This window comes from Stenotrophomonas sp. SMYL11 (assembly GCF_036320005.1).
GTDB classification, from domain to species: Bacteria; Pseudomonadota; Gammaproteobacteria; order Xanthomonadales; family Xanthomonadaceae; genus Stenotrophomonas; species Stenotrophomonas maltophilia_A.
Map to the genome: position 1 here is coordinate 16,281 of NZ_JAWIRS010000005.1, position 168,985 is coordinate 185,265.

The window sequence follows — 168,985 nt, forward strand, 5'->3', positions numbered from 1 at the left end:
TACGTAGAGTCGAGCTTGCTCGACTGCGGAAAAACGTGCACCAACGGCAGTCGAGCAAGCTCGACTCTACTCAATGTCCGCCGTAGATCCACGCCACGCGTGGATACCGCTCTTCTGTAGCGTCGAGCCATGATCGACTTGCGCGAGAAGCGCGTTGGTTCCCTGTAAAGAGCAGTCGAGCATGGCTCGACGCTACATGGCCTTCTTCGCGCGCAACCTCGCCAACGCCAGATACATCGCCGGGGTCGTGTACAGCGTCAACCATTGGCTGACCAGCAACCCGCCCACAATGGCGATTCCCAGCGGCTGCCGCAGCTCCCAGCCTTCGCCGTTGGCCAGCATCAGCGGCAGCGTGCCCAGCAGCGCTGCCAGCGAGGTCATCAGGATCGGCCGCAGGCGCAACCGTGCGGCTTCCATCACTGAATCCTGCGCGCTCAGCCCGCGCCGCTCGCCGGCCAGTGCGAAATCCACCAGCAGGATGGTGTTCTTCATCACCACGCCCACCAGCAGGAACAGGCCGAGCAGGGCGATCAGGTTCAGTTCGTTGCCGAACAGCCACAACGCCAGCAGCGCGCCGACACCGGCCGAAGGCAGGGTGGACAGGATCACCAGCGGCTGCAGGAAGCTCTCGTAGAGGATGCCCAGCACCAGGTAGACCGCCAGTGTGGCGCCCAGCACCAGCCATAGCTGGCGCGCGCGCAGCTGATCCAGGCCGCCGGCTTCGCCGGACAGTTTTCCCTGGACCGAACGTGGCAGCATCAGTTTCGACATCGCACCATCGATCGCCTGCGTGGCCTGTTCCAGGCCCACCCCCGGTGCCAGTGCGAACTCGATCCAGATCGAGGCGAACTGCTCGCTGTGGTACACCCGGTCCGGTGCCATGCCATAGCGCCAGCTGGCGATGCTCGACAGCGGAATGCGCTGGCCGTTGCCATCGATCACCTGCAGTCGTGACAGCGTGCCCGGGTCCTGGGTGTGCTTCGGGTCCAGCTCCATCACCACGCGGTACTGGTTGAGGCTGTCGTACAGCGTGGCGACCTGGCGCTGGCTGAAGGAGTTGTTGAGCATGTTGGCCACCGTGCGCAGGTCGACGCCGTGGCGCGCGGCTGCTTCGCGGTCGATATCCAGCACCACCTGGCGCATGCCCGCTTCACCCTGTGCTTCCACGTCCACCAGTTCGGGCAGGCCACGCAGCGCGGCCGCCACCTTCGGCGCCCATTCGCGCAGTGGTGCTGTATCGGCCGACAGCAGCTGGAACTCGTACTTGCCGCTGCTGCCGGCGCCCTCCAGGCGGATGTCCTGGTCCACCCACAGATAGAGATTGCCGCCGGGTAGCTTGGGCAGCCGCGCGCGCAGGCGGTCGATCACCTGCTGGCTGGACACCTTGCGCTCTGCCAGCGGCTTCATCTTGATCATGATGAAGGCGTTGTTGACCCCGTTGCTGCCACCGATGTAGCCGATGATGTCCTCGATGGCCGGATCGGACAGCAACAGCTTCCTGTACGCATCGATCTTCGGTTGCATGGCCTGGAAGGACAGGCCGTCATCGCCGCGCGCGAAGCCGCGCAGCTGCGCGGTGTCCTGCTTGGGCACGATGCCCTTGGGCACCTGCTGGAACAGCCACGTGTTGAGCGCGATGACTGCAACGAACGCCAGCAATGGCCAGCGCAGCCGGTGCAGGCTGGCCTGAAGCGTGCGCAGGTAGGCGCTGCGCCCACGTTCGAACAGCGCATTGCTGCCCCGCTGCCAGCGCGAGGGTTGCTGCGCGGCATCCACGAACAATCGTGCACACAGCATCGGCACCAGGCTCAGCGCGACCAGCACGGAGACCGTCATGGCCGCCACCAGGGTCAACGAGAATTCGCGGAACAGGCGTTCGACGAAGTCGTCCAGGAACAGGATGGAGACGAACACCACGGCCAGTGCAACGTTCATCGACAGCAGCGTGGCACCGACTTCCGATGCACCCCGTACTGCCGCCTGCCAGCGGTCGGCGCCCAGTTCGCGATGGCGGGCGATGTTCTCCAGCACCACGATGGCATCGTCCACCACCAGCACGGCGGCGACGATCAGCGCCATCAATGAAAGCGTATTGAGCGAGAAGCCCATCAGCGCGATCAGCGCCAGCGTGCCGAACAGCACCACCGGAATCGCCACGCAGGGCACCAGCGCTGCACGCCAGTGGCCGAGGAAGCCGAGCACCACCAGCACCACCAGCACGATCGCCAGCACCAGCGTGAGCTCTGCTTCGTGCAGGGTGGCGCGGATCACCGGCGAGCGGTCCATCACCAGCCGCATGTCCACGCCGGAGGGCAACAGCGCATGCAGTTGCGGTAGCTGCGCCTGGATGGCATCAACGGTGGCGATGATGTTGGCGCCGGGTTGGCGGCTGACGATCAGCAGCACGGCGGGGCGTTCGTTGTGGAAGCCGCTGGCGTAACGGTCTTCCACGCCATCGGCAACGGCGGCGACATCGCCCAGCCGCAGCGTGCGGTCGTCGCTGACCTTCAATGCCAGTTCGCGGTACTGCGCGGCCTGGCGCAGCTGCAGCGGCGCTTCCAGCTGCCACTGCTGACGGTCATCGCCCACGGCACCCAGCGGGCGCATGGCGTTGGCGCGGCCGATGGCCTGGGCCACGTCCTCCAGCGCCAGGCCTGCATGGTTCAGTGCATTCGGGTCCAGCGATACACGCACGGCGGGCAAGGCGCTGCCGCCCACCTGCACTTCGCCCACGCCCGGTACCTGCGACAGCTTCTGCGCCAGCACGGTGGAGGCCAGGTCATACAGCTGGCCTGGCGAACGCGTGTCCGAGGTCAGTGCCAGCGCCAGGATCGGTGCCTGTGAGGGATTGACCTTGCGGTACTGCGGCATGCCGGGCATGCCACTGGGCAACTGCCCGCGTGCAAGATTGATGGCGGCCTGCACTTCACGCGCTGCCTCATCGATGTCGCGGCCGAGTACGAACTTCAGTTCGATCTGGGTCTGGCCCTGGGTGCTGGCCGAGTCGATGCGTGAGATGCCGGGCAGGCTGCCCAGTGCGCGCTCCAGCGGCGTGGCGACGGTGGCTGCCATCGACTCGGGCGAGGCGCCGGGCAGGCTGGCACTGACTTCAATGGCGGGGTAATCGACCTGTGGCAGCGGCGCCACCGGCAACAGGCGCAATGCCAGCAGGCCGGCCAGCACCAGCGCCACCGCCAGCAGGATCGTCGCTACCGGGCGCTGCACGCAGGCCTGCGCCAGGCGCGCGATGGGGGTCACGCGCGCGCCTTGTCAACGGCCACCGGGGACGTCGCACGGCCACGCTGCAGGCGATCAAAGGCCAGGTAGATCACCGGCGTGGTGAACAGGGTCAGTACCTGGCTGACCAGCAGCCCCCCCACCATCACCCAGCCCAGTGGCTGCCGCAGCTCGGCGCCGGAACCACTGGCCAGCATCAGCGGCACTGCGCCGAACAGCGCGGCCAGCGTGGTCATCAGGATCGGCCGGAAACGCAGCAGCGCGGCCTGATGGATCGCCTCGCGCGGTGACACGCCGCGTGTGCGCTGCGCGTCCAGCGCGAAGTCGATCATCATGATCGCGTTCTTCTTCACCAGGCCGATCAGCAGCACGATGCCGATCACCGCGATCAGGTCCAGGCTGCGTCCGCTTACCCACAGTGCCGCCAACGCACCGACGGTGGCCGAGGGCAGGGTGGAGAGGATGGTGATGGGGTGGATGAAGCTCTCGTAGAGCACGCCCAGCACGATGTACATCACCACCACCGCGGCCAGGATCAGCCACAGTGTGGACGACAGCGAGCTGCTGAAGGCCGCTGCGGCACCCTGCAGGCGAAGTTCGATGCTCTGCGGCAGGTTCACCTGTGCGCGCGCGGCGTGCACAGCCTCCACCGCTTCGCCCAGTGATGCGCCCGGGGCAAGGTTGAACGACAGCGTGGCCGCCGGGAACTGGCCGACATGGTTGCGCAGCAGGGCGGTCGGGCCCAGATCCACGCGTGCCACCGCACCCAGCGGCACGGTCTGCCCACTGCTGCTGCGCACACGCAGGCCCGTGATCGCCTCCGGCCCGGGCTGTCGTGAAGGATCGGCCTCCAGCACCACCCGGTACTGGCTGGCCTGGGTGAAGATGGTCGAAATCTGGCGCTGCCCATAGGCGTCGTACAGCGCATCGGCTACTGCTTCCACGCTTACGCCCAGGCGCGCCGCCGCATCGCGGTCGATCGCCACGCGCGCCTGCCGGCCCTGCATCTGCAGATCGCTGGCGACATCGCGCAGTGCAGGTTGCTGGCGTAGCGCCTGCAGCAGCTTCGGGGTCCAGCGTTCCAGTGTTTCAAGATCCGGCGTGGTCAGGGTGAACTGGTACTGGGTGCGGCTGATGCGGTCTTCGATGCCCAGCTCCTGTACCGGCTGCAGGTACAGGGTGATGCCGGGGATCTTCGACACGCGCTGTTGCAGGCGCGCCATCACCACGGCGGCGCCATCGCGGTCGCCGTGCGGTTTCAGCTCGATCAGCAGGCGGCCGGTATTGAGCGTGGCATTGTTGCCGTCCACGCCGATGTAGGACGAGACGCTGGCCACCGCCTCGTCGGCTTCGATGGCCGCCGCCAGCGCCTGCTGGCGCTCGCGCATGGCCTGGAATGAGATCGCCTGCGGCGCTTCGCTGATGCCCTGCACCAGGCCGGCATCCTGCACCGGGAAGAAACCCTTGGGCACGGCGAAGTACAGCGCCACGGTCAGTGCGAGGGTGGCAACGGTGGCCAGCAACATCAGCGGCTGGCGCTGCAGCACCCAGCGCAGCTGGCGGTCGTAGAGGCCGATGACGCGGTCGAAGACATCGGGCGCATGTGCAGTCTTCGCGTGCGGCTTCAGGAACCGCGCGCACAGCATCGGCGTCAGCGTCAGCGAGACCACCAGCGAAATGCCGATGGCTACAGCCAGTGTCACTGCGAACTCATGGAACAGTGCACCCACCAGGTCGGCCATGAACAGCAGCGGGATCAGCACCGCGATCAGCGAAACAGTCAGCGACACCAGGGTGAAGCCGATCTCGGCTGCGCCTTTCAGCGCTGCATCGCGGGGCCTTTCACCTTCCTCCAGATGGCGGGCGATGTTCTCCAGCATCACGATGGCGTCGTCCACCACGAAGCCGGTGGCGATGGTCAGCGCCATCAGCGTGAGGTTGTTGAGCGAATAGCCGGCCAGCAGCATGACCGCGAAGGTGCCGATGAGCGATAGAGGCACTGCGACGCTGGGAATGAGCGTGGCCGGCAGATTGCGCAAGAACACCCAGGTGACCAGCACCACCAGGCCAATGGCCAGTACCAGCTCCTTCTGCACACCGCGCACCGACGCGCGGATCGATTCGGTACGGTCGCTCAGTACATTCATCTGCACGCCGGCGGGCAGCGTGGCCTGCAGCTGCGGCAGCAGCGTACGCACCTGCTCGACCACGGCGATCACGTTGGCGCCGGGCTGGCGCTGGATGTTCACCAGTACTGCCGGCGTGGTACCGCTCCACGCAGCCAACTGGCGGTTCTCGGCGCCATCGGTAATGGTGGCTACATCGCCCAGCCGCAGCGGCGCGCCGTCGCGCCAGGCCAGTACCAGGGCGCGGTACTCATCCACGCTGCGCATCTGATCGTTGGCATCGAGCATCACCGCGCGGATCGGGCCGTCGAAACTGCCCTTGGGCAGGTTGACGTTGGCGGCGGCGATGGCGGTGCGGATGTGGTCCATGCCCAGGTTGTTGGCGGCCAGCGCCGCTGGATTGACCTGGATGCGCACCGCCGGGCGCTGGCCACCGGCCAGGCTGACCAGGCCGACGCCGGGCAACTGCGCCAGGCGCTGGGCGATGCGCGTATCCACCAGATCGTGCACCTGCGGCAGCGACAGGCCTTGCGAGGTCACCGCCAAGGTCAGGATGGGGGTGTCGGCCGGGTTGACCTTGCGGTACACCGGCGGCACCGGCAGGTCCCCGGGCAGGAAGCTGCCCGCCGCGTTGATGGCGGCCTGCACGTCCTGCTCGGCCACACCCAGCGACACCTCCAGCCCGAACTGCAGGGTAATGACCGAGGCGCCACCGGAACTGGTCGACGACAGTTGTTTCAGGCCGGGAATCTGGCCGAGCTGGCGCTCCAGCGGTGCGGTGATGGTGCGTGTGGTCAGTTCGGGGCTGGCCCCCGGATACAGCGTGGTGATCTGGATGATCGGGTAATCGACCTGCGGCAGCGCCGCCACCGGCAGCAGGCGATAGGCCAGCACGCCGGACAGCAGCAGCGCCACCATCAGGAGAGTCGTTGCGACCGGGCGCAGGATGAACGGGCGCGAGAGGTTCATGCGCCGGCCTTGGTCGCGACCTCCTCGGTGATGATCTCCACCGCCGTGCCGTCTTCCAGCCCGTCGATGCCTTCGATCACCACCTTGTCCCCTGCGGCCAGCCCGGAGCGCACGGCCACGCGTCCATCATCGGCCGGACCGAGCACCACGGTGCGGCGCTGTGCCTTGCTGTCCTTGTCGACGATATGCACGTAGTTGCCTTGGCTGCCGAACTGCACGGCGGCATCGGGAATAAGCAGCGCGGGCTGCTCGCCCAGCTGCAGGCGGACGTTGACGAACTGGTTGGGGAACAGCGCCAGATCGTGGTTGGCGAAGTGCGCACGCAGTTTCAGCGTGCCGGTGGTGGTATCGATGCGGTTGTCGACGCTGGACAGCGAGCCGCGGGCCAGCTGCCGGCGTTCTTCGCGGTCCCAGGTTTCCACCGCCAGTGCCGGTTGCGCCTGCACGGCATCGAGCAGCGCAGGCAGCTCGGGTTCGGGCACGGTGAACAGCACGCTGATCGGTGCGGTCTGTGCCAGCGTCACCAGGCCTTCGGCATCGCTGGCACGCACCAGGTTGCCCACATCCAGCCGGCGCAGCCCGACGCGGCCACTGACCGGGGCGGTGATGCGGGTGTACTGCAGCTGCAGGCGCGCTTCATCAACAGACGCCTGATCGCTGAGGCGGCGGCCCTGCAGCTGGCGCACCTTGCTCTGCTGGTCGCTCAGTTCCTGCCCGGACACGTAGTTCTGCTTCTGCAGTTCGCGGTAGCGCTGCAGCTGGCGCTCGGCGTTCTCCAGCTCGGCCAGGTTCTGCTGCTGGGTACCCCGGGCCTGTGCCAGCTTCACTTCATACGGGCGCGGGTCGATCTGCGCCAGCAGATCGCCGGCCTTCACCTGCTGGCCTTCCTGGAAATGCAGCCGCAGCAGTTCGCCATCCACGCGGCTGCGTACCACCACGCTGTGCAGCGGGGTGACCGTACCGACCGCCTTCAGGCGCAGCACCAGCGGCTCGGCGCTGGCGCGTGCCACGCGTACCGGCACCGTCTTGCCCGGGACATCGTCGCTGCTGCCGGCGCCGTTCCGGGGCCACAGCCACCACGCCAGAACGGCGACGAGGGCGATGGCCAGCACCGCCCACAACAGGCGGGCACGACGGAAGCGGGAATTTTTGGCGACAGACATGGGGCATCCTGCGCCCTGCGCGCGCAGGGACATGCGGGCCCGTCGGCGCGTTCACGGCACCACGGGCAGCGGGGAGGGAGTGTCTGGCGGGGCCGCGGGCGCGGCGTGGCTGGATGCCATCGCGGCAGCGACGGGGTGACAATGGTAGCCAATCACCCCGGCCAATGCCGCATGACCATGGTCATGCAACGTATTCGGTAGTGCCGGCTGCTGGCCGGCAACCTGCCGGAATCTGCGGGCGTGTGCCGTGTTGCCGGCCCGCGGCCGGCACTACCGTCAAACAATCAATGTACTTCGTCGTGATAGACGAACTTCGGCATTTCCCAGCGGTAGTGGATCGCCAGCAGGCGCAGCGCGAAGCCGCCGCCCAGGCAGCACAGTATCGCGGTGGCGTCGGCCACGCCCCAGTGCAGCAGCAGCAGATACGCCGCGCCAGTCAGCAGCGCGATGATCGCGTACAGCTCCTTCTGGAAGATCAGCGGCACCTCGTTGCAGAGAATGTCGCGCAGCACGCCACCGAAGGCGCCGGTCAGCATGCCGGCGATCAGCACGATCGGCATCGCATGGCCGGCCTCGCGCGCGATCGAGCAGCCGATCAGGGTGAAGGCGATCAGGCCCAGGCCATCGAGCACCAGGAAGGTGCGTCGGAAGTGGTGCATCCAGCGTGCCACCCAGGTGGCGATCAGCGCGGCGCACACGGTGAAGCCCAGGTACTCGGGATGCTTCACCCAGCCCAGCGGGTAGTGCCCGAGCAGGATGTCGCGCAGCGAACCGCCGCCGAGGGCGGTGACGCAGGCGATCATGACCACGCCGAACAGGTCCATGCGGCGACGGCCGGCGGACAGCGCGCCGGTCATGGCTTCGGCGGAAATGGCGATCAGGTAGATGATGGACAGCAGCATGGGACAGGCTCCGGGCGCGGTGGGGCCGGCCATGCGCGACTACCGCCACTGCCTGCGCAATGACGGGATGACGATGACCGGTGCCGCTCCCGCTGTCCTTTTGCCTGAGAGTTCAGCGGCATGGGCCGCGTGCCCCTTCGGCGGATCGTCCCGGGCATGCCCGGTGACCTCTCTCCAGCTCGGCGAGTCGAATGCATGGTTGGTGGGATTCCAGCCCACCGGCCTGAGCGATCATGGGAGCCTGCGCCTTCGGCGGGCGCCAGCGCGGCGCCTCTCTCCTGCATTCGGGCGCCAGTATATCCGCTGCAGTGCAGCACGGCATAATCCGGGCATGGCCCCGTCCCTCCGACCCTGGTTCCTGTACCTGCTCGAATGCCGCGATGGCAGCTATTACGCCGGCATCAGCACCGATGTGGACGCGCGTTTCGCCGCCCACCAGGCCGGCAAGGGCGCGCGCTACACCCGGGCGCGGCCGCCGCTGCGGGTGCTGGCCGTGCGCGAGTACCCGGACCGGGCCGCCGCCTCCCGTGCCGAGTGGCAGCTCAAGCAACAGCCGCGCGAACGCAAGCTGGCCTGGCTGCAGGCCCCGGTCCTGTAGATCCACGCCATGCGTGGATGGGGCACTTGGCCCATGCCATGATCACCCCGCGCCCAGAGCTGGAGACCCGGATGTCCACGATCGCCCTGCTGTTCGCTCTCTCCGCAACAATGAGCCCCACTGCCGATCCGGCTACCATCGCGGCCATTGAAGCCACCTGCCACGATTACGTCGACGGCCAGCTGGAAGCCGACCCGCAGCGCGTCGCGCGCTCCCTGCACCCGGACCTGGCCAAGCGCGCGGTCCTTGGCGATACACCCGACGAACGCCTGGGCCTGCGCCGCATGTCGAAGGAAGAGCTGGTCTCGTTGACGAAGCAGGGCGCGCTGAAGACCCCGAAGGATCAATGGGATCGCCGCTGCACGGTGCTGGACGTGACCGGCAACGCCGCCTCGGTGCGATTGGAAACGCCGTGGTTCGTCGACTACTTCCACATGGGCCGCTTCGACCAGCGCTGGGTCATCGTCAACGCGCTGTGGTACCCGAAGCCGAAGGCAGACGTTCGCTAGCTGTTGATAGTTAAGTTCACGACAGATTTATACTCTTCGGCAACCCTGTCGTAAGTGTGTAACTGATTCCACGATCGTCGAACTCCTTCTGAATCCAAAGAGTTGTCTTCATTGTCAATGTAACGCACATGATGAATAGCTTTTTTGGATTGCCGGAGTTCCAACTGTGAGTCTGCTTCGCCAAGCGACCTTGCGGATCGATGCCGGAGCTCTCAATGACGAAACTAGAGCAGCTGTTGACAGGATGTTCTGGTGCTGCGTTATCGATCAGGGCTGAAAGCGACTCAACGTCATTGGCCGCCATGTTGTACTTGAGTCGATGGGAGTATCTGTTTCTTGCAGTATTTAACTTGTCCAGGGTTTTGAAGATTCCGATCTCAAGGCCGAGATTCCTGGCAATTGCTAGCTTCGTTTTGAATGGAACGAAGTCTATGCCTGCAAATAAGTCATCTGTGTAGGTGCGCTTTGAACACCAGATGTTGATGAACTCCTCCATGATCAAATGGAATTTCAAAGCCACCGCCGCTTCATCGTGAGAATTAAGCATCGAAAGCAGAGTGGCTTGATCAAATATTTCCGCGAAATCACCCCCGACTTCGACGTACTTGTCTGATGATGTGGTTTCCATATCTATCCTCTTCAGTGATTCATCACTTGCTCAGTGCCTCGTGCTTCGATTGGATCGACTCTGAGACGACATGTCAGAAGAACATGTCATTCCATCTACGGGCCGGTGATGGCCGCCACAAGTGCAGACCCTACCGCCTCGGCCGCCGGTCTTCCTGGTCATCACCAAAAATGATGCGCGCGCTGCGCTGGTAGCTCCAGTACGCCACCGCCCAGTTCAGCAGCACCACCACGCGGTTGCGGAAACCGATCAGGAAGAACACGTGCGCGGCCAGCCAGAACCACCAGGCCAGTACGCCTGAAAGCTGCAGCCGGCCCAGGTGCACGATCGCGGCCATGCGGCCGATGGTGGCCAGGTTGCCGAAGTCGGCGTACTTGAACGGACCCGGCGCGGGCTTGCCATGCAGGCGTGCGCGGATCACCTCGGCCACGTACTTGCCCATCTGCTTGGCGGCAGGCGCCACGCCGGGCACCGGTTTGCCATTGGCCTGGTTCAGTGCGGCCAGGTCACCGGCCACGAACAGTTCGGGGTGCCCGGGCAGGGTGAGGTCGGGTTGCACCTGCACGCGGCCGGCGCGGTCCAGCGGCACGTCCAGCGTGCGCGCCAGTGGTGAGGCGGCCACGCCGGCGGCCCAGACCACGGTGCGGGCCGGCACGAACTGCTCACCGAGCTTGAAGCCCTGGCTGTCGATGTCGCTCACCGGGGTACCGGTCAGTACTTCCACGCCGAGTTTTTCCAGCTGCCGACGCGCCTTCAGCGAAAGCACTTCCGGGAACGAGGACAGCACGCGCGGGCCAGCCTCGACCAGCCGCACCTTGGCGCTGGCCGGGTCGATGTGGCGGAACTCATTGCGCAGCGTATGCCGCGCGATCTCGGCCAGGGTGCCGGCCAGTTCGACGCCGGTAGGTCCACCGCCGACCACGGCAAAGCTCAACCACGCCGCTTTCTTCGCCGGGTCCGGTTCGGCCTCGGCGCGCTCGAACGCCAGCAGCAGCTTGCGGCGCAGTGCGATGGCATCGTCCAGCGTCTTCAGCCCGGGCGCATCATCGGCCCACTGGTCGTTGCCGAAGTAGGCGTGGGTGGCGCCGGTAGCCAGCAGCAGGCTGTCGTAGTCCAGCGTGCTGCCATCGGCCATGCGGATCTGCCGGGCCTGCTTGTCGATGGTCACCACTTCGCCCAGGCGGACTTCCACATTGCGCTGGTGGCCGAGGATGTGGCGCAGCGGTGCGGCGATATCCGGCGCGGACAGGCCGGCGGTGGCCACCTGGTACAGCAGCGGCTGGAACAGATGATGGTTGCGGCGGTCGACCAGGGTGATGCGTATGCGCTCGCGGGCCAGGGCACGGGTGGCCCAGAGACCGGCAAAACCGCCGCCGACAACGACCAGGTGGGGAACGCGCTCACGACTCATCGACTCACTCCAGTGGGGGCATTGGGGGAAGCGCCTGGCATCTTCGCACGGCGACTGCCTGTCACGTCAGCGCCCGCGTGGATCGGCGATACTCGGGTTCAGGCAACCGCCCTTGAGGAGCCCATGAGCGAACCGGAAAAGCGCATCGCCCTGTTGATCGACGCCGACAACGCGCCGGCCTCGAAGATCGACGAGGTCCTGGCCGAAGTCGCCCGCTACGGCGTGGCGAACGTTCGCCGTGCTTACGGCAACTGGAAGAGCCCGCGGTTGAAGGGCTGGGAAGCGGTGCTGCACGAGTACGCGATCCGCCCGATCCAGCAGTTCGCCTACAGCAAGGGCAAGAATGCCTCGGACATGGCGATGGTGATCGATGCCATGGACCTGCTGTACGCGCGCAATCTCGATGGCTTCGCCATCGTGTCCAGCGATGCCGATTTCACCCCGATGGTGATGCGCCTGCTGACCGATGGCGTGAAGGTGTATGGCTTCGGCGAGAAGAAAACCCCGGAGCCGTTCGTCAACGCGTGCTCGAAGTTCACCTATCTGGAAGCGCTGGGCCAGACCCATGCCAGCGTGCCGGATACCGAACAGGCTTCCAGCGAACAGGCATCGAACGAGCCTGTTGCCAACGACGATGCCCGGCCACGCAAGAGCGGTGCGGAAATGCGCAGCGACACCCGGCTGGTGAAGATGCTGCGCCGTGCGGTGTCCTCGGCCGAGGGCGAGGATGGCTGGTCGCATCTGGGGCCCGTGGGCAGCCAGATCGGCAACCAGGCGTCGTTCGATCCGCGCAACTACGGTTACGGGAAGCTCAGTGACCTGCTGGCAGCGATCGGCCTGTTCGAGCTGAAGAAGGACGGCAAATCGTCCTACGTGCGCGCACTGCCGAAAAAGAACCGGTAATGCCGGCCGCGGAGCGGAAAGGAACCGGTAGTGCCGGCCGCTGGCCGGCAGCGCGCAGATGCCCGATTCCACATCCGCCAACCACACACCCACTCCGATCAGGCGTATCGTTGCCGCATTGCCAGCAAGGAAAAAAACCGCATGTTGAAGATCTGGGGCCGCCGCAATTCCAGTAACGTCCGCAAGGTGCTGTGGTGCGCCGAGGAAATCGGCCTGCCGTATGAATCCATCGAAGTCGGTGGCAGCCATGGCGGCACGCAGACGCCGGAGTACCAGGCGATGAATCCCAACAGCCTGGTGCCGGTGATCGAAGACCACGGCCTGCCGCTGTGGGAGTCGAATGCCATCGTGCGCTACCTGAGCGCGCGCTACGCGCTGGGCACGCTGTACGCCGAAGACCCGATGGAACGCGCCCAGGCCGAGAAGTGGATGGACTGGAGCACCTCGCGGATGGCGCCGCTGTACACCGACCTGATCTGGGGCATCATGCGCACCGCCCCGGCTGACCGCGACGAAGCGCGCATCAATGCCGCCATCGTGCGTGCCGGTGACTACCTGGCGATGGCCGATGCCACGCTGGCCAGACAGCCGTGGCTGTCGGGCGAGAAATTCGCGATGGGTGACATCCCGCTGGGCTCGCTGATCTATGCCTGGTTCGAACTGCCGATCCAGCGCCCGGAACTGCCGCACCTGGCCGACTGGTACGCCCGCCTGCGCGAACGCCCGGCCTACCAGCGCGGCGTGATGTCGCCGCTGACGTAAGCGGCAGGGCCGTTGGTAGAGTCGAGCTTGCTCGACTGCTTCTGCATGAGGCAGTCGAGCAAGCTCCGGGGGGCGGGGGGGGGGTCGGGGGGGGGCCCCGGCCCGCCCCCCCCCCCCCCCCCCCCCCCCCCCCCCGACTCTACGCAGCATCGGGCAGCACCCTCAATACAGATCCGTCGGATCCACATCCAGCGACCAGCGCGCCTTGCGCGCTTCTGGTAGCGCATACAGCTGCGGCACCAACTGCGAAAGCACCCCATGCAACGGCGGCCGCTGCACGGCGGACAGCAGCAGCTGGGTGCGCTGGTAGCCGGCACGCCGCGGCATCGGCGCCGGCATGGGCCCATAGGCCTCGACCACGTTCTGTTCGCCCAGCAACTGCCGCGCCGCCAGCAGGAACGCGTTGGCATGCTCGACCTGCTGTGCCTCGGCGCGCATCAGTGCCAGATGCGCGAAGGGCGGGAATCCGGCGGCCTGGCGCTGGTTCAATTCGGCCTGCGCGAACGGGTGGTAGCCACCGCTGACCAGGGTTTCCAGCAGCGGGTGCCCGGGATGATGGGTCTGCAGCCAGACCTCGCCAGGATCACGCGCGCGTCCCGCACGGCCGGCCACCTGGATCAACTGCTGCGCCAGTTTCTCGCTGGCGCGGAAGTCGGCGGAGAACAAACCTTCGTCGATGCCCACCACTACCACCAGTGTCAGCTTCGGCAGGTCGTGGCCCTTGGCCAGGATCTGCGTGCCGACCAGGATGCCGGGCTGGTCACCCAGTTTCGCCAGCTGCTGTTCCAGCGCGTCGCGTCGCGAGGTGGTGCCGCGGTCGATGCGCACCACCGGAAAATCGGCGAAGGCGGCGGTGAGGTGCTCTTCCAGGCGTTCGGTGCCGATGCCCTGCGGCTGCAGCGCGAGGCTGCCGCAGGCGGGGCAGGCCAGGGGCGCCGGCTGCCGCGCACCGCAGTGGTGGCACTGCAGGCGACGGCCGCCGCCATGCACGGTCATCGGCGCATCGCAGCGCTGGCATGGCGCGGTCCAGCCGCAGTCGTGGCACAGCAGCACCGGCGCGTAGCCACGGCGGTTCTTGAACACCAGCACCTGCTGGCCACGCTGCAGGTGTTCGCCGATACCGGCCAGTACGTCGGCTGACAGACCGTCATGCAATGGCCGCTTGCGCACATCGAGGATGCGCACGCGCGGCGGCCGTGCATCGCCGGCACGCTGCTTCAGGCGCAGGTGGGCGTAGCGCCCGGCGTAGGCGTTGTGCAGGGTTTCCAGCGAGGGCGTGGCACTGCCCAGCAGTACCGGGATGCCCAAGGCCTTGGCCCGCACCAGGGCGAAATCGCGCGCGTGGTAGCGGATGCCGTCCTGCTGCTTGTAGCTCCCGTCATGTTCCTCGTCGACGATCAGCAGACCGGCCTGCGGCAGCGGCGTGAACACTGCCGAGCGAGTGCCGACAATGACGCGTGCTTCACCACGTGAGGCGGCCGCCCAGACGCGAGCGCGCTCGTTGTCGTTCAAGCCCGAATGCAGCGCATGCACGGCGATGCCGAGGCGGCCGCGGAAGCGTGCCAGGGTCTGCGGAGTCAGGCCGATTTCCGGCACCAGCACCAGCGCCTGCCTGCCCTGTGCCAGGCAATGGATGATCGCCTGCAGGTAGACCTCGGTCTTGCCGCTGCCGGTCACGCCATCCAGCAGGAAGGGCTGGAAGCCGTCGGCGGCGTTGATCGCAGTCACGGCTTCGGCCTGGTCCGGGTTGAGCGTGGGCCCGGGCAGCGGCTGCGCATGCTGCGGTGCCACCGTCATCGCCACGCGCTCGGCCAGTGCACGCTTGGCCAGACTGCGTGCGGCGGTGCGCCAGTCCTCCATGCGTTCGCCCAGTACGTCTTCATCCACCACGGCCTCGGCCAGCAGTTCGGCCAACTGCCGCGGGCGGCTGCCGGCGCGCAGCTTCCCGCGCTGGGCATGGCCTTCGGGTGTCAGCTGCCAGCCCCAGTGATGGGTGTCGGGCAGGGCCTCGCCATGGCGCAGCGGGCCGGGCAGGGCGGTGCTGAGTACTTCGCCCAACGGCGCGTGGGTGTAGCGCGCCAGCCACTGCAGGCTCTGCCACAGCTCACCCTGCAGCAGCGGCTGCGGGTCGCACCAGGCCAACGCCTGGCGCAGGCCCTGGCCGTCGTCGGTCTGGCCGTGCCCCACCACCACACCGACCAGCTCACGGTTGCCGAACGGCACCTTCAGGCGGCAGCCGACCGCAACCGTGGGGGCCACGCCCTCCGGCGACAGGTAGTCGAACAGGCGGGGCAGGGGGACGGGCAGGGCGACCTGCAGGGTCGGAATCGGTGAAAGCATCGGGCCAGTGTACCGGGCCATGCGCGCGCGAATGGCGGGGTGGGCGGCGGCGGGGCGGCGCCCGTTGAATCATAAATGTCACCTAAATATCGGTGTCCATTGGAGATTCAGTCTTATCCACATGTTCTGTGGATAACGCTGTGCGTTACCGGTCGGCGGGCGCGCAGGAGGCCGATGGCGACGGCCTCACGCTCGGGTTGGTCAAAAAATCGCCATACTTTAAAGTCCATCAAAATCAATGATTTAAGTGTGAAACAATGCTGAAACAGAGTGAATTCAGTTGGATGCCACAGTTTCCTGCGCAGGCAGCGTGGTGCTGTGCACAACCTGCAGCACGAAGTGCCTGTGGGCGCAAGTCCTACGGGCGCCGATGGCCTGCCGCTATCATGCGCCCAGACCTTTGGAGTGATCGATGACGGCTGTGCCCGCCCCTGTTTCCTCGACCGCGGCCGGCGCGCTGTCGGCGTTCCTGCGAGGTGTTGAACGCCGCGCCCTGGTGGTGGCTGAACTGCAGTGCGGCGATGCTGCCCGGGCCGAGCAGACCCTGGTGGCGGTGATGCGCGCGTTTGCGGCGGTCGCCAGCGACCTGCCGATGGCGCAGTGGCCAACCCGCTTCTGGACCCTGCTGGCCCAGCGCCAGGCGCTGCGTGAGCCGGCGGGCGGCCAGTGGGAGCCGCCGCTTGCAGCCTTGGGCCAGATGGGACCGTTGCCGCGCCTGGCGCTGTTGCTGCGGGTGGGCGGCAGCCTGGATGAAGGTATCGCCACGCGCGTGCTCGACCAGGACGAAGCCGGCTACCAGCACCTGCTGGCCGATGCCTGCCCGCGTGACGCGCACGGCCAGCCCGATGCATCGGCCTGGCGCCAGCTGGCCGAGCAGGTGCAGCTGCGCATCCGCGATCTGCCCGTCAAACGCCTGCAGCAGCTGCAACAGCCGGCCGCACCGACGACCAGCAGTGAAGCCCCGACCTCCAGCTGGCGCACCCCGCAGCGCGACGAGCGGGCTGCAGCCACTGGCAAGCGCCGCCGCGCCAATGCCAAGCCGCGCTGGCGCGGTCCGTTGATCCTGCTGATAACCGTGGTGGTACTGTTGGCCGCCGCGCTGGGCTGGCGCCATTGGCAGGGACATTCGTTCGGCAGCGACACACCGCTGCCGGAAGGCGTGGTTGGTGAGGCGGGCCCCGTCACGGTGGAAGCACTGCCGCCGAGCAAGGTCAATGCCACGCCGGACGCGACCCCTGCGCAGGCTACGGACGACGCCACGATGCTGGCCGACCGCGACTATCCGCTGGTGGCCGATGCCGATCTGTATGCGTGGACGGCGGCCGGTGGCCCACTGCCGGTGGACGAATCGCAATCCAAGCCGAGCCGGCCCGAGCCGGCAAGCGCCACGCTGGAAACCGCTGCTGCCGATGAATAAGACCCTGTTCGCCAGCCTGCTGCTGGCCCTGCCGTTGTCGCTGTCCGCCGCGCCGCAGACCTTGAACGTGCCGCTGCCGCCGCCAGTGCCGGGCAGTTCACCGGCGGCCCCGGCCACCACAGGTACGACGCCCGCTGCGTTCGCCCAGCTCGATGCCCAGCAGCAGCGCCAGCGCCGCGCCGACTACGCCGCCTGGCGCGCCCTGCCGGAGGGCGAACGCGAGCGGATCCGCCAGGCCGCTGCGCGCTTCAATGCGCTGCCGGCCGACCAGCAGCAACGCCTGCGCCAGCAGTTCCAGGCGCAGGACCAGGCATTCCGCGAAGGCTGGCGGCTGGGCCCGCAACTGGGCCTGGAATTCCCCAAGCTGCACGGCCTGTTCGGCTTCGTGCCGCCGGAGCAGCGCGAGGCCGCGCTGGCCGTGCTGCGCCAGCTCAGCCCGGCGCAGCTGGCCCAACTGACCTTGGTGGCTCAGCGAACACCACCGCAGGAACGCGACACGGTACGCAGCGCGTTCCTCGCGGTGCCGGCCGCCGAGCGCGACACCTGGCTCAAGCGCCAGGCGGGTCAGTAAACCCGAAGGCGTAGCGTCTAGCGGTAGAGTCGACTGTTAGTCGACTTGCGCGCGCAGCGCGGGGTTTTCGCGGCCCTGTATGAAGAGCAGTCGACTGACAGTCGACTCTACAAGGCGTGCGTCTTTCCCGGTAACGTGATCGCAACGCGTGATGCCGGGGCCTGCCGGAACCCAGCATTCACGCCATGTCATGGGAATGCGCGCGCTGCACGCGTAAGATGGCGGCCCGCAACCCGGTGCCTGTGCCCTTCGCGCGCAACCGTAGTTCGCGTCAAGCACCTTATGTCTACTGCAACCTCCACGCCGCGCTTCAGCAAGGAAGTCGGCGCTACCGGTCTGCTCGCCCTGCCGCTTGTGCTCGGGCATGTGTCCACCGGTCTGATCTCCTTCGTCGACAACGTGATTGCCGGCCACCACGCCACGGCGACCCTGGCCGCGGTGACCATCGGCACGGCGCTGTTGTGGCTGCCGATGCTGATCCCGATCGGCACCCTGATCTCGCTCACCGCCTCGGTGTCGCAGCTGCATGGCGCCGGCCGCGAGCGCGAGATCGGCCCGCTGTTCCGCCAGGCACTGTGGCTGGCGCTGGGCCTGGGCCTGATCATGTTCACCTTCCTCACCGTGGTGCCGCCGCTGCTGCCGGCCTTCGGCATCGCACCGGACATCGTGCCTGGGGCGACCGCGTTCCTGCATGCGGTGCGTTGGGGCGGCCCGGCGCTGACCCTGTACTTCTGCATGCGCTATCTGAGCGAGGGCATGCACTGGACGCTGCCGACCATGCTGCTCGGCTTCGGTGGGCTGCTGGTGCTGGCACCAATGGGCTACGTGCTGGCCAACGGCAAGCTCGGCTTCCCGGAAATGGGCGCCGAGGGCCTGGGCATCGCTTCGGCGGTGATGATGTGGCTGCAGGCGATCGCCTTCGCCACCTACCTGTGGTTCACCAAGCGCTTCGCCCACCTGCAGCTGTTCTCGCACTTCGAAGGACCGCGCTGGAAGGCGATCTGGGACCTGCTGCGCACCGGACTGCCGATCGGCATCACCGTGCTGATGGAAGGCGGCCTGTTCATCGTCACCGCGCTGCTGATCGGCCGCCTCGGTGCCAATGAAGCGGCCGCGCACCAGATCGCGATCAACGTCGCCCAGCTGTGCTTCATGATCCCGATGGGCGTGGCCGAGGCCACCACCGTGCGCGTCGGCCATGCGGTCGGCCGTGGCGATGGCTTCGGCGTGCGGCGCGCGGCCTGGGCCGGCTACGCGATCATCATGGGTACGCAGACGTTGTCGGCAGCGGTGCTGCTGTTCGGCCATGACGCCATCGTCGGTGTCTACACCAACGACCTGGCGGTGGCCGGCCTGGCCTCCACCCTGCTGCTGTACGCGGCCACCTTCCAGTTCCCGGATGGCATCCAGGTGCTGTCGGCCGGCGCACTGCGCGGCCTGAAGGACACCCGCGTGCCGATGTTCATCGCCATGTTCGCGTACTGGGGCCTGGGCATGCCGCTCGGCGCTGGGCTCGGCCTGGGCATGGGCATGGGCCCGCAGGGCATGTGGATCGGCCTGATCGTCGGCCTGACCGCCGCCGCCATCCTGATGGGCTGGCGCCTGCGTCGCAGCAGCCTGCGCATCGGCCAGTCGGCACTGTCCTGATCCGCCCCGCCCGCCGCGATGACCCGTGGCGGGCGATCCCCTGACTTGTGTCCGATGCCGCATCACACGGCACCGGCTATGCTGGCACCACGGCAAGAAGCCATCCGGAGCGTTCCATGAATCAACCCGTGCCCCCGCTGCCCCCGGCGCGTCGCAACCCCGTCGCCAGTTTCTTCATCGGGCTGTGGGACGTCATGAACTTCACCCGCCGGTTGATCCTCAACCTGGTGTTCTTCGGCCTGCTGTTCCTGCTGCTGGTGATGTTCGTCATCGCCGCCGGCATGGGCGCCGGTGCCAGCAAATCGCTGCAGGACCGCACCACCCTGGTGATCGCGCCGGAAGGCCGCCTGGTCGAGCAGTTCAGCGCTGACCCGGTCAGCCGCGCGCTGGCCAAGGCGGTGGGCGACAACGGTGCCGAAGAGATCCAGCTGCGCGACCTGCTGCGGGTGATCGAGTCGGCCAAGGAAGACAAGAAGATCGAGCGCGTGGTGCTGGAGCTGGACAAGCTGCAGCCGTCGGGCTTCGCTTCGCTGCGTGAAGTGGCCGCGGCACTGCAGGACCTGCGTGCCTCCGGCAAGCAGCTGGTGGCCTACAGCGAGAGCATGGGCCAGTTTCAGTACCTGCTGGCCGCGCAGGCCGACGAGGTCTACCTGGATCCGATGGGGTCGGTGGTGCTCGAGGGCCTGGGCCGCTACCGCCAGTACTTCCGCACTGGCCTGCAGGACAAGCTGGGCGTGGACGTGCACCTGTTCAAGGTGGGCGAGTACAAGTCCGCCGCCGAACCGTACGTGCTCGACGCCGCTTCGCCGGCCTCCAAGGAAGCCGACCTGTTCTGGATGAACGACGTGTGGCAGCGCTACCTGGGCGACATCGCCAAGGCGCGCCGCCTGGATCCGGCACAGCTGGCTGCCGGCATCGACACGCTGCCGGAAGGCATCGCCGCTGCCGGTGGTGACCTGGCCAAGTTCGCCCTGCAGCAGAAGCTGGTGACGTCGCTGAAGACCCGCGAGGAATTCGAGGATCTGATGATCGAGCGCGGCGTGGCCGACGAGGATGCCGACGGTGGTTTCCGCAACATCGACTTCGGCTCCTACCTGGGCCAGCTCGATGCGCGCCGCAACCCGGTCGACAGCCGTCCGCAGGTGGCGGTGGTGGTGGCTGCCGGCGAAATCAGCGGTGGCGACCTGCCGGCCGGCCGCATCGGTGGCGAATCGACCTCAGCGCTGCTGCGTGCCGCGCGTGACGACGAGAACGTGAAGGCCGTCGTGCTGCGCGTGGATTCGCCGGGTGGTGAAGTGTTCGCCTCCGAGCAGATCCGCCGCGAAGTGGTGGCGCTGCAGGCCGCCGGCAAGCCGGTGGTGGTGTCGATGGGCGACCTGGCCGCCTCCGGTGGCTACTGGATCAGCATGAATGCCGATCGCATCTATGCCGATCCGTCGACCATCACCGGTTCGATCGGCATCTTCGGCATGGTGCCGAACTTCAGCCGCGCGCTGGACAAGATCGGCGTGCACACCGACGGTGTCGGCACCACCCGTTTCGCCGGTGCGTTCGATGTCACCCGCCCGATGGATCCGGCCGTGGGCCAGGTCATCCAGTCGGTGATCAACAAGGGTTACGCCGACTTCACCGGTCGCGTCGCCGACGCTCGCAAGAAGCCGGTCGAGGCCGTTGACGAAGTGGCCCGTGGACGCGTGTGGAGCGGTGCGCAGGCCAAGGAACGCGGCCTGGTCGATGCCTTCGGTGGCCTGAAGGATGCGGTGGCCGATGCCGCCAGCCGCGCCAAGCTGGGCAAGGCCGATGCCTACCGCGTGCGTTACATCGAGAAGGCGGCAACGCCGTTCGCGCAGTTCGTCAGCGGTTTCGCCGGCAGCCGTGCAGGTGCCTGGATGCTGTCCGACTCGGGCATGGCGCGGATGGTGCTGGCGCGCACGATGCCGGAAGTGGATACGCAGCTGCGCTTTGTCGAGAACGCGGCCCGCGAGAAGGGCAACGGCACGCCGGTGAAGGCGCTGGCGTACTGCTTCTGCGGGTTCTGATCGGAAGCCATCCACGCACGGAGTGGATCTACTGGAAACGCCCGGCCTTGGCCGGGCGTTTTCGTCTGCGGGGTTACTGCGTCGCGTCGGCCTCGGCCTTGCGCTCACGCGCGGCGGCATCGTCCACGGTCTTCTGCACGCCCTTGGCGCGGTCCAGCGGTTCGTTGATTGCGCGCGACATCGCCCGGGGCACCGGTGGCTTTTCCGGGTTCGGCGCCGGTGGGCGCTGGCAGCCTGCCAGCAGCACGATGGCCAGCAGGGATGTGGACAGGATCAGGATGCGCATGGCGGCACTCCGTGATGGGCGTGCGGGCAGTGTCGCATCCTCGGCAGGGGGCGGCCGTGAGCGCGTATCCTTGCCGCATCGAAACACAGCGGGCGCGGCCCGGGAGTACACATGACCCAGCAACGGTGGCGCCTGGACGGCCAGACCGCCCTGATCACCGGCGCCAGCGCCGGCATCGGCCTTGCCATCGCGCATGAACTGGCTGGCTTCGGCGCCGATCTGATGATCGTCGGCCGTGATATCGACATGCTGGAGACCGCGCGCGACGAACTGCTGGACGTGTATCCGCAGATGCAGGTGCATGCGCTGGCCGCCGATGTCTCAGACGACGAGGACCGCCGCCAGATCCTGGACTGGGTGGAGGACCATAGTGATGGCCTGCACATCCTGGTCAACAACGCCGGCGGCAACGTCACCAAGGCGGCCACGGAGTATTCCGAGGACGAATGGCGGAAGATCTTCGAGACCAACCTGTTCTCGGCCTTCGAGCTGTCGCGCTATGCACATCCGTTGCTGGCACGCCACGCGTCGTCATCCATCGTCAACGTCGGCAGCGTGTCCGGCCTGACCCATGTGCGCAGCGGCGTGGTCTACGGCATGACCAAGGCGGCGATGCACCAGATGACCCGCAACCTGGCCGTCGAGTGGGCCGAGGATGGCATCCGGGTCAACGCGGTGGCGCCGTGGTACATCCGCACGCGGCGCACATCCGGCCCGTTGTCGGACCCGGATTACTACGAGGAAGTGATCAACCGCACGCCGATGCGCCGTATCGGCGAGCCGGAGGAAGTGGCTGCGGCCGTGGGCTTCCTGTGCCTGCCGGCGGCCAGCTATGTCACCGGCGAGTGCATCGCGGTGGACGGCGGTTTCCTGCGCTACGGGTTCTGATCTTTCAGCAGGTAGTGGCGGGGGGGGGGCGGGGGCGGCGCCCCGCCGGGGGGGCAGGGGGGTGGCGGGGGCCGCGGCCGCCGCCCCGGGGCGCCCCCCCCCCCCCCCCCCCACCGACGTCCGCCCGGGGGGCCCCCCCCCCCCCCCCCCCCACTACCGGTGGGTCTCACCCTGGTACCGGGCAGTTGCTGGCCTCCAGCACACCCTGCAGCCGCTCGCGTTCACCGCGCGCGGTATCGCGGTTCTCCGGTGCGGCGAAGCGCTCACGGCCGCGGGCATCGCGGAAGCGCTGCTGCCAACCACCGCAGCGCTGCGCTTCGGGAAGCGCTTCGCAGTGGTCGCGCACCACTTCACAGCTGGCGGCATTCACCGGCGTCACTCCGCCAAGGCCCTGTACCGTCATCAGCTCGCAGCGGCCCGGCGCGGCCTCGTACTCGTACAGGTAGCCGCCGCCCTGGCTGTCGGTGCACTGGAAGATCGGAGGAAGCGGCGGCTTCGGTGGACCGTCACCTGCGGCGGCGCGCGCCTCGGCATCGCGGCGCAGCGTCGCGCTGTCGAGGATCTGGTCGTCTCCTTCGTGTTCGACCATGCCTGCCTCCATGATCGTGCGTCCCTCGTCCGCGCGTCGTGGTTTCGCTGGAGCCCCAGGGGCAACGGCCGGTCCGGCCGGCACCGGCGCGGGTGTTTCGACGGGGGCGGGTGCAGGTTCGGCGGCCACCGGTGCAGCGGCGGCCGGCTGTGTGTTGGCCGGGTCGGGGATGCGCAGCACCTGCTGCTTGCTGCCGGTGGGGCACGGCGTGCGCTGCAGGGTAGGGACGTCACTGCTGCTGGAGGTACAGCGGTAGATCATGCCCTCTTCGGCCAATGTGCTTCCAGGCAGCAGCGCCAGGAGCAGCCAGATCACTCGGTTCATGCGCACAGCGTACAGGCTGCGACGGCGTGCTGCGCTCAGCGTTCGCAATCGCGCGACAGGCGCGCATCGATGCCGCGCTGTTCGTTGCTGATGGCGGTGCGTTCGCTCTGCAGCGCGCTGTTGTAGCGCCGGTCCAGCTCCCAGCGCCGGTCGCGCAGGCGCGCGCAGACTTCCTGCGGCGGCAACGCATGGCAGCTGTCGCGGACCAGCACGCTGCCGGCCGGAACCTGCACGCCCATGCCGATCGAAGGGGGGCGATAACCTGCGCCTTCGCCGATCGGCGTGCCGATGGCCGGGCGTGGTCCCGGGTAGGCCGGACCACGATGACCGTGTGGCAGCCAGACGCTGGTCCACAACGGCACCCAGCGCGGATTGCCCTCGTTGTTGTCGCTGGTATAGCGCTGGCCGTCGTCGCTCACGCACTCGTACATGGGCTGCGGCGGCTGGATGTAGACGTGGCGGACTTCACGCTCGCGGATGACCGGGGTTTCGCTGGGCGGCGGAGGCGTGGCATCACTGCGCACCACCCGTGGAGCGGGATCGCGCGGGCGCTGCAGGTCGCGCACCTGCTGGCGGCCGCTGTTGCACGGCCTGTCCTGCAGGGCGACGGCACCGTTGCTGGCAACGCAGCGGTAGACGCGCACGTCCTCGGCCGCGGGTGCAGTCCACGGCAGCAGCAGGCAAAGGCTCAAGGTGGCGCGCAGCAGGGTCATGGTGGCAGGGTGCGCGATTGTCCGCAGCAGCGCAATCGCCGGCTCAGGAGCGCAGCACGTTGCCGCTGAGCGCGTCGCGGATCGGGGTGGGCTGGGCCAGGCCGCCGGTCTGCCCATCGAGGATGCCGTCGAGCAGACGCAGCAGGCGCGGGTCCAGTTCTTCGCGGCTGCGTGCCGGTGGTTCGCCGGCCAGGTTGGCGCTGGTGGAGACCAGCGGGCCGCCCCAGGCACGGCAGAGTTCGGCCACCAGCGGGTGCGCGCTGATGCGCACCGCGATACCGCTGTGTTCGCCGGTGACCCAGGGCTGCGCGCGCGGGCCGGCAGGCAGGATCCAGGTGTTGGCACCGGGCCAGCTGGCCAGCACCGCGCGCTGGCGGGCGTCGGGCAGCGCCTGCAGCCGCACCCAGCCTTCCAACTGCGCCAGCTCGGCCGCGACCAGGATCATGCCTTTCTCGATCGGGCGCTGCTTCAGCCGCAGCACCATGTGCACCGCAGCTTCGTGCGAGGGATCACAGCCCAGGCCCCAGACCGCTTCGGTCGGGTAGGCGATCACGCCGCCCGCGCGGAGCGTGGCGACAGCAGAGTCCAGGGTGAGTTCTTTCATGGCGGCGACCGGCCCGGCGTGGGCCTTCATTATCCCCCTGCCGCGTGCAGAAGGGGTGGTGGGTGCGGACGGTGGGTGCGGACCGTTGGTCCGCACACCTTGACCCTCATCCACGCAGGGCGTGGATCTACTTCTTTGCAGCGGCCTTCTTCGCCGGGGCTTTCTTCGCGGCAGCCTTCTTCACCGCTTTCTTTGCCGGGGCCTTCTTGGCAGGCGCTTTCTTTGCAGCAGCCTTCTTCGGCGCCGCTTCCTTCTTCACCGCCGCCTTCTTTGCCGGGGCCTTCTTCGCGGCAGCCTTCTTGGCGCCGAAGCCCTTGCGCACCGGCTTGCCGGTTTCTTCCATCAGCTGTTGCACTTCGGCCAGGGTCAGCGATGCCGGTTCGCGATCCTTGGGGATCTTGCCGTTCATCTTGCCGTCGCTGATATACGGGCCGAAACGGCCGTTCAGCACCTGGATGTCGCTGCCCTCGAACTCCTTGATGATCCGGTTGCGCGCGATCTCTTCCTTCTCTTCGATCAGGAACACGGCGCGGGCCAGATCGATGGTGTACGGGTCGTCTTCCTTCTTCAGCGAGGCATAGGTGCTGCCGCGCTTGGCGAACGGGCCGAAGCGGCCGATGCCGACGCTGACCGGCTCGCCCTTGTCCTCACCGAGCGCGCGCGGCATCAGGAACAGTTCCAGCGCGTCTTCCAGGGAGATGGTGTGCATCGACTGGCCGGGGCGCAGCGAGGCGAACTTTGGCTTCTCCTCGGCGTCCTCGGCGGTGCTGCCGATGGCCGCATACGGCCCGAAGCGGCCCAGGCGCACGCTGACCGGCTTGCCGGTCTTCGGGTCGGTGCCGAGCTCGCGCGCGCCACTGGCCTCGGCACGGTCGACCGATTCCTTCTTGTCTTCCACCAGCTCCTTGAACGGCTCCCAGAAGCGGGCCATCAGCGGGATCCACTCTTCTTCGCCACGCGAGACGGCGTCGAGCTCGTCTTCGAGCTTGGCGGTGAAGTCGTAGTCCACGTACCGGGTGAAGTGGCTGGACAGGAACTTGGACACCGCGCGGCCGACGTCGGACGGGCGGAAGCTGCGGCCTTCCATTTCCACGTACTTGCGGAACAGCAGGGTCTGGATGATCGAGGCGTAGGTCGAGGGACGGCCGATGCCGTACTCTTCCAGCGCCTTCACCAGCGCCGCTTCGGTGTAGCGCGGTGGCGGCTGGGTGAAATGCTGTTCGGCCTGGATGCGTTCCAGCGGCACGCGGTCGCCGGGCTTCATCGCCGGCAGCTTGCGGCCTTCGTCCTCGTCCTCGGCGCTCTTGTTGTCCTTGCCTTCTTCGTACACGGCCAGGAAGCCGGGCACCACCACGGTGGTGCCGCTGGCACGGAACACGTGTTCGCTGCCGGCGGACAGATCGACGCTGACGGTGTTGAGGGTGGCCGGAATCATCTGGCAGGCCACCGCACGCTTCCAGATCAGCTCGTACAGTTTGCGCTCGTCATCGGCCAGGTAGCGCGCCACCTGCGCAGGCGTGCGCAGCGCCGAGGTCGGGCGCACCGCTTCGTGCGCTTCCTGGGCGTTCTTGGACTTGGTCTGGTAGGTGTTGGGCTGGTCCGGCAGCGAGGCGATGCCGTAGTCACGGGCGATCACGTCGCGGATCTCGGCCAGCGCGTCCTGCGACAGGTTCACCGAGTCGGTACGCATGTACGAGATCAGGCCGACGGTGCCTTCGTCACCGATCGCCACGCCTTCGTACAGCTTCTGCGCCACCTGCATGGTCTTGCGGGTGGTGAAGCCGAGCTTGCGCGAGGCTTCCTGCTGCAGGGTGGAGGTGGTGAACGGCGGCGCCGGGCGGCGCTTGCGCTCCTTGCTGGCCACATCGGTGACATGCAGCGAGCCCTGCGCGGCCTGCTGGATGCGCAGGCGGGCCGCCTCGGCGGTGTCGCCGTCGGTGATGGTGAACTGTTCGAACTTCTGCCCGTCCAGCTTGATCAGCTTGGCGTTGAAGTGCTGCGACGGGTGCGCACACTCGGCGGCGATCGACCAGTATTCGCGGGCGATGAAGGCTTCGATCTCTTCCTCGCGCTCGACGATCATGCGCAGCGCCGGGCTCTGCACGCGGCCGGCGGACAGGCCGCGCTGGACCTTGCGCCACAGCACCGGCGACAGGTTGAAACCGACCAGGTAATCCAGCGCGCGGCGCGCCTGCTGGGCGTCGACCAGGTCGCTGGCGATCGCGCGCGGCTGGCTGATCGCTTCCTTGATGGCGCGCGGGGTGATCTCGGTGAACACCACGCGCTGCATCGGCTTGTCCTTGACCAGCCCGCGTTCCTTCAGGATCTCGGCGATGTGCCAGCTGATCGCTTCACCCTCGCGATCCGGGTCGGTCGCCAGCAGGATGTCGTCGGCGCCCTTGGCGGCCTTGGCGATCGCATCGACATGCTTTTCGTTCTTGTCGATCACGTCGTAGTGCATGGCGAACCCGTTGTCCGGGTCGACTGCGCCTTCCTTCGGGATCAGGTCGCGCACGTGCCCATACGAGGCCAGGACCGTGTAGTCCTTGCCGAGGTATTTGTTGATCGTCTTGGCCTTGGCCGGCGATTCGACGATGAGCAGGTGCTTGGGCATGTCAGGAAAGGTCTGTGGGCGGACCGGGGGAGAGGGGCCGCTAGGGTGGAGCAAACGGCCGCATTAGTGAAGCGGCCACGGGCAAATCCATAAACTGAACGCCCGGTAATGTGCCGGGCGTTCAGGTTTCACCTTATTAGAGGAATCACGCCCGGCCAGCCCATGTCAAGCAGCCAGGCGTGAGGATGGCCGTTCATGAGGCCATCTTGGCGATGAAGCCAACCGCGAACACCATGAGCGCCAGGCCCACCAGCGACAGCAGGCCGGTCAGTACGAGCACCAGCACGGTCACCGTGCCCAGCTCCCGGCGCTGCAGCTGCGGCTGGTCGGTGTAGGCCCAGCGGTCAACCACCAGGGTGTCGCAGATCATGTCGTGCAGGCCCTGCTTGCGCTCGGTGAAGGCGGCCATCAGGAAACCGATGCCGAGGGTGAAGGTGCTGAGCACCGCGCCCCAGTAGCGACCAAATGCGCGGGCCTTGGTCAGGCGCTCGCCATTGCTGCGCACGACCTTGATGCCGACTGCCATCTTGCCCAGCGTGGCACCGCCCTGCGAGGCATGGAACCAGGTGTAGTACGCCATGCCGATGGCCAGGTTGATCAGGGCACTGGCCAGCTGGGCCACGATTTCGATGGCCGATTCGCCGCTGCCCACCGCACCCATGCTGGCACCAAGCACCACACCGAGGATGGCGCCGATGATGCCGCCGGGGATGGCCAGCACGAAGTAGTCGATCATGTAGGCCGCCACGCGCTTCCAGAAGCCCGCGTAGACCACTTCGCCGCCCATCACCGGCTGGGCATGGCCGCCGCCGCCGAGCGCCGCAGGGGCGCTGTAGGGCGAACTGCTGAGGGCGCCGGTGCCCGGCAGTGGCGCCGTACCGTTGTCGATGGCGGCATAGTCGCCACGCAGGTCGAAACCGCCACTGACGGTGGCCGTGCTGGCGTCGGCCAGTGTCTGCAGTCCCAGTTCGTCGACCACCTGGCGCAGCGCAGCCCACTGCGCCATGCCTTCGCGCCAGACCAGGGTGTCCAGGTTCAGCTGGCCGCGCTGGAAGCGCTGGCGGATCTCCTGGACCGGCAGCGGGCCCTGGCGTTGCTGTCCTTCGGCGTAGTACCACTCAGTCATTGCATGTTCCCTGTTGAATCATCCTTGGAGGTGCTGGCGTGCGCGTGGCTCAGCCGCGGCACGTCGGCGGCAGGTACTTGTCGTTGCTTTCGCCACTGCATTCCCATCGGCCGCTGTCGCGATCGTATTCCAGCCACAGCAGGTCGCCATCGAGGCTCTTGCCGGGCAGCGCCAGGGTGGCTTCGATGCCGCAGTGGCCATTGTTGAAGCGACCGATGTTCACCGCCGACAACCCTGCATGGGCGAAGTCACCCGGGGCCGGGAAGCCGGCGTCGTTGGCACCGGGGCAACGGCCTTCGTCATCGGCGAAATGCTGCACCTGGTCTTTCAACGGCTGCAGCGCGGTCACTGCGCCGGCGACCTTGGCGCGCACGGTGTAGTCGTTGTAGGCGGGCAGCGCGATGGCGGCCAGGATGGCCAGGATCGGGACCAGCACCAGCAGCAGGCCGCCGCCGATGATGGCGGTCAGGGCGCAGCCGGACAGCTTCTTCTTCGGGGCCGGCAGGGCGGTGGCCGATGCACTGGTGGTGTAGGGCGTGGACGGCGGCAGTACCGGCGGCTGCGGCGGAGGCGGTGCCACCGGTTCCGGATCGGGCTCGGGTTCCACGGGCGGTGCGGCAGTGTCCAGCGCCGGCACGATCAGGCCGAGTTCGTCGACCACGGTGCGCAACGGCTGCCATTGCGGCAGGCCGTCGCGCCAGACCAGGGTGTCAAGGGAGATCTGGTTGTTGCGGAACAACTCGACCAACTGTTCCGCCGGCAGCGGACCCTGCTGCCGGTTGCCTTCTGCATGGAACCACTCGCTCACGGGGACGCTCCTGAATGCGCTATGCCCCCAAGTGTACGGTCAGTGCAGGGGTTCTGGCTCGTCCATGAACATCTGCGTCTCCATCCAGGCGTATGCCGCCTCGGAGCCGGGCTGGTTGAACAGCACCATCAGCACGACCCACTTCAGGTCGTCCAGGTCCAGTTCGTCCTGGTCCAGGGCCATGGCCCGGTCCAGCACCAGCTCACGCTGGTCGGCGTCGAGGATGCCGTGCTGTTCCAGGTACAGCAGGAAACCACGGCATTCCACGTCCAGCTTGTCCAGCTCGGGACCGTGGTAGACGCGCACGGGGCCATCGACCCGTGCCTGGGCCACGCTCGGCCGCTGCGCGGCCAGGGCATCGAGCCAGTCGAATGCCTTGTTGATCTCGGTTGGGCTGAAACCGGCCTGGATCAGGCCGTTCTGGAGCGAATCGCGGTCACGGATCAGGTCCGCATCTTCGCTGAAATAGTGTTCAAACAGGTACAGCAGTACGTCCAGGATGCTCTCTTTCATTGCCCCTCGGCCTGCGTCGCGCGACGCTGTGGAGGTGAAGAAACTAGGGAGTTCGACAGTAGCGGCCGTGTACGCACACCACGATTCCCGCCAGTTCCATGGCCAGCAGCATGGAGGACACCTGGGGCGCCGTCAATCCACAGCGCGTGATCAGTGAATCCATACCGCTTGGGTTGTGGTCCAGGGCCCGCCACAAGCACTGGTAGTCAGGGTCGTCGGCCCAGCGCGCCGGCAGGAGTACCGGCGGTGCCTGTTCAGTGGGGGTGGCGAGCCGTGATTGCAAGCCCGGCAGTTGCTGGCGAAGGGCGGGGGCCAGCAGTTCAAGGACCTCCTCCGGGCGCTCGACCAGTGCGGCACCCTCGCGGATCAACCGGTGGCAGCCCGCAGCGCGTGGGTTGAGTATCGAACCGGGCAGGGCACAGACCTCGCGGCCGGCCTCGGCGGCCAGGCGTGCGGTGATCAGGGCACCCGAGCGCTGGGCGGCCTCGACCACCACCGTCGCCAGTGCCAGCCCGGCCACCAGCCGGTTGCGCGCGGGAAAGTGGCCGGGGCGTGCCGGCGTTCCCGGCAGGTATTCGCTGAGCACTGCGCCTTCGGTGGCGATCCGGGCCTGCAGCCGGGCGTGGCTGTCCGGGTAGGCCCGGTCCGGGCCGGTACCGATCACCGCCACGGTGCAGCCCCCGGCGTCCAGCGTGGCCTGGTGGGCGGCGGCATCGATGCCTGCCGCCAGACCGCTGGTCACCGCCAGCCCGGCTTCGACGAAGCAGCCGGCAAACCGGGCGGCCAGGGCGCGTCCGCCCGGCGTCGGCGAGCGGCTGCCGACCAACGCCACCGACGGGCGCCAGGCCAGGCTGGGGTCGCCGGCGATGAACAGCGCCAGGGGTGGGTTCGGGACATCCAGCAGGGGCGGGGGGAATGCCGGATCGGTGAAGGCCAGCAGGTGCTGGTTGTCGTCTTCCAGCCAGCGCCGTGCCACGGCCCAGGCTCGGGTGTCCGGGCGTTCCAGCGCGGCACACTGCTCGGGCGTGCAGCCGTGCGCGCGCCAATTCGCGGCGCCCTGCGCGATCGCAATCTCCGCGCTGCCTGCGGCCTGCAGCAGGGCCCGCCGTGGCGCCAGCGCGCCGCCTGCCATCAACAGGCGCAGCAGCGCCTCGTCAGCTTGGTTGGTCATCCCCCCACTATCGAGCGCATACAACAAAGGCGCCCTAGGGCGCCTTCGCATGTGGCTGTCAGGTTTTGCCGGAGGTGCCTGCCGGCCAGCGGCCGGTACTACCTGCAGTGGCCGGCAACCCGGCACTGGTTACTTCGCGTCCGGGTGCAGTGCGTTGAACCCCACGCGTACCGGCTTCACGCCCTGCATCACCAGCGCGTAGCTGACGTTGTCGAAGGTACGGAACACCATGGCGTGCGCGGCGTATTCGTCCGGCAGCGAGACCCGGCCGGCGCCGGTGCTGAGCGAATCGTCCATGCGCGATGAGGTGGGGTACTTCATGCGGTGCGCCACGTGGCGGCCCGGGCGCCACAGCGAGAACACGGTGCCGTTGTCCACGCCCTGGGCGCGACCTGCGGAAATCGCGATCACATCGCGCGGGCCAGCGGCGGTGAACATGTCGGTGACGGCCAGCACGCGCACATCGACGCCCTCGACACCGGCGGCCGGGACATGGGGGACGAACTGCAGGTCGTACGGCTTGGCCTCGACCGGGACCAGACGGTCGCCGGCACGCACCTCGCGGCCGCCTTCGTTCTTGTCCAGCACCAGGGTGGACGCTTCGACCTTGCCGCCGGCGACATGGGTGATGGTGCCGGTGGCGACCTGGGCCAGCTCATAGCCGAGTACGCCGCGACGGTGGTTGGGGGCGTTGTAGGCCCGCCACAGGTTGCCGCTGCCGGGGGTGACGTCGCCGTTGGCGGTCAGGTCCTCGGTCGGCTTGGGCTGGGCGTAGCGTACGGTCGGGCGGACCACGGCCCAGCGCTGGCCCAGCTGGGCGTCGGCCAGGCGCACGTAGACCGCACTGCCGCTGGTGACGCGCAGGCGTTCTTCCTCCAGGCCGGCCACGTAGGGCAGCTGCTCGATGCTGTCGACCACGCTCAGCTGCTTCAGGAACGGCTCGACCTGGGCCAGCGGAATGGCATCGATCGGGGCTTCCTGGCGCGGGCCGGGCTTGGCAGCGACGGTCACCCGGTCCAGATAGGCCAGGCTGAGCACGTCACCGGGATAGATCAGGTGCGGATTGGCGATCTGCGGATTGGCCTGCCAGATCTCCGGCCACAGCCAAGGCTTCTGCAGGAAACGTGCGGCGATATCCCACAACGTATCCCTTTTTCGGACCACATAGGTGTCCGGGTGCCCGCCATTCACTTCCACGGCGGTAGCATAGGCAGCCACGGTCAGCATCGCCGCGGCGACGACCGTACGAAAACGAAGCAACATAGGTGTGAAGCCCTGATTCCCCAACAGGTCCGCGCACTATAGTCCAGAAACCGGGGCGCAAGGCAAGCGTTGGAGCTAGAATCTGCGACGTATGCCGGCGTGCCGGCCCCCTATCCGGAAACAGCCATGGCCCTTCTCCCCATTCTCGAGTTCCCCGATCCGCGCCTGCGTACCAAGGCTGCGTTGATCGAAGCCGCCGAAGTCACCACGCCGGCCTTCCAGGAACTGATCGACAACATGTTCCTGACCATGTACGACGCCCCGGGCATCGGCCTGGCCGCCACCCAGGTGGACGTGCACAAGCGTTTCATGGTCATCGATGTCAGCGAAGAAAAGAATGAACCGCATGTGTTCATCAACCCGGAAATCGTCGCCAAGGACGGGGGCCGGGTGTACCAGGAAGGCTGCCTGTCGGTTCCGGGCATCTTCGCCGACGTGACCCGCGCCGATACCATCACCGTGAAGTACCTGGACCGCAACGGCCAGGAACAGCAGCTGGAAGCCGGCGAAGTGCTGGCCACCTGCATCCAGCACGAGATGGATCACCTGGACGGCAAGCTGTTCATCGACTATCTGTCGCCGCTCAAGCGCGAGATGGTGCGCAAGAAGCTGGCCAAGCAGCGCAAGCACGTGGCGTGATCGCCAATCCGGGCCGCCCTCCGGGTGGCCCGCGCCTGCGCGGCACGCGCGGGCTGTACGGCGCCGGCCGACGGCGCCGTTTTCTTTCCTGCACGAATCCATCCTGCAAGTGGGGTAGCCATGAGGATTGTCTTTGCCGGTACGCCGGAATTCGCGGTGTCGTCGCTGCGCGCGGCTGCGCGCCACCATGAGGTCGTGGCCGTCTACACCCAACCTGATCGTCCGGCCGGCCGTGGCCGTGGCCTGGCGCCGTCGCCGGTCAAGCTTGAAGCCGTGGCCCGTGGCATTCCGGTCTATCAGCCCGGATCGCTGAAGGATGAAGCCGCCCAGCAGCAGTTGCGCGAGCTGCAGCCGGACCTGATGGTGGTGGTGGCGTACGGCCTGATCCTGCCGAAGGCGGTGCTGGCCATTCCGACCCACGGCTGCTGGAACGTGCATGCCTCGCTGCTGCCGCGCTGGCGCGGCGCCGCGCCGATCCAGCGCGCGATCCAGGCCGGCGATGCAAAGACCGGCGTCTGCCTGATGCAGATGGAGGCCGGCCTGGATACCGGCCCGGTGCTGCTGCACCAGGAGCTGCCGATCGCGGCCACCGATACCGGTGGCCAGCTGCATGACAAGCTGGCGGAACTGGGCGCGCAGGTGCTGTCCGACGGCCTGGGCCTGCTGCGGGCCGGCATCAAGCCGATCGCGCGGCCGCAGCCGGAGCAGGGCGTGACCTATGCGCACAAGCTGGACAAGGCCGAGGCCCGTCTGGACTGGGCGCTGGATGCAGGGGCGCTGGCACGCACCGTGCGCGCCTTCAATCCGTGGCCGATCGCCGAGGCGACGCTGGCTGGCGAGCGGGTGCGCATCCATGGCGCGGTGGCGCTGGATGAGGCCCACGGCCAGGCGCCGGGCACGGTGCTGGCGGCCAGCCGCGATGGCATCGACATCGCCTGTGGCCAGGGCGCACTGCGCCTGCGTGTGCTGCAGCGGGAAGGTGGCAAGGCGATTACTGCGGCCGACTACCTCAACGCCCGCCGCGATCTGCGCGTGGGGGCATAAGCGGTGTCGAAGCAGAACGATTTCTCCGTCGCCAAGGCGGCGCCGGGCGCGGCCACGCGCATGCTGGCTGCACGCGTGCTGGCACAGGTGTTCACCCGTGGCCGTTCGCTGAAGGCCGAACTGGCCTGGGCGCTGCCGAAGCTGGCCGACAGCCGCGACCGCGCGCTGCTGGAAGCCCTGTGTTTCGCCGTCCTGCGCCGCCGCAGCACCTATGACGCGGCGCTGCAGTCGTGGATGCAGAAGCCGCTGTCGGCGCGTGATGCCGATCTGCGCACGCTGCTGATGGTCGGGTTCGCCCAGCTGGACGTGCTGGAGCTGCCGGCGCACGCGGCGCTGTCGGCTACCGTCGATGCCGCGCGTGCACTGGGTCGTGAGCGCCAGGCGGGCCTGGTCAATGCGATCCTGCGCCGCGCGCAGCGCGAAGGTTTCCCGGAGCAGCCTGCGCGCGATGCCTTCCCGGAATGGCTGGCCGATGCGGTGGAACGCGATTGGCCGGCACAGGCCGACGCGATCTTCAGCGCCAGCCTGCAACCGGCGCCACTGTGGCTGCGCGCCAACCGCCAGCAGGGCGGTCGTGACAAGGCACTGGCTGCGCTGGCCGAAGCCGGCATTGCCGCAGAAGCCAGTCCGCTCAGTGCCGACGCGTTGCGCCTGGCCTCTCCGGTTGCCGTGAATCAGCTGCCCGGTTTCGCCGAGGGCGCGATCTCTGTGCAGGACCTGTCGGCGCAGTGTGCTGCCGATGCGCTGGCCCCGGTGGCCGGTGCCCGCGTGCTGGACGCTTGTGCGGCACCCGGCGGCAAGTCGGCGCATCTGCTCGAGCGCGACCCCAGCCTGCGCCTGCTGGCGCTGGATATCGACGCGCGCCGTCTGGCCCGTGCACGCGATACCTACACCCGTACCGGCGTGGGCGAGCATGCGCAGACCCTGGCGGCAGATGCCAGTGATCCGGGCGCCTGGTGGGATGGCGTGCCGTTCGACGCGATCCTGCTTGATGCGCCGTGCTCGGCGACCGGCGTGATCCGCCGCCAGCCGGATGTGATGTTCCACCGTCGCGCCGAAGACATCGATGCGCTGGTCGGCGTGCAGGCGCGCCTGCTGGAAGCCTGCTGGTCGATGCTGCGCCCGGGCGGCGTGCTGTTGTATGCCACCTGTTCGATCCTGCGCGCCGAGAACATCGATCAGGTGCGCGCGTTCCTGAAGTGGCATCCGGATGCCGTGGCGCAGCCGCTGGGCGATGCATTCGGCGTGGATTGCGAAGGGGTGGCGCGCCAGCGGCTGCCGGGTGAAAACGATGCTGACGGTTTCTTCTACGCGCGTCTGTTAAAAGCAGCCTGACCCCCGCTGCCGTTTCGAGTCCCATGCTGAAAGCCCACGCGTCGCGCCAGACGTGGTTGTTGGTGGTGATGGCCTTGCTGGTGCTGGGGGCCGGCCTGGGCCTCCGTGATCCGTGGCCCTCGGATGAGCCACGTTTCGCGCTGGTGGCCAAGCAGATGGTCGACAGTGGCTACTGGTTGTTCCCGCATCGCGGCCCCGAGCTGTATTCGGACAAGCCGCCGATGCTGATGTGGTTGCAGGCGGCGATGTACAGCCTGGTCGGCCACTGGCGGGTGGCGTTCCTGCTGCCCTCGCTGCTGGCCGCGCTGGGCACGCTGTGGTGCGTGGTCGATCTCGGCCGCCGCCTGTGGACGCGGCAGGTGGGGCTGTACGCGGGCTGGGCACTGCTGTTCGCGCTGCACTTCACCTTCCAGGCGAAGAAGGCGCAGATCGATCCGCTGGTGGTGCTGTTCATCACCCTGGCCAACTACGGCCTGCTGCGCCATCTGCTGCTGGGTCCGGCCTGGCGCTGGTGGTGGCTGGGCTGGTTCTTTGCCGGCATCGGTGTGATCACCAAGGGCGTAGGCGTGCTGGCGCTGATGATGATCGCGCCGGCGGCAGTCGCATCCGTGCTGCACTGGCCGCGGGTACGCCTGCACGTGCGCGACCTGCGTTTCTGGCTGGCACCGTTGGCCTTCCTGCTGGCGGTGTCGTTGTGGCTGGCGCCGATGCTGCTGGCAGGCTTCGCCACCGGTTCGGAGCCGTACCGCGCCTACATGGACGACATCCTGTTCCGGCAGACCGCGCGGCGCTATACGCAGTCCTGGGACCATCACCAGCCGTGGTGGTACTTCCTGGCGATCATGCCATCGATGTGGATTCCTGCGTTCCTGCTGCTGCCCTGGGCGCTTCCGGCCTGGTTCCGGCGGCTGCGCCGGCGCGATGCGCGCTACCTGCTGCCGTTGGCCTGGTGGCTGCTGGTCGTGCTGTTCTTCTCCCTTCCGCACGGCAAGCGCGACGTCTACATCCTGCCGGCATTGCCGATGTTCTGCCTGGCGCTGGCGCCGTTGCTGCCCGGGCTGCTGAGGCGACGCGATGTGCAGCGCGTGCTGGGCGCATTCACCGCGTTGCTGGCACTGGCGCTGGGGCTGGTCGGTGCGCTGGCGCTGCTGGGTGATCCGGGTTTCGAAGTGCGCCTTACCCATGGCCGCGGGTTGCTTCCCGGTGCCACCGATGCGCTGGCCTGGGCGGCGCTGGCGATGGCGGTCTGGTCGGCCTTGAGCCTGTGGGTGTGCGGGCGCCAGCGTCGGCACGTTGCCCTGGTCTCTACCCTGGCAGGAGTCTGGGTGCTGTACAGCCTGGTCGGTTATCCGGTGTTGAACGACTCCAGCTCGGCCCGTGGCCTGATGCGTGAAGTGAGTGCACGCATCGGCCCGCAGGCCGAGCTGGGACTGGTGGCATGGAAAGAGCAGAACCTGCTGATGGCCGATCGCCCGGCGGCCACCTTTGGATTCCAAGCACGTTGGCATCAACAGCTGCAGGCGGCCGTGCGCTGGCAGCGGCTGGTTCCGCAGCAACGCTGGCTGCTGGTGAACGAGGATGCGATGCAGGCCTGCATCGATCGTGCGCGGGCCGAGATGGCGGGCATTTCCAATCGTCGCCGCTGGTGGCTGGTGCCTGCCGATGCGGTCGCCGGCGACTGCCGGCCGTCAGTGGCGGAACTCGAGCACGAGCGCCGCCTGCAGGGGCCCGGCATCACCGATTGAGCGTTCGGGGAGCGTGGCTCAGGTGCTGGCCAGGGCGGCGTGATAGCTGGCCAGCGTGGCGTCGGCGAATGTCTGCAGGCCGAACTCCCGCTGTGCATGGCGGCGTGCTGCGCGGCCCTGTTCCGGCAGTGCATCGCGCTGTGCGTACAGCGCCTGTACCTGGGCGGCGATGGCGTCGATGTCGCGTGTGGCAACCACCCAGCCATCGACGCCTTGTTCGATGTTCTCCGGCAGGCCTGCGTAGTCGCTGACCAGCATCGGCTTGGCGCTGGCCATCATCTCGCGGCAGGCGAAGGAGATCGTCTCGACGTCATGGGACAGTACGAAGCCAGCATCGCCGGCCGCGATCAGGACGCGGGTATCGGACAGCAGGCCGGTGAAGTGCACCTGTGCGGCCACCTCGCCCAGCGCCTGCACCTGTTCGCGCTGCTGCGCGCTGGGCAGGTGGCCGGCCACGGCCATGTGCACATGCGGACGCACCGCATCGGGCAGCCGTGCGATGGCCCGGGCCAGGTCGATCCAGCCCTTGTAATCGTCGGTGCCGGCATTGCTGACCAGCACCAGCGCCTGTGGATCCTGCGTCCACTGCTGGCGCAGCGCGCTGCCCGTGCCGGCCGGCTGCGGTGAGTAGCGCTCCAGGTCAACGCCATTGCGGACCACGTCGATCGGGCAGCGACGGTACGGGCCTTGTTCCAGCAGGCGCTTGGTGTCGGCCGAGACCGCGATCAGCCGATCAGTGGCCCAGCGTGCGCGCAGCGCATTGCCAAAGGTATTGGTGGGTTTGCTGTTGTGCTTGGTCAGTACGATCGGCGGGCGGCGCATGCCCAGCAGCCCCTGCATCACGAAGCGGTGGTCGCGTGCACCGTTGACATGGATCAGGTCGATGCCTTCATCGTGGACCAGCCTGCGCAGCGCGCGCTGTTCGGCCAGCTGCCGGGGCAGCGTTGGCAGGCCGCTGCCGAACGCAATCGGCAGTGTGCGGGCAATGCCTTCATCGGCCATGGTCCGCAGCAGGCGGCTGTCGGCCGGTGCGGCGACGTGGAGCGTGTGCTGGCCGTGCAGCGCACGCGCCAGCGAGACGATGTACGTGGTGTGGCCGCCACCGTCGCCGTAGTGGAAGTTGGTGTACAGGATTTTCATGGGGGGTCTTCAGGCAACGCCCACGCAGTGTGACACAGCGTGGTCAAGGCCGGTCCGCGGAAGGCGCCGGGTCGGCCACTGCCTGTCCATTGCCCAGCATCCACAGCATGATGGTCTTCTGCCGCACGTAGTTGGCGCGGACGTAGGCGTAGACCAGGCCGTGCCAGCCGTCGCGGAAGCCGCCACGGAACAGGAAGCCGCGCCAGAACCGCCAGGCCGGCGCCAGCACCAGCTTGCCCAGCGTGGCCCGCTTGCCGCGTGCGAACTCGTGCTCGGCCATCATCCGCGCGTACTTCTCGGTCTTGGCCAGCTGCTGCTGCAATGACCGGTACGGATAGTGGATCAGGTCGCCGCGCAGGGGGCCCACACTGCCGTCGACACTGGCCGCCTCGTGGATCTCGCGCTTGCCGCGCCAGCCGCCCCGGCGGCGGTCGAACAGGCGCATCACCCGGTCCGGGTAGGCATTGCCATGGCGCAGGAACTTGCCGAAATACTCCGACAGGCGGGCGAAGCGGTAGCCGGCGTGGCCGGCGAAGCCACCGTCGCGGGCCTGCTCGATGGCCGTGCGCAGCTCGGGGCTGATGCGCTCGTCGGCGTCCAGGCACAGCACCCAGTCGTGGCTGGCCTGCTCGACGCAGAACGCCTTCTGGCTGCGGAAGCCCTCGAACCGGCGCTGCAGCACGCGGGCACCGGCGGCCTCGGCGATGGCTACGGTGGCATCGGTGGACTGCGAGTCCACCACCACGATCTCATCGCAGAAGGCCAGCGAGGCCAGGCAGTCGCCGATGCGCCCGGCCTCGTTGAACGCGATAATGCACGCCGAGATGCGAGGCCGTTCGATGGGAGCGGTCGTGGAGGACATGATGGCCGGGTACCTGTTGTTTGCGACGGAGCGCTATGCGCTGCCTATTCTCGCCCCGTTGGCGCAGGCCTTGCACGCGTCCGGGCAGGAGGTGGCGGCCTGGTTCAGGGACGGCGCGGCCGGCAGCAGCCTGCCGGGGGTGCCCAACGTGGGCCTGAAGCAGGCCCTGGCAATGCGTCCGCGGGCGGTGTTCAGCGCGGCCAACTGGGTGCCGACCTTCCTCGCCGGGGCCAAGGTGCAGCTGTTCCATGGCTTCAACGTGGAGAAACGGGACAGTGCGCGCGGCCACTTCCGGGTGCGCGGCATGTTCGACCTGTACTGCACGCAGGGGCCGGCCACCACCGCACCGTTCCGTGAGATCGCCAGCCTGCAGGGTCACTTCGCCGTGGCCGAGACCGGCTGGCCGAAGCTGGACCCGCTGTTCCGCGATGACGGAGGCGAGAGTTCCGCGCTGCGCGCACCGGCCGGCGACCGCCCGGTGATCCTGTTCGGTTCCACCTTCACCGAGCGGCTCAGCGCGGCCCCGCACCTGCATGCGCAGATCGCCGCTGATATCGCCGCCGGTGACCACTACTGGCTGCTGACCCTGCACCCGAAGTGCCCACCGGAACTGTTCGAACGCTACCGCGCGCTGGCCGGTGCCAATGCCCGCTTCATCGAGCCGGAGCAGGTGATGGCCGCGCAGCGCGCCGCCGATGTGCTGGTGTCGGATACCTCGTCGATCGTTTCGGAGTTCATCGTCCAGCACAAGCCGGTGGTGACCTTCCGCAACCGCGTGCCCAAGCCGCACATGATCGACTTCGATGATCCTGCGCAGCTGCAGGCGATGCTGCAGCGCGCGCTGCACCCGGATGCAGCGTTGCAGGCGGAGATCGTGCGCTACGCCGACGCCATCCACCCCTACCGCGACGGCCTGTCCAGCGAGCGCGTGATCACGGCCACCGAGGATTTCCTGTCCGGTGAAATGGGGGCGCTGCGGCGCAAGCCGTTCGGCAGCTGGTTGCGCGACCTGCAGATCCGCAAGGACCTGGGGTATTGGGGCCCGTCGCAGCGTTGACGGGGGCGACAGGTCTACCGGGTGGCGCCCACCGGGTAGCGCCGACTGGGTAGAGTCGACTGTTAGTCGACTGCACTTCCATCGGCCGCGGAAAACCCCGCGCTGCGCGCGACAGTCGACTAACAGTCGACTCTACCTTGGGGCGGCCACGCGCCTGGCGTCACCAGCGCAGCTTGCGCCGCGCCAGCGCCGCGGCCAGTTGATCCATCACCTGTTGGGCCTGTGCCTGCGGCAGATGATGCAGCGTCAGCGCCACATCACCATGCGCGCCGGCGGTATCCAGCTGCAGGCTGCTGGTGCCCAGCAGTTTGTCCAGCGGCGAGCGTTGCAGGCGCAGGCCCTGCACCTTGTCCAGCTCGGCCCAGCGCCACCAGCGCTTCCACCAGCCGCCGCGCACCGCGACATAGTGTTCGTCCAGGTACCAGCCCATGCGTGCCATCTGCCGGTGCGCGACCAGCAGCGCCACTGGCAGCCACGCCAGCACCAGCAGGCCCCATGGGCCCCAGCGCCAGTACGCGGCCGCAGCCAGCAGCGGCACCAGCACCAGTGCGCCCAGGCACAGCCGCCACCAGCCGCGCTGCGGAATGGACTGCCATTGCAGCGGAGGCCACTGCAGCTGCGGGAGCAGGTGCTGCACCAGCTGCTCACAACGTGTACTGGACGCCAGCGGCGCGAGCTCGCGCAGGGCGCGGTCCTCATCGCGCGCAGGGCCACCGGCGGCACTGTCGATGCGCAGCTGGCGCAGCCCGAACCAGCGCTGCAAAGTACCTTCGCGCAGCGTCCAGGCCTGGATGCGCCGGCGCGCCACGCTGCTGCGGGTGCGGCTGAGCAGGCCGGCCGACACGGTCAGGCGTCGGTCCTGCTCGCTGAGGGTGAAACCGTGGTAGCGCAGCAGCGTCAGCACCACCGACAGCACGCGCAGCGCCAGCCAGCCCAGCAGCAGCGCGGCAGCCAGCAGCAGAAACGCGCCGGTCACGCCGGGGTGCAGATGGCTGGCGTAGCCGAAGGCTTCGCGTCCACCGCGCTGGAGAGCATCGTCCATCACCGGCCGTGGCACGGTCTGGAACAGCACGCCGAACGCGGCGATCGCCAGCGCCCAGCCGCGGTTGGAGAGCAGGCCCATGCGTACCACGTCCCAGCTCGACAGGCGCAGCAGTACCTGCTCGTTCTCAGTGGCGGTGCTGGCAACCTGGTCGGGCTCGGCGATGCCGGCGGCCTGCGGCGCCTGCCCGCGTTGGCGGACCAGCCGTTCCAGCGCCAGCGCCTGGTCCAACTTCAGCACCCGCATCTCCGCTTCCGGGCGCACGCCGCCGGCCGATTCCAGGCGCAGCTCGGCCACACCAAACAGGCGGTGCAGCGGGTTCTGTCGCACTTCCACGTTGTGGATGCGGGCGAACGGGATCTCGCGGCGGTTGCGTGCCAGCAGGCCACTACGCACGGTGATCGCATCGCTGCCGATGCGGTAGCGGTAGCTGAGGTACTGCAGCACCGACACCAGCACCAGCGCTGCGATCGCCGACAGTGGGATCAGCTGCGCCCACATCGGGTCGCGGTCGCCGCGCTGGCCGAACACCAGCAGCGCGACCAGCGGCAGGAAGTAATGGCGCAGCTGCATCAACAGCACGAACAGCCACGACCACGGATGCAGGCGGTGGTCCTCGCCACCAGTGGGCAGCGCTGCAGGCAGAGGCGGTGGCAGGCTCACAGGGCGTCGGCGTCCTGGTCGAGCTGGTGGGACAGGGTATCGCGCAGGCGCTCGGCATCCGCCTCGTCCAGGCCGCTCACGGTGACCGCGCTCATGCGGGTGCCGGCGGTGTGCACGATCAGCGTGGCCAGCCCAGCGCGGCGTTCCAGTGGTCCGCGGCGCAGGTCCAGGTGCTGCACGCGCGACAGGGGAATGCGGGTTTCCAGCTGCCACATCAGGTCACGGCGCAGGCCCAGGCCCTGTGCGTCCAGCCGCCAACGGGTGCGGGTCAAGCGTCGGCGGCCGAGCCAGGCGCCGAAGACGATGCCGATCAGCAGCCCGAGGGCGGCCGTCCACAGGCCGCCGGGTAGATCGAAGAACCACCATGCAGCAGCCAGCGGCAGGCCCGGCACAAACAGGCCGCCGAAGGCACCTTCCAGTGCGGCCAGCCGCGCGGCGCGGCGCGGCAGCGACTGCCAGGCATCGGTGGTCGGAGCAGTAAGGGGAACGTCGGTCACGCGGGCTCCGTCAGGTGGCAGGGCGGGCGGTGGCGGCCGTGGCCGCACCGCGCAGACGGTAGCAGGTCGGCTGCGTTACTGGGCAGCCTGGATCAGCGCGTCCACATCCAGCATGTGGCCGGCACGATCGGCCTTGGTACGCAGGTAGTGTTCGTTCTCGGCGGTGATCTCGCCGGTGACCGGAATGCAGTCCAGCACTTCGATCCCGGCATTGCGCAGGCGCTGCGCCTTGGTCGGGTTGTTGCTGAGCAGGGCCACGCGCGAAATGCCCAGGCCGCGCAGCATCGCCACCGCGCTGCCGTAGCGCCGTTCGTCGGCGCCGAAGCCCAGCTGTGCATCGGCATCGATGGTGTCCAGGCCGTCATGCTGGTAGCCGTAGGCACGCATCTTGGCGGCGATGCCGGTGCCGCGTCCTTCCTGGTCCAGGTACAGCAGCACGCCGCCGCCCAGTTCCTTCAGCTTGCGCAGGCCGCGCCGCAGCTGGTCGCCGCAGTCGCACTTGAGCGAGCCGAACAGGTCACCGGTCAGGCACGAGGAGTGCACGCGCACCGGCACCACGGCCGACAGGTCCGGCTCACCGACGATGATCGCCACCTGGTCGCGCTGGGCCACGCCACCGCGGAACACCGCGAAGGTGGTCATGCCGACATCGCGCAGCGGTACCGGCGAACGCGCCACCAGTTCGTAATCGTGGGCCGCATGGGCCGCGCCTTCGGCCAGATCGCACAGGGCCACCTCGGCGGCACCATCGAAGGTGCGGTCATCGGCATCCAGGCGCACCGCCACCATCGCCGGCAGCAACAGGCCGAGGCGGGCCAGTTCCACCGCGCCTGCATCGAAGGCGTCACCGGCGCTCCAGCCGTCCGGCATCGGGCCCGGTTCACGCAGGTAGCCCAACGAGGGCAGGGCATCGAAGGCAACACCGGCCAGCGGCAGGCGCGCACCTTGCGGGGCCTCCACGCCAAGCACGCGGGCGCGGGTGGCGGTCAGGAACAGGTAATGCCGCTCGCGGGCGGCATTGGCGAAGGCAGCGAAGCTGCTGGCCGTGGCGCTGTCCAGCGCGATCACCGCCAGGCGCTGGCCCTGGCCATCGTGGAGCAGCACCGGGCGACCGGCGCGCAGTTCGGCCACCGCGCGCTCGCAGCGGATCGCGGCCGGATCGCCGAACAGGGAGGAAGCAGCAGACATGGCAGGACCGGGGGAGTCGGACATCGCAGTCTCTATGGGGGCGCCGGCGTCGTATTCAACGTGGTGCGGCCGCCGGTCGCAGGGGCCGGATGGGCCTGGGTGCGGCGGCCTTCAGTGCGGATGCTCTTCGGTCGCGTAAGGGTCTTCCTCGCCGCTGCCCGGTGGCCGCAGCGTATAGCGCTTGTAGGTCCACTGGTACTGCGCCGGATCGCGGCGCGCAATGCGCTCGATGCCGGCATTGAGCGCGGTGGCGGCCACCTGCGGGTCCGGGTCGGCCACGGCGGGGTCGGTTGGTTCGATGTGCAGGGCGAATTCCATGTCCGGGCCGATACGCTCGCACCAGCCATACAGCACGGTGGCGCCGGTGCGCTCGGCCAGCCGGTTGACCAGGGTCATGGTCAGCGCCTGCACGCCGAAGAACGGCACGAACACACCATCGCCGGCCTTGGGCTGCTGGTCGGGCAGGATGCCGGTGGCACCGCCGTCCTTGAGCACCTTGAACAGCTGGCGCACGGCCGGGCCTTCAGCGCGCACCTGCTGTACGTTCTGGCCGCCCCGCACCAGCTGCAGGAAGGCATCGCTGGCCTCGTCCTCCGGTGGCTTGTAGACGATGGCGATCTGCCCGCGCGAGGCCAGCCACTGGTTCAGCAGCTCCCAGTTGCCGAAGTGCGGCGCCGCCACGATCACGCCCTTGCCGCTGGCCAGGGCGGCGTCGTACAGGGCCTCGCCGTGGCGCTGCTTCAGGTGCAGGCGCAGGTTGTCCGCCGGCGCCTGGCTCCACAGGCGCAGGGTCTCGATGGCCTGCAGGGCGGTGGAGCGCAGCAGCTCCCGATGCAGGCGGTCGCGCGTGGCGCGGTCCAGGTCCGGGTAGGCCAGCTCCAGGTTGCGTCGGGTGACGCGGCTCTCGCGGGCGTTGAGATTGATCCACGCCCACGCCAGGGCGCGCGCGAATCCCCGCAGCAGCGGCCAGGGCAGGCGGGCGAACAGGGTGGTGGCGCGGTAGACCAGCCGGGCTTTGCGTTGCGGATTCATCGGCGCCAGTTTAGCCAAGGGCGCTGCTATCGTGGCCGGCCCATTCATTGGAAGCCCGCAGATGCTCGTCCTGATCCAACGTGTCAGCCAGGCCGCCGTCCATGTCGATGATGAGGCGGTGGGGCAGATCGGCCCGGGCCTGCTGGCGCTGGTGGGCATGGAGCCGGGCGATACCGAGGCCCAGCTGCGCCGCATGGCCGAGCGACTGCTGGGCTACCGGGTGTTCGCCGACGAGGCCGGGAAGATGAACCGCTCGCTGCGCGACACCGGCGGCGGCCTGCTGCTGGTCAGCCAGTTCACCCTCGCGGCCGATACCCGTTCGGGCATGCGGCCCAGCTTCACCAGCGCCGCATCGCCGGACGAGGCTGAACGCGGGTTCAATCGATTTGTCGGGATCTGTCGTGAAAATCACGCGCCAGGGGTGGAAACGGGCCGATTTGGTGCCCATATGGTCGTCAGCCTGGTCAATGACGGTCCCGTGACCTTCCTTCTCAGGCCCTAGGCCGCCGGGACCACCGCCCGGCAGGCCGGGCCCCGGGCTGGTATAATGCTACGTTCCCTATTTCTCCCTAGCCGGTGGCGCGAGCACTACATGGCCAACGAACGTCCTGCCCAATCCGAAATCAAGCAACTGATCAGCAAGGGCCTGGAACAGGGCTACCTGACCTACGCCGAAGTCAATGACCATCTGCCGGACGACATGGTCGACCCGGAACAGATCGAAGACATCATCGGCATGATCAACGGCATGGGCATCGATGTCCATGAAGTTGCGCCGGATGTGGAAACCCTGCTTCTCAACGACGGCAACACCGGCAACCGCGAAGTCGATGACACCGCGGCCGAAGAAGCCGCCGCCGCGCTGAGCGCGCTAGACACCGAAGGTGGCCGTACCACCGACCCGGTGCGCATGTACATGCGCGAAATGGGCACCGTCGAGCTGCTGACCCGCGAAGGCGAAATCGCCATCGCTAAGCGCATCGAGGAAGGCCTTTCGCAGGTCCAGGCTGCTCTGGGCCAGTTCCCGGTTTCGGTCGAGTCGCTGCTGACCGATTACGAAGCCCACAAGGAAGGCAAGAAGCGCCTGGCCGAAGTGATCGTCGGCTTCAACGACCTGGCCGACGAAGAGCCGGCACCGCCGCCGGCCGCTGCCGATGACAGCAGTGATGCGGACGCCGAGGGCGACGAGGACGAGGACGATGATGTCGAGGGTGGCGAGGAAGAAGCCGCACCGACCGGTCCGGACCCGGAGGAAGTCGCTGCGCGCATGCAGGCGCTGAGCGATGCCTTCAACGCCTTCAAGAAGGCCGCCACCAAGGGCGACAAGAAGAACCTTCCGCGCCTGCGCGAAGAGATGTCGGCGGTGTTCGTCACCCTGAAGCTGCCGCTGCCGCTGACCGACGTGCTGACCAAGCAGCTGCGCGACACCATGGCGTCGATCAAGGCCCATGAGCGCCGCGTGCTGAATCTGGCGACCGTCACCGCCCGCATGCCGCGCAAGGACTTCATCCGTTCCTGGGAAGGCAACCAGACCAACCTGGAGTGGGTGGAAGACGCACTGAAGCGCAAGCAGAAGTGGTCTTCGGCCCTGCGCGAAGTGAAGGACCAGATCATCGCCGAACAGCAGGCGACGATCGACATCGAGAAGCTGACCCAGCTGGACCTGGAAGAGCTGAAGGAAATCAGCCGTGCCATGGCCTACGGTGAAGCCAAGGCGCGCAAGGCCAAGAAGGAAATGGTCGAGGCCAACCTGCGCCTGGTGATCTCGATCGCCAAGAAGTACACCAACCGCGGCCTGCAGTTCCTCGACCTGATCCAGGAAGGCAACATCGGCCTGATGAAGGCCGTGGACAAGTTCGAGTACCGCCGCGGTTACAAGTTCTCGACCTACGCCACCTGGTGGATCCGCCAGGCGATCACCCGCTCGATCGCCGACCAGGCGCGCACCATCCGTATTCCGGTGCACATGATCGAGACGATCAACAAGTTGAACCGCATTTCCCGCCAGATGCTCCAGCAGTACGGCCGCGAGGCTACGCCGGAGGAGCTGGCCAAGGAAATGGACATGCCGGAAGACAAGATCCGCAAGGTGATGAAGATCGCCAAGGAGCCGATCTCGATGGAAACCCCGATCGGCGACGACGAGGATTCCCATCTGGGCGACTTCATCGAGGACACCAACGTGGAGTCCCCGATCGAGAACACCACCAACATCAATCTGTCTGAAACCGTGCGCGACGTGCTGGCCGGCCTCACCCCGAGGGAAGCCAAGGTGCTGCGCATGCGCTTCGGCATCGACATGAACACCGACCACACCCTTGAGGAAGTCGGCAAGCAGTTCGACGTGACCCGCGAGCGCATCCGCCAGATCGAAGCGAAGGCCCTGCGCAAGCTGCGTCACCCGAGCCGCTCGGAGCAGCTGCGCAGCTTCCTGGATATCGATTGATATCTGGCGGCTGTTGAAGCGTTGAGAGAAACCCCGCTTCGGCGGGGTTTTTCTTTGCCCACCACATTCCTGTAAAGCCGAGGCTGTGCTCGGCTGAGACTTATAATTACGTAACAAACAATGTAACAAATACCCGCGTCGAAACTAGCTCTTCGTGAAGATGTCCATTATTTTCAAGCGCATAGGTGTACGACGAGCTTGCGGTCCCGATTTTTTGATGCTAATTACGTAACAAATTTCGTATTACGTAATGCATATGCCACGTGCTCAACGCCCACAGGTACTGGATCTGATCGCCCAGCTGGCCCCCGGCCAGCCGCTACCTGCCGCGGCGCTGGCCGCGCGTCTGGGGGTGGACCGGATGGCGCTCAGCCGGCTTGTGGCCGCCAGTGGCCCGCAGGTGGTGCGCATGGGCAGCACCCGGGCAACCGCCTATGCGCTGCGGCGGCCCACCCGGGCCGGCAGCGAATGGCCGCTGTACCGGCTGCGCGAAGATGCGACGCTGGAGGAGCTGGGGCGGGTAATTGCGCTGGTAGGAGGCGGCTTCCACGTCGATGCCGGGCCTGACTGCCCGAACCTGCGACGCGCGCCCGAAGGTGACGTCGCCGCCTTCTTTCCTGACTTGCCGTGGTACCTGGATGACCTGCGACCGCAGGGATTTCTTGGTCGCAGCTTCGCCCATGGCCGTGCGCAGGCGCTCGGCCTGCCAAAGGACCTCAAGGGCTGGCAACCGGACGATGTCTTGATGGCCCTGGTAACCGCCGGCGGGACTGAAGCGGGCGATCTGCTGCTCGGTACCGCCGCCGTGGAGGCGGCGATGGAGACGTTGCAGGTGCCGATCGATCGGGTTGCGGCCGACGATCGTCTTGCACAGTATCGCGAGCGTGCGCGTGCTGCGCTGGACGGAGAGGACGTGGGCTCCTCGCCGGGGGGCGAGCAACCCAAGTTCACCGCCACCGTAGAGGCCTACGGCAGGCGCCGCTCGGTCCTGGTCAAGTTCGCGCAGCCCGATGAAGGCGCCGCCGCCCAGCGCTGGAGCGATCTGCTGGTCTGCGAACATCTGGCGCTTGAGGCCCTGCGCGAGTCCGGACAAGCCGCGGCGTCCAGCGAACTGCTGCAGTCGCCCACGCACACCTTCCTGGAAATCGAGCGCTTCGACCGCACGCCCGATCTGCTGGGGCGGCGAGGCCTGGTCTCGCTGCTGTCGCTATCGTCTGCGTTCACCGGCGAGGTCACCCCGGCGTGGCCGGTTGCAGGCGCCGAACTGCGTGATCAAGGCTGGCTGACGGCCGACACCGTGCAGGCGATGGGCCGACGCCACGCGTTCGGGCGGCTGATCGGCAACAGCGACATGCACCACGGCAACATCGCCTTTTACTTCATTGATCGCGGCCCGCTGCCGTTGGCGCCGGTCTACGACATGCTGCCGATGTCGCTGGCGCCGTCAAAGCTGGGCGTGTTGCGCGCGGACGAGCCGCTGTCGCCGGTCGCGCCGCTGGGCAGTGGTGATCTGCAGCATCTGCGCTGGGCGGCACCGGTGGCTGAAGCATTCTGGCAGTGCGTGGCTGTTGACGGGCGGATCCAGTCGCCGGCAATGCGGTCATTGGCGGGGGCGAACGCCGAGCGGGTGCGGGAGATGGGCGCGCGGTTTGGGTGAGCCAGCTGTTGCGCAAGCCTGGGCGCTTGACGTTGCACAGCAATGGCTGAGGGTTTTTCAGTGTGTCCTGGCGCCGGCGGGTAGCCGGCTGAGCGCAGGCTCCACTACACTGTGACGCTGCGCCGGGCCTATAGCTCAACGGTTAGAGCAGGGGACTCATAATCCATCCCAACCCCGTTTCGTGGTGTCGCTGGATCTCTCCGTTCCCCTCAGAAATCAGCCTTTTTCAGGCGTATCCGGTGCATCGCTGTTTCAGCCGATAGCACCGGATACGCCGGATTTTCCGACACAGTTACACCGGAATTACACCGGTCGTGGGGTCGCCTTTGGGGTTATGCGATTTCAAATCGCAGATGGCCGATCCCTTAAAGCACGCTCAATGGCGTGATTTCTGCAAACCTCAATTTTGAGGTTTGTTGGCAAGTGGCTGATTTCAAAGAAAAGCTCAAAATTGCGCTCTGTCCTGCACTCCCCACTTTTGGGGAGTGTGTGCAAAAGTGCGTGGACCCCACCTTTAAATCACCCTCTTTCCGGTGATTTACCGATTGAGCGATGCCCGCAGTGCGCTGCTGCCGGATGCCCGTACGCCCTGCGTCGTGACGGCCTCGAGCCGGTCCAACCGATCCACCACCTGCGCGAGCAGGGCATTGCTCTGCTGCACCGCCGCCGTGGTCGCGGCCTGCGCCTTGTTGTCCACCACCAGGTCGAACACAGCGCGCGCGAAGTTGTCCGGCAGCGCCTCGATGGTGTCGGCCAGCTCGCCCATGCCGACGCCGCCCTTGTCGAGGTCGCCCACCTTCATGCCGTCGATCAGGCCCGTCACCTTCCCGTAGAGGCTGTTGTAGTCCTGGCCGCTGGCGTAGAGGTTCCGACCGAAGCCCAGCGCCGCCTGTGCGGCCGCCTGCGCCGCGCTGCTGTCGCCACCCGACACAGCCCGCTCCAGCTCCTGCATGGTCTTCTGCAGTTTCTCCTGATCGGTCAGAGGCGACAGGTCGCTGACAGATAGCCCGTAGCTAATGGCTTTCCTGTCCTTGTCGATCTGCGCTTGCAGCTTGCCCATGTTGGTGGCGCGCAGTGCCTCGATCTTGGCCAGGTCCTCAGCGCGCGCGCCGGACAGGCCCAGCGCCTTTGCGTAGTCGTTGGCCGACTTCACCTGTTGGCGGTAGGTGCGCTCGATGCTCAGTGCCTGCTGCTGGTAGGCGGTCAGGTCGCCCGTGAGCAGCTGCGTGGACACGTCGGCCATCAGGGTCGAGTAGTTGCCCAGCAGGCCCGACACCTTGCTGATCTGCGTGGCCAGGTCCGTACCGGCAACGCCGGCCAGGTCCTGGAAGTAGTCCACCGCCTTGTTCACCTTGTCGATCTCCAGCCCGTTGAGTGCCCGGCCCAGCTCGTCGGCGTTGCCCACGGCCAGTGCGATCGATGCGCTGAGCGCGTTGAACACGTCCGATGCCTCGAAGTAGCCATCCAGCTGACCACCGAACCCTGCAGCCTTCACCGCCTCAGTGAACAGCCGGTCGGTCATGTCGCCCAGGTAGGCGGCCAGCTGCTCCTTCGCCTCGGCCGAGTCTGCGGATAGGGTCAGCTTGCCCAGCGACACCTTTACCCCCGCCAGCTGCTGCGAAAGGTCCACGCCCAGCTGCTTGGCCAGGTCCGTGCTGGCGCCCCGCACCTGCCGCGCCGCCATGTCGAACGTGCGATCGATGCCCGGATCCAGTGCGCCGAACTGCGTCCACTTCTTGTCGCTGCGGAACAGGCCGCCCTTGGCCTTGATATCGGCGTAGCTCTGACCGTCGAAGCCGCCGAAACCGTAACTGCCGGTGATGCCCTGACCGGTGACCTTGGGCGCCTGGCGCCCGAACAGCTTGGCGTGGATGCTGGAGCCGGACAGGATCGAAGCAACCTTGTCGTTGAAGCCGATCCCCCGGAAGGCTTTATCGGCCAGGCCGACAGCGCCGGCCGTCGCGATCTTGCCCGCCCAGCTCTCACCGTTGGAGATGTTCCAGCCTTGGTCGAACAGTTGGGCGTTCTTCATCATGCCCGCCACGATCCAGCCGATGATCGGCACCGCCGCCGCGGCGGAGCTTGCCGCGCCGGCCCCGGCACTGGCGCCGGCACTGCCGCCGCCGATCAGGCCCGAGAAGTTGGAGCCGGTCATCCCGGCCATGCTGGTCACGTCACCGAAGCCCGTGAGCGTCCCTGACGCAGCGCCCGCCGAGCGGCCGAAACCGAACAGGCCTTGGCCCTTCGACAGCAGGCCGGCCACCGTGCCCGCGTTCTGGCCGCCCGCCGCCGAGCCGTTGCCGCCCAGCACGCCCAGGACGCTGTTGAGGCTCATTCCGTTGCCGCTGCCGAACCCGTTGATGCTGTCTAGGATGCGGGTTTGAATCGGGATCACCAGCTTTTGCTCCAGCAGCTGGCGCGCAATATCGCGCAGCCCCTGCTTGGCCACGTCCTTCATGTCATCCCACATGCCCGACCAATCGCGCAGGCCGCCCGCGACGAAGTTGGCCATAGCGTCGGCGGTGTCGCTGACCAGGTAAGTACCCACGTCGGCCCACTGCTGCAGGCTGGCGGCGTACTTATCCGCGTCGATGCTGGCCTGAGCCGCAGCGCGCGCCTGCGCCATGAGCGAGGCGCTGAGGTCGGCGGTGATGCCCGCGCCGGCCGCGTTCGCCTCGTTGATGGCCTCCTGCATGTCCCGCTGGTTCTGCATCTCCCGGCGTGCGCGCTCCCGTGCAGGCCCGATGAGGCGCAGCATGTCGAGTTCGCCGCTCATGGTGTCCAGCAGCGCCTGCGGCGCCCGCTTGCGCTTGTCCAGCTCGGCGGTGGTGGCCGCCAGCTGCGCCGCTGATTCCTTCTCCAGCATGTTGAAGGCAGCGCGCGTGATGTTGCCGGCGGCCAGCTCCTTGTTCAGTTCGGTCAGGCGCTGCTTGTGCTTCTGCTCGGCCTCGGCCAGCGGGCCGGCCATCGTGGCAGCAGCCATGTCCGCCTCTGCGGTGTAACGGCGCAGCAGCTCGGCCTGACGGTCGTACGCCGCGTTCCCGGTCTTCGCTGCGCTGCCCTTGCTCGTTGGCTTGCGTTGCTCGTAGGCGTCCGGCGTGGCTGGCAACAACGCCCATTCGGGCATGCGCTCCGATCCCTCCAGCACAGTGACGCCGGGCCGCCTGGTGGTCTTGGGCTGCATCGCCTTCCAGCCGTTGTCGGCATAGGCCGTGCCTTGTGCGTACTCGTTCTTGAAGCCCTCCCAGCCGCCACCGCCGAACGCGTATTGACCGGTCGCCAGCTTGAACGCGGCATGGCCTTGCTTCTCGACACCCACCAGGCCGCCCCGGATGCGGTCGAAGAAGTCCACGACGGCGCCGCCGTCCCGCACCGCGTCGGTGACGCCCCGGATGGCACCGGAGAGAGCGTCGGCCGCTTCCTTCGCGAAGTTGCCGTTGACTGCCACCGCGTCAAGCTGGTCGGTGAAGTCCTGCAGGGCAGGCATGATGCCCGATACCACCTGCACCTTCATGCCTTGCAGGGACAGCTCCGCCCGGTTGGTCACATCACGCATGCCCAGCATTGCCTGCGTCAGCTGCACGTCGATGATGCTGCCTGCGGCCTCCGCCGCGTTGCCCATGCGGTTGAACTCGGCGCTGTTGTTGCGCAGCAGCGGGATCAGCATCGCCGAATCGCTGGCAATGGCCTCCATGTAGCTGGTCAGCTCCGACTGCGAGAGGTTCGCCTTTTCCAGACTCTTGAAGTACAGGCCCAGGGCGTCGGGGCCGGACAGCCTGCGGAAGCTCTCGACGGTGAGGCCGCTGCCCTTGGCGATGTTGTCGAAGAAGTCTTTCATCTCGCCGCCGCCCGTTTGGGCGTAGTCGCCGATCTTCTCCTGCACGTCCTTGAAGATATCGGCCAGCTTTTCCTGGCTGATACCCACTGTGCGGGCGCCTGCGGCCATGCGCTGGAAGTCCTGCGAAGTGGTTCCGGAGAGCTTGCCCAGGCGGTCGTACTCCACGGCCAGCTGCCCAACCTGCTTGGTCCAGGTGAACACGGCCGTGCCAGCAGCAGCGGCAGCAGTGCCCAGCGCCGCGCCCGCAACGGTCGCGATGCGCGTCATGGAGGCTTGGATCTGCGTGGCCTTTTGACCAGCAACATGCTCGGCCCGGGTCATGCCCTTTTCAAAAGAGCCCGACTTCATCAGCAGGTCGACGGTGAGGGTATAGAGGGACATTCGGGCAATCTCCTACTGCCGCAAGGGTTTATTTGCTGATTTCCATTTGCTGAATTGTTTTTTCAGCAGGTTTTTTTTCCACGCGTGCGGGGGGGCGCGGTCTAGATCCGAAGGGGTTTGAACCTTTCGCCTCCCCCTGGACCGACGAAGGCCCTTGCGGGCCTTGTCGGGGGCGCTCAGCGGGCTAAGAGTTCCGCCGCGCCCTGCCGGTGTTGTTGCGGACACCGCCGGCTGGTCCTGGCCTGTGAACCTGCAGGCCCACCCTCACTCAGTCCGCAGCCGGTCGCACGCCAGTGATGACGGTGAACTGCTGCGGGTAGTTGATGACCACATCGGCACGGACGTGGCACAGGAAGCCGATCTCGCCCGTCTTGGCGTACGCCTCGCGCAGCAGCTGGATCGACAGCGCTTCGCGCATCAGGAAGTACAGGCCGCTGAAGTTGCCAACGAAGATTTCGCTGGCGTCGGTGGCCGTGCCAGCTTCTACGTCGGTCGGGAGCTGGCTGGTCGGCACGAAGGACATGCCGTCGATCAGGCGCGGGCGCTGGAGCGGCTGGCCGGTGGTGTCGGTCAGTCCCTCGAAGTCCATCAGCGTGCGGGTGGCCATGATTGCGGCAGTCGGCGCCGGGGCGTTCACGTCGATGATCGAGCCATAGGCATTCAGCAGCGGACGGTAGCTGCCCAGGGCCGCGCCATTGGCGCCCAGCGACACGGTGTTGATGCCCGCCGTATTGCGCAGGCCGCGCGGCTCCGGCGCGGTGCCCGAGCCCAGCAGGCCAACCCGGTCCAGTTCCTTGGCGAACGCCTGCGCGATCACCTGGCGCAGCGCGCGATCCACGTCCGAGCCATCGGCCAGCAGCTCGCGCGACACGCGCACGATGCAGGCCAGGCTGCGCGGGGTGGACTGCACCGAGCGCAGGGTGGGCTGGCTCTCGCCGATGTTGCCCAGCTCATTGCGCCAGTTGGCAGTGGGCAGAGTGTCGATCGCCGCGGTGGACACCGACTTGGCGCCGTAGCCCATCGGCACGATGCCCGCACCCGCCTGCAGCAGCGAGGACGCCGGGACCAGCGCGGACAGAATGCCCGGCATCACCACGTCCGGGACAGCGTAGCCGCCTGCGCTGTCGGTGCCGACTGCGAGCGAAGCCATCACGGCCTCGGTGCTGCTCATACCGGCCACGCCGCGCATGAAGTCGGTCAACGTGGTTTCGACAGCGCGCGGCTTGTCAGCGTCGTCGCGGCGGCTGGCGTAGTACGCCCGGAATTCTGCCGGAGTGCGCAGCACCTTGATGCCGCCGCCGTCCAGGTCAGCCTCCGGAGAATCGTTGTCGCTGCGGCCGTTCATTTGCCACGCGGCCAGCGCAGTGGTGTTCTCGTCCACCTGCTGGCGCACAGCGTCCACGTCTGCGGTGTGCTTGGCCTTGAACTGGGCGAAGGCATCGGTGAGCTTGAGGACAATGCCGGCCACGTCGGTCGGCTCGGCCTCTGCACGTACGGCCTGGATGCCGCGTGCGATCTTGGTTGGCTTGGTCATGCTGGGCTCCTGTGTAGGAGTCCAGTGTCTTTTTCAGGCTCAGTCGCAACCATCAGTTATCGTGGGGTTGCGTGGAGTTGTGTGGCCGAATCTATTGCCTGTGCGCCTCAAGCCAGCGCGCGGCATCGATCAGCCTATAGGTGATCTTGTGCTTGCCGCCGCCGAGCGCGTAGCTCTCCGGTGCTGTGCCTTCCCTGCGCTTGTTCGCCAGCGTGCCAGGCGCAATGCCAATCAGCTTGGCCAAATCAGCCTCGCCAACGCGCCCATCAGCGCTGATCCACATTCCGTGATTCTCTGCCTGCTGGCGTAGCAGCGTTGCGGTCGAATCTGCGCGCCCATCCATTGTGGCGATGAGTGCGTCCAGGCCTTGTGCCCGTAGGCTATGCGGCTTCAATGGTTCCTCCTTTGGGGTCGTCCGGCCAACTGTGGATGCGCGAAGAAAGGGGGGCGCGCGTGTCGCAGCGAGAGGGGCGGAAACTTTTCCCTCCCCCGGCCGTGGTGGTGAACGTCGTGCACTGGTGAACGTGGTGCATCGGGTGCAGCGGGCGCATGGGGTGCGCCCCATTCCCCTTCGCTCGGTGGTGCAGTGAGGCGGAGAGCGGGTGAATCAACAGCGCAGGAGCAACAGCGCCAAGCGTCCGCTGCGCTCCCGCTTGGTAGATATCTATAAGGGGGGCCCCTGAGGGGTGTAAAAAGCGGGCGATTTGCCTGTATTTGCACCCCTCAGGGGTGTTTATCGACTGGCTCATGCTGCTTTTGCACCCCTCAGGGGTGTTACGTGGTCCCCTGAGGGGTGTTGAGATTGCGATTCTGTTTGCACCCTTGAGGGGTGTTGAAGATGCGTTTTGCGCCAGTCGTTGCGTGGAGGGCCCGCAGCGATCTCCAGGTTCTTGCCGGGGCAGCGATCAATACCTACCCAGGTGAGCGCGTACAGATGGCATTGCTTCTTGATGCCGTGTCGCGTCTGCACGATGAACCCCGCCTCCTCCAGCTGGGCCAGCAGCTCCTTGCTCTTACTCGCAGCACACACGCCAGCGCCTTCTACCATCGCCTTTGTGGCGCTGAGGTCGCCGTTGTTGCGCCCGTTGTACTGCGCGGCCAAGAACAGGAGCATCTTCATTGCCGCCCCGCTGAGAGCGAAGAAGGCCGGATGCCGCATCATCGAGTGGGGCAGCCGAACGAACGTGTCGCTCGACTGCCGGCCAGTGATCTTGCGGCGATTCCTCTCAGCTGCCATGAGGCGTGACCACGTTGGTGACCGCGCGCAACCAGTCCGCCCCAGCGCGCGCCGCCCGCGTCATGATCCATTCGCGCACGCGGGCATCAGATGGGTTGCCTCTATGCTGCAGGGCGCAGTCACCGCACAGCACGTAGGGGAGGGATGCCCACCCGAACTCCCGCTCCACGCGATGGAACGTGCCGAACACCGGCAGCAGCGGCTTGCCGCAGCAGTCGCATGCGATGGGTTCAACCGCAGGACGGCGGCTCATGGCGCGCGCTCCTGTCGGCGGGGTGGGGCGCGATCGATGGCAGCTGCCAGGCGTTCGGCGAGTGCCTGTAGGCGAGCCTCAGACAGTGCGGACAGCGGCGGAGTCCGCACGATGCGGTGTGCAGGGAAGGGGATGATGACGGCGTTCATCCGACCCTCCGCAGCGTGTTGGCGTAGGTGACAAGGCCCAAGACCCGCAGCGCAGCGCGCGGGATCGTGTGCCCCTCGTAGATGCCCGACAGCGCGTAGACGTACAGGCCGGCAGGGCGCACCTGCACGTAGCGGATCAGTGCCTCGCCGTTGATCTCCACGGCATACAGGGCATCGCCCCGGAATTCCGTTACCTCCAGGTCGATCACCAGCACGTCGCCCGGCACGTAGCGCGGGGCGTTCTGGCTGTCGGTCAGCGCGACGGTGTCCCAGCGCGCGGTGTCGGAAAAGTCTGAATGCGCGCCGGGTGTTTGCCCGATTGCGGGCAGGGGTGGTTGGTGTACGATGTGGCTCATGGTCAAGTCGTTCCTCGCAAGGGTCCGATGGCTTTCACGGCTCACTCCGGCTGCAACCGGGTGGGCCGTTTCTCTTTCAGCGGGGCAGCGCACGGCTGTCCGCCGTCTCCACAACTGCGGCCTCCAGGTAGGCGTCCAGGTCGGCAGGCCGGTAGAAGCAACGCTTGCCCACGCGCAGGTAGCGCGGGCCCCTTCCTTCGCAGCGCATCTTGTCGAGCGTGCTTTTGCTCAATCCCAGCCAGTCGGCGGCCTCAGTGGCACTGAGCCTTGGTGCTGGCGCGCTGGTTGCTGCGTCTTTCGCGATCATTGGTTGCCTCATGTTGGATTGGTCCATAGAGGGACCATATTTGTCCCTCTCGCGCAGTGGACCACCGTTGTCCGTTGTAGTCAAGGACAATTTTGGTCCATCATTGGCCCATGACAGCCGAATATCACCAATTCAAGTTGCGCCTTCCCGTCGACCTCATGCAGAGGATTGAGGCGGAGGCTGAGCGCGCGGGTCGCTCGTTGTCGGCAGAGATCGTTTTCCGGTTGAACGAGGCGTACGCATCGGGCGCTGAAGAAAGCGGGGGCGCGGTGACGGACATTGCCGCCAAGCTTGTGGCCTATCAGCAGCAAGTCGACCGCAATGCGCGACAAGTGCAGGAGGGCATGGAGAGGGTGCAAAAAAGCATGGAAGACCTCGAGACGCTCAGGGCCCTGCTGGAGTTGCGCCTGGCGGAAACAAATGAAGAGTTGGATGCCAGTAAGAAGGCGAAGTAGTGACTGCCTTCACCAAGCTCACCAGGTCGGCACAGCGCGCGCTGAAGCCCGGCCAGTCGATCAGCGAACATGGGATCACCTACACCCGCACCGCGAACGGCGATGGGCGCTGGTCGGTCAACGTGATGGTGGCAAGGCGCCGGCATCACCAGGTGGTGGGCTTGGAGTCGGAGGGGTACACCCGTACGCAAGCGGAGGACGTGGTGGCCGCGCTCAAGGCCGCCAAGCGCAGCGCGTCCCACGGGGTGCAGGGGAGCAAGGGCAACGCCTCGCAGACGGTCGCGCAGGCGGCTGACGATTACCTGGACTATCTGCGCCGGCATGACGGCAAGGACATCGACACCAAGGAGCGGCGGTTCCGCGATCACATCAAGCCCCACCTCGGGCGCCGGCCGGTGGCCAGGCTGACCGATGATGACTGGCTCGCCTACGTGGCCACCCGGAAGGGCGAGGGCGCCAGCCCGGGCACGATCAACCGTGAGCGCTCTGCGCTGCTGCACATGCTCAACACGATGCGGCGCCGGAAGATCCTGAACGCTGCGCCGCTGCTGGCCCGCCAGCGCGAGCCGCAGGGCAAGCTGGTGTACCTGACCCCGGAAGAGTCGCAACGGCTGCTGCTGGCCGCTCAGGAGGACGTGTCGCCATTGGCGCATCGGTTTGTGATGGTGACGCTCTACACCGGCCTGCGGCACAGCGCAGCGCTCAACCTGCGGGCTGGCGACGTGGACGTGCAGCGTAGGATTCTGTGGATCGGCAAGGACAAGGCTGGCCGGCGCGAGCAGCCCATGCCGCAGGTGCTGGCGCAGTACCTTGGCAAGGTCATCAAGGGAATGGAGGCTGAGGCCTACCTATTCCCGTCGCAGCGCGCGGGCAGCGGCCGGGCCTATCAGATGAACGCCGTGTTCGGTCGGTGCGTGCAGCGCGCGGGCATCGCCAAGCATGTGACCCCGCACACGATGCGGCACACCGCGGCGACGAACGCTGCACATGCTGGGCTCGATGCGGCCACCATCCAAGCAATGGGCGGCTGGAAGACAAGAGCTATGGCCGAAAGGTACACTCACGCGGCTTCGATGCAGGACGCTATGGCGGCCCTACAGAAACAGCTTTCCGGCGACGCGATTACACCGAAATTACAACGGCGACCGCGCAAAACCGCCTGAAACCCTTGCAGGGCCTATAGCTCAACGGTTAGAGCAGGGGACTCATAATCCCTTGGTTCCAGGTTCGAATCCTGGTGGGCCCACCATAAAAAACAGGCACTTAGGCTTCCGCCCAAGTGCCTTTTTTGTGCCGGCGGGAAAATAGCCGGGAAAATTCAGCATCGCATCAGTGTTCCACGGTAGCTACGCGAACGCCCGAAGCACCAAATCGCCATATCCCCAAATGATGGCGCCCACCACTGTCACCGCCGCGACGGCTGTCGACACCAACCGATAGTGTCCGATGAAGAAGTGGAACAGCTGCCATGATTCCGCGAACGTGCCACCCCTGATTCGCTCGTAAAAGGCGCTTATGCGGAACTGTGCAAGCACCGCGAACACCGAGGTAACAGCACCGCTGCGCTGGAACCACCCCGGCAGTGACTCCGATGCTGGCCGCAGCGGAATGATTAGCGCAGCCAGGGGGGCAATGATCGCTGCAACGCACAGAACGACGATGAAGCAAAGCTCGATTTTCCGAGCAATCTTTGCTTTCGCAATAGTGTCAGCAAAACTGTTCAAGAAGGCCTCAACGGTTGTGATGTGGTCGGTTGACCAGCCGAGTTTACGATTCACCGCTTGCGCGGTGGCTTCACGACTGGCACGTCGTGATCGTAGCGGCCCGTAGTGGTGGGCGATTTGTGCCCGGCCGCGTCCTGCTTGTCGCCACGGTTCCCCTCGGTGTCGGTAATGCCTCGGTGCTTGAGGCCGTGCATCGAGAACCGCTCTTCTTCCGCGATTACCCCCTCGCTCATCGCCATGCGAATGAAGCGTTGCCACGCGCTTGACATAGATGATCGCGCGATGGGGTTGCCCGTCTGCTCAACCAGAAGGAATCGCTGCTCCGGCCTGATAGGCACAGGGAAGTTGCGGCCTTTGCGGTTCCAGATCGCACTACGTCGCGCTACCAGGGCCTCCCATGCCTCGATCATCTCTTCGTTCCATTCCGTGACCGACGCGCGCGATCCTTTCCTACGTTCGCCGTGCACGCCTTGGTCGAGTCGGTGGGCGTCGGTGAGGGTGCAGACTTCGATGCCGCGCAGGCGCGCACTGAAGGCCAACACCATCGCGGGGGCGATGTAGGCAGGGCAGCTTCCTTTCGTATGTGGGCGCCGAGCACCACGCTCACGGGCGAAGGCGAGCACCTTCGCGAAGGCGTCTGGGGTAGGCATCTTGTGCTCGCGTGCTTCCTTCGCCTGTCTGACGCCTTGTGCTGGGTTGCTCTTGCAGTAGCCGTGCCGGACTCCCCACGCCAAGGTGCGGCGCAGGTAGCGGAACTGGTGGTTGGCTTTGCTGGGGAACGCCGGCAGTGCGGGCTGGGTCTTAGTGGCCGGTCGTCCCCTGGCGAATACCTCCACCAGCCGCTGCACAACCGGTGTGGTGATCCTGTCCACCTGCATGCGCCCAAACGGGGTTCCGCATTTGCGCACGTAGTTGGCCAGGCTATCGGCGTATCGCTTGTAGTCGTCCTGGGTGTCCAGTGAGAGTTCCTTGAACTCGCTGGATTCGTGGAATCGATCGAACAGATAGCGAACTGTCCCGCGTTGCTGGCCGGTGGCCAGTGATTCCACGATGGCATGTAGCTCCGACAATCGCGCAGTCGCGTGGGCGACCGTGCGCTTGACGCGACGGCCGCCCTCCGCGTGATCCTCAAGCACGTACCACCTGTTGTCGTGCCAGTAGATCCCTTGCGGCAGCGCGTCCTGCTCGATGTGCCCCGGAATGTCGGGGTTGAACTTCCTCTTTCTGCCGCGTGCCATCAGATGTTGTCCTCTTCCCTTACGTCTTCGTGCTGCGGATCGATCAACCCCAGCGCCGCGTTCACCGCGTCGAGGGTCGTCCAGATCCCGCCTTGGCGGTCGTACTTGTAACGGATGCCTTCCCTGTCTGCCCAGCGGCGGACTGTGACGGCCCTTGGGGGAGGGCCGTCGGGAGTGCAGATCCGCTGCAGGTCTGTGAAGTGCAGGATCTGCGCCATGCTCAAGCTCTCCCTGCGGCGAACAATTTCATCTGTAACACGTTGCTCGGCAAGGGTTCCTCCACCGCCGCGGCTGTCGGCTGCAGCCCGTGTTGCTTGTGCCAGTGCGCCCAAGCTAGGTCGAACGACGGGTGCTTCGCGGTGGTGCTGCAACGGCATTCGATGAAATGGCCACCGCCTGCACTCTCGCGGCGCAGGTCATGGATGTACCGCACAGGGTGGCGATCCGGGCAAGTGAAAAGTACGCGAGGCGGCGTCTTCTGAACCTGTGTCATGCAGCCTCCAGGCCCTTGCGTGCAAAAAGTGCCGTCGCGGAGTAGCCGGGCGTCGTGCGGTACGCGTACAGCGCGGCCGGTTGCATCCTTCGGCTGAAGTAGCCGACGCCGTTGGCGTCTTCCATCCACCATCCGAACGGGTCAGCCTGCAGGGCGCAGGCGGCTTCCAACTGAGCAAGCTTGTCAGCGGGCGTCAGGCCTGACACGTATCTGGCGACTACCTCAATGTCTCCGCGCTCAGTATCGAATACCTCGCCGATGTAGTTCTCTGCGCCGGACTCGATGAGCCTGCGTGCAAAGGCAGGGCCGGGTGCGGCCGCAGTCAGCGCTGCAGCAATGGCTGCGATGTACGCGCCCTGGCCGTATGGGCTGATGCCTGCGAGGATGCTGCCGGCGGCGTGAGGCAGGCCGGCGCTCTCGAACTCAGCGGCGAGGAACCGGCGGGCAGTGTCGATATCAACCACGGGAATCCTCCCAGCCGGTGAGCGTGAATGAGGCGCCACAGTCGCGGCACTCGTAGTCGCGGGAGGGGCCGTTGTGGTCCGAGTAGTTGCCGTCTTCACGGGTGTAGGTACGCACCGAGGCGGGAACGTTCGTGAAGTCGAGGACGCCCGTCTGGCCGCAGTCGGGGCAGTGCCTGCCGGGGTCACGGATCATCCGTTCAAGCATGGGCCACCCCCCGGCGCACGGCCATGGGGGCACGGCGGCGCAGCGGCTGCGGGATCTGGCCCACGGCCAAGCCGCTATGACGGCGCCGAGGCGGGCGTGTCTGCCACATCTTGAGCATGGTGGCGCCGGCGACCGGCAGAAGCACGCACATGGCCAGCAGGGCGACGAAATCAGCCATTGGCCACCTCCTGTGCGGCCAGGTTGACCGCTTCGGCGCTCGCACGACGCCCTGGCAGCATGTTTGCAACCTCATGCGGGAGGGGGATGGCGTTGGCTAGCCTTGCCAGCTCCGGCGAAATCCAGTCCGTTATGTCGCTGAACCTGGCTCCCTTGGTGTGGACCCAGCCGGTTTCGCTTCCACGCCGACGCTCGAAGACACACTGCGCGGTCTTCGGTGTCCCCATACACAATTCAACGGTGGCGATCACCTTGTTGTGGGTTACGTGAATGGTGATCGTTGCGCTGCTGTCGGGGGTGTGTGGAACATTTCCACAGTTCTGCACACCCGTGGTAGCCTCCGCTCCGGGTCCGGTGCTGGAATCCAGCGACTTTGCGAGGGTGGTCATGGCTTGGCCTGTCATCTGTTGCATGGTTCTCTCCTGAACTTCGTTGGTGGATGGCCTTGGGGTTGGAGGTGGTGCTCCTCCCGCCGGCCCGCTTCTACTTCTACTTCCCAAAAACCCAGCAGCGAATCGCTGCACCTTTGCCAAAGCTGTCCATCTTGATCGCGCTATTCACGGTCAAATTGGCGTCGATCAGCTTGTGGCGGCGTGAGTCACGCAGATAGTTGCGCAGCACCTTGAGGTCAGGCACCGGTTGGTTGTGCTGCGCGGCCCGTGCCAAGAAATCATTGAGGTTGATGGCGATGCGCTGAGGATCGCGGGAGTGATTGACCACCGGACGTTCGCCCGCGCCAATGCTCTCCAGATACTCGTAGGTCTCCCAAAACTCATTGACCAGCGGGTGATCGGCACTGATGGCCGATTGGCGTTCCATAGCCATCCCGGTCAGCGCCTTGCGCGTCTCGATCACCATTTCCTCGGGCACGTCGATGACCAGGCGCAGTCCATCAAGCAATGCCAGCATCTGCGAGTGGTTCTTTATGAGGCGCTCCATGCGCAGGTCTTTGTTCTCCCGCAGCCGGGCTTCGTAGAAGCGCACGCGCTCGTTGAACTTATCCATCACTGCGGCCTCGGCGCGAACCGACTTGAGCAGGAAGTGGCTTACATCCTCGACCTGCAGGGCGTTGAGGTTGTCGGCCGCTTGCCGGCTCTCGGTGGTCGCGTTGGGCTTCTTGAAGTGCAGCTTCACGATGCGCGTCAGGATCGCCTCGCTGGCGTCCACCGGGGCGTTCTGGCTGATTACCAGGGTGCCCATGAACGGCGGCTCGTAGGTTTCGTTGCCGGCATTGCGCACGCCGCGCGTGGCCAAGCTGCCACCGTTGTAACAGGGCTTGAACTCGTCCCAATCGAATGACTTGGAATGTGATTTGTCGCCGTTGTCGCTACGGTCGGCTTCCAGCAGCACGACAGGCATGCCCGAAATCTGGCCCATCGCACGGGCGCGGCCGGCCTTGGTGGACTTGATCGGGTCAAAGCCTTCGTAGTCGCTACGCGCCAGCAGCTTCCAGAGGAACGTGAGCAGCGTGGTTTTGCCCGCGCCAGCCTCGCCGGTTGCTTCGAGAAACGGGAATGACTTGTGGGCATAGCGGATCTGGTTGGCGAACAGTGAGCCAAACCAGAACGTGAGGGCAACCATGCCGTTGGTGCCGAAGCACGTCCAGAGCCAGTTGAGCCATTCGGTTCGGTAGGCTTCGTGGTCGCGCTGGATGTCCAGCCGGATCGACCGCTGTGTGGTCTTTACGCGCAGCTTCGGGAATTCGAAGTAATCCTCGGAATTGGCAACGGTGAGCGCGCCATCGCGCACGGCCAGGTCGCCAAAGATGTACGCCTTGTGGTCGGGGCTGTAGCCGACAAAATCGACCGTGGCCACGTCCTTGATGCCGAACGTCTGCGCGTCCATCACCTTGTCCAAGTGCCTTCCCGTTCCAAAGAACAGCGCACCCTGAGCGAGGCTGAGCAAGCGCTTCTTGAACTCGGTTGCGCTGGCGATCTGCGCGCCGGTGAAGGTGCCCTTTACCGGCGGAGCGTCATGCGGAAAATCAACACGGAAGAAGTACCAGCTTTCCTCGGTCGCATCGTTCTTCTGGAAGTAGAGCGCTTCGGGATAGCAGTTGGCGATCTCTACAACGGATGCGCTGGCCCGCTGCAGCTTTGCCAGTTCTTCGGCTTCGAGCTCGTCTTCGTCGGTAAGGTCGCGGTCGACCATGCGGTCTTTGCAAAGCTTCTCAAAGCGAAGCGGGTCAAACTGAAACCAGAACAGGCGCGAGCCATGTTCGACATGGAATTCCACGTTCTTGCTGCGCTCGTACACGATGAGACCCTTTTCCATCGCGGTGCGTGCCAGCAGCAATGCACCGTTGTGCCGGGCCAGTTCCAAGTCGGCCTGCCACACGCTATCGCCATCTTCGGCGGCCTGTGCCCGCAGGTGCAGATCGTTCCAGTCGGTCTTTCGGTCCCCGGCTTGCTCGATCTGCGCGGCCTTGCAGCGGTAGCCCAGCTTCTCGGCGCGGCGGATGTGCTTAGCCGTGAATCCACGTGCGCCGGGCTCGTTGTCCAGCGCCCACACCAGCACGGGTAGATCATTGGGACGCGCGGCGCTCAGTTCCTTTAGGGACAGTTCCGGATAGGCGTTGCTCGACATAGCGGCAACGGCGCAGATTCCCCGCTGTAGTAGCGCGACGGCGTCAAAGATGCCCTCCACGATCCAGACCTCACGGGCGGTTCGCAGCTGGTCGAGCGCGCCAGCGCTCCACCACACGCCGGCATAGCTCTCACCCGGCGCGAAGCGCGCCTTCATCTTTCCGAAGCGGTGCGGCCTGTCGATCAGTCGTTCCCACCAGCCGCCCTTTACAAGCGGGAATCGCACAGTGGCCGTGCCCTGGCGCTTGTTGGAGTCGTAGTAGCTCTCCTGCACGTACAGCCCCTGCAGTGGCTTGACGTTGAAGCCACGACCTGTGGCCAGGTACGCGTCGGCCGCAGCATGTGGCGCCTGCGGTGTCTGCGGGTTGTGCTTGGAATAGTCGTCAAACAGATCGTCGTAGAGGTCGCGCACGCGCACCTCATGGCCGCACTTGGCCTGTCGGCCACAGCGCAGCACCCAAGGCTTGAGGTAGCTGGTGTAAAGCTCCTTCTTGCCGCAGTGGGGGCACTTGCCCCCGCGCATGTACTCGGTGCCGCTGCGGTGTTTGAGGCCATAGTCGCGCTGGACGCGCGAGAGTACCTGTTGGCGGATCTCTTCTTGCATGGAGGTTCAGCCTTCGTTCGCCGCGCTGGCGGCGGTGCGGTGGTGTTGCATGGTTCTCTCCTGACCTCCCCGGCGGCGGTGGTGCGCTGCCGGGGAGGGGTAGTGCATTACTCGTCGGCCGGGCGTGACCTAGTCAGAATTCCGCGCAGGTCATCGGTGATGTACTCGGCGACGGCCGAGGTGTGGTCGGCCGTGATGCCCAGCACCTTTGCTGCCTCCGCAGGCAGGACCGCGATCAACTCCACTGCGTAGGAAATGCGCCAGAGGCGCGTCACGTCGGCGGCGCTGATGAGGTGCCCGTGTGGGTCAGCATCGGGTGGCGGCGGGTTGCGGTGCGGCGGCAGATGGCCGTTCTGGCTGCCCATCAGTTCACCCCGCCCGGATAGGCGTCGCCGCTGCGCAGCCACTGGAAGAAGCGGTCGGCCTCGCCCTTGGCGAGCAGGTAGACCACGGTTCCTGTCTGGATGCCCTCGGTGGCGGCGCGCAGCACATCCCCCGACTTGTGCGCGGACACGGTTGCGGCCGCGTCCGATTCGACGTGTATCAACGCCAGATACAGCACGCCGCGTTGGTCGAAGGAAGCGCGCAGGCCAAAGCCCGGCACCTGTGTCTCCAGCACGATCACCGGACGCAGGGCAGTTTCGGGGATTACTACGTTGGAAACGCCGGCCATCAATGCACCGCCTTGTCGTCGGTGCTGGGAGCGCCGCCGCTGGCATCGCAGGTAGCGGTGTAGGCGGCGATCACGTCGCCCAGGGTGATTGCGAGCGGGCACACGCCGACGGCGAGCAGGCGCGTGATGAACGCCTGATACGCATCATTGGGCCATTCGAGGGTGTCGGCGATCAGGCCGAAGGCGAGCGAGATTTGACGCGCGGAAGGATTGCCGGGCGTGGAAGGGGCGCCATGAGGCATGGAGACGTCTCCTGTATCCGAGGTATGGCCTCGGCGAGACGTTTCTACGCGTCGCACCGAGGGTGTCGGGAGGGTAGAAACCGGGATACAGACCGGCGGGCAGCTTTCCCCTTGCGGGTGTTGTATGACTGCCGCCCTCCCGACGCAGAAAGCGTCGGTGCGCTCGTTTTGCGGGCGCAAAAAAACCGCAAAGCTGACGGGCGCGGTTACCGCTGTATCCTCGGAGTTTCTACGCTCCTTGCGGCAGACAATGCTCTCCCAGCCCGGCGAAGTCAAGGGGAAATGACGGAAAGTGTGGGAACCGAATACAGCAGCGAACAGGTTCATGCAGACACCTGTTCGGCGGCACTGTTCGGCAGCTGTTGGTAGTCGCCACCGGCGGCGATGTGGGCTTCGACCAGGGCGCGCAGTTCAGCGGCTTTGTGGGCCTTCTCGGTGTAGGGAACGTACTCAACCCCGCTGGGGCTGGTGACAAAGTTCGGCTGAGTGGCGGTAGACCATCCGTCACGCTGGGTTTTGTGTCGCATCATGCACAGCACTCCCTAGCCGGCGGCCGCAGCCGCCAGGTCAGTTCGTTGTGGAAGGGGAAAGGTGAATCAGACGGCGGGCAAGTCGCCGCCGTCCGGTGAGCGTGTTGAGGGAGCGTCGATCCAATCCAGTTGCACGTTCCCTCGGTCTTCTTTCCAGCGCTGCAGCAGCAGGGCGCGCTCGTAGCCGGGCGTCTGCGGCAGTTCGCAGGCTGGTGCGTTGGGCATGCCGCTGGGGCTGGAGATGCTGGTCAGCTCAGAATGCCCAACGTAGGTCGCGCCACACACCGGGTTTTGGCACACGTAGGCGTCGGTGCGCAGATGACGGTGCTGTAGGGCACTGGTGCGCTTCGTCAACGGCGTGCCGCATACGTCACAGGTGAATATGGCGCGCTGACCCACCACGGCGCTCATGCCTTGCCCCGAGCCTTGGTAGCCTTCTTGGCGACGGTGGTCTTCGGCACAGCTTTACCGCTCTTGCCACGCGTTGCGGGCGACTGACGGGAAGTGGCGGGAACTGTGCAAGAATTGGGATCGCGCTTGATGCCAAGCGCGACAGCCGCGTCGTGCGACTTGCCGAAATTGCCTTTACCAACGCCGCGCAGCGCATCGTTGACCGAGTGACGGTCGAGGTTGTTCTGCCGGGCGAAAGCAACGACGGTGATGCCCATGTCGCGCAGGTGCTGGCGAGCTTCTTCAGGCGTGCGCAGTTTCGGCAGAGTTGTGCGTCGTGTGGCGGTCATCCCGTTTCCCCGTGTTAAGCGAGCAGTGAAATATCTTTCACTATGTTCAGTGAAAGATGTTTCACCTGTCAAGGAGGTTTGAGCGTGAGTGTGGGTCTGAGGCTGAAAGAAGAAAGGAAGCGACTGGGCCTTACCCAGGAGGCCATGGGTGTGGCATGCGGTGTCACCAAGCGCACACAGATCTTCTACGAAGTGGACAGCGTTGGAGCGAGTGCGGCCTACCTGACCGCCGCCTACGAACTCGGCGCGGATATCGTGTATGTGCTGACCGGCAACCGCGAGCGACTGGCCGAACCCGATGCGGATCTGCTCGATGCGTGGCGCACGGCGTCGCCTTCGGCACGCGCGGCCGTCATGGCGGCATTACGCGGGGTTACACCGGCGGTGACAGCGGCAGCGCCCCGCACTTCATTCGAGAACACCAGCATCGGCCAGCAGATCAGCGGCGATGTGGATCTGCGTGGGCAAAAGATCGTTGTCAAGGCCCCTAAAGCATCAAAGAAACCCAGCCGATAACGCTTACGCCGCGCTCTATTCAGGCCGCTAACTCACATCGCAAGAGGCGCCGGTGTGGCGCGCTATACGGTGTGATGGATTATGAGTTGCGGTGATGGTGTGGAGCGTGGTGCGGCGACGTGCGTTTGCAAGGGTCAGACCGTGTTTGAAGGGGCCGTGATTGGCCAGGTGTTCACCGGACAGGTGCGTATCAGTGCGCCGCGACCGTTGCATCAACGCCGCCCTCGAAACCATGGGAAGCAGCGAAAATCGCTCTGGCGTAGGCCAGCTTTCAGCAAGGGGAATGCAATGGAAAGAGGCACAGAATTCACACGCACTCGATTCTCGGTGGACACCGTGCGCGCGGCGATACAGGCCGTCCGCGAAGTCATAGGCGAAACCAAAGCCGAAGTGGTCCATGAATCGCTCAAGGTAGATCTGCCAGACGGTCAATGGCGGTTCGACGATGAGAACGAATTCTATGCGGCGATACCACAAGGAACAGGCTATGGCTTCATCGTTGACGCGCGATCAGTACGTATCCAGGTGACTCAGTTCCCCAGGTCAGCGGTTGTGGACGTACGAGCGCCCACGCGTGCCCACGTACAGCGCATTTTCAGCCCTTTCGACAATAAGCAGGGAGCTGAGGCGGTCCCTGCAGACAGCCCTGTAGTTTTCGTTGGCCATGGAAGGAATCCAGCGTGGAAAGATCTGCGGGACCATCTTCGTGATCAGCACGACTATCGTGTCGAATGCTACGAATCCGGCGCCCGCGCGGGTCATTCAATACGCGACATCCTTGAATCTATGGCGGCGAGGTCATCGTTCGCAGTCTTAGTTATGACTGGCGAGGATATGCAAGAGTCTGGCGCGCTCCGCGCAAGGCAGAACGTCATCCACGAAGCGGGCCTATTCCAAGGCCGACTTGGATTCTCGCGCGCCATAATCTTGCTGGAAGAGGGCGTCGAGCAGTTCTCCAACGTGCAGGGTGTGCAATACATTCCCTTTGCCAAGGACCGCATAAGGGAGGCGTATGGCGACGTCCTGGCCACATTGCGCCGCGAGTTCGGCGGAGGCTAGGACCCTCGTTCCAGCTCCAGCGCGGTTACGAAACCGCCACTGCCGTCGATGGTGTGCGTGGCCTTGGCCACCAGCCAGTCGGTGCCATCAATCTCAGGTTTGAAGCCGCTGACAGTAACCGTCTGCTCCGGGTAGATGTCGGCTCGACCAATGGCCAGCCGATAACTCAGCTGTGCGGTGCCTCGGTCCAGCCGTTTGAACTCGGCGTCTGCGTGCTGCCGCGCCTCATCTGCAGTGGCATACGTGGCCTGCAGCTTCTTTTCGTTCTCGGACGTGCCCACCAGCACGCCCGTGCGGCGTGCTGCCTTGCGGTCACCCCAATAGGCTCGAACGCCGGTGAACTTCTCGCGGTCGGCGACGCTGTAGCGGTGCTGGTCACCCGATGCCCGCGTGATCCGCACGCCAGGCAGAGGCTGGCCGCTGGCTGTGGTGCCAGCGCCGATAGGCGCGAAGATCAGCGTGCCGGCCTTTACCGTGGCCACGGCGTCGAAGCGTTTGCCCAGCCGCGTGAGCAGGTTGATATCGCTCTCGTTGGCTTGATCGAGGTGGGCAATGGCAACGCCCGCCAGATCCGCGGCCACGGACGTGCGCAGCGAATGCTCGCCCGCAATGGCGCTGAGAATGTCGCCCAGGGTGGTGTCGTGCCAGCTGCGTTCGCGCCGGCGGCGAGTCGCGCCGGTCAGATCAGCCGAGCGCGCCCGAATCGTGATGATGTCGGGCGAGCCGCTGTGTTCTACTTCATCGACCTTGAAGGTGCCCTTGTCGAACAGGCCGCTGCCTTCGTAGCCGATGGCCACCTGCAGGGTGACGCCCCGGCGAGGCAGGGCCAGCCTGCCGTCATGGTCGTGCACGCGCAGATCGACCTGGTCGGCTTCGTCGCCACGGCTTTCGGTCAGGGACAGATCCAGCAGGCGCGGGGCCAGCCGTTCGGTCAGATCCACGCCGTCTAGGACGACCCGCCACGCGGGAATCGGGTACGGGCTGGCCCTCATGCGATGGCCTCGCTTGCGCCGTCGTCGTCACGTTCCAGCTGCATCTGGAAGTCGATCAGGCGCGGCGTGCCGTCGCTGAACAGCTCGCGTCGCGTTTCGCTGAGGCTGGTCAGCAGGTAGGCACCGTAGACACGGCCCGTGCCCTCCACCAGCGCCTGCGGTTTGCCTTGGTCGGCCAGCTCGCGCAGCTTGTCCAGCACCTGCAGGTCGGTGGCCAGCTCGCCGGCGATGGTGCCCTGCAGGCTGATGGTGTCATCGCCCGGCCCGACGTACTGCCGGGCTGCGCGGGCGCCGACGCGGTCGCTGCTGGCGTGGCGCCAGGTCATCTGGCGCTGCAGTTCGCCGTAGGCGGCGGTGGAGAGGGAGAACACGAACGTGCCCCAGGTCATCATCATGGTGGTGGTCCTCAGTCGCTGAGCCGGGCACCGCGTCGGGTGGCCTTGTCGCGCTCGATCTGTTCAATGGCCTGCCGCACCAGATCCGCAATCTCGCGGGAGTCGGCGCCGGACGGCGGTTGGATGTTGATGGTGTAGGCGGAAGCGCCTGTGCTGCCCGCTGCGGCCTGCGGAGCCGCCGGGGCCATCACCGGAGCGGCTGCGGCCATGACGGGCAACGCAGCGGCGCCCAGCGCGAATCCGGCCGATGCTTGGCGCAGTTTGTCGCGGCTGGCGGTAGCGCGTGCGGTGTCAGCGGTGTTGCCCAGGCGCGCAATGCGCTGCTCGCGCAGCTGGTCCAGTCGGGTCGGCCCGGCTGCGCTGTTGGCCGCAGGCCCCTGCATGCGCTGGGTCATGCCGGCGCTGATCTGCGTCACGCGCTCGCCGCCAACCGCTGCTGCACGCAGGCGGTCACGGCTGGCGGTGGCACGTTCGGTATCGGCGTCCGAGCCGTTGCGGGCGATGCGTCGCTGGCGAAGTTCATCAAGGCGGCTGGCTGATTCGGCGGTGCCGCCCACGCCCGCCTGCTGCATGCGCTCGCCCATGCCGGCACCGGCCTGCGTGATGCGGTCGCCAACGTTGGTCACCTGCTGCAGCGGCTCGCTCTGGCTTCGGTCGATGCCGCCGGCCAGGCCCTGCATGGTGAAGTCACCAAACTGCGCGAACACACGCGACGGGCTGTGGATGCCCAGCAGACCCTTGAAGCGATCCATCACGCCCGAGGCGATGTTGGCCACCGCATCCATCGCGGCGCTGCCGCTGGACGTGATGCCGTTGACCAAGCCCTGCACCATGTCGATGCCTGCCTGCATCATCCTCGCTGGCCAGCCGAGCAGGATCTGATTGGCGCCGTCCCACATGGCCGTCAGGCCCGACCGGATCTTGTCCCCGTTGAGGGTGAACAGGCCGACGATCAGCTGCCACGCGCCCTGCAGGTACGTCCACGCACCGCCGACGGCGTTCTGGATGATCGGCAGCATGAAGGTGAACGCCTTCACCAGCCAGCCGACAGCGACGACGGCCATGCGCAGGTTGACGGTCAGCACCTGGCCCAGCACCTGGCCGAAGCCACGGCCGGCAGTGGTGGCGCCCTGCAGCTGCTCGCTTGTGGCCTTGAAGGGGGTGAACAGCTTTTGCACCCATGCCAAGGCTTTGCCCATGGCATCGGACACCTGCGTCCACACCGGCCCCAGCGGTTCCAGCGCGGTCATCAGCTCGGCCATGATCGGATTGACCACATCGAGCACGCCCTGCCACACACCGATCATGAACGCTTTGATCGGCTCCCAGTATTTCCAGACCAGCGCAGCAACCACCGCCACGGCGGCGCCAATGGCGAGCACCGGCAGGCTGATGCCGCCCAGCATCGGCAGCAGCATGCGGCCGACATTGAGCAGCATCGGGAACGCACGGCCACCGAGCGACAGCACCTGGCCAACCAGCCGGCCGATGCCACCGCCGCCACTGAGCAGCATCACGCCCTTGTGGATCTGCGTCAGCGCCATGGCACCGACGCCGCCGGCCACCAGCAAACCGCCGAGCGCAGTGGCCAGGGCGGTACCGCCGATGGCCAGCTTGGCGATGGTGGCCACCAGCTGCGGGTTCTTGGTCACCCACTCGGCCATGCGGTCGGCGACCTTGGCCACGCGCGCGGCCAGTTCCTTGACCGTCGGCAGCAGGGTCTTGCCCAGGCGCTGTGAAAGAACGGTGGCGCTGTTCTTGAGCAGGATCAAACCGTTCTCTGCCGTGCCCACACGCGCGGCATATTCGGCGTTCATCGAACCGCCGTACTTCTGCGCGTCGGTGACCTTGCCGAAGTTCTCCTTCAACAGATCGAGGTTGGTCAGCAGCGGTGCGATCGCACCGATCGACTCGCGGCCGAACAGCTGCGTCATCGTCGCCGCCTGCTCGGCCTTGGGCAGCTGCTTCAGTTTCTCCAGCACCTGCAGGATCGCGCCGCCGGCGTCGTCCTGCATCGCCTTGGCCATATCGCCGGCCTTCAGCCCCAGCTTCTCGAACGATGCGATCTGACGCGAAGTCGCGGCCTCGCCCGAGGACAGCGTGAGCAGCATGTTCTTGATGCCGGTGGCCGACACCTCCGACTCGATGCCCATGCCGGCGACGGTGGCGCCCAGCGCGGCCAGCGGGCCGCTGCCGAGGCCGGCGACCTCGCCCAGCGCGCCGATGCGGTTCACCACCTCGCTGATCTTCTGGACGCTGGCCGGCCCGGTGTTGCCCAGGTAGTTGATCTTGTCGGCCAGCACGACAACGTCGTCCTGACCCATGCGGAACGCTGTACGCCATGTGGCCATCGTCTGGCCGGCGTCTTCCGCCGTCGTATCGAAGGCCACGCCCATCTTGGCCGCGTCCTCGGCGAAGCGGGTCAGCTCGTTGCTGGCGATGCCGGCCTGGCCGGCGGCGGCGACGATCTTGGCGATGTCGGTCGGCACCATGGGCAGGCGGCGCGACAGTTCCTCAATGTCGCGACCCATCTTCTCGAAGCCGTCCGGCGTGTCGAAGTCGACCACCTTTTTCACGTCGGCCATGGCCGACTCGAAGCTCATGGCCTGCGCGATGGGCAGCGTCTGCGCACGCAGGGCACCGAACGCGGCCAACGCTACGCCGGTGCCGTGGGCGGCGGCGTTCATGCCGGCGCTGTGGATCTTGCGGCTACGGGCCTGCGCCGCATCGAGTGCAGCCAAGCGAGTGCGCTGCGCCTCCATCTGCTGGGAGGCGGCGGCAATATCGGTGCGCAGCTTGCGTTCATGCGCGCCGAGTTGCCGCGTGCTGATGCCGGCGCGGTCCAGACTGCCGCGCAGGCGCTGCAGCTCGACCGACTGCTGTTGGTGCTGGCCCTTGAGCTGTGCAGCCGCAGCCTTGGCTTGCGCGAACTCGCGGCTCAGCTTGCGGGTAGGGGTGCCAGCCTCTTTGATCTGGCGGGCCAGAGCGGCAACGCGCAGCTGCGCGGCCAGGTGGCTCTGTTCGGTGGCGCGCACCGCCTGCTGTTGCTGGCGGTAGGCCGCAACGTCACGCTGGGCGGCATTGAGGCGGCGCAGGTTGGTCTGTTGTTCCTGCAGGGCGGTGGACAGGCCCTTGCTGCCGGCCATGACCTTCTTGAACGGGGCGCTGGCGCGGTCGAGCGCTTCCAACACCACCTGCAGGCGAAGGTTACCGCCGCTCATGCGACGACAACCGATGCGCGTGTTACGGCGTCGTGGTGTCCGTGGGATCGGCTACCAGCGCGGCCAGGAAGCGGCATCCAGCGCTGAACGCCCACAGCAGCAGCCCGCCGACCGAAGCCAGCAGGAACAGTGCAAAGAGCATGGCGATAAGGGTGTCCATGGGCGGACTGTATCACTGCTGGGCTCCACTTCGGTCATAGGCGCGCTGGCGCCAATGGATCAGTTCAGACAGGGAGAGGGCCGACAGCTCGGTGAGGGTGAAGGAGAAAATCACCGCGATATCGGCCATCAGATCCTCTACGCAGGCAGGGATTCCTTCTCCGCTTTCGGCACGAAAAAATCACCGATGACGCGGGCGATCTCGATCAGGTCGGCCGGTTCCAGCTTGCCGGCGTCGGCGGTGGTCAGGATCGGCTGGCTGATGCGCGGCAGGACAGTGGTCAGCGCCGTCACGTCCATCTGCGCCAGGTCGAACAGCTTGATGCCACGCAGGTCACCAGCGGTCGGCTTGCGCAGGCGGACGGAGCGGATCACCTGCTCGCCGCGCTGGATGGGGGTTTCGAGGACGATCACGTTGGTGCCGGTGGTTTCGTCGGTGGTGGTGCTGGTGTTGGATTCGGTATTCATGTGCATCTCTCACAGGGTTGGCCCAGCCGTGAGAGCGGCCGGGCAAGGGGGAAAGGGATCAGGCGCCGATAGCGCGGCGGATGGCGGACTGCTGGTCAACACCGTTGACCACGAAGATCATGCCGACCATGTCGATTTCGATTTCGGTGCGGCCGTTGATGGTCAGCTTGTAGTAGCTGGCCGAGGTCTTGACGCTGAACTCGGTGTCGTCGCCCACCTTGCCGGTGCCCGAGTCGATCTCCGAATGGCGGCCGCGGATGACGATTTCCACCGAATCCACCTCGCCGGTGTCTTCACGCTGGTAGGCACCGGCAAAGCGCAGCTGCACCGCATTGTGCGAGACGGCGCCGTACTGGCGCAGCACGTCGAGCATCAGCCCGCCACACTTCCACTCGGCCTCGATCTTCTCCTGACCCAGGTCGATGTCGATGGGGCCGACCATGCCGCCGGCACGGTATTCCTCCATCTTGCGGGCCAGGGTGGGCAGCTTGAACTCGGTGACCTGGCCGATGTAGCTCAGGCCGTCGTTGAACAGGTTGAGGTTTTTCAGCTTGCTGGGCAGAGCCATGGCATTGGTTCCTTATGCGGCCTTAGCCGCTGATGCGGGCCGGGAAATCGGCGAAGTAGCGGTCGGTGATGCGCTGGTTCAGCTGCAGGTTTTCCAGCGGCGGTACCGGGGTGTAGTCGTAGTCGATCACCAGCTGGCCATCGGCCAGCGACTGCGACGCGTTGGCGGCTTCGTCGTACCAGGCGTTGGCGCCGATCAGGTAGCCGGCATAGACCAGCTCGCGGAACTTGGCGTTGATGCTCTCCAGCAAATCGCGGATCAGCGACGGGTGTAGCGGTTTGTCGATATAGACCTGACGGGACTCGGCGATGGTGTCGGACAGGATCTGTGCGGTGCGGGTGGCCGTCTCGAACTGGAACAACGGGTCATCGCTGCAGGTGCGCGAACCCCAGAACTTGTAGCCGTTGGAGTTGATGAGGGTGGTCACATCGCCCGCGTTGAGCAGACCGGCGTCGGTGTTGGGGTCCTGCAGATCCCAATGCACGTCGCGGCTGATGCCGGTCACGCCTGCCACCGGCACGTTGGAGATGGACTTGTGCCAGCCCTGCAGCTGGTCGGTCATGGCGCGCACGCCCAGCGCACGGGCGACGGCGTAGGCCATGCCGGTAGATGCGGTGGCGGTGTTGAAGGCCATGAAGTCGGGATAGATCAGCATCACTTCACGGTCGGCGAACTGCTCGCGGTAGGCGATGGCTTCGGACACGTTGGCGCTCGCAGCGCAGCTGGCGTAGACCATGGCGCGCAGCTTCTTGGCGACGATGGCCAGCGCAGCGGTGACCGGCTGGGTATCCAGCCCCGGCGCGCCCAGGATGCGCGGACGCACGCCCACCTGGGCCTGTGCCACCAGCAGCGCGTGCAGGCCGGTGAAGCGGCCACCTTCGGCGGCACCGATGACCTTGGCCGTGGTGTCGGTGTCATTGCCGGCGCCGGCCACGCGCACGACAACCACAATCGGGTTGCCCTGGTCAGCGATGCCCTGCAGCGTGCCGCGCAGGGTGCCGGTCTTGCCTGCCTTGCCGACAGCGCTCAGCACGTCGGTAATCAGGACCGGGCGGTCCAGCGGAAATGCGTCCTTGTCAGCATCCTCGCCGGTGCAGACAACGCCGATCACGGCGGTGGAGACGGTGCGGATCGGGCGCGTGCCGCCGTTGATTTCAATGACGCGCACGCCGTGGTGGTAGCCGTTGGTGGCCATGGGCTTCTCCTGCGGTTAAGGGGTGGGAAAGCGGAGTGGTACGGAAAGGCGGGTGTTGCGCGATGCGCCGCTCGGCGTGGCCAGCTGGGCCTGCAGGTCGAGGACGAACGAGCCGGCCACGTCGCCGTGGACCAGGTCGATACGGGTCAGACTGATGCGCGGCTCCCAACGCATCAGCGCGGTGGCGGTGGCGCCGAACAGCCGCAGGCGGGCTTCGTCGTTGAACGGTTGGTCGATCAGCTCCGGCAGGAGCGAGCCGTACTCGCGACGCTGCACACGCGAGCCAATGGGGGTGGTCAGAATGTCGGCGATGGACTGGCGCAGGTGTGCCAGGTCATCGCTGAACGCGCCGCTGCGGGCGTCCATGCCGATCATGCCGGCGCCCCGGTGGTGCCACCGCCCGGCTGCACGCCGGGGTGCTTGTGCTTGGTCAGGCTGATGCCGGCGGCGACCACGTCGTCAGACACCTCCACCTTGCCGGTGATCGTCACCTTGCCTTCGATGCTGGTGGCGCCCTTGATCGTCACCGGGCCGGTGATCGTGGTTCCGCCGTCGGCGGTGATGGCGACGGTTCCGCCAGCGGGCAGAACGGCCGACAGGGCGTGCGCGACGTGGTCGTAGCTGACCATGGCGCCATCCTTGAACTGGATCAGGGTCAGGTTGGGGCTGGTCGACGGCGCCGGGTACTGCTCGCAGTACAAGCCGCGCAGCACGATGGCGTTGGCCAAGTCACCGTCGCAGCACAGCAGCGCCACCTGTTCGCCGCTGCTCGGCGGTGCCCAGGTCCGCAGCTCGCCGGCGGCAGCGCTGAACCACGGCAGGAAGTCGGTGTGCGCTTCGCCCGTCTGCACGCGGCACAGGTGCCGGGCGTGATCGACCTCGGTCACCACACCGTCGCGCAGCAGGTTGTTGATCTGTTGGGGCAGGGCGCTATCCATGCCCCCATGTTCCCGGCGGTCCCTCGCGCGCGCACGGAGCGCGGGCGGTAGATGGGACCGCTACAACGGCGGGCGAGCGGATCGCGCCGCCGTGTGATGGGGCGGTATCAGCTTGGCTGTGCTGCGGTGGGATCACCGCCTGCAGTCTCCACCCAAGCACCCGCGCCGTCGTCATAGGTGATCGGCCCGCTGCGCTCCATGGGCGGGGCGTGATCGGTCACGGTGGCGGGCAGCGGCTGGCCACGCAGCAGCGGCGCGGCGAAGCTGCCATCGCCCTTGTTCCAGATCGGCCGCCCGCTGTAATCGGGCTGCAGCGTCCACTCGCCTCGAACGGCGTCCCAAGCGTTGCACTGCGGCGTGGTGCCATCCAGACGGAATGGCTCGGCCAGGGTGACGCCGCTCGGCAAGGGCTCGCCGAGCGCGAGCCGATTGGGGACGGCCATCGCAGTGCGCGTGTCCCATAGCATGCGGTTGCGGAAGTCGGCCACCAGCTCCCAGCGGCTCCCGTCATCAGCCAGGCGCAGCGCCTGGCACTGGCCGGCGGCCTGTGTGGGGGCCACGTCCACCGTGCCATCGGGCAGGTGCCAGATGCCGTCGGGCGACGGCTGCAGGCGCACAGGACCCATATAGGCGCGGTTGGCGGGATCGAAGGCGTGGGCAAAGCGGGCTTCGTTGGACATGCTCCGTTCCTCAGTAGGTGATGCAGTAGATCATTCGCAGACCGGCCGGCAGGTTGCGGTCGCCGCCGGTGTTGTTCACCGTGACCGCGTGGGAATGCGCGCCACTGTCTGCAGCCGATGCGCTGTGGCCGTGATCGCCTACCTGCGCGACGGAAATGGTGTGGGTGTGGTTGCCGGCGTTGTTCATGCCGATGTTGTGGGCATGGGCACCAGCACCATCCGTGCTGAACGCATGGGTATGCGAGCCGGCCGCGTTGGAGTATGGCCAGCTGTTGTCGTAGTCCACGCCGCTCGCGCGTGAACCTGCTTGATCCTGATTCCCGTAGGTGCCCCACGGATAGGTCATCTTGTCGCCGAATGGCACGACGTGGTTGTGCTCGCCTGCCGCCGAGGTGCCGCCGGTGTGCCCGTGGTGGCCCTGCGAATCGGTCCATGCGCCGTGGGTATGCTCGCCGGCGGCGGCAGCGCTGGCACTGTGCGAGTGGGCACCACCGCCCGCCACCGAGATGGTGTGGGTGTGGGTTCCGGCGCTGGCGGACGATGCGCCATGCGCGTGCCGGATCACCTCACCGCTGGTGGTGCTACCAACAGTCTCCGGCTTCTGCGTGTGGGTGACCACGGTGCCTTCCAGCATCGCCGGAACGTTGAAGGTGGTCTTGCCATCGCCTGCGCCGTACAGCGTGCCGATGGCGGCGAACAGCTCGGCATAGGTGGTGCGCGACACGGCGGCGCCGTCGCACAGCAGGGTGCCGCTGGGGGCGGTCTTGCCCGCGAACATGATGACCTGGCCGGGGATCCGATTGGCCTTGGTGCTGGGCGCGAAGTTGCCGGTATGCCACACACGCTCTCCGCCCACGGTCAGCGAGCCGAACACGTTCATCGTGTAGTCGGCCTTCCCGTTGCGGGTGAAGTTGATGACGTTGTCCCCGGCGCCATCGGGGCCTTGGAAATACGTCGGCGTCTTGGCCATGAACCGGAAGACGCTGGAGCTTTCAAAGAGCAGCGTGCCGTTGACGGTGCCACCAGCGCGGTCCAGCTTGGTCCCAGGATCGAAGTTGGCGTTCGTCCACAGCTCGACCCAAGGCTTCCACCGAGTCTCAGCGGTGCTGCCGGCAGAGTCGTGGCGCGCTCGCATCCAAAAGCGGTTGGCGCTGGTAAAACTGCACGCCAGGGCCAACCCTCGCGCATTGTCGTAGCTGGGCAATGAAATGGCGTGCGTGTATGCCGACGGCATCGAATCATCCACAGCCGCGCTGCGAAGGTGGGAGCGGTAGGTGTCGTATGCAGCCAGCCAACCACTGCCATCCTGTGTTCGCGGCGCAAACGCAACGCGGGCAGCCACGTCAGCCGCCGATCCGGCGCCGATCTCGGCCAGTGTCCACCCGAAATTCTCGCCACCGTTTAGATCCTTGGTGGTGTTTCCGATGGTCACCTTACGGTAGGCGCCCCACGATGTGCTCACGATGTTGGCAGAGCCATCGAAGGCTGTGCCGTTGATGGTGCGAGGTGTCACCAGCTTGCTCGCCGTGACGGCATTGCCGTTGAGCATGCCCCGGAATTCTGGTGCCTCAACGAGCCCAGAGGTGGGGTTGAACGAGATTACGCGCGAGTTGGTGGTGTTCGTGAGACGGAACTGCTTGCCACCGGTTGTGTCGAATAGTTCCAACACCGTGTCGCCATCCTTGGCCAACTGCCGGAAATGCCAGGGCCGGTGGGAGAACAGTTCGAGCAGAACGGTGCCATCGGCACTGCCATTGCCGAGACCCACTCGGGCGGCCGCCATCTCCGCCCTGCCGTTCTTGTAGAGCGCCAGCTGGCCACTGGCATTGGAGGAACCATTGGGCCGCAGGTACACGTAGCCCCCGGACTCCCCTGTGTCCCCCGCGCCCGCTGCCAGCACCACGCTGCCGGTGTCCGTTCCACGCAAGCCGCCACCGCCCTTCCCGAGGTCGATGGTCTGATCGCTAGGCAGGGACAAGCCAAGGGCGAAGGTCTGCCGACGGCCCCAGCTGTTCTCTGTGACTTCGACCAGGCGTCGCAGATCCGAGACAGAGGCGACCGGTTCGACCGTCGCATAGACGATTCCGCTTGGTTCGACCGTCGAGAAGTCTTTGACTCCGTGATAGGTCGCGTTCAGGACGTTTACCGGGCGCACGCGGTGGCCGTGGTTATACGCCCCTTGCAGCATCCACAGTTCAACGCCGGTGGAGACGCCCGCGCTGTTCTGAGTCAGGACCATCCCGTAACGCGCACTGTCGTTGAGGGAGTCAAAGCCCCCCAGTCGTGCCGGATAGACCATCGCGTCTACATGTGCCGGCGTTAGTGCAGTCATCCAAGTGTCGTAGCCACGCGTCGACGCCGATACGAAATCAGTAACAAAGCGGCGCCCGCCGATACCGCCGCAGGTGATCTCAAGCATCAGGATGCTCGCGCCGCTCCCGGCCCACAGGAGTGTGCCCAGCTTGATCCAACGCTTCTGCGCACTGTTGGTAGCTATCAGGTACGAGGTCTGGACCTCGCCGACCTGCGGGAAGTCGGATGCGTGCTTGCCGTCGAGCGTGTCGGCGTCCAGCCCCTTGCCGTGCCCCATGTCCTTCAAGGCGGCGCCCTTTAGTTCGAGGCTGGTACGGATATCCGCGGCCGTTGCCTGGGCAAGCAGCGTCTTGACGAACGGCGTCGGAGCATTGGCGCCGAAACGGCTATCCAGCGTCGCCTTCAATCCGCGAGCGGTGACTGCGCGCACGGCATCGGCGCCCAGGATGGTTTCGGGGCTGTCCGCCAGCTCGACCACACCGGCAACAGTTTCGGTGGCCGGCGGATTCAGAAACTCAGTGCTGCCGAACTTGATCTGCGCAGTGTCGATATCGGCAAGCACCACGTCTGCCGAGAGCAGCAGCGTGGAGATGGTGGCCTTCTCCATGATCGCGTCGGCCTGGCCGTACACCGCAAACAGGGTGCCGTCGGACAGGTACAGCCCGAAGCCACGCAGGGTGTACTTCTCCGCGCCGCTGTCCTCCAGCGTGACGTGGATGGTATCGGCCGCCACCGACTTGCCGCCGAAGGTGGTCATGCGCTTGAACTCGCCCGGCAGCTGCGTCATGGCCGCAGTGGGGGTGAAGCCAGTGGCAGTGAGGCCAATGTGGGATATCAGCACCGTGTTGGTGCCGGTGTTGCTTGCGTTGACCAGCTTTGCGCGGCCAGCGGTGGTGATCTTCATGCGCATGGGGGTCAATCTCCGGTCATCGTCAGGCGGCGGTAGACCGCCGCTCGGGCACCTGCGACGTCTCCGACTTGGCTGTCGGCCTGAATGCCTTGGGTGAAAGTGAAGTGCGATCGCACGGGCTTGGTGCGGTTCACTGCGTCAACGATCTGGTGCACGAACTCGGCTGATGAGTCCTGACCGCCGTCGCCGCTGATGGTTAGGAACAGGTCGAAGGTGTGCGGCTGGCCCTGTGGTGTGGACTGCCACCACTCGCGGATCTGGACCTGACCGCCAAAGCTGGCGACCAGGTCGGCGATGCTTTTGGCAGTGCCTTTGTGTCGCTGGATCTGGAACGAACTGGCGATGCGGGCACGCTTGATGCGCTCGGGCCAATCGCTGTCCCAGGTATCGACCGACACGCTCCACGCGAGGAACGGCAGGAACTCGGCCGGGCAGTTCCACGGATTCCAGAGCGTGTCGTGCACCATCGGTACGGCCGACAGCTGAGCGTCGGCGCGCTCTACCGCGCGCTCTAACGGCGTGGAGTTGGGTGGCAGCAGGGAAGCGGTGTCAGGCATCGGTGCCGCCGTGCTCGATCACCACGCGGGTGCAGAACGGCGCAGACTGCGCATCCACCGGCATATCGGCCGTGGGCGCCATCAGCTGCACACGGTGGACGCCATCGACGTGCAGGGCCGAGTAGAGCGCCGACAGCGGCACGTCGCGGCCCAGGCGCTGGGTCTGCTGCAGGAACAGATCCACGCGGCGGCGGGCCTCGGCCAGCACCAGGGCGCTGTCAGGGCCATTGAAGGTGACCAGCCGTGCGCGGATCTCGAACGGCTTGACGGTGGCTGGGGCCACGGTCACGTAGTCGGTCAGCGGGCGCACGTTGTCGTTGAGCAGTGCGGCCTCGACGATCTTCAACAGATCGGCCGACGGTGTGCCGTTGCCCTGCCGCGACAGGACCGTGACCGCCACCTTGCCCGGCGACGGGCTGGCCACGCTGGCGTCGAGCACGTCCGGGTGTGCCGATAGCGTGTGGAAGATGTAGGCGCCTTCGGGGCCGGCCACCGACAGGCTTTCCGGCGCCAGCTGGATGCGGCGGCGGAACGCGGCATCGTTCTCGTAGACGGCGGCTGTGTTGGTCTTTGGATCTGCCGGTTTCAACAGCTTGCGCTGCACGCCGAACGGCACCGCGAGGTTGTCCAGATCGGCGCCCATGGAGTAGGGCAGCAGCAGGCCGCGTGCGCGCTGGTTGAACTGCTCACGCAGTACCAGCTCGCGGTACGCGCTGGCCTGCAGCAGCTTCATCACCGGATCGGATTCGACCAGGGCGGTGTAGTCGGGGCACAGGCGGCGGAACTCGGCCAGGCGCTCGGCCAAGATGGCCTCGAACGTGCGCTGTTCGAAGATGTCCGGCGCCGGCAGCTTATCGACTTCGATGGCGGTAAATGAGGACACGGATGCACCGGCTGATGGGTCCGGTCCAGATTCCCATCGCGCGCGCGCGAGGCTGCGGAATGCAGCGTGTAGCGCGGCCGCTTACGCTACAGCGTGTGCAGGTGATCGAGGATCAGCTCGCGTATCAGCTGTTCGTCGGCGTTGGTGAAGCCGAGCAGCACGCGTCGCGCGTAGGTGACGCGGGGGCCACCCTTGCTCACGGTATCGGTGCGGCCTTCTTGGTGAATGCGGGCGATGCGCGAGACGCGCCCGGCGAAGCCCACCGCCGCCTCGCTCGCACTGGCACGCACCCGCAGGTGCTTGGCCTGCCGGATCTTTCCGAACATGACGCGCCGCTTGATGCGGCCGGCTTTGGCCCGTCGCGGCGGTGGGTTGCGTCGAGCTGCAAAGGGGGTGCCATCAGGATTCTGCTGGCTGGCGATGCGCATCTGCTGCGAGCGGCGCACGGCGGTGCCAACCTTGCGCGCCAAGCGGCTGCGCTCAGAGGCGCTCAGGCTCTGCAGCAGCGGTGCCACCCAAGCCTCCAGCCGCTGCAGATCCTCGCTCATTCAACGATGGCCGGCAGCGTTGCCACGACTTCGCCATCAGCGAACAGCGGGCCACCAGCCAGGGAGTGGCGGTGTTCCCATTCGGTGGGCGGTTCGGACAGGTATTCCAGCTGGAATGCGCCGGCATTGTCTTGCACCACGCGCACGCGCTCGGTCAACGGCAGCTTGATGGCCAGATCCACCAGCGAGTCGCTCAGCACGTCGACCACGAAGGTCAGCTTCTCGCGGTTTTCGGGGTTGGCCAGTAGCTCAGGTTGATGCCGGGTAAGCCACTGCAGCAGCGGCACCATGACGGCCTCGGGCGCCCCGGCGAAGTCACGCAGGATCAGTTCGAGGGTGTAGCGGTACTGGAAGGACAGGCCCGCCGTGAAGCTGGCCACCAGCCCGCCGTCGTCCACGAACACCAGCAGGCGTTCCGGATCGGCGGCGAGCGTCGGCATTGCCGCGATCAGGTGCTGGCGGAGCAGTTGGGGCTTCTTCATCGCCGCGCGCACTCGGCCAGGGCGGTGTGCAGCTGGGTGACCAGCTGCTGCAGCGCCGTCACCTGCTCGGCGGCGGCGTGGTACTGGCCGTAGTTGGCTGCGGTGGTTTCGGCGACGGCAGAGAGCGTAACGCCGGCAGCGGGCGCATCAGGATCGCCGGCAGTTCCGGTGGGGGCGATGCCTGCCGCAGCGGCGTCGTGGATGTGCACGAAGCCAGCAGGCACAGCGCAAGCGGCATCAGCAGTCGGAGTGACATAGACGGGAACCTCTTTGGTAATGGTGGCGCCGCGTTCGCGCACGATCTGTACGCGATCCACATACTTGGTCACGACGCGGGTGGTGCCCTGTGCCAGTTCCAGCTTGCCGGCCAGATCCTTCTTCTCGGCCTTGGCGCTGGCCAGGGCAACGTTGGCGCGGTCCAGTGCTGCAGTGGCGCGGCTCACGCGCGCCTGCTGGCAGCTGAAAAGGCCGGCGGTGCCGGCGATCAGGACCACGATGGCAAGGGCGCGGTATAGCATCAGCGTGCGCCCAGCACGGCTAGGGCGCGGTTGGTGCGTGCCGTGCGGTCGGCCATCCCGTTCGGGGTGGCGCGGCTGCGGGCGTTGCCCAGGTTCACCACGCGGCTGACGCTCAGCACGTCGCGCTGGTCGGCGTAGGCGTTGAGCCGGTTGTCGTGCCAGAACGCCGCCGCCGCCATGGCGCCGATTTCCGGTTCGATCAGCAGGGCAGGCACCTCTTCCAGCGGCTGGCCGATCAGGTGGCCGATGTTCTCGTAGTTGCCCCTGCCCGTGTGCATCATTGGGCCACGGCCGCGATACAGGTAGCCGTCGCCATTGGCCTCGTTGCCATTGCCGTTGCGGTTGGCATAGACGCGGTTGCCCAGCTTCGCCGGCTGGTGGACGAATGCAGCCGCCTCGGGGCCTTCGACGTACTTGCCGAACACTTCGAGCAGGCGCTCGCGGCTGTAACTGAGCGATTCCTCGACGCGCGACAGGCTCAGGCTTTCATGGCCGACCTGCGCGAGGAAGTAGGCGGCGCGCACGGGGGTGTTGATCCCGAAGCGCTTCATCGCCGCATTGAACGGCGCCACCCAGCGCTGAGCACGGGCGAGCGGGCATTGCATGATCTGCGCCAGTTGTGAGGCGGTCAGCACGTCAGTTGCTCCCGAACAGGTGCGCGACGTTGCCGCGCGAACGATAGGTGGCCACCAGCAGGACCAGCAGTAGTAGCAGCTGCCAGACGGTGACGTGGACGCGGGCGCCCTGCAGCATGATCTGTAGGGCCAGGCCGCCGGTGGCGGCGATCAGCAGCCATGCGCACCAGGCCATGGCGGGGCGGTGGTTGGCGCCGGGGGCCGGGCGGTAGGTCAGCAGGCGGATGCAGATGGCCAGGCTGCACAGCAGCGTGGCAGTGGTCAGGAACTCAGCCATCGGAGCCTCCACGCGGCAGTCGGGTCACGTCAGCCGAGCGGCTGCGCTCGATCAGGCTCAGGGTGAGGGTGACGATGACCGCCGCACAGATGAACGCGGCAAGGCCCGTGGACACCACGCCGAAGCGCTGCATCACCTCGGTGCCGCCCAGGTAGCCGGCCACCACGCTGATGGCCAGATACACCAGGCGCTTCCAGATCGGCAGATTCTTGGCCGACACGACGAACAGGGTGGCGCCGGCGAACGCGCCCAGGAACGCATCGGTTTGGATCCCCGGCAGGATCGACGCAAGGCCGACGCCCGTTGCCAGTGCGGCCATGCTGCCGGTAGAGGTTGGTTCGGTCATCTTCAATCCCATAGCTGAACAAGGGGGCGCATCGCGGCGCCAGTGGACGGTGCGGGTACGTCGGGGAGCAACACGACAGTGCCGATGGGCAGGACCGGCCCATGCAGGCTGATGCCGTAGTTCAGTGCGTGCGCCTTCTCGACCATGCCGGCGGTGGTGCCCAGATGGCGGTGGCAGAGCGCGTCGAGCGTGTCGCCCTGCATCGAGAGGACGCGCATCAGATCAGTTCCACCGTGACGCGCGGCAGGCCCTGCAGGTCGCAGATGGCGTTGCGCAGATCGCGGCGGATCTCGTCAATGGTCGGGGTCAATTCCTCCGCACGCTGGTTGCCCTGTGCGGTGGCGTCATAGGAGCGGTAGCGTTCGTGCAGTTCGACGGCGGTAGCGCATCCGACAGCACGCAGGTACAGATGCACCAGCCGGGTGCTGCCGTCGATCACCGGTGCCGGCACTTCGGCCAAGGTGGCGTAGCCGGCGGCTTCCTTGCATGCCTGCCACGCTTCCAGTTCCCGCGTTACGTCCATGACGGCCGACACCACGGTGCTGCGCATCCGGGGCGCCGGTATGTCGCCGGGGACGCGGATCGCCTCGCGCAGTGCAACCACGTCGATCTCCGGCCAGAACGCGCCGGCGGTGACGTTGGGTTGCTTGGCGGCGGGTGATGCGTTGGCAACAAAGCTGCTCATGGTGGCCTCGTAGGTCGCCGGTGGTCGGGGCGTCACACCAAGGGAGAGAGGTCTTGGTGATCGGCCCCGAGCCGGCGGGGTTGCGGGGTACGCTCGGTGTGAGGTCAGTCGTTGGACTGACTGGCCTCGAACTTCTTCATCAGGCGCTCGGCGCGCTTGAGGTCTTCCTTGCCCCCGCAGGCGTCATGCAGCTGGATGGCCTTGCGCAGATCGTCGATGACCTGGCCGACAGCCTCCGCATCCAGCGGCGCGTCGTCGGTATCCGTTGCGAGCCGGCCACGGCCACGCGCCACCAGGAGGCGGGCTTGCACTTCGTCGGGCATGTCCTGGCCATCGGTCAGCGCCACCGCACGGTCAAGCACAGCCAGATCGAACGGTGCGCTGGTCTTGAGCGCGTTCAGGGCGGACTGTCCGATTTCTTCGGCAACCACGCAGCCTGCAGTTCGCTTGTGCGTGTCCGGCATATCCAGCCCGTGTGCAAGCACGTATTGCGCAATGTCCAGCCCGGCATCGAATTGACCGGCATCGAAGTGCCAGAGCATCAGCGTGGAGACGATGTCGTCCTTGCCACCCGCGTTGGCGGACAGCACGCCCTCCAGATACGGAGCATAGGAGGGCAGCAGTGCCACCTTGAGCTGCGCCTTGCCTTGGGTGGACTGGATCTGTTTCAGGCGGGCGCGGTCGGCCGTCAGACGCACCTGCATCTGCTGGTAGATGGTGGTCCCTTCCATCAGGTTGCTGCCGGCGGTGCGCGCCGCTTCCTTGGCGGCGAGCGCACGCTTCACGTGGCGACTGGCGGGTGAGTCGGCCATGGCTTAGGAACCGAACTCGATGTTCTCGGCGACGGCGCCCAGGCCGTAGTCCTCCACCACGTAGTCATCGTTGGACGACTCGAAGTTGGCGACCCGGTTCTTGTTCGGCTGCTCGATGATGTGGCGACGGCGTCCGCCGATCTGCCAGTACAGCGACAGATTGCTGAGCGAGGTCACCATCAGCGACTTGGCAGGGAAGAACGGCACGATGACCGGCTGCAGACCGCCGATGCGCTTGGTGCCCAAGATCAGTTCGGCCGCCAGCTTCTCGGTGGGCTTGTTGTCCTCGTTGAGGATCGGGAAGTACTTGTCGTGGACCAGCTGACGGCCACAGATCACCACCAGGCTCGGATCTTCCTGATGCCACGGGTCGATCAGGTTGGAGACCAGGTCGAACACCAGCGCGTCGATGTTGCCGTAGTCGGCGCCCGTACCGCCCACCTTGATCTTGCCCGTACCTTCCTTGCCTTCGCGCATCAGGCGCTCGGGGGCGTGTTCGCGGTACTTCTGCAGCCAGCCCTTGTTCACGTCCTCCAGCATCGGGTTGGCCTTGCGGTCGGTGTTCTTGGCGATGCTGGTGCCGTGCCAGCCGATCATGATGCGGTCCAGCGCCTGGCGATGGATGATCGCGTCGCGGATCAGGGTCTGGAACTCGGGACGGTGTGCCCAGGCGTCGAGCCGGGAATAGGTCAGCGCGGTGTCGAAGTCCGTTTTCTGGCACTCGTACACGTTGGAGTCCAGCGCGCTCGGATCGGTGGGGTTGCGCTCGCCGTTGCCGCTGGTGTCAGTGCGGCCGGCGATGGTTCCGCTGATGCCCACACCGACCTTTTCGCCCTTGAGTTCGTTGACTGGGACCATGTTGATCGCCTGCAGGAACGAGCTGTCTTCCTGCATGCGCGCTTCGAGGCGCTGCTGTACTTCCGGCTCCACGGAGAAGGTGTTGGCGACGCCGCTGACGTTGTTCAGCTTTGCGATCTGCTGGGTAAAGCCGTCGAACTTGTGACGGGTTTCGGTACGCATGGGATAGCTCCGGAATCGTGAAAGAGGTGGGCGCGATCAGAAGTCGGTGAAGTTGGCGGTGTCCACGTCCTTGCCACCGGGCACAGGCGGGCGTTGGGTGAATGCCTGCGGGGTTTCGTCCAGCTTCTTGCGCAGGCCGTTAACCTGAGTGGACAGCGCCTGCACCTGCTCGCGCAGTTCGCGGTTGTCCTGGCTGAGCTTGGCCATCGCGGCGTCCTGCTCGCCCACCGCGCTGAAAAGCTTGGTGGCGAACTCAGCCACGTCGAACTCGGAATCTTCCTTGGCCGGCGCCGGTGCGGGCTTCTTGCCCAAGCCCAAGCTCGAAAGGAACGCGGCGACCGGGCCGGGGCGTGCCTCCGGCTCATCCTCGACCGTGAACTTGATGATGGTCTCGGCGGCCTCGGTGAACAGGTTCTCCGGAGCCTGCTTGCGATCCTTGAGCGGGCTGCTGTCGGGATTCTGTGCCGAGAATGCGAGCATGCTGGTGCCGAGGCTGGCCGGTGAGTCGGTGACTGCAAGGCCGAACAGGTACGCCTTGCCGCTGTCGGCGAACTCCGGCGAAATCTCAATGCTGGTGAAAACCTTCTGCTTGCGCACGTTCACCATATCGACCAGGTCATCGGTCGGTTCGACCTGCGCGAACAGGGCCAGCTTCTTCTTGCCGGCGATGTCCACTTCCTCGGCTTTGACCGCCAGCACGTCGCCATAGGCGCGGAACGGGCTGTCCGGCAGCGTGCTGCGGAAGTGTTCCAGCCAGATGCGCGCGCCGTACACCTGCGGATCGTAGGTTTCGGCAATGTCTGCGATCTGCTGTCGTTCGATCACGCGGCCATCGGTGGTCGCGCCTTCGACGGCCACACGGAAGAACTCGGAACGCTTCTTGGTTTTGCTGGCCATCTCGCCCTCTGCTGGTGTCGGTGCGCATCGGTTCTCGATGCGATGACCCATGGTCGAATGAGGGCGAGTTGGCGGCAACGCTAACGATGTGTAAGCCGCTGTTCTACGGAGGGTTTTCGTGTCGCGCGCGCGTGACGCCGGGCAACCTGTTCACGTGAGCAGCCTAGCCGAAAAACTCCACGTCGATCCACGACGCCAAGCCAAATTCCTCTACTGGATGAGCTGGCGCGTGTGCGATATCGCCAACCTGATTGGCGAGAAAGAGAAGACCGTTCACAGCTGGAAGGCGCGCGACGAATGGGACCGCGCTGACACTGTCGAGCGCATCGGCGGGGCGCTGGAAGCGCGGTTGGCCATCCTCATCCATAAAGAGGAAAAGACCGGTGGCGACTTCAAAGAGATTGATCTGCTCCACCGCCAGCTGGAACGGCAGGCCCGGATTCAGCGCTATCAGGGCGGCGGCAATGAGTCCGACCTGAATCCGGCGGTGGCCAACCGCAACGCCGCACCGAAGAAGAAGGCCCGCAAGAACGAGTTCAGCGACGAAGAGATCGAGCGCCTGCAGACGGCGTTTGTGGATGGGTGTTTCGACTACCAGCGCGATTGGTATCGGGCGGGCAACGAGCGCACGCGCATCATCCTGAAGTCGCGCCAGATCGGTGCCACGTACTACTTCGCACGTGAGGCGCTGATCGATGCACTGACCACGGGCCGTAACCAGATCTTCCTGAGCGCATCCAAGAGCCAGGCGCATATCTTCCTCGGCTACATGCGCGGGTTTGTGCGCGAGGTGCTGGACCGTGACCTGACCGGCGATCCGATCACGTTGGCCAACGGAGCCGAACTGTTCTTCCTTGGTACGAACGCCCGCACCGCGCAGGGCTACCACGGTAATTTCTACTTCGATGAGTTCTTCTGGACCTACGGATTCAACCAGCTGAACAAAGTCGCCAGCGGCATGGCGATGCACAAGAAGTGGCGAAAGACCTACTTCAGCACACCGTCCACCATGGCGCACGAAGCGTTCGATTTCTGGACCGGTGATCGCTTCAACAAGGGTCGGCCGGTGTCCCAGCAGATCCAGCTGGACGTGAGCCATGCGCGCCTGATGGGCGGTCGCCGCTGTGAGGACGCCATCTGGCGCCAGATCGTGACCGTGCTGGACGCAGCGGGCCGTGGCTGCGATCTGTTCGATATTGAGGAACTGCGCCGCGACTACAGCGCCGAGGAATTCGCCAATCTGCTGATGTGCGAGTTCGTGGACGACAGCGCCAGCGTCTTCCCACTCACGATGCTGCAGCCCTGCCAGGTCGATCACTGGGTGGATTGGGCCGACGACTTCAAGCCGTTCGCCATTCGCCCTTATGGTGATCGCGCGGTGTGGATCGGCTATGACCCGGCCGAGACGGGCGACAGCGCCGGCATCGTTGTGCTGGCCCCGCCGCAGGTGCCGGGTGGCAAGTTCCGGGTGTTGGAACGTCATCAGTTCAAGGGAATGGACTTCGCCGCCCAGGCCGCATTTATCCACCAGATCACCCTTCGGTATTGGGTGACCTATATCGGTATCGACGCTACCGGCATGGGTACTGGCGTGGCACAGCTGGTGCGCCAGTTCTTCCCCGGTGTGACCGTCTTCAACTACTCGCCCGAAGTGAAAACCCGGCTGGTGCTGAAGGCGTTCGACGTCATCAAGAACGAGCGCTTGGAATACGACGCCGGCTGGACGGACCTCACGCAGTCGCTGCTGGCCATCCAGAAAACCATTACCCCCAGCGGGCGCCAGGTGACGTACACCGCTGGCCGCTCGCGCATCACCGGCCACGCCGATCTGGCGTGGGCACTCATGCACGCCCTGCAGAACGAGCCGCTGGAAGGCGGGTCTGCGGCACGCGGCATCATGGAGATTTACTGATGACAAACAACGACCAGGGCGCTGCTGTGGCGCCGCCGGCGAACGTCGAGGCGTTCACATTCGGCGAGGCCACGCCTGTGTTGGAATCGCGCGGCATCCTCGACTACCTCGAATGCTGGAAGAACGGCCGTTACTTCGAGCCACCGGTGGATCTCAATGGCCTGTCTCGCACGACAAGGGCGAATCCGTACCTGCACAGCGGCCTGACGTTCAAACGCAACATGCTGGTGCGCACGTTTCGTCCGCACCGCTTGCTGAGTCGGGAGGCGTTCTCGCAGTTGGCGCTGGATTACACCACCTTCGGCATGGCCTACGTCGAGCGACGCCGGGCCCTGTCGGGTGGCGCGCACAGCCTGGCGGTGCCTCTGGCGCAGTACGTGCGCAGAGGCGTGAAGGATGGCGAGTTCTTCCAGGTACGCGCTGGCCGCGTGGAACATGAATTCCCCGGCGGCGAGGTGTTCCAGCTGCGCGAGGCCGACGCGGATCAGGAAATTTACGGGGTGCCGGAATGGATGCCGGCTGTGCAATCGGCGCTGCTGAATGAGTCGGCGACGCTGTTCCGGCGCAAGTACTATAACAACGGCTCCCACGCCGGCTACATCCTCTACATGACCGACCCGCAACCCGAAGGCATGGACGTGGATGCACTGCGCGAGGCCCTCCGCCAGTCGCGCGGGCCGGGCAATTTCAGGAACCTGTTCGTGCATTCGCCCAACGGCAAGAAGGACGGCCTGCAGGTGATCCCGGTCAGTGAAGTGGCGGCACGGGATGAATTCGCCGGCATCAAGAGTGTCACCCGCGATGACATGCTGGCGGCGCTGCGCGTACCGCCGCAGCTGCTGGGCATCGTGCCGCAGAACAGTGGCGGTTTCGGGTCGATCCGCGACGCGGCGGATGTGTGGGCGGCGATGGAACTGGCACCACTGCAGACGCGCATGACCGCGATCAACGAATGGCTGGGCCAAGAGGTCATTCGCTTCAACCCCTTCGAGCTGGGAGCGACAGAGCGATGACCGGCCGCCAGAACCTGCGCTGCGGCGCCTGTGCCCGATTGCTGGCCAAGGCCGCAGGCGACTATGACCTACAGATGAAATGCCCCCGTTGTGGGGATATGAACCACATGAAGGCCCAGAGCCTCTCCACGGATCGCCGCGAGCGACACCACGAAGAAGGCTCTACCCATGAAAAACGAACTGATCCACGGCGATGCCCTGACCGTCCTGCCGACCCTGCCGGCCAACAGCTTCGACGCCCTCATCACTGACCCGCCGTATGCCAGTGGTGGCACGCATGCAGCGTCCCGCCAGCAGTCGCCCCAGGTGAAGTACATGCAGAGCAATGGCCCGCAGCTGCATGCCGACTTTGTCGGCGACGAACGCGATCAGCGCTCGCACCTCGCATGGATGCGCCTGTGGCTGGCCGAATGCAGCCGAGTGCTGAAGGAGGGCGCTCCGGTGTTGCTGTTCACCGACTGGCGGCAGCTTCCCCTGACCACCGACGCCCTGCAGTGTGCTGGCTTCACCTGGCGCGGTGTGGCGGTCTGGGACAAGACCGAGGGCGTGCGGCCGCAGCTCGGCCGCTTCCGCAACCAAGCCGAGTACGTCGTGTGGGGTAGCAAGGGCCATATGCCCCTCGGCCGGCGTGCGCCGGTGTTGCCTGGCGTTGTGCGGGAGAAGGTCCGCAAGCTGGACAAGCACCACATGACCGGCAAGCCGACCGACCTCATGCGCCAGCTGGTGCGGATCTGCGAAGAAGGCGGGCGCATCCTGGACCCCTTTGCCGGATCGGGCACCACGCTGGTAGCCGCGGATGCTGAGGGCTACAGCTGGACCGGCATCGAGATGACCGGGCACTACTTCGACGTGGCACGATCACGCCTTCCTCGCCAGTAACGAACTCCGCCCGAGAGGCCGCCTACGGGCGGCCTTTTCTTTGGCTAAGCCCGCAGTCCGTTCGCGTGCTGGCTTCTTGCCCCACGACATCGGCGATGCGCTCGATGTCGGGCCGCTTCTGCACCACCCGCCGACCACACTTCTACCGGGGGCGTGGCTGACGCCAACCAGTGCGCCCCTTCCGCTTGAGTTGCTGTCGAAGGTGCAGCCTGCGTTGCTCCGTTTCCTGCAGCGCGGCAATGACCGGTCTCATTCGCGCCTTCAAATTCTGCAGCGCGGCATTCACCGGCTCCATTCGCTCGCTCAAATGTCGCGCAGGAGCGGACCACTTAGCAAAGGCTTCGGTGACAGCTGCACCTATTCGCTGCGCTTGATCTGCGCCCATCGATTTTCTCTCGGACATTTCAAATCTGATCCCGGCTTGTCGACCAATGACGGCTGCCAACCCAAGCACCATACACGACTCGGCGGTGGCGTATGGTCCGGTCCCCGGTGCGCGCACTCGTCTCCCCGCCACGCCTGCGCACTTCATAGGGTGCTTTTTCTGCACCCCCTGCGGAACGGCCCAGCCCCGGCCCTGTATGGCGTTCTCCGGGGTTCCCAGGCACCGGCTGGCCCTGCGGTTCCCTGCGCGAAAGGGGTGTCTCAGCGCGCCAGGGAAGGCCAGTCAGGCGCGGGACCGGCGTTCAGGAAGCTGGGGGGTGTCGGGAAAAGAGTAATCTCAGCAATCGGCCCGGAATTGGCCGTCTAAGTTGTTGATATGAAAGGATTGTTATGGTTACAAGAAATGGCAATTCGAAGCAATCTCACAGCCCTAGAAATGTAATGCCATTGATTTTTAAGGGAAAAATTCTTTGTGAAAATTGCCCTCTGGAAAGGCAATCGGGTTGCTCAAAGGTTGCGCTATTATTGCCTTTGATATGTTTGTATAAGTTATTGAAATATAAGTAATTTATGTAGTTTCTGAAAGGGTGATTGCCTAGATTGCCTTTTTCCCGAGGGCAAAAAAATATTTGCTCTTTAAGGGTGGTGAGCAGCCCTCTTGCCTCACTGCCGCCCGCTCTATCGCTCTGCATGCACGCTTCCCTGTCGCAGCCTTTGCGATGGCCAGCCGTATCCTGCCGGTATGCCACTGCCCGCCGACTTCTACTGGACGACACGTTCAGCCAGCTTCCCCAACGATCCTCTGACCGTGATCGCCTGCGAGGGGGTGTGGGTGGTGTCGTTGTCGCAGCGGGTGGACGACGCAATCTGGGTGGCCACGTTGGATCGGCATCGAGACGGGCCTGGCGCGCCGGGCGGGTCATGCCGCCGCTGCAGCAGCTACGAGCAGGGCCGCGCCGGCGCCGAGCTATGGGTGGCCAGGCATGAAGCCCGTCTGCGCGAGGACGTGGCCAAGATCACGGCGTACCGTTCGGCGGTTCGCGCGAACAGGTTGGCCAAGCTGCACATCCCGCCGCCCTTTGGCTGGATGGGATAGCCGGGCGCCGGCAGCTGCAGCAGGCTGTCGATCGACGGGGAAGGGCGTTGCGAAGGCAGAGAAATTGCCGGGAAAAACGGATGCGTGGCGGCGCAACAATGCGCGTTCCACGGGGAGGTGCCGGGAAAAATACGGCATGTATGCCGTTGATTCCAAAGCATGAGTGTGGAGCCTCATAATCCCTTGGTTCCAGGTTCGAATCCTGGTGGGCCCACCAATTCAGCGTGCATGATCGGCTGCTGGTCTCCTCTTCCCCCGCGCGCACTGCCTTCAAGGCAACATCTGATCCACACGCAAGGATCGAACATGCCCGATACCCGCGCCCCGGTGGAAGACTTCACCACTGAAATCGAACACAGCCGGCATCTGTTCGCCTGGTGCCTGGTGCGCTACTGCCAGATTCCCGAAGCGCTGGCAATCGAACAGGCACGCGAACGTTATCCCGACCAGGCCGCCGGCCGTGAGTACGAACACGCACTGGCCTTCCATGAAGAGCCTTGGCACTGGGCGATGCTGCACGTGAAGGGCGAAGGGTACTGGCAGCAGCACCCGGAATTGGCGCAGCCGTCGCTGGAGTACGACACCCAGTCGGACGCGCTGTGCCTGGCGCGCGGCGAGCCGACTCCCTTGCTGGATGAGGATGAGTATCTCGGTGCGCTTGCGCACGCGCGCCATATGCATGCGTGGACGTTGATCCATCAGGCAGGTATTGACGAAGAGCAGGCACAGCGGCAGGCGCTTGAGCACTACGCGTACTTTCCGCCGCAACATCGTTGGCGCATGCGCGTCCACGATGCGCGCGCTGCATGGATCTACGTGATGAGCATGCTGCACATCAATGACTACTGGAGCCGGCCCGAACTGCAGAGGCCACCGGAGGCGTACTGGCACGCGTCACGTGCATTCGCCCTGGCACAGGGGCTCCAGCTGCCGGAAATTCCGCCTCCCTCATGAGAGGGCGCTGCAAGGGTGGCATGATGCGGCTTCCGCCGATCCGTACGACAAGGAGCCCGCATGAAGCGCAGTGTCCGTATGTTCGTCGCCCTGACTACCCTTGCGGCACTGCCTGCCGCTGCCGAGCCGTCCGACTCACCCAGGCGCCCGTCGATTGACACCCTGCAACGCCTGATCGTCGACAAGGCACCGCAGACGCGCGTAGCAACACCGGACCACGAGCGCATCACCGCACGGCGCATCGATATCGTCGATGACACGGGGGTGATCCGCATGACGCTGTCCGGAAAGACGCCGGCACCGATCATCGATGGCCTGCAGTACAAGCGCGCCTTCAACGTGGCCGGCATGGTGCTGTACGACGACAAGGGCAGCGAGCGCGGTGGCTTCGGCACCGCCGATGTCGACGGCGGCATGGCGGTGCTTGCGCTGGACCATCCGGCGATGGATGCGATCGGCTGGCGGGTATCACCCGATGGTGCGGTGAGCTTTTCGATCAACCAGGCGCCCAAGCTGATCCGCGAGCCTGCGCTGGGCAACAAGCTGATTCCCGGCGTGCAGGCACCGACCCGAATCGGCCTGGTGGTCGGTGCTGATGGCACGCCCGCCATCGCCTTGAACGACAAGGCAGACCGCACCCGACTGCGGCTGACTGTCACTGCGGAAGGCTACGGCGCGATCGAGTTCCTTGATGCGCAGGGCAAGGTGATCCACACATTGGCGCCGGAGGCTGAACTTCGCCGCTAACGCGTGCAGGTCATGGATCGGCGCTTACCCGCGCCGCCCCCTGCCATCAATGCTGTAGCGTCCGGCGCCGGTGCAGGCCAGCAGCAGGAAGCCACCGGCCAGTCCCAGATTCTTCAGGAACATGATCTGCTGGGTCTGGTCGGCGAAGTTGTGGTGGAAGATGAAGGCAGTGACCAGGCTGAAACCCACCAGCACGATCGACACCAGCCGGGTCTGGAAGCCGAGCAGGATGCACAGTCCGCTGCCGACCTCGAAGGCGATGGTCGGCCAGAGCAGGATGCCGGGCACGCCCATCGCTTCCATGTAGCCCTGGGTGCCGCTGAGATCACCGAGCTTGCCCAGGCCGGAGATGAGGAACAGCGCCATCAGCAGGATGCGTGCAAGCAGGTAAGCGAGCGAATGGGATGGGTGGCTCACGTCGGTGTCCTCGGAGATGGCCGGCGAAGGCGATCGGAGCCCACCGGCAGTGAAGCCCGTGTCTACGCCAAGGGCAAGGCGCCTTGACAGCCGGCCGTCCGCAGGAGACCTTTCTCCCATGACGATTGATATTGAATCGCTCAGCCTTCGGGAGCTGGGCGCCTTGGTGGTTGCCGCTGAGCAGCGGAAACTGCTGATTTCCAGCCGCCGTCCGGCCAGTGCGGTACGGCGGATGTTGAAGGCCGCAGCAGCAGAAGCGGGGTATACCCTCGAAGAACTGTTCGGTGGAGAGGCGAACGAAGAGGCCGCTCCCCGCCGGAAACCGGCACGGCGCAGAACCGGGAAAGTGGCTGCCAAGTACCGTGACCCGGAGTACAAGCGCCTGACCTGGTCCGGCCGCGGGCGCATGCCGCGCTGGCTGGCGTCCAAGGTGCAGAAGGGCCACAAGGTGACCGACTTCCTGATTCCCGGCCTGGCCCGGCCGACGGCGCGCAAGAGCAGCCCGATCGGAAAGCGCACGGTCTTCAAGAAGGATTGAACCTGCCACGCTGCTACCCTGCCGGGGTCTTTGAACGAAGGAACACGGGATGGCACACGATGGCAGCCTGACGATCTCACCCAGAGTCCTCCACATCGCGGCAGGCGCGGCGGTGCTGGTCAGTCTGCTGGCCTGGGCGGTGGAATGGAGCGGGATGGCCTATGTCTGCCCGTACTGCCGCGTGCAGCGCACGGTCATCGGCGTGCTGGGCGTGCTGATGCTGTTCGCGCGACCGGGCGGTCTCATCGTGCCCTGGTTGTCGTACACCGCAGGCGGCTTCGCGTTCGTGGTCGCGGCGATGCAGCACTTCAACGGCTGGAAGCGCATTTCCGCCGGAGAGTTCAGCTTCAACGCGCAGTGGTACATCGACCCGTGGCTGCTGTCAGGTTGCGCGATGCTGATCCTGGCGGCGCAGCTGATGCTGGTGCAGGCCGCATGTCGGCGCAGTCTGCACTGAGGGCTGCCCACGGGCGTAGCGTCAGGCGTTCTGGAACACCTGCAGCTGCGCAGCAAACGCACGCTGGTAGGCGGGGCGCTGCGTTGCACGGCCCACATAGGCCACCACCTGCGGGTACTCATCGAGGAGGCCGCTGCTCTTCAGGCGCAGCAGCACCGAGACCATCATCAGGTCGCCCACGCTGAAGTCGCCGTCCAGCCACAGGGCTTTGCCCAGCCACGCCGACAGCTGCGTCAGCCGCATGCGCACACGCTCGTCGAGCATCGGCAGGCGCTGTGCATACCAGGGCTGTTCGCGCTCCAGCACCCAGGCCATCGAGCGCTCGACGATGGGCGGCTCCACCGTATTCAATGCAGCGAACACCCACATGATCGCGCGCATGCGTGCATCTGGATCAGCAGGAAGCAGGCCGGCATGCTGCTCGGCCAGGTGCAGGACGATCGCGCCGGATTCGAACAGGACCAGGCCGCCGTCTTGCCAGGTGGGGATCTGCCCGAAGGGGTTGCGGGCCAGGTGCGCGGGCTGCTTCAGCTCCGCGAAGCTGAGCAGCTGCACGTCGTAGGGCACGCCCAGCTCCTCCAGCGCCCAGCGCACGCGCATGTCACGGGCCAGGCCCTGGCCACGGTCCGGGGAAGTGGCAAAGGCGGTGAGGATCGGGCACATCGTGGCACTCCTGCAGGCCGAAGGGCCTGCCTTTCCTGCTCCGACGAACGACGGGGCGGGAAATCGACACCCTTCCCGGGACGGCGGGCGATACACTGCCCGCCACCCACCACTCCTCCTGTGCCTCCTCATGTGGCAGCGCCGCACTTCCCTGGCCGAACTGCAGCAGCAACGCGATGTACTGCAGGCTGAGATGGATGCGGATGCCCAGCGATGGGTCTCACAGCTTCCGCCGGATGATCTCGTGGCAGCACTGATGCCGCAGGCGCGCCGGCTTCAGGAGCTCAATCAGCTGATCCTGCGGGCTACGCCGCCGCGTGAGCTGATGAAGCGCCTGAAGGCGCTTGAGCGACAGCTGCTCGAACCCGGTACACAGAGCGCAGGGGTGCGGAGGGGACTGGAAGATGAACTGCGCGATCTGCAGCTGTACATGAGCAATCCCCGCCGTCGTCCACTGACGGCAAAGGTGCTGCTGATCCTGTTTTTCAGCGTTCTGGCCGCCTTGTTCCTGCCGAGGCTGCTTGTGGACCTGCTGATCGCTCTCTAGGCCGCCCTCACCCCGCCCGATGCAGCTTCCGGTACTGATCCGGCGTGCACTGCGCGTGCCGCTTGAACATCTCGGCGAAGGCGCTGACGCCGGAATAGCCCAGCTCCTCCGCGATCCGGCTGATCGGCCGGCGGGTGCACAGCGCCTCGGTGGCGCGCACGAACTTCACCCGTCCACGCCAGTCGCCGAGCGACATGCCCAGCTCGCTGCGTGCCAGGCGTTCGAGCTTGCGCACGCTCATGTGGTGGCGCTGCGCGATTTCGGCAACCGATTCGGCCATCGACAGGTGTTTCTCCATGTACGCCATCACCTGCTTCAGCGCATCGCTGCTGGCGATCGGCAGAAAGCTGGGCAGTACGGCTGCATTGACGATCTGGTCGATGACCACGGCGGCCATGCGCCGCTGGGCCGGGGTCTGCGGATCGGTCACGCCCTGCCGTGCCAGTTCGTGCAGCAGTTCGCGCAGCAGCGGGCTGACTTCCAGAGCACGGCAGCGATCAGGCAACCGGCGTGACAAGGCCGGCGACAGATAGGCCGAGCGGTAGGCCAGCTGCGAGCGGTTGCGCGAATAGTGGGCCATTCCTGGTGGAATCCAGATCGCGTAGTGCGGCGGGGACACCATCCACTCGCTGTCGATCTTCATCTCCATCACACCCTGCGCGACGAAGTTGAACTGGCCCCACGGATGGCTGTGCGTGCCCCAGTCCGTGGGCTCCATCGCACCCTGCCGGAAGTAGATCGGACCGGGCAGCTGGCGAAAGGTGGGGATCGGCTCCATCGGTTGCCGCAAGCCGGGGGTGGAGTGGCGCATTTTCGGGATGTCCTCGATATACGCCAAGCGTACGCTGGACTTTCCCCTACGTACACCTATACGCGTGAACTATCTCTTCCCGATCCTCGCCTGCCTGCTGTGGGGCGCGAACACCATCGTTACCAAGCTTGCTTCGGGCTCGGTCGGTCCCATCGACATCGGCTTTTTCCGCTGGCTGGTCGCGGCGGTGGTCCTGCTGCCGTTCGCGCTGCCACGTCTGCGCGAAAACCTGCCGACCGTGCGCGCCAATCTCGGGCGCTTCCTGGTACTGGGCTGCCTGGGTGGGGTGATGTACCAGTGCCTGGCCTACTATGCGGCGCACTTCACCTCGGCCACCAACATGGGGGTGATCCAGGCGCTGATTCCGTTGATCGCGCTGGCGCTGTCGCGCGTGTTCATGGGCCATCCGGTGCGTGGCACTTCCATTCTTGGCGCAGTGATCTCCACCGTCGGCGTGGTGGCGGTGGTATCGCAGGGCGACCTGGCACGGCTGGCGGCGCAGGGCCTGAACCGCGGAGACGCGATCATGCTGATCGGCGCATTGGCCTTCGCCGCCTACAACGTGCTGATGCAGCGCTGGAAAATTCCGCTGTCGGTGCTGGAGTCGCTGTTCCTGCAGGCCACGGCGGCCACGCTGATCCTGCTGCCACTGCAGCTGCTGGTCGGTAGCGGGGTGAGCAATCTGACCGCCGTCGGTTGCATCGGCTTCGCGGCGATCTGTGCCTCGATCCTGGCGCCGCTGACCTGGATGACCGGACTGTCACGCCTGGGCGCTGCGCGCGTTTCTGGCTTCTTCAACCTGGTGCCGATCGTGACCGCCGCGCTGGCTGTACTGCTGCTGGGCGAATCGCTCAGTGGCTGGGTACTGGGCGGTGGCCTGCTGGCGGTGTCCGGGGTGGTGTTCGCCGAGTACAGCGCCAGGCGCGCCGTTGCGCTTCTCAATAACGGCAGGGTGGGACGATGAGTGGATGACCTTGATCGGTCCAGCCTCGTGGACGCCTTGTTACCTCCCTGCCGTGCAGGCATGCACGGGCCATGCACGAAGTCTCCACGCGCCCGAATGCGGCCATGCATCAGCCTGCCTGCATCGACAACAGACCGCAGGAGACGCTTCAATGAATACGCCCGGAAAACCGAAGCCCAGCTGGCGGCAGAAGAACGTACTGATGGGGGCGCTCGTCGCAGTCCTGGTGATCGTGCTGATCATCCTCTTCGTTCCCTGGTGAGTCTGCCCAGGATCGCTCGATGTGATCCACGTGCCACTGTGGCGTGAAGCAGTCAGTGCGGGTTGGGTGAAGTGACGTGCGTATCAATCGTTGCTCACCTGCGAACCACACGAGCGTGTCCAAAGTGGATGCACAGGCAGCGCAGTCGAGGCTGCTTTTCTCCCCCGAAACAACGATACAGGAGCAACGCCATAAGCACCCAGTCCACCATCGAACACCGCCTCAACGACCTGATCGAGATCGCCCGGGACGGAAAGTCGTTCTACGAGGAAGCTGCGACCAAGGTGAAGGATGCCGAACTGTCGGCCCTGTTCACTCGCATTGCCGGTGTCAAGGGCCGCATCGTAGCTGCATTGAGTGGCTCGGTTGCTGCCAGCGGCGGCAAGCCGGCCGAGCACGGCACCGTGGTCGGTTCGATGCAGCAGTTCTATGGCAAGGTCCGCGCTGCATTCGGCGACACCAACTATGGTTATGTGGCCGAGCTGGAAGAGTCTGAAGACCGGCTGCTTGGCGCGTTCAAGGATGTGCTGAAGGACAACGAACTTCCGCCGGCCGTGCGCCAGGAAGTCACCCAGCTGCTGCCTGAAGTGCAGGAGTGCCACAACGTGATGCGTGCGCGCAAGCACGCCATGAAGGCGGCCTGACGATCATCGGCGGCCTTCTCCCCGGGGCCGCCACGGTCGGGGCAGTATGCTGCCCCGGCCATCTTCTGCGCTCGTTGTGGACACACCTAAAAGAGGGGCGGCCGCGAGGCCGCCCCAATCCGTCAAGCGCATGCTGCTTTGGAATCAGAAACGTACTGACCAGCGTGCATTCGCACCATGGTCACGACTCTCGCTGCCGAACTGGCCGCTGTAGCCCAGTTCCAGCTGCTGTCGCGGGGTCAGCCAGGCCGACAGGCCCAGTTCGGCCACCACCGCGTTGTCGGCAATCGGTGCGCCGTTGACCGCGAATGTGGTGCTGCCGTTGGCGAAGGCAAGGTTGGCGACCTGGCTGTGATCTCCCGAGGCACGGCGATAGCCGACGCCACCGCGCAGGTGCAGCCAGCTTTCCTGCTGGAACGAAGCCTTCAACCCCTTGTCGAAGCGCACGCCGGCGGTGGCGATCATGGTTCCGGTGTCGTCTACCTTGCCCTGCAGCGCCGCTGCTCCACCGCGCTCGTTGATGCGCTTGAGGTCCACTTCCACGCGCGCCACCTGCAGGTACGGTTCCAGCCCCGCTTCCGGGCCACCGAAGCGGTAACCGGCTTCGATGAAGGCCTGGCGGGTACGGGCGTCGTAGCGCGCGCTCAGGCTGTCGTTGAAACCTGCGAAGGTGACGTCACGTGTACTCTTCACCTCGTGCTTGCTCCACGCCACGCCACCGCGCAGGCCGAAGCCGCCCCAGCTGTGGCTGGCATAGGCGCCGAAGTGCGTGTTATCGATCTTCGACTTGGCGCGGCGGTCCTGCTGCTTGATGTCGGTACGGCCGGTGCCGGCCAGCACGCCAACCTGCCAGCCGGACAACTCGCGGTCGATGCCGACCAGCAGTCCGTTGCTGTTGGCTTCGGTACGGGCGGTGTTGAAGTCACCATCCAGCTTGCTGTTGCCACCGATGGCCTGCACCCATGCACCCGTCGCATCACCCGCGTCGGTGCCAGGTGCCGCAGCGCCGGCACGGCGTGACAGTGCGGCATCGCGCACGTAGCGGCTGCCCTCGACCAGGGCGATGGCCGTGGCCGGATGCAGCTCGCCGCTGAGACCGTCGAGCACGCCGCCGACCTGCTGCGGGAACAGCTGGGTCAGCGGCTTGGGCAGGCCCTGGGCGATCGGCAGCAGGTCGGCCGCCGCCGCCACTGCACGCTGGTTGGGGGTGTTGGCAGCCGTGGTCAGCGAGGCGCCACGGGCGACATCGATACGCGTGCCATTGGCGCCGTAGGCCAGGCTGAACTGCAGGAAGGGCGAGAACGCGCTGAAGTCGGTCTTGGCGAACTGGCCGCTGATGCCGCCGTCGGCACGCAGGAAGTTGAACTGTTCGCCGAGGTAGTACACGCCCGGTTCCGGCAGCGCGACCAGGGTGCCGCCGAGAGTGGCAATGCCCGTCACATGCAGCTGGTCACTGCGGCCACCCGGTGCCAGCTCCGCCGCATAGACGCCGGTAGCGCCCTGCACGTAGTTGCCGTTGATGGTCAGCGTGCCGATCGAGTTGCCCGGCGCGATGATGCCGTCCACGCGGGTGTTGCCGAGCGTGCCGACGCCCTTCAGCAGGCCATTGGCGCCGACCGTGGTGGTGCCACCGGTCTGCGTGCCATTGAAGGACACCACGCCGCCGTTGACCACCAGGTTGCTGTTGTTCAGCACGCCGCTGGCACTGACCGTGCTGACGCCACCGGTGGTGGTCAAGGCGGTGGAGACCAGGTTGCCGTTGAGCAGGAACCGGCCGCCCTGGACCTCGACCGCCGAGGTGAGCGTGTTCGCACCGTTCAACTCGAGCGTGCCGTCCTGCACTACCGCGCCGTTGAAGCTGTTGTTGCCGCTCAGACGCAGCCAGCCGATACCGGATTTGGTCAGCTTGCCGGGGCCGCCGATGTCGTTGGTCCAGTTGTCCCAAGCATCGCCTTCCCAGACCTTCAGCCCGCCGGCCTTTTGGTTCATCACCACGTTGGTATCCACGCGCAGCGAACCGTAGCCTTCGATGGCCTTGCGCAGGTCGACCATGCCCCAGCCGTAGATTGCGTCGATACCCGGCGCGCCGAGATCGCGTGCGGTGGTCAGCAGCACGTCGCGGACCTGGGCGTTGTCCAGATACGGGAAGCGCTCCATCAGCAGGCCGAGAGCGCCCGTGATGTGCGGCGCGGCCATCGACGTGCCGGTCTTGGTGCCGTAGACGTAGTTGGTGTTCTCGCTGTCGATGATCAGCCGTACGTAGGCGGAGGTGTTCTCGATGCGGCCCTGGATATCGCCGGAGACGACGGTGCTGAGGATGTCGGTGCCGGGGGCCGAGATGCACCAGTTGGCGGCAACGCCGCAGATGCTGGAGCTGCCATCGATCACGTAGTCGGTTTCACCTGCGGCGGCATTGGGCCGGCGGACATTGGCGACCGCCAGCCAGTACGGTTCCAGCTCGGGCTTCCAGCGCGGCATCGAGGCGGTGATGCCGGCAACCGCACCGCTACCGTTGCCGGCCGACCACACCTGGATGAGGGTGGAGCCCGGGGTATCGTCGTCGCTGGCGTAGATGCTGCCGTACACGCCGTAGTCGGCACCGATGCTGGCGTACTGCTGGTCCAGCGCGGCGGCGGTCATGTTGCGCGTGGAAATGCCCCAGCTGTGGTTGATGGCGCGTACACCCTGCGCCTGGATCTGCGCATACATGTCCAGCGTAGCGGCATCATCCGGATCGGTGCGGTACACGGCGCGCGGGCGATAGTAGCCATCCGGGTCGAGGCGCCATTCGTAGTACGTGTCGCCGAACACGCGGGCGGCGGTGAGGTCCGCACCAAAGGCTACGCCGTGCATTCCCGTGCCATCACGGTTGGCGCCGATGGTGCCCAGTACGTGGGTGCCATGATCGGCATAGCTGAAGCCATAGGGAAGGCCAGCCGCGATCAGGCGTGCCGCCAGTGAGGCCGGAACGCCGGCGCCGAGTCCGTAGTAGTTGAAGCCTGGCTGTTCGCCGCGGGTCTGCCCGCAGGCGCCGGTACCTGCGACGACACCCGGCGTCGCGCAGTCGGCGCCAATGGTGATGCTGGATGTGTTGCGTCCTGCAAATTCCGCATGTGCCAGCGCGGAGCCTGAGTCGAACAGCGCCAGGCGCGCACCCTTGCCGGTCAGGCCGCGTGCATAGGCGTAGTCGGCGCCCATCGCACCCAGGCCCCAATCAGCGTTGAATTCATCGCTGCGCCAGCTGGCCGGATCGCCTGGGCTGCCAAGAACGGCGGTGCTGCTGGCGGCAGGTGCGGTGGCCGTGGCTGCGGGTGGCGTGCTGGCAGCGGGCTGCGCCCATGCAGCCTGCAACTGGCGCTGCTGCTGCCAGGCATCAAGTGATTCGCCGGCCATGGCTGGCAGCGCGGTGGCCAGCAGCAGCGAACTGGCGACGGCAAGCGCCAGCGGGCGGTGCGACAGGGAGCGGGACGAACGGCCGTACAGCGGGTAATTCATCAGACAACTTCCTTGGTTGACGGACAACAGGGCCGTTAACGCCAAGGCGTGGCGATATCCCCCAGTGATGTGAAGGGATTTTTATGAACGCGTTAATTATTTGTGACGCACACTTCACCCGGTCTCCCCTCGGTCCCTTTACCGTGGCTTGGCCTGGGCTCACCAGGCTTATCAAGGAGCGATGTCGATGCGTACTTTCGGGAAAGTGATCGCCGGTGTTGTGTTCGCGTTGGCCTGCAGCGGCTCGGTGGCCGTGGCCGGACCGGTTCAGCCCTGCGATCTGCCCTGCTGGAGGGCCTATCAGGCGTGTGTATCCGGTGGTGGTGATGCCATGGAATGCCAGTACGAATACGATCGATGCATCATGGAGCGCTGCGGCGCGGTGTAAGCCCTGCCGTGAACGGCTGAGGGCGAGCCCCGTCTGTGACGGGGCTCTTCTGTCTGTGCGCAGGGTCGGGCAGTCTCGACGCATTCTTCCTGCTGGAGTGGTACATGGCCGTCAAGCGTGTCGTCGCCAACATCGCCACCCCCGACCCCGCGTGTGCCGCAGCGTTCTACGGCGAACTGCTCGGCATGCCGGTGGTGATGGACCATGGCTGGATCGTCACCCATGGCGGGCAGGGCAGTGCGCTGGCACAGGTCAGCTTCGCCAGCGAAGGGGGTTCCGGAGCACCGGTGCCGGACCTCTCGATCGAGGTGGACAACCTGCAGGAGGTGCTGGAGCGCATGCGCGCGGCCGGCGTTGCGCTGGAATATGGTCCGGCTGACGAACCCTGGGGCGTGCGGCGCTTTTTCGTCCGCGATCCATTCGGTCGGTTGTTGAACATCCTCGCCCACGCCTGAGCGACGGCGAGGGCTTCAGCGGCGCGTGCCGCCACGCTTCGGGGCCGGCGACACGCCGACCATGCGCGGGTAATCGGCCACCACCGTCGCAATGAAGATGGCGGTATCCGGTGCCGCCGCAGCGGCAACACGTGAGACCACGCCAGTGCCTTGCTGATGCTGCTGCTCGGCGTTGGCATGAGCCTGGGCAGCCCGCAGTGGCCGCGCAGGCACACACGTTGAACCTGCAGCCGTCGGCCCTGCTGCCAGGGGCGCAGAGTCTGGCCTGGTGCCGCGGCGCCATGGCCGGCGGTTTCGGCTGGGCGATGACCGTCGCCGGCGTGCTGGCCCTGCTGGCAGCGCCGGGCCTGTACCGGCAGCGCTAGTGCGCTTGAGCGCGCTGCGGTCAGCCGTGCTGGCGTTGCGGCCCCTCCTCCGTCGTTGGCGCGGCATCGGCCGCGTGCTGCTGTTGCTGCTGCCGTGCATTGGCGTGGCGCGCGTGCCCGCCTTCGCGGCCGATCGCCGCCATGTGCTGGCGATTGCGGCTGATTGCCTCGCCGCCCTTGCGTCCCGCCACGCGTGCCTCGGCCGGGCTGAACTCATGTGCATTGCCGGACGCATGGGCGGCGCGTCCGCCCTTTGCGGCGATCGCGCGCTGCTTGTCCTGGTCCATCGAAGCGAAGCCACGAGGGGAGGTGCCGTGATGCTGGTCAGCCATGTGAAGGCTCCCGTTGCATGGAAGGGACGCTCATCCTTGCCGGTGCCCGGCTAAGGAAGTGTCCGCACCGGCATCGCTGCCTTCACGCCGCACCGCACTGCCATTCACGGCGCAGCTACGCTGCTGCGCGGATTGCGCGGCTTGGCGAGCATGGGCCGCCATGCGCTCTGGCTACCCAGAGAGGACAGAACAGCATGAGCACATTCGGGTGGCTCGCACTGCTGGGATGTGCAGTGCCACACGCTGCAACTGCGCGTGGCAGATGGCCGCTGGATCTTCCTCAGCGAAATCGAGATGGCCGCTGAGCAGCAACGCCTCAGCGCCGACGGGCGTCCTGCAGGCGCTGTGCGAAGGGCCGCTGTTCGAGCACCACCAGTGCTTCGCGCAGCACCTGCTCCAGCGACTGGCCCAGATCCGCATCGAGGCTGCGCGCTGCCTGCGCGGTGGCCTGCCACTGTGCCTGCAGCGCAGGCAACGCCCGTCGCGCGCGTGGGCTCAAGTGCAGGATGCGTTCGCGCCCGTCATCGCCGCTGGCTGCGAGCAGCCAGCCAGCGCGCATCATCGCCGCCACTGTCTGGCTGAGCGCCGAATGGCTGAGCCCGCATGCCAGCGCCAGATCCTTGATCCGGCAGGGGCCCTGCGCCATCAGCGTGCGCAGCACTGGCGTGTAGCGGGGCCGGTAGTCCAGTTGCAGATCCTGGTAGGCCTGCTCCACAGCCGGGTCCAGCTGGTCGAGCAGGGCGCGCAGCAGGGTGCCCAGCGTGGCGTGTTGGAGATCCATGACCGGAATGATATATAAGCACTTATATATCTTCAATGCGGGGGTGGATGATGGCGGTCTCCTGGATGCTCGGCGTGCTGCTGGCGGCAGCCTGCCCCGCGCAGGACGGGGTCCTGCAGGCGGCGGCCAGCGCCGTGCAGGCGCAGTACCTGGACGAGGCGGAGGGCGCCCGCATCGCCGACGCCCTGCGCACCTGGTCGACGCAGCAGCGCTATGCGGACAGCTGCTCGGATCCTGCTGCGTTCAGCGCACGCCTGAACCAAGACCTGGATATGTTCGATGGCCACTTCCACGTTGAACGCGTGGACGCGGCGGCTGGCCAGGACGACTGGTTGATGGCCTGGCGCGCCGATGCCCGCAGCAACGGCGCCGGCGTGCGCGAGGTGCGGGTGCTGGAGGGCAACGTTGGCTACCTGCGCTTGAGTACCTTCTATCCGCTGGATCTGGCGCGGCCGAAGTTCGCTGCGGCCTTCACGTTGTTGGCCGACACCGAGGGCCTGGTGCTGGACCTGCGCCAGAACGGCGGCGGCGACGACGCAAGTGCCGATCTGTTGGTACGGACACTGCTGGACGCCAAGATCGGCACGGTGCAGCAGCTGGACCAGCGCGGCCGGCGCACGCCGGTACCGTTGCCGCCAGCGAGCCTGCCCGCCTACCTGAAACCGCTGGTGGTGCTGATCGACCGCCGCACCGGTTCGGCCGCCGAGTTCGTCGCCTACTCGCTGCAGGCCCTGGGCCGCGCGCGCATTGTCGGCACGCGCAGCGGCGGCGCAGCGCATATGTTTGGTGATCCTGTGCTGCTGCCCGATGGCTATCAGATCAGCATTCCCGACCGGCAACCGATCAATCTGCGCACCGGTGGCAACTGGGAACGTACCGGCGTGAGGCCTGATGTGGCCGGTGGCGACGATCCGCTGTTCATCGCGCGGCAACTGCTGGCGCCTGCGAAGTCGTCAAGATGAACGCACCATTGCATGGCTGCCCTATCGCAGATGCGAGATTGCATGCCTAGAATCGAAGCATCCCGGTAGTTCCCGGGCGCTTCGAGTGAATGGACTCAATGAAGATTCTGTTGACCGGCAGTTCCGGGCGGATCGGGCGTGCGATCTTCGGCGCGCTGGCGGCGGCCCACGAAGTGGTGGGGCTGGATCGCAGCCCATTCGCCACCACCCGCATCATTGCCGATGTCACCGATCGTCAGGCCGTGATGCGGGCAGTGCAGGGCGTCGACGCGGTGATCCATACCGCCGCCCTGCACGCACCCCATGTCGGCCTGGTGCCGGATGCAGTATTCCAGCAGATCAATGTGGATGCGACCGCACACCTGTTGCAGGCTGCCCGCGAGGCCGGTGCACGCCGCTTCGTGCTGACCAGCACCACGGCGCTGTATGGCCACGCGGTGGTGGCGGGCGGTTGCCGCTGGATCGATGAAGATACCGAGCCGCTGCCACGCACCATCTACCATCGCAGCAAGCTGCAGGCCGAGGCGTTGGCTGAAGCCGCTGCGGCGCCGGGCTTCAGCGTGCGCGTGCTGCGCATGGCCCGCTGTTTCCCCGAGCCACCGGAGCGGATGGCGATGTTCCGCCTGCACCGCGGTATCGACGCGCGCGACGTGGCTAGCGCACATGCCGCGCTGCTGCACGATGAGGGCGCTGCCTTCGCACGCTACGTTGCCTGCGCACCGACGCCGTTCCTGCGTGAGGATTGCCTGGAACTGGCGACCCAGCCCCGCAGGGTGCTGGCCCGCCGCGCCCCGCAGCTGCTGGCCGAGTTCGAGCGCCGTGGCTGGCCGCTGCCGCTGAGCATTGACCGCGTCTACGACAGTGCACTGATGCGCAGCACACTGGGCTGGCAGCCGCGCTTCGGCCCGGACGACGTGCTGCAGCAGTACGCGGTTGGCAGCATCGAGGTGCTGCCGCGGGCGGAATGGATCAAGGACCGCGTGGCCGAATAGGGCGGCAGCGGGGCGGGTTCCTGACCCGACCCTGAGCAGGTTCAGGAATGTGCAGACGGACCGCCTCAACCTCGTTCACAGGCGGCCGCTAACCCGGTGCGCTTCCAGCGCCGGGCGTGTCCCGGCGGCCGGTGGCCTGCGCGACGGATCGCGCACCTGCGCGGTGCCCTCGCGGTGCCGGTCGTCCTGAACTGCCTTGCGGACCCTTCCATGCCTTCTCCCCGTTCCGCCGCTGCCCGCCGCCCGGGCAGCATCGCCCACAAGCTGATGCTGGGCACCGCTGCGATCGCGCTGCTTTGCTTCGGCCTGACTGCGTTCCTGATCTACCGCCAGGCCAGCGCCAGCCTGATCGACGCCTCGCGCCAGACCATGGCCAGCGAAGCCACCGCCGAAGCCCGCCAGGTCGCGGCCGATCTGGGCACCGCCTTTGCCAGCAACGACGCCATGGTCGAGGCCGTGCTCGCCCAGCGCGCGCGCGGCGATGTTCCGGATCGTGCCAGCCTGGCTGCCGTGCTGGGCGAGCAGCTGCGCACCCACCCCGAGTGGCTGGGCAAGAGCACCATGTGGGAGGCCGACGCCTTCGATGGCAAGGATGCCGAGTTCGTCAACACCGAAGCGCACGATGCCACCGGTCGTTACATGAGCTACTGGGCCTGGCACGACGGCAAGCCGCAGCAGTCGACGATGACCGACTACACCGAGACGGCCAGTGGCTCCGGTGACTGGTACATGGTGCCCAGCCGCGACAAGCTGGCGAAGGTAAGCGAGCCCTACGCCTACGACATCGGTGGCCAGCAGGTGCTGATGAGCACGCTGAGCACGCCGATCATCGAAAACGGCAGGTTCCTCGGTGTATTCACTGTGGACTTCTCGCTGGCGGCGCTGCAGAAGCACCTGGCCACGCTGAAGCCGATGGGCGCCGGGCGCGTCGAACTGCTCTCGCCGAATGGCGTGGTGCTGGCCTCGGCAAATGCCGCCGAAATCGGCAAGCCGCGTGGCGACGCATTGACCCGCAGCATGCTGGCAGACATCGCCGCCGACCGCCGGTTCGAAGCCTTCACTCCGGATGCCGCCGGCAACGTGCGCGTATACGTGCCGCTGCGTGTGGGCGATGCGCCGCAGCGCTTTGCACTGGGTGTGGTGATGCCGCACGCGGTGATCGTGGCCGAGGCGCGCCAGCTGCTGTGGCTGACCCTGCTGGTTGGCGTGGTGGCCGCGCTGACGCTGAGTGCCGGTGTCTATGTGCTGCTGCGCCGGTTGGCGATCCGCCCACTGGCCGAAGCCGTGCGCGTGGCCGGCGACGTCGCCGCGGGCAACCTGGACAGCACCCTGCCGGCACGCAGCAACGACGAAGTGGGCCGCCTGCTGGACGCGATGCAGGGCATGCGGGGGCAGCTGCAGTCGGTGATGGCGGCGCAGGCGGAAATGGCGCGCCGCCATGACGACGGTGAAATCAGCTACCGCATGGACGCCTCGGCGTTTCCGGGTGAGTATGGCCGGATGGTGGCTGACAGCAACCAGCTGGTGGCCTCCAGCAACGCCGTCACCCAGCGCCTGGTCGACGTGATGCAGCGCTATGCGGTGGGTGACCTGAGCGTGGACATGGAAGCGCTGCCGGGCGAGAAGGCGGTGTTCACCGCTGCAATGGCCACCACCAAGAGCAACCTGGCAGCGATCAACGATCAGATCCAGCAGCTGGCCGCCGCAGCAGCAGCCGGTGATTTCGCGGTGCGCGGCGACACGCTGCGCTTCGACCACGACTTCCGCCGCATGGTGGAAACCCTCAACACCATGATGCAGGTCAGCGATCACAACCTGGCCGAGCTGTCGACGCTGCTGCGCGCGATTGCCGCAGGCGACCTCAGCGCGCGCATGCAGGGCGATTTCCACGGCGTGTTCGCGGTGATGCGCGACGATGCCAACAGCACGGTGCAGCAGCTGACCCAGATCGTTGGCCAGATCCAGCAGTCGGCGGCCAGCATCCGCCTGGCGGCGGGTGAGATCGCCGCGGGCAACAGTGACCTGTCGCGCCGCACCGAGCAGCAGGCGGCGAACCTGGAAGAGACGGCGGCCTCGATGGAAGAGCTGACCTCCACGGTGCGCCAGAATGCCGACCACGCGCTGCAGGCCAATACCCTGGCCGGCTCCGCGGCGGGCGTGGCCAGCGAAGGCGGGCAGGTGGTCAGCCAGGTGGTGCAGACCATGGAACAGATCGAGGCCTCCTCGCAGCGCATTGCCGAGATCATTTCGGTGATCGATGGCATCGCGTTCCAGACCAACATCCTGGCGTTGAACGCGGCGGTGGAAGCGGCGCGTGCCGGCGAACAGGGCCGCGGATTCGCCGTGGTCGCCAGCGAAGTGCGTGCGCTGGCACAGCGCTCGGCAGGCGCGGCCAAGGAGATCAAGGAGCTGATCGACGCCTCGGTGGCGCAGGTCGGTGCCGGTGCGCAGCTGGTGCACGGCGCGGGCCGCACCATGCAGGAAATCGTCGGCCAGGTCGGTCGAGTGAACGAGATCATGGCCGAGATCTCGGCAGCCTCGCGCGAGCAGTCGGCGGGCATCGAGCAGGTCAACCAGACCGTGGTGCAGATGGACGAGACCACCCAGCAGAACGCCGCGCTGGTGGAAGAAGCCAGTGCCGCTGCGCGCGCAATGGAAGAACAGGCCGAGCAGCTGGCGGTGGCGGTCTCGCGCTTCCGCCTGCAGGCCGAGCCGGTGGCTACGGTCCGCCGCGCGGCCTGACCCCGTTGCGCGCACATGAAGACGCCCGGCCAAGGCCGGGCGTCTTCATTTCTGCTTGATGCTATGCCAGGCCGGAGTGCGGCGGCAGCATGGCGTCAGAACATTCCTTCGAAGGGGTTCCAGCTGGCCTTGCCCTTTACCTGTTCCAGGTAGTAGCTGTAGTTGGTGCTGGAGGCGACCAGGAAGTTCATGGCGATGAACACGGCACGGGCCACAATGTCCGGCAGGAACAGGGTGACGATGCCCAGCGCGATGTTGATGCCGAGCACGACCAGCGCCTTGCGCCACATGCCCAGGATGAGCAGGTAGATGAAGCCGAAGAAGAAGGCGAAGAAGTTGATGTTGACCTTCAGGCGGTCACCGAAGGACAGCGCCTTCCAGGCCTGCTTGAAACCCGGTTCCTTGGGCGCGCCGTGCTGCTGGAAGAAGTTGAAGCGGAACTGCCACTTCGGGCTGAAGCGGGAGAGGTCGACTGCGTTCATTGAAGATCACGTCCTTGTAGGAAAACGGTTACATCTTATCGGGCAAGGGGACCGCAGGGCCACCCTCCCGTGTCAAGAATGTGACGTTTGATCAGGTGTGGCGCTGTGGCAGGATTCGCACCGTCACCCATCCGCCTTGTTTTTAGGATAGGGTGCGCAGTTCCGCTGCCGCCCCAGCTGAACCCGGGCGGCGGCGGGATGTCCATGGAGGTTGCATGACCACACCTGCTATACCGGAAAACGCACCGGGACCGGTGCTCCTGCCGACACCTGAAGTGGTGCAGGCACAACAACTGCTCGCACGCCAGCAACTGGCGGTAGCGATGGACCGTGCACGCACGGCCGCTACGCAGAACGCGGCCGCGGCCGCGCTGGAAAGCGAGTAATCCGCAACACCGCCGATCGCGCTGGCGTGCTGCCAGCGCGATCGCGGCGCGCGCCGCCGGTCAGAACCGCGCGGTCATGCTCATGAAGTAGCTGCGACCGGCCACGAAGTAGTCGGTGGAGCCTTCGGCATACAGCTTCTTGTCGGCCAGGTTGCTGACGCCGCCGCGCAGGGTGAGTACCTCGTTGACGTTCCAGGCAGCGGTCAGGTCATACAGGGTGTAGGCCTTGAGGAAGGTCGTGGCGGTACCGGCCTGCTTGCCGGTGTACTGCGCCGACAGGCTGCTGGAAAACACCGTGTTGGGCGTCCAGTCCAGCGACGAATAGCCGGAAAACTCCGGCGTATCGATCAGGTTCCTGCCGGTGGTCAGGTTCTTGGCTTCCTTCATCCAGGTGGCCGAGGTGCGCCAGCGCCATTGCTCGCCGAAGCGGACATTGAAGTTGCCTTCCATGCCACTGGTGCGCGCGCGCTGCACGTTGCTCATGCGCGTCCACCAGATGCCGTTGAACTTGCCCAGGGGCGCGTACTCGATCTTGTTCTTGAAGTCGGTATGGAAGTAGGTCAGGCCGGCATCGAACAGGTCATTGTCGAAGCTGATGCCGATCTCGCGGTTGGTGCTGGTTTCCGGGTCCAGGTCTGGGTTGCCGGCCATGTAGCAGCCGCCACGGGTATAGCCCAGCGGAATCAGCGAGGTGCAGCCGCGGCCGCCGGACTGGGTGGCCGCGGTGGCCGAATTCTCGGTCAGGCTGGGCGCGCGGAAGCCCTTGGAAACACCACCACGTATCGTCCACTGTTCGGCCGGGTGCCAGACCAGGTAGGCGCGGGGGCTGACGTGGCTGCCGAACTTCTCATGGTGGTCCAGGCGTGCGCCCAGGGTCAGCGCCAGCGTGCGGTGCAGCTTCAGTTCGTCCTCAACGAACAGTGCCCAGGTATCTACTTCCAGGTTGGAGCCGCTGACGGCATTGCCGGCATAGTCGATCGGCGCGCGGCCGATGGTATCGGTGTTGGTCAGTTCCTGGCGCTTCCACTGGCCACCGACGGCGAGCTGGTGTTCAACTCCCAGCGTGAAGGGCGTGGTCAGGCTGCCTTCGATGATGGTATCGGTGGCTTCGGAGCGGCCGGTGGCACCGATGTCGTTCTTGTATTCGGTCCAGTAGGCGCTGAGCTTCGAGTTGCCGAAGCTCCACTTGCCATCGTGGTTGAGCGCGAGCGAGCTGCGCTTGAGTTCGCTGGCACCCCAGGCGCCTTCGTCCTGCTTTTCCAGCGACGCGTCGATGAAGGCCTGCTGCACGCCGTGGCCGGCTTCCAGCGACAGTTCCTGCGCATCGCTGAGCTTCCACTGCAGCAGCGCGTCGACATTGCGGTCCTTCTCGCCGGCGTAGGCATTGCCATAGACACCACCGTTGGAGCGGTCCGAGTCGCGGCGCATGCTGTTGGCACCGATGCGCAGGCCGAAGCGCTCGCCGAGCGGGCCGGAGAACGTGGCACCGATCTGCTGGGTATCACCGCGCTTGCCATCACCCGGGCGGGTATAGCTGTGGGTGGCGCTGCCGTTCCAATCATCACCGATGCGCTTGGTGATGATGTTGATCACGCCGCCCATGGCGTCGGAGCCGTACAGCGACGACATTGGTCCGCGCACCACCTCGATGCGTTCGATCTGGTCGGGCGAGATCCAGTTCAGATCCTGGCGGCCGAGGTCGGGACGGTAGTTGGTCGAGGCCGAGCTGCCCATGCGCTTGCCGTCCACCAGCACCAGCGTGTAATTGGACGGCATGCCACGCAGCTTGATCTTGGACTGCTCGCCGACCGCGCTGAGGCCACCGGTCACGCCCGGCACGCGGCTGAGCAGGGTGGCCAGGTCGTGCACCGGCTGGCGCTCGATGTCCTCGCGGCTGATCACGCTGATGCTGGCCGGCGCATCCTTGATCCATTGCTGGTTGCCCGAGGCGGTGACCACCACGGTATCCAGATCCTTGGTGGAGGCATCGGCGCTGGCCTCTGCGGCGGCCAGGCCGGGCAGGGCCAACAGGCAGGCGGTTGCCAGAGCGCAGGCCAGGCGGGTGCGCGGCAGGTGCGCGGAAGGGGTACGGAACGACAGGGACATGACGGCTTCCATCGGAGGAGGGGGACCCGGTGGAAGCAGCAGGCGCACGCAGACAGCAGGCAGCCCCCTTCCATGGGTCGTTGGGCGCTGGGTTGGAACCGGCGCAGCTGGGTGGGTCTCGGCCGTGCGGGAGACGGTGACCTGCCTGGTTAATGAAATGATAACCGTTCGCGTTTGTTACGATCCAGTACCTGGGGCGACCAAGTGACATCCGTTCCCCTGCCCCGGCACTCGCCTGCTGTTTGCTGAATGGGGATAAATCCCGGCGTAGACCTTCGCACTCGGCTTACATCCGGGGCCCTAGACTGAGCCGCATTTTCGATTCCGCCCCGTTGGAGATCGTGTGGGTTCCGGTAGTGACAGACATCGACTGCGTGGCGTGACGCCGGCGCAGCCAGGACAAGTGCGGGCGCCGGGAAAGCGCGCCGGGAACCTTGGTGCATGCAGCCCGGCCGGGATGGCCGGCCGTGCCGACTGCGCGGAGTAGGCGGCAATGGAGGTGCAGACCATCCATGCGGAAGCAGATACGTCCCGGCTTGATGCCGGCTGGACGCTGCTGCCGGCCGGATCGCCGTTGCAGATGCCCGAGCAGACCCTGCGCGAAGGCCAACTGAAGGTTCGCCGCCATCGCACCTCGCCGCGGCTGATCGGCCTGCGCCGGTTCTATATCTTCGGCGGCACGCTGGCGATGACCGCCATCGCTACCCGGATGATGTGGCGCGTGCTGTCGGCCAATGGCATCAGCGTGCTCGAGGCCTGCCTGCTGGTGCTGTTTGTCGGCCTGTTCGCCTGGATCGCGCTGTCTTTCGCCAGCGCCGTGGCCGGCTTCCTGACTGCCGTGTTCGACCGGGGCTATCGCCTCGGCATCGACCCGGACAAGCCACTGCCGACGGTGCACAGCCGCACCGCGCTGCTGATGCCGACCTACAACGAAGATCCGCGCCGGCTGCTGGCCGGCCTGCAGGCGATCTACGAGTCGGTGGCCGCCACGGGCCAGCTCGACCGGTTCGACTTCTTCGTGCTCAGTGATACCCGGCGCGAAGACATCGCGCGGGCCGAGGAGCAGGTGTTCGCCGAACTGCGCGAGCGCGTGCCCGATGGCCAGGCGCGGCTGTTCTACCGCCGCCGTGGCGACAACAGCGGGCGCAAGGCCGGCAACATCGCCGACTGGGTCCGCCGTTTTGGCGGCGCCTACCCGCAGATGCTGATCCTCGACGCCGACAGCCTGATGACCGGCGACAGCATCGTGCGCCTGGTCGCGGGCATGGAGCACAACGCAGACGTTGGCCTGATCCAGACCCTGCCGTCGGTGATCGGTGGCCGCACCCTGTTTGCCCGCATGCAGCAGTTCGGTGGCCGCGTGTACGGGCCGGTGATCGCACGCGGCGTGGCCTGGTGGCACGGTGCCGAGAGCAATTACTGGGGCCACAACGCCATCATCCGCACCCGCGCCTTCGCCGATCAGGCCGGGCTGCCGGCGCTGCCGGGGCGCAAGCCGTTCGGTGGCCACGTGCTCAGCCATGACTTCGTCGAAGCGGCGCTGATGCGTCGTGGCGGCTGGGCCGCGCACATGGTGCCGTACCTGGGCGGCAGCTATGAAGAAGGTCCGCCGACCCTGACCGACCTGCTGGTGCGCGACCGCCGCTGGTGCCAGGGCAACCTGCAGCACGGCAAGGTGGTCGGCAGCCGTGGCCTGCACTGGATCAGCCGCATGCACATGCTGATCGGCATCGGTCATTACTTCACCGCGCCGATGTGGGCGATGCTGATGCTGATCGGCATCGCCATCCCGCTGTTCCAGGAAGGCATCGATTTCAACGCCCTGCTGCACCTGTCGCCCAGCGTGTACTGGCGGGCCCAGGACGAGGAACAGGTGGTGCGCCTGTTCGCGGCGACCATGGCGGTGCTGCTGCTGCCCAAGGTGCTGGGTTACCTGGCGATGCTGCTGGACCCGGTCGACCGACGGGGGTGTGGCGGTGCCCTGCGCGCGTTCGTCTCGATGCTGGTGGAAACCGTATTGGCCGCGCTGATGGCGCCGGTGGTGATGTACGTGCAGTCGCGCGGCGTGGCCGAAGTGCTGTCCGGCCGCGATTCGGGCTGGGACGCGCAGCAGCGTGACGATGGTGGCATTTCGTGGCTGGCGCTGATCCGTGGCTACGGTGGGCTGGGGGTGTTCGGCGCCTTCATGGGCATGCTGGCCTGGGCGGTGTCGCCATCGCTGGCCGCATGGATGGCGCCGGTGGTGATCGGCATGGTGCTGGCGGTACCGGTGGTGGCACTGACGTCTTCGCGTGGCCCCGGTGCCTTCCTGCACCGTCTTGGCCTGCTTGATATCCCCGAGGAGAACATCCCGCCGCCGGTGCTGGTACGTGCCGCGCAGCTGCGCCGGGAAGCGGCCGAACAACCGCCGCTGTACTGATCGTCCCGCGGCGGCGGCATAATGCGGCTCGAACTTGAAGGAGCCGCATCATGCTGCAAACGGTGGAACAGGAGACCGGCGCCTCGCCGCAGTGGTCGGTGATCTGGCTGCACGGCCTCGGTGCCGATGGCCACGACTTCGCGCCGATCGTGCCGGAGCTGGTGCGTCCGCATTGGCCGGCGCTGCGCTTCGTGTTCCCGCATGCACCGGTGCGACCGATCACGATCAACAACGGTGTGCCGATGCGCGGCTGGTACGACATCGTCGGCATGGATTTCCGATCGCGCGCCGACATGGTGGGCGTGCAGGAATCGGTGGTGCAGCTGGATGCGCTGATCGCGCGTGAGATCGAGCGTGGCATCGCGCCGGAGAAGATCTTCCTGGCCGGTTTCTCGCAGGGGGGCGCGATCATCCTGACCGCCGCGCTGTCACGCACCGCGCCGCTGGCCGGCCTGATCGCGCTGTCCACCTACCTGCCCGAAGCCGACGGCGCAAAGCGCGCTGAAGGCGCCGTGCAGGTGCCGGTGTTCATGGCCCATGGCAGCGGCGACCCGGTGATTCCGCAGGCGGTGGCCGTACACAGCGCGCAGGCGCTGCAGGCGCTGGGCCTGGAGGTGGAATGGCACAGTTACCCGATGGCCCACCAGGTCTGCGCCGAAGAGATCCAGGCGCTGGGTGACTGGTTGCAGGAACGCCTGGGCGCTGCCTGACCCATGCCGCCGGCCAGCGCCCCGCCCTGGATGCCGGAACTGTGCCGCCTGCCGCGGCTGGCGGCGATGCTCAGCCTGGCCGAACTGGTGGTGGTGGTGCTGGCCCTGGCCCCGGATGGCAGCCGCCACTGGACTGTGGGCGAACTGCTGTCGGCCAGTGGTTTCGCGTTGTGGCTGGCGCTGGCCGTAACGGCCAGCCTGTGCCTGCTGCGGAACGCGTTGTCGAGGTTGCCACAGGTTCTGGGGGCGGTCTCGGCCATCGCACTTGCGACGCTGATCGCGGTGGTCTGCGCGGGCATCGTGCATGCCCTGTACGCGGTGCTTGGCGACAACTTCGCCCGCGGCATCAGCTTCTGGCGCTTCACGCTGGGCAGCGCGGCGACGACGGCGCTGATCACTGCCTTGGCCCTGCGCTACTTCTATGTGAGTGATCGCTGGGCCGCACAGGTACAGGCCAACGCACGCGCACAGGCCGATGCCCTGCAGGCGCGGATCCGCCCGCACTTCCTGTTCAACAGCATGAACCTGATCGCCAGCCTGCTGCATCGCGACCCGGTCGTGGCCGAGCGTGCGGTGCTGGACCTGTCCGATCTGTTCCGAGCCGCGCTGGGGGCGGGCGAGGGTGATTCCACCCTGCGTGACGAATGCGAGCTGGCCGAGCGCTACCTGTCGATCGAATCACTGCGCCTGGGCGAGCGCCTGCAGGTGCGCTGGCAGCGCGACGAACCGCTGCCCTGGGATCTTCCCCTGCCTCGCCTGGTACTGCAGCCGCTGGTGGAGAACGCCGTGCTGCATGGCATCTCGCGGCTGCCCGAGGGTGGCACCATCGAGCTGCAGCTGATGCGCGAGGGTAATGAACTGCAGATCTGCGTGCGCAATCCGGCGCCCGACCCGCAGGCCCCCGGGCTGGCCCTGGCGCGCGGTGCCGGCCATGCCCAGCACAGCATCGGCCATCGGCTGGCCTGGCGCTTCGGCAGCGCCGCGCGGATGACGGCTGGATGGAGCGAGGGCTACTATGCCTGCCAGGTGACAGTGCCGATCCAGTGAGGGAGCGATCGTGAGGGTAGTCATCGCCGATGACGAACCGCTGGCGCGTGAGCGCCTGCGCAGCCTGTTGGCCGCGCAGGACGGCGTGGATGTGGTGGCCGAGGCCGGCAACGGCGAGCAGGCCCTGCACGCGTGCGCGGAGCTGCAGCCGGACCTGGTCCTGCTGGATATCGCCATGCCCGGGCTGGATGGCCTGGAAGCCGCCCGCCACCTGGCCAGCTTCGAGCCGCGGCCGGCGGTGGTGTTCTGCACCGCTTACGATGCGCATGCGCTGTCGGCGTTCGAGGCGGCCGCGATTGATTACCTGATGAAGCCGGTACGTGCCGAGCGATTGGCGGCAGCGATCGCACGTGCACGCACGTTCCTGGCCGGCCGCGATGGCCAGCCACAGGACCACCGCGGGCAGCAGGCGCGCAGCATGCTGTGCGCGCGCCTGCGCGGCAGCCTGCGCTTGATTCCGCTGGACGACATCCATTACCTGCAGGCCGAAGAGAAGTACGTGGTGGTGCACCACGCGCGCGGAGAAGACCTGATCGAAGAGTCGCTGAAGTCGCTGGAAGAAGAGTTCGCCAGCCGCTTCATCCGCATCCATCGCAACTGCCTGGTGGCGCGCCACGAACTGGTCGAGCTGCGCCGTGGCACGGGTGGGCAGGTGCAGGCGATGTTGCGCCATGGCAAGCAACCGCTGGAAGTCAGCCGCCGCTGCGTGGCGACGCTGAAGCAGGAACTGCGGCATCTGTGAGTGTTCCGCGCGGCCTGCGGCCGCGACTGCTTACAGATCAACATCAAGATCAACAGCAACAGCAACAGCAACAGCAACAACGGGTCATGGCTCGGTATTTCTACGTGCTGGGTCGGGGCGGGGGGGGGGGGGGGGGGGCCCCGGCGCCACAGACAGAGGCAAGGGACGGGGGGACCCAGCGAGGCCGACCCCCCCCGCCCCCCCCCCCCCCCGCCGCCGGCCCGGCCCCCCCCCCCCCCCCCCCCCCCCCCCCCCCCCCCCCCCCGCCCCAACCCTCTCGTTCTCCACTGCATCGGACAGCAAAAGCATTGTTGTTATCGGGTGGGGAGAGAAATGTAGAGTCGAGCCATGCTCGACTCAGAGCGAAGCGACCCGCTGTTGCTCTGCTCTTCTTTTGATCTTCCGTGGCTGGCGCACACGGAAACTGTCAGAGGTCGGGCGGGATGGGCTGCGCAGGGGCGTGAGCCGCATGGGTCCGAGGCATGCCTCGGGCGGGTTGGGCAGGACGCCCAACCCCGGTCTTGCCGTGTGCGCAGGACAGCGCACACGAGCAAGCGGCGACCGAGCTTACATGGACGTACTCGCAGCGACCCCTGCGCAGTCCACCCCGCCCGGCCAAGCAAAGCTGTTGCTTCCAGCCACGAGGGGCTCCGCCGTTGGCCGTATCCGCGCCGAAGGCGCGATAATGACCGGATGGAAACCGTCCGCATCGCCACCCGCAAGAGCCCGCTCGCCCTCTGGCAGAGCGAACACGTCGCCGATCGCCTGCGCCAGGCCCACCCCGGCCTGCATGTGGAACTGGTGCCGATGAGCACCCGCGGTGACGAGGTGCTGGACCGCTCGCTGGCCGCCATCGGTGGCAAGGGCCTGTTCCTGAAGGAACTGGAGCTGGCCATGCTGCGTGGCGAGGCCGACTGCGCCGTGCATTCGCTGAAGGATGTGCCGATGGAACTGGATGAACCCTTCGCGCTGCCGGCGATGCTGACCCGCCACGATCCGGCCGATGGTTTCGTCTCCAACCTGTACGCCTCGCTGGATGCGCTGCCGATCGGTGCGCGGGTTGGCACCTCGTCGCTGCGCCGCCAGGCCCAGCTGCGCGCGCTGCGCCCGGACCTGGAACTGCTGGACCTGCGCGGCAACGTCAACACCCGCCTGGCCAAGCTCGACAACGGTGGCTACGACGCCATCGTGCTGGCCGTGGCCGGCCTGGAGCGACTGGGCCTGGGCGCGCGCATCGTCGCGCGCCTGCAACCGCCGCAGTGGCTGCCGGCTCCGGCGCAGGGCGCGGTGGCGGTGGAGTGCGATGGTGGCAACGCGCGCCTGATGGCGCTGTTCGCGGGCCTGGATGACGCGGAAACGCGTGCCTGCGTGGAAGCCGAGCGGGCGATGAACCGTGCGTTGCATGGCAGCTGCCACGTGCCGGTGGCAGCCATCGCGCAGTGGCAGGGCACCGACCTGCACCTGCAGGGCCTGGTCGGCAGTGCCAGTGATGGCCGTGCGGTGCGTGCCGAGGCGATTGGTCCGGCCAGTGACCCGGAAGCACTGGGCCAGCGCGTGGCGAAGATGCTGCTGGATGCCGGTGCCGGCGAACTGCTGAACGTCTGAGCCATCGCAGGTAGTGCCGGCCGCTGGCCGGCAACCTCGTGCCCCAGTTGAATGCAGTTGCCGGCCAGCGGCCGGCACTACCGAAAGAAGAACGGGCGCCTTTGGCGCCCGTTTCTTATTTGAACTTGTAGACCACGTTCATCGTGGTCAGCGTATCGGTCTTGCGCTTGTCCTCGGCCACGTCACTGTTGTAACGCGCCTGCCAGCCGGCCTTCAGCGCCAGATGTTCGTTCATGCTCACCGAAACACCGAAGTCGTTCTGGCCGAAGGTGTTGTAGGAACCCGACTCGACCAGCAGGGTGTTGACCAGGTCGGTGTTGTCGGTCAGCGAGTACTTCATGTCGAACAGGCCGCGGCCGATCATGCCGGTGCGGGTGCGGTCGTCCTCGGTGCTGTGGGTGCGGCGCACACCGGGGCCGATCTGCGCGTCGAACGAGAAGCGCTCGGTGTTCCACAGGCGGGTGCCGTAACCCAGACCGAACGAGCTCTGGCGGTCGTAGGTGGCGAAGTCATCGCGCTCGGTACGCACCGTGGCCGTCAGCTGGCGGTGCTCGCCCAGCTGCAGCGCGCTGCCGGCACTGCCGGTATAACGGTTGGCGGTGGTGTTGTTGCGGCGGCTGGTGGAGCCGTCGTCGCGGGTCTCGATCACCTTGGAGCTGGAACGCAGGCCAGCCAGGTCCATGCTGTGCACCCAGTCGCCATCGGTGTAGCGCAGGCGCAGGCGGCCGTTGAAGCTCTCGGTGCTGCTGTTGCCGCGTGCCGAAGCGAAACCGAGCTCGCCGCCACTGCCGCTCCACGGCGAGGACATCGCCGCCAGTTCGGAGGCATCCTGCGCATACGCGAGCGGTGCGCACAGCAGCAGGGGGATCAGCAGGGACACGCGCAGGGACATCGGGGCTTCTCCGAAGCGGTTGACAGCCGGTGATGATACTGGAAGCGTGATGGCGGTCCGAATCGATCCAAACGGTTTCTTCAGCAGACGTTGCCGCGATCGCCTATTCAGGGCAGATCGACGCGCAATGCCGGGTCGTTGAAGCGCGAATAGCGCAGGCGCAGCTGGAAGCTGCGGCCATTGCTGCTGCCGCTGCGTACGATCTGCCGCGGCAGGCCCTGCGCGTCCACCCAGTACTCCAGGCGTTCGCCGGGCTGCGCGCCACGCAGGCGGTAGTGACGCGTCTCGACCCCGTCCAGCGACTGGCTGCCCAGGTCTTCGGCCTGCAGATCGGCGGGCAGGGCATCGGCCGGCAGCGGGTTGCGCCATTGCTCGAGCAGGCCCGGCGGGGTCGGCACCTGCCGGATCGCGTCGTCGGCCTGCAGGAACATGGTGTCGCCGATGATCGTCTGCGGACCGGCCGGGGTCTGCACCCGGAAGCGGTCGGGGGCGACGAAGTCCATGGCGCTGCGCACCGGCTGCGGCGCGCCCAGCACCTCCAGTTCGGCGTGGAAGCTGCGCAGGGCCGAGAAGCGCTGGCTGGCGCCCAGCACCGCCTGCGCCGGATCCGCCGCAGGCACGGGCGCTTCGGTGCTGGCCGGCGCGGGCGCGGGATCACAGGCGGCCAGCAGCAGGCAGGCCAGCAGGGACAGGGCAGGCAACCGGCGCATCGGGTGTTCCAGAGGGGTGGGGGCGACCACGATAGCCCAAACGTCCCACACAAGACCCGCGACTCGGACATAATCGGGGGTATGGACCGATACGAACGCATCACCGCCCTGCATCGTCTGCTCAAGTCCGCACGCTATCCGGTGACGGTGGCGACCCTGCAGGACAAGCTCGGTTGCTCCCGTGCCACCGTCTACCGCGATCTGGCCTTCCTGCGCGATGCGCTGATGGCACCGATCGAGGGCGACGGCGAAGCCGGCTTCCGTTACCAGGCCGACGAGAGCGACCGCTTCGAGCTGCCCGGCCTGTGGCTGAGCTCGGAGGAGCTGCATGCCCTGCTGGCCTCGCAGCACCTGCTGGCGCGGACCGGCGGCGGCGTGCTGTCCTCGGTGCTGGCACCGCTGCAGCAGCGCATCGAGAGCCTGCTGGCGGCCCAGGCTGGCGTTTCCAGCTGGCCGGTGGACCGGGTGCGGGTAATTCCGCACCGTGGCCGCAAGTTCGATGAAGGCAGCTTCCGCAGCGTGGCTTCGGCGGTGCTGGAGCGCCGCCAGCTGGCGTTCGAGTACCGCGCCCGTTCCACCGACGAGCCGACCAAGCGCACCGTTTCGCCGCAGCGCCTGACCCACTATCGCGACAACTGGTACCTGGATGCCTGGGACCATGACCGCGAGGCGTTGCGCAGCTTTGCCGTGGATCGCATTCACAAGGCGCGGGTGATCGACAGCACCGCCAGCGACGTGGCCGACAGCGAGCTGGACGAGCAGCTCGGGGCCAGCTACGGCATCTTCTCCGGTGCGCCGAAGGGCTGGGCGACCATCCTGTTCAGCGCCAAGGCCGCGCGCTGGGTGGCCGACGAACACTGGCATTCCAAGCAGCAGGGCCGCTTCCTGGCGGATGGCCGCTATGAACTGAAGGTGCCGTACAGCGTCTCGCGCGAACTGCTGATGGACGTGCTGCACTACGGCTCGGATGCCGAGATCGTCGAACCGGTGATGCTGCGCGAGCAGGCCAAGGCGCTGCTTGAGCTCGCCCTGAGCAACTACGACAACTCCTGACACTCCCCCCGAGAACCCTTCCGCCCATGAAGAAGACCCTGTTGCTGCCCCTGCTCGCCGCTGCGCTGGCCCTGACCGCCTGCGGCAAGTCCGGCGAGCCCTCGCAGAAGCTGGTGGTGGCCGCCACGGCCGTGCCGCATGCCGAGATCCTTGAAGTGGTCAAGCCCATCCTCAAGCAGGAAGGTGTGGACCTGGACGTGCGCGTGTTCAACGACTACGTGCAGCCCAACGACCAGCTGGTGCAGAAGCAGGTGGACGCCAACTACTTCCAGACCGAGCCGTATCTGGATGCCTACAACCGCGATCGCAAGACCGATCTGGTGAAGGTGATCGGCGTGCACATCGAGCCGTTCGGTGCGTACTCGCGCAAGATCAAGTCGCTGGCCGAGCTGCGCGAAGGTGCCGACGTGGTGATCCCGAACGACCCGAGCAACAACAGCCGTGCACTGATCCTGCTGCACAAGGCCGGTGTGATCGAGCTGAAGGATCCGACCAACGCGCTGTCGACCCAGCGTGACATCAGCGCCAATCCGAAGAACCTGAAGTTCCGCGAGCTGGATTCGGCGATGCTGCCGCGCGTGCTGGACCAGGTCGACCTGGCTCTGATCAACACCAACTACGCACTGGATGCGGGCCTCAACCCGACCAAGGATGCACTGGCGATCGAGAGCAAGGACTCGCCGTACGTGAACTTCCTGGTCGCACGCCCGGACAACAAGGACGACGCCCGCGTGCAGAAGCTGGCCAAGGCCCTGACCAGCCCGCAGGTGAAGGCCTTCATCGAGACCAAGTACAAGGGCGCGGTGCTGCCGGCGTTCTGACCGGCGCTACGGACGTTCTGGCCATGCGGCAGGTGCCGGCCGCTGGCCGGCAATCTGCAGACGCCGTCAAGGATCATGGGGTTGCCGGCCAGCGGCCGGCGCTACCTTCAGTCGACGTGGAAGGCGAGGGTGGCCGCCACGGCCTGCTGCCATCCTGCATACAGTTTCTCGCGCCGCGCCACCTCCATCTGTGGCTCGAAGCGCCGGTCCAGGCCCCATTGCGCGGCGATCTGTTCGCGACTCGACCAGAACCCCACTGCCAGTCCGGCCAGGTAGGCCGCGCCCAGTGCGGTGGTCTCGGTCAACCGCGGCCGCAGCAATGGGACCCCAAGGATGTCGGCCTGGAACCCGGCCAGGAAGTCGTTGCCGATCGCACCGCCATCGGCGCGCAGCTCGGTCAGCGCGATACCGGCATCGGACTGCATCGCATCGAGCACGTCGCGGGTCTGGTAGGCCATCGCCTCCAGCGCGGCACGCACGAAGTGCGCCTTGCGCGTGCCACGGGTCAGGCCGAACATCGCGCCGCGCACATCACTGCGCCAGTAGGGTGCACCGAGGCCGACGAACGCCGGCACCAGGTAGGCGCCGCCACTGTCGGGCACCTGCGCGGCCAGCGCCTGGCTGTCGCTGGCGCGTTCGATCATGCGCAACCCATCGCGCAGCCACTGCACCACCGAGCCGGCGATGAAGATCGAACCTTCGAGTGCATATTCCACGCGCCCGTCCAGGCCCCAGGCGATGGTGGTCAGCAGTCCATTGCGCGAACGCACCGCCTGCGCGCCGGTGTGCATCAGCATGAAGCAGCCGGTGCCATAGGTGTTCTTGACCATGCCCGGCTGGAAGCAGGCCTGGCCGAACAGCGCCGCCTGCTGATCACCGGCGATGCCGGCGATCGGAATGGGGTGATCGAAGAAGAACTGCGGCCGGGTATGCGCGTACACCGCGCTGGAATCGCGCACCTGCGGCAGCATCGCGCGCGGGATGTCCAGCAGCGCCAGCAGGTCGTCATCCCAGTCCAGCGTGTGGATGTTGAACAGCAGCGTGCGCGCCGCGTTGCTGTAGTCGGTCACATGCGCCTGGCCACCACTGAGGTTCCAGACCAGCCAGCTGTCGATGGTGCCGAACAGCAGCTCGCCACGTTCGGCGCGCTGCTGCGCGCCCTCGACGTGGTCGAGGATCCAGCGCACCTTGGTGGCGGAGAAATAGGCATCGATCAGCAGGCCGGTGCGCTCGCGGATCAGCGCCTCATGCCCTTCGGACTTCAGCCGCTCGCAGATGGCGTGGCTCTGCCGCGACTGCCAGACGATGGCGTTGTGGATCGGCTGACCGGTGGCACGGTCCCAGACCACGGTGGTTTCGCGCTGGTTGGTGATGCCCAGTGCGGCGATGTGGCGCGGGTCGATCTGCCCGCGGCTGAGCAGTTCGGTCAGCGTGGCATAGACGCTGGTGAGAATCTCGCGCGGGTCATGCTCGACCCAACCCGGCTGCGGGAATATCTGCGCGAATTCGCGCTGCGCGCTGCCGACGATGTCGCCGGCGCGGTCGAACAGGATCGCGCGCGAACTGGTGGTGCCCTGGTCGATGGCCAGCACGTAGCGGGGCGTCATGCAGCGTCTCCGGTAGCGATGGTGTTGGTAGAGTCGAGGGTGGGGGCCGGCTTTTCTGGGGCGGGGAGCCCCCTGCACTCGACCCGCGCGAGGTGGTTGGTGTTTGCCCGGGGCGGTCTCCCCCCCCGCACTCCCCCCCCCCCCCCCCCCCCTCGACTCTACCGTCTATCGATCCACGCCTGCAGCCGCGCAATCTGCGCGGCATCCAGCCGCAACCCCAGCTTGCTCCGCCGCCACAGCACGTCCTCGGCGTCCCAGGCCCATTCGTGGTCGCGCAGGAAAGCCACTTCCCGTGCATGCAGGCCGCCGCCGAAGTCCTCTCCAATATCGTCCATGCCCCGTGCACCCTGCAGAAGGGCGGCGCTGCGGCTGCCGTAGGCTTCGGCCCAACGCCGTGCGATCTCCACGGGCAACCACGGTGCCAGCGCCTGCAGGCGGGAGCGCGCCTGTGCGGCGTCACCCCAGTCGCCGCCCGGCAGCGGGTCTCCGCCTGCCGTCCAGGCCGGTCCCATCTGTGGCAGGGCAGGGCGCAGCAGCTCCAGCGCTTCCTCGGCCAGCACGCGGTAGGTAGTCAGCTTGCCGCCCAGCACATGCAGCGCCGGCGCCGGGCTGGACTGCAGCTGAAGGCGGTAGTCGCGGCTCAGCTTTGCCGCACGCGGGTCCGGGTCGGCCAGCAGTGGCCGCACACCGGCGAACTGCCAGACCACGTCTTCCGGAGTGATCGGCTCACGCAGATAGCGGTTGGCGGCCGCGCACAGATAGCTCACCTCGGAAGGCAGCACGCTGCAGCGCGCCGGGTCACCGCGGTAGTCGGTGTCGGTGGTGCCAATCAGCAGATGATCGTGGGTGAACGGCAGCAGGAACACCACGCGGCCATCGGGCTGCTGCAGCAGGCAGGCACTGTCATCGGGCCAAGGGTGGCGCAGCACGATGTGGCTGCCCTGTACCAGCCGCAGCGCGGGGCCGCCGCTGCGGGCCTCCATCTGCTCCAGCAGGCCACCGGCCCATGGGCCAGCCGCATTGGCGACGGCGCGCGCGGTCACATGCTGCTGGCCATCGGCGGACTCCAGCACGGCCTGCCAACGGCCCTGCACAGGGCGCAGTTCGATGCAGCGGCTGCGCACATGAACCTGTGCGCCACGCGAGGCAGCATCCAGGGCATTGAGCAGTACCAGACGCGCGTCATCGACCTGCGCGTCGGCGTAGCTGAAGGCCTGCCGCAGATCCGGGGAGAGCCAGGGGCCGAGCGGATCACGCTGAAGGTCCAGGGCGCGCGAGGCGGGAAATGCCGGGCTGCGTGGGCCCAGGTGGTCGTACAGCCACAGTCCCACGCGCAGCATCCAGCGTGGGCGCAGGTGGGGTTCCCACGGCAGCACGAAACGCAGCGGGCGGACCAGATGGGGCGCCTGCCGGCGTACCACCTCGCGTTCGCCCAAGGCCTTGCGTACCAGGCCGAACTCGCGCTGTTCCAGGTAGCGCAGGCCACCGTGGATCAGCTTGCTGCTGGCGCTGGAGGTATGCGCCGCGAGGTCGTGCTGCTCGCACAGCAGCACGCGCAGGCCGCGGCCGCTGGCATCACGGGCGATGCCGGCACCGTTGATGCCGCCACCGATCACCAGCAGGTCGATTTCGTGCATCGCGCCTCCGCATTCTGTGTGTGCGTAGAGTCGACTGTCAGTCGACTGTTCTTTCAAAAGTCGAGCATGGCTCGACTCGACAAAAGGCAGTCGACTGACAGTCGACTCTACAGACAGCAGGTGACGGAAACGACGACGGGCCCCGAAGGGCCCGTCGCGTTACATCAGTGAAGCAGGTGCAGCCTGGATCAGAAGCGGGCGCCGATGCCGAAGCCGACGGTCCACGGATCCATCTTGGCTTCGCCCATCTTCTCGCCGCCAACCTTCACGTCCGGGCGGGCGCGCATGTAGCGGGCGTCAGCGCGGGCGAACCAGGTGGAGTTGATGTTCATGTCCACGCCGACGGTGCCGATCACGCCCTTGGCATCCTTGAAGCGGATGTCGGTGTCAGCGCCGTTGCCCAGCTTCTCGTTGCTGAAGCTCGACTGGTAGTAGCCCACGCCCACGAACGGACGGAACACGTTGTCAGCTTGGCCGAAGTGGTACTGGCCGCTCAGCGCGATCGGCTGCTGCTCGACCGAGCCCAGGCGGGCGTTGTCCGGGCCCTTGAACTTGTTGTCGAACTTGTCGGCAGCGCCCCACAGTTCAACGGCCCAGTTGTCGTTGATGTAGTAGCTGAAGCTGACGGTCGGCGCCGGGCCACCATCGGTCTTCTTGACGCCGGTAATCGGGTCGTTCTTCGGTTCCAGCAGCGAGATGCCGCCAACAACGGCAAAATGCTTGCCCGAAGCGGTGTCGGTGCTGCTGCTGTCCTGGGCGAAAGCGGCCGGCGCGAAGGCGGCGGAGGTCAGCAGGGCGAGACTCAGGATACGGATGGAGCGCATGGGGGTATCTCCTAATGTTTCTTGTTTTGGGCCCCCGGTTGCGGGGCGAGCACACCGTAGTCGCCCCAACATGAATCGAATCCGACGCACGTTAAAAAATAGTTTTCCTCGTTCAGCGACTGGAGCGAAAAGCCTGTTTTCATGGGCTTTTCGGCCTTCGGCGACATTCATGCAGTTGGAGAAGATGTGAGCGAAGCAACGGTGTGCATCGGCCTGCAAGCGCAGGTGAAGGCGGATTGCAGGGTGCTGCTGCTGGGCTCGATGCCCGGCGTTGCGTCATTGCAGGAGCAGCGCTACTACGCCCATCCACGCAATCGTTTCTGGCCTGTGCTGGCCGATATCTGTGGCTTCGATGTGGCCCTGGCGTACCCGCAACGGCTGCGCGCACTGCAGGCAGCCGGTGTGGGTCTGTGGGATGTGATCGGCCAGTGCAAGCGGCGTGGCAGCTTGGATGCCGACATCGTGCGTGGCACGGAAGTACCCAATGCGCTGCCGGCATTGATCGCTTCGCTTCCTGAGCTGGAGCTGATCGGCTGCAACGGCGCGGCATCGCTGAAGGCATTCCAGCGTTGGGTGCTGCCCTGCCTGGAGGCGCCGCCAAGGCTGCTGGCGCTGCCGTCCACCAGCCCGGCCAACGCGGCCTGGTCGCTGCCGCGTCTGCGCCAGGCCTGGCAGCCGGTAGCCGACGCACTGGCGACATGAAGCGGACATCGTCCGGACAATACGCTACCGACTGGTCGCGGCCGCAACCCATGGGCAACAGCGTGTCCCGGCTGCGTGAGTACTGAAAACACCTGTAACGGTTGGCGCTGGCCCCCGCTGGCCGCACAATAGACGTTTCCCTACACCAGATTGCCGGAGTTATCCCCATGGCCGAAATCAAGGAAGCACTTGTCCCCGATATCGGTGACTACAGCGATATCCCGGTAATCGAGGTGCTTGTCGCCGTCGGCGACACGGTCAAGAAGGACCAGGGCCTGGTGACGCTGGAAAGCGACAAGGCGACCATGGAAGTGCCGTCCTCGGTGGCTGGCGTGGTCAAGGAACTGAAAGTCAAGGTCGGCGACAACCTCTCCGAAGGCAAGGTCGTGGCCCTGATCGAAGTGGCCGAGGGCGAGCCTGCCAAGCCGGCCGCTGCCGCCCCGGCACCGGCCAAGGCCGCAGCGCCGGCCGCTGCCACCCAGAGCGCGCCGGCCCCGGCCGCAGCTGCGCCGGCCGCTCCGGTTGCCAGCGGTGGTGCGGTTGAAGCGCTGGTGCCGGATATCGGCGACTATTCCGGCATTCCGGTCATCGAAGTGCTGGTCGCCGTCGGCGACACGGTCAAGAAAGACCAGGGCCTGGTCACGCTGGAAAGCGACAAGGCCACCATGGAAGTGCCGTCGTCGGTGGCTGGCGTGGTCAAGGAACTGAAGGTCAAGGTCGGCGACACTCTGTCGCAGGGCAATGTGGTCGCCATCATCGAGGCCGAGGGCGCTGCCGCGCCGGCGCCGACCAAGGCAGCCGCTGCTGCCGCTCCGGCTGCCGCCGAGACTGCCACCAAGGTCGAGCCGGTCGCTGTGCCGGCGCAGCCGGACAATCTGGCGGCCCGCGAGGTCGCCTCGGCCGGTACCCCGTCCAGCCCGCCGGTGCAGTTCAACGCCGATGGCGTGCTGCCGGCCAAGGTGCCGTATGCCACCCCGGCAGTGCGCGTGTTCGCCCGCGAACTGGGCGTGGACCTGCTGCAGATCAACGGCACCGAGAAGGGTGGCCGCATCACCAAGGGTGACGTGCAGAAGTTCGTCAAGGCCGCACTCAGCGGTGGCGTGCCGGCTGCCGGCGGTGCCGTTGTTGCTGCCGGTGGTGGCCTGAACCTGCTGCCGTGGCCGAAGGTCGACTTCAGCAAGTTCGGCGAGACCGAAGTGCAGCCGCTGTCGCGCATCAAGAAGATTTCCGGCGCGAACCTGGCCCGCAACTGGGCCATGATTCCGCACGTCACCCAGTTCGAACAGGCCGACATCACCGACCTGGAAGGCCTGCGCGTGGCGCTGAACAAGGAGAACGAGAAGGCCGGCATCAAGCTGACCATGCTCGCCTTCCTGATCAAGGCCAGCGCCGCGGCGCTGAAGAAGTTCCCGGAATTCAACGCCTCGCTCGATGCCAGCGGTGAAAACCTGACCCTGAAGAAGTACTTCCACATCGGCTTTGCCGCCGACACGCCGAACGGCCTGGTCGTGCCGGTCATCCGCGACGTGGACAAGAAGGGCGTGGTGCAGATCGCGCAGGAAACCGGCGAACTGGCCAAGAAGGCGCGCGACGGCAAGCTCGGCCCGGCCGACATGAGCGGCGGCTGCTTCTCGATCAGCTCGCTGGGCGGCATCGGCGGCACCGCGTTCACCCCGATCGTCAACGCACCGGAAGTGGCCATCCTCGGCGTCTCCAAGTCGTCCATCCAGCCGGTCTGGAACGGCAAGGAATTCGCACCGAAGCTGATGCTGCCGCTGTCGCTGAGCTACGACCACCGCGTCATCGATGGCGCCCTGGCCGCACGCTTCACCACGTACCTGTCGCAGGTACTGGCCGACATGCGCCGCGTGCTGCTGTAAGGCACCGCTTCGCCCCCACCGTGCGGCCGCCGCCCCTGGCGCGGCCGCGTGAACAGATGCAGTGACAGCCCGCCGGCCATGCCGGGCGGGCACGAGGAAAACCCACCATGGCCACGATTGAAGTCAAGGTTCCCGACATCGGCGATTACAGCGATGTGCCGGTGATCGAAGTGTTGGTCGCCGTCGGCGACACGGTGAAGAAGGATCAGGGTCTGGTGACCCTGGAGTCGGACAAGGCCACCCTGGAAGTGCCGTCCTCGGCCGCAGGCGTGGTCAAGGAGCTGAAGGTCAAGCTGGGCGACACCCTGTCCGAAGGCGCCGTGGTCGTGGTGCTGGACGCCGAAGGTGCCGCCGAAGCCCCGGCCAAGGCCGCCGCGCCGGCTCCGGCCGCGGCCGCTCCGGCCAGCAAGCCGCCGGTGACCCCGTCGCACCGCGCCCCGGCCGAGCCGGCGGCGCCGAAGCCGGCGCTGTCCAGCGGCAAGCCGGCCGACATCGAATGCGAAATGGTCGTGCTGGGCTCCGGCCCGGGCGGCTACACCGCCGCTTTCCGCGCCGCCGACGTCGGCCTGGGTACGGTGCTGGTCGAGCGCTACGCCAGCCTCGGCGGCGTCTGCCTCAACGTCGGCTGCATTCCGTCCAAGGCCCTGCTGCACGCCGCAGCGGTCATCGACGAAGTGGCCCACGCCGGTGATTTCGGCGTCGAGTTCGGCAAGCCGACCATCACCCTGGACAAGCTGCGCGAGTACAAGGAAAAGGTCGTCAACCAGCTGACCAAGGGCCTGGCCGGCATGGCCAAGCAGCGCAAGGTCCGCAGCGTGCAGGGCGTCGGCAGGTTTGTCTCGGCCAACGAGCTGGAAATCACCGCTGCCGACGGCAGCACCCAGCTGCTGCGCTTCCAGAAGTGCATCATCGCCGCCGGTTCGCAGGCGGTGAAGTTGCCGAACTTCCCGTGGGACGACAAGCGCGTGATGGATTCCACCGACGCGCTGGAGCTGGCCGAAGTGCCGGGCTCGCTGCTGGTTGTCGGTGGCGGCATCATCGGCCTGGAAATGGCCACCGTGTATGGCGCGCTGGGCAGCAAGGTGACCGTGGTCGAGTTCATGGACCAGCTGATGCCGGGCGCAGACAAGGACCTGGTCAAGCCGCTGGCCGACCGCCTGAAGAAGCAGGGCATCGAAGTGCACCTGAAGACCAAGGCCTCGGGCGTCACCGCCGATGCCAAGGGCATCACCGTGACCTTCGACGCCGCCGAGGAAGGCCAGGCGCCTGCGCTGGCGCAGGGCACCTTCGACCGCGTGCTGGTGGCCGTGGGCCGCTCGCCGAATGGCAAGAAGATCGATGCCGAAAAGGCCGGCGTGCAGGTCACCGACCGTGGCTTCATCCCGGTTGATCGCCAGATGCGCACCAACGTGCCGCACATCTTTGCCATCGGCGACATCGTCGGCAACCCGATGCTGGCCCACAAAGCCACGCACGAAGGCAAGCTGGCCGCCGAAGTGGCTGCCGGCCACAAGAAGGAATGGGTGGCCCGCGTGATTCCGTCGGTGGCCTACACCAACCCGGAAATCGCCTGGGTCGGCGTGACCGAGACCGAAGCCAAGGCCAAGGGCCTGAAGGTCGGCGTGGCCAAGTTCCCGTGGGCCGCCAGCGGCCGCGCGATCGGCATCGGCCGCACCGAGGGCTTTACCAAGCTGATCTTCGACGAAGAAACCCACCGCATCATCGGTGGTGCCATCGTCGGCGTGCATGCCGGTGACCTGCTGGCCGAGATCGGCCTGGCCATCGAGATGGGTGCCGAAGCTGAAGACATCGGCCACACCATCCACGCCCACCCGACGCTGAGCGAATCGGTGGCGATGGCCTCGGAAATCTACGACGGCACGATCACCGATCTGTACATGCCGAAGAAGAAGTAAGGCGCCCGCGCGCCGTTCCGAACGAAAAAGCCCCGGCCTCTGCCGGGGTTTTTTTGTTGGCTGTGGGGAAGCCTTCGGCTGCACATCGCGAGGGTCTGGGCCGATGCGCGGGTGGCAGGCGTTTGGACAAATGTCCCCCGTCGTCCGCCTGCGGCGGGGGGCGCCGCCGGTAAGGTTGGCCCAAGCCAGGCCCCCCCGCCCCGGCGCGGCGTGCGGACAGGCGAGAGCCACAGCCTAGACCGCCTGGATGCCTGACACGCGGGGGAAGAGGGACTTGCGTGCGAAGTAAAGGAGGAGGTGACGGCCGCAGGCCGGTGCCGGGGGACATTCGCACGCAAGCCCCTCTTCCCCCTGCGCTCGACCAGTCTGCTTCTCCGCTCGACGATGCAAAGAAAAAGCGCGGCCCCGATGTTCCGGAGGCCGCGCCAGGAGAGAGAGTGCCGTGGAAGGGGCGGGGGATCAGAACACGAAGCTGACGCCGGCCACCGGGCCCTTGAATTCCTGCTTCAGGCCGATGGTGCCATCGCTGCCCTTCTTGTCCGCGTCGAGCTTGAACCAGTCGTAGCCAGCGAACACACCGAAGTTCTTCGTGAAGCGGTAATCCACGATGGCGTTGGCGCGGCTCAGGTCGCCCTTGTAGTCATCGAAGCTGCCCCAGCGCGTGTTGAGGTACTGGCCCTGCAGCGTGATCATCCACTTTTCCGACGGGGTGAAGCTCAGGCGCGCACCGACCACCGGCGCCACGCCGTCGGTCTTCTCATTGAGGAACTGGCCTTCGTAGACGGTGCCCAGATCGGCGTAGGCCTTGGTGCTGACCTTGGCGTACTCGGCACCCAGCTGCAGGCCGAGATCGAAGGTATCGGTGTCCACCACCGAGTAGTCATAGACCAGGCTCGCGACCTGGTACTTCAGCTCACCCTTGACGAAGCTGCCGGACGGCACGTTGACGTCACCGAAGGAGATGTCCTGGCCGAGGGTCTCGCGGCGGTCCTTGTCGTACTTGAAGTAGTTGAACAGCAGGCGCTGGCGGTTGCTGATGCGGAACATGCCGTCGATGCGCGGCTCCCATTCCTTGCCACCCAGCTTGAAGTCTTCGGAGAAGCCAATGTCCTGGCCGGCGACGTTGGTCTTGCCGCGAAGGGTGTTGTCCGAGTCGATGTTCATCGCACCCAGGCGCAGGGCGAAGCGGTCGTCGCCTTCAGCGGCGTGGGCGGCAGTGGCGAACGAAGCGCCGACGGCGAGCAGGGAGAGGGCGAGCAGGGTGGGTACGGGGCGCATCGAAGAGTCCTTGCAGTGGTTCATCAGAATGAAGACCACTGTGCGGGACAGGCCCGTCCACCATGCGTGAACGTATGGTCCACGGCGTGTGCACGGTTCAGCGCTGTCGCGACGATGCAAAAAGATGGCCCCGGAGCCGGGCTTCGGGGCCATCGTGGGACCTGCGGGGCGAAGCGTCGACGAGGTTGCTGCAGGCAGGTCGCAAGATCGGACCGGCGCATTCGGCGAAAGTTCCGCGGCCTGCGACCAAAGTTCAATACTGCGCTGCAACATCATACGGACGTCATTGTCCCCTGGGTGGCACGCAAAAATGTAACCGGTACCGCAACTTGCGGCTTCCCGGGATGAACAGGGAGCGGTTGTCTCGCAAATTGTCCCATTGCTATAATTTGGCGGCTCGATGAGGCCCCCCTGCTGTAGTCGCCTCAGCCCTCCACTTGCAACCACGCGGGACGTCCTGTGCTGAACTCCGTTGATGCGGGTCGGCGACTGATGCTGCGCGCCGCGGTCTACCCGCTGGCCGCAGTGGCTGTCCTGGCCCTGGCCTTCCTGCTGGTAGGTCCGAAGTATGCCCTCGGCGCGCTGGCGTCCGGTGTGGCCATTTCGGCCGGTGGCTGGGTGGCGGCACGGATGGCACTGGGCGGTGGGGCACTGGCCGCAGGATCGGCGATGGCTCGCCTGATCATTGCGATCGTGGCCAAGTGGGTGGTGGTTTTCGGCGTCCTGCTGGTGGGGTTCCTGGTCTTCAAGCTGCCTGCATTGGCGCTGTTGGCCGGTATCGCCGTTGGCTTGATGTTCCAGGTCCTGGCGATGGCCAGGCGTTGACAGAATTCAATTAACTGAAGGTTCCGGACACATGGCGGGCGAGGCTCTAACCCCTACCAGCTACATCCAGCATCACCTGCACAACCTGACCGCGCCGGTCGGCAAGGGTGAGGGTATGTTCTGGCATATCCACGTCGATACCTTCCTCACCGCGGTCCTGATGGGCCTGGTGATCGTTGTCGCGTTCTGGCTGGGCACCCGCAAGGCCACCGCCGGCGTGCCGGGCAAGTGGCAGGCCTTCGTCGAGATCTGCCTGGAGTTCGTCGACCGCCAGGCCAAGGACACCTACCACGGCAAGAGCAAGCTGGTCACGCCGATCGCCATCACCATCTTCTTCTGGATTCTGCTGATGAATCTGCTGAAGATGATCCCGGCCGATTTCATCGCCAAGCCGCTGGAATGGGTGGGCGTGCACTACTGGAAGCCGGTGCCGACCGCGGACGTCAATGCCACCCTCGGCATGGCCATCAGCGTGTTCTTCCTGATGCTGTTCTTCGCGCTCAAGTCCAAGGGCCTGGGCGGTTTCATCAAGGAATTCCTGACGGCGCCGTTCGGCAAGTGGATGATGCCGTTCAACCTGATCCTCAACATCGTCGAGTGGCTGAGCAAGCCGATCTCGCTGGCGATGCGACTGTTCGGCAACATGTTCGGCGGCGAAATCGTGTTCCTGCTGATCTGGGTGCTGGGTGGTGCCGGTTTCTTCGGTGCCATTGCCGGTGGTGTGTTCGGCCTCGGCTGGATGCTGTTCCACCTGCTGGTGATCCCGCTGCAGGCCTTCATCTTCATGATGCTGTCGATCGTGTACCTAAGCCTGTCGGAAGACGCTCACTGAGTTTCAAGCTTCAACGCGTTTCAACCTTCATCCGTTTCATCACCCTTAGCAACTTAAGTTCCTGGAGATAACCATGTACTTCGCCGTCCTGACCAACTTCGCGCAGATTCAGAGCTCCACCGCCCTTGCCGTCGGCATCATGATCGGCCTGGCCGCGCTGGGCGCCGGTCTGGGTCTGGCCATCATGGCTGGTAAGTTCCTGGAGTCGGCCGCCCGCCAGCCGGAACTGATCCCGGTCCTGCAGGTCCGCATGTTCATCACCGCCGGCCTGATCGACGCCGCGTTCATCATCTCGGTCGCCGTCGGCCTGCTGCTGGCCTTCGCCAACCCGCTGTCGGCTGCCTTCGCTGGCGCCGTCACCAAGGCTCTGGCCGGCTGATACAGCGGTTTGAGACGACCGGGTGCTGATGCACCCGGTTTCGGATGAAGGCCGGATGTGCCGCTTCGGCGGCACGTCCACCCCGAAACCAGCGATCGAGCTAACCATGAATATCAATTTCACCCTTCTTGCGCAGGCGCTCGCCTTCGCTGGTCTGATCTGGATCATCGCGACCAAGATCTGGCCGCCGCTGATGAACGCGATCGAAGAGCGCCAGCAGAAGATTGCTGAAGGCCTCGCTGCTGCCGACCGCAGCCAGAAAGATCTGGCCCAGGCGCAGGAGAAGGTCAACGAAGCGTTGAAGGAAGCACGCACCAAGGCCAACGAGATCATCGATCAGGCCCACGCACGTGCCAACCAGATCGTTGATGCTGCCCGTAACGAAGCGATCACCGAAGCCACCCGTCAGAAGGAACTGGCCCAGGCTGAAATCGACGCCGCCGCCAACCGTGCCCGTGAAGATCTGCGCAAGCAGGTGTCCGCGCTGGCCGTGACCGGTGCCGAAAAGCTGCTCAAGCGCGAAATCGACGCCAACGCCCACAAGGCGCTGCTCGACGAGCTGGCCTCGGAGATCTAAGGATGAGCCAGGCCCTCACGCTTGCCCGCCCGTACGCCCGCGCCGCGTTCGCGACCGCGCGCGACGAAGGCGCGTTCGCGCCGTGGTCGGACGCCCTGGCGTTCTCCGCCCACGTCGCCGCCGATCCGCGCGTGGCGGCCCTGCTCGCCAACCCGGAGCTGGGTCGTGACGACGCCGTCGCCCTGCTGGCGCCGGTGTCCCACGGCGAGACCTACTCGCGCTTCCTGGCCATCCTGGCCGAATCGCATCGTCTGCCGCTGCTGCCGGAAATCTCCGGCATGTTCGACGCCCTGCGCGCCGAAGCCGAGCACGTGGTCAAGGCCACCGTGACTTCGGCTTCCGAGCTGTCGGCCGTAGAGCTGGACGCGATCAAGGTTGCGCTGCGCAAGCGCTTCAACCGCGAGGTCGACGTGACCACCGCGGTCGATGCTTCGCTGATCGGCGGCGCCGTGATCGACGCCGGCGACGTGGTCATCGATGGTTCGCTGAAGGGCAAGCTGGCCCGTCTGCAGACCGCGCTCGCTAACTGAATTCATTTAACGTCCGGCCCCGCTGCCGGCACTAGGACTTGACGATGGCAACCACGCTCAACCCCTCCGAAATCAGCGAACTGATCAAGAACCGCATCGAGAAGGTCAAGCTGGCCGCGGAATCGCGCAACGAAGGCACCGTGACCAGCGTGTCCGACGGCATCGTGCGCATCTTCGGTCTGGCCGACGTGATGCAGGGCGAAATGATCGAACTGCCGAACAACACCTTCGCCCTGGCCCTGAACCTGGAGCGCGACTCGGTCGGCGCCGTGGTCCTGGGTGACTACGAAAACCTGCGCGAAGGCGACGTCGCCAAGACCACCGGCCGCATCCTGGAAGTGCCGGTCGGTCCGGAACTGCTGGGCCGCGTCGTGAACGCGCTGGGCGAGCCGATCGACGGCAAGGGCCCGCTGGGCACCGACCTGACCGCTCCGGTGGAGCGCGTTGCTCCGGGTGTGATCTGGCGCAAGTCGGTCGACCAGCCGGTGCAGACCGGTTACAAGTCGGTCGACTCGATGATCCCGATCGGCCGTGGCCAGCGCGAGCTGATCATCGGTGACCGCCAGACCGGCAAGACCGCGATGGCGATCGATGCGGTGATCAACCAGAAGGGCACCGGCATCAAGTGCGTGTACGTTGCGATCGGCCAGAAGGCTTCGACCATCGCCAACATCGTGCGCAAGCTGGAAGAGAACGGCGCGCTGGCCCACACCATCGTGGTGGCCGCGACCGCTTCCGAATCGGCTGCCATGCAGTACATCAGCGCCTACTCGGGCTGCACCATGGGTGAGTACTTCATGGACCGCGGCGAAGACGCGTTGATCGTGTACGACGATCTGTCCAAGCAGGCCGTCGCCTACCGCCAGATCTCGCTGCTGCTGAAGCGCCCGCCGGGCCGTGAAGCCTACCCGGGTGACGTGTTCTACCTGCACTCCCGTCTGCTCGAGCGCGCTGCCCGCGTGTCCGAGGAATACGTCGAGAAGTTCACCGAAGGCAAGGTCACCGGCAAGACCGGTTCGCTGACCGCGCTGCCGATCATCGAAACCCAGGCCGGCGACGTGTCCGCCTTCGTTCCGACCAACGTGATCTCGATCACCGACGGCCAGATCTTCCTGGAAACCGACCTGTTCAACGCCGGCATCCGCCCGGCCGTGAACGCCGGTATCTCGGTGTCGCGCGTCGGTGGCTCGGCCCAGACCAAGATCATCAAGAAGCTGTCGGGCGGCATCCGTATCTCGCTGGCCCAGTACCGCGAGCTGGCTGCGTTCGCGCAGTTCGCCTCGGACCTGGACGAAGCGACCCGCAAGCAGCTGGAGCGTGGCCAGCGCGTCACCGAGCTGATGAAGCAGAAGCAGTACGCGCCGATGTCGATCGCCAACCAGGCGCTGTCGATCTACGCCGTCAACGAGGGTTACCTCGACGACGTGCCGGTCAACAAGCTGCTGGCGTTCGAAGAAGGCCTGCACGCCCACTTCGCCAACACCCAGGGCGAGCTGGTCAGCAAGGTCAACGCCACCGGCGGTTGGGACAACGACATCGAAGGTGCCTTCAAGAAGGGCATCGCCGAGTTCAAGACCACCGGCAGCTGGTAATCGCGGTCCTGTAGAGCGGAGCCTCCGGCTCCGCTGGACCAGATGACAAACGGTTGAACAACGCGGGGCAGCAGCCCCGCGCCACGGGAAACAAGAGATGGCAAGCGGACGCGAAATCAAAACCAAGATCAAGAGCGTGCAGAACACCCGCAAGGTGACGCGCGCCCTGGAAATGGTCTCGGCCTCCAAGATCCGCAAGGCGCAGGATCGGATGAAGACCTCGCGTCCGTACGCGCAGGCGATGAAGCAGGTGATCGGTCACCTGGCCCAGGCCAGCACCGACTACCAGCATCCGTTCCTGGTCGAGCGTGAGCAGGTCAAGCGGGTCGGTTTCATCGTGATCTCCTCCGATCGCGGCCTGGCCGGCGGCCTGAACAACAACCTGTTCCGCAAGATGCTGGGCGAAGCCAAGGCATGGCAGGACAAGGGTGCGGAAGTGGACCTGGTGACCATCGGCCAGAAGGCATCGACCTTCTTCCGCCGCGTGAAGGTCAACATGGTCGGCAGCATGACCCACATCGGCGACGTGCCGAAGCTGGAATCGCTGATCGGTGTGATCAAGGTCATGCTCGACGCCTTCACCGAAGGCAAGATCGACCGCGTGTACCTGGTCTACAACCGCTTCGTGAACACCATGGTGCAGAAGGCCAGCTTCGATCAGCTGCTGCCGCTGCCGCCGGCCGAGAAGCAGGTCGCTCACCACGACTGGGATTACCTGTACGAACCCGATGCCGCGACCGTGCTCGAGCACGTGATGACGCGTTACATCGAGTCGCTGGTGTACCAGGCACTGCTGGAAAACGTCGCCTCCGAGCATGCGGCACGCATGGTTGCGATGAAGGCGGCGAGCGACAACGCCAACAAGCTGATCGGCACCCTGCAGCTCGTCTACAACAAGGCGCGCCAGGCAGCGATCACCCAGGAAATCTCCGAAATCGTCGGCGGCGCGGCAGCAGTCTGACCGCGTTCGTTCAAAGCACACATTTAGAGGATGCAGCAATGAGTCAGGGCAAGATCGTTCAGATCATCGGCGCGGTCGTCGACGTCGAATTCCCGCGTGAGTCGGTGCCGAAGGTGTACGACGCACTGAAGGTCGACAACACCGAAATCACCCTCGAAGTCCAGCAGCAGCTGGGCGACGGCGTGGTGCGTACCATCGCCCTCGGTTCCACCGACGGCCTGAAGCGCAACCTGGTCGCCACCAACACCGGCCGCGGCATCTCCGTGCCGGTCGGCGCTGGCACCCTGGGCCGCATCATGGACGTGCTCGGCCGTCCGATCGACGAAGCCGGCCCGGTGGCCGCCAGCGACAGCTGGGAAATCCACCGTGCGGCCCCGTCGTACGAAGACCAGTCCCCGGCTACCGAGCTGCTGGAAACCGGCATCAAGGTCATCGACCTGATGTGCCCGTTCGCCAAGGGCGGCAAGGTCGGCCTGTTCGGCGGCGCCGGCGTCGGCAAGACCGTCAACATGATGGAACTGATCAACAACATCGCCAAGGCGCACAGCGGTCTGTCCGTGTTCGCCGGCGTGGGTGAGCGTACCCGTGAGGGCAACGACTTCTACCACGAAATGAAGGACTCCAACGTCCTCGACAAGGTGGCGATGGTGTACGGCCAGATGAACGAGCCGCCGGGCAACCGTCTGCGCGTCGCCCTGACCGGCCTGACCATGGCCGAGTACTTCCGCGACGAGAAGGACGAAAACGGCAAGGGCAAGGACGTCCTGCTGTTCGTCGACAACATCTACCGCTACACCCTGGCCGGTACCGAAGTGTCGGCACTGCTGGGCCGTATGCCGTCCGCCGTGGGTTACCAGCCGACCCTGGCCGAGGAAATGGGCGTCCTGCAGGAGCGTATCACCTCGACCAAGAACGGTTCGATCACCTCGATCCAGGCCGTCTACGTTCCCGCGGACGACCTGACCGACCCGTCGCCGGCGACCACCTTCGCCCACCTGGACTCGACCGTGACCCTGTCGCGTTCGATCGCCTCGCTGGGTATCTACCCGGCCGTCGATCCGCTGGACTCCACCAGCCGCCAGATGGACCCGCTGGTCATCGGCCACGAGCACTACGACACCGCCCAGCGCGTCCAGCAGACCCTGCAGAAGTACAAGGAACTGAAGGACATCATCGCGATCCTGGGCATGGACGAACTGTCCGAAGAAGACAAGCAGGCCGTGTCGCGCGCCCGCAAGATCGAGCGCTTCTTCAGCCAGCCGTTCCACGTGGCCGAAGTGTTCACCGGTTCGCCGGGCAAGTACGTGCCGCTGAAGGACACCATCCGTGGCTTCAAGGCCATCGTCGATGGCGAGTACGACCACCTGCCGGAGCAGGCGTTCTACATGGTCGGCGGCATCGAAGAAGCGGTCGAGAAGGCCAAGAAGATGGCCGAGAAGGCCTGATCCGGGACGGGCGGGAGCGATCCTGCCCGACCTGACGCCGGCGCCGGGCAACTGCCCGCGCCGGTGGACTCCCACGGTGGCATTGCGCCGCCGCGAACAGCGAAGAGATTTGCATGAGCACGATCCGTTGCGACATCGTCAGCGCCGAGCAGGAAATCTTCCGTGGCGAAGCGACCCTGGTCGTGGCCACCGGTGAGCTGGGCGAACTGGGCATCGCGCCCAAGCACGCGCCGCTGATCACCCGCCTGAAGCCGGGCAAGGTGGTGGTGACCACGCCGAACGGCGAGCAGCTGGATTTCGCCATTTCCGGCGGCATCCTGGAAGTGCAGCCGCAGGTGGTGACCGTGCTGGCCGACACCGCGATCCGCGCGCAGGACATCGACGAAGCCTCGGTCCGCAAGGCCAAGGAAGAAGCCGAGCGCATCCTGGCCAACCGCGGCGAAGCGATGGAAGTGGCTGAAGCCCAGCAGAAGCTGGCCGAAGCCGTCGTCCAGCTGCAGGCGCTGGAGCGCCTGCGCAAGAACCTCAAGCACTGACACGTGCTCGGGAACCATCGGCAGCAATGCCGGTAGTGATGGAAGATCGCCGGCTCAGTGCCGGCGATTTTCGTTGAGGAGAAGGGAGGCATGCACGGAATGCAGTACGCATCGGTCCCGAGCATCGGCGCCACGGATGCAGCCCGTTCCCGATGGGCTCGGCCAGAAACCCTGTGGGTGGCAAGCTGGTTGCTGCTGTGCCTGCCGTGGCTGATCGGTACCAAGGTCATCCCCTACGACGCCGTGCAGCAGTTCTTCCCGGCGGTCAGTTTCAGTGCCGAGCAGCTTCGGAACCTGCAGGCCCCTTGGTGGAATCCCTACCTGTTCGGTGGCTATCCGCAGATCGCCGATCCGCAGATGATGACGCTGCAGCCGACCATGGTCCTGCCGATGCTGCTGGCGCCCGCGTCGTTGCATCTTTTCACCGTGGTGGTGCTGCTGCATGTGCTGGCAGGTGGCTTCGGCGCACTGCGCCTGGCGCGTTCATTCGGTTTTTCTGCACCCGCACAGTGGTTCTTTGCGATGGTGCTGATGTTCGGTGCAGTGGCAGCCTCCCGCCTGCAGCACACGCCGATGATCGTCAGCTACAGCCTGCTTCCCTGGCTGTGGCTGGGATTGTCGACTGTTCGGAACCGGGGCCGCACGCGTGACGTGCTGCTGGCGGGAATTGCAGGCGGCCTGTGCGCGCTGCAGCTGACCCAGGTGACCTATTTCATCATCCTGGCGTGTGCCGTGTACGCCGCAGGCGCAGTTCTGTCGGCAACAGGCAAGCGCTTCCGCCTCGCAGTGCAGCTGTCCGCGGTCGCCCTGATCGCCGCCGCAGTGAGCGCCCCCCAGTGGCTTTCCACGTTGGCCTGGCTGGGTGACACCAATCGTGATGGCATGACTCTGGAGATGGCGCTGGCCGGTGCGATGCACTGGCAGGGGCTGGTGACACTGCTCTCGGGAAATGTGTTCTCGCAGGTACGTGGGGTTAGCTGGTCCTTCGGCGATAGCACCACGGACTACCTCTATTTCGGCGCGGTGCCATTGGCGCTCTGGCTGGCCTGGGGCGGCAGCGTTGTGCGCAGGCAGCGACGGGCCACCTGTCTGGCGCTCGGTGTACTGCTGTTGACGACACTGGTCGCGTTGGGTGACGTCACTCCGCTGTTCGCATGGCTCTTCAGCGGATTGCCGGGTCTTGATCTGTTCCGACGGCCCTCTGATGCGCTGTTCCTTGCGGTACCGGCAGCGGCCTGGCTGGGTGCACAGGCGTTGCAGGTTGCGTTGGAAAAGCGCGCACTGCGCCCGCACCGGGTGTCGTTGGCGATAGTCGTTGTCCTCGTGTGCGTTGCCTCCTGGTTGGCCGTGAGCCGCGGGCATCTGGAAGCCTTTGCGTGGCTGGCAGCCAGTGCCGGCATCGGCACTGCTGCGGTGCAGCTGCTGCGCCGGCACCCGGCTCCGATGCGCTGGCTGATCGCACTGGTCGTGTTCGACATGCTGCTGTTCAACGTGGGGGCACGCTTCAATACATCGGGCGCCCGTCCGCCGGTAATGACGGCCGAGCGCAATGGCGCCACGCAGCGCGCGTATGCGCTGCTCGCCGCCGAACGGCGCACAGGCCTGCCCGAGCGCGCCATCGTCTTCGGCATCGGCGTGCTGACCAATGGCGCGGCTGTGCACGCGATTCCACTGGCCAATGGCTACAACCCGCTGCTGTCCAGTGATTACCAAGACATGGTCGGCATGCCGACGGAGCCCGTGGCTGCTTTCCAGCAGAAGGCGACGACCCCTTGGGCTCCCGACATGGACGCCCCCGTGTACGACCTGCTGGGTGTCCGCTGGCTGCTGTCACCGGAGCCGTTTGCAGGGTCCGATGACCAAGGCAGCGAGGTGCAGCTGGCGCTACGCGGAGGTGTGCTGCCGCGCACGCTCAACCCGCAACGGGTGCAGCGGCACAGTGAACGCCTGCCACCGGCCGCTGAGTTCAACCAGACCGACTTCAGCCAGGTGGTCTGGCTGCCCACCGGGCATCAGACGGACTGCCCTGAACGTGAGGCGGGCCAGCTGAAGGTGCTCACGCAGGCCTATCAGCCGGGAAGGATCGTCCTTGATGTGGACGTCGAGCATCCGGCGTGGCTGGTGATCAATGAGGTAACGGCCCAGGGCTGGCAGGCCCGTCTGGAGAGCGGAGTGTCGTTGCCGCTGATGCGTGCCAACGGGCTCTTCCATGCGGTGTGCGTGCCCGCAGGGTGGCATCGCGTGGAACTTGGGTACAGCCCGCTGCAACTGTGGCGGGATGGGCTGCGGAAGCGATTCGCCACGGGTGGAGCAGGCTGAAGGTCTCAGCGGAAGACCACATGGCGCAGCAGCAGGAAGGAGATCAGGGCGATCCCACCTTCGATCAGCGGCTTGGCCAGCCAGGCCCAATCCAATCCAAGGTGGCGGCTGGTCATAGCGACAAGCACCGTGCTGGCGGCGGTAAGTGCGGCCCAGATTCCCAGAAAGCGTGAAAATCGACGCCAGCCAAGGCGCGCATCACCTGCGTTGGCAAAGGTGTAGCGGCCGTTGAGCCAGAAGCCCAGCAGCATCCCGGCCAGGCGACCGGCAATGTTGGCAGGCACCACCGGCAGGCCCAGCGCGGTCGCGGCGACGAACACCAGCCAGTCGAGCAGCAGCTGCACGAGGCCGATGATGAGATAGGTGCTTCCCTGGCGGACGAGGCCCATCAGTGTGGTGAAGGACGTGGGATGCACATGTTAACGGCCCACGCTCTAGAATCATCGGCAACGAACCACGGACTGCCGTTCCCATGACCCAACCCCTGCACGTCATCATCCTCGCCGCTGGCGCGGGCAAGCGCATGAAGTCGGTGCTGCCGAAGGTGCTGCAGCCGATCGCCGGCCAGCCGATGCTGGCGCATGTGATCGATGCGGCCCGCGAACTGCAGCCCTCGGCGATCCACGTGGTCTACGGCCATGGTGGTGAAGCGGTGCGCCAGCACTTCGCCGACCAGCCCGACCTGCAATGGGCTGAACAGGCGCAGCAGCTGGGCACCGGCCATGCGGTGGCCCAGGCGATGCCGCAGGTGCCCGACGCCGCGCAGGTGCTTGTGCTGTACGGCGACGTGCCGCTGATCCGCGCGCAGACCCTGCGCGACCTGCTGGCGCAGCCGGGTCGCCTGGCGGTGCTGGTCGCCGATGTCGATGACCCGACCGGTTATGGCCGCGTGCTGCGCGATGCCGAAGGCAAGGTCGGCTCGATTGTCGAACAGAAGGACGCTACCGACGACCAGCTGCGTGTGCGCACGATCAACACCGGCATCATTGCCGCCGAGTCGACCGCTCTGCGGCGCTGGCTGTCGCAGCTGTCCAACAGCAACGCGCAGGGCGAGTACTACCTGACCGACGTGTTCGCCTTTGCCGCGCACGAGTACACCCCGGCCGAAATGGCACTGGTGGCCGACGCGCAGGAAGCCGAAGGGGCAAACGATCCCTGGCAGCTTTCGCAGCTGGAGCGTGCCTGGCAGCGCCGCGCGGTACGGGCGCTGTGCGCACAGGGCGCGCGCGTGCGCGACCCGGCACGACTGGATATCCGTGGCACCGTCACCGTGGGCAGCGACGTGCTGATCGATGTCGATGTCGTTCTGGAAGGCCACATCGTGCTCGGCGACGGCGTCACCGTAGGCCCGTTCAACCGGCTGAAGGACGTCAATCTTGGCCCGGGCACCGAAGTGCGCGCGCATTGTGACCTGGAAGGCGTGGTCACCGAAGGCGCTGCGCTGGTGGGACCGTTCGCGCGGCTGCGCCCGGGGACCGTGCTCGCCGACGGTGTGCACGTCGGCAACTTCGTCGAGACCAAGAAGGTCACCCTCGGTGTCGGCAGCAAGGCCAATCACCTGACCTACCTGGGCGACGCGGTGATCGGCAGCAAGGTGAACATCGGTGCCGGCACCATCACCTGCAACTACGACGGCGTGAACAAGTCGACCACCACCATCGGCGACAACGCCTTCATCGGTTCCAACAGTTCGCTGGTAGCACCGGTGACCATTGGCGACAGCGCGACGATTGCCGCCGGTTCGGTCATCACCCGCGACGCTCCGGATGGCAAGCTGACACTGGCACGTGCACGACAGGAAACCATCGATGGCTGGAAGCGCCCGCTCAAGAAGTCCTGAGCCACGCATCCCGCATGCCGACGAGCTCGGCATGCTGCCGGCAATTGAACAACGTGCCGGTGAACTGCTGAAGGGTCACCAGGCCTACCCGGTGTTTGCCGGGCATGGTCTGGACCTGCCGACGCTGCAGGATGGCCTTCAACGTGGCCAGTTGTGGGTGGTGGATGCGGCTGACGGTGGCATTGCGGGTTACCTGCTGGCCGGTGAAATCTGCGGTGAGTTCCATGTGCTGCAGATGGACGTGGATCCCGCGCACGCGCGGCGTGGCCACGGCCGCGCTTTGCTGCGCCATGCCTTGGCGCAGGCGAGGGTGGGGGGCTACGCGGCCGCGGTGCTGACCACGCTGTCCGACGTGCCATGGAATGCGGCCTTCTATGCCAGCGAAGGATTCGACGTCGTGCCCGAGGCGCAGTGGAACGATGGCCTGCGCGCGGTGATGGCCGAAGAGGCTGCGCTCGGGTTTCCGATGCACCTGCGGGTAGCGATGCGGCGATCCATCTCTTCGCTGGATGGCTGAAGGTCGGCCACCGGTCATGGGCGTTACTTTTCTTTGTGCGCAAAGAAAAGTAACCAAAAGAAACGCTCCGCAGGTCGCGAGCCGATGCTGCACATCGGTGCCCTGCGCTTCCCGGTGAATCAGGGGGCGGCGCCGACGCACCCAGCCGATTCAAACCAGGCGTGGTTGCCGTTGCTCTTGATGCTCCCGTTTCCCTTGAGCGCACGATGGCGATGCGCCGGCCTTGGTAGCTGCCGACCTTGGTCGGCATATCCACGCATGGCGTGGATCTACTGACTGTCCGACCAGGGTTGGAGACTACCGGCAACCCCGTTGGCCCGCTCAACCCACCGGCAGCAGGATCGACACGCACAACCCGCCATCACCGCGGTTCTGCAGCGACACCCGCCCACCGTGCGCTTCCACGATCTCGCGGGTCAAGGCCAAGCCCAGCCCGGTGCCATTGCGCTTGGTCGAATAGAACGGCATCAGCGCATTCTGCAGCACCTGCTCGTTCATGCCCTTGCCGCGATCCAGTACGTCCAGGCGCAGCCACTGCGGCAGCCGCGTGAGTTGCACTTGTACGTCATCGTTGGGCGGCTCTGCTTCGGCGCAGGCTTCGTGCGCGTTCTTCAACAGGTTCAGCAGTGCCTGCCCGAACTGGGCGATGTCGATGCGGCTGCTCAGTTCCTCGTCCGGCTCACGTTCCATGCCGAACGGGATCTGTTGGCGCAGGCTGGACAGGAAGGGGGCCCAGTGCACGGTCTGCAACTGCGGTTGCGGCAGCTTGGCAAAGCGCGCATAGCCGCGGATGAAGCCTTCCAGGTGGCGTGCGCGATCCTCGATGGTGGTGAAGATCTCCGGCAGCCGGTCAAAGCGCTCACGCTGCACCAGTACACCGCCGGAGTGGGCCAGCGAGGCAATCGGTGCCAGCGAGTTGTTCAGTTCGTGGCTGATCACGCGGATCACTTTCTTCCAGGTCTGTACTTCCTGGCGGCGCAGCTCGGCGGTCAGCAGGCGCACCAGCAGCAGGTCGTGCGGACGACCATTGAGCTGGAAGGCGCGGCGCGAGAGGTGGTACACCTGCTCGTCGTCCTCATCGCCATCCTCGCCCTCGGCATGCACGGCGAACAGGCTGTCACCGCCACGGGCGATGGCATCGCGCAGCTCCACCGGCACTTGTTCCAGCACGTCCTCCAGGCGCTGGCCTTCCAGCTTCCAGCCGCCATGCAGCAGCTTGCGCGCAGCCAGATTGGAGAACACCACGCGGGCGATGCCATCACCGCCCGAGGCGATCAGCAGCATCGCCACCGGCGTGTTCTGCACCATCGTGTCCAGCAGAAGCTCGCGTTGCACCAGGCCCTGCCGCTGTGCACGCAGCACATCGCCCAGTTCGCGGTGTGCCTGCACCAGGTCGCCGAGCTCGTCATTGCCGGGCCAGTGCACGCCGAAGTTGTATTCGCCGTCGCGATAGCTGCTGGTGGTGCCCGCCAGGGCCCGCATCAATGACCGCACCGGGGCGGTAGCGCGACGCAGGGTCCACCACATCAGCGACAGCAGGATCAACGCCGACACCGTGGTCACCACCCAACCATGGTCCATCCAGTAGGCCAGCAGCCACGGCAACGCGGCGGCCAGCGCCAGTACCGGCAGCAGGCGCAGGAACAGGCGGAAAGTGAACGAGCGCCGTTTCATTCGCGCGGGATACCGTGGCGGTCCATGCGCCGGTACAGCGCCTGGCGGCTCAGGCCGAGTTCGGCGGCGGCCTGGGCGATGACGCCATGGTTGCGCGCCAGTACCTCTTCGATGCGCGCGCGGTCGGGGTCATTGCCGGCACTGGGGGCCGGGCGCGGTGCGGCGGCTGCACGCGGCAGGTTGAGATCGGCCACTTCAATGCGGTTGCCGGTGGCCAGCAGTTCGGCGCGCTGGATCACGTTGCGCAGTTCGCGCACGTTGCCTGGCCACGGGTGCCGCTGCAGGGCGGCGGTGGCGGCGCTGGACAGGGGCTTGCCAGCGGTCAGGAAGCGCTCGGCCAGCGGCACGATGTCGCCCGGGCGCTCGGCCAGCGGCGGCAGCACCAGTTCCACCGTGTTGAGGCGGTAATAGAGGTCTTCGCGGAAGGTGCCGTCTCGGATCATCGCCGGCAGGTCGGCATTGGTCGCGCTGACCACGCGGACCTTGACCTGGCGTTCGCGGTTGGAGCCCAGGCGCTCGAAGCGGCCGGTTTCCAGCACACGCAGCAGCTTCATCTGCCCGCCCAGCGACAGGTTGCCGATCTCATCCAGGAACAGGGTGCCACCATCGGCGGCCTCGAACTTGCCTTCGCGTGCCTTGTTGGCGCCGGTATACGCACCGGCCTCGGCACCGAACAGTTCGGCCTCGATCAGTTCCGAGGGCAGCGCGCCACAGTTGACCGCCACGAATGGACCCTTGGCCACCAGTGAATTGGCCTGGATGATCTGCGCGATCTTCTCCTTGCCGGCACCGTTCGCGCCGGTGATCAGTACCGGCAGTTCCGAGCGTGCGACCTGGCAGGCGAGGGCGATGACGCGCTCGCTGGCGGGGTCGGCGAAGACCGCGCCGCACAGGTTGTACTTCTCTTCCAGCGCACTGCGCTGGCGCAGTTCACGGCTGCGGCGCCGGTCCAGTTCGCGGCGCGCCTCGGACAGTTCCAGCAGGTTGTTGACCGTGGTCATCAGCTTGCGGTCGTCCCAGGGCTTGGCCAGGTAGTCGGCTGCACCGGCCTTGACCAGATCCACCGCACTGCTGAGGTGGGTCCAGGCCGTCAGCAGGATCACCGGCAGATCGGGATGGCGCGCGCGGATCTGCGCGAACAGGGCCTCGCCTTCTTCGCCGGAGGTGGTGTCCTCGCTGAAGTTCATGTCCTGGATCACCAGGTCGACCGGCTGCGACTCCAGCAGGGCCAGTCCTTCGGACGGGCTCTGCGCCTGCAGGGTGTCGATGTCGTGCAGGGAGAACAGCACGTCCAGCGCGGTACCCACGCTGGCGTTGTCGTCGATGATCAGGATCGCAGGCATCAAGCGGTTCTGCAGAAAGGGATGGGCGGCGCCGTTGGAGCCGTTCGTGTCCACGCACCGGGAGAGCCCGGCGCCACCCATCAAGCATAGCCAAACCCGTGGCTGTGCAGGAGCGGCCCTCGCTCAGCGCCGGGGAGGCGCCGGAGGCCGTGGCGGCGCAGGTGGCGGCGGCACCTCCAGTGCCTGGCGCCAGGCTGCGGCGTCGACCGCCACCGTCAGTTCGCGCTTGTCGCGGCGCAGCAACAGATAGGCGGTGGCTGCGTTGGAATGACGCAGGGCCACGGCAAGGTGTTCGACCCGGCGCACCGCCGTGTCGTCCACGCGCAGGATGCGATCGCCACTGCGCACGCCGAAGCGCACTTCCGGGCTGGCCGCCTCCACGCGCACCTGGCCCTCCGTCGAGCGCAGCGACAACCGCGCGGCATCCTGGCGCCATTCCAGCGTCTGTGCGCTGCCGGCACCGGCCAGCGCCGGCAGTGGCAGCAACAACAGGCTCATGCAGATCGCGCAGGCGCGCATCTCACGCGCCCCGTGTGGCGACCGCAGGCGGCACCGCCGCCGCACGCCGCGCCGGCCCGAACACCGCAATCTGGCCCAGCACCCACAGCAGCAGTGCACCCAGCGGCAGGTAGTACAGCGGCATGCGCGGCAGCTCGTACAGGTTCATCAGCGCCAGGTTGATGGCGTAGGCCGCCAGCATGCCCAGCACGATGCCCAGCGTGGCCAGCAGGAAGTTCTCGGTCTGGAAGTAGCGCAGGATCTGCCCACGGGTCGCGCCCAGCGCACGGCGGATGCCGATCTGCTTGCTGCGCTGCTGCACCCAGAAGCTGGCCAGGCCGATGATGCCCAGCGCGGTGACCACCAGCAGCGAGATGCTGACGGTGATCAGCAGGCCGACCATCGCGCGGTCATTCTTGAAGAAGTCCCTGCGCTGGTCTTCATAGGTCAGCTTGTCGCGCATCAGCCGGTTGGGGTCGTTGCGTTCCAGCGCGGCGGCACCGGCATCGAGTACTTCCTTGCGGCGTTCCGGCGAAGTGCGCAGCACATACGTGCCACCTTCGTCGAAGGTGCGTCGCATGGGTAGCAGCATCGAGTTGGTCCAGTTGTCATTCCAGCCGTTGGGCGTGCTGAGCGTGTCGACGATGCCGACCACATGCAGCGGCTGCTTGCCCATGTAGTAGGTCTTGCCCAGCGCACTGCCATTGGGTTCCATCTTGGCGGCGGTGGCCTGGGTGAGGATGACCGGGATCGCGTTCTCCTTGGCGCCGCCCTTGCTGGCGTCTTCGAAGTTCTGGTACTCGTCGGGCAGGAAATCGCGGCCTGCGATCAGGTTGATGCCCATCGTGGCCAGCCCGTTCTCGGACAGGGTGTACATCGAGGCGTTGGTGGTCGGCCGTTCCTGGTCGATCACGCGAGAAATGCTGCTGCTGGAGGAGCCGTTGCGGAAGGGTACCTGGTTGATGATGGTGACGTTGCTGACGCCGGGAATCGCGCGCAGCGATGCCAGGTCCTCGCGGGTGCGGGCCATGGCGTCGGTCTGCTTGCCGATGCCGCTGACGCGCAGCATGACCAGTTCGCTCTCGGCGATGCCGCTGGGCATGCTGATCTTCTCCACGCGCTGGCTGACCAGGAACAGCGCGTTGCAGACGATGGCGCAGGTCAGTGCGACTTCCAGCACGATCAGGGCAGCGGCGGTCTTGTGCCGGCGCAGCGTGCTGAGGATGGGGCGGATGTCCATGGGAGTCCTCGTTCGGGTGCTTACTGCGACTTGAGCTGGATGGCCGGGGTGACCTGCATGGCGCGCCAGGCGGGCAGGAACCCGGCGGCAAGGCTGGCGAGCAGGGTCAGGCCCAGCGCGAGCAGCAGCATGTTGCCGTCCAGGTGGGCCAGCTTTGCGTATTCCACCGGTTGCTGGCGCACCGCGAACAGGCCAAGCAGGGCCAGGCCGATACCCAGCACGCCACCGACCACGCCGACCGCACCGGCTTCCACCAGGCACTGCAGGAAGATCTGGCCGCGGCTGGCACCGAGGGCGCGGCGCACGCCGATCTCACCACTGCGGCGCAGGAACTTGGCCAGCAGCAGGCCCACCGTGTTGACCAGGCAGACACCCAGGAAGCCCAGCGCCAGCCACAGCTGCAGGCGCACATCGCTGGGGACCGCGCCATTGAAGTCCAGCCATTCCATCACGGTGCGCAGGCGCACGTTCGGCGGATGCTTGAAGCGGCCGGCCTCGCGCTGCTGGGTCGAATAGTTCTCCAGGTAGCGGCGGTAGTCGGCGGCCTTGGCCGGGTCCATTTCCACCCAGTACTGCAGCCACGCGCACGGTGCGTTGAGCGAGTAGCTGTTGCCGTCGGGATTCTCGCCGAAGCAGTTCATGTTGCCGTTGTTGCCCAGCTTCAGGTCGAAGGAGGTGGCGATCGGCAGCAGCAGGTCCTCGTTCTTGCCGTAGCTGCCCGTGGTCAGGTCGTAGAAGTGCGGCTCCGGGCTCCATTCCTTCATCACGCCGACAATGCGGTAGCTCTGCCCTTCCATGCGCAGGTCGCGGCCCACGCTGTTGGCGCCCTGGTACAGCTTGTCATTGAGCGCCTTGGAGATGACCACCACGCGTGCACGGCCTTCATCGTCCTCGCGCGTCCAGGGGCGGCCGTACTGCATGGGCACCTCGAACATCGGGAAGAAGTCGGCCGAGGTCCAGCGGGTGTCGATGCTGAAGGGCTTGAGGGTGCTGTTGTCCGGTTCGATGGTGCCGCCGCCGCCGCTCATCAGCGCCTGGCGCTCGCCCTTGGCTTCGCGCAGCAGGGCTTCACCGTCGAAGCGGGTCAGCTGGGTTTCCGGTTCCTCGCCAGCGACATAGGCGCCGGTCGCGGCATCAAGCTGCACATAGAACAGACGGTCACTCTTGCCGGGAATCGGATCACCGGACAGCACGTGGAACACGGTCAACGTGGTCATCGAGGCGCCGATGCCCAGCGCGATGGCGATCACCATCAGCGCGGTCAGTATCTTGTTGCGGCGGAAGCTGCGCACCGCCAATCGGGCGTAGTAGGCGAACATGGTCGGGCCCTCACTCGTTGACGGCGACGACGTGGCGCAGCGGGGTCGCCAGCACCGGCTCGCGCACCAGGTCGGTGACCTGGCCATCGACGATGTGCACATTGCGCTGCGCGCGCGCAGCCAGTTCCGGGTCGTGGGTGACCATCACGATGGTGGTGCCGGCAGCGTTGATCTCCTCCAGCAGCTCCATCACGCCGCGCGCCATCTGCGTGTCCAGGTTGCCGGTCGGTTCGTCGGCCAGCAGCAGGCGCGGGCTGCCGGCAAGCGCACGCGCGATGGCCGCGCGCTGCTGCTGGCCACCCGACAGTTCATTCGGGTAGTGCTTCATGCGCGAGCCCAAGCCGACCTGGGTCAGCGCCTTCTCGATGCGTTCGCGGCGCTCGTTGGCGCTCATCTTCCGGTAGCGCAGCGGCACGTCGACGTTGTCGAACAGGTTCAGGTCGGGGATCAGGTTGAAGCCCTGGAAGATGAAGCCGATCTTCTGGTTGCGCAGGCGGCTGCGGGCGTCGTCGCCCAGCGTGCTCACGTCCTGGCCGTCCAGCATGTAGGTACCGCTGGTGAAGGTTTCCAGCAGGCCGGCGATGTTGAGGAAGGTGGTCTTGCCGGAGCCTGACGGGCCGGTGACGGCGACGAACTCACCTTCCTTGACCTGCAGTTCCAGCGAGCGCAGTGCGTGGGTTTCCACCTGTTCGGTGCGGAAGACCTTGGCGACCGAACGCATTTCGAGCATGTACATGGGGTGTCCTCTCTCCAGGATTCAGGTATCAGGTATCAGTTGACGGAGACGCGTTCGGCGTCCTTGAACAGGTCGCTGCCAGAGACCACGATGCGGTCGCCCGGCTGCACACCCGACTTGATTTCCACTTCGCCCAGGCTGCTGACGCCCAGTTCCACCGGACGCCGCACCGCAGTGCGGCCATCCATTACGTAGGCGATGCCGTTGCCCTGTTCGACGAACGGGCCGCGCTCGACCTTCAGCACGTCCTTGCGGGTATCGAGCAGCACGCGCACCGACATCCGCTGGCTCTGGCGCAGGCCTTCCGGCTGCGCGCTGGCAAAGCGCACGCGGGCGTTGACCTCGCCGTTGACCACTTCCGGCGACACCGCACTGATCTCGCCCGGGAACGGCTTGCCGTTGCCGCCGGTCAGCTGCGCCGGCATGCCGATCGCCAGGTCGCGGGCGAAGCTCTCCGGTACCTTGATCTCGACCTCGAACTTGGACAGGTCGACCACGCCCAGCACTGGCGCATTGGCGGCCAGGTTGGTGGACTGGACGGCCTGCACCTGGCCGACCTGGCCGTCAAACGGCGCGCGCAGGGTCAGCGCGTCCACCTGGCGCTGCACCTCGGCCACCACCGCCTTCTGGCGGTCGGCCAGCAGGCGCTTGTTGCGGGCGTCCAGGTCAGCGCCCTGGCTCTGCAGGCGTGCATCGGTGGTGGCGTTGGCCAGGGTGATGTCGGCCTTCTTCAGCGAGTCCTTGGCCTTGGCCAGATCGATCTGCGGTACTGCACCGCCGTCGTAACCGCGCTGGTAGCGCTGCAGGTCGCGGTCGGCGGCCTGCCGCTCGATGGTGGCCTGGTCGGTTTCCTTGCGCGACTTGGCGCGGGCCAGGGTGGCGTCCAGCGCGGCGCGGCTGGCCTCGGCTTCCAGGCCGGCCAGGGTGGCCTGTTCCTGGGCCAGCTTGCTGCGCAGTTCCGGGCTGTCGATGACCGCCAGTTCCTGGCCCTTCTTGACCACGTCACCGGCAACCACCTTCAGGTCCACGGTACCGGCCGAGATGGCGTACAGGATCGGGCTGTTGGCGGCGATCACCCGACCGTCGGCGGCGATGTCGCGGACCAGGTCGCCGCGCTTCACTTCGGCGATGCGCACGCGGCTGCTGTCGTAGGAGCGGCTGGCGTTGGACCAGGCATGCACGGCCCAGCCGATGCCGGCGAGCAGCGCGATGGCGCCCAGTGCCGGCCAGCGGTAACGTTGCCAGTTTGCGCGGGTGGTGCCGGCCGGGGCGGAGGAAACGATCTGGTCCTGTGCGGAGGTGTCGCGGATCATCGGGTGCGTGCCTGACGGTGGTAGTGGGTACCAAGCACGCAGCGTGCCAACTTTATTTCCTTGTGGTTCAATGGGTTGGGAGGCGCTCTGAAGTGTCCGGGTGTCCGCGGACACCTTTCCGGACACTTTCATTAAGCGGACAGGAGGGGGAGCGCGGGCCCGCAGGCTAGAATGCGGCGATCGTCTTCAAGGAAACGCGTGACATGTGTGGAATCGTGGGTGCGATCGCTGATCGCGACGTAGTGCCGCTGCTGATCGAAGGCCTGAAGCGCCTTGAGTACCGTGGTTACGATTCCTCGGGCATCGCGGTGATCGACCATACCGAACGGCCGGATGTGCGCCGCGTGCGTCGTACCGGCCGTGTGTCGGAAATGGCCACGGCGGCCGAGGCCGAGGGCTTCAATGCAGTGCTGGGCATCGGCCACACCCGCTGGGCCACCCACGGTGGTGTCACCGAGGCCAACGCGCATCCGCACATCAGCCACGGCGTGGCGCTGGTGCACAACGGCATCATCGAAAATCACGAGGAGCAGCGCGAGAAGCTGCGTGCCCTGGGCTACACCTTCGAGTCGCAGACCGATACCGAAGTCATCGCACACCTGATCCATCACCACCTGAAGGACGGCGACGACCTGCTGGTGGCGCTGCAGCACACGGTGAAGGAGCTGACCGGCGCCTACGCGCTGGCCGTGGTCAGCCGCGCCGAGCCGGAACGCTTCGTGTGCGCGCGCATGGGCTGCCCGCTGCTGATCGGGCTGGGCGAGGGGGAGAACTTCGTCGCCTCCGACGTCTCGGCGGTGATCTCGGCCACCCGCAAGGTGATCTTCCTGGAAGAGGGCGACACCGCCGAAATCCGCCGCGACGGCGTGCGCATCTTCGATGAGCATGACCAGCCGATCGAGCGTGACGTGCACCTGTCCGACGTGTCGCTGGCATCGCTGGAGCTGGGCCCTTACCGCCACTTCATGCAGAAGGAAATCCACGAACAGCCGCGCGCGCTGGGCGACACCATCGAGGCGGCAATCGACGCCGCTGGTTTCCCGGCCGAGCTGTTCGGCAAGAATGCCGAGGCCGTGCTGTCAGGCATCGAAGGCGTGCAGATCATCGCCTGCGGCACCAGCTATTACTCCGGCCTGACCGCGCGCTACTGGATCGAAGCCATCGCCGGCCTGCCGTGCAGCGTGGAGATTGCCAGCGAGTACCGCTACCGCGCCGCCTATGCGAACCCGAAGCACCTGATCGTCACCATCTCCCAGTCCGGCGAAACGCTGGATACGATGGAGGCGCTGAAGTACGCCAAGTCGCTGGGCCACAAGCACACGCTGTCGATCTGCAACGTGCCGGAAAGCGCGATTCCGCGCGCCAGCGAGCTTGTCTGCTACACCCGCGCCGGCGCCGAGATCGGCGTGGCGTCGACCAAGGCCTTCACCACCCAGCTGGCCGCACTGTTCCAGTTGACCGTGGTGCTGGGCAAGCTGCATGGCCGCATCGACGCGGCGCAGGAAGCGGACTACCTGGAGCAGCTGCGCTTCCTGCCGGGCAGCGTGCAGCACGCGCTGAACATGGAGCCGCAGATCGCTGCCTGGGCCGAGCGTTTCGCCCGCAAGAGCAGCGCGCTGTTCCTGGGGCGTGGCCTGCATTACCCGATCGCGTTGGAAGGCGCGCTCAAGCTCAAGGAAATCTCCTACATCCACGCCGAGGCCTATCCGGCCGGCGAGCTGAAGCATGGCCCGCTGGCGCTGGTGGACGAGGACATGCCGGTGGTGGTGATCGCGCCCAACGACAGCCTGCTGGAGAAGGTGAAGTCGAACATGCAGGAAGTGCGTGCGCGTGGCGGCGAACTGTTCGTGTTTGCCGACCAGGACAGCAATTTCAACGAGTCCGAAGGCGTGCACGTGATCCGCACGCCGCGCCATGCCGGCGTGCTCAGCCCGATCGTGCACACCATCCCGGTGCAGCTGCTGGCCTACCACACCGCACTGGCGCGCGGCACCGACGTGGACAAGCCGCGCAACCTGGCCAAGAGCGTGACGGTGGAGTAACTGCGCCGGAACCGCTGGAAGCTGCATGCGAAAGGGGCCCACGTGGCCCCTTTCGTTTGCGTCGCTGGCAATGCCAAGTGGGACAGCCGCCGGGTGTTCTGTCCGCTGTCGGCAGCCGGCAATCAATCTTTAATGCGCGACATGGCCAGTATTCAGCGGCGGTTTCAGCCGCGGTGCCATTCTCTGGATCGTCAGTTGGTTCCCACGACGAACTGTCCTATCGATGCCGGTAGTGACCGATGGTCGCAGTCGTAGAATCGATTTGTCCGAGGTCCGGGTTGAGCGGTTGAGCCCACCTCGTTCGCGTTGCAGCACGTCGCCTGCCGATCCATTTCCACCGGCAGCCGGGTGCGCCAGACGTGCGCTGAAAGGTCTGTTCCCGGGGAGGGGGCGTATCGGAAGAGCACACTTTTTGACTTCAGTGACCTGCACCAGGAAACAAGAATGAACGTCCGCGAACTCCTGCAATCCAAGAAAGAAGCTGTCATCACCATCGACGCCGAAGACACCATCGGTGCCGCCGCCCACAAGATGAGCGCGAACAAGATCGCTGCGCTGGTGGTGATGAAGGACGATGCTCCGGTCGGCATCATTTCCGAGAAGGACATCGTGCGTACCCTGGCCGACGACGGCCCGCAGGCCGGCCGCCGGGTGATCTCCAGCGTGCCGTCCACCGGCCTGGAAGGCATTGCGCCGGAAGCGACCCTGAAGCAGGCGATGTCGTTGATGACGTACTCGCGGCGCCGTCATCTGATGGTTACCGAAGGCACCCGCCTGGTCGGCATCCTCAGCCTGGGCGACATCGTGAAGAACCTGCTGGGCGAGCTGGAACTGGAAAAGGCCGTGTTGCAGGACATCTACATGGCCGCCCACTGAGGGCTGGACCCTTGGACGCAGAGAAGCCGGGCATTGCCCGGCTTCTTCGTTCACGGCTTCGGTGATATCAGAAAGTGACCTTCACCGAATCGGCGCTGTAGTTCGCCGGGCCGTGGTAGACCACTTCGATGTTGTTGCCATCCGGATCGAGCACGAAGGCGCCGTAGTAACCGGGATGGTAGGGGCGCTCGCCGGGTGCGCCGTTGTCCTTGCCTCCGGCGGCGATGGCCGCAGTGTGGAAGGCATCGACGGTGGCGCTGTCACGGGCCTGGAACGCCAGGTGGTGGCGGCCGGTCAGCTGGCCGGCGGCGGCCTCGCTGCTGGCACTGGAAATGAACAGCTCATCGGCCCAGAAGTAATCCTCGCCTTCGCCGGCGATCGGGATGCCGATCGTGTCGAACACCGCCTGGTAGAAGCGCCGGCTGGCGGCCAGGTCGCGCACCACCAGCTGGATGTGGTCGATCAGGCGGCCACGGTGCAGTTCCATCGTTTCCATACGAACCTCGCAAAAAAGGGGACGGAGGGGATTAAGTCACTTCCAGCCAATAATGCCAGAAACGACTTAATCCCCTCCGTCCCCTTTTTGGGTCAGACGTTGGCGATGATCTCGACCCAGTAGCCGTCCGGGTCCTTGATGAAGGCCAGATTCTTCATGCGGCCGTCGGTCAGGCGCTTCTGGAAGGTCACGCCCAGATCCTCGAAGCGCTGGCAGGCGGCTTCGATGTCCGGCACGGACACGCAGATGTGGCCGAAGCCGCGCGGGTCGCTGTTGCCATCGTGGTAGACCGCGCCGTCCTGGGTTTCGGTGCCGTGGTTATGGGTCAGTTCCAGCACGCCGGGCAGACCGGCCATCCACACGCGGCGCTGGCTGTCGTCTTCCGGAACCGCCACGCCGGACGGCACGTAGGCCAGGAAGTACAGGCTGAACTGGGCTTCGGCGAAGTCGCGCTTGTCGATCAGCTGGTAGCCGAGCACGCGGGTGTAGAAGTCCAGCGAGGCGGTGATGTCCTTCACCCGCAGCATGGTGTGGTTGAACACGAAGCCGGTGGTTTCGGCCGGGGCCTGGGCGGCGACGCCGGGGACATCGCGCAGGGCGGGAATGGTCATGGGGGAGGTCCTTCAGACAGGGCCGTTGCTGGCCGGATCGGGCCATTCTACCGGCCGTCACCTGACGGCACCGCGACGTACAATGGACGGATCGCACCGTTCCGTTCTGAGCATTGCCCGCCATGTCGCAGCGTGAATGGGTGGCTGCCGCCATCCGCAAGATCGAAGCCGATTTCAACCGTTCTGCCGATACCCATCTGATCCCGCTGGCGCTGCCCGGGTTCGCGGGCATCGATGTGTACCTGAAGGATGAATCGAGCCATCCCACCGGCAGCCTGAAACACCGGCTGGCGCGCTCGCTGTTCCTGTATGCGTTGACCAACGGCTGGCTGCGCGAAGGGCGGCCGGTGATCGAGGCCTCCAGTGGCTCGACTGCCGTCTCCGAAGCCTATTTCGCGCGCCTGCTGGGGGTACCGTTCATCGCGGTGATTCCGGCCACGACCTCGCCGGAGAAGGTTGCGGCCATCGAGTTCCACGGGGGCCGCTGCCACCTGGTCGAGCGCGCCTGCGAACTCAACGGTGAATCGGAGAAGCTGGCCCGCGAAACCGGTGGCCACTTCATGGACCAGTTCACCTATGCCGAGCGGGCGACCGACTGGCGCGCCAACAACAACATCGCCGAATCCATCTTCAAGCAGATGGCCGAGGAGCCCAGCCCGGTTCCGGAATGGATCGTGTGCAGCCCCGGTACCGGCGGTACCGCAGCGACGCTGGGCCGCTATGTCAGCTACCGCCGGCACGACACCCGCATCCTTTGCGCGGACCCGGAAGTGTCGGTGTTCTTCGATGGCTATCAGGCTGCCGTGGCCGGTGAGCAGGACTGGCGCGGCCTGACCTGCAGCGGTGGCTCGCGCGTGGAAGGCATCGGCCGGCCGCGGGTGGAGCCGAGTTTCATCCCGACCAGCGTCGATGCGATGGTGAAGGTGCCCGACGCGCTGAGCCTGGCCGCGATGCGCCATGTCAGCCGCCAGCTCGGTCGACGCGTGGGTGGCTCCACCGGCACCAACTTCATCGGTGTGCTGCAGGCGGCGCAGTGGATGCGAGACGCGGGCCACCAGGGCAGCATTGTCAGCATCCTGTGCGACAGCGGCGAGCGTTATGCGCAGAGCTATTACGACCCGGCGTGGTACGTGCGCCAGGGCATCGATGTCGACGGCGCCGATGCACAGCTGGCCGCGGCGGTGGCCGGGCAGGGGTTGCCTGAACTGCCGTGGTGCAGCCTGGAAGCGCTGTAGCGGCCTTGTAGAGTCGAGCCATGCTCGACTCCGGGAAAGAGCCGTCGAGCATGGCTCGACGCTACAGATTCAATACCCCGCCGCGGTGAACGCATCCAATACCGCATCTCGCAGCGCATCGGGCAAGGCCTCGATGTCCATCGCGCGATCATCCAGATGCAGGCTCGGGTCCAGGATGCTGGCGCGCCCCTGGGCCAACGCCTGCAGCCACAGCAGCACGCAGATCACGAACTCGCGCTCATGGCCCAGCCGCAGCTGGCTGGCGCCACGTTCGATCACCTCGAACGGGTACCACTCCTGGGCATCGTTGAACGTGCCGCCCTGCTGCAGCACTGCCTGCAGTTGATGCAGGTGACGCGGGGCGTCGTCGCCGGCATCGCACAATGCGGCGATCCAGGTCAGTTCGGCCGGGCTGGCGGACAATGCCAGTGACCGGGCCGGTGAGGCGGATGCAACTGCAGCCAGACCTTCCATGTAGGGCCTCGTTCGGTGCGTACCGCTGCGGACTCCCCCGCAGCCAGAGCTTCAGCGCGGGACCGTAAGGCCGACGTGAATGCCAGGCGTCACCCCCTTGTCAGCCACGCCCGCCAGCGCCATATGTACCAGGCTGCCCGCCTGCCGGGCCCGTACCCTGGAGATCTGCCGTGACCGCTGCCAACCCCCTGCTCGATTTTTCCGGCCTGCCGCGCTTCGAGGCGATCCGCCCCGAGCACGTGGCGCCGGCGCTGGATGTGCTGCTGGCCGAGGCCGAAGCGGCCGTCAGCGCCGCCGAGCAGGTGCAGCCGGTGCGCTGGGAGAGCTTCGTCGCCCCGCTGGACGACGCCACCGAGCGCCTGTGGCGCGCCTGGGGCCTGGTCGGCCACCTGCAGGGCGTGGTCAACACCCCGGAACTGCGTGAGGCCTACAACAGCAACCTGCCGCGGGTGACCCGCTTCGCCAGCGCGCTGGGCCAGAACCTGGCGCTGTACCGCCAGTACCAGGCACTGGCCGCCAGCGCGGAGGCCGCGGGCTTCGACGAGGCCCAGCGCAAGGTGCTGGACAACACGCTGCGCGATTTCCGCCTGGGCGGTGCCGAGCTGGCGCCGGAGGCGCAGCAGCGCTTCGCGGTGATCAAGGAGGAACTGTCGGCGCTGTCGGCGAAGTTCTCGCAGAACGTGCTTGACGCTACCGATGCCTGGTCGCTGATCATCGAGGACGAAGCGCGATTGAAGGGCCTGCCGGAAGACGTGAAGGCCGCCGCGCATGCCGCAGCACAGAAGGACGGCAAGTCTGGCTGGAAACTGACCCTGCAGATGCCATGCTACCTGCCGGTGCAGACCTGGGCCGAAGACCGCGACCTGCGCGAGATCCTGTACCGCGCCAGCGCACAGCGTGCGTCCGAATTCGGCGATGACACGCTGGACAACAGCGGCAACATCGACCGCATCCTCGCCCTGCGCGCGGAGCTCGCCGCACTGCTCGGCTTCGGTTCGTATGGTGATTATTCGGTGGCGACCAAGATGGCGCAGGACCCGGCCGAGGTGCTCGGTTTCCTGCGTGACCTGGCCTCGCGCGCCAAGCCGTTCGCGGCCAAGGACCGCGCCGAGCTGGAGCAGTTTGCACGCGAACAGCTCGGTATCGACAGCCTGCAGGCCTGGGACCTGGCGTTCGCCGCCGACCGTCTGAAGCAGGCGCGTTACAGCTATTCCGAACAGGAAGTGAAGCAGTACTTCACCGAACCGAAGGTGCTCGGCGGCCTGTTTTCGGTGATCGAGCAGCTTTACGGCCTGCGCGTGCAGGAGGACAGCGCGCCGGTCTGGCACGAGGACGTGCGCTTCTTCCGCCTGGTCGATGCGCAGGGCGTGCTGGTCGGCCAGTTCTACCTGGATCTGTACGCGCGCGAAGGCAAGCGCGGTGGCGCGTGGATGGATGATTGCCGTAACCGCCGCGAGCGTGCCGACGGCAGCGTGCAGACGCCGCTGGTCTACTTGGTGTGCAACTTCGGCCGTGGTGCCAATGGCAAGCCGGCCACCTTCAGCCACAATGAAGTGACCACCCTCTTCCATGAAATGGGCCACGGCCTGCATCAGCTGCTGACCCGCATCGGCGAACTGGGCGTGGCCGGCATCAACGGCGTGGAATGGGACGCGGTGGAGCTGCCCAGCCAGTTCATGGAGAACTTCTGCTGGGAATGGGAGCACCTGCAGGGCATGACCGCGCATGTGGAAACGGGTGAGCCGCTGCCGCGCGCGCTGTACGAGCGCATGCTGGCCGCGCGCAATTTCCACAGCGGCATGGCCACCGTGCGCCAGCTGGAGTTCGGCCTGTTCGACATGCTGCTGCACAGCCAGTTCGAACCGGCGCAGGACAGCGTGCTGGCACTGCTGGACCGCGTGCGCGCGGAAGTGGCCGTGAACCATCCGCCGGTCTGGAACCGCTTCCCGCACCAGTTCAGCCATATCTTCGCAGGTGGTTACGCGGCCGGTTACTACAGCTACAAGTGGGCTGAAGTTCTCAGTGCGGATGCCTACGCTGCGTTCGAGGAAGCACCGCACGCACTGGCTGAAACCGGCGCGCGCTTCCGTGATGAGATCCTGTCGCGTGGTGGCAGCCGCCCGGCTGCGGAGAACTTCAAGGCCTTCCGTGGCCGCGCACCGCAGATCGACGCGCTGCTGCGCCACTCGGGCATGGCGTAAACCGCTGTGGTGGGTGCCAACCTTGGTTGGCACTTCTGGGCAATGGCGCGGACCAAGGTCCGCACCCACCGAAGAGCGGTGCTCTATTCGGCGTAGATCATCTTCCGGGTCATGCCGCCGTCCACGATGAAGTCCTGGCCGGTGCTGAAACCGGACAGCGACGACAGCAGGTACACCGCCAGTGCACCGATGTCTTCGGGGTGGCCGACCCGGCCGACCGGGTGTTGCGCATGGTCGATGGCTGAGTATTCCGGCGCGTGGCGCCGTGAGGGTGCCTGCCACGCAGTGGTGCCGATCCAGCCGGGGCTGATGCTGTTCACACGTACCGCCGGGCCGGCGCTGATCGCAAGTGCATGGGTGAAGGCCACCAGCCCACCCTTGGCTGCCGCATAGGCTTCGCTGTGTGCTTCGGATTGCCAGGCGCGGGTGGAGGCGATGTTGATGATCGAACCGGCGGCACTGGCGGTCAGTGCTGGCAACGCGTGCTTGCTGCACAGGAAGGCACCGTGCAGTGACGACAGCCGGCGCTGCCACTCGTCCCAGTCCATATCCTGCAACTGTGTGCCGTGTGGACCGGCGATGCCCGCGTTGTTCACCAGTCCGTCGATACGGCCGAAACGCTGCAGGGCCACGGCGATGAAGTCGCGCACGCTGGCTTCGTCGGTGATGTCCAGGCGCTGGAACGCGGCATCCTCGCCGCGCTGCCATTCCGCCAGACACGCTTCTCCGGCCTCCACGTCCAGGTCGCCGATCAGCAGGCGTCCACCGGCACCAAGTACGGCCTGGGCAATACCGCGGCCGATGCCGTTGGCACCGCCGGTGACCAGCACAACCTTGCCCGATAGCGGCGCGGCCGGCCATGCGGCGATCGGCGGCACCGTGCTCACGTCAGGTCTTCGCCGCGCAGGCGGCGATGCCAGCCGTCCACACCGATGCGGTCCAGGGTCTGGATGTTGCGCTCGACGATCACGTCCGGGTCCGGATAGACATCCACCGCGCGCGCCACGCTGTCTTCGCGCAGCAGGTGCAGGGTGGGGAAGGGCGCGCGGTTGGTGTAGTTGCTGGCGTCGTCCGCGGCCACGCCATCGAACTGGTAGTCCGGATGGAAGCTGGCCACCTGCAGGATGCCCTGCAGGTCCAGCGCCTCGATCGCCGCATCGGCGTTGTCGAGGAAATCGTTGTAGTCGAGGAAATCGGTCAGCACCTGCGGATGCACGATCAACGTCGTGTCGATCTGCTCGGCCGGCGTATCGCGCAGCAGCACCAGTTCCTCGGCCAGCTGTTCAACCAGCGCTTCTGGCGTGGTCGCATCACTGAGCACGATGCGGACCTGGTCCTTCACGTACACCGCCTTGGCGAAAGGGCACAGGTTCAGGCCGATGACGATGCGCTCCAGCCACAGGCGGGTGGCGGCGATCGGGTCATCGGTGGGCAGGTGGGAATCGGTCATGGCGGGCACGTCGGCTGGCGGGGCCGCCATTGTAGGCAGTGTGCCGGTGCTGCGCTGTCCACTGTGCAGGAACTGGACAGTGGCGAAGCTGGAAATCCCCGAAGATTCAAACCGTTGCGCGCTACCGATGGATGGCTGATTGCCAGCCCGGGGCGACGGGCGTGGAATGGATGCACGACACAGGAGGACACCCATGACTGCATCTTCCCCGTGGCTGCCGGACGCCCTCTGGGCCGGCGCCTTCTTTGATGGCCACTGGCAGGCTGCCCCGCAACGGCACCCATTGATTGAACCGGCCACCGGCCAGCAGCTGGGCGAGATCGGCCTGGCCGACCCGGCGCAGGTCGCGCGTTCGGCGGCCGCCGCGGCACAGGCGCAGCAGGCGTGGGCGGCGGCGCCCTACGAACAGCGTGCCGACGTGCTGCGCAAGGCCGCGCGTCTGGCCGAAGAAAACATCGACACCCTGGTCGAGTGGCTGGTGCGCGAAAGCGGCTCGACCCGCCTGAAGGCCGGCTTCGAGGCCAAGGTGACGATCAAGGCGCTGCACGAGGCCGCCGCACTGCCGTCGCGCAGCACGGGTGAGATCCTGCCCTCCGAGCCGGGCAAGCTGAACCTGGCGCGGCGCCGCCCGCTGGGTGTGGTCGGGGTCATCTCGCCGTTCAACTTCCCGCTCTACCTGGCGATGCGCGCGGTGGCCCCGGCGATCGCGCTGGGCAACGCCGTGGTCCTCAAGCCGGATCCGCGTACGGCAGTGTGTGGTGGCGCGGTGATCGCGCGCCTGTTCGAGCAGGCCGGCCTGCCGGCGGGTGTGCTGCACATGCTGCCCGGTGATGGCGCGGCCGGTGCCGCGCTGACCAGCGATCCGCACGTGGCGATGATCCAGTTCACTGGTTCCACCGCCGCCGGGCGCAAGGTCGGCGAAGCGGCGGGCAAGCACCTGAAAAAGGTGTCGCTGGAGCTGGGGGGCAAGAATTCGCTGATCATCCTGGATGATGCCGACCTCGACCTGGCGGTGGCCAACACTGCATGGGGCGTCTACCTGCATCAGGGACAGATCTGCATGGCGACCGGCCGCGTGCTGGTGCATCGGAAGATCCATGATGCATTCCTGCAGAAGCTGGTGGCCAAGGCCAATTCGCTGAAGGTGGGAGATCCAGCACGCGAAGAGGTGGCCATCGGCCCGCTGATCAATGCTGGCCAGCGTGACCACGCCGCGCGCGTGGTCGAGCAGGCGGTGCAGGCCGGAGCCACGCTGGAAGCGGGCGGCACGCACCGGGAGCTGTTCTTCGCACCCACCGTGCTCGGCAACGTTGCGGCCGACAATCCGGCATTCAGCGAGGAGATCTTTGCGCCGGTGGCGGTGGTGGTGCCGTTCGACGATGACGACGAAGCCGTGCGCCTGGCCAATGACAGCGAGTACGGGCTGTCGATGGCGATCGTGTCCAGCAACGTCGGCCGTGCGCTGCAGATCGGCGAGCGCCTGCGTACCGGTCTGCTGCACATCAACGACCAGACCGTGAATGACGAGGTGATCAACCCATTCGGCGGCGTCGGCGCGTCCGGCAACGGCACCAGCATCGGTGGCCCGGCCAACGGCGAGGAGTTCACCCAGTGGCAGTGGTTGACCGTCAAGGGCGAAGCGCCCGCTTACCCGATCTGATCGAAGGAGCCATCACGATGAACGACAACAACGCAACGCGTGAGATCACCGCCGCCGTGGTACGCGGCAAGGAGCAGCCCTTCGTCATCGAGCAGGCGACGCTGCGCGGTCCGCAGGACGACGAGGTGCTGGTGAAGGTGGTGGCCACCGGCCTGTGCCACACCGACCTGATCGTGCGCGATCAGTACTATCCGGTGCCGCTGCCGGCGGTGCTGGGCCATGAGGGAGCGGGAATCGTCGAAGCGGTTGGCCCGAACGTGCGCGACCTCAAGGCGGGGGATCACGTGGTGCTGACCTACGGCGCCTGTGGTCACTGCAATCCCTGCCGGGGTGGACACGGTGCTTACTGCAGGGATTTCTTCGCCCTGAACTTCGGTGGCGATGATGGCCACGGCCATACCGCGATCACCGATGCGCAGGGCCAGCCGCTGCACGATCATTTCTTCGCCCAGTCCTCGTTTGCCACCTACGCGCTGGCCCGTGAGATCAATGCGATCAAGGTGCCTGATGACGCACCACTGGAACTGCTGGGCCCGCTGGGGTGCGGCATCCAGACCGGTGCCGGTGCGGTGCTCAACTCGCTGCAGGTGCGGTCGGGCAGCAGCTTTGCAAGCTATGGTGCCGGTGCGGTGGGCCTGAGCGCGGTGATGGCGGCCAAGGTGGCCGGGGCCACCACCATCATTGCCATCGACGTGGTGCCTTCGCGCCTGGAGCTTGCTCTGGAGCTGGGGGCCACCCACGTGGTCAACAGCCGGGAGACCGATGTGGTCGAGGCGGTGCGTGCGATCACGGGTGGGGGTGCTGACTTCGCGCTGGAATCGACCGGTCGTCCGGACGTGCTGTCCGCTGGCGTCGAGGCGCTGGGTGGGCTGGGCATGATGGGCGTGGTGGGCGCGCCGAAACTGGGCACGACGGCCAGCTTCGATGTGAACAACCTGCTGCTCGGCGGTCGCAGCATCCGCGGCATCGTCGAGGGCGACAGCGTGCCGCAGGTGTTCATTCCGCAGCTGGTGACCCTGTTCCAGCAGGGACGCTTCCCGTTCGACAAGCTGGTGAAGTTCTATCCGCTGGAACAGATCAACCAGGCCGCAGAAGACAGTACCCGTGGCATTACCCTGAAGCCGGTGCTGCGCATCGCGGCGTAGTTTCCCCTGTTGGTAGTGCCGGCCGCTGGCCGGCATGGGGCAGATCCGTTTTCCAGGAGATAACGGCTCTGCCCCTTTGTTTGAACGCGTCTTGAAACGGAAACGCTCCGTTGCCGAGACGTAACATGGCGTTGCCGCTGGCGGGTGTACGCTGCGTCCATGATGGCCACGACAGTCGGGCAGCAACAACTGGTGGCGGCACGTGCCGCTTTCGCCGACGGCGATGCGCGCTCATTGGGCGTGTTGCCGCTGCCGCTGCAGCAGTCATGGCTGCGTTCGCGCGCGGCGGGCCTGCAGCCGGGGCAGGAGCCGGACTATCGGCCGTTGCTGGGCGATGGCCGCCATCTGTCCCATCCCGATGACCGGCGCCTGGCGCGATGCGTGCAGCCGGAGCTGGAACAGCTCTGGGCGGCCTTCGGTGGGCGTGGCTGGACGATGTTCTGCGCCAACCGCGATGGCATGGTGATCGCGCAGCAGGCCCACGGGATGGAAGATGCTCCCTTGCTGCGGCCGATCCAGGTCGGGCGACAGCTGGGCGAGACCGAGATCGGCACCACCGCGCCAGCGGTCAGCCTGGCCGACGATGTGCCGGCACTGGTGCGCGGCAACGAACACTACCTGCAGCGGTTCGCGCCGGTGTTCTGCCTGAGCGAGCCACTGCACGATCTCGACGGTCGGGTCTGCGGAGTGATCGACATCACCGGTCTTGGCGAGCGCGATCCCGCCCTGCTGCAGGGCTATTTCCGGCAGGCTGCGCTGGCCAGCGAAAATCGCATGTTCCACAGCCTTACCGACGTGCACCTGCTGGCCGTGCAACATGATCCGCGCTGGCTGGCGTCACCGCTGCAGGGGCTGCTGGCGGTGCAGGAGGATGGCCAGCTGCGTGCAGCCAACCGCGTTGCACGGCGCCTGCTGGGCCTGCCACGGCGCGGGCCGTTGCCGCTGCTGGGTCTGGAAGCGCTGTTTGCCGGTGCCAGTGCGGCGCAACGACGCCGGCTGCTGCAACCGGGCGCAGCGCATCGGGTCCGGCTGGGCGAGGGCAGTGCGGTCTATCTGCAGCGTCTGCAGGGGCCGCGGGGCGCGGCGCACCGGTCTACTGTGCGGAGCACCCCGGCAGATCCAGGCGCGCCGCTGCTGCGTGACCAGCAGCGTGAGGCCGCGCGCCGCGCGGCCCAGGCCGCTGACGGCAACCTCAGCCTGGCCGCACGCCAGTTGGGAATCTCGCGCACCACGCTGTACAAGCTGCTGCGCGATTGACCACGTAGTCCACCGGGCATGGCCCGGCGGGGGCATCAGTCGCGGAAGTTGTTGAACTGCAGCGGCAGTTCGAACTTGCCGGCCTTGAGCACGGCGATGGCGTCCTGCAGGTCATCGCGCTTCTTGCCCTGCACGCGCAGCTTGTCGCCGTTGATCTGGCTTTCCACCTTCAGCTTGGCATCCTTCAGTGCCGCCGCGATCTTCTTGGCGATCTTCTGCTCGATGCCCTGCTTGACGGTGATCTTCTGCCGGGCCTGGGCCAGGTTGGTTTCGATGTCGCCGAACTCCAGGCTGAGCACGTCGATGCCGCGCGCGGCCAGGCGTGCGCGCAGGATGTCGTTCATCTGCTTGAGCTGGAACTCGCTCGGCGCAGTCTGGTTGATGACATCGCCATCGCGTTCGAACTTGGCGTCCACGCCCTTGAAGTCGAAGCGGGTGGCCAGTTCGCGGTTGGCCTGGTCGATGGCGTTGGTCAGCTCGTGGGTGTCGACTTCGGACACGACGTCGAAGGAAGGCATGGGCGGTGCTCCGCAGAATTCAGTGGCGATCATTCTATCGTGCTGGCTGCATACCCGTTTTGTAGAGTCGAGCCATGCTCGACTGGCTCCCTCCCTTGTAGCGCCGAGCCATGCTCGGTGGCTTTGTGAAGAGCAGTCGAGCAAGCTCGACTCTACAAAACGGCCAGTCGAGCATGGCTCGACTCTACAATCCGGTGCTGTCGGCGATAATGGGCCATGAACGTGCAACGCTCCCCTTCGCGTGCGGTGGCCTGGATGGTCGCTGCGGTCGCCTGTTTCTCGCTGATGGATGCGGGCATGAAGCAGCTGTCGGCCAGCTATCCGACCCTGGAAGTGACCTTCCTGCGTGGTGCGGCCTCGTTGCCGTTCGTGCTGGTCTGGGTGCTGGTCAGCGCCGGCCCGCGCTCGCTGATCCCCCGCCGCTGGGGCCTGCACCTGCTGCGTGGTGGGCTGGGCATGGCGATGATCGGCTGCTTCGTGTTCGCCCTGCGTGACCTGCCGCTGTCCACCGCCTACACCATCTATTTCGTTGCCCCGCTGCTGATCGCCGCGCTGTCGGTGCCGTTGCTGGGTGAGCGGGTTGGCCCGCGGCGCTGGGTGGCCATCGGCATCGGCCTGGTCGGCGTGCTGGTGGTGCTGCGGCCGGGCGTGGACGGCTTCATTTCGGTGCCGGGGCTGATGGTGCTGGCCGCGGCCACCGCATATGCCGTGGCGGCGATCACGGTCAGCCTGCTGACCCGCACCGATACCTCGCAGTCGATGGTGGTCTGGTTCCTGGTGATCATGGCCATCGGTGCCGGCCTACTGGCCCTTCCCGGCTGGGTGCCACTGCAGCTTGCGCATGCGCCGCTGATCGCCGGCATGGGTCTGGCCGGAGCGCTCGGTCAGATCGCCCTGACCAAGGCCTTCCAGCTGGGCGAGGCGTCGATGATCGCGCCGTTGGAGTACAGCGGCCTGGTGTGGGTGATCGGCTGGGACCTGGCCTTCTGGGGCCAGCTGCCGGACAGCTATACCTGGGTGGGCGCGGCGATCATCGTCGCCTCGGGGCTGTACCTGCTGCACCGTGAGCGGGTGAACCGGCAGGAACCGCCGAAGCCGCTGGATCATCCGTAGAGTCGGGGGGGGGGGGGGGGGGGGGGGGGGGGGGGCCCGCCCCCCGCCCCCCCGCCGCGGGCGCCCCGGCCCCCCCCACCCCCCCCG

At 66.3% G+C, this 168,985-nt stretch carries 169 protein-coding genes, 1 tRNA gene and 2 riboswitches; of the genes, 71 read left to right on the forward strand and 99 right to left on the reverse strand.

What is annotated here, in order from left to right:
- Positions 1–192 precede the first annotated feature (192 nt).
- The 4 genes from V3B46_RS09855 to V3B46_RS09870 all read right to left on the reverse strand — a co-directional run bounded on the left by V3B46_RS09855 (position 193) and on the right by V3B46_RS09870 (position 8,397).
- Positions 193–3,258, reverse strand: coding sequence for an efflux RND transporter permease subunit (locus V3B46_RS09855; RefSeq protein ID WP_329891819.1), 3,066 nt, complete (start codon positions 3,256–3,258; stop codon positions 193–195).
- On the reverse strand, positions 3,255–6,332 hold the full coding sequence (locus V3B46_RS09860; RefSeq protein WP_329891820.1) for a multidrug efflux RND transporter permease subunit: 3,078 nt from the start codon (positions 6,330–6,332) through the stop codon (positions 3,255–3,257). The genes V3B46_RS09855 and V3B46_RS09860 overlap by 4 nt, the downstream gene beginning before the upstream one ends.
- Positions 6,329–7,495: an MdtA/MuxA family multidrug efflux RND transporter periplasmic adaptor subunit gene (locus V3B46_RS09865; protein WP_329891821.1), complete on the reverse strand. Its 1,167-nt coding sequence runs from the start codon at positions 7,493–7,495 to the stop codon at positions 6,329–6,331. Before V3B46_RS09865 ends, V3B46_RS09860 begins: the two co-directional genes overlap by 4 nt.
- A gap of 284 nt (positions 7,496–7,779) precedes the next feature.
- Positions 7,780–8,397: a trimeric intracellular cation channel family protein gene (locus V3B46_RS09870; RefSeq protein WP_005411215.1), complete on the reverse strand. Its 618-nt coding sequence runs from the start codon at positions 8,395–8,397 to the stop codon at positions 7,780–7,782.
- Positions 8,398–8,479: 82 nt separating this feature from the next.
- A riboswitch (glycine riboswitch) is annotated at positions 8,480–8,585 on the reverse strand.
- Between the two features lie 13 nt (positions 8,586–8,598).
- Positions 8,599–8,688: riboswitch (glycine riboswitch) on the reverse strand.
- A 40-nt stretch (positions 8,689–8,728) separates the two neighbouring features.
- Here V3B46_RS09870 and V3B46_RS09875 point away from each other — a divergent pair.
- Together V3B46_RS09875 and V3B46_RS09880 are read left to right on the forward strand one after the other, a co-directional pair.
- The gene (locus tag V3B46_RS09875) at positions 8,729–8,995 is read left to right on the forward strand and encodes a GIY-YIG nuclease family protein (RefSeq protein WP_005419660.1); all 267 of its coding nucleotides are present in this window, start codon (positions 8,729–8,731) and stop codon (positions 8,993–8,995) included.
- A 71-nt stretch (positions 8,996–9,066) separates the two neighbouring features.
- Positions 9,067–9,504 carry a nuclear transport factor 2 family protein gene (locus tag V3B46_RS09880; protein WP_329891822.1) on the forward strand — a complete coding sequence of 146 codons (438 nt, stop codon included), beginning with the start codon at positions 9,067–9,069 and terminating at the stop codon, positions 9,502–9,504.
- 16 nt (positions 9,505–9,520) lie between these two features.
- Here the strand turns inward: V3B46_RS09880 and V3B46_RS09885 are convergent, their stop codons facing one another.
- Together V3B46_RS09885 and V3B46_RS09890 are read right to left on the reverse strand one after the other, a co-directional pair.
- Positions 9,521–10,132 (reverse strand): hypothetical protein, encoded by a 612-nt coding sequence (locus tag V3B46_RS09885; RefSeq protein ID WP_329891823.1) that lies wholly within the window; start codon positions 10,130–10,132, stop codon positions 9,521–9,523.
- Between the two features lie 130 nt (positions 10,133–10,262).
- Entirely contained in the window at positions 10,263–11,543 is a 1,281-nt protein-coding gene (locus V3B46_RS09890) for an NAD(P)/FAD-dependent oxidoreductase (protein WP_329891824.1), read from the reverse strand.
- Positions 11,544–11,666: 123 nt separating this feature from the next.
- On the opposite strand from V3B46_RS09890, the gene V3B46_RS09895 reads away from it, so the two are divergent.
- The gene (locus tag V3B46_RS09895) at positions 11,667–12,446 is read left to right on the forward strand and encodes an NYN domain-containing protein (protein ID WP_010481148.1); all 780 of its coding nucleotides are present in this window, start codon (positions 11,667–11,669) and stop codon (positions 12,444–12,446) included.
- Positions 12,447–12,587: 141 nt separating this feature from the next.
- Positions 12,588–13,208 carry a glutathione S-transferase family protein gene (locus V3B46_RS09900; RefSeq protein WP_154264569.1) on the forward strand — a complete coding sequence of 207 codons (621 nt, stop codon included), beginning with the start codon at positions 12,588–12,590 and terminating at the stop codon, positions 13,206–13,208.
- Between the two features lie 162 nt (positions 13,209–13,370).
- On the opposite strand, the gene V3B46_RS09905 is transcribed toward V3B46_RS09900, so the two are convergent.
- Positions 13,371–15,548, reverse strand: a complete 2,178-nt coding sequence (locus V3B46_RS09905) for a primosomal protein N' (protein WP_329891825.1) — start codon at positions 15,546–15,548, stop codon at positions 13,371–13,373.
- Positions 15,549–15,960: 412 nt separating this feature from the next.
- Here V3B46_RS09905 and V3B46_RS09910 point away from each other — a divergent pair, with 412 nt between their 5' ends.
- The 4 genes from V3B46_RS09910 to sppA all read left to right on the forward strand — a co-directional run bounded on the left by V3B46_RS09910 (position 15,961) and on the right by sppA (position 21,222).
- Positions 15,961–16,965 carry a hypothetical protein gene (locus V3B46_RS09910; protein WP_154264567.1) on the forward strand — a complete coding sequence of 335 codons (1,005 nt, stop codon included), beginning with the start codon at positions 15,961–15,963 and terminating at the stop codon, positions 16,963–16,965.
- Entirely contained in the window at positions 16,958–17,536 is a 579-nt protein-coding gene (locus tag V3B46_RS09915; RefSeq protein WP_154264566.1) for a DUF3106 domain-containing protein, read from the forward strand. Before V3B46_RS09910 ends, V3B46_RS09915 begins: the two co-directional genes overlap by 8 nt.
- Positions 17,537–17,818: 282 nt before the next feature.
- Positions 17,819–19,183, forward strand: a complete 1,365-nt coding sequence (locus V3B46_RS09920) for an MATE family efflux transporter (RefSeq protein WP_125426766.1) — start codon at positions 17,819–17,821, stop codon at positions 19,181–19,183.
- A gap of 116 nt (positions 19,184–19,299) precedes the next feature.
- On the forward strand, positions 19,300–21,222 hold the full coding sequence (sppA, locus tag V3B46_RS09925; RefSeq protein WP_329891826.1) for a signal peptide peptidase SppA: 1,923 nt from the start codon (positions 19,300–19,302) through the stop codon (positions 21,220–21,222).
- A 73-nt stretch (positions 21,223–21,295) separates the two neighbouring features.
- On the opposite strand, the gene V3B46_RS09930 is transcribed toward sppA, so the two are convergent.
- Positions 21,296–21,508, reverse strand: a complete 213-nt coding sequence (locus V3B46_RS09930) for a hypothetical protein (protein WP_154264565.1) — start codon at positions 21,506–21,508, stop codon at positions 21,296–21,298.
- Between the two features lie 111 nt (positions 21,509–21,619).
- Between V3B46_RS09930 and V3B46_RS09935 the strand changes: the two genes are divergently transcribed.
- Positions 21,620–22,396: an SDR family oxidoreductase gene (locus V3B46_RS09935; RefSeq protein WP_019660789.1), complete on the forward strand. Its 777-nt coding sequence runs from the start codon at positions 21,620–21,622 to the stop codon at positions 22,394–22,396.
- Between the two features lie 166 nt (positions 22,397–22,562).
- On the opposite strand, the gene V3B46_RS09940 is transcribed toward V3B46_RS09935, so the two are convergent.
- The 9 genes from V3B46_RS09940 to V3B46_RS09980 all read right to left on the reverse strand — a co-directional run bounded on the left by V3B46_RS09940 (position 22,563) and on the right by V3B46_RS09980 (position 32,121).
- Positions 22,563–23,309: a hypothetical protein gene (locus V3B46_RS09940; RefSeq protein WP_329891827.1), complete on the reverse strand. Its 747-nt coding sequence runs from the start codon at positions 23,307–23,309 to the stop codon at positions 22,563–22,565.
- Between the two features lie 35 nt (positions 23,310–23,344).
- Complete coding sequence (locus tag V3B46_RS09945) at positions 23,345–24,022, reverse strand: DUF4124 domain-containing protein (RefSeq protein WP_329891828.1); 678 nt, start codon at positions 24,020–24,022, stop codon at positions 23,345–23,347.
- A 43-nt stretch (positions 24,023–24,065) separates the two neighbouring features.
- Positions 24,066–24,656 (reverse strand): L-threonylcarbamoyladenylate synthase type 1 TsaC, encoded by a 591-nt coding sequence (tsaC, locus tag V3B46_RS09950; RefSeq protein ID WP_019338925.1) that lies wholly within the window; start codon positions 24,654–24,656, stop codon positions 24,066–24,068.
- 97 nt (positions 24,657–24,753) lie between these two features.
- On the reverse strand, positions 24,754–27,240 hold the full coding sequence (locus tag V3B46_RS09955; RefSeq protein WP_154353426.1) for a DNA topoisomerase I: 2,487 nt from the start codon (positions 27,238–27,240) through the stop codon (positions 24,754–24,756).
- Positions 27,241–27,433: 193 nt separating this feature from the next.
- A complete protein-coding gene (locus V3B46_RS09960; protein ID WP_154264561.1) occupies positions 27,434–28,366 on the reverse strand; it encodes an RDD family protein in 933 nt (310 codons plus the stop codon).
- Positions 28,367–28,415: 49 nt separating this feature from the next.
- Positions 28,416–29,174 (reverse strand): pilin, encoded by a 759-nt coding sequence (locus tag V3B46_RS09965; protein ID WP_154264560.1) that lies wholly within the window; start codon positions 29,172–29,174, stop codon positions 28,416–28,418.
- Between the two features lie 39 nt (positions 29,175–29,213).
- Complete coding sequence (locus V3B46_RS09970; protein WP_005411195.1) at positions 29,214–29,687, reverse strand: DUF494 family protein; 474 nt, start codon at positions 29,685–29,687, stop codon at positions 29,214–29,216.
- 43 nt (positions 29,688–29,730) lie between these two features.
- Positions 29,731–30,858 (reverse strand): DNA-processing protein DprA, encoded by a 1,128-nt coding sequence (gene dprA / locus V3B46_RS09975; protein WP_154264559.1) that lies wholly within the window; start codon positions 30,856–30,858, stop codon positions 29,731–29,733.
- Positions 30,859–30,987: 129 nt separating this feature from the next.
- Positions 30,988–32,121 (reverse strand): LysM peptidoglycan-binding domain-containing protein, encoded by a 1,134-nt coding sequence (locus V3B46_RS09980; RefSeq protein ID WP_329891829.1) that lies wholly within the window; start codon positions 32,119–32,121, stop codon positions 30,988–30,990.
- 126 nt (positions 32,122–32,247) lie between these two features.
- Between V3B46_RS09980 and def the strand changes: the two genes are divergently transcribed.
- The 4 genes from def to V3B46_RS10000 all read left to right on the forward strand — a co-directional run bounded on the left by def (position 32,248) and on the right by V3B46_RS10000 (position 36,884).
- The gene (def, locus tag V3B46_RS09985; protein WP_008267110.1) at positions 32,248–32,760 is read left to right on the forward strand and encodes a peptide deformylase; all 513 of its coding nucleotides are present in this window, start codon (positions 32,248–32,250) and stop codon (positions 32,758–32,760) included.
- A gap of 120 nt (positions 32,761–32,880) precedes the next feature.
- Positions 32,881–33,804 (forward strand): methionyl-tRNA formyltransferase, encoded by a 924-nt coding sequence (fmt, locus tag V3B46_RS09990; RefSeq protein WP_329891830.1) that lies wholly within the window; start codon positions 32,881–32,883, stop codon positions 33,802–33,804.
- Positions 33,805–33,807: 3 nt separating this feature from the next.
- The gene (gene rsmB, locus V3B46_RS09995; RefSeq protein WP_010481181.1) at positions 33,808–35,139 is read left to right on the forward strand and encodes a 16S rRNA (cytosine(967)-C(5))-methyltransferase RsmB; all 1,332 of its coding nucleotides are present in this window, start codon (positions 33,808–33,810) and stop codon (positions 35,137–35,139) included.
- A 23-nt stretch (positions 35,140–35,162) separates the two neighbouring features.
- On the forward strand, positions 35,163–36,884 hold the full coding sequence (locus V3B46_RS10000) for an ArnT family glycosyltransferase (RefSeq protein WP_329891831.1): 1,722 nt from the start codon (positions 35,163–35,165) through the stop codon (positions 36,882–36,884).
- A gap of 18 nt (positions 36,885–36,902) precedes the next feature.
- Here the strand turns inward: V3B46_RS10000 and V3B46_RS10005 are convergent, their stop codons facing one another.
- Both V3B46_RS10005 and V3B46_RS10010 read right to left on the reverse strand, forming a co-directional pair.
- Complete coding sequence (locus tag V3B46_RS10005; RefSeq protein WP_329891832.1) at positions 36,903–38,024, reverse strand: glycosyltransferase family 4 protein; 1,122 nt, start codon at positions 38,022–38,024, stop codon at positions 36,903–36,905.
- Between the two features lie 43 nt (positions 38,025–38,067).
- Complete coding sequence (locus V3B46_RS10010) at positions 38,068–38,886, reverse strand: glycosyltransferase family 2 protein (protein ID WP_329891833.1); 819 nt, start codon at positions 38,884–38,886, stop codon at positions 38,068–38,070.
- Between V3B46_RS10010 and V3B46_RS10015 the strand changes: the two genes are divergently transcribed.
- Positions 38,885–39,943 (forward strand): CDP-glycerol glycerophosphotransferase family protein, encoded by a 1,059-nt coding sequence (locus V3B46_RS10015; protein WP_329891834.1) that lies wholly within the window; start codon positions 38,885–38,887, stop codon positions 39,941–39,943. The genes V3B46_RS10010 and V3B46_RS10015 overlap by 2 nt on opposite strands.
- A 160-nt stretch (positions 39,944–40,103) precedes the next feature.
- Here the strand turns inward: V3B46_RS10015 and V3B46_RS10020 are convergent, their stop codons facing one another.
- The 4 genes from V3B46_RS10020 to V3B46_RS10035 all read right to left on the reverse strand — a co-directional run bounded on the left by V3B46_RS10020 (position 40,104) and on the right by V3B46_RS10035 (position 44,365).
- The gene (locus V3B46_RS10020) at positions 40,104–41,648 is read right to left on the reverse strand and encodes a PH domain-containing protein (RefSeq protein ID WP_329891835.1); all 1,545 of its coding nucleotides are present in this window, start codon (positions 41,646–41,648) and stop codon (positions 40,104–40,106) included.
- Positions 41,645–42,145, reverse strand: coding sequence for a PH domain-containing protein (locus tag V3B46_RS10025; protein ID WP_329891836.1), 501 nt, complete (start codon positions 42,143–42,145; stop codon positions 41,645–41,647). The genes V3B46_RS10020 and V3B46_RS10025 overlap by 4 nt, the downstream gene beginning before the upstream one ends.
- Positions 42,146–42,220: 75 nt before the next feature.
- Complete coding sequence (ribA, locus tag V3B46_RS10030; RefSeq protein ID WP_329891837.1) at positions 42,221–43,357, reverse strand: GTP cyclohydrolase II RibA; 1,137 nt, start codon at positions 43,355–43,357, stop codon at positions 42,221–42,223.
- An 87-nt stretch (positions 43,358–43,444) separates the two neighbouring features.
- Positions 43,445–44,365, reverse strand: a complete 921-nt coding sequence (locus V3B46_RS10035) for a lauroyl acyltransferase (protein ID WP_489686287.1) — start codon at positions 44,363–44,365, stop codon at positions 43,445–43,447.
- 61 nt (positions 44,366–44,426) lie between these two features.
- Here V3B46_RS10035 and dtd point away from each other — a divergent pair, with 61 nt between their 5' ends.
- The 3 genes from dtd to yjjJ all read left to right on the forward strand — a co-directional run bounded on the left by dtd (position 44,427) and on the right by yjjJ (position 48,468).
- A complete protein-coding gene (dtd, locus tag V3B46_RS10040) occupies positions 44,427–44,867 on the forward strand; it encodes a D-aminoacyl-tRNA deacylase (protein WP_154264547.1) in 441 nt (146 codons plus the stop codon).
- Positions 44,868–44,957: 90 nt separating this feature from the next.
- Positions 44,958–46,811, forward strand: a complete 1,854-nt coding sequence (rpoD, locus tag V3B46_RS10045) for an RNA polymerase sigma factor RpoD (protein WP_154264546.1) — start codon at positions 44,958–44,960, stop codon at positions 46,809–46,811.
- A 256-nt stretch (positions 46,812–47,067) separates the two neighbouring features.
- Positions 47,068–48,468, forward strand: a complete 1,401-nt coding sequence (yjjJ, locus tag V3B46_RS10050; RefSeq protein ID WP_329891839.1) for a type II toxin-antitoxin system HipA family toxin YjjJ — start codon at positions 47,068–47,070, stop codon at positions 48,466–48,468.
- A gap of 538 nt (positions 48,469–49,006) precedes the next feature.
- Here yjjJ and V3B46_RS10055 read toward each other — a convergent pair.
- The 7 genes from V3B46_RS10055 to V3B46_RS10085 all read right to left on the reverse strand — a co-directional run bounded on the left by V3B46_RS10055 (position 49,007) and on the right by V3B46_RS10085 (position 56,523).
- Positions 49,007–52,687 carry a phage tail protein gene (locus tag V3B46_RS10055; RefSeq protein WP_329891840.1) on the reverse strand — a complete coding sequence of 1,227 codons (3,681 nt, stop codon included), beginning with the start codon at positions 52,685–52,687 and terminating at the stop codon, positions 49,007–49,009.
- A gap of 268 nt (positions 52,688–52,955) precedes the next feature.
- Positions 52,956–54,221, reverse strand: coding sequence for a phage major capsid protein (locus V3B46_RS10060; protein WP_329891841.1), 1,266 nt, complete (start codon positions 54,219–54,221; stop codon positions 52,956–52,958).
- 91 nt (positions 54,222–54,312) lie between these two features.
- Positions 54,313–54,615, reverse strand: coding sequence for a hypothetical protein (locus V3B46_RS10065; RefSeq protein ID WP_235642134.1), 303 nt, complete (start codon positions 54,613–54,615; stop codon positions 54,313–54,315).
- Positions 54,616–54,966: 351 nt separating this feature from the next.
- Entirely contained in the window at positions 54,967–55,458 is a 492-nt protein-coding gene (locus V3B46_RS10070; protein ID WP_329891842.1) for a hypothetical protein, read from the reverse strand.
- The gene (locus tag V3B46_RS10075) at positions 55,448–55,711 is read right to left on the reverse strand and encodes a hypothetical protein (protein ID WP_329891843.1); all 264 of its coding nucleotides are present in this window, start codon (positions 55,709–55,711) and stop codon (positions 55,448–55,450) included. The genes V3B46_RS10070 and V3B46_RS10075 overlap by 11 nt, the downstream gene beginning before the upstream one ends.
- Before the next feature lie 145 nt (positions 55,712–55,856).
- The gene (locus tag V3B46_RS10080) at positions 55,857–56,216 is read right to left on the reverse strand and encodes a S24 family peptidase (protein WP_329891844.1); all 360 of its coding nucleotides are present in this window, start codon (positions 56,214–56,216) and stop codon (positions 55,857–55,859) included.
- 76 nt (positions 56,217–56,292) lie between these two features.
- Complete coding sequence (locus V3B46_RS10085) at positions 56,293–56,523, reverse strand: helix-turn-helix transcriptional regulator (RefSeq protein ID WP_049431592.1); 231 nt, start codon at positions 56,521–56,523, stop codon at positions 56,293–56,295.
- Positions 56,524–56,633: 110 nt separating this feature from the next.
- Between V3B46_RS10085 and V3B46_RS10090 the strand changes: the two genes are divergently transcribed.
- From V3B46_RS10090 to V3B46_RS10100, 3 genes are all read left to right on the forward strand, one after another.
- Complete coding sequence (locus tag V3B46_RS10090; protein ID WP_329891845.1) at positions 56,634–56,978, forward strand: Arc family DNA-binding protein; 345 nt, start codon at positions 56,634–56,636, stop codon at positions 56,976–56,978.
- Positions 56,978–58,141, forward strand: coding sequence for a tyrosine-type recombinase/integrase (locus V3B46_RS10095; protein ID WP_049431597.1), 1,164 nt, complete (start codon positions 56,978–56,980; stop codon positions 58,139–58,141). Before V3B46_RS10090 ends, V3B46_RS10095 begins: the two co-directional genes overlap by 1 nt.
- Positions 58,142–58,151: 10 nt before the next feature.
- Positions 58,152–58,227, forward strand: a tRNA-Ile gene (locus V3B46_RS10100).
- 97 nt (positions 58,228–58,324) lie between these two features.
- Here the strand turns inward: V3B46_RS10100 and V3B46_RS10105 are convergent.
- From V3B46_RS10105 to V3B46_RS10170, 14 genes are all read right to left on the reverse strand, one after another.
- Positions 58,325–58,756: a hypothetical protein gene (locus V3B46_RS10105; protein WP_049401014.1), complete on the reverse strand. Its 432-nt coding sequence runs from the start codon at positions 58,754–58,756 to the stop codon at positions 58,325–58,327.
- Complete coding sequence (locus V3B46_RS10110; protein WP_049401015.1) at positions 58,753–59,940, reverse strand: site-specific integrase; 1,188 nt, start codon at positions 59,938–59,940, stop codon at positions 58,753–58,755. The genes V3B46_RS10105 and V3B46_RS10110 overlap by 4 nt, the downstream gene beginning before the upstream one ends.
- On the reverse strand, positions 59,940–60,158 hold the full coding sequence (locus tag V3B46_RS10115; RefSeq protein WP_049401016.1) for a hypothetical protein: 219 nt from the start codon (positions 60,156–60,158) through the stop codon (positions 59,940–59,942). Before V3B46_RS10115 ends, V3B46_RS10110 begins: the two co-directional genes overlap by 1 nt.
- Positions 60,159–60,429: 271 nt before the next feature.
- On the reverse strand, positions 60,430–60,897 hold the full coding sequence (locus V3B46_RS10120) for a hypothetical protein (protein ID WP_049401018.1): 468 nt from the start codon (positions 60,895–60,897) through the stop codon (positions 60,430–60,432).
- On the reverse strand, positions 60,890–61,012 hold the full coding sequence (locus V3B46_RS10125) for a hypothetical protein (protein WP_275043858.1): 123 nt from the start codon (positions 61,010–61,012) through the stop codon (positions 60,890–60,892). Before V3B46_RS10125 ends, V3B46_RS10120 begins: the two co-directional genes overlap by 8 nt.
- 82 nt (positions 61,013–61,094) lie before the next feature.
- The gene (locus V3B46_RS10130) at positions 61,095–61,280 is read right to left on the reverse strand and encodes a hypothetical protein (RefSeq protein WP_033833481.1); all 186 of its coding nucleotides are present in this window, start codon (positions 61,278–61,280) and stop codon (positions 61,095–61,097) included.
- Entirely contained in the window at positions 61,273–61,692 is a 420-nt protein-coding gene (locus V3B46_RS10135) for a hypothetical protein (RefSeq protein ID WP_049401020.1), read from the reverse strand. The genes V3B46_RS10130 and V3B46_RS10135 overlap by 8 nt, the downstream gene beginning before the upstream one ends.
- A gap of 76 nt (positions 61,693–61,768) precedes the next feature.
- Positions 61,769–64,468 (reverse strand): toprim domain-containing protein, encoded by a 2,700-nt coding sequence (locus V3B46_RS10140; protein WP_049401021.1) that lies wholly within the window; start codon positions 64,466–64,468, stop codon positions 61,769–61,771.
- Between the two features lie 107 nt (positions 64,469–64,575).
- Positions 64,576–64,833, reverse strand: a complete 258-nt coding sequence (locus tag V3B46_RS10145; protein ID WP_049401022.1) for a hypothetical protein — start codon at positions 64,831–64,833, stop codon at positions 64,576–64,578.
- The gene (locus V3B46_RS10150; protein ID WP_049401023.1) at positions 64,833–65,141 is read right to left on the reverse strand and encodes a hypothetical protein; all 309 of its coding nucleotides are present in this window, start codon (positions 65,139–65,141) and stop codon (positions 64,833–64,835) included. Before V3B46_RS10150 ends, V3B46_RS10145 begins: the two co-directional genes overlap by 1 nt.
- Positions 65,141–65,710, reverse strand: a complete 570-nt coding sequence (locus V3B46_RS10155; RefSeq protein ID WP_239669758.1) for a hypothetical protein — start codon at positions 65,708–65,710, stop codon at positions 65,141–65,143. The genes V3B46_RS10150 and V3B46_RS10155 overlap by 1 nt, the downstream gene beginning before the upstream one ends.
- Positions 65,707–65,913, reverse strand: a complete 207-nt coding sequence (locus V3B46_RS10160) for a hypothetical protein (RefSeq protein WP_049401025.1) — start codon at positions 65,911–65,913, stop codon at positions 65,707–65,709. The genes V3B46_RS10155 and V3B46_RS10160 overlap by 4 nt, the downstream gene beginning before the upstream one ends.
- A 66-nt stretch (positions 65,914–65,979) precedes the next feature.
- Entirely contained in the window at positions 65,980–66,324 is a 345-nt protein-coding gene (locus V3B46_RS10165; RefSeq protein ID WP_080355156.1) for an ogr/Delta-like zinc finger family protein, read from the reverse strand.
- Entirely contained in the window at positions 66,321–66,653 is a 333-nt protein-coding gene (locus V3B46_RS10170; protein ID WP_049401026.1) for a helix-turn-helix domain-containing protein, read from the reverse strand. Before V3B46_RS10170 ends, V3B46_RS10165 begins: the two co-directional genes overlap by 4 nt.
- A gap of 84 nt (positions 66,654–66,737) precedes the next feature.
- Between V3B46_RS10170 and V3B46_RS10175 the strand changes: the two genes are divergently transcribed.
- Both V3B46_RS10175 and V3B46_RS10180 read left to right on the forward strand, forming a co-directional pair.
- Positions 66,738–67,169: a helix-turn-helix domain-containing protein gene (locus V3B46_RS10175; protein ID WP_049401027.1), complete on the forward strand. Its 432-nt coding sequence runs from the start codon at positions 66,738–66,740 to the stop codon at positions 67,167–67,169.
- Positions 67,170–67,496: 327 nt separating this feature from the next.
- Positions 67,497–68,228 carry a TIR domain-containing protein gene (locus V3B46_RS10180; RefSeq protein ID WP_160314116.1) on the forward strand — a complete coding sequence of 244 codons (732 nt, stop codon included), beginning with the start codon at positions 67,497–67,499 and terminating at the stop codon, positions 68,226–68,228.
- On the opposite strand, the gene V3B46_RS10185 is transcribed toward V3B46_RS10180, so the two are convergent.
- The 25 genes from V3B46_RS10185 to V3B46_RS10305 all read right to left on the reverse strand — a co-directional run bounded on the left by V3B46_RS10185 (position 68,225) and on the right by V3B46_RS10305 (position 87,727).
- Positions 68,225–69,220 carry a phage late control D family protein gene (locus V3B46_RS10185; RefSeq protein ID WP_049401030.1) on the reverse strand — a complete coding sequence of 332 codons (996 nt, stop codon included), beginning with the start codon at positions 69,218–69,220 and terminating at the stop codon, positions 68,225–68,227. The two genes, V3B46_RS10180 and V3B46_RS10185, sit on opposite strands and share 4 nt — an antisense overlap.
- Positions 69,217–69,615 carry a phage tail protein gene (locus tag V3B46_RS10190; protein WP_049401031.1) on the reverse strand — a complete coding sequence of 133 codons (399 nt, stop codon included), beginning with the start codon at positions 69,613–69,615 and terminating at the stop codon, positions 69,217–69,219. The genes V3B46_RS10185 and V3B46_RS10190 overlap by 4 nt, the downstream gene beginning before the upstream one ends.
- Before the next feature lie 11 nt (positions 69,616–69,626).
- Positions 69,627–72,836 carry a phage tail tape measure protein gene (locus tag V3B46_RS10195; RefSeq protein ID WP_049401032.1) on the reverse strand — a complete coding sequence of 1,070 codons (3,210 nt, stop codon included), beginning with the start codon at positions 72,834–72,836 and terminating at the stop codon, positions 69,627–69,629.
- Between the two features lie 22 nt (positions 72,837–72,858).
- On the reverse strand, positions 72,859–72,996 hold the full coding sequence (locus V3B46_RS10200) for a hypothetical protein (protein ID WP_192840497.1): 138 nt from the start codon (positions 72,994–72,996) through the stop codon (positions 72,859–72,861).
- 12 nt (positions 72,997–73,008) lie between these two features.
- A complete protein-coding gene (locus tag V3B46_RS10205) occupies positions 73,009–73,125 on the reverse strand; it encodes a GpE family phage tail protein (protein WP_049401033.1) in 117 nt (38 codons plus the stop codon).
- 8 nt (positions 73,126–73,133) lie between these two features.
- Positions 73,134–73,463 carry a phage tail assembly protein gene (locus tag V3B46_RS10210; protein WP_049401034.1) on the reverse strand — a complete coding sequence of 110 codons (330 nt, stop codon included), beginning with the start codon at positions 73,461–73,463 and terminating at the stop codon, positions 73,134–73,136.
- A 58-nt stretch (positions 73,464–73,521) separates the two neighbouring features.
- Positions 73,522–74,031, reverse strand: a complete 510-nt coding sequence (locus V3B46_RS10215; protein WP_049401035.1) for a phage major tail tube protein — start codon at positions 74,029–74,031, stop codon at positions 73,522–73,524.
- A 22-nt stretch (positions 74,032–74,053) separates the two neighbouring features.
- Entirely contained in the window at positions 74,054–75,226 is a 1,173-nt protein-coding gene (locus tag V3B46_RS10220; RefSeq protein ID WP_329891846.1) for a phage tail sheath protein, read from the reverse strand.
- Positions 75,227–75,241: 15 nt separating this feature from the next.
- Positions 75,242–75,601 (reverse strand): GPW/gp25 family protein, encoded by a 360-nt coding sequence (locus tag V3B46_RS10225; RefSeq protein ID WP_049401037.1) that lies wholly within the window; start codon positions 75,599–75,601, stop codon positions 75,242–75,244.
- Positions 75,598–76,164: a phage baseplate assembly protein V gene (locus V3B46_RS10230; RefSeq protein WP_049401038.1), complete on the reverse strand. Its 567-nt coding sequence runs from the start codon at positions 76,162–76,164 to the stop codon at positions 75,598–75,600. Before V3B46_RS10230 ends, V3B46_RS10225 begins: the two co-directional genes overlap by 4 nt.
- 107 nt (positions 76,165–76,271) lie before the next feature.
- Complete coding sequence (locus tag V3B46_RS10235) at positions 76,272–76,844, reverse strand: hypothetical protein (protein WP_049401039.1); 573 nt, start codon at positions 76,842–76,844, stop codon at positions 76,272–76,274.
- 10 nt (positions 76,845–76,854) lie between these two features.
- Positions 76,855–80,061: a tail fiber protein gene (locus tag V3B46_RS10240; RefSeq protein ID WP_329891847.1), complete on the reverse strand. Its 3,207-nt coding sequence runs from the start codon at positions 80,059–80,061 to the stop codon at positions 76,855–76,857.
- A gap of 11 nt (positions 80,062–80,072) precedes the next feature.
- Complete coding sequence (locus tag V3B46_RS10245) at positions 80,073–80,624, reverse strand: phage tail protein I (RefSeq protein ID WP_049401040.1); 552 nt, start codon at positions 80,622–80,624, stop codon at positions 80,073–80,075.
- Positions 80,617–81,507 (reverse strand): baseplate assembly protein, encoded by an 891-nt coding sequence (locus V3B46_RS10250; RefSeq protein WP_049401041.1) that lies wholly within the window; start codon positions 81,505–81,507, stop codon positions 80,617–80,619. The genes V3B46_RS10245 and V3B46_RS10250 overlap by 8 nt, the downstream gene beginning before the upstream one ends.
- Before the next feature lie 86 nt (positions 81,508–81,593).
- The gene (locus tag V3B46_RS10255; protein WP_049401042.1) at positions 81,594–82,055 is read right to left on the reverse strand and encodes a phage virion morphogenesis protein; all 462 of its coding nucleotides are present in this window, start codon (positions 82,053–82,055) and stop codon (positions 81,594–81,596) included.
- The gene (locus tag V3B46_RS10260; protein ID WP_049401081.1) at positions 82,052–82,537 is read right to left on the reverse strand and encodes a phage tail protein; all 486 of its coding nucleotides are present in this window, start codon (positions 82,535–82,537) and stop codon (positions 82,052–82,054) included. Before V3B46_RS10260 ends, V3B46_RS10255 begins: the two co-directional genes overlap by 4 nt.
- On the reverse strand, positions 82,534–83,055 hold the full coding sequence (locus V3B46_RS10265) for a hypothetical protein (RefSeq protein WP_049401043.1): 522 nt from the start codon (positions 83,053–83,055) through the stop codon (positions 82,534–82,536). The genes V3B46_RS10260 and V3B46_RS10265 overlap by 4 nt, the downstream gene beginning before the upstream one ends.
- Positions 83,055–83,690, reverse strand: a complete 636-nt coding sequence (locus V3B46_RS10270; RefSeq protein WP_049401044.1) for a glycoside hydrolase family 19 protein — start codon at positions 83,688–83,690, stop codon at positions 83,055–83,057. The genes V3B46_RS10265 and V3B46_RS10270 overlap by 1 nt, the downstream gene beginning before the upstream one ends.
- A 1-nt stretch (position 83,691) precedes the next feature.
- A complete protein-coding gene (locus V3B46_RS10275) occupies positions 83,692–83,967 on the reverse strand; it encodes a phage holin family protein (RefSeq protein WP_049401045.1) in 276 nt (91 codons plus the stop codon).
- Positions 83,960–84,313 carry a putative holin gene (locus V3B46_RS10280; protein ID WP_010481669.1) on the reverse strand — a complete coding sequence of 118 codons (354 nt, stop codon included), beginning with the start codon at positions 84,311–84,313 and terminating at the stop codon, positions 83,960–83,962. The genes V3B46_RS10275 and V3B46_RS10280 overlap by 8 nt, the downstream gene beginning before the upstream one ends.
- A gap of 2 nt (positions 84,314–84,315) precedes the next feature.
- Positions 84,316–84,531, reverse strand: coding sequence for a tail protein X (locus tag V3B46_RS10285; RefSeq protein WP_049401046.1), 216 nt, complete (start codon positions 84,529–84,531; stop codon positions 84,316–84,318).
- Positions 84,531–84,998 carry a head completion/stabilization protein gene (locus tag V3B46_RS10290; RefSeq protein ID WP_049401047.1) on the reverse strand — a complete coding sequence of 156 codons (468 nt, stop codon included), beginning with the start codon at positions 84,996–84,998 and terminating at the stop codon, positions 84,531–84,533. Before V3B46_RS10290 ends, V3B46_RS10285 begins: the two co-directional genes overlap by 1 nt.
- A gap of 104 nt (positions 84,999–85,102) precedes the next feature.
- Positions 85,103–85,810, reverse strand: a complete 708-nt coding sequence (gene gpM, locus V3B46_RS10295) for a phage terminase small subunit (RefSeq protein WP_049401048.1) — start codon at positions 85,808–85,810, stop codon at positions 85,103–85,105.
- A gap of 3 nt (positions 85,811–85,813) precedes the next feature.
- Entirely contained in the window at positions 85,814–86,830 is a 1,017-nt protein-coding gene (locus V3B46_RS10300) for a phage major capsid protein, P2 family (RefSeq protein WP_049401049.1), read from the reverse strand.
- A gap of 36 nt (positions 86,831–86,866) precedes the next feature.
- Positions 86,867–87,727: a GPO family capsid scaffolding protein gene (locus tag V3B46_RS10305; protein WP_049401050.1), complete on the reverse strand. Its 861-nt coding sequence runs from the start codon at positions 87,725–87,727 to the stop codon at positions 86,867–86,869.
- Positions 87,728–87,881: 154 nt separating this feature from the next.
- Here V3B46_RS10305 and V3B46_RS10310 point away from each other — a divergent pair, with 154 nt between their 5' ends.
- The 4 genes from V3B46_RS10310 to V3B46_RS10325 are packed head-to-tail and all read left to right on the forward strand — an operon-like array spanning position 87,882 to position 91,531.
- On the forward strand, positions 87,882–89,639 hold the full coding sequence (locus V3B46_RS10310; protein WP_049401051.1) for a terminase ATPase subunit family protein: 1,758 nt from the start codon (positions 87,882–87,884) through the stop codon (positions 89,637–89,639).
- Positions 89,639–90,652 carry a phage portal protein gene (locus V3B46_RS10315; protein ID WP_049401052.1) on the forward strand — a complete coding sequence of 338 codons (1,014 nt, stop codon included), beginning with the start codon at positions 89,639–89,641 and terminating at the stop codon, positions 90,650–90,652. The genes V3B46_RS10310 and V3B46_RS10315 overlap by 1 nt, the downstream gene beginning before the upstream one ends.
- Positions 90,649–90,903, forward strand: a complete 255-nt coding sequence (locus tag V3B46_RS10320; protein ID WP_080355153.1) for a Com family DNA-binding transcriptional regulator — start codon at positions 90,649–90,651, stop codon at positions 90,901–90,903. The genes V3B46_RS10315 and V3B46_RS10320 overlap by 4 nt, the downstream gene beginning before the upstream one ends.
- Entirely contained in the window at positions 90,821–91,531 is a 711-nt protein-coding gene (locus V3B46_RS10325) for a DNA-methyltransferase (RefSeq protein WP_049401053.1), read from the forward strand. The genes V3B46_RS10320 and V3B46_RS10325 overlap by 83 nt, the downstream gene beginning before the upstream one ends.
- Positions 91,532–92,337: 806 nt before the next feature.
- Here the strand turns inward: V3B46_RS10325 and V3B46_RS10330 are convergent.
- Positions 92,338–92,607, reverse strand: coding sequence for a hypothetical protein (locus V3B46_RS10330; RefSeq protein ID WP_162489854.1), 270 nt, complete (start codon positions 92,605–92,607; stop codon positions 92,338–92,340).
- A 50-nt stretch (positions 92,608–92,657) separates the two neighbouring features.
- On the opposite strand from V3B46_RS10330, the gene V3B46_RS10335 reads away from it, so the two are divergent.
- From V3B46_RS10335 to V3B46_RS10345, 3 genes are all read left to right on the forward strand, one after another.
- Positions 92,658–93,011, forward strand: coding sequence for a hypothetical protein (locus V3B46_RS10335; RefSeq protein WP_049401054.1), 354 nt, complete (start codon positions 92,658–92,660; stop codon positions 93,009–93,011).
- 306 nt (positions 93,012–93,317) lie between these two features.
- Positions 93,318–93,965 (forward strand): hypothetical protein, encoded by a 648-nt coding sequence (locus tag V3B46_RS10340; protein ID WP_329891848.1) that lies wholly within the window; start codon positions 93,318–93,320, stop codon positions 93,963–93,965.
- A 60-nt stretch (positions 93,966–94,025) separates the two neighbouring features.
- Complete coding sequence (locus V3B46_RS10345; protein WP_329891849.1) at positions 94,026–94,712, forward strand: hypothetical protein; 687 nt, start codon at positions 94,026–94,028, stop codon at positions 94,710–94,712.
- A gap of 24 nt (positions 94,713–94,736) precedes the next feature.
- On the opposite strand, the gene V3B46_RS10350 is transcribed toward V3B46_RS10345, so the two are convergent.
- Positions 94,737–95,129, reverse strand: a complete 393-nt coding sequence (locus V3B46_RS10350; RefSeq protein WP_154264514.1) for a DoxX family protein — start codon at positions 95,127–95,129, stop codon at positions 94,737–94,739.
- 118 nt (positions 95,130–95,247) lie between these two features.
- On the opposite strand from V3B46_RS10350, the gene V3B46_RS10355 reads away from it, so the two are divergent.
- A complete protein-coding gene (locus tag V3B46_RS10355; protein ID WP_154264513.1) occupies positions 95,248–95,667 on the forward strand; it encodes an H-NS histone family protein in 420 nt (139 codons plus the stop codon).
- 49 nt (positions 95,668–95,716) lie between these two features.
- Positions 95,717–96,124, forward strand: coding sequence for a hypothetical protein (locus V3B46_RS10360; RefSeq protein ID WP_154264512.1), 408 nt, complete (start codon positions 95,717–95,719; stop codon positions 96,122–96,124).
- Positions 96,125–96,145: 21 nt separating this feature from the next.
- On the opposite strand, the gene V3B46_RS10365 is transcribed toward V3B46_RS10360, so the two are convergent.
- On the reverse strand, positions 96,146–96,787 hold the full coding sequence (locus tag V3B46_RS10365) for a glutathione S-transferase family protein (protein WP_154264511.1): 642 nt from the start codon (positions 96,785–96,787) through the stop codon (positions 96,146–96,148).
- 130 nt (positions 96,788–96,917) lie between these two features.
- On the opposite strand from V3B46_RS10365, the gene V3B46_RS10370 reads away from it, so the two are divergent.
- Positions 96,918–97,334 carry a hypothetical protein gene (locus V3B46_RS10370; protein ID WP_154264510.1) on the forward strand — a complete coding sequence of 139 codons (417 nt, stop codon included), beginning with the start codon at positions 96,918–96,920 and terminating at the stop codon, positions 97,332–97,334.
- 7 nt (positions 97,335–97,341) lie between these two features.
- Here V3B46_RS10370 and V3B46_RS10375 read toward each other — a convergent pair whose 3' ends face one another.
- Positions 97,342–98,145 (reverse strand): AraC family transcriptional regulator, encoded by an 804-nt coding sequence (locus V3B46_RS10375; protein WP_154264509.1) that lies wholly within the window; start codon positions 98,143–98,145, stop codon positions 97,342–97,344.
- Positions 98,146–98,152: 7 nt separating this feature from the next.
- Here V3B46_RS10375 and V3B46_RS10380 point away from each other — a divergent pair, with 7 nt between their 5' ends.
- Both V3B46_RS10380 and V3B46_RS10385 read left to right on the forward strand, forming a co-directional pair.
- Positions 98,153–99,109, forward strand: coding sequence for a DMT family transporter (locus V3B46_RS10380; protein WP_329891850.1), 957 nt, complete (start codon positions 98,153–98,155; stop codon positions 99,107–99,109).
- A gap of 453 nt (positions 99,110–99,562) precedes the next feature.
- Positions 99,563–100,015, forward strand: a complete 453-nt coding sequence (locus V3B46_RS10385; RefSeq protein ID WP_005419568.1) for a PA2169 family four-helix-bundle protein — start codon at positions 99,563–99,565, stop codon at positions 100,013–100,015.
- A gap of 144 nt (positions 100,016–100,159) precedes the next feature.
- Here V3B46_RS10385 and V3B46_RS10390 read toward each other — a convergent pair whose 3' ends face one another.
- The gene (locus V3B46_RS10390; RefSeq protein WP_329891851.1) at positions 100,160–103,510 is read right to left on the reverse strand and encodes an autotransporter domain-containing protein; all 3,351 of its coding nucleotides are present in this window, start codon (positions 103,508–103,510) and stop codon (positions 100,160–100,162) included.
- A 187-nt stretch (positions 103,511–103,697) separates the two neighbouring features.
- Here V3B46_RS10390 and V3B46_RS10395 point away from each other — a divergent pair, with 187 nt between their 5' ends.
- Both V3B46_RS10395 and V3B46_RS10400 read left to right on the forward strand, forming a co-directional pair.
- Positions 103,698–103,898: a hypothetical protein gene (locus V3B46_RS10395; RefSeq protein ID WP_329891881.1), complete on the forward strand. Its 201-nt coding sequence runs from the start codon at positions 103,698–103,700 to the stop codon at positions 103,896–103,898.
- 104 nt (positions 103,899–104,002) lie between these two features.
- Positions 104,003–104,353, forward strand: coding sequence for a VOC family protein (locus tag V3B46_RS10400; protein ID WP_100474014.1), 351 nt, complete (start codon positions 104,003–104,005; stop codon positions 104,351–104,353).
- 15 nt (positions 104,354–104,368) lie between these two features.
- On the opposite strand, the gene V3B46_RS10405 is transcribed toward V3B46_RS10400, so the two are convergent.
- Positions 104,369–104,494 carry a hypothetical protein gene (locus tag V3B46_RS10405; protein WP_329891852.1) on the reverse strand — a complete coding sequence of 42 codons (126 nt, stop codon included), beginning with the start codon at positions 104,492–104,494 and terminating at the stop codon, positions 104,369–104,371.
- Positions 104,495–104,571: 77 nt separating this feature from the next.
- On the opposite strand from V3B46_RS10405, the gene V3B46_RS10410 reads away from it, so the two are divergent.
- Complete coding sequence (locus tag V3B46_RS10410) at positions 104,572–104,718, forward strand: hypothetical protein (RefSeq protein WP_229655250.1); 147 nt, start codon at positions 104,572–104,574, stop codon at positions 104,716–104,718.
- A gap of 20 nt (positions 104,719–104,738) precedes the next feature.
- Here V3B46_RS10410 and V3B46_RS10415 read toward each other — a convergent pair whose 3' ends face one another.
- Positions 104,739–105,050, reverse strand: coding sequence for a KGG domain-containing protein (locus tag V3B46_RS10415; protein WP_154264505.1), 312 nt, complete (start codon positions 105,048–105,050; stop codon positions 104,739–104,741).
- A 316-nt stretch (positions 105,051–105,366) separates the two neighbouring features.
- Positions 105,367–105,831: a MarR family transcriptional regulator gene (locus tag V3B46_RS10420; RefSeq protein ID WP_100474010.1), complete on the reverse strand. Its 465-nt coding sequence runs from the start codon at positions 105,829–105,831 to the stop codon at positions 105,367–105,369.
- A gap of 50 nt (positions 105,832–105,881) precedes the next feature.
- On the opposite strand from V3B46_RS10420, the gene V3B46_RS10425 reads away from it, so the two are divergent.
- From V3B46_RS10425 to V3B46_RS10435, 3 genes are all read left to right on the forward strand, one after another.
- Positions 105,882–106,793 (forward strand): S41 family peptidase, encoded by a 912-nt coding sequence (locus tag V3B46_RS10425; protein WP_329891882.1) that lies wholly within the window; start codon positions 105,882–105,884, stop codon positions 106,791–106,793.
- 98 nt (positions 106,794–106,891) lie between these two features.
- Entirely contained in the window at positions 106,892–107,785 is an 894-nt protein-coding gene (locus V3B46_RS10430) for an NAD-dependent epimerase/dehydratase family protein (RefSeq protein WP_329891853.1), read from the forward strand.
- Positions 107,786–107,995: 210 nt separating this feature from the next.
- On the forward strand, positions 107,996–110,527 hold the full coding sequence (locus V3B46_RS10435) for a methyl-accepting chemotaxis protein (RefSeq protein ID WP_329891854.1): 2,532 nt from the start codon (positions 107,996–107,998) through the stop codon (positions 110,525–110,527).
- Positions 110,528–110,622: 95 nt separating this feature from the next.
- Here the strand turns inward: V3B46_RS10435 and V3B46_RS10440 are convergent, their stop codons facing one another.
- Positions 110,623–111,009 carry a DUF2628 domain-containing protein gene (locus tag V3B46_RS10440; RefSeq protein ID WP_094001067.1) on the reverse strand — a complete coding sequence of 129 codons (387 nt, stop codon included), beginning with the start codon at positions 111,007–111,009 and terminating at the stop codon, positions 110,623–110,625.
- A gap of 215 nt (positions 111,010–111,224) precedes the next feature.
- On the opposite strand from V3B46_RS10440, the gene V3B46_RS10445 reads away from it, so the two are divergent.
- The gene (locus tag V3B46_RS10445) at positions 111,225–111,395 is read left to right on the forward strand and encodes a hypothetical protein (RefSeq protein WP_165929944.1); all 171 of its coding nucleotides are present in this window, start codon (positions 111,225–111,227) and stop codon (positions 111,393–111,395) included.
- Between the two features lie 60 nt (positions 111,396–111,455).
- Here V3B46_RS10445 and V3B46_RS10450 read toward each other — a convergent pair whose 3' ends face one another.
- A complete protein-coding gene (locus V3B46_RS10450; RefSeq protein WP_329891855.1) occupies positions 111,456–113,501 on the reverse strand; it encodes a TonB-dependent receptor domain-containing protein in 2,046 nt (681 codons plus the stop codon).
- A 493-nt stretch (positions 113,502–113,994) separates the two neighbouring features.
- Here V3B46_RS10450 and mdoH point away from each other — a divergent pair, with 493 nt between their 5' ends.
- The 5 genes from mdoH to hemC all read left to right on the forward strand — a co-directional run bounded on the left by mdoH (position 113,995) and on the right by hemC (position 120,024).
- Positions 113,995–115,920, forward strand: a complete 1,926-nt coding sequence (gene mdoH / locus V3B46_RS10455; protein WP_329891856.1) for a glucans biosynthesis glucosyltransferase MdoH — start codon at positions 113,995–113,997, stop codon at positions 115,918–115,920.
- A 50-nt stretch (positions 115,921–115,970) separates the two neighbouring features.
- Complete coding sequence (locus V3B46_RS10460; protein WP_154264500.1) at positions 115,971–116,630, forward strand: alpha/beta hydrolase; 660 nt, start codon at positions 115,971–115,973, stop codon at positions 116,628–116,630.
- Between the two features lie 3 nt (positions 116,631–116,633).
- A complete protein-coding gene (locus tag V3B46_RS10465) occupies positions 116,634–117,677 on the forward strand; it encodes a sensor histidine kinase (RefSeq protein ID WP_329891857.1) in 1,044 nt (347 codons plus the stop codon).
- A gap of 10 nt (positions 117,678–117,687) precedes the next feature.
- A complete protein-coding gene (locus V3B46_RS10470) occupies positions 117,688–118,419 on the forward strand; it encodes a LytR/AlgR family response regulator transcription factor (protein ID WP_010481294.1) in 732 nt (243 codons plus the stop codon).
- 693 nt (positions 118,420–119,112) lie between these two features.
- Entirely contained in the window at positions 119,113–120,024 is a 912-nt protein-coding gene (hemC, locus tag V3B46_RS10475) for a hydroxymethylbilane synthase (RefSeq protein WP_049421426.1), read from the forward strand.
- Positions 120,025–120,139: 115 nt separating this feature from the next.
- Here hemC and V3B46_RS10480 read toward each other — a convergent pair whose 3' ends face one another.
- Both V3B46_RS10480 and V3B46_RS10485 read right to left on the reverse strand, forming a co-directional pair.
- A complete protein-coding gene (locus tag V3B46_RS10480; RefSeq protein ID WP_010481298.1) occupies positions 120,140–120,916 on the reverse strand; it encodes a DUF481 domain-containing protein in 777 nt (258 codons plus the stop codon).
- Between the two features lie 107 nt (positions 120,917–121,023).
- On the reverse strand, positions 121,024–121,626 hold the full coding sequence (locus V3B46_RS10485) for a LolA family protein (protein ID WP_329891858.1): 603 nt from the start codon (positions 121,624–121,626) through the stop codon (positions 121,024–121,026).
- Between the two features lie 81 nt (positions 121,627–121,707).
- Here V3B46_RS10485 and V3B46_RS10490 point away from each other — a divergent pair, with 81 nt between their 5' ends.
- Positions 121,708–122,679, forward strand: coding sequence for a helix-turn-helix transcriptional regulator (locus V3B46_RS10490; RefSeq protein WP_154264499.1), 972 nt, complete (start codon positions 121,708–121,710; stop codon positions 122,677–122,679).
- 26 nt (positions 122,680–122,705) lie between these two features.
- The gene (locus V3B46_RS10495) at positions 122,706–123,500 is read left to right on the forward strand and encodes a MetQ/NlpA family ABC transporter substrate-binding protein (RefSeq protein WP_049399178.1); all 795 of its coding nucleotides are present in this window, start codon (positions 122,706–122,708) and stop codon (positions 123,498–123,500) included.
- A 107-nt stretch (positions 123,501–123,607) separates the two neighbouring features.
- Here the strand turns inward: V3B46_RS10495 and glpK are convergent, their stop codons facing one another.
- From glpK to V3B46_RS10510, 3 genes are all read right to left on the reverse strand, one after another.
- Positions 123,608–125,107 (reverse strand): glycerol kinase GlpK, encoded by a 1,500-nt coding sequence (gene glpK / locus V3B46_RS10500; RefSeq protein WP_132810822.1) that lies wholly within the window; start codon positions 125,105–125,107, stop codon positions 123,608–123,610.
- A gap of 158 nt (positions 125,108–125,265) precedes the next feature.
- Positions 125,266–126,744 carry a glycerol-3-phosphate dehydrogenase gene (gene glpD / locus V3B46_RS10505; protein WP_329891859.1) on the reverse strand — a complete coding sequence of 493 codons (1,479 nt, stop codon included), beginning with the start codon at positions 126,742–126,744 and terminating at the stop codon, positions 125,266–125,268.
- 188 nt (positions 126,745–126,932) lie between these two features.
- The gene (locus tag V3B46_RS10510) at positions 126,933–127,568 is read right to left on the reverse strand and encodes an OmpW/AlkL family protein (RefSeq protein WP_329891860.1); all 636 of its coding nucleotides are present in this window, start codon (positions 127,566–127,568) and stop codon (positions 126,933–126,935) included.
- Between the two features lie 186 nt (positions 127,569–127,754).
- On the opposite strand from V3B46_RS10510, the gene V3B46_RS10515 reads away from it, so the two are divergent.
- From V3B46_RS10515 to lpdA, 3 genes are all read left to right on the forward strand, one after another.
- Positions 127,755–128,270: a DNA-deoxyinosine glycosylase gene (locus V3B46_RS10515; RefSeq protein WP_154264496.1), complete on the forward strand. Its 516-nt coding sequence runs from the start codon at positions 127,755–127,757 to the stop codon at positions 128,268–128,270.
- 167 nt (positions 128,271–128,437) lie between these two features.
- Positions 128,438–130,150 (forward strand): dihydrolipoyllysine-residue acetyltransferase, encoded by a 1,713-nt coding sequence (gene aceF, locus V3B46_RS10520; RefSeq protein WP_329891861.1) that lies wholly within the window; start codon positions 128,438–128,440, stop codon positions 130,148–130,150.
- A 107-nt stretch (positions 130,151–130,257) separates the two neighbouring features.
- Positions 130,258–132,066: a dihydrolipoyl dehydrogenase gene (gene lpdA / locus V3B46_RS10525; protein WP_329891862.1), complete on the forward strand. Its 1,809-nt coding sequence runs from the start codon at positions 130,258–130,260 to the stop codon at positions 132,064–132,066.
- Between the two features lie 459 nt (positions 132,067–132,525).
- Here lpdA and V3B46_RS10530 read toward each other — a convergent pair whose 3' ends face one another.
- On the reverse strand, positions 132,526–133,344 hold the full coding sequence (locus V3B46_RS10530) for a hypothetical protein (protein WP_049435856.1): 819 nt from the start codon (positions 133,342–133,344) through the stop codon (positions 132,526–132,528).
- Between the two features lie 459 nt (positions 133,345–133,803).
- On the opposite strand from V3B46_RS10530, the gene V3B46_RS10535 reads away from it, so the two are divergent.
- From V3B46_RS10535 to V3B46_RS10580, 10 genes are all read left to right on the forward strand, one after another.
- Positions 133,804–134,169, forward strand: coding sequence for a hypothetical protein (locus V3B46_RS10535; RefSeq protein WP_006394654.1), 366 nt, complete (start codon positions 133,804–133,806; stop codon positions 134,167–134,169).
- Between the two features lie 31 nt (positions 134,170–134,200).
- A complete protein-coding gene (gene atpB / locus V3B46_RS10540) occupies positions 134,201–135,001 on the forward strand; it encodes a F0F1 ATP synthase subunit A (protein ID WP_010481316.1) in 801 nt (266 codons plus the stop codon).
- Between the two features lie 73 nt (positions 135,002–135,074).
- The gene (gene atpE / locus V3B46_RS10545; protein ID WP_005411133.1) at positions 135,075–135,380 is read left to right on the forward strand and encodes a F0F1 ATP synthase subunit C; all 306 of its coding nucleotides are present in this window, start codon (positions 135,075–135,077) and stop codon (positions 135,378–135,380) included.
- Positions 135,381–135,486: 106 nt separating this feature from the next.
- Entirely contained in the window at positions 135,487–135,957 is a 471-nt protein-coding gene (locus tag V3B46_RS10550; protein WP_005419512.1) for a F0F1 ATP synthase subunit B, read from the forward strand.
- A gap of 2 nt (positions 135,958–135,959) precedes the next feature.
- The gene (locus V3B46_RS10555; protein WP_154264491.1) at positions 135,960–136,487 is read left to right on the forward strand and encodes a F0F1 ATP synthase subunit delta; all 528 of its coding nucleotides are present in this window, start codon (positions 135,960–135,962) and stop codon (positions 136,485–136,487) included.
- Between the two features lie 44 nt (positions 136,488–136,531).
- Entirely contained in the window at positions 136,532–138,079 is a 1,548-nt protein-coding gene (gene atpA, locus V3B46_RS10560; RefSeq protein WP_032129047.1) for a F0F1 ATP synthase subunit alpha, read from the forward strand.
- A gap of 97 nt (positions 138,080–138,176) precedes the next feature.
- Positions 138,177–139,040, forward strand: coding sequence for a F0F1 ATP synthase subunit gamma (gene atpG / locus V3B46_RS10565; protein ID WP_329891863.1), 864 nt, complete (start codon positions 138,177–138,179; stop codon positions 139,038–139,040).
- Positions 139,041–139,078: 38 nt separating this feature from the next.
- Positions 139,079–140,485 carry a F0F1 ATP synthase subunit beta gene (atpD, locus tag V3B46_RS10570; protein ID WP_106551344.1) on the forward strand — a complete coding sequence of 469 codons (1,407 nt, stop codon included), beginning with the start codon at positions 139,079–139,081 and terminating at the stop codon, positions 140,483–140,485.
- Between the two features lie 113 nt (positions 140,486–140,598).
- Complete coding sequence (locus V3B46_RS10575) at positions 140,599–141,021, forward strand: F0F1 ATP synthase subunit epsilon (RefSeq protein WP_005419509.1); 423 nt, start codon at positions 140,599–140,601, stop codon at positions 141,019–141,021.
- Positions 141,022–141,198: 177 nt separating this feature from the next.
- Positions 141,199–143,340 carry a hypothetical protein gene (locus V3B46_RS10580; RefSeq protein WP_329891864.1) on the forward strand — a complete coding sequence of 714 codons (2,142 nt, stop codon included), beginning with the start codon at positions 141,199–141,201 and terminating at the stop codon, positions 143,338–143,340.
- A gap of 5 nt (positions 143,341–143,345) precedes the next feature.
- Here the strand turns inward: V3B46_RS10580 and V3B46_RS10585 are convergent, their stop codons facing one another.
- The gene (locus V3B46_RS10585; protein WP_154264488.1) at positions 143,346–143,729 is read right to left on the reverse strand and encodes a GtrA family protein; all 384 of its coding nucleotides are present in this window, start codon (positions 143,727–143,729) and stop codon (positions 143,346–143,348) included.
- An 83-nt stretch (positions 143,730–143,812) separates the two neighbouring features.
- Here V3B46_RS10585 and glmU point away from each other — a divergent pair, with 83 nt between their 5' ends.
- Positions 143,813–145,180, forward strand: coding sequence for a bifunctional UDP-N-acetylglucosamine diphosphorylase/glucosamine-1-phosphate N-acetyltransferase GlmU (gene glmU / locus V3B46_RS10590; protein WP_134951578.1), 1,368 nt, complete (start codon positions 143,813–143,815; stop codon positions 145,178–145,180).
- Positions 145,149–145,697 carry a GNAT family N-acetyltransferase gene (locus V3B46_RS10595; RefSeq protein WP_329891865.1) on the forward strand — a complete coding sequence of 183 codons (549 nt, stop codon included), beginning with the start codon at positions 145,149–145,151 and terminating at the stop codon, positions 145,695–145,697. Before glmU ends, V3B46_RS10595 begins: the two co-directional genes overlap by 32 nt.
- 321 nt (positions 145,698–146,018) lie before the next feature.
- Here V3B46_RS10595 and V3B46_RS10600 read toward each other — a convergent pair whose 3' ends face one another.
- The 7 genes from V3B46_RS10600 to V3B46_RS10630 all read right to left on the reverse strand — a co-directional run bounded on the left by V3B46_RS10600 (position 146,019) and on the right by V3B46_RS10630 (position 153,820).
- The gene (locus V3B46_RS10600) at positions 146,019–147,371 is read right to left on the reverse strand and encodes a sensor histidine kinase (RefSeq protein ID WP_049399192.1); all 1,353 of its coding nucleotides are present in this window, start codon (positions 147,369–147,371) and stop codon (positions 146,019–146,021) included.
- Positions 147,368–148,714 carry a sigma-54-dependent transcriptional regulator gene (locus tag V3B46_RS10605; protein WP_154264485.1) on the reverse strand — a complete coding sequence of 449 codons (1,347 nt, stop codon included), beginning with the start codon at positions 148,712–148,714 and terminating at the stop codon, positions 147,368–147,370. The genes V3B46_RS10600 and V3B46_RS10605 overlap by 4 nt, the downstream gene beginning before the upstream one ends.
- 123 nt (positions 148,715–148,837) lie before the next feature.
- Positions 148,838–149,233: a PDZ domain-containing protein gene (locus tag V3B46_RS10610; protein WP_154264484.1), complete on the reverse strand. Its 396-nt coding sequence runs from the start codon at positions 149,231–149,233 to the stop codon at positions 148,838–148,840.
- 1 nt (position 149,234) lies between these two features.
- A complete protein-coding gene (locus V3B46_RS10615; protein WP_154264483.1) occupies positions 149,235–150,452 on the reverse strand; it encodes an ABC transporter permease in 1,218 nt (405 codons plus the stop codon).
- 20 nt (positions 150,453–150,472) lie between these two features.
- Positions 150,473–151,771 carry an ABC transporter permease gene (locus tag V3B46_RS10620; RefSeq protein ID WP_154264482.1) on the reverse strand — a complete coding sequence of 433 codons (1,299 nt, stop codon included), beginning with the start codon at positions 151,769–151,771 and terminating at the stop codon, positions 150,473–150,475.
- Between the two features lie 10 nt (positions 151,772–151,781).
- Positions 151,782–152,507, reverse strand: a complete 726-nt coding sequence (locus V3B46_RS10625) for an ABC transporter ATP-binding protein (protein ID WP_329891866.1) — start codon at positions 152,505–152,507, stop codon at positions 151,782–151,784.
- Positions 152,508–152,542: 35 nt separating this feature from the next.
- Positions 152,543–153,820, reverse strand: a complete 1,278-nt coding sequence (locus V3B46_RS10630; RefSeq protein WP_154264481.1) for an efflux RND transporter periplasmic adaptor subunit — start codon at positions 153,818–153,820, stop codon at positions 152,543–152,545.
- A 203-nt stretch (positions 153,821–154,023) separates the two neighbouring features.
- Here V3B46_RS10630 and glmS point away from each other — a divergent pair, with 203 nt between their 5' ends.
- Together glmS and V3B46_RS10640 are read left to right on the forward strand one after the other, a co-directional pair.
- Complete coding sequence (gene glmS, locus V3B46_RS10635; RefSeq protein WP_154264480.1) at positions 154,024–155,862, forward strand: glutamine--fructose-6-phosphate transaminase (isomerizing); 1,839 nt, start codon at positions 154,024–154,026, stop codon at positions 155,860–155,862.
- Between the two features lie 444 nt (positions 155,863–156,306).
- Positions 156,307–156,738 carry a CBS domain-containing protein gene (locus V3B46_RS10640; protein ID WP_106469182.1) on the forward strand — a complete coding sequence of 144 codons (432 nt, stop codon included), beginning with the start codon at positions 156,307–156,309 and terminating at the stop codon, positions 156,736–156,738.
- A gap of 67 nt (positions 156,739–156,805) precedes the next feature.
- On the opposite strand, the gene V3B46_RS10645 is transcribed toward V3B46_RS10640, so the two are convergent.
- Together V3B46_RS10645 and gloA are read right to left on the reverse strand one after the other, a co-directional pair.
- Positions 156,806–157,234 carry a VOC family protein gene (locus V3B46_RS10645; protein WP_032129035.1) on the reverse strand — a complete coding sequence of 143 codons (429 nt, stop codon included), beginning with the start codon at positions 157,232–157,234 and terminating at the stop codon, positions 156,806–156,808.
- 92 nt (positions 157,235–157,326) lie between these two features.
- On the reverse strand, positions 157,327–157,845 hold the full coding sequence (gloA, locus tag V3B46_RS10650) for a lactoylglutathione lyase (RefSeq protein ID WP_154264479.1): 519 nt from the start codon (positions 157,843–157,845) through the stop codon (positions 157,327–157,329).
- A gap of 122 nt (positions 157,846–157,967) precedes the next feature.
- On the opposite strand from gloA, the gene V3B46_RS10655 reads away from it, so the two are divergent.
- Complete coding sequence (locus tag V3B46_RS10655; RefSeq protein WP_154264478.1) at positions 157,968–159,080, forward strand: PLP-dependent cysteine synthase family protein; 1,113 nt, start codon at positions 157,968–157,970, stop codon at positions 159,078–159,080.
- 69 nt (positions 159,081–159,149) lie between these two features.
- Here V3B46_RS10655 and V3B46_RS10660 read toward each other — a convergent pair whose 3' ends face one another.
- Positions 159,150–159,554 carry a hypothetical protein gene (locus V3B46_RS10660; RefSeq protein ID WP_049460886.1) on the reverse strand — a complete coding sequence of 135 codons (405 nt, stop codon included), beginning with the start codon at positions 159,552–159,554 and terminating at the stop codon, positions 159,150–159,152.
- A 170-nt stretch (positions 159,555–159,724) separates the two neighbouring features.
- On the opposite strand from V3B46_RS10660, the gene V3B46_RS10665 reads away from it, so the two are divergent.
- Positions 159,725–161,755, forward strand: a complete 2,031-nt coding sequence (locus V3B46_RS10665) for a M3 family metallopeptidase (RefSeq protein ID WP_329891867.1) — start codon at positions 159,725–159,727, stop codon at positions 161,753–161,755.
- Positions 161,756–161,838: 83 nt separating this feature from the next.
- Here V3B46_RS10665 and V3B46_RS10670 read toward each other — a convergent pair whose 3' ends face one another.
- The gene (locus tag V3B46_RS10670) at positions 161,839–162,642 is read right to left on the reverse strand and encodes an SDR family oxidoreductase (RefSeq protein ID WP_329891868.1); all 804 of its coding nucleotides are present in this window, start codon (positions 162,640–162,642) and stop codon (positions 161,839–161,841) included.
- Positions 162,639–163,205, reverse strand: coding sequence for a DUF1415 domain-containing protein (locus V3B46_RS10675; RefSeq protein WP_032129027.1), 567 nt, complete (start codon positions 163,203–163,205; stop codon positions 162,639–162,641). The genes V3B46_RS10670 and V3B46_RS10675 overlap by 4 nt, the downstream gene beginning before the upstream one ends.
- A 193-nt stretch (positions 163,206–163,398) precedes the next feature.
- Here V3B46_RS10675 and V3B46_RS10680 point away from each other — a divergent pair, with 193 nt between their 5' ends.
- The 3 genes from V3B46_RS10680 (at position 163,399) to V3B46_RS10690 (ending at position 167,267) form a co-directional block, all read left to right on the forward strand.
- Positions 163,399–164,865: a benzaldehyde dehydrogenase gene (locus V3B46_RS10680; protein ID WP_329891869.1), complete on the forward strand. Its 1,467-nt coding sequence runs from the start codon at positions 163,399–163,401 to the stop codon at positions 164,863–164,865.
- A 17-nt stretch (positions 164,866–164,882) separates the two neighbouring features.
- A complete protein-coding gene (locus V3B46_RS10685) occupies positions 164,883–166,010 on the forward strand; it encodes an NAD(P)-dependent alcohol dehydrogenase (protein WP_049399218.1) in 1,128 nt (375 codons plus the stop codon).
- A gap of 159 nt (positions 166,011–166,169) precedes the next feature.
- A complete protein-coding gene (locus tag V3B46_RS10690; RefSeq protein ID WP_329891870.1) occupies positions 166,170–167,267 on the forward strand; it encodes a helix-turn-helix domain-containing protein in 1,098 nt (365 codons plus the stop codon).
- A 35-nt stretch (positions 167,268–167,302) separates the two neighbouring features.
- Here the strand turns inward: V3B46_RS10690 and V3B46_RS10695 are convergent, their stop codons facing one another.
- A complete protein-coding gene (locus V3B46_RS10695) occupies positions 167,303–167,785 on the reverse strand; it encodes a YajQ family cyclic di-GMP-binding protein (RefSeq protein WP_329891872.1) in 483 nt (160 codons plus the stop codon).
- Positions 167,786–168,001: 216 nt separating this feature from the next.
- Here V3B46_RS10695 and V3B46_RS10700 point away from each other — a divergent pair, with 216 nt between their 5' ends.
- Positions 168,002–168,898, forward strand: coding sequence for a DMT family transporter (locus V3B46_RS10700; protein ID WP_049399222.1), 897 nt, complete (start codon positions 168,002–168,004; stop codon positions 168,896–168,898).
- Positions 168,899–168,985: the final 87 nt, after the last annotated feature.

What these genes read in the sequence shown, in the direction of transcription:
- V3B46_RS10000 (WP_329891831.1), top strand. Translation starts at nt 35,163, where the DNA reads ATGCTGAAAGCCCACGCGTCGCGCCAGACGTGGTTGTTGGTGGTGATG.
- V3B46_RS10170 (WP_049401026.1), bottom strand. Translation starts at nt 66,653, where the DNA reads ATGACCGCCACACGACGCACAACTCTGCCGAAACTGCGCACGCCTGAA.
- V3B46_RS10655 (WP_154264478.1), top strand. Translation starts at nt 157,968, where the DNA reads ATGTCGCAGCGTGAATGGGTGGCTGCCGCCATCCGCAAGATCGAAGCC.
- V3B46_RS10320 (WP_080355153.1), top strand. Translation starts at nt 90,649, where the DNA reads ATGACCGGCCGCCAGAACCTGCGCTGCGGCGCCTGTGCCCGATTGCTG.
- V3B46_RS10130 (WP_033833481.1), bottom strand. Translation starts at nt 61,280, where the DNA reads ATGGCTGATTTCGTCGCCCTGCTGGCCATGTGCGTGCTTCTGCCGGTC.
- V3B46_RS10055 (WP_329891840.1), bottom strand. Translation starts at nt 52,687, where the DNA reads ATGTCCCTCTATACCCTCACCGTCGACCTGCTGATGAAGTCGGGCTCT.
- V3B46_RS10260 (WP_049401081.1), bottom strand. Translation starts at nt 82,537, where the DNA reads ATGAAGAAGCCCCAACTGCTCCGCCAGCACCTGATCGCGGCAATGCCG.
- V3B46_RS09880 (WP_329891822.1), top strand. Translation starts at nt 9,067, where the DNA reads ATGTCCACGATCGCCCTGCTGTTCGCTCTCTCCGCAACAATGAGCCCC.
- V3B46_RS10325 (WP_049401053.1), top strand. Translation starts at nt 90,821, where the DNA reads ATGAAAAACGAACTGATCCACGGCGATGCCCTGACCGTCCTGCCGACC.
- V3B46_RS10600 (WP_049399192.1), bottom strand. Translation starts at nt 147,371, where the DNA reads ATGAAACGGCGCTCGTTCACTTTCCGCCTGTTCCTGCGCCTGCTGCCG.
- V3B46_RS10615 (WP_154264483.1), bottom strand. Translation starts at nt 150,452, where the DNA reads ATGGACATCCGCCCCATCCTCAGCACGCTGCGCCGGCACAAGACCGCC.
- V3B46_RS09870 (WP_005411215.1), bottom strand. Translation starts at nt 8,397, where the DNA reads ATGCTGCTGTCCATCATCTACCTGATCGCCATTTCCGCCGAAGCCATG.
- V3B46_RS10530 (WP_049435856.1), bottom strand. Translation starts at nt 133,344, where the DNA reads ATGCGCCCCGTACCCACCCTGCTCGCCCTCTCCCTGCTCGCCGTCGGC.
- tsaC (WP_019338925.1), bottom strand. Translation starts at nt 24,656, where the DNA reads ATGAAGGCCCACGCCGGGCCGGTCGCCGCCATGAAAGAACTCACCCTG.
- glpK (WP_132810822.1), bottom strand. Translation starts at nt 125,107, where the DNA reads ATGACGCCCCGCTACGTGCTGGCCATCGACCAGGGCACCACCAGTTCG.
- V3B46_RS10285 (WP_049401046.1), bottom strand. Translation starts at nt 84,531, where the DNA reads ATGCGCGTCCTCTCGATGCAGGGCGACACGCTCGACGCGCTCTGCCAC.
- dtd (WP_154264547.1), top strand. Translation starts at nt 44,427, where the DNA reads ATGCTCGTCCTGATCCAACGTGTCAGCCAGGCCGCCGTCCATGTCGAT.
- V3B46_RS10355 (WP_154264513.1), top strand. Translation starts at nt 95,248, where the DNA reads ATGACGATTGATATTGAATCGCTCAGCCTTCGGGAGCTGGGCGCCTTG.
- V3B46_RS10555 (WP_154264491.1), top strand. Translation starts at nt 135,960, where the DNA reads ATGAGCCAGGCCCTCACGCTTGCCCGCCCGTACGCCCGCGCCGCGTTC.
- V3B46_RS10575 (WP_005419509.1), top strand. Translation starts at nt 140,599, where the DNA reads ATGAGCACGATCCGTTGCGACATCGTCAGCGCCGAGCAGGAAATCTTC.
- V3B46_RS10080 (WP_329891844.1), bottom strand. Translation starts at nt 56,216, where the DNA reads ATGAGCCACATCGTACACCAACCACCCCTGCCCGCAATCGGGCAAACA.
- V3B46_RS10390 (WP_329891851.1), bottom strand. Translation starts at nt 103,510, where the DNA reads ATGAATTACCCGCTGTACGGCCGTTCGTCCCGCTCCCTGTCGCACCGC.
- atpA (WP_032129047.1), top strand. Translation starts at nt 136,532, where the DNA reads ATGGCAACCACGCTCAACCCCTCCGAAATCAGCGAACTGATCAAGAAC.
- V3B46_RS10035 (WP_489686287.1), bottom strand. Translation starts at nt 44,365, where the DNA reads ATGAATCCGCAACGCAAAGCCCGGCTGGTCTACCGCGCCACCACCCTG.
- V3B46_RS10360 (WP_154264512.1), top strand. Translation starts at nt 95,717, where the DNA reads ATGGCACACGATGGCAGCCTGACGATCTCACCCAGAGTCCTCCACATC.
- V3B46_RS10680 (WP_329891869.1), top strand. Translation starts at nt 163,399, where the DNA reads ATGACTGCATCTTCCCCGTGGCTGCCGGACGCCCTCTGGGCCGGCGCC.
- V3B46_RS10450 (WP_329891855.1), bottom strand. Translation starts at nt 113,501, where the DNA reads ATGTCCCTGTCGTTCCGTACCCCTTCCGCGCACCTGCCGCGCACCCGC.
- V3B46_RS09860 (WP_329891820.1), bottom strand. Translation starts at nt 6,332, where the DNA reads ATGAACCTCTCGCGCCCGTTCATCCTGCGCCCGGTCGCAACGACTCTC.
- V3B46_RS10640 (WP_106469182.1), top strand. Translation starts at nt 156,307, where the DNA reads ATGAACGTCCGCGAACTCCTGCAATCCAAGAAAGAAGCTGTCATCACC.
- V3B46_RS10235 (WP_049401039.1), bottom strand. Translation starts at nt 76,844, where the DNA reads ATGTCCAACGAAGCCCGCTTTGCCCACGCCTTCGATCCCGCCAACCGC.
- V3B46_RS09960 (WP_154264561.1), bottom strand. Translation starts at nt 28,366, where the DNA reads ATGACTGAGTGGTACTACGCCGAAGGACAGCAACGCCAGGGCCCGCTG.
- V3B46_RS09970 (WP_005411195.1), bottom strand. Translation starts at nt 29,687, where the DNA reads ATGAAAGAGAGCATCCTGGACGTACTGCTGTACCTGTTTGAACACTAT.
- V3B46_RS10200 (WP_192840497.1), bottom strand. Translation starts at nt 72,996, where the DNA reads ATGGACACCCTTATCGCCATGCTCTTTGCACTGTTCCTGCTGGCTTCG.
- V3B46_RS09955 (WP_154353426.1), bottom strand. Translation starts at nt 27,240, where the DNA reads ATGCCCAAGCACCTGCTCATCGTCGAATCGCCGGCCAAGGCCAAGACG.
- V3B46_RS10585 (WP_154264488.1), bottom strand. Translation starts at nt 143,729, where the DNA reads ATGGGCCTCGTCCGCCAGGGAAGCACCTATCTCATCATCGGCCTCGTG.
- V3B46_RS10690 (WP_329891870.1), top strand. Translation starts at nt 166,170, where the DNA reads ATGATGGCCACGACAGTCGGGCAGCAACAACTGGTGGCGGCACGTGCC.
- def (WP_008267110.1), top strand. Translation starts at nt 32,248, where the DNA reads ATGGCCCTTCTCCCCATTCTCGAGTTCCCCGATCCGCGCCTGCGTACC.
- V3B46_RS09920 (WP_125426766.1), top strand. Translation starts at nt 17,819, where the DNA reads ATGTCTACTGCAACCTCCACGCCGCGCTTCAGCAAGGAAGTCGGCGCT.
- V3B46_RS10415 (WP_154264505.1), bottom strand. Translation starts at nt 105,050, where the DNA reads ATGGCTGACCAGCATCACGGCACCTCCCCTCGTGGCTTCGCTTCGATG.
- V3B46_RS10480 (WP_010481298.1), bottom strand. Translation starts at nt 120,916, where the DNA reads ATGTCCCTGCGCGTGTCCCTGCTGATCCCCCTGCTGCTGTGCGCACCG.
- V3B46_RS10140 (WP_049401021.1), bottom strand. Translation starts at nt 64,468, where the DNA reads ATGCAAGAAGAGATCCGCCAACAGGTACTCTCGCGCGTCCAGCGCGAC.
- mdoH (WP_329891856.1), top strand. Translation starts at nt 113,995, where the DNA reads ATGGAGGTGCAGACCATCCATGCGGAAGCAGATACGTCCCGGCTTGAT.
- V3B46_RS10485 (WP_329891858.1), bottom strand. Translation starts at nt 121,626, where the DNA reads ATGCGCCGGTTGCCTGCCCTGTCCCTGCTGGCCTGCCTGCTGCTGGCC.
- V3B46_RS10190 (WP_049401031.1), bottom strand. Translation starts at nt 69,615, where the DNA reads ATGATGATGACCTGGGGCACGTTCGTGTTCTCCCTCTCCACCGCCGCC.
- V3B46_RS10155 (WP_239669758.1), bottom strand. Translation starts at nt 65,710, where the DNA reads ATGAACCTGTTCGCTGCTGTATTCGGTTCCCACACTTTCCGTCATTTC.
- V3B46_RS10210 (WP_049401034.1), bottom strand. Translation starts at nt 73,463, where the DNA reads ATGAATACCGAATCCAACACCAGCACCACCACCGACGAAACCACCGGC.
- V3B46_RS10605 (WP_154264485.1), bottom strand. Translation starts at nt 148,714, where the DNA reads ATGCCTGCGATCCTGATCATCGACGACAACGCCAGCGTGGGTACCGCG.
- V3B46_RS10645 (WP_032129035.1), bottom strand. Translation starts at nt 157,234, where the DNA reads ATGGAAACGATGGAACTGCACCGTGGCCGCCTGATCGACCACATCCAG.
- V3B46_RS09915 (WP_154264566.1), top strand. Translation starts at nt 16,958, where the DNA reads ATGAATAAGACCCTGTTCGCCAGCCTGCTGCTGGCCCTGCCGTTGTCG.
- V3B46_RS10595 (WP_329891865.1), top strand. Translation starts at nt 145,149, where the DNA reads ATGGCTGGAAGCGCCCGCTCAAGAAGTCCTGAGCCACGCATCCCGCAT.
- V3B46_RS10625 (WP_329891866.1), bottom strand. Translation starts at nt 152,507, where the DNA reads ATGTACATGCTCGAAATGCGTTCGGTCGCCAAGGTCTTCCGCACCGAA.
- V3B46_RS10255 (WP_049401042.1), bottom strand. Translation starts at nt 82,055, where the DNA reads ATGAGCGAGGATCTGCAGCGGCTGGAGGCTTGGGTGGCACCGCTGCTG.
- V3B46_RS10425 (WP_329891882.1), top strand. Translation starts at nt 105,882, where the DNA reads ATGGCGGTCTCCTGGATGCTCGGCGTGCTGCTGGCGGCAGCCTGCCCC.
- V3B46_RS10245 (WP_049401040.1), bottom strand. Translation starts at nt 80,624, where the DNA reads ATGCCTGACACCGCTTCCCTGCTGCCACCCAACTCCACGCCGTTAGAG.
- V3B46_RS09900 (WP_154264569.1), top strand. Translation starts at nt 12,588, where the DNA reads ATGTTGAAGATCTGGGGCCGCCGCAATTCCAGTAACGTCCGCAAGGTG.
- V3B46_RS10150 (WP_049401023.1), bottom strand. Translation starts at nt 65,141, where the DNA reads ATGGCCGGCGTTTCCAACGTAGTAATCCCCGAAACTGCCCTGCGTCCG.
- dprA (WP_154264559.1), bottom strand. Translation starts at nt 30,858, where the DNA reads ATGACCAACCAAGCTGACGAGGCGCTGCTGCGCCTGTTGATGGCAGGC.
- lpdA (WP_329891862.1), top strand. Translation starts at nt 130,258, where the DNA reads ATGGCCACGATTGAAGTCAAGGTTCCCGACATCGGCGATTACAGCGAT.
- V3B46_RS10675 (WP_032129027.1), bottom strand. Translation starts at nt 163,205, where the DNA reads ATGACCGATTCCCACCTGCCCACCGATGACCCGATCGCCGCCACCCGC.
- V3B46_RS10135 (WP_049401020.1), bottom strand. Translation starts at nt 61,692, where the DNA reads ATGCAACAGATGACAGGCCAAGCCATGACCACCCTCGCAAAGTCGCTG.
- V3B46_RS10265 (WP_049401043.1), bottom strand. Translation starts at nt 83,055, where the DNA reads ATGCTATACCGCGCCCTTGCCATCGTGGTCCTGATCGCCGGCACCGCC.
- V3B46_RS10230 (WP_049401038.1), bottom strand. Translation starts at nt 76,164, where the DNA reads ATGGATAGCGCCCTGCCCCAACAGATCAACAACCTGCTGCGCGACGGT.
- V3B46_RS10420 (WP_100474010.1), bottom strand. Translation starts at nt 105,831, where the DNA reads ATGGATCTCCAACACGCCACGCTGGGCACCCTGCTGCGCGCCCTGCTC.
- V3B46_RS10375 (WP_154264509.1), bottom strand. Translation starts at nt 98,145, where the DNA reads ATGCGCCACTCCACCCCCGGCTTGCGGCAACCGATGGAGCCGATCCCC.
- V3B46_RS10685 (WP_049399218.1), top strand. Translation starts at nt 164,883, where the DNA reads ATGAACGACAACAACGCAACGCGTGAGATCACCGCCGCCGTGGTACGC.
- gpM (WP_049401048.1), bottom strand. Translation starts at nt 85,810, where the DNA reads ATGGCCGACTCACCCGCCAGTCGCCACGTGAAGCGTGCGCTCGCCGCC.
- V3B46_RS10550 (WP_005419512.1), top strand. Translation starts at nt 135,487, where the DNA reads ATGAATATCAATTTCACCCTTCTTGCGCAGGCGCTCGCCTTCGCTGGT.
- glmU (WP_134951578.1), top strand. Translation starts at nt 143,813, where the DNA reads ATGACCCAACCCCTGCACGTCATCATCCTCGCCGCTGGCGCGGGCAAG.
- V3B46_RS10700 (WP_049399222.1), top strand. Translation starts at nt 168,002, where the DNA reads ATGAACGTGCAACGCTCCCCTTCGCGTGCGGTGGCCTGGATGGTCGCT.
- hemC (WP_049421426.1), top strand. Translation starts at nt 119,113, where the DNA reads ATGGAAACCGTCCGCATCGCCACCCGCAAGAGCCCGCTCGCCCTCTGG.
- glpD (WP_329891859.1), bottom strand. Translation starts at nt 126,744, where the DNA reads ATGCACGAAATCGACCTGCTGGTGATCGGTGGCGGCATCAACGGTGCC.
- V3B46_RS09930 (WP_154264565.1), bottom strand. Translation starts at nt 21,508, where the DNA reads ATGCGCATCCTGATCCTGTCCACATCCCTGCTGGCCATCGTGCTGCTG.
- V3B46_RS10005 (WP_329891832.1), bottom strand. Translation starts at nt 38,024, where the DNA reads ATGAAAATCCTGTACACCAACTTCCACTACGGCGACGGTGGCGGCCAC.
- V3B46_RS10330 (WP_162489854.1), bottom strand. Translation starts at nt 92,607, where the DNA reads ATGCAGAGCGATAGAGCGGGCGGCAGTGAGGCAAGAGGGCTGCTCACC.
- V3B46_RS10305 (WP_049401050.1), bottom strand. Translation starts at nt 87,727, where the DNA reads ATGGCCAGCAAAACCAAGAAGCGTTCCGAGTTCTTCCGTGTGGCCGTC.
- V3B46_RS10370 (WP_154264510.1), top strand. Translation starts at nt 96,918, where the DNA reads ATGTGGCAGCGCCGCACTTCCCTGGCCGAACTGCAGCAGCAACGCGAT.
- V3B46_RS09890 (WP_329891824.1), bottom strand. Translation starts at nt 11,543, where the DNA reads ATGAGTCGTGAGCGCGTTCCCCACCTGGTCGTTGTCGGCGGCGGTTTT.
- V3B46_RS10440 (WP_094001067.1), bottom strand. Translation starts at nt 111,009, where the DNA reads ATGAACGCAGTCGACCTCTCCCGCTTCAGCCCGAAGTGGCAGTTCCGC.
- sppA (WP_329891826.1), top strand. Translation starts at nt 19,300, where the DNA reads ATGAATCAACCCGTGCCCCCGCTGCCCCCGGCGCGTCGCAACCCCGTC.
- V3B46_RS10070 (WP_329891842.1), bottom strand. Translation starts at nt 55,458, where the DNA reads ATGGCAGCTGAGAGGAATCGCCGCAAGATCACTGGCCGGCAGTCGAGC.
- V3B46_RS10610 (WP_154264484.1), bottom strand. Translation starts at nt 149,233, where the DNA reads ATGCGCGCCTGCGCGATCTGCATGAGCCTGTTGTTGCTGCCACTGCCG.
- V3B46_RS10695 (WP_329891872.1), bottom strand. Translation starts at nt 167,785, where the DNA reads ATGCCTTCCTTCGACGTCGTGTCCGAAGTCGACACCCACGAGCTGACC.
- V3B46_RS10660 (WP_049460886.1), bottom strand. Translation starts at nt 159,554, where the DNA reads ATGGAAGGTCTGGCTGCAGTTGCATCCGCCTCACCGGCCCGGTCACTG.
- V3B46_RS10445 (WP_165929944.1), top strand. Translation starts at nt 111,225, where the DNA reads ATGACCACACCTGCTATACCGGAAAACGCACCGGGACCGGTGCTCCTG.
- V3B46_RS10195 (WP_049401032.1), bottom strand. Translation starts at nt 72,836, where the DNA reads ATGAGCGGCGGTAACCTTCGCCTGCAGGTGGTGTTGGAAGCGCTCGAC.
- V3B46_RS10115 (WP_049401016.1), bottom strand. Translation starts at nt 60,158, where the DNA reads ATGGCGCAGATCCTGCACTTCACAGACCTGCAGCGGATCTGCACTCCC.
- fmt (WP_329891830.1), top strand. Translation starts at nt 32,881, where the DNA reads ATGAGGATTGTCTTTGCCGGTACGCCGGAATTCGCGGTGTCGTCGCTG.
- V3B46_RS10165 (WP_080355156.1), bottom strand. Translation starts at nt 66,324, where the DNA reads ATGAGCGCCGTGGTGGGTCAGCGCGCCATATTCACCTGTGACGTATGC.
- atpG (WP_329891863.1), top strand. Translation starts at nt 138,177, where the DNA reads ATGGCAAGCGGACGCGAAATCAAAACCAAGATCAAGAGCGTGCAGAAC.
- V3B46_RS10620 (WP_154264482.1), bottom strand. Translation starts at nt 151,771, where the DNA reads ATGTTCGCCTACTACGCCCGATTGGCGGTGCGCAGCTTCCGCCGCAAC.
- V3B46_RS09885 (WP_329891823.1), bottom strand. Translation starts at nt 10,132, where the DNA reads ATGGAAACCACATCATCAGACAAGTACGTCGAAGTCGGGGGTGATTTC.
- V3B46_RS10110 (WP_049401015.1), bottom strand. Translation starts at nt 59,940, where the DNA reads ATGGCACGCGGCAGAAAGAGGAAGTTCAACCCCGACATTCCGGGGCAC.
- V3B46_RS10290 (WP_049401047.1), bottom strand. Translation starts at nt 84,998, where the DNA reads ATGAGCAGCTTTGTTGCCAACGCATCACCCGCCGCCAAGCAACCCAAC.
- V3B46_RS09895 (WP_010481148.1), top strand. Translation starts at nt 11,667, where the DNA reads ATGAGCGAACCGGAAAAGCGCATCGCCCTGTTGATCGACGCCGACAAC.
- V3B46_RS10345 (WP_329891849.1), top strand. Translation starts at nt 94,026, where the DNA reads ATGAAGCGCAGTGTCCGTATGTTCGTCGCCCTGACTACCCTTGCGGCA.
- V3B46_RS10380 (WP_329891850.1), top strand. Translation starts at nt 98,153, where the DNA reads ATGTCCTCGATATACGCCAAGCGTACGCTGGACTTTCCCCTACGTACA.
- V3B46_RS10315 (WP_049401052.1), top strand. Translation starts at nt 89,639, where the DNA reads ATGACAAACAACGACCAGGGCGCTGCTGTGGCGCCGCCGGCGAACGTC.
- V3B46_RS10275 (WP_049401045.1), bottom strand. Translation starts at nt 83,967, where the DNA reads ATGGCTGAGTTCCTGACCACTGCCACGCTGCTGTGCAGCCTGGCCATC.
- V3B46_RS09945 (WP_329891828.1), bottom strand. Translation starts at nt 24,022, where the DNA reads ATGACCCTGCTGCGCGCCACCTTGAGCCTTTGCCTGCTGCTGCCGTGG.
- V3B46_RS10435 (WP_329891854.1), top strand. Translation starts at nt 107,996, where the DNA reads ATGCCTTCTCCCCGTTCCGCCGCTGCCCGCCGCCCGGGCAGCATCGCC.
- gloA (WP_154264479.1), bottom strand. Translation starts at nt 157,845, where the DNA reads ATGACCATTCCCGCCCTGCGCGATGTCCCCGGCGTCGCCGCCCAGGCC.
- V3B46_RS10225 (WP_049401037.1), bottom strand. Translation starts at nt 75,601, where the DNA reads ATGATCGGCATGGACGCCCGCAGCGGCGCGTTCAGCGATGACCTGGCA.
- ribA (WP_329891837.1), bottom strand. Translation starts at nt 43,357, where the DNA reads ATGTCCGACTCCCCCGGTCCTGCCATGTCTGCTGCTTCCTCCCTGTTC.
- V3B46_RS10090 (WP_329891845.1), top strand. Translation starts at nt 56,634, where the DNA reads ATGACAGCCGAATATCACCAATTCAAGTTGCGCCTTCCCGTCGACCTC.
- yjjJ (WP_329891839.1), top strand. Translation starts at nt 47,068, where the DNA reads ATGCCACGTGCTCAACGCCCACAGGTACTGGATCTGATCGCCCAGCTG.
- V3B46_RS10300 (WP_049401049.1), bottom strand. Translation starts at nt 86,830, where the DNA reads ATGCGTACCGAAACCCGTCACAAGTTCGACGGCTTTACCCAGCAGATC.
- V3B46_RS10075 (WP_329891843.1), bottom strand. Translation starts at nt 55,711, where the DNA reads ATGAGCCGCCGTCCTGCGGTTGAACCCATCGCATGCGACTGCTGCGGC.
- V3B46_RS10400 (WP_100474014.1), top strand. Translation starts at nt 104,003, where the DNA reads ATGGCCGTCAAGCGTGTCGTCGCCAACATCGCCACCCCCGACCCCGCG.
- V3B46_RS10240 (WP_329891847.1), bottom strand. Translation starts at nt 80,061, where the DNA reads ATGAAGATCACCACCGCTGGCCGCGCAAAGCTGGTCAACGCAAGCAAC.
- V3B46_RS10205 (WP_049401033.1), bottom strand. Translation starts at nt 73,125, where the DNA reads ATGGCCGATATCGCGGTGATTTTCTCCTTCACCCTCACCGAGCTGTCG.
- V3B46_RS10365 (WP_154264511.1), bottom strand. Translation starts at nt 96,787, where the DNA reads ATGTGCCCGATCCTCACCGCCTTTGCCACTTCCCCGGACCGTGGCCAG.
- V3B46_RS10630 (WP_154264481.1), bottom strand. Translation starts at nt 153,820, where the DNA reads ATGATCCGCGACACCTCCGCACAGGACCAGATCGTTTCCTCCGCCCCG.
- V3B46_RS09875 (WP_005419660.1), top strand. Translation starts at nt 8,729, where the DNA reads ATGGCCCCGTCCCTCCGACCCTGGTTCCTGTACCTGCTCGAATGCCGC.
- atpE (WP_005411133.1), top strand. Translation starts at nt 135,075, where the DNA reads ATGTACTTCGCCGTCCTGACCAACTTCGCGCAGATTCAGAGCTCCACC.
- V3B46_RS10085 (WP_049431592.1), bottom strand. Translation starts at nt 56,523, where the DNA reads ATGATCGCGAAAGACGCAGCAACCAGCGCGCCAGCACCAAGGCTCAGT.
- V3B46_RS10060 (WP_329891841.1), bottom strand. Translation starts at nt 54,221, where the DNA reads ATGACCAAGCCAACCAAGATCGCACGCGGCATCCAGGCCGTACGTGCA.
- V3B46_RS09935 (WP_019660789.1), top strand. Translation starts at nt 21,620, where the DNA reads ATGACCCAGCAACGGTGGCGCCTGGACGGCCAGACCGCCCTGATCACC.
- glmS (WP_154264480.1), top strand. Translation starts at nt 154,024, where the DNA reads ATGTGTGGAATCGTGGGTGCGATCGCTGATCGCGACGTAGTGCCGCTG.
- V3B46_RS10015 (WP_329891834.1), top strand. Translation starts at nt 38,885, where the DNA reads ATGATGGCCGGGTACCTGTTGTTTGCGACGGAGCGCTATGCGCTGCCT.
- V3B46_RS09865 (WP_329891821.1), bottom strand. Translation starts at nt 7,495, where the DNA reads ATGTCTGTCGCCAAAAATTCCCGCTTCCGTCGTGCCCGCCTGTTGTGG.
- V3B46_RS09905 (WP_329891825.1), bottom strand. Translation starts at nt 15,548, where the DNA reads ATGCTTTCACCGATTCCGACCCTGCAGGTCGCCCTGCCCGTCCCCCTG.
- V3B46_RS10460 (WP_154264500.1), top strand. Translation starts at nt 115,971, where the DNA reads ATGCTGCAAACGGTGGAACAGGAGACCGGCGCCTCGCCGCAGTGGTCG.
- V3B46_RS09940 (WP_329891827.1), bottom strand. Translation starts at nt 23,309, where the DNA reads ATGAACCGAGTGATCTGGCTGCTCCTGGCGCTGCTGCCTGGAAGCACA.
- rpoD (WP_154264546.1), top strand. Translation starts at nt 44,958, where the DNA reads ATGGCCAACGAACGTCCTGCCCAATCCGAAATCAAGCAACTGATCAGC.
- V3B46_RS10010 (WP_329891833.1), bottom strand. Translation starts at nt 38,886, where the DNA reads ATGTCCTCCACGACCGCTCCCATCGAACGGCCTCGCATCTCGGCGTGC.
- V3B46_RS09980 (WP_329891829.1), bottom strand. Translation starts at nt 32,121, where the DNA reads ATGTTGCTTCGTTTTCGTACGGTCGTCGCCGCGGCGATGCTGACCGTG.
- V3B46_RS10395 (WP_329891881.1), top strand. Translation starts at nt 103,698, where the DNA reads ATGCGTACTTTCGGGAAAGTGATCGCCGGTGTTGTGTTCGCGTTGGCC.
- aceF (WP_329891861.1), top strand. Translation starts at nt 128,438, where the DNA reads ATGGCCGAAATCAAGGAAGCACTTGTCCCCGATATCGGTGACTACAGC.
- V3B46_RS10510 (WP_329891860.1), bottom strand. Translation starts at nt 127,568, where the DNA reads ATGCGCTCCATCCGTATCCTGAGTCTCGCCCTGCTGACCTCCGCCGCC.
- V3B46_RS10145 (WP_049401022.1), bottom strand. Translation starts at nt 64,833, where the DNA reads ATGGGCAGCCAGAACGGCCATCTGCCGCCGCACCGCAACCCGCCGCCA.
- V3B46_RS10340 (WP_329891848.1), top strand. Translation starts at nt 93,318, where the DNA reads ATGCCCGATACCCGCGCCCCGGTGGAAGACTTCACCACTGAAATCGAA.
- V3B46_RS10220 (WP_329891846.1), bottom strand. Translation starts at nt 75,226, where the DNA reads ATGGCCACCAACGGCTACCACCACGGCGTGCGCGTCATTGAAATCAAC.
- V3B46_RS10215 (WP_049401035.1), bottom strand. Translation starts at nt 74,031, where the DNA reads ATGGCTCTGCCCAGCAAGCTGAAAAACCTCAACCTGTTCAACGACGGC.
- V3B46_RS10430 (WP_329891853.1), top strand. Translation starts at nt 106,892, where the DNA reads ATGAAGATTCTGTTGACCGGCAGTTCCGGGCGGATCGGGCGTGCGATC.
- V3B46_RS09910 (WP_154264567.1), top strand. Translation starts at nt 15,961, where the DNA reads ATGACGGCTGTGCCCGCCCCTGTTTCCTCGACCGCGGCCGGCGCGCTG.
- atpB (WP_010481316.1), top strand. Translation starts at nt 134,201, where the DNA reads ATGGCGGGCGAGGCTCTAACCCCTACCAGCTACATCCAGCATCACCTG.
- atpD (WP_106551344.1), top strand. Translation starts at nt 139,079, where the DNA reads ATGAGTCAGGGCAAGATCGTTCAGATCATCGGCGCGGTCGTCGACGTC.
- V3B46_RS10185 (WP_049401030.1), bottom strand. Translation starts at nt 69,220, where the DNA reads ATGAGGGCCAGCCCGTACCCGATTCCCGCGTGGCGGGTCGTCCTAGAC.
- V3B46_RS10495 (WP_049399178.1), top strand. Translation starts at nt 122,706, where the DNA reads ATGAAGAAGACCCTGTTGCTGCCCCTGCTCGCCGCTGCGCTGGCCCTG.
- V3B46_RS10280 (WP_010481669.1), bottom strand. Translation starts at nt 84,313, where the DNA reads ATGACCGAACCAACCTCTACCGGCAGCATGGCCGCACTGGCAACGGGC.
- V3B46_RS10465 (WP_329891857.1), top strand. Translation starts at nt 116,634, where the DNA reads ATGCCGCCGGCCAGCGCCCCGCCCTGGATGCCGGAACTGTGCCGCCTG.
- V3B46_RS10335 (WP_049401054.1), top strand. Translation starts at nt 92,658, where the DNA reads ATGCCACTGCCCGCCGACTTCTACTGGACGACACGTTCAGCCAGCTTC.
- V3B46_RS10490 (WP_154264499.1), top strand. Translation starts at nt 121,708, where the DNA reads ATGGACCGATACGAACGCATCACCGCCCTGCATCGTCTGCTCAAGTCC.
- V3B46_RS10160 (WP_049401025.1), bottom strand. Translation starts at nt 65,913, where the DNA reads ATGATGCGACACAAAACCCAGCGTGACGGATGGTCTACCGCCACTCAG.